The organism is Thalassobacillus sp. CUG 92003 (genome assembly GCF_013618635.1).
In the GTDB taxonomy this organism is placed as follows: Bacteria; Bacillota; Bacilli; order Bacillales; family Halobacillaceae; genus CUG-92003.
The window spans coordinates 1-216,359 of the sequence record NZ_JABLSJ010000007.1 but is presented as its reverse complement, the minus strand read 5'-3'; the positions used below and the strand labels follow the sequence as shown (position 1 = coordinate 216,359).

Annotated in this window: 220 protein-coding genes, 1 tRNA gene, 1 other RNA gene, 3 riboswitches and 1 other annotated feature; of the genes, 158 read left to right on the top strand and 64 right to left on the bottom strand. The window is 44.3% G+C overall.

Annotated elements, in window-relative coordinates:
* Positions 1–53: 53 nt before the first annotated feature.
* Positions 54–1,565, bottom strand: a complete 1,512-nt coding sequence (locus HOP45_RS12815) for a BCCT family transporter (RefSeq protein ID WP_181349699.1) — start codon at positions 1,563–1,565, stop codon at positions 54–56.
* A gap of 445 nt (positions 1,566–2,010) precedes the next feature.
* Between HOP45_RS12815 and HOP45_RS12810 the strand changes: the two genes are divergently transcribed.
* The 9 genes from HOP45_RS12810 (at position 2,011) to HOP45_RS12770 (ending at position 9,312) form a co-directional block, all read left to right on the top strand.
* Entirely contained in the window at positions 2,011–2,313 is a 303-nt protein-coding gene (locus tag HOP45_RS12810) for a four-helix bundle copper-binding protein (protein ID WP_181349683.1), read from the top strand.
* 56 nt (positions 2,314–2,369) lie between these two features.
* Entirely contained in the window at positions 2,370–3,071 is a 702-nt protein-coding gene (locus HOP45_RS12805; RefSeq protein WP_370458020.1) for a Na-translocating system protein MpsC family protein, read from the top strand.
* 98 nt (positions 3,072–3,169) lie between these two features.
* Positions 3,170–3,421 carry a hypothetical protein gene (locus tag HOP45_RS12800; protein ID WP_181349681.1) on the top strand — a complete coding sequence of 84 codons (252 nt, stop codon included), beginning with the start codon at positions 3,170–3,172 and terminating at the stop codon, positions 3,419–3,421.
* 115 nt (positions 3,422–3,536) lie between these two features.
* Entirely contained in the window at positions 3,537–4,385 is an 849-nt protein-coding gene (locus tag HOP45_RS12795) for an ABC transporter ATP-binding protein (RefSeq protein ID WP_181349680.1), read from the top strand.
* A complete protein-coding gene (locus HOP45_RS12790; protein WP_181349679.1) occupies positions 4,333–5,262 on the top strand; it encodes an iron-hydroxamate ABC transporter substrate-binding protein in 930 nt (309 codons plus the stop codon). Before HOP45_RS12795 ends, HOP45_RS12790 begins: the two co-directional genes overlap by 53 nt.
* A gap of 535 nt (positions 5,263–5,797) precedes the next feature.
* A complete protein-coding gene (locus HOP45_RS12785) occupies positions 5,798–6,802 on the top strand; it encodes a FecCD family ABC transporter permease (protein ID WP_181349678.1) in 1,005 nt (334 codons plus the stop codon).
* Positions 6,799–7,809, top strand: a complete 1,011-nt coding sequence (locus tag HOP45_RS12780; protein ID WP_181349677.1) for a FecCD family ABC transporter permease — start codon at positions 6,799–6,801, stop codon at positions 7,807–7,809. Before HOP45_RS12785 ends, HOP45_RS12780 begins: the two co-directional genes overlap by 4 nt.
* A 92-nt stretch (positions 7,810–7,901) precedes the next feature.
* Positions 7,902–8,462, top strand: coding sequence for a beta-class carbonic anhydrase (locus HOP45_RS12775; RefSeq protein ID WP_181349676.1), 561 nt, complete (start codon positions 7,902–7,904; stop codon positions 8,460–8,462).
* Between the two features lie 277 nt (positions 8,463–8,739).
* Positions 8,740–9,312: a class I SAM-dependent methyltransferase gene (locus HOP45_RS12770; protein WP_181349675.1), complete on the top strand. Its 573-nt coding sequence runs from the start codon at positions 8,740–8,742 to the stop codon at positions 9,310–9,312.
* A gap of 80 nt (positions 9,313–9,392) precedes the next feature.
* On the opposite strand, the gene HOP45_RS12765 is transcribed toward HOP45_RS12770, so the two are convergent.
* Positions 9,393–9,827, bottom strand: coding sequence for a cell wall hydrolase (locus HOP45_RS12765; RefSeq protein WP_181349674.1), 435 nt, complete (start codon positions 9,825–9,827; stop codon positions 9,393–9,395).
* 458 nt (positions 9,828–10,285) lie between these two features.
* On the opposite strand from HOP45_RS12765, the gene HOP45_RS12760 reads away from it, so the two are divergent.
* The 3 genes from HOP45_RS12760 to HOP45_RS20890 all read left to right on the top strand — a co-directional run bounded on the left by HOP45_RS12760 (position 10,286) and on the right by HOP45_RS20890 (position 14,768).
* Entirely contained in the window at positions 10,286–11,503 is a 1,218-nt protein-coding gene (locus HOP45_RS12760; RefSeq protein WP_181349673.1) for an MFS transporter, read from the top strand.
* 355 nt (positions 11,504–11,858) lie between these two features.
* Entirely contained in the window at positions 11,859–12,458 is a 600-nt protein-coding gene (locus HOP45_RS12755) for a hypothetical protein (RefSeq protein WP_181349672.1), read from the top strand.
* 252 nt (positions 12,459–12,710) lie between these two features.
* Positions 12,711–14,768, top strand: coding sequence for a LuxR C-terminal-related transcriptional regulator (locus HOP45_RS20890; protein ID WP_304650478.1), 2,058 nt, complete (start codon positions 12,711–12,713; stop codon positions 14,766–14,768).
* Between the two features lie 32 nt (positions 14,769–14,800).
* Here HOP45_RS20890 and HOP45_RS12745 read toward each other — a convergent pair whose 3' ends face one another.
* Positions 14,801–15,151, bottom strand: coding sequence for a DUF4870 domain-containing protein (locus HOP45_RS12745; protein ID WP_181349671.1), 351 nt, complete (start codon positions 15,149–15,151; stop codon positions 14,801–14,803).
* Positions 15,152–15,366: 215 nt separating this feature from the next.
* Between HOP45_RS12745 and HOP45_RS12740 the strand changes: the two genes are divergently transcribed.
* The gene (locus tag HOP45_RS12740; RefSeq protein ID WP_181349670.1) at positions 15,367–16,179 is read left to right on the top strand and encodes a hypothetical protein; all 813 of its coding nucleotides are present in this window, start codon (positions 15,367–15,369) and stop codon (positions 16,177–16,179) included.
* A 109-nt stretch (positions 16,180–16,288) separates the two neighbouring features.
* Here the strand turns inward: HOP45_RS12740 and HOP45_RS12735 are convergent, their stop codons facing one another.
* The 4 genes from HOP45_RS12735 to HOP45_RS12720 all read right to left on the bottom strand — a co-directional run bounded on the left by HOP45_RS12735 (position 16,289) and on the right by HOP45_RS12720 (position 19,814).
* The gene (locus tag HOP45_RS12735) at positions 16,289–16,648 is read right to left on the bottom strand and encodes a hypothetical protein (RefSeq protein WP_181349669.1); all 360 of its coding nucleotides are present in this window, start codon (positions 16,646–16,648) and stop codon (positions 16,289–16,291) included.
* A 159-nt stretch (positions 16,649–16,807) separates the two neighbouring features.
* On the bottom strand, positions 16,808–17,182 hold the full coding sequence (locus HOP45_RS12730; protein ID WP_181349668.1) for a VOC family protein: 375 nt from the start codon (positions 17,180–17,182) through the stop codon (positions 16,808–16,810).
* A gap of 103 nt (positions 17,183–17,285) precedes the next feature.
* Entirely contained in the window at positions 17,286–18,245 is a 960-nt protein-coding gene (locus HOP45_RS12725) for an RNA polymerase sigma factor (protein ID WP_181349667.1), read from the bottom strand.
* A gap of 147 nt (positions 18,246–18,392) precedes the next feature.
* A complete protein-coding gene (locus HOP45_RS12720) occupies positions 18,393–19,814 on the bottom strand; it encodes a hypothetical protein (RefSeq protein WP_181349666.1) in 1,422 nt (473 codons plus the stop codon).
* 160 nt (positions 19,815–19,974) lie between these two features.
* Here HOP45_RS12720 and HOP45_RS12715 point away from each other — a divergent pair, with 160 nt between their 5' ends.
* From HOP45_RS12715 to HOP45_RS12705, 3 genes are read left to right on the top strand one after another with little or no spacing between them, the layout of a single operon-like run.
* A complete protein-coding gene (locus HOP45_RS12715; protein ID WP_181349665.1) occupies positions 19,975–20,181 on the top strand; it encodes a hypothetical protein in 207 nt (68 codons plus the stop codon).
* A 5-nt stretch (positions 20,182–20,186) separates the two neighbouring features.
* Positions 20,187–20,423: a helix-hairpin-helix domain-containing protein gene (locus tag HOP45_RS12710; RefSeq protein ID WP_181349664.1), complete on the top strand. Its 237-nt coding sequence runs from the start codon at positions 20,187–20,189 to the stop codon at positions 20,421–20,423.
* Positions 20,424–20,458: 35 nt separating this feature from the next.
* Positions 20,459–21,085, top strand: coding sequence for a fumarylacetoacetate hydrolase family protein (locus HOP45_RS12705; protein WP_181349663.1), 627 nt, complete (start codon positions 20,459–20,461; stop codon positions 21,083–21,085).
* 112 nt (positions 21,086–21,197) lie between these two features.
* On the opposite strand, the gene ppc is transcribed toward HOP45_RS12705, so the two are convergent.
* Positions 21,198–23,957, bottom strand: coding sequence for a phosphoenolpyruvate carboxylase (gene ppc / locus HOP45_RS12700; RefSeq protein WP_181349662.1), 2,760 nt, complete (start codon positions 23,955–23,957; stop codon positions 21,198–21,200).
* Positions 23,958–24,409: 452 nt separating this feature from the next.
* Here ppc and HOP45_RS12695 point away from each other — a divergent pair, with 452 nt between their 5' ends.
* The 19 genes from HOP45_RS12695 (at position 24,410) to HOP45_RS12605 (ending at position 42,200) form a co-directional block, all read left to right on the top strand.
* Positions 24,410–25,534 carry an NAD(P)/FAD-dependent oxidoreductase gene (locus tag HOP45_RS12695; RefSeq protein WP_181349661.1) on the top strand — a complete coding sequence of 375 codons (1,125 nt, stop codon included), beginning with the start codon at positions 24,410–24,412 and terminating at the stop codon, positions 25,532–25,534.
* A gap of 137 nt (positions 25,535–25,671) precedes the next feature.
* Entirely contained in the window at positions 25,672–26,076 is a 405-nt protein-coding gene (locus tag HOP45_RS12690) for a MerR family transcriptional regulator (RefSeq protein ID WP_181349660.1), read from the top strand.
* Positions 26,063–27,580, top strand: a complete 1,518-nt coding sequence (locus HOP45_RS12685) for a class I adenylate-forming enzyme family protein (protein WP_181349659.1) — start codon at positions 26,063–26,065, stop codon at positions 27,578–27,580. The genes HOP45_RS12690 and HOP45_RS12685 overlap by 14 nt, the downstream gene beginning before the upstream one ends.
* 15 nt (positions 27,581–27,595) lie before the next feature.
* Positions 27,596–29,260: an acyl-CoA dehydrogenase family protein gene (locus tag HOP45_RS12680; protein ID WP_181349658.1), complete on the top strand. Its 1,665-nt coding sequence runs from the start codon at positions 27,596–27,598 to the stop codon at positions 29,258–29,260.
* Positions 29,261–29,516: 256 nt separating this feature from the next.
* Positions 29,517–30,701, top strand: a complete 1,185-nt coding sequence (locus HOP45_RS12675) for an ATP phosphoribosyltransferase regulatory subunit (RefSeq protein ID WP_181349657.1) — start codon at positions 29,517–29,519, stop codon at positions 30,699–30,701.
* Positions 30,694–31,335, top strand: a complete 642-nt coding sequence (gene hisG, locus HOP45_RS12670; RefSeq protein ID WP_181349656.1) for an ATP phosphoribosyltransferase — start codon at positions 30,694–30,696, stop codon at positions 31,333–31,335. Before HOP45_RS12675 ends, hisG begins: the two co-directional genes overlap by 8 nt.
* The gene (hisD, locus tag HOP45_RS12665) at positions 31,332–32,606 is read left to right on the top strand and encodes a histidinol dehydrogenase (RefSeq protein WP_181349655.1); all 1,275 of its coding nucleotides are present in this window, start codon (positions 31,332–31,334) and stop codon (positions 32,604–32,606) included. Before hisG ends, hisD begins: the two co-directional genes overlap by 4 nt.
* Positions 32,603–33,196, top strand: a complete 594-nt coding sequence (hisB, locus tag HOP45_RS12660; RefSeq protein ID WP_181349654.1) for an imidazoleglycerol-phosphate dehydratase HisB — start codon at positions 32,603–32,605, stop codon at positions 33,194–33,196. The genes hisD and hisB overlap by 4 nt, the downstream gene beginning before the upstream one ends.
* Positions 33,197–33,826 carry an imidazole glycerol phosphate synthase subunit HisH gene (gene hisH / locus HOP45_RS12655; RefSeq protein WP_181349653.1) on the top strand — a complete coding sequence of 210 codons (630 nt, stop codon included), beginning with the start codon at positions 33,197–33,199 and terminating at the stop codon, positions 33,824–33,826.
* Between the two features lie 12 nt (positions 33,827–33,838).
* Positions 33,839–34,567, top strand: a complete 729-nt coding sequence (gene hisA / locus HOP45_RS12650) for a 1-(5-phosphoribosyl)-5-[(5-phosphoribosylamino)methylideneamino]imidazole-4-carboxamide isomerase (RefSeq protein WP_181349652.1) — start codon at positions 33,839–33,841, stop codon at positions 34,565–34,567.
* Between the two features lies 1 nt (position 34,568).
* On the top strand, positions 34,569–35,327 hold the full coding sequence (gene hisF, locus HOP45_RS12645) for an imidazole glycerol phosphate synthase subunit HisF (RefSeq protein WP_181349651.1): 759 nt from the start codon (positions 34,569–34,571) through the stop codon (positions 35,325–35,327).
* Positions 35,324–35,938 (top strand): bifunctional phosphoribosyl-AMP cyclohydrolase/phosphoribosyl-ATP diphosphatase HisIE, encoded by a 615-nt coding sequence (hisIE, locus tag HOP45_RS12640; protein ID WP_181349650.1) that lies wholly within the window; start codon positions 35,324–35,326, stop codon positions 35,936–35,938. The genes hisF and hisIE overlap by 4 nt, the downstream gene beginning before the upstream one ends.
* Before the next feature lie 91 nt (positions 35,939–36,029).
* Complete coding sequence (locus HOP45_RS12635) at positions 36,030–37,052, top strand: tetratricopeptide repeat protein (protein ID WP_181349649.1); 1,023 nt, start codon at positions 36,030–36,032, stop codon at positions 37,050–37,052.
* A gap of 102 nt (positions 37,053–37,154) precedes the next feature.
* Positions 37,155–38,108 (top strand): thioredoxin-disulfide reductase, encoded by a 954-nt coding sequence (gene trxB / locus HOP45_RS12630; RefSeq protein WP_181349648.1) that lies wholly within the window; start codon positions 37,155–37,157, stop codon positions 38,106–38,108.
* A 393-nt stretch (positions 38,109–38,501) separates the two neighbouring features.
* Positions 38,502–38,981, top strand: coding sequence for an NUDIX hydrolase (locus HOP45_RS12625; RefSeq protein WP_181349647.1), 480 nt, complete (start codon positions 38,502–38,504; stop codon positions 38,979–38,981).
* Between the two features lie 2 nt (positions 38,982–38,983).
* Positions 38,984–39,868 (top strand): RNase adapter RapZ, encoded by an 885-nt coding sequence (gene rapZ, locus HOP45_RS12620; protein WP_181349646.1) that lies wholly within the window; start codon positions 38,984–38,986, stop codon positions 39,866–39,868.
* 3 nt (positions 39,869–39,871) lie between these two features.
* A complete protein-coding gene (locus HOP45_RS12615) occupies positions 39,872–40,825 on the top strand; it encodes a gluconeogenesis factor YvcK family protein (RefSeq protein ID WP_181349645.1) in 954 nt (317 codons plus the stop codon).
* Positions 40,826–40,858: 33 nt separating this feature from the next.
* Entirely contained in the window at positions 40,859–41,809 is a 951-nt protein-coding gene (gene whiA, locus HOP45_RS12610; protein WP_181349644.1) for a DNA-binding protein WhiA, read from the top strand.
* 136 nt (positions 41,810–41,945) lie between these two features.
* A complete protein-coding gene (locus tag HOP45_RS12605) occupies positions 41,946–42,200 on the top strand; it encodes an HPr family phosphocarrier protein (protein WP_181349643.1) in 255 nt (84 codons plus the stop codon).
* 181 nt (positions 42,201–42,381) lie between these two features.
* Here HOP45_RS12605 and HOP45_RS12600 read toward each other — a convergent pair whose 3' ends face one another.
* Positions 42,382–42,606: a hypothetical protein gene (locus tag HOP45_RS12600; protein WP_181349642.1), complete on the bottom strand. Its 225-nt coding sequence runs from the start codon at positions 42,604–42,606 to the stop codon at positions 42,382–42,384.
* Positions 42,607–42,773: 167 nt separating this feature from the next.
* Positions 42,774–42,847: transfer RNA gene (locus HOP45_RS12595), tRNA-Arg, on the bottom strand.
* A 208-nt stretch (positions 42,848–43,055) separates the two neighbouring features.
* Here HOP45_RS12595 and clpP point away from each other — a divergent pair.
* The 9 genes from clpP to HOP45_RS12550 all read left to right on the top strand — a co-directional run bounded on the left by clpP (position 43,056) and on the right by HOP45_RS12550 (position 52,079).
* Entirely contained in the window at positions 43,056–43,688 is a 633-nt protein-coding gene (gene clpP, locus HOP45_RS12590) for an ATP-dependent Clp endopeptidase proteolytic subunit ClpP (protein WP_181349697.1), read from the top strand.
* A 251-nt stretch (positions 43,689–43,939) separates the two neighbouring features.
* Positions 43,940–44,176, top strand: a complete 237-nt coding sequence (locus HOP45_RS12585; protein WP_181349641.1) for a glutaredoxin family protein — start codon at positions 43,940–43,942, stop codon at positions 44,174–44,176.
* 141 nt (positions 44,177–44,317) lie between these two features.
* Entirely contained in the window at positions 44,318–45,346 is a 1,029-nt protein-coding gene (locus HOP45_RS12580; RefSeq protein WP_181349640.1) for a sugar-binding transcriptional regulator, read from the top strand.
* Between the two features lie 37 nt (positions 45,347–45,383).
* A complete protein-coding gene (gap, locus tag HOP45_RS12575) occupies positions 45,384–46,391 on the top strand; it encodes a type I glyceraldehyde-3-phosphate dehydrogenase (RefSeq protein ID WP_181349639.1) in 1,008 nt (335 codons plus the stop codon).
* Between the two features lie 182 nt (positions 46,392–46,573).
* Complete coding sequence (locus HOP45_RS12570; RefSeq protein ID WP_181349638.1) at positions 46,574–47,755, top strand: phosphoglycerate kinase; 1,182 nt, start codon at positions 46,574–46,576, stop codon at positions 47,753–47,755.
* A gap of 19 nt (positions 47,756–47,774) precedes the next feature.
* Positions 47,775–48,536, top strand: coding sequence for a triose-phosphate isomerase (gene tpiA / locus HOP45_RS12565; RefSeq protein ID WP_181349637.1), 762 nt, complete (start codon positions 47,775–47,777; stop codon positions 48,534–48,536).
* Positions 48,529–50,064 (top strand): 2,3-bisphosphoglycerate-independent phosphoglycerate mutase, encoded by a 1,536-nt coding sequence (gene gpmI, locus HOP45_RS12560; RefSeq protein ID WP_181349636.1) that lies wholly within the window; start codon positions 48,529–48,531, stop codon positions 50,062–50,064. The genes tpiA and gpmI overlap by 8 nt, the downstream gene beginning before the upstream one ends.
* A gap of 29 nt (positions 50,065–50,093) precedes the next feature.
* Positions 50,094–51,380, top strand: a complete 1,287-nt coding sequence (gene eno, locus HOP45_RS12555) for a phosphopyruvate hydratase (protein WP_181349635.1) — start codon at positions 50,094–50,096, stop codon at positions 51,378–51,380.
* A 123-nt stretch (positions 51,381–51,503) separates the two neighbouring features.
* On the top strand, positions 51,504–52,079 hold the full coding sequence (locus HOP45_RS12550) for a nitroreductase family protein (protein WP_181349634.1): 576 nt from the start codon (positions 51,504–51,506) through the stop codon (positions 52,077–52,079).
* Positions 52,080–52,119: 40 nt separating this feature from the next.
* Here the strand turns inward: HOP45_RS12550 and ytzI are convergent, their stop codons facing one another.
* From ytzI to HOP45_RS12520, 6 genes are all read right to left on the bottom strand, one after another.
* A complete protein-coding gene (gene ytzI, locus HOP45_RS12545) occupies positions 52,120–52,293 on the bottom strand; it encodes a YtzI protein (protein ID WP_181349633.1) in 174 nt (57 codons plus the stop codon).
* A gap of 84 nt (positions 52,294–52,377) precedes the next feature.
* Entirely contained in the window at positions 52,378–54,099 is a 1,722-nt protein-coding gene (ptsP, locus tag HOP45_RS12540; RefSeq protein WP_181349632.1) for a phosphoenolpyruvate--protein phosphotransferase, read from the bottom strand.
* Positions 54,100–54,104: 5 nt separating this feature from the next.
* Complete coding sequence (locus HOP45_RS12535) at positions 54,105–54,371, bottom strand: phosphocarrier protein HPr (protein WP_181349631.1); 267 nt, start codon at positions 54,369–54,371, stop codon at positions 54,105–54,107.
* Between the two features lie 53 nt (positions 54,372–54,424).
* Entirely contained in the window at positions 54,425–56,320 is a 1,896-nt protein-coding gene (locus HOP45_RS12530) for a PTS fructose transporter subunit IIABC (protein ID WP_181349630.1), read from the bottom strand.
* 14 nt (positions 56,321–56,334) lie between these two features.
* Entirely contained in the window at positions 56,335–57,249 is a 915-nt protein-coding gene (gene pfkB, locus HOP45_RS12525) for a 1-phosphofructokinase (protein ID WP_181349629.1), read from the bottom strand.
* A complete protein-coding gene (locus tag HOP45_RS12520; protein WP_181349628.1) occupies positions 57,246–57,992 on the bottom strand; it encodes a DeoR/GlpR family DNA-binding transcription regulator in 747 nt (248 codons plus the stop codon). The genes pfkB and HOP45_RS12520 overlap by 4 nt, the downstream gene beginning before the upstream one ends.
* Positions 57,993–59,045: 1,053 nt before the next feature.
* Between HOP45_RS12520 and HOP45_RS12515 the strand changes: the two genes are divergently transcribed.
* From HOP45_RS12515 to rnr, 4 genes are all read left to right on the top strand, one after another.
* Complete coding sequence (locus HOP45_RS12515) at positions 59,046–59,231, top strand: hypothetical protein (protein WP_181349627.1); 186 nt, start codon at positions 59,046–59,048, stop codon at positions 59,229–59,231.
* Between the two features lie 445 nt (positions 59,232–59,676).
* Positions 59,677–59,910 (top strand): preprotein translocase subunit SecG, encoded by a 234-nt coding sequence (secG, locus tag HOP45_RS12510; RefSeq protein ID WP_181349626.1) that lies wholly within the window; start codon positions 59,677–59,679, stop codon positions 59,908–59,910.
* 154 nt (positions 59,911–60,064) lie between these two features.
* Positions 60,065–60,808, top strand: coding sequence for an alpha/beta hydrolase (locus HOP45_RS12505; protein WP_181349625.1), 744 nt, complete (start codon positions 60,065–60,067; stop codon positions 60,806–60,808).
* 41 nt (positions 60,809–60,849) lie between these two features.
* Positions 60,850–63,141, top strand: a complete 2,292-nt coding sequence (gene rnr, locus HOP45_RS12500; RefSeq protein ID WP_181349624.1) for a ribonuclease R — start codon at positions 60,850–60,852, stop codon at positions 63,139–63,141.
* Between the two features lie 290 nt (positions 63,142–63,431).
* Here rnr and HOP45_RS12495 read toward each other — a convergent pair whose 3' ends face one another.
* Positions 63,432–64,298 (bottom strand): GNAT family N-acetyltransferase, encoded by an 867-nt coding sequence (locus HOP45_RS12495; protein ID WP_181349623.1) that lies wholly within the window; start codon positions 64,296–64,298, stop codon positions 63,432–63,434.
* Between the two features lie 179 nt (positions 64,299–64,477).
* Here HOP45_RS12495 and smpB point away from each other — a divergent pair, with 179 nt between their 5' ends.
* Both smpB and ssrA read left to right on the top strand, forming a co-directional pair.
* Positions 64,478–64,945 (top strand): SsrA-binding protein SmpB, encoded by a 468-nt coding sequence (smpB, locus tag HOP45_RS12490; protein ID WP_181349622.1) that lies wholly within the window; start codon positions 64,478–64,480, stop codon positions 64,943–64,945.
* Between the two features lie 94 nt (positions 64,946–65,039).
* Positions 65,040–65,402: a transfer-messenger RNA gene (gene ssrA, locus HOP45_RS12485) on the top strand.
* A gap of 251 nt (positions 65,403–65,653) precedes the next feature.
* On the opposite strand, the gene HOP45_RS12480 is transcribed toward ssrA, so the two are convergent.
* Complete coding sequence (locus tag HOP45_RS12480) at positions 65,654–66,085, bottom strand: Rrf2 family transcriptional regulator (RefSeq protein WP_181349696.1); 432 nt, start codon at positions 66,083–66,085, stop codon at positions 65,654–65,656.
* A gap of 137 nt (positions 66,086–66,222) precedes the next feature.
* On the opposite strand from HOP45_RS12480, the gene hmpA reads away from it, so the two are divergent.
* A complete protein-coding gene (gene hmpA, locus HOP45_RS12475) occupies positions 66,223–67,428 on the top strand; it encodes an NO-inducible flavohemoprotein (protein ID WP_181349621.1) in 1,206 nt (401 codons plus the stop codon).
* A gap of 116 nt (positions 67,429–67,544) precedes the next feature.
* Here the strand turns inward: hmpA and HOP45_RS12470 are convergent, their stop codons facing one another.
* Positions 67,545–68,447, bottom strand: a complete 903-nt coding sequence (locus HOP45_RS12470) for a M23 family metallopeptidase (protein ID WP_181349695.1) — start codon at positions 68,445–68,447, stop codon at positions 67,545–67,547.
* 133 nt (positions 68,448–68,580) lie between these two features.
* Here HOP45_RS12470 and ilvE point away from each other — a divergent pair, with 133 nt between their 5' ends.
* Positions 68,581–69,486, top strand: a complete 906-nt coding sequence (gene ilvE, locus HOP45_RS12465; RefSeq protein ID WP_181349620.1) for a branched-chain-amino-acid transaminase — start codon at positions 68,581–68,583, stop codon at positions 69,484–69,486.
* Positions 69,487–69,581: 95 nt separating this feature from the next.
* On the opposite strand, the gene rlmN is transcribed toward ilvE, so the two are convergent.
* On the bottom strand, positions 69,582–70,667 hold the full coding sequence (gene rlmN, locus HOP45_RS12460; protein ID WP_181349619.1) for a dual-specificity RNA methyltransferase RlmN: 1,086 nt from the start codon (positions 70,665–70,667) through the stop codon (positions 69,582–69,584).
* Positions 70,668–70,857: 190 nt separating this feature from the next.
* Between rlmN and HOP45_RS12455 the strand changes: the two genes are divergently transcribed.
* From HOP45_RS12455 to HOP45_RS12415, 9 genes are all read left to right on the top strand, one after another.
* Positions 70,858–71,643: a class I SAM-dependent methyltransferase gene (locus tag HOP45_RS12455; protein ID WP_181349618.1), complete on the top strand. Its 786-nt coding sequence runs from the start codon at positions 70,858–70,860 to the stop codon at positions 71,641–71,643.
* Between the two features lie 89 nt (positions 71,644–71,732).
* Positions 71,733–72,206, top strand: a complete 474-nt coding sequence (locus HOP45_RS12450; protein WP_181349617.1) for a hypothetical protein — start codon at positions 71,733–71,735, stop codon at positions 72,204–72,206.
* Positions 72,207–72,335: 129 nt separating this feature from the next.
* The gene (locus HOP45_RS12445) at positions 72,336–72,632 is read left to right on the top strand and encodes a PadR family transcriptional regulator (RefSeq protein WP_219914609.1); all 297 of its coding nucleotides are present in this window, start codon (positions 72,336–72,338) and stop codon (positions 72,630–72,632) included.
* Entirely contained in the window at positions 72,625–73,770 is a 1,146-nt protein-coding gene (locus HOP45_RS21025; protein WP_181349616.1) for a DUF2812 domain-containing protein, read from the top strand. The genes HOP45_RS12445 and HOP45_RS21025 overlap by 8 nt, the downstream gene beginning before the upstream one ends.
* Before the next feature lie 27 nt (positions 73,771–73,797).
* A complete protein-coding gene (locus HOP45_RS12435) occupies positions 73,798–74,373 on the top strand; it encodes a GNAT family N-acetyltransferase (RefSeq protein WP_181349615.1) in 576 nt (191 codons plus the stop codon).
* Complete coding sequence (locus HOP45_RS12430; protein WP_181349614.1) at positions 74,370–74,741, top strand: VOC family protein; 372 nt, start codon at positions 74,370–74,372, stop codon at positions 74,739–74,741. Before HOP45_RS12435 ends, HOP45_RS12430 begins: the two co-directional genes overlap by 4 nt.
* A 747-nt stretch (positions 74,742–75,488) precedes the next feature.
* Positions 75,489–76,013 (top strand): GNAT family N-acetyltransferase, encoded by a 525-nt coding sequence (locus HOP45_RS12425; protein ID WP_181349613.1) that lies wholly within the window; start codon positions 75,489–75,491, stop codon positions 76,011–76,013.
* 86 nt (positions 76,014–76,099) lie between these two features.
* On the top strand, positions 76,100–76,765 hold the full coding sequence (locus HOP45_RS12420; RefSeq protein ID WP_181349612.1) for a reverse transcriptase-like protein: 666 nt from the start codon (positions 76,100–76,102) through the stop codon (positions 76,763–76,765).
* Between the two features lie 129 nt (positions 76,766–76,894).
* A complete protein-coding gene (locus tag HOP45_RS12415) occupies positions 76,895–78,109 on the top strand; it encodes an EAL domain-containing protein (RefSeq protein ID WP_181349611.1) in 1,215 nt (404 codons plus the stop codon).
* 11 nt (positions 78,110–78,120) lie between these two features.
* Here the strand turns inward: HOP45_RS12415 and HOP45_RS12410 are convergent, their stop codons facing one another.
* Both HOP45_RS12410 and HOP45_RS12405 read right to left on the bottom strand, forming a co-directional pair.
* The gene (locus tag HOP45_RS12410; protein WP_181349610.1) at positions 78,121–78,684 is read right to left on the bottom strand and encodes a C40 family peptidase; all 564 of its coding nucleotides are present in this window, start codon (positions 78,682–78,684) and stop codon (positions 78,121–78,123) included.
* A 45-nt stretch (positions 78,685–78,729) separates the two neighbouring features.
* On the bottom strand, positions 78,730–79,884 hold the full coding sequence (locus HOP45_RS12405; protein ID WP_181349609.1) for a GNAT family N-acetyltransferase: 1,155 nt from the start codon (positions 79,882–79,884) through the stop codon (positions 78,730–78,732).
* 97 nt (positions 79,885–79,981) lie between these two features.
* Between HOP45_RS12405 and HOP45_RS12400 the strand changes: the two genes are divergently transcribed.
* Complete coding sequence (locus HOP45_RS12400) at positions 79,982–80,959, top strand: HD domain-containing protein (protein WP_181349608.1); 978 nt, start codon at positions 79,982–79,984, stop codon at positions 80,957–80,959.
* Positions 80,960–81,381: 422 nt separating this feature from the next.
* Here the strand turns inward: HOP45_RS12400 and murB are convergent, their stop codons facing one another.
* A complete protein-coding gene (gene murB, locus HOP45_RS12395) occupies positions 81,382–82,299 on the bottom strand; it encodes a UDP-N-acetylmuramate dehydrogenase (protein ID WP_181349607.1) in 918 nt (305 codons plus the stop codon).
* A 428-nt stretch (positions 82,300–82,727) separates the two neighbouring features.
* Positions 82,728–83,534 carry a helix-turn-helix domain-containing protein gene (locus tag HOP45_RS12390; protein WP_219914600.1) on the bottom strand — a complete coding sequence of 269 codons (807 nt, stop codon included), beginning with the start codon at positions 83,532–83,534 and terminating at the stop codon, positions 82,728–82,730.
* 231 nt (positions 83,535–83,765) lie between these two features.
* Between HOP45_RS12390 and HOP45_RS12385 the strand changes: the two genes are divergently transcribed.
* The 12 genes from HOP45_RS12385 to HOP45_RS12330 all read left to right on the top strand — a co-directional run bounded on the left by HOP45_RS12385 (position 83,766) and on the right by HOP45_RS12330 (position 99,284).
* The gene (locus HOP45_RS12385; protein WP_181349605.1) at positions 83,766–84,338 is read left to right on the top strand and encodes a histidine phosphatase family protein; all 573 of its coding nucleotides are present in this window, start codon (positions 83,766–83,768) and stop codon (positions 84,336–84,338) included.
* A 230-nt stretch (positions 84,339–84,568) separates the two neighbouring features.
* Positions 84,569–85,654, top strand: coding sequence for a glycosyltransferase (locus HOP45_RS12380; protein WP_181349604.1), 1,086 nt, complete (start codon positions 84,569–84,571; stop codon positions 85,652–85,654).
* 15 nt (positions 85,655–85,669) lie between these two features.
* Positions 85,670–86,143 carry a PssD/Cps14F family polysaccharide biosynthesis glycosyltransferase gene (gene pssD / locus HOP45_RS12375; protein WP_181349603.1) on the top strand — a complete coding sequence of 158 codons (474 nt, stop codon included), beginning with the start codon at positions 85,670–85,672 and terminating at the stop codon, positions 86,141–86,143.
* Between the two features lie 128 nt (positions 86,144–86,271).
* On the top strand, positions 86,272–87,156 hold the full coding sequence (galU, locus tag HOP45_RS12370; protein ID WP_181349602.1) for a UTP--glucose-1-phosphate uridylyltransferase GalU: 885 nt from the start codon (positions 86,272–86,274) through the stop codon (positions 87,154–87,156).
* A gap of 12 nt (positions 87,157–87,168) precedes the next feature.
* Positions 87,169–88,482 (top strand): UDP-glucose dehydrogenase family protein, encoded by a 1,314-nt coding sequence (locus HOP45_RS12365; RefSeq protein ID WP_181349601.1) that lies wholly within the window; start codon positions 87,169–87,171, stop codon positions 88,480–88,482.
* 186 nt (positions 88,483–88,668) lie between these two features.
* Complete coding sequence (gene ilvD / locus HOP45_RS12360) at positions 88,669–90,363, top strand: dihydroxy-acid dehydratase (RefSeq protein ID WP_370458017.1); 1,695 nt, start codon at positions 88,669–88,671, stop codon at positions 90,361–90,363.
* Positions 90,364–90,770: 407 nt separating this feature from the next.
* On the top strand, positions 90,771–91,760 hold the full coding sequence (locus HOP45_RS12355) for a nuclease-related domain-containing protein (protein ID WP_181349599.1): 990 nt from the start codon (positions 90,771–90,773) through the stop codon (positions 91,758–91,760).
* Positions 91,761–92,232: 472 nt separating this feature from the next.
* The gene (locus tag HOP45_RS12350) at positions 92,233–93,783 is read left to right on the top strand and encodes a pyridoxal phosphate-dependent decarboxylase family protein (RefSeq protein WP_181349598.1); all 1,551 of its coding nucleotides are present in this window, start codon (positions 92,233–92,235) and stop codon (positions 93,781–93,783) included.
* Complete coding sequence (locus tag HOP45_RS12345; protein ID WP_181349597.1) at positions 93,771–95,570, top strand: IucA/IucC family protein; 1,800 nt, start codon at positions 93,771–93,773, stop codon at positions 95,568–95,570. Before HOP45_RS12350 ends, HOP45_RS12345 begins: the two co-directional genes overlap by 13 nt.
* A gap of 25 nt (positions 95,571–95,595) precedes the next feature.
* Positions 95,596–96,141 (top strand): GNAT family N-acetyltransferase, encoded by a 546-nt coding sequence (locus tag HOP45_RS12340; RefSeq protein WP_181349693.1) that lies wholly within the window; start codon positions 95,596–95,598, stop codon positions 96,139–96,141.
* On the top strand, positions 96,122–97,462 hold the full coding sequence (locus HOP45_RS12335) for a lysine N(6)-hydroxylase/L-ornithine N(5)-oxygenase family protein (protein WP_181349596.1): 1,341 nt from the start codon (positions 96,122–96,124) through the stop codon (positions 97,460–97,462). Before HOP45_RS12340 ends, HOP45_RS12335 begins: the two co-directional genes overlap by 20 nt.
* A gap of 13 nt (positions 97,463–97,475) precedes the next feature.
* Positions 97,476–99,284 carry an IucA/IucC family protein gene (locus tag HOP45_RS12330; protein ID WP_181349595.1) on the top strand — a complete coding sequence of 603 codons (1,809 nt, stop codon included), beginning with the start codon at positions 97,476–97,478 and terminating at the stop codon, positions 99,282–99,284.
* 288 nt (positions 99,285–99,572) lie between these two features.
* On the opposite strand, the gene crcB (HOP45_RS12325) is transcribed toward HOP45_RS12330, so the two are convergent.
* Positions 99,573–99,932: a fluoride efflux transporter CrcB gene (crcB, locus tag HOP45_RS12325; protein WP_181349594.1), complete on the bottom strand. Its 360-nt coding sequence runs from the start codon at positions 99,930–99,932 to the stop codon at positions 99,573–99,575.
* Positions 99,933–99,936: 4 nt separating this feature from the next.
* Positions 99,937–100,335 carry a fluoride efflux transporter CrcB gene (gene crcB / locus HOP45_RS12320; protein WP_181349593.1) on the bottom strand — a complete coding sequence of 133 codons (399 nt, stop codon included), beginning with the start codon at positions 100,333–100,335 and terminating at the stop codon, positions 99,937–99,939.
* Between the two features lie 344 nt (positions 100,336–100,679).
* Between crcB (HOP45_RS12320) and HOP45_RS20735 the strand changes: the two genes are divergently transcribed.
* The 9 genes from HOP45_RS20735 (at position 100,680) to HOP45_RS12280 (ending at position 110,396) form a co-directional block, all read left to right on the top strand.
* On the top strand, positions 100,680–100,805 hold the full coding sequence (locus tag HOP45_RS20735; RefSeq protein ID WP_255437633.1) for a primosomal protein N': 126 nt from the start codon (positions 100,680–100,682) through the stop codon (positions 100,803–100,805).
* A 73-nt stretch (positions 100,806–100,878) separates the two neighbouring features.
* Positions 100,879–102,471, top strand: coding sequence for a malate synthase A (gene aceB, locus HOP45_RS12315; protein WP_370458016.1), 1,593 nt, complete (start codon positions 100,879–100,881; stop codon positions 102,469–102,471).
* Positions 102,472–102,483: 12 nt separating this feature from the next.
* A complete protein-coding gene (aceA, locus tag HOP45_RS12310) occupies positions 102,484–103,773 on the top strand; it encodes an isocitrate lyase (protein WP_181349592.1) in 1,290 nt (429 codons plus the stop codon).
* Positions 103,774–103,891: 118 nt separating this feature from the next.
* A complete protein-coding gene (gene hpaB / locus HOP45_RS12305; protein WP_370458015.1) occupies positions 103,892–105,325 on the top strand; it encodes a 4-hydroxyphenylacetate 3-monooxygenase, oxygenase component in 1,434 nt (477 codons plus the stop codon).
* A 247-nt stretch (positions 105,326–105,572) separates the two neighbouring features.
* Positions 105,573–105,758 carry a hypothetical protein gene (locus tag HOP45_RS12300; protein WP_181349590.1) on the top strand — a complete coding sequence of 62 codons (186 nt, stop codon included), beginning with the start codon at positions 105,573–105,575 and terminating at the stop codon, positions 105,756–105,758.
* Positions 105,759–105,788: 30 nt separating this feature from the next.
* Positions 105,789–106,091, top strand: a complete 303-nt coding sequence (locus HOP45_RS12295; RefSeq protein ID WP_181349589.1) for a DUF4212 domain-containing protein — start codon at positions 105,789–105,791, stop codon at positions 106,089–106,091.
* Positions 106,092–106,112: 21 nt separating this feature from the next.
* Positions 106,113–107,777 (top strand): sodium:solute symporter family protein, encoded by a 1,665-nt coding sequence (locus HOP45_RS12290; RefSeq protein ID WP_181349588.1) that lies wholly within the window; start codon positions 106,113–106,115, stop codon positions 107,775–107,777.
* Entirely contained in the window at positions 107,758–109,701 is a 1,944-nt protein-coding gene (locus HOP45_RS12285) for a DUF294 nucleotidyltransferase-like domain-containing protein (protein ID WP_181349587.1), read from the top strand. The genes HOP45_RS12290 and HOP45_RS12285 overlap by 20 nt, the downstream gene beginning before the upstream one ends.
* Before the next feature lie 32 nt (positions 109,702–109,733).
* A complete protein-coding gene (locus HOP45_RS12280) occupies positions 109,734–110,396 on the top strand; it encodes a 3'-5' exonuclease (RefSeq protein ID WP_181349586.1) in 663 nt (220 codons plus the stop codon).
* 37 nt (positions 110,397–110,433) lie between these two features.
* Here the strand turns inward: HOP45_RS12280 and HOP45_RS12275 are convergent, their stop codons facing one another.
* Positions 110,434–110,844 (bottom strand): hypothetical protein, encoded by a 411-nt coding sequence (locus HOP45_RS12275; RefSeq protein ID WP_181349585.1) that lies wholly within the window; start codon positions 110,842–110,844, stop codon positions 110,434–110,436.
* Positions 110,845–111,092: 248 nt separating this feature from the next.
* Positions 111,093–111,230 (bottom strand): hypothetical protein, encoded by a 138-nt coding sequence (locus tag HOP45_RS12270; RefSeq protein WP_181349584.1) that lies wholly within the window; start codon positions 111,228–111,230, stop codon positions 111,093–111,095.
* A 164-nt stretch (positions 111,231–111,394) separates the two neighbouring features.
* On the opposite strand from HOP45_RS12270, the gene HOP45_RS12265 reads away from it, so the two are divergent.
* From HOP45_RS12265 to HOP45_RS12255, 3 genes are all read left to right on the top strand, one after another.
* Positions 111,395–112,606, top strand: coding sequence for an MFS transporter (locus HOP45_RS12265; protein WP_181349583.1), 1,212 nt, complete (start codon positions 111,395–111,397; stop codon positions 112,604–112,606).
* Positions 112,607–112,651: 45 nt separating this feature from the next.
* Positions 112,652–112,888, top strand: a complete 237-nt coding sequence (locus tag HOP45_RS12260; RefSeq protein WP_255437632.1) for a YozQ family protein — start codon at positions 112,652–112,654, stop codon at positions 112,886–112,888.
* A 137-nt stretch (positions 112,889–113,025) separates the two neighbouring features.
* Positions 113,026–113,856, top strand: coding sequence for a YitT family protein (locus HOP45_RS12255; protein ID WP_181349581.1), 831 nt, complete (start codon positions 113,026–113,028; stop codon positions 113,854–113,856).
* 2 nt (positions 113,857–113,858) lie between these two features.
* On the opposite strand, the gene HOP45_RS12250 is transcribed toward HOP45_RS12255, so the two are convergent.
* Positions 113,859–114,431 (bottom strand): DUF421 domain-containing protein, encoded by a 573-nt coding sequence (locus HOP45_RS12250; RefSeq protein ID WP_181349580.1) that lies wholly within the window; start codon positions 114,429–114,431, stop codon positions 113,859–113,861.
* 164 nt (positions 114,432–114,595) lie between these two features.
* On the opposite strand from HOP45_RS12250, the gene HOP45_RS12245 reads away from it, so the two are divergent.
* A complete protein-coding gene (locus HOP45_RS12245) occupies positions 114,596–115,900 on the top strand; it encodes a D-alanyl-D-alanine carboxypeptidase family protein (RefSeq protein ID WP_181349579.1) in 1,305 nt (434 codons plus the stop codon).
* 267 nt (positions 115,901–116,167) lie between these two features.
* Here HOP45_RS12245 and HOP45_RS12240 read toward each other — a convergent pair whose 3' ends face one another.
* A complete protein-coding gene (locus HOP45_RS12240) occupies positions 116,168–116,599 on the bottom strand; it encodes a BrxA/BrxB family bacilliredoxin (protein WP_181349578.1) in 432 nt (143 codons plus the stop codon).
* Between the two features lie 20 nt (positions 116,600–116,619).
* A complete protein-coding gene (locus HOP45_RS12235; protein WP_181349577.1) occupies positions 116,620–117,774 on the bottom strand; it encodes a conserved virulence factor C family protein in 1,155 nt (384 codons plus the stop codon).
* A 241-nt stretch (positions 117,775–118,015) separates the two neighbouring features.
* Here HOP45_RS12235 and HOP45_RS12230 point away from each other — a divergent pair, with 241 nt between their 5' ends.
* Both HOP45_RS12230 and HOP45_RS12225 read left to right on the top strand, forming a co-directional pair.
* The gene (locus HOP45_RS12230) at positions 118,016–118,255 is read left to right on the top strand and encodes a hypothetical protein (RefSeq protein ID WP_181349576.1); all 240 of its coding nucleotides are present in this window, start codon (positions 118,016–118,018) and stop codon (positions 118,253–118,255) included.
* A 416-nt stretch (positions 118,256–118,671) separates the two neighbouring features.
* Entirely contained in the window at positions 118,672–119,676 is a 1,005-nt protein-coding gene (locus HOP45_RS12225; RefSeq protein ID WP_181349575.1) for a S8 family peptidase, read from the top strand.
* Positions 119,677–120,541: 865 nt separating this feature from the next.
* On the opposite strand, the gene HOP45_RS12220 is transcribed toward HOP45_RS12225, so the two are convergent.
* Positions 120,542–121,312 carry a class I SAM-dependent methyltransferase gene (locus HOP45_RS12220; protein WP_255437631.1) on the bottom strand — a complete coding sequence of 257 codons (771 nt, stop codon included), beginning with the start codon at positions 121,310–121,312 and terminating at the stop codon, positions 120,542–120,544.
* A gap of 345 nt (positions 121,313–121,657) precedes the next feature.
* On the opposite strand from HOP45_RS12220, the gene HOP45_RS12215 reads away from it, so the two are divergent.
* The gene (locus HOP45_RS12215) at positions 121,658–121,837 is read left to right on the top strand and encodes a YfhD family protein (protein WP_181349574.1); all 180 of its coding nucleotides are present in this window, start codon (positions 121,658–121,660) and stop codon (positions 121,835–121,837) included.
* A gap of 166 nt (positions 121,838–122,003) precedes the next feature.
* On the opposite strand, the gene HOP45_RS12210 is transcribed toward HOP45_RS12215, so the two are convergent.
* On the bottom strand, positions 122,004–123,464 hold the full coding sequence (locus HOP45_RS12210) for a UDP-N-acetylmuramoyl-L-alanyl-D-glutamate--2,6-diaminopimelate ligase (protein ID WP_181349573.1): 1,461 nt from the start codon (positions 123,462–123,464) through the stop codon (positions 122,004–122,006).
* Positions 123,465–123,914: 450 nt separating this feature from the next.
* On the opposite strand from HOP45_RS12210, the gene HOP45_RS12205 reads away from it, so the two are divergent.
* The 5 genes from HOP45_RS12205 to copZ all read left to right on the top strand — a co-directional run bounded on the left by HOP45_RS12205 (position 123,915) and on the right by copZ (position 129,427).
* A complete protein-coding gene (locus tag HOP45_RS12205) occupies positions 123,915–124,844 on the top strand; it encodes a glycine betaine ABC transporter substrate-binding protein (RefSeq protein WP_181349572.1) in 930 nt (309 codons plus the stop codon).
* Positions 124,845–125,068: 224 nt separating this feature from the next.
* A complete protein-coding gene (locus HOP45_RS12200) occupies positions 125,069–125,872 on the top strand; it encodes a VLRF1 family aeRF1-type release factor (protein ID WP_181349571.1) in 804 nt (267 codons plus the stop codon).
* Positions 125,873–126,436: 564 nt separating this feature from the next.
* A complete protein-coding gene (locus HOP45_RS12195) occupies positions 126,437–126,766 on the top strand; it encodes a metal-sensing transcriptional repressor (RefSeq protein ID WP_181349570.1) in 330 nt (109 codons plus the stop codon).
* A 12-nt stretch (positions 126,767–126,778) separates the two neighbouring features.
* The gene (locus HOP45_RS12190) at positions 126,779–129,160 is read left to right on the top strand and encodes a heavy metal translocating P-type ATPase (RefSeq protein WP_181349569.1); all 2,382 of its coding nucleotides are present in this window, start codon (positions 126,779–126,781) and stop codon (positions 129,158–129,160) included.
* Positions 129,161–129,220: 60 nt separating this feature from the next.
* Positions 129,221–129,427: a copper chaperone CopZ gene (gene copZ, locus HOP45_RS12185; protein ID WP_181349568.1), complete on the top strand. Its 207-nt coding sequence runs from the start codon at positions 129,221–129,223 to the stop codon at positions 129,425–129,427.
* Positions 129,428–129,738: 311 nt separating this feature from the next.
* On the opposite strand, the gene HOP45_RS12180 is transcribed toward copZ, so the two are convergent.
* Both HOP45_RS12180 and HOP45_RS12175 read right to left on the bottom strand, forming a co-directional pair.
* Positions 129,739–130,077: a spore coat protein gene (locus HOP45_RS12180; protein ID WP_181349567.1), complete on the bottom strand. Its 339-nt coding sequence runs from the start codon at positions 130,075–130,077 to the stop codon at positions 129,739–129,741.
* Positions 130,078–130,089: 12 nt separating this feature from the next.
* A complete protein-coding gene (locus HOP45_RS12175) occupies positions 130,090–130,347 on the bottom strand; it encodes a hypothetical protein (RefSeq protein ID WP_181349566.1) in 258 nt (85 codons plus the stop codon).
* A gap of 203 nt (positions 130,348–130,550) precedes the next feature.
* Here HOP45_RS12175 and HOP45_RS12170 point away from each other — a divergent pair, with 203 nt between their 5' ends.
* The 8 genes from HOP45_RS12170 to HOP45_RS12135 all read left to right on the top strand — a co-directional run bounded on the left by HOP45_RS12170 (position 130,551) and on the right by HOP45_RS12135 (position 138,899).
* Positions 130,551–131,468, top strand: coding sequence for a proline dehydrogenase family protein (locus HOP45_RS12170; RefSeq protein WP_181349565.1), 918 nt, complete (start codon positions 130,551–130,553; stop codon positions 131,466–131,468).
* A 228-nt stretch (positions 131,469–131,696) separates the two neighbouring features.
* Positions 131,697–134,096 carry a 3-hydroxyacyl-CoA dehydrogenase/enoyl-CoA hydratase family protein gene (locus HOP45_RS12165; RefSeq protein WP_181349564.1) on the top strand — a complete coding sequence of 800 codons (2,400 nt, stop codon included), beginning with the start codon at positions 131,697–131,699 and terminating at the stop codon, positions 134,094–134,096.
* 28 nt (positions 134,097–134,124) lie between these two features.
* Positions 134,125–135,300 (top strand): acetyl-CoA C-acetyltransferase, encoded by a 1,176-nt coding sequence (locus HOP45_RS12160; protein WP_181349563.1) that lies wholly within the window; start codon positions 134,125–134,127, stop codon positions 135,298–135,300.
* Between the two features lie 18 nt (positions 135,301–135,318).
* Entirely contained in the window at positions 135,319–137,103 is a 1,785-nt protein-coding gene (locus HOP45_RS12155) for an acyl-CoA dehydrogenase family protein (RefSeq protein ID WP_181349562.1), read from the top strand.
* A gap of 151 nt (positions 137,104–137,254) precedes the next feature.
* Complete coding sequence (locus tag HOP45_RS12150; protein WP_181349561.1) at positions 137,255–137,611, top strand: arsenate reductase family protein; 357 nt, start codon at positions 137,255–137,257, stop codon at positions 137,609–137,611.
* An 86-nt stretch (positions 137,612–137,697) separates the two neighbouring features.
* The gene (gene gcvH, locus HOP45_RS12145; protein ID WP_181349560.1) at positions 137,698–138,081 is read left to right on the top strand and encodes a glycine cleavage system protein GcvH; all 384 of its coding nucleotides are present in this window, start codon (positions 137,698–137,700) and stop codon (positions 138,079–138,081) included.
* Between the two features lie 123 nt (positions 138,082–138,204).
* Positions 138,205–138,555: a toprim domain-containing protein gene (locus HOP45_RS12140; protein ID WP_181349559.1), complete on the top strand. Its 351-nt coding sequence runs from the start codon at positions 138,205–138,207 to the stop codon at positions 138,553–138,555.
* An 11-nt stretch (positions 138,556–138,566) separates the two neighbouring features.
* Positions 138,567–138,899 (top strand): thioredoxin family protein, encoded by a 333-nt coding sequence (locus tag HOP45_RS12135; protein ID WP_181349558.1) that lies wholly within the window; start codon positions 138,567–138,569, stop codon positions 138,897–138,899.
* Positions 138,900–138,922: 23 nt separating this feature from the next.
* Here HOP45_RS12135 and HOP45_RS12130 read toward each other — a convergent pair whose 3' ends face one another.
* Entirely contained in the window at positions 138,923–139,342 is a 420-nt protein-coding gene (locus tag HOP45_RS12130; RefSeq protein ID WP_181349557.1) for a TlpA family protein disulfide reductase, read from the bottom strand.
* Between the two features lie 241 nt (positions 139,343–139,583).
* Positions 139,584–139,692: riboswitch (SAM riboswitch) on the top strand.
* Between the two features lie 80 nt (positions 139,693–139,772).
* On the opposite strand from HOP45_RS12130, the gene HOP45_RS12125 reads away from it, so the two are divergent.
* From HOP45_RS12125 to sufB, 10 genes are all read left to right on the top strand, one after another.
* Positions 139,773–140,798, top strand: a complete 1,026-nt coding sequence (locus tag HOP45_RS12125) for a methionine ABC transporter ATP-binding protein (protein ID WP_181349556.1) — start codon at positions 139,773–139,775, stop codon at positions 140,796–140,798.
* Entirely contained in the window at positions 140,791–141,459 is a 669-nt protein-coding gene (locus HOP45_RS12120) for a methionine ABC transporter permease (RefSeq protein WP_181349555.1), read from the top strand. The genes HOP45_RS12125 and HOP45_RS12120 overlap by 8 nt, the downstream gene beginning before the upstream one ends.
* Positions 141,460–141,482: 23 nt before the next feature.
* Positions 141,483–142,337 (top strand): MetQ/NlpA family ABC transporter substrate-binding protein, encoded by an 855-nt coding sequence (locus HOP45_RS12115; RefSeq protein WP_181349554.1) that lies wholly within the window; start codon positions 141,483–141,485, stop codon positions 142,335–142,337.
* Between the two features lie 84 nt (positions 142,338–142,421).
* Positions 142,422–142,787 (top strand): carboxymuconolactone decarboxylase family protein, encoded by a 366-nt coding sequence (locus HOP45_RS12110; protein WP_181349553.1) that lies wholly within the window; start codon positions 142,422–142,424, stop codon positions 142,785–142,787.
* A 204-nt stretch (positions 142,788–142,991) separates the two neighbouring features.
* The gene (locus tag HOP45_RS12105) at positions 142,992–143,162 is read left to right on the top strand and encodes a YuzK family famiily protein (protein ID WP_181349700.1); all 171 of its coding nucleotides are present in this window, start codon (positions 142,992–142,994) and stop codon (positions 143,160–143,162) included.
* Between the two features lie 223 nt (positions 143,163–143,385).
* On the top strand, positions 143,386–144,171 hold the full coding sequence (gene sufC / locus HOP45_RS12100; protein ID WP_181349552.1) for a Fe-S cluster assembly ATPase SufC: 786 nt from the start codon (positions 143,386–143,388) through the stop codon (positions 144,169–144,171).
* 18 nt (positions 144,172–144,189) lie between these two features.
* Positions 144,190–145,497 carry a Fe-S cluster assembly protein SufD gene (gene sufD, locus HOP45_RS12095; RefSeq protein WP_181349551.1) on the top strand — a complete coding sequence of 436 codons (1,308 nt, stop codon included), beginning with the start codon at positions 144,190–144,192 and terminating at the stop codon, positions 145,495–145,497.
* The gene (locus HOP45_RS12090; protein WP_181349550.1) at positions 145,497–146,717 is read left to right on the top strand and encodes a cysteine desulfurase; all 1,221 of its coding nucleotides are present in this window, start codon (positions 145,497–145,499) and stop codon (positions 146,715–146,717) included. The genes sufD and HOP45_RS12090 overlap by 1 nt, the downstream gene beginning before the upstream one ends.
* Positions 146,707–147,150: a Fe-S cluster assembly sulfur transfer protein SufU gene (gene sufU / locus HOP45_RS12085; protein WP_181349549.1), complete on the top strand. Its 444-nt coding sequence runs from the start codon at positions 146,707–146,709 to the stop codon at positions 147,148–147,150. The genes HOP45_RS12090 and sufU overlap by 11 nt, the downstream gene beginning before the upstream one ends.
* Before the next feature lie 31 nt (positions 147,151–147,181).
* Entirely contained in the window at positions 147,182–148,582 is a 1,401-nt protein-coding gene (gene sufB / locus HOP45_RS12080) for a Fe-S cluster assembly protein SufB (RefSeq protein WP_181349548.1), read from the top strand.
* Positions 148,583–148,689: 107 nt separating this feature from the next.
* Here sufB and HOP45_RS12075 read toward each other — a convergent pair whose 3' ends face one another.
* The 3 genes from HOP45_RS12075 to HOP45_RS12065 are packed head-to-tail and all read right to left on the bottom strand — an operon-like array spanning position 148,690 to position 150,842.
* Positions 148,690–149,292: a response regulator transcription factor gene (locus HOP45_RS12075; RefSeq protein ID WP_181349547.1), complete on the bottom strand. Its 603-nt coding sequence runs from the start codon at positions 149,290–149,292 to the stop codon at positions 148,690–148,692.
* 17 nt (positions 149,293–149,309) lie between these two features.
* Positions 149,310–150,401, bottom strand: a complete 1,092-nt coding sequence (locus HOP45_RS12070; protein WP_181349546.1) for a sensor histidine kinase — start codon at positions 150,399–150,401, stop codon at positions 149,310–149,312.
* A gap of 36 nt (positions 150,402–150,437) precedes the next feature.
* Positions 150,438–150,842, bottom strand: a complete 405-nt coding sequence (locus tag HOP45_RS12065; RefSeq protein ID WP_181349545.1) for a hypothetical protein — start codon at positions 150,840–150,842, stop codon at positions 150,438–150,440.
* Positions 150,843–151,053: 211 nt separating this feature from the next.
* Between HOP45_RS12065 and HOP45_RS12060 the strand changes: the two genes are divergently transcribed.
* The 8 genes from HOP45_RS12060 (at position 151,054) to HOP45_RS12025 (ending at position 159,998) form a co-directional block, all read left to right on the top strand.
* Positions 151,054–151,866 carry a sulfite exporter TauE/SafE family protein gene (locus HOP45_RS12060; protein ID WP_181349544.1) on the top strand — a complete coding sequence of 271 codons (813 nt, stop codon included), beginning with the start codon at positions 151,054–151,056 and terminating at the stop codon, positions 151,864–151,866.
* A gap of 13 nt (positions 151,867–151,879) precedes the next feature.
* Positions 151,880–153,280, top strand: a complete 1,401-nt coding sequence (locus tag HOP45_RS12055) for a bifunctional metallophosphatase/5'-nucleotidase (RefSeq protein WP_181349543.1) — start codon at positions 151,880–151,882, stop codon at positions 153,278–153,280.
* A 447-nt stretch (positions 153,281–153,727) separates the two neighbouring features.
* A complete protein-coding gene (locus tag HOP45_RS12050; RefSeq protein ID WP_181349542.1) occupies positions 153,728–153,952 on the top strand; it encodes a hypothetical protein in 225 nt (74 codons plus the stop codon).
* Between the two features lie 277 nt (positions 153,953–154,229).
* Positions 154,230–155,327: an HD-GYP domain-containing protein gene (locus HOP45_RS12045; RefSeq protein WP_181349541.1), complete on the top strand. Its 1,098-nt coding sequence runs from the start codon at positions 154,230–154,232 to the stop codon at positions 155,325–155,327.
* Between the two features lie 44 nt (positions 155,328–155,371).
* A complete protein-coding gene (gene yunB / locus HOP45_RS12040) occupies positions 155,372–156,139 on the top strand; it encodes a sporulation protein YunB (RefSeq protein ID WP_181349540.1) in 768 nt (255 codons plus the stop codon).
* 54 nt (positions 156,140–156,193) lie between these two features.
* A riboswitch (Lysine riboswitch) is annotated at positions 156,194–156,374 on the top strand.
* Positions 156,375–156,533: 159 nt separating this feature from the next.
* Positions 156,534–158,093, top strand: coding sequence for a Na+/H+ antiporter NhaC family protein (locus tag HOP45_RS12035; RefSeq protein WP_181349539.1), 1,560 nt, complete (start codon positions 156,534–156,536; stop codon positions 158,091–158,093).
* 253 nt (positions 158,094–158,346) lie between these two features.
* Positions 158,347–159,885: a sodium-dependent transporter gene (locus tag HOP45_RS12030; protein WP_181349538.1), complete on the top strand. Its 1,539-nt coding sequence runs from the start codon at positions 158,347–158,349 to the stop codon at positions 159,883–159,885.
* 2 nt (positions 159,886–159,887) lie between these two features.
* Positions 159,888–159,998, top strand: coding sequence for a MetS family NSS transporter small subunit (locus HOP45_RS12025; RefSeq protein WP_181349537.1), 111 nt, complete (start codon positions 159,888–159,890; stop codon positions 159,996–159,998).
* A gap of 40 nt (positions 159,999–160,038) precedes the next feature.
* Here HOP45_RS12025 and HOP45_RS12020 read toward each other — a convergent pair whose 3' ends face one another.
* The gene (locus tag HOP45_RS12020) at positions 160,039–161,001 is read right to left on the bottom strand and encodes a M23 family metallopeptidase (protein ID WP_181349536.1); all 963 of its coding nucleotides are present in this window, start codon (positions 160,999–161,001) and stop codon (positions 160,039–160,041) included.
* A 22-nt stretch (positions 161,002–161,023) separates the two neighbouring features.
* A complete protein-coding gene (locus tag HOP45_RS12015) occupies positions 161,024–161,629 on the bottom strand; it encodes a YhcN/YlaJ family sporulation lipoprotein (protein ID WP_181349535.1) in 606 nt (201 codons plus the stop codon).
* Positions 161,630–161,767: 138 nt separating this feature from the next.
* Between HOP45_RS12015 and HOP45_RS12010 the strand changes: the two genes are divergently transcribed.
* Positions 161,768–162,043: a YutD family protein gene (locus HOP45_RS12010; RefSeq protein ID WP_181349534.1), complete on the top strand. Its 276-nt coding sequence runs from the start codon at positions 161,768–161,770 to the stop codon at positions 162,041–162,043.
* A gap of 69 nt (positions 162,044–162,112) precedes the next feature.
* On the opposite strand, the gene HOP45_RS12005 is transcribed toward HOP45_RS12010, so the two are convergent.
* Positions 162,113–162,382 (bottom strand): DUF3055 domain-containing protein, encoded by a 270-nt coding sequence (locus HOP45_RS12005; RefSeq protein ID WP_181349533.1) that lies wholly within the window; start codon positions 162,380–162,382, stop codon positions 162,113–162,115.
* 275 nt (positions 162,383–162,657) lie between these two features.
* Between HOP45_RS12005 and HOP45_RS12000 the strand changes: the two genes are divergently transcribed.
* The gene (locus HOP45_RS12000; protein ID WP_181349532.1) at positions 162,658–163,101 is read left to right on the top strand and encodes a DUF86 domain-containing protein; all 444 of its coding nucleotides are present in this window, start codon (positions 162,658–162,660) and stop codon (positions 163,099–163,101) included.
* 73 nt (positions 163,102–163,174) lie between these two features.
* On the top strand, positions 163,175–163,957 hold the full coding sequence (locus HOP45_RS11995; protein ID WP_181349531.1) for a TIGR01457 family HAD-type hydrolase: 783 nt from the start codon (positions 163,175–163,177) through the stop codon (positions 163,955–163,957).
* Positions 163,958–164,198: 241 nt separating this feature from the next.
* Here HOP45_RS11995 and HOP45_RS11990 read toward each other — a convergent pair whose 3' ends face one another.
* Together HOP45_RS11990 and HOP45_RS11985 are read right to left on the bottom strand one after the other, a co-directional pair.
* A complete protein-coding gene (locus HOP45_RS11990) occupies positions 164,199–165,764 on the bottom strand; it encodes a hypothetical protein (protein ID WP_181349530.1) in 1,566 nt (521 codons plus the stop codon).
* Positions 165,765–165,905: 141 nt separating this feature from the next.
* On the bottom strand, positions 165,906–166,415 hold the full coding sequence (locus HOP45_RS11985) for a phosphatidylglycerophosphatase A family protein (RefSeq protein ID WP_181349529.1): 510 nt from the start codon (positions 166,413–166,415) through the stop codon (positions 165,906–165,908).
* 198 nt (positions 166,416–166,613) lie between these two features.
* On the opposite strand from HOP45_RS11985, the gene HOP45_RS11980 reads away from it, so the two are divergent.
* Complete coding sequence (locus HOP45_RS11980; protein WP_181349528.1) at positions 166,614–167,579, top strand: 2-hydroxyacid dehydrogenase; 966 nt, start codon at positions 166,614–166,616, stop codon at positions 167,577–167,579.
* A 272-nt stretch (positions 167,580–167,851) separates the two neighbouring features.
* Here the strand turns inward: HOP45_RS11980 and HOP45_RS11975 are convergent, their stop codons facing one another.
* Positions 167,852–168,073 (bottom strand): NifU family protein, encoded by a 222-nt coding sequence (locus HOP45_RS11975; protein WP_181349527.1) that lies wholly within the window; start codon positions 168,071–168,073, stop codon positions 167,852–167,854.
* A 178-nt stretch (positions 168,074–168,251) separates the two neighbouring features.
* Here HOP45_RS11975 and HOP45_RS11970 point away from each other — a divergent pair, with 178 nt between their 5' ends.
* From HOP45_RS11970 to HOP45_RS11960, 3 genes are all read left to right on the top strand, one after another.
* The gene (locus tag HOP45_RS11970) at positions 168,252–168,578 is read left to right on the top strand and encodes a YuzD family protein (protein WP_181349690.1); all 327 of its coding nucleotides are present in this window, start codon (positions 168,252–168,254) and stop codon (positions 168,576–168,578) included.
* Positions 168,579–168,683: 105 nt separating this feature from the next.
* Positions 168,684–168,929 (top strand): YuzB family protein, encoded by a 246-nt coding sequence (locus HOP45_RS11965; protein ID WP_181349526.1) that lies wholly within the window; start codon positions 168,684–168,686, stop codon positions 168,927–168,929.
* A gap of 112 nt (positions 168,930–169,041) precedes the next feature.
* Entirely contained in the window at positions 169,042–169,404 is a 363-nt protein-coding gene (locus tag HOP45_RS11960; RefSeq protein ID WP_181349525.1) for a HesB/IscA family protein, read from the top strand.
* A 211-nt stretch (positions 169,405–169,615) separates the two neighbouring features.
* Here the strand turns inward: HOP45_RS11960 and HOP45_RS11955 are convergent, their stop codons facing one another.
* Positions 169,616–170,605: an NAD(P)/FAD-dependent oxidoreductase gene (locus tag HOP45_RS11955; protein ID WP_219914597.1), complete on the bottom strand. Its 990-nt coding sequence runs from the start codon at positions 170,603–170,605 to the stop codon at positions 169,616–169,618.
* 307 nt (positions 170,606–170,912) lie between these two features.
* Here HOP45_RS11955 and HOP45_RS11950 point away from each other — a divergent pair, with 307 nt between their 5' ends.
* The 3 genes from HOP45_RS11950 to HOP45_RS11940 all read left to right on the top strand — a co-directional run bounded on the left by HOP45_RS11950 (position 170,913) and on the right by HOP45_RS11940 (position 173,336).
* A complete protein-coding gene (locus HOP45_RS11950) occupies positions 170,913–172,133 on the top strand; it encodes an NAD(P)/FAD-dependent oxidoreductase (RefSeq protein WP_181349524.1) in 1,221 nt (406 codons plus the stop codon).
* A 109-nt stretch (positions 172,134–172,242) separates the two neighbouring features.
* Positions 172,243–172,554: a YuiB family protein gene (locus tag HOP45_RS11945; RefSeq protein WP_370458021.1), complete on the top strand. Its 312-nt coding sequence runs from the start codon at positions 172,243–172,245 to the stop codon at positions 172,552–172,554.
* Positions 172,555–172,649: 95 nt separating this feature from the next.
* Positions 172,650–173,336 carry a 3D domain-containing protein gene (locus HOP45_RS11940; protein WP_255437625.1) on the top strand — a complete coding sequence of 229 codons (687 nt, stop codon included), beginning with the start codon at positions 172,650–172,652 and terminating at the stop codon, positions 173,334–173,336.
* A 74-nt stretch (positions 173,337–173,410) separates the two neighbouring features.
* On the opposite strand, the gene HOP45_RS11935 is transcribed toward HOP45_RS11940, so the two are convergent.
* Positions 173,411–173,887, bottom strand: a complete 477-nt coding sequence (locus HOP45_RS11935; protein WP_181349523.1) for a divergent PAP2 family protein — start codon at positions 173,885–173,887, stop codon at positions 173,411–173,413.
* A 244-nt stretch (positions 173,888–174,131) separates the two neighbouring features.
* On the opposite strand from HOP45_RS11935, the gene HOP45_RS11930 reads away from it, so the two are divergent.
* Positions 174,132–174,317 (top strand): hypothetical protein, encoded by a 186-nt coding sequence (locus HOP45_RS11930; protein WP_181349522.1) that lies wholly within the window; start codon positions 174,132–174,134, stop codon positions 174,315–174,317.
* 46 nt (positions 174,318–174,363) lie between these two features.
* On the opposite strand, the gene deoD is transcribed toward HOP45_RS11930, so the two are convergent.
* Positions 174,364–175,074 (bottom strand): purine-nucleoside phosphorylase, encoded by a 711-nt coding sequence (deoD, locus tag HOP45_RS11925; protein ID WP_181349521.1) that lies wholly within the window; start codon positions 175,072–175,074, stop codon positions 174,364–174,366.
* Positions 175,075–175,268: 194 nt separating this feature from the next.
* On the opposite strand from deoD, the gene HOP45_RS11920 reads away from it, so the two are divergent.
* Positions 175,269–175,757, top strand: a complete 489-nt coding sequence (locus HOP45_RS11920) for a cation:proton antiporter regulatory subunit (RefSeq protein WP_181349520.1) — start codon at positions 175,269–175,271, stop codon at positions 175,755–175,757.
* 6 nt (positions 175,758–175,763) lie between these two features.
* Positions 175,764–176,939: a cation:proton antiporter gene (locus HOP45_RS11915; RefSeq protein WP_181349519.1), complete on the top strand. Its 1,176-nt coding sequence runs from the start codon at positions 175,764–175,766 to the stop codon at positions 176,937–176,939.
* Between the two features lie 69 nt (positions 176,940–177,008).
* On the opposite strand, the gene kapB is transcribed toward HOP45_RS11915, so the two are convergent.
* Positions 177,009–177,389 carry a kinase-associated lipoprotein KapB gene (gene kapB / locus HOP45_RS11910; protein ID WP_181349518.1) on the bottom strand — a complete coding sequence of 127 codons (381 nt, stop codon included), beginning with the start codon at positions 177,387–177,389 and terminating at the stop codon, positions 177,009–177,011.
* Between the two features lie 129 nt (positions 177,390–177,518).
* On the opposite strand from kapB, the gene HOP45_RS11905 reads away from it, so the two are divergent.
* A complete protein-coding gene (locus HOP45_RS11905; RefSeq protein WP_181349517.1) occupies positions 177,519–177,707 on the top strand; it encodes a hypothetical protein in 189 nt (62 codons plus the stop codon).
* Between the two features lie 184 nt (positions 177,708–177,891).
* Positions 177,892–178,473 carry a superoxide dismutase family protein gene (locus HOP45_RS11900; RefSeq protein ID WP_181349516.1) on the top strand — a complete coding sequence of 194 codons (582 nt, stop codon included), beginning with the start codon at positions 177,892–177,894 and terminating at the stop codon, positions 178,471–178,473.
* Between the two features lie 223 nt (positions 178,474–178,696).
* Here the strand turns inward: HOP45_RS11900 and HOP45_RS11895 are convergent, their stop codons facing one another.
* Positions 178,697–179,881, bottom strand: a complete 1,185-nt coding sequence (locus HOP45_RS11895; protein WP_181349515.1) for a MalY/PatB family protein — start codon at positions 179,879–179,881, stop codon at positions 178,697–178,699.
* Positions 179,882–180,216: 335 nt separating this feature from the next.
* On the opposite strand from HOP45_RS11895, the gene yugI reads away from it, so the two are divergent.
* Complete coding sequence (gene yugI, locus HOP45_RS11890; RefSeq protein WP_181349514.1) at positions 180,217–180,597, top strand: S1 domain-containing post-transcriptional regulator GSP13; 381 nt, start codon at positions 180,217–180,219, stop codon at positions 180,595–180,597.
* A 56-nt stretch (positions 180,598–180,653) separates the two neighbouring features.
* Here the strand turns inward: yugI and HOP45_RS11885 are convergent, their stop codons facing one another.
* Positions 180,654–180,890 carry a DUF378 domain-containing protein gene (locus HOP45_RS11885; protein WP_181349513.1) on the bottom strand — a complete coding sequence of 79 codons (237 nt, stop codon included), beginning with the start codon at positions 180,888–180,890 and terminating at the stop codon, positions 180,654–180,656.
* A gap of 238 nt (positions 180,891–181,128) precedes the next feature.
* Here HOP45_RS11885 and HOP45_RS11880 point away from each other — a divergent pair, with 238 nt between their 5' ends.
* Both HOP45_RS11880 and HOP45_RS11875 read left to right on the top strand, forming a co-directional pair.
* The gene (locus HOP45_RS11880; protein ID WP_181349512.1) at positions 181,129–182,478 is read left to right on the top strand and encodes a glucose-6-phosphate isomerase; all 1,350 of its coding nucleotides are present in this window, start codon (positions 181,129–181,131) and stop codon (positions 182,476–182,478) included.
* A gap of 114 nt (positions 182,479–182,592) precedes the next feature.
* Positions 182,593–183,012: a YugN-like family protein gene (locus HOP45_RS11875; RefSeq protein WP_181349511.1), complete on the top strand. Its 420-nt coding sequence runs from the start codon at positions 182,593–182,595 to the stop codon at positions 183,010–183,012.
* Here HOP45_RS11875 and HOP45_RS11870 read toward each other — a convergent pair.
* Both HOP45_RS11870 and HOP45_RS11865 read right to left on the bottom strand, forming a co-directional pair.
* Entirely contained in the window at positions 182,995–183,990 is a 996-nt protein-coding gene (locus HOP45_RS11870; RefSeq protein ID WP_181349510.1) for a potassium channel family protein, read from the bottom strand. The two genes, HOP45_RS11875 and HOP45_RS11870, sit on opposite strands and share 18 nt — an antisense overlap.
* 185 nt (positions 183,991–184,175) lie before the next feature.
* Complete coding sequence (locus HOP45_RS11865) at positions 184,176–184,733, bottom strand: thioredoxin family protein (protein ID WP_181349509.1); 558 nt, start codon at positions 184,731–184,733, stop codon at positions 184,176–184,178.
* A 172-nt stretch (positions 184,734–184,905) separates the two neighbouring features.
* Between HOP45_RS11865 and HOP45_RS11860 the strand changes: the two genes are divergently transcribed.
* Positions 184,906–185,961 (top strand): M20/M25/M40 family metallo-hydrolase, encoded by a 1,056-nt coding sequence (locus tag HOP45_RS11860; RefSeq protein WP_181349508.1) that lies wholly within the window; start codon positions 184,906–184,908, stop codon positions 185,959–185,961.
* A gap of 515 nt (positions 185,962–186,476) precedes the next feature.
* On the opposite strand, the gene HOP45_RS11855 is transcribed toward HOP45_RS11860, so the two are convergent.
* The 3 genes from HOP45_RS11855 to HOP45_RS11845 form a co-directional block, all read right to left on the bottom strand.
* Positions 186,477–186,836: a TraR/DksA C4-type zinc finger protein gene (locus HOP45_RS11855; protein WP_181349507.1), complete on the bottom strand. Its 360-nt coding sequence runs from the start codon at positions 186,834–186,836 to the stop codon at positions 186,477–186,479.
* Between the two features lie 21 nt (positions 186,837–186,857).
* A complete protein-coding gene (locus HOP45_RS11850; RefSeq protein ID WP_370458014.1) occupies positions 186,858–187,244 on the bottom strand; it encodes a hotdog fold thioesterase in 387 nt (128 codons plus the stop codon).
* A 713-nt stretch (positions 187,245–187,957) separates the two neighbouring features.
* Complete coding sequence (locus tag HOP45_RS11845; RefSeq protein ID WP_181349506.1) at positions 187,958–188,902, bottom strand: 1,4-dihydroxy-2-naphthoate polyprenyltransferase; 945 nt, start codon at positions 188,900–188,902, stop codon at positions 187,958–187,960.
* 267 nt (positions 188,903–189,169) lie between these two features.
* On the opposite strand from HOP45_RS11845, the gene HOP45_RS11840 reads away from it, so the two are divergent.
* The 7 genes from HOP45_RS11840 (at position 189,170) to HOP45_RS11810 (ending at position 197,497) form a co-directional block, all read left to right on the top strand.
* Complete coding sequence (locus HOP45_RS11840; protein ID WP_181349505.1) at positions 189,170–190,558, top strand: isochorismate synthase; 1,389 nt, start codon at positions 189,170–189,172, stop codon at positions 190,556–190,558.
* Entirely contained in the window at positions 190,558–192,306 is a 1,749-nt protein-coding gene (gene menD, locus HOP45_RS11835; RefSeq protein WP_181349504.1) for a 2-succinyl-5-enolpyruvyl-6-hydroxy-3-cyclohexene-1-carboxylic-acid synthase, read from the top strand. The genes HOP45_RS11840 and menD overlap by 1 nt, the downstream gene beginning before the upstream one ends.
* Entirely contained in the window at positions 192,307–193,101 is a 795-nt protein-coding gene (gene menH, locus HOP45_RS11830) for a 2-succinyl-6-hydroxy-2,4-cyclohexadiene-1-carboxylate synthase (protein ID WP_181349503.1), read from the top strand.
* Between the two features lie 38 nt (positions 193,102–193,139).
* Positions 193,140–193,958, top strand: coding sequence for a 1,4-dihydroxy-2-naphthoyl-CoA synthase (menB, locus tag HOP45_RS11825; RefSeq protein ID WP_181349502.1), 819 nt, complete (start codon positions 193,140–193,142; stop codon positions 193,956–193,958).
* A 95-nt stretch (positions 193,959–194,053) separates the two neighbouring features.
* Positions 194,054–195,532: an o-succinylbenzoate--CoA ligase gene (locus tag HOP45_RS11820; protein WP_181349501.1), complete on the top strand. Its 1,479-nt coding sequence runs from the start codon at positions 194,054–194,056 to the stop codon at positions 195,530–195,532.
* The gene (gene menC / locus HOP45_RS11815) at positions 195,533–196,639 is read left to right on the top strand and encodes an o-succinylbenzoate synthase (protein WP_181349500.1); all 1,107 of its coding nucleotides are present in this window, start codon (positions 195,533–195,535) and stop codon (positions 196,637–196,639) included. It abuts the gene before it with no gap.
* Between the two features lie 102 nt (positions 196,640–196,741).
* On the top strand, positions 196,742–197,497 hold the full coding sequence (locus HOP45_RS11810; protein ID WP_181349499.1) for a hypothetical protein: 756 nt from the start codon (positions 196,742–196,744) through the stop codon (positions 197,495–197,497).
* Positions 197,498–197,656: 159 nt separating this feature from the next.
* On the opposite strand, the gene HOP45_RS11805 is transcribed toward HOP45_RS11810, so the two are convergent.
* Positions 197,657–197,959, bottom strand: coding sequence for a hypothetical protein (locus HOP45_RS11805; protein ID WP_181349498.1), 303 nt, complete (start codon positions 197,957–197,959; stop codon positions 197,657–197,659).
* A 154-nt stretch (positions 197,960–198,113) separates the two neighbouring features.
* On the opposite strand from HOP45_RS11805, the gene HOP45_RS11800 reads away from it, so the two are divergent.
* Entirely contained in the window at positions 198,114–198,434 is a 321-nt protein-coding gene (locus HOP45_RS11800; protein ID WP_181349497.1) for a hydrolase, read from the top strand.
* Positions 198,435–198,477: 43 nt separating this feature from the next.
* Here HOP45_RS11800 and HOP45_RS11795 read toward each other — a convergent pair whose 3' ends face one another.
* Complete coding sequence (locus HOP45_RS11795) at positions 198,478–199,308, bottom strand: DUF6612 family protein (protein WP_181349496.1); 831 nt, start codon at positions 199,306–199,308, stop codon at positions 198,478–198,480.
* A gap of 305 nt (positions 199,309–199,613) precedes the next feature.
* Here HOP45_RS11795 and ytkD point away from each other — a divergent pair, with 305 nt between their 5' ends.
* The gene (gene ytkD / locus HOP45_RS11790; RefSeq protein ID WP_181349495.1) at positions 199,614–200,102 is read left to right on the top strand and encodes an RNA deprotection pyrophosphohydrolase; all 489 of its coding nucleotides are present in this window, start codon (positions 199,614–199,616) and stop codon (positions 200,100–200,102) included.
* A 68-nt stretch (positions 200,103–200,170) separates the two neighbouring features.
* Here ytkD and pckA read toward each other — a convergent pair whose 3' ends face one another.
* Complete coding sequence (pckA, locus tag HOP45_RS11785) at positions 200,171–201,760, bottom strand: phosphoenolpyruvate carboxykinase (ATP) (protein WP_181349494.1); 1,590 nt, start codon at positions 201,758–201,760, stop codon at positions 200,171–200,173.
* Positions 201,761–201,996: 236 nt separating this feature from the next.
* Positions 201,997–202,106, top strand: a riboswitch (SAM riboswitch).
* A 237-nt stretch (positions 202,107–202,343) separates the two neighbouring features.
* Here pckA and metK point away from each other — a divergent pair.
* Together metK and asnB are read left to right on the top strand one after the other, a co-directional pair.
* Positions 202,344–203,537 (top strand): methionine adenosyltransferase, encoded by a 1,194-nt coding sequence (gene metK / locus HOP45_RS11780; RefSeq protein WP_181349493.1) that lies wholly within the window; start codon positions 202,344–202,346, stop codon positions 203,535–203,537.
* Between the two features lie 364 nt (positions 203,538–203,901).
* The gene (gene asnB, locus HOP45_RS11775) at positions 203,902–205,809 is read left to right on the top strand and encodes an asparagine synthase (glutamine-hydrolyzing) (protein ID WP_181349492.1); all 1,908 of its coding nucleotides are present in this window, start codon (positions 203,902–203,904) and stop codon (positions 205,807–205,809) included.
* Here the strand turns inward: asnB and HOP45_RS11770 are convergent.
* Positions 205,802–206,686 (bottom strand): C39 family peptidase, encoded by an 885-nt coding sequence (locus HOP45_RS11770; protein WP_255437623.1) that lies wholly within the window; start codon positions 206,684–206,686, stop codon positions 205,802–205,804. The genes asnB and HOP45_RS11770 overlap by 8 nt on opposite strands.
* A 43-nt stretch (positions 206,687–206,729) precedes the next feature.
* Positions 206,730–207,245, bottom strand: coding sequence for a gamma carbonic anhydrase (locus HOP45_RS11765; protein WP_181349491.1), 516 nt, complete (start codon positions 207,243–207,245; stop codon positions 206,730–206,732).
* A 68-nt stretch (positions 207,246–207,313) separates the two neighbouring features.
* Between HOP45_RS11765 and HOP45_RS11760 the strand changes: the two genes are divergently transcribed.
* Together HOP45_RS11760 and HOP45_RS11755 are read left to right on the top strand one after the other, a co-directional pair.
* Entirely contained in the window at positions 207,314–208,144 is an 831-nt protein-coding gene (locus HOP45_RS11760; RefSeq protein ID WP_181349490.1) for an alpha/beta hydrolase, read from the top strand.
* On the top strand, positions 208,122–209,198 hold the full coding sequence (locus tag HOP45_RS11755) for a tetraprenyl-beta-curcumene synthase family protein (protein WP_304650473.1): 1,077 nt from the start codon (positions 208,122–208,124) through the stop codon (positions 209,196–209,198). The genes HOP45_RS11760 and HOP45_RS11755 overlap by 23 nt, the downstream gene beginning before the upstream one ends.
* A 1-nt stretch (position 209,199) precedes the next feature.
* On the opposite strand, the gene mnmM is transcribed toward HOP45_RS11755, so the two are convergent.
* Positions 209,200–209,784 carry a tRNA 5-(aminomethyl)-2-thiouridylate-methyltransferase MnmM gene (gene mnmM, locus HOP45_RS11750; protein WP_181349489.1) on the bottom strand — a complete coding sequence of 195 codons (585 nt, stop codon included), beginning with the start codon at positions 209,782–209,784 and terminating at the stop codon, positions 209,200–209,202.
* Entirely contained in the window at positions 209,781–210,740 is a 960-nt protein-coding gene (gene mnmL, locus HOP45_RS11745) for a tRNA modification radical SAM protein MnmL/YtqA (protein ID WP_181349488.1), read from the bottom strand. The genes mnmM and mnmL overlap by 4 nt, the downstream gene beginning before the upstream one ends.
* Positions 210,741–210,862: 122 nt before the next feature.
* Here mnmL and HOP45_RS11740 point away from each other — a divergent pair, with 122 nt between their 5' ends.
* Positions 210,863–211,144 carry a DUF2524 family protein gene (locus tag HOP45_RS11740; RefSeq protein ID WP_181349487.1) on the top strand — a complete coding sequence of 94 codons (282 nt, stop codon included), beginning with the start codon at positions 210,863–210,865 and terminating at the stop codon, positions 211,142–211,144.
* A 123-nt stretch (positions 211,145–211,267) separates the two neighbouring features.
* Positions 211,268–212,134 (top strand): WD40 repeat domain-containing protein, encoded by an 867-nt coding sequence (locus tag HOP45_RS11735; RefSeq protein WP_181349486.1) that lies wholly within the window; start codon positions 211,268–211,270, stop codon positions 212,132–212,134.
* 15 nt (positions 212,135–212,149) lie between these two features.
* Here the strand turns inward: HOP45_RS11735 and HOP45_RS20730 are convergent, their stop codons facing one another.
* Positions 212,150–212,278, bottom strand: coding sequence for a hypothetical protein (locus HOP45_RS20730; protein ID WP_255437622.1), 129 nt, complete (start codon positions 212,276–212,278; stop codon positions 212,150–212,152).
* A gap of 196 nt (positions 212,279–212,474) precedes the next feature.
* Positions 212,475–212,690, top strand: a binding site (T-box leader).
* Between the two features lie 45 nt (positions 212,691–212,735).
* Here HOP45_RS20730 and leuS point away from each other — a divergent pair.
* From leuS to HOP45_RS11720, 3 genes are all read left to right on the top strand, one after another.
* Positions 212,736–215,150: a leucine--tRNA ligase gene (leuS, locus tag HOP45_RS11730; protein ID WP_181349485.1), complete on the top strand. Its 2,415-nt coding sequence runs from the start codon at positions 212,736–212,738 to the stop codon at positions 215,148–215,150.
* 132 nt (positions 215,151–215,282) lie between these two features.
* Positions 215,283–215,594 (top strand): rhodanese-like domain-containing protein, encoded by a 312-nt coding sequence (locus tag HOP45_RS11725; RefSeq protein WP_181349484.1) that lies wholly within the window; start codon positions 215,283–215,285, stop codon positions 215,592–215,594.
* Between the two features lie 18 nt (positions 215,595–215,612).
* On the top strand, positions 215,613–215,948 hold the full coding sequence (locus HOP45_RS11720; protein ID WP_181349483.1) for a rhodanese-like domain-containing protein: 336 nt from the start codon (positions 215,613–215,615) through the stop codon (positions 215,946–215,948).
* Positions 215,949–216,359: the final 411 nt, after the last annotated feature.

The following is a 216,359-nucleotide window of genomic DNA, read 5'->3' as shown; positions in this document are numbered from 1 at the left end:
GTACGTACGGTGGTGTGAGAGGGATGGAGGTTAGCCACCTCCCCCTATCTCTATTATTTTTGTTCATGAAGCAGTTGTTTGGACACCTTTGGAGCAAGCCACAGCATGGGCAGCAACAGAATCGAAACCGGCACAGCCGTAATGACGATAAAGTTTTGCAAGGCATCGATGCCACCGTTTCCAATGTAAAGCAGGATCGCTGCGATGGACCCCATGAGGACGGCCCAGAAAATGCGTAAAGAAACCCTAGGATTGCCTTCACCTGAGACCGCCATGGCAATCGTATAAGCCATAGAGTCGCCGGTTGTAATGACGAACACGATCGTCAGCAACAAGAACAACGGTGAAATGATCCCCGCTAGCGGGAGCTGTTCAGTGATCGCGATCATCGCTGCAGGCATCCCGCCGCTTGTGAGTTCTTCCGAAACCGAACCTGCTGATTGCAGTTCATAAAAGATGCCGGAACCACCGACGACGGTGAACCAGAACGTTGTGACAAGAGGGGCAATGACGGCAATGGCCAGTATCATCTGGCGAATCGTTCGACCACGGGAAATGCGACTGACGAGAATCGCCATCATCGGCCCGTAACCAATGAACCAGCCCCAAAAGAAAACGGTCCAGCTGCCCAGCCAGGACGTATCTTGACGGAAAGAGCTCATTTCAACAAAGTGATCGACATAAAAACCAAATGACGAAATGAACGAATCAATGATAAAGCCGCCCGGACCAAATAAGAGGACAAATAGAATTAAGCCTAAAGCTAGCGATACGTTAAAGTTACTTAAGCGCTGGATGCCTTTGTGCAGCCCTGTGACAGCTGAAATCGTGGTCACTACCACGAGTCCCACGATAATAGCCAGTTGCGTTGGAAATTGATCCGGAATGCCAAATAGCGCAGACAATCCATAGCTTGCTTGTAAGCCCAGGAAGCCTATCGGTCCAATCGTCCCGGCTGCGACTGCGATAATGGCGAACGCATCGATCATCGTGCCGAACCAGCTTGTTTTTAATTTCTCACCGAAAATCGGGTATAGGAGCGTGCGTGGTTTCATGGGCATCCCTTTATGATAGTGACCATACATCATGACCACGGCGCTCAATGTCCCTAAGATAGCCCAGGCAAGAAAGCCCCAGTGCATGTAACTTTGCGCTAACGCGGGCATAATGGCGCCTTCTGTTTTGGCATCAATACCCTCATGCATCGGAGGGACGGTCATGAAATGATACATCGGTTCAGCAGCAGCCCAAAACACACCGCCTCCAGCAAGCAAGGTGGCCATAATAATGGACAACCATTTAAATGTACTTATTTCCGGTCGTTCAAGCAAACCTAAACGGACTTGACCGTATTTCGAAAAAGCAATATATAAAGCCACTAAAAAGTGTAATAACATGAGAACCTGCCAAAAGGCACCGAAGAATTTAGACGACCAGGCGAAGCCGCCGTTAACGAAGGTTTTGACACTCTCGATATTGATAAATGCTGCAATCACAAATGCAACTAATAACCCGCCGCTGATGAGCAGGACTGACCAATCTATTTTAGAGGTACGTTGGTTGATATGAGACAATGTTAAACTAGATTCTCCTTTGAATTTTCATTCCTTTTTTAAACACATTTTCACACTTTCTCATATCTAAAATGGGCGTGTAAAGAAGAAAATGTTGTGAGGTGCTGGTAAAAAATACCCATCCTCTTTTAAGTTGTTGAGAACGAGTCAGAAACGAGCAAACTCATGAATGACACATTCACTGAAAGCCATGTATTCATTTATAGATATAATCCCGCTGGAGTTTTGACTTTTATTACGATGGAAAATGCGTTATAATCAGTAACGGAAGGAAGGCATAAAACTTTCTTCACATAATATTTAACTAGATTTGACTATGTATCACAACATAACCATTGGTGGAAATGACCCGGATCAATGAAGCCGGACATAAGCCAAAAAAGGACAAGGGGCCTTTTTTGGCTTTTTTAATGGAAAAAATAGGAGGATACTTGCAATGAACGATGACGACACTCTACCACACACAACACACCCATCTCCGAATGTATTGAAAGGCGTCCACCTCGTTAAAAAAAGTGCTGAAGCGTATAACCACGCTAAAGATATTGTCAACACAGGATCTCCGATTGCAGAGGACATTCTGCAGTCCTGCCTTGACATTTGTCAAAATTGCGTGGAGGAGTTTAAAAGAGCAAATGACGACGAGCTGGAGGACTTGATGAATGTTTGTATGATCAATCTCCTTTTTTGTGAAAAGTTAAAGGAGTTATTCAGCTTGGACGGGGAAGAGTCGGGATAAACAGTTTGAATTCCCGTCATTAGAGGAAACCTATTGGTAATGAAGATGACCGGGAGGTGGACGTATTGGAAAAAAATTCGATTCAAGCTGAAATAGCAAGTTATACCGGAAAATTGTTTCGCGATAACTTCGGTAAGGGACCGTCGTCGGTATACGTCTCTATTGAACATCCTTTTATTACGATTTATCTGCGAAATTTTTTGGCCCCGATGGAGCGTGTGCTCGTCGGACAAAAAAACTATATGAAAGTGGAAGAGATGCGGGATCTTCTCATGCAGGAGCTGCTCCCTGATATTAAAGCTACGCTTCGGGTCACAGCCAACCTGATCGTCGATGATTTGTATTACGATTGGTCGCTCCCGAATCGTTCGGGTCTGATCATGGGAATCATTAAATCGGAAGAAGAAAAAGAAGAGCCTGCTCCTTTCGCAGATTACCTTCACAAGCAGGACGTTCACGACGAGATAATCAAAGTAAGTGAGGAAGCTGAGAAACAACCTGAGCGCACAGATTCTCTCTATTTGAATGCGCGAACACTTGTCGTTAAACGGGAAGGCATATTGGTTAAAATTGAACAGGAATTGATACGCTCTGGATTCAGCCAACAGCTTCATTTAAGTAAAAGGCAGCTGGAAAAACGGCTGCTGGATCCGAAAGTGTTCGAGACCATATTAGGCGTGCCTGTTCAAGATATTTTTGTCGATTGGGACTTTAATTTAGACACGAGTTATATCGTTTTTATACTCAAACCTGAATAAGTGTAAGGCGGGAATGAGCTGGACAATAGAGCCGGACATAAGCCGAAGAGGACATGGTGCCTTTTCGGCTTTTTTTAATTCATTAAGGAGGTAGTAGGATGCACTATAAACTATTGGCACGCGATAAACATGAGACACAAATCGAGTTTTTCAAACGCGGAGAAGAACTTACATTTGGATCATACGAAGCTGCAGAACATTTTGCGGAAGCCATCAAACAGGAGTACGACTGGACTTCCGACTATACCTTTTCTATTGTAGCGACGGAGATTAAAGCCCATTCTGTCGTCACGGAATCACTGAACGGGAGAGAGCAATTAGAGGACAAATCACCATTTCGAATTAACTGATTCATGCAAAAAAGCAGTTGACAAAATAAAAAAATGAGGATATAGTTACACATGTAATCGCAACTGATAATCATTATCAATATCATTCACATTTCAATAAATAGGGGGTATCATGATGAATCGCCTATCAACTGAACAGCTGCATATCAGCTACGGTGACCATTTAGTCGTTAAGGATTTGTCCCTGCAAATTCCAGATAAACAAATCACGACGATCATCGGGCCGAATGGTTGTGGCAAATCAACGTTACTGAAGGCAATGACACGCATCATTTCCCATCAATCAGGGTCTGTCTCCCTTGATGGAAAAAGTATATCGAAAGAAGATACGAAAGTGCTGGCCCAAAAGATGGCGTTATTGCCGCAAAACCCGGACAGTGCAGCGGGGTTGACGGTAGCTGAACTTGTTTCTTACGGACGCTTTCCTTATCAAAAAGGCTTCGGCCGGTTGAGCCAGCGGGATTATGATATGATCAACTGGGCGCTTGAGGTGACCGGGATAACGGAATTCAAGTATTCAACGGTTGATGCCCTTTCCGGCGGACAGCGGCAACGCGTCTGGATCGCCATGTCACTTGCCCAGGAAACCGAAATGATTTTTCTTGATGAGCCGACCACCTATTTAGATATGGCCCATCAATTAGAAGTACTCGAGCTGTTACAGAGGCTGAATGAGGAAGAAGGACGCACGATTGTCATGGTTCTTCATGACCTTAATCAGGCTGCCCGATTTGCTGATAACATCATTGCCATGAAAGACGGGGAAATTGTAAAAGCCGGCAGTTGTGAGGCTGTGATGCAGCGTGACGTATTAAAAGAAGTATTTCAAATAGATGCTGATATTGGGCGCGACCCTCGCACCCAAAAACCAATGTGTCTAACCTATAACTTATTAAAAGGAGAAAATCGTAATGAACAACAAAATAATACCCTTCTTACTCTTGTCGGTAGTTCTGCTCATTAGTGCTTGCGGAAAGGATACTGGAGGGGGAGAAGAAAGTGCCTCCGCAGAAAACAATGAATCCGAAACGTTCACCTATGAGTCAGAAAACGGGCCGGTCGAAGTTCCAGCTGATCCGGAAAGAGTCGTCGTCCTATCCTCTTTCGCTGGGAATGTCATGTCGTTGGATGTTAATCTCGTCGGGGTTGATTCTTGGGCCAAAATGAATCCGCGCTGGGACGAAGAATTAAAGGATGTTGAAGAAGTATCCGCTGAAAGCCTGGAAAAAATTATTGAACTCGATCCCGATTTAATTATTGGACTGGCCAGTACGAAAAACATTGATAAGTTGAAAGAAATTGCACCAACAGTGACCTATACATACGGGGAACTGGATTATTTAACCCAGCACGAAGAGATAGGGAAGCTGTTAAATAAAGAAGAAGAAGCGAAACAATGGGTCGAAGATTTCAAAACTAGAACGAACGAAGCAGGCGAAAAGATCAAAGCTGAAATTGGAGAAGACGCCACTGTCTCCGTTATCGAAAAGTTTGATAAACAGTTTTATGTGTATGGAAATAACTGGGGTCGCGGAACGGAAATCCTCTACCAGGCCATGGACTTGAAGATGCCGGAAAAAGTAAAAGAAACGGCATTAGAGCCGGGCTACTATACCATTTCCGCTGAAGTCCTGCCTGAATATGCTGGTGATCATGTAGTGCTCAGTACCAGTCAGGATGGGGATAATTCGTTCCAGGAAACGGACACCTATCAGAACATTCCTGCCGTGAAAAACGATCAAGTTTATGAAGTCAATCTCCATGAATTCTATTTCAACGATCCGCTTACGTTGGAGTATCAACTGAAATTCTTTAAAGACGCATTTCTCGGTAATGAATAACGGGTAGAGGTAGGCAAGTGTATTCAGTGAAGAGCTAATTTGAAAAGGGATTCTGCTTTCAGAATTCCTTTTCTTATGAGTCAAGCTTTGATTATCACCATCAATTTTGGAAAATACATATGCTGCTAAGCAAGACAGTTCCGTACACAGGTGAGACGCCTTATGATTTCACAGACCTTCTTGTGTGACAAGAACTCCTCATTCGTGAGAATTAATTTACAGCAACATTAAGGTGTATTCTACTTCAGCATAGGTTCGTTCAATTCTATATCAAATGGGGGGCTTTGAAACGACGAGACTCCCGCGGGAAAAGGAGCTCGGCTAGACCCCACAGGGAGCGGCGCGACCGAGGAGGCTTGCCGGTTCCCCGCAGGAAAGCGAGTTGTTTCAAAAGCCCCCCTCTCCTTAATACGGTAACGAACCGAAGCAGCATCTCAAAAAAATCACGTTTTACTCCCCTAAATTCGAATTTATAATGAAATAGTTAATCTCTCAAAAAGTGTGAAACAAAGCCTAAAGAAAAGAAGCGATAAGCATGGGAAAACTAAACCGTTTAACATTCTTATATAAATTTACGATTGGTCTGCTCATTCTCATCGTGTCGTTTGTCATAGCGATGGTGCTTGGTGCAGCTGATATAGGCATCGATGATCTTTGGGCCGTGGTTACCTCAGGGGCACAATCAAAAGGGACCACGATCATCCGCGAAATCCGGTTGCCACGTGAGGTGGCGGCTATGTTAGTTGGAGCAGCATTCTCAGTGTCTGGTGCCATCATGCAAGGGATCACGCGCAACCCTTTAGCGGATCCTGGTTTGCTCGGATTGACGGCTGGTGCCAATATGGCGTTGGCGTTGATTTTTGCGCTCATGCCTGGGGTGAATTACTTCGGTACTATGATTGCTTGTTTTATCGGAGCTGCCATTGGCGCTGCTATGGTATTTGGTATCGGTTCAATGAAACGCGGAGGGTTTTCTCCTTTTCGAATCGTATTGGCTGGGGCCGCTGTATCAGCTTTTTTATATGCGATCGCTGAAGGTATCAGCTTATATTTTCAAATATCCAAGGAAGTGTCGATGTGGACAGCTGGGGGATTAATCGGGGCCAATTGGGGTCAGATTCAAGCTATCACGCCGTTCATTTTGATCGGGCTTGTTGTGTCACTGTTTCTTTCGCGCCAATTGACCATTCTCAGTTTGAATGAGGAAGTAGCTGTCGGTTTAGGACAGAAAATAACACGAATCAAAACCTTATTGTTCATTATTATGGTTGTCTTAGCTGGGGCTTCTGTTGCCTTAGTAGGGGACTTAGCTTTCATTGGCTTGATGATTCCCCATATTGTGCGGGCGTTCGTCGGTACTGATTATCGTTATATCCTGCCGATGTCCGCTGTGTTTGGAGCATCCTTCATGTTATTGGCCGATACATTAGGACGCACCATCAACGCCCCTTATGAAACGCCGGTAGCCGCAATTGTTTCCATATTGGGCTTACCTTTCTTCCTTTTGATTGTGCGGAAAGGAGGGAAAGAGCTGACATGATCCATCCTGCCTTAATAAAAAAGCAACGTATTTTGCTGCTGGTTTTCGTTAGTTTGATTTTCCTGACTGTGGTCATTAGTTTAGGCTTGGGTTACTCGTCGTTATCGTATAATCGTTTGCTGCCCACGCTATTCAATCAAGGAACGTTTGAAGAATCATTTGTCCTGTTTTCCATCCGGCTACCCCGGATTGCGATCACGCTTTTAGCGGGGATGGCCTTAGCGGTTTCAGGGAGTATTTTACAAGGGATAACGCGAAACGATCTCGCGGACCCTGGTATCATTGGAATTAACACTGGTGCTGGGGTGGCGATTGCATGTTTCTTTTTATTCTTCCCTACTGAAGCTGGGGCCTTCATTTACGTATTGCCGGTAGTCGCCTTTCTAGGTGCACTGCTTACAGCATGTTTCATTTATTTGTTTTCCTATCAGAAGACAACCGGCTTGCAACCGATCCGGTTAATTCTTGTCGGAGTAGGTTTTTCTATGGCCTTGTCAGGTGTCATGGTCGTGCTTATTTCCTCTGCCGAACGTCAAAAGGTGGATTTCATTGCCAATTGGTTAGCAGGAAGCATTTGGGGGACCGACTGGCCGTTTGTTTTGGCGATTTTGCCGTGGCTCCTTCTGCTCATTCCTTTTACCTTGTATAAGGCAAGCCGTTTGAATCTCCTCGGTTTGAGCGATGCTGTTTCGATCGGCGTCGGTGTCGCCATTGAGAAAGAGCGTCTCACCCTGCTTCTGGCCGCTGTGGCGCTGGCAGCTTCTGCGGTTTCGGTCACAGGCGGTATTGCTTTTATCGGTTTGATGGCGCCGCACTTAGCTAAGGCCTTGATTGGTCCGAGACACCAATTATTTCTTCCCCTTGCTATCCTGATCGGCGGGTGGCTCTTATTGGTGGCAGATACGATCGGCCGCAATCTCGTCGAACCTGATGGCATACCAGCGGGCGTGATGGCAGCCTTGATTGGAGCTCCCTATTTCATTTATTTACTGCTAAGGAAGATTTAGTGTTAAACTACATGGATTTTCCCATGACGTGTGCTTAAATTTATAGTATCTTAGTAAGTAGATTGCAAGCTTACTAAGGAGGAGGAAGTGCCGTGTCATTAATTAATGAAATATTGGCATACAATCAAACATTTGTAGCCAATAAAGACTACCAAAAATATGAAACATCGAAATTTCCCGATAAGAAGCTCGTCATATTAACGTGCATGGATACCCGCCTGCTTGAGATGCTCCCGCGGGCCATGAATTTGGAAAATGGCGATGCCAAAATCATTAAGAATGCTGGCGCTGTTATCTCGCATCCGTTCGGAGGCACGATGCGCAGTATCCTCGTTGCTTTGTACGAACTCCAAGCTGATGAAGTAGCTGTCGTTGGTCATTACGGGTGCGGCATGGCAGGTTTGAAACCCGAACCGATCATTGAAAAGGCGCTGGAACGCGGAATGGATCCCTCGAGTCTGGAGACATTGAAATACGCCGGGGTCGATGTGGAGAAATGGCTGCAAGGTTTTGAGGACGTCGAAGAAAATGTTCAAAACAGCGTCGATATCATTCGGCGTCATCCCTTCTTGCCGGGGGGGACGCCAGTCCATGGTTTGGCTATATCGCCAGAGACAGGAGAGCTTACCGTGGTAGACTCACCGGATTCCTAATGAAGTGTCACATAGTAAAAGAAGCGGAGAAGCCTGTCATGTACGGGCTTCTTTTTTTGGGTTTGGGCGTACATTTTAGGGAAGTGAATAAATCAGGGAATCCCCTCATTACAGATCACTCCAGGTCAGTGTGAAATAGTAAAAATAGGTACGTTACGCATGGCGAAGAAGTGTATGAGGCTTTATAATTCAATTGGATGCAGAATCAATTAAACAATATTAAAACTTATGAATAACATAATCCATAAAAAGATTAGTCAAATGTGGGGGTAGGACTGTGCAGTACCGAGAATCTGATATGCCTGAGGTGGAATTATGGGAGCGTTTTTTTGACCCTGTCTCGATCCTTCATACATTAGAGTTGGATCATAATACGAAGAATTATGTGGATGTCGGATGTGGGTTTGGGACATTTTTAATTCCTGCAGCAAAAATCATTTCTGGCGTGGCTATAGGTATCGATATTAATCAGGAGTATTTGGATATATGCAGAAAACGAGTGGAGCAGGAAAAGCTTCCAAACATCGAACTAATCAAAGAGGATTTATCTGATGGGAAAACGAGTCATACAATAACCCAAATGGATATAGATGTAGATTACATCAGCTTGTTTAATATGCTGCATTGTGAAAATCCCGTTGATCTTTTGAAATGGACGGAACGATTATTAGCAGCAAAAGGTAAGGTGGGTGTTATTCACTGGAAACCACAGGAAACCCCAAGAGGCCCTGCTATGGCGATTCGTCCTTCTCCGAGTAAGATTAGAACGTGGGGAGAACAAGCAGGATTGAAATGCGTAAAACAAGTAGACGTCTCTTCTTATCACTACGGTGTATTGTTTGAAAAATAAAAGAAGCACGTACTTTTCCTTTAGGGGGAAGAGACGTGCTTCTTTGTTAAATCGAAAGCCATGAAACAATTGGCCTGTGCTTAATAAACACTGGCACATGTACCTGCTTGCGGTTCATAATAGCAATGGTTTTTATATTGACCCGTAAATGGCTGACCGTACCAGGTTGAAGGACATTGTCCACCTGGATTGAAATACCAGAGCGCATATTTCGCTGGGTGCTGTCTCCAATAATCCAAGTTCTTTTTGGCTAGTCGTTTTTCAACAGATCGTGCTCTGTTATAAAATAAATTCCCTTTTTGAACAGCTTCAAACGAATAATTTCCGCCTTGCACTTGGTAAATGACTTGGGGAATGGTTCGGAGATCTCTAAAGTCTAAACAATTCGCATAAGCACGATTTACAATGACATTTCCAACATATAACATCCCTTGTTTTCCTTCGCCTTCTGCTTCCGCTCTCATCATCCTGGCCATTAAGGCAACGTCTGAATCTTTGTATTTTACTCGTGGCATAGGTCACCCCAAAAATAGTGTATGACATAAAACTGCTTTGATGTCAGTTTATATAAATTTACTGCGTAAAAAATTGCGGCCTCGTCATACGGGATTTACTTTGCAAAAGAGGTGTGGTAGTATTTAAGAAATTTTACATGCGGTGATGAGAAGAGTAGATAACAAGCATGCTTTGACAGAGAGCTCCATACGCTAAAAAGGAGTAAGCACGCTATTATTGAACCAAATCTTTGAGCAGCACACCGGAATCCAGCGAGGAGGGTGGTGTGACAGAAGCTCCTGTTATAGAGCTAGGGTATACGTAGACACGTGTTGTTGGCCGTACCCGATGAGATTAATATGGTGACATATTAATAAAACTGGGGTGGCACCGTGACGCGATAAACTCACCCCCAAGATCATGTCTTGGGGGTGAGTTTTTTTATGGAATCAGAGCTGAATCGATGGGAGGGGAAGACATGGCTAAACGACGTTCTGCGCTGATTTTATTATCAAGCATCGGGATTTCACAAATTGGGGATTGGATCTATTTAATCGCTCTTAACCTCATGGTGCTCAATATGACAGGGTCTCCACTGGCAGTAGCAGCCCTGTATGTGCTTAAACCTTTGGCCGTATTATGTACCAACATGTGGGCAGGGAGCCTGGTCGATCGCATGAATAAACGGCGTGTCATGATGGTTCTAGATTTATGTCGTGGCATTGTCATTGTCAGTTTACCATTTGCCCCTTCACTGTGGCTGATTTACGTGATTGTTTTTGTTACCAACATGGGCAGTTCCATGTTTGAACCTGCGGCTACGACGTATTTGACAAAAATGCTCCCTCCTGGAAAAAGGCAGCGCTTCAATGCCTTACGCAGTTTAATAGAATCGGGCGGCTTTTTATTAGGTCCTGCGATTGCCGGGCTGTTGTTGATGTTGGGCTCACCCGCTTTTGCTATTTATGTGAATGCATGCTCTTTTCTTGTGTCGGGCGCCATTACGTGGTTGTTACCAGATATCGAGAAATATGGCCTTTCGCTCAAGGCGGAAGAGAAGCTGACATGGTGCATGCTAAAGCAAGATTGGCGAGTAGTCATCGCCTTTAGTCGCCAGCACCTTTATGTGATGACCATTTACTATCTCTTTAGCGGCATCATCGTGCTGACGGCTGCGATTGATTCCCTTGAAGCGGCTTTTGCTAAAGAGGTGCTCACATTAACTGATCGTGATTATGGGTTTCTGGTCAGTATTGCTGGCGCTGGGATAATGGCAGGCGCGATCACGCTCAGTTTGTTTGCTAATAAAGTGAATAATTCCTTATTGATGGGGGCGGGGGCACTATGTGTAGCGGGTGGTTACGTGATTTATGCCTTTTCAGAGTCCTTCATCATGGCGGCTCTTGGATTCTTTGGCCTGTCCTTTTCATTGGCCTTTGCGAATACTGGGTTTTATACGTTTTATCAAAACAATATACCTGTAGAAATTATGGGCCGTGTCGGCAGTTTGTATGCCATGGTGGAAGCATGCTTGATCATCGTTTTGACGATTATGTTTGGCATAGCTGCACAACTCATGCCGATTCAGCTGGTGGTCATAGGCGGATCCGCCATCATGCTCCTAACAGCCACCACATTGCTTATCGCCCTCCAGCAACCCACTAAAGCAGCATGCAAACCCAGCGCAAGCACATAGCGTACCTGGTACCAAAGCCGATGTTTCGAAAGAGCCGGGTGTTCCATGTACGTACATGGAACACCCGGCTCTTTTCAGAATACCGTTTTGGTACCAGGTACAAAAAAGGTCTAACGACACAGAATATCAGTCCAGCCGCTCATATATCGGTCCAACTCACGAAATATCAGTCCAGCCACTCATATATCGATCCAACACACAAAATATCGGTCCAGCGTTCATATATCAGCCTGAGCTAGAACCCACCACCTTGTATTCAGACAAAAGTATGAGGCTGGGTTCCTCTGTATGAGGGTCCCCCTCCTATTCGACTTGAGATATTCTAGATGTATATTGATTTGAAAGGAGAAGGATTATGCTGTTTCATTATCATTATTGGACACCTTACGTAGAAGAGACGGAGAAATTCTACCATGACATTGGTTTTACCGTATCACAGCGAATTGGAAAACTAGACGGGGAGTATCAAGCGTTCAATCCTCCTTTGCAGTGGGAGAATTTTAGAGAGAGCGCGATCACTTTTCGGATTATTGAGATGAAGAAAGGCGCGGTGAATGTCACATTTGGACTGGGGAAGCGTCCCATGTTTGACCATATCGGATTTTTAACGACTGAGGAAGATCATGATCGGATTTGCGGTAATGCTGAAGCATTAAAGTGGAAAGTGAACCGTGGCGAACGTCGGACATTTATTGCCACGCCGTACCAATTCCGGATTGAGCTTCAGACGCATGGAGATGTCATCGAGTCGAGAAGAGGAGAAGAAGCGAGTATCCAGCATATGGCTATTGCTGCGTTGCGTGATGGTTTGGAAGCAGATTTACAGTTTTTATTTGGACAACAGGCGCTGGGGATTACGTCAGTTCGAAATCAAGGTGTGAGGATTCAATCCATTAGAGGCGTCGTTACGGCGAAGAAGGTGGACCCCAACGGTGTTGTTTTACTAGACGAATGATCGTGAAGACGAGTTAGCAGTGCTCATCAGTCGGCTTGAGTAAAGACAAATATTACGAGGTAAGTGAGCATAGAGTATGAGAGGCGGACCATCCAATGTTTCCATACAGGGGATTTTGACCCTGTTTAGTCAATTCATGAAGCGAATTATGGCGTGATTATGCATTTATGTTTTGCGTGTTTGCAGGATTTTGAAGAGAGGTGTAGAACGTATATAGATATACACATCGAACCTGATAATAGGGGGGTTGTCATGCGGTCATCTAAACTTGATCGTAATGTTCAAAAGGGCGTATGGGGTTCCACGCTGAGGGATTTAGAACACGATAGGTTTGTCGGCCGTACAAAAGAGATTGAATACTTTAGATCATTTCTGGCTCAGCAGGATGAGTTGCGCATTCTGCATATATATGGCACTGGGGGGTTAGGGAAGACTTTTTTATTACACGCTTTTCAACGCATAGCTGAGCAACAAGCTACTGTTATTTTTCTGATGTTAGACAGTGACGATTTCGTTCATTCTCCTGATATTTTAGCTGATCAGATTTCGTTTTTGTTAGCGTCAAAACGAGATGTGCATGTTTCAGTACCGCCTTCACACTCAAGGTTGGAGCATTGCATTCTATTGTTGAAAGAAGCTGTAAAAACACATCGGATAGTTTTGGCTGTCGATTCTTACGAAAAAATGGGTGATATGGAGCGTTGGTTCCGTGAGTTCTTTTTACGCCAATTGCCTACGGGGCTTTCCATCATTTTGGCAGGGCGCGATCCGTTGAAAGGAGATTGGATTGAGAACCCGGCGTGGCGCTCTGTGGTTACGCAGATGAAGTTATCTGAGTTTGACTATGACCAAACGAGTATGTTTTTGCGCAAGTCAGGCATCGACCAAATTGAGGACATTCATCACTATTGGCTGTTTACAAAGGGCCACCCGCTAACCTTATCAATGATTGCGCTGTCAGGGGATATACCGTTGGAAACGTCTAGTTATCCCGATGAAAAAACTGAAATTCTTTCGCGCCTCACGACGAGATGGTTAAGCGAGGTTCCAGAAGAGAATATTCAAAAGCTTCTTGAAGCTGCTGCTGTTCTGCGCCATTTCGACCAAATGTCCCTCTCACACATTATAAATGACGATGTTACAAGCTCTGAATTTAGTCATCTCACGTCTCTCTCCTTCATTTATAAAACGAATCACGGCTGGGCGGTCCATGACCTGATACGCTCCGCTATTATTATGAACCTGAAAGAACGTCTCCCTGATCATTATCAATTACTTCGGAAGCGAAGTGCCTTTTATTTCTTAAATCGTCTCAACGTCAATCATATCGATTCCTGGAATGTATCTGAGTTCTTCTATCATATTGGGGAAGAATTAATTCAATCCGCTTTTTTTCAGGGGGCAGCCCAATCAGATAAATACATTGAGGACGTAGGCGCCCATAACTTTGCAGAAGTAGAAACCTATTTTCGAAAACGGCAAGATCAATATACTGAAAGTTCAGCGCGTTACTACAACCGACATGCTGATAAAACCTATACCTATTTTGTATCGGCCGAGCATAACCAAAAAGAAAATGAGCTGATTGACGCCGAATATGTCAAAAAATTTGGATACAGGTCCTGCAAGCTAGTGAAAGATAGTCGCGGCGTTACGATAGGCTTGTCTATTAGTGTGCCCATCAATACCGATACGCTCCCTTTGTTAAAAACAAAACCTGTCTCCCGGGCTTATTTCAGAAGTTTATCCGCTCGTGAGGAAAAAGAATACCGTGTATCGAAAGAGACGGAAGCCGGCTGGTTTATCCGTATGCTTGATTGCCTGGATCCTGAAGATGCCGATACACGGTCTTATTTATTATACAATCTGTTCCCCTTCCTGTTATCAAGCGGCAGAATCATCATCTCCACTCCCATCTCGTTTTTCCAAGATCTTATCAAAGCATTTGGTTTTGAAAAAATACCTGACGCTACGCACTATGACTATGGTGTGGAAAACCCCTCTCCCACGTATCTACTTGATGTAAGAGGGGCAAGATTAATCCATTACTTAAAACAGCTGGCTCAATCCATGTTTTCTGATCACGAGGGCCGAGTCGAACTTGCTGAACGTCTGAACCTGACAAAACGCGAACAGGAGATATTCGTCCTTGTCCTTAGAGAATACACGAACAAAGAAATCGCCACAGAGTTGTTTGTAACAGAAATAACCGTAAAAAAACATGTGAGTAAAATTTTGCAGAAATTCGGTGTCAGTAACCGTACGCAATTGATCAAACGGACGATGGAAATGCTTCCTCCTCATGAATAGAACAGGTATCTCCTCAATACCTGTTCGTTGATTCACTCTTGTTCAGGCGTTTTTATGAGGGTATATTTTCCAATGACCGGTAAAGGTTTCATTTCCCCTTTAGCAGCACTGATGATCCCGATAATGGCAAGTATGAACACCAGTAAATTACCAAATGGCAAAATGAACAGCCAACCTATAATTGGAATAATGGTGCCCACAACGTTCACGCCTACGGCTGTAAGCAATAGCAGTAAGCCTTGGTTGGCATGATACATGGCAAACTTTGATTCTTTAGCCGCAAGCAATGGTATGAAAAAAATGATATAAGCTAGGATTCCCATGCCTTTGTTATCTTCTGCGTCCTGGTTTATAGCGGTTTGCTTCACTTCTTCTGTTTCCATGTGCTTCACTCCTTATGATTAGTAAAGTGGGTAGTCAATTAACTGTACGACAGGAATTGAATAATTGGTATTATACGCTGGTATACATTTAACGGCATGAAAGGTTTAATGAAGACTATACTTGAGTATAATAGCTTATCAACACGACGAACGTTATGCTAATGAGGATTACAAGCTGTACGTTATTTGAACAGAGCCTATATGGAGGTGACGTAATGAATCGAACATGGCGCTGCTTGGGTGTTTGCGGATTGCTGGTGATGTTAGTTATGGCAGGGTGTGGTAATTCGGAAACGAACACTTCTGAAGAAACCGCTACACAGGAAGAGCAACAGGCAAGTGAGTCAGACTCTTCCAAAGAGGACACTTCTGATACCAAGGATGAAGCAGAGGAAGTCGTCGAGTCTGTTCAGGATAGTGAAGATGAAGCATCGCAAATGGACTTAAGTAATCTCCAAAAAATTGATGGCCTTTCTGACATTCTCGATAAATTTTCCATGATGTCTTATTCCTATGGTTCATCTGAAGGAGAGGAAACGAAACTGACGTTAAATGTTATGGGAAAAGAGTCGATCGCGGGCGAAGCGACAACCCATCTCAAAGTTGATTTTACTGAACAGGGGGCCGCAACCGAAGCGGTTGAGTTCTGGGTCAATGAAAAGGGAGAAGCGTTAAAAATCCTGACGGGCGGAAACGAGCTGACTGGGGAAGCGTTAGAAATGGTTGGCAGCTCATATATCATGCTTTTGCTAATGCCTTTCAACATGGCCAATAATATTGAAATGACCGATATTTTGAAGAACAATGAACAATACGCAGATTACCAGGTTTCTCTGAAGGACAAAGAAACGCGGCAAGTCGGCGAGGTTTCCATGGAAACCTACATTTATAACGTGACCGGTGGCGAAGAAGAAATTGTTTGGGAAGTCGGCGATCTTGGTGATTTTAAAATCATGGCGGGCTGGACCATGAAGGTTGACGGTCAATCCTCATATTTTAAAATCGGGGATTTGAAACTTCAAAATTAATTCAAATAAACAGAATCGAGGTCATAAAACAGCCCCGGAATCGACAATGTGCTCGATTCCGGGGCTGTTTGCAGTGAGGTGGTCTTGTTTTGAAAGGGGTGGAGGGTCATTACACGACTTCAACTTCGAGAAACAACTTAGCCAGGTGGATGTTTCCTTCATCTGAAACTAAATCCAGTTCAAATGCATAGTCGCCTGGCTTGGTAAAGGTGATGAATAAGAGAGCACAGTTATTCAACATAGGCTCTTCAAATACAAACACGCCATACGCGTTGAACGTTACGGGGATAAATTGCCCGTCGGTAAAGAGAACAAGGTCAAAATGTTCGCGCTGGGAGGGGTTTTTCAACGTAACGATGACGCGTGCGCTTTGTTCGGGAGCATCGGTTGAATAGACACACACATTCAACGGGTGTTGTTCATTTACTGTGAGGAGTCGTGGAACATTGCTGGAAAGGCATTCAGCCAAATCAATCAGTCCCTTCTCTTATTAATAGATTGCGACGTCGCTTTATATCATATGTTAATAGGGAAGGGAAGCTTGGATGATTAAACTGATTAAAGTGAGGATTTTTGTGGTGAGGTCATAGAAAAACCCCAGCGCTGTGTTCAGCGTTGGGGGATGAATTCAGCCGTTACAAACCATCACGATGTTCCCGTCCGGGTCCTTAATGTTGAAGAAAGCTAGATCGGCGAATTCCTGGATGTCTGTTGTAATCGCATAACCTCGTTTTTGGACAAGGGAGTATGCCTCCCGGATGTCATGCGTGTGAAAGTTGAATAAGGGGTGCTTTGATGGCTCTACCGCTTGCTTTTGGCCTGGCGGTCCTGCCTCTAGCAAGAGTCCCGTATGATGATTGATGGCCATATTGTAGATGGGCTCCTGTATGGCGTGATGATCGTACGACTGACCGAGCAGGTCGCAGTACCATTTTACAGATTGTGTCAGATCGCTTACCGGGACGAATACGGTGTTCAATTGGTTTTGAATCGGGCTGTTCATTGTCTTCCACGCTCCTCGTTTAAGAATATTGGTTCATGACGCTGAACCTACATCCTATATAACGCGTTACATAAGCAAAATCTTACAGCCTTTTATAGATTTTTCAAAAAATGTGGTAAAAATATTCAGCATTTAATTGGACGTCGAGTTCTTCAGCTGTTTTGTTCATCAAATCCCAGGAAAAGCAGAAAAATTTCCAGTAGGTAACGTGGTCATCTGTCACTTCCATATAGTGCACATTATTTAAATAGAGCTGCTGGTCTTGTTTTCGTTCCATTTCTACGATAACGGGTAGTCCCCAAAGTTCGATATAATCCACGACGATGTCGAGCTGGGCGTCAACCACTTCTTTCCAATCGTTTAAGGAATTCTTCTTCGTTTCATTTAATCCGATTTCGTAACCGGAATGAACAATATCCGTAACGAGGTTTTCATCCAGCACTGACGCTATCCTTTCGGGATCTTTGGTTCTGAAGCCTTGTAGTATGGTTTTGACTACGGGCGAAGGTGTTAAGTTCGGTTTGGGTTGCTTTTTCTCTCCCCCATCAAGTTCCACTTGACTTTGTTTCATTATGTGTCTCGCACGATGCAGGTTAGTATGTACGGCTTGTTCGCTTGAGCCTATAATAGTGGCGATTTCCTTCCCCCTGTACAAGAACACATCCCCTAAAATCAAGGTTACAAATTGCGTTGGGGTCAATTGCTCCACTAGTATTTCCACATGTTCCATGACGTGAAAATTATGGCTCATGGATTCGTCCTGAAGGGTGACATTTTCGATAGGCGTTACGGCTGCTTTCTTTTTTCTAGTTTGATCAATCCATAAGTTTGAAGCTATTTTGAATAAATACGCTTTGGTATGGACAGGTTGAAAGACTTTCGCCAGCATGGACAGCGACTTTAGCAGGGTATCCTGCACTAAGTCTTCAGCGTCCCACGGCGAGCCCGTTAAGTGATAACAGTAACGCCATAATTCGGATCGGTAAGGTTCGATCTTCTTTTTGAAATCACGTTCAAGCTCCCGTAAATCATGGCTTAATTCGTTTAAATTTTGTTCTGTCATATTCCATCGCTCCATATATGTGTGATTTACCCTATTTTAAGCATTCTATATTGGGTAAGGATTTCCTCTCGTGCATATGAAGATATAAAAAACAGAGCTTCCCATGAAAGGGAAACACTGTTTTATAAACGGTGACACTAATAAAGCCTAAAATATAAACAAGGCGGCCGTCGTCGAGACAATCAATCCGAGTATAACGACGATAAAGTTTTTCCTGACGAGTTCCATGACCGGCACGCCGCAGAAGCCAGCGATGGCAATCATAGAGGACCAGGCGATAATGGTCCCGCCACCTGTCCATATGGATCCCATTTGTCCAATTGCGGCCAATGTGGACGCGTCGATGTGAGCATTTGTTAAAGATGCCGACAGCGCGCCGGTGAGGGGTAAGCCGGAAAAGCCAGAGCCATCGAGTCCTGTGATAATGCCAATCAGGAGGATGCTGAAAGCGGCCAGAAATGCGCTTTGAGGTAGGAACTCCTGTGTTGTTTCGACTAAGTCGAACAACAGTGAAGGGGCGGCCTCGGCAGGAACGGAAAGAATGTCACCTGCAAAATCGGGGCTCCCTAAAAAGAAGAAACCAGCTATCGGGATAACAGGTCCCATGGCTTTAAAAGCGAAAACAAACCCTTCGGTAATGTGATCGCTGATGTAGTCAAGTGAGCGATATTTACCAAATGCCACGGTCGATAAAAGAAGAAGGACGACAGCTACGCCTCCAATGAAAGCAGCTCCATTACCGCCTTCAAAGCCTCCCATCCGCCCTGATCCCAGTTTTGTCGACACCATATAAATCATGACGGCGAGCATGGACAGTGGGACAAGGATCGCGAAGAGTTTGCTCCATAGCGCTAAACGATGGTCCGAAGATGGATGACCTTCCGTTAAGCCTTGCATAGCTAATACTTCCTGCTCGTTCTGCAGGTCATGCTTAGAACGGAAGGAGTGTTTATTGAGAAAATAAGCGAGGCCGATTGCCACGGCGCCCGTAATAAGCGATAACACGAGGGCTTGATCCATCACGAGCTCAGTGTCCACGCCCGCTGATTTGGCTGAGAGTCCCGGTGCAACTTGGATAATATAATCCGACGACAAAGCCATTCCTTGCCCGGCAAGCGCGACAGCAACTGCAGCCATCAGGGCTGGGAGACCAGAGCGAATAGCAGCTGGCACGAGAAGAGCGCAAATCAGTGGCACCGCAGGAGTCGGCCAGAAGAATAAGGAAACGACATAGGTTACGCCGACAAGTATAAAGTAAGAAACATGGCTATTGACCATAATTTTTTCTATAGGTTGGATCATCCGTTTATCGGCCCCGAGGTCTTTCAATGAATGAAGCAAAGCCACCATGAAGGTAATGATGAGGAAGATATTGAAAAGCTCTTTAGCTGCGACTAAGTTCGCGTTGAAAATACTCATAAATCCACTTATGAGGCTGCCATTGTAAACCCACGCGACGAGAAATGTGCCGAGCAGAGTTGGCAGAACGACACCTTTACGAAATACCATTGTCAAAATGATCAGCAGAGTGAAAATCCCGTATAAACTATGGGAAAGGGTTAACTCCATACCCAACGCCTCCTTGATTCGCCGAGTTTATCCGGTGAATCTATAGGTAGAATATGCGGTCAGGTGCCTATAGGTGAGCAGGTTAAAATTAAAGGAAGGATTCATGGTTAGAGAGTAGAACTTAGTGAAGAGGCTATTATTTTGGGGAAGGAGGGGGATCATGGTGAGCACGCCGAAACTGCCGTTACATAAAGAGGAAAGCATAACGTTGAAAAGTTTGAAGGTGAGCGCGCGTCAATTGGATGCTTATAGAGTGGATGAGGTTGCAAGTATGCTTAATATATCGATCGATCGTGCCAAAAAATTGAAAGGCATGGTGGCATTTCAAAAAATCACGGTGTCGGCCCAAGCTTTTCGCGTCAATTAACCGATTTGGGATTTTCATCTTTAGCTGAGCTTGCCTCACATGATGGAGCAGACTTGTTAAATCGCTTAGAAAAACATTATAACGTTCAAGTGGATCCTTGCGTGGAAGACACGCTGCGCTGGATTGTCGATTATGCCAGGACAGGGGAGCTCGATAAAACGTGGTATGATTTTACTGCGGAACGAAAAGCATATCGGCTCGCGGAGGGCTACCCTGCAGATCGACCGCAGTATAAAGGATGATTCAAAGAAAGCTGTCAATAAAAGGAGGTTGAAACGTGAAACCCGTTCAGAATATATATTGTGTGGGGCGAAATTACGTGAAACATGCCAAGGAATTGAATAATGAGATCCCTTCCTCCCCGTTGATGTTTTCCAAACCGACCCATGCCTTGGCTGAAGCAAATGGAGGGGAGATTGTTCTTCCAGGGGATCGCGGTTCGGTCCATTATGAGGCAGAGTTTGTAATACGGTTACGTCAGCCTTACGAAGAAGGGATGAGCGTTGAAGATGTAGTCGATAGCATGGCTCTCGGAATTGATTTTACGTTGCGAGACGTTCAGGATCAGCTTAGGAAAAAGGGGCAGCCGTGGTTATTATCAAAGGGGTTTCCGAATTCGGCTGTTATCACACCCTTTCTTCCTTTCGATGGGGAAGCAGCCTGTCAAAATCAAGACTTCAGTCTGTTGCGGAATGAAGAACGCGTGCAGATCGGCAACATCCGCGATATGATATTTGATTTGCATACTTTAATCGCCTACACCGCCACTCATCTCGGTGCAGGCGAAGGGGACATCATATTTACCGGAACCCCGGAAGGAGTAGGCCCCGTCGCCCACGGCGACCACTACACCCTCCTCTGTGGCACAAACCCTCTGGGCAACTGCACCATCAAGCTTCAATAATTAGATGTTAAAACCGCGTACCTGGTACAAAATCGCAAAAACAGAAAGAGCCGGGTGTTCCATTATGGAACACCCGGCTCTTTTCAAATATCCACTTTTGTACCAGGTACGCTTAGCCGGTGTTGCGGAGGCCGGCTGCGATGCCGCTGATGGTGAGGAGGACTTCGGTCGTTAGTTCTTCGTTTGTGCTATCGGTGTTGCGTAGTTCTTTGATGAGATCGACTTGCAGGAAATTCAGCGGATCGACGTAGGGGTTCCGCCGTTTTACGGATTCCTGAATCGTCGGTTGCTGATCGAGCAGCTCGCTATCCCCTGTGATGCTGAGAAGGACGTTTTTGGTCCGGTTATACTCCTCCACGATATCGTTGAAAATGCGTTCGCCGATATCCTGGTCGTTCACGAGCGAGATGTACTCGCTGGCGGTCTGGATATCTGCTTTGGTTAAGGCCATCTGCAGGTTGTGGATGGTGGAACGGAAAAATGGCCAATTCTCATACATTTGCTGCAGCAGGTGCAAATTCTCATTACTTTGTGAAGCGAAATCTTTCAAACCTGTTCCAGCTGCATACCAGGCAGGAAGGAGCTGGCGGTTTTGCGTCCAGGCGAACACCCATGGAATCGCTCGCAAGTTTTCGAATTTATTGCTGTCTTTTCGTTTTGTCGGGCGCGATCCGATATTTAACTCGCTCAATTCTTTCAAAGGCGTGGCTTCATTAAAGTAAGTCAAAAATTCCGGATCGCCGAATACGAGTGATTGATACTTATTCAATGAATGATCGGATATGGTTTCCATCGCCTGTTCCCATTCGTCCTCACGATGGTGGGCTTGTTCAGATTCCTCCGATATTTGGGCTGCCCCTTTCACTAAGGTAGAAGCCGCTTGTTCTAAACTTCTATACGCGATATTGGTCAAGAGGTAACGGGAAGAGAGAACTTCTCCCTGTTCCGTAATTTTCACCCCATCCCCGAGTGTCTCGGCAGGCTGGGAAAGGATACTGCGGTTCAGTGGACCGCCTCCGCGACCTAATGAGCCGCCACGGCCATGGAAAAATTTCAAACCGATGTTATAATCTTTGGCCATATCATGGATTTCCTGTTGTGCCTTATAAAGGCGCCAGTTCGCGGTCAGTGTACCACCGTCTTTACTGCCATCAGAATAGCCCAGCATGATTTCCTGATGATTGTTCCGTTGGGCCAGATGTTTATTATAAACGTCTTTTTCAAACAGTGTTTTTAAAATGTCAGGACCGGCCACTAAGTCATCCACTGTCTCAAGCAATGGTGCGACATTCAGGCTGCTTTCCACATGTCCATCTGCGTGCAGTCTGTAAATGCCTACTTCTTTGGCCAGGAGGAGCACTTCTAATAAATCGCTGGCGGATTCGGTCATGCTGATGAGATAAACTTCAATGGAGCGTTCACCGAATTCCCTGTGGGCGTCCCTGATCATTTGGAAAACCTTTAACATCTCTTGTGTTTCTTCAGAGTAATCTTCATTAAGCAACGTCACCGGGCGCGGATCTTTTAATACAGTTTCCAAGACGGATTGTTTCTCTTGTTCAGAAAGCTCGCCATAGTTTTCGGTGACGTTCACTTTGCGTAAAATTTCGGTAATGGCTGCTTCATGTTCACCGCTATGATTCCGTATATCCAACGTAGCCAAGTGAAACCCAAACAGCTGAACTTGGCGGATCAATTTGTGAAGCATTTTAAGCTCACGTTCCGTAGGTTGATGTTTTTTAACGCTGCGCTGAACTAAATATAAATCATCCAGGAGTTCTTCGGCTGACTGATAGGCGATGTCTGAATGGCCTACCTGACGCAGTCGTTCCAGGATGATCCCGAATTTTCGCCGATAGATTTCCTGTTCGACGCGCCATCTTTTATCCGCTGCAATCATCGGTTCTTCCCGTTCGACCGAATCTATCAACTCTTCGCTGACCGTCACGCGCGTGGTGGAATGACTGAACCGTTTCATTAGTTCCACTAACACATCGTCATATTTGTTGATGATCAGTTCACGCTGCCTTACCAGCGTTTCCCATGTGATATCGGGGGTGACGTTTGGGTTTCCATCGCGGTCTCCGCCAATCCATGAACCGAAGTGAAGGAAATTGGGTACTTCCCAATCTGCATCCGGGTATTGTTCCTCAAGGCAGTCCTCCAACTCTTGATGAATATCAGGCAGCACATCAAAAAGCGTTTCATCAAAATAATACAAACCATTTCGAACTTCGTCCATGACCGTAGGCTTACGATGGCGCAGTTCATCAGTCTGCCACAATACGGTCACTTCATTAAACAGACTTTCCTGTAGTTTTTCGCGCTCCTTTTTCGTTAACAGCGGGCTGTCCAATTGTTCTAAAATGGTAGCGATACGTTTTTGAATCTCTAACACAGATCGTTTTGTAGCCTCTGTTGGGTGAGCGGTGATAATCAACTCCAGGGATAATTTATCTAATACATCCTGAATCACATCGTCCGAGATGTGGTTTTCCTTGAGGGAGGCGACGGCACTTTCTAAGGAAAAAGGCTGAGGTCCATGATCATCGCGTAGCTGGTATTCGCGTCGGCGCCTTATTCGGTGGTTTTGTTCAGCAATATTAACCAGATGAAAGTATATGGAGAAGGCACGGATGACTTGCTGGCGCATAGGGGGCTCCAGGCTCCTGATTTCTTCTTTCAACTGATCGTACGTATTCTGATCGAAATGTGACCGGAGCGTTTTTGTCAGCTCGCGGATTTTTTCAACTTTATCAAACAATTCTCTGCCGCCATGGTGGATAAGGATTTCACCAAGCATGTGACCGAGTGTATTCACGTCACGGCGCAAAGGTGTCGTGTTATCTTCTGTCTGTAGCTGTGTTGTCATGATTTCACCTTCCTGTTAGATACGTATTATGGTAATTTTCTTAATCTTTCTAGACATACTATCATAGATTTCCGAAATTTTTTATGATTAATATAAAATAGAGATTAATAGAAGTTTATCTATATCGAAAACGCATAGTAAAATGAAGCTGCTTTTGTATCGTTTCTTTGAAACAGGACCGAAGCGTCTTCACTATGTTATGAGTCGTTACCTTGAGTTTCAGCGAAGGTCAGTAAACTCAAGTTGTGTTAACATTTACCCATAATAAAAAGCCGAAAGGGGCCTTGTCATTATGCACTTCGCCTTGTTTCTTTTAGTCGGTACCTTCGGAGCAATTGCTATTATCGTATTATCACTGGTTGCTGGGTTAAGATATTTTAAAGATTGAGTGGGGCTAACATTTGTGGGTTAATTTCTATTAAAAAACAGTAAGGAAAAAGGTGTGGGAATTTATGGAAAACTATATTGTCGTAGGGGCCGGCGTATTAGGGGCGTCGACAGCCTATCATCTCGCTAAATCAGGAGCTGACGTGACGGTTGTCGACCGAGAAGACCAGGGTCAAGCGACGCGTGCAGCCGCAGGGATTATCTGCCCCTGGCTATCCCAAAGGCGGAACAAAGCGTGGTACCGCATCGTTAAAGGCGGTGCCCGTTATTATCCTGCTTTAGTCAGCGAGCTGGAAGCAGATGGTGAAATGGATACAGGGTATGCTCGTGTCGGGGCGTTGAGCCTTCATACGGACGAGGAAAAGCTAATCAAGATGGAAGAGCGTGCTCATAAGCGACGAGAAGACGCGCCGGAAATTGGAGAGATCACACGTTTAACGCCCGAGGAAACAAAACGGCTCGTCCCCGTTTTAGCTGAGGAGTATGGAGCTGTTCATGTGAGCGGAGGGGCCCGGGTCAATGGTGAGGCGTTATTAGCATCCCTGATTCATGCGGCAAAGAAGCACGGAGCAAGATTTGTAGAAGGGGATGCTGCCTTGCAATGGGATCATCAGCGCGTAACCGGTGTGATGGTCGGGGAAGCATCATTAAAAGCTGATCATGTTATCGTGACAGCCGGCGCCTGGGGAAAAGAATTGCTGCAGCCTCTGGGCATGAATTTTTTGGTGACGACGCAAAAAGCGCAAATAGTGCATGTCGATATGCCGCACGCAGAAACGACTCCATGGCCTGTGGTGATGCCACCAAATGATCAGTATCTTCTATCTTATGGGAATGGGCGCGTGATCATGGGGGCAACGCATGAAAATCATGTCGGACTCGATTATCGGGTGACGGCAGGAGGTTTGCATGAAATTTTCGATAAAGCCTTAACTGTGGCGCCGGGTTTAGCGAACAGCACGATGCGCGCAACCAAAGTAGGGTTTCGGCCCTTCACACCAGGTTTTCTCCCTGTCTTCGGGTCCGTTCCTGATTACCACGGTTTATGGGTGGCAAACGGTTTGGGCGCCTCCGGTTTAACGATGGGACCTTATCTAGGCGCGGAGCTCGCTAAACTTGTCCGCGGGCTCGAAACAGAACTCGATCCTGCTGATTATGATGTGAACAAAGCTATTGAACGTGAATCATAACCAGGCATTTTCCAGGTGAGATTGGGAGATGCCTGGTTTATTTTTCTAGTTTTTGGTGGAGGTTTCATCTTGCTCTTTACGTTAACGTAAATGCTACAATAGAATTGTTAGAAAATTGAAACAAACAGGTGGTTCACATGACAGAGTACCATACAATTTCCGAATTGGCGCATCATTTTGACGTGAGTACGAGAACGATACGGTATTACGAGGAACTGGGGATGTTAGCGCCTGAGCGCCGAAAAAATGGCCAGCGTTTGTTTACGAAGCGTGAAAAAACGAGGCTCAAAATGATTTTCAGAGGAAAGAAGTATGGTTTTCAGCTAGAAGAGATCAAAGAGATGATCCAATTGTTTGATCAGGACCCCTCAGGTGTGAAGCAGCTTGAAAAAACGATCGATTACGGCAAACTCAAGATCGAGGAGGTGGAGACGCGGATTGAAGAGCTGCTTATGTTGAAGCAGGAAATGACGGAGTGGGTAAACAAGTTTGAAACAGAACTATCCAATCGAAAAGGGGAGTCCAATCGTGAATATTTCTGAACTGTTAGCCATGCAAGCGCGCAAGTTTCCTGAAAAAGATGGCATTATCACGTCTGAAGAACGGATGTCGTACCGGGAATGGGATGATCGTGTTAACCGTTTTGCTCATCAATTACTCGCACAAGGTATTACCGCCGGTGACAAAGTCATGGTTCATTTGCCCAACACCCCGGAATTCCTCATCAGTTATTTTGCTATTCAGCGGATCGAAGCGGTGGCAGTGCCAATCAATGCGAAATTGGTCACCCGTGAAATTGAGTACATCTTAAGCCACAGCGATGCTAAAGCTTTCATCACCCATGACCTGTTGTTTGCTCAAGTCACTGCCTTACCTGACAATCGCGATCTCGTGTTCATTAAGACGGGAGAAGCTTCTGGTCCCTGGTTATCCTTTGATGCCTTACTCGAACGAGGTGATCCGAGTGATATTCAGTCGACTCTGTCAGATGATGATGAAGCCGCACACTTATATACATCAGGCACGACGGGTAACCCTAAAGGCGTCGTGTTTACGAATCGGAACATTTTGACAGTGGCAACGATGATGGCCATTGAAATGAAAATGGATCCCTCTAGCCGCATCCTGCATCTGATGCCGTTGAGCCACTCTGCCCCGCTTCATCTGTTTTTAGTAGCCGGCACGTATGTAGGGGCGGCGCATATTACTGCTCCAACCTTCACGCCTGATCTACTTCTCGGTCTCGTCTCCAAGGAGAAAGCGACACACTTCTTCGGTGCCCCTGTTGCGTATTTATTGACAGCGAAACAGCCTGAAATAGATCGCTATGATCTCTCGTCTATGACGCATTGGGTTTATGGGGGAGCCCCGTTATCGTGTCCTGAAGTCGAATTTGTCCAGAAACAGTTCAATACCGAGCACTTGCATTGCGTATATGGTCTGACAGAAGCGGGTCCGAATGGGTCTTTACTGGCGCCAGAAGACCATAGCCATAAAGCGGGGAGTATCGGGAAGCGCGGTGCATTGAATTGCGAAATTAAGATTGTCGATGACCACGGCCAAGATGTCCCTCGTGGCGAAGTCGGTGAAATTGTCCTGCGCGGTGAGGGAAATATGAAAGGATACTACAAAGATGCTGAAAAAACAGCGGAAGCGTTGCAAAACGGCTGGCTGTATACAGGGGATATGGCTAAACAGGATGAGGACGGATTCTTCTGGGTCGTCGATCGTAAAAAGGATATGATCATTTCCGGAGGTGTCAATATTTATCCGAAGGAAATTGAAAACGCTTTATTGGCTCATCCGCGTGTGGCGGACGCAGCAGTAGTGGGGGTTCCCCACCCTGACTGGGGCGAGACGGTTAAAGCGTTTATCGTAACGGATGGCGCGTTTGACGATATGGAAAGCACCTGTCCGGAATTTTTACAAGGGAAAATTGCCGATTACAAAATTCCACGGCTTTACGAATCGCTAGCTGAGCTTCCCCGGAATGCTACGGGTAAGTTATTGAAGAATCAATTGCGTGAACAGATGAACCAATCTTAACAGGAGGTGCCAGGCATGAATTTTTATGAGGAAGATCCGAATTTGCAAGGCCTGTTAAAAGCTTATTTAGATGACGATTTTTATCGCTGGGCGGATGAGCAGCTTGAGGAGTTCGGTGAAATGTGTGCTCATTCGATTGACGAACGAGCGGTTCATACCGATCGGGAAGGTCAGCCGCGTCTCATCAAGTATAATAAATTTGGCGAAGACATTTCCGAAGTCTGGTTGAATGAAGGGTACAAGCGGACTGTAAAAGAGACGTATGATAAGGGCATTGTCGGGTATGTGCATAAACCGATTCCGGAGCTGGGACGAAAAGGGAACTATATCTATTCGTTTGCTCAAGGGTATTTATTATCGCACGCTGAACCCGGGTTTTATTGTCCGGTGACGCTGACGATGGCCACAGCTTATCTCATCGATCATTATGCCTCGGATGAGTTGAAATCGGCTTATCTTCCGCATGTTCTAGCAACAGGCGACGTGGAGTTAAATGAAGGGGCCACTTTTTTAACAGAGCGGCAAGGCGGTTCAGATGTTGGCGTCAATGAAGTGCAAGCCATTCCAGATAGCGATGGTTACCGGATTTACGGTGAAAAATATTTTGCTAGCAACGCCGGCGCCTGTGGTGTTGCCATGGTATTGGCACGAATGGAAGGGGCGACGTCCGGCAGCAAAGGGTTGAGTTTATTTCTCGTGCCGTGGCGGCAAGATGATGGGTCATTAAATGGGATAAAGATTCGCAGGTTGAAAGATAAGCTTGGCGTTCGGGCTGTTCCGTCAGCTGAAGTTGAGTTTGAAGGTGCTAAGGCGTATTTGGTAGGCGAAGCCGAACAAGGTTTTTATTACATGATGGAAGCTCTGAATCTATCACGGGTCTGTAATGCAGTGGCGTCAATCGGCATTATGAGACGAGCCTATTTGGAAGCGCGCGAATATGCTTGCGAACGGACGGCATTCGATCATAGGTTGATCGAGTACCCGATGGTGCAGGACACACTCACGACACTGGCCGCCAAGCAGGAAGTGGAAACGAGTGCCATCTTCAACATGATTTCAAGGTTCGATCGGATTGCTGAAGCTCCGCGAGAAGCAAGCCAGGAGGAACAGATTCTGAATCGATTGTTGATTGCCATTATGAAAAAAGAATCAGCGGAACAAGCCATCCACTTCTCTCATGATGCGCTTGAACTGCACGGAGGCAATGGCTTTATCGAAGATTTTGTTACACCAAGGCTGCTGCGGGACGCCCAAGTACTTACCGTCTGGGAAGGCACTGCAAATATACTGGGTCTCGAGGTGCTCCGTCTCGTTAAAAGATACGATGCCCACCATCTCTTTCAACGCGAAGTGAGAGACAAACTCAGACAGGGGGCGTTTGATAAAGGCGCCCAGCTGGTGGAGGACGAATTAGTGAAGCTGGAAGTCTTTGTCGAGGAAGTACTCCAGCAGACAGAAGATAGGCAAACGTATCACAGCAAACACATCGCTAAACGCATGGCCGACATTTTTGAAGGCGTGACCGCATTAACAGACGCGAATAAAGGCGATGCCCGTAAGCAGAAAATCGCAGAAGTCTTTCTCGAGAAAACCTTTCAAGAAGAGTCTGGCAGCGGCTATCCTTTGACTATGCAATATAGTGAGGATATATTGAACGTTGAAGTGAACGCAAAAGTATAAAACATGCGACTCCCTCCCATGATGAGAGGGAGTCTTTTTTATGATAAACTGGGATGAAAGTTGCGGTCGACTGTAATGAAACGTTGTATAGAGAGAGTAAAGTAGCTCAAGCTTCCTTCAACTATACCCAGGATGTAGCAGCTACTCACACGAGTATGACGGGACAAAGGTAAAATTTCATTGACGCCCCAACTTTCGTTTGTTAGCATATTAGCATACTAAAGCGCGTTAATGACATACGGAGAGGATGACAACAGTGCCCAAACGATTAATGTTTGAAAAACCATTAGGGATGCGGGACACGCTCCCTTTTTTTTATAATCAAAAAAAGCAGGCTCGCGATCAGATGACGCAGGTGATCAAATCGTATGGCTATGCCTTCATGGACACGCCATTACTGGAATACCACGAAACAGTGGGGAAAGCGAGCGCCACCCTGGAACAGCAGTTGTTTAAGCTGCTTGATCAGCAAGGGCATACGCTTGTGCTTCGCCCTGATTTAACGGCTCCGATTGCCCGCGTGGCAGCTTCGCAATTAAAGCGGGCAGAACATCCGGTACGCCTTGCTTACGATGGCCCGGTCTTTCGAGCTCAACAACAGGAAGGCGGCAAGCCAGCGCAATTTGAGCAAGTAGGGACTGAATTGATCGGCGACCATTCTTCCTACGGGGACGCTGAAGTGATTGCGCTCTTAATTTCATCGCTGAAAGAAGCAGGGCTTGAGGAATTCGAAATTACAGTTGGGCACGTCGGTTACGTGCAGGCGTTTTTCACGGATCTGTTGGGTGAGCAGGATGAGCTTATTGAGACGCTGATGCATTACTTGTACCGGAAAAACTACGTCGGTTATCGGGAGAAAGTTGCTGCCTTGGCTGTGGACGATGCAACTAAGACGGCACTTTTGGAGCTTTTGCAATTGCGCGGAAATGAAGAAATTTTTGAGCAAGGCAGACAGCTAGCTCGTAACCAGGCATGTATTCAAGCGGTCAACGAATTGAAACAACTCCAACGGCTTCTGAAACAGTATCAGGTCGAAGAATACGTGAGCTTTGACTTGAATCTGATCAGTCATATGAACTATTACACAGGTATTTTATTTGAAGGGAATGCGCCTAACCTCGGAGCATTGCTCTGCAATGGCGGCCGCTATGATAAATTGTTACCTTCCTTTCAATTGAATGCTTCGGCTACAGGTTTTGCGGTCTATTTGGAACGGTTAGTGGAAGCCTTGGATCAACCGGTCCAGACTGAGGACAGGGTATGTGTATTGTTCGATGATGAACATTTTGGAAAGGCAGTAGAAACGGCGCAAGCCTTACGTCAAGATGGTAAGTCTGTGGTGTTGCAGCATATTGATCAGGTTGCCGATCTGGACCAGTACAAACAAGAATTGACGGAGATTTACGATATGACTGCTGCTGGAGGTGGAAGTGATGTCTAAACCATTGACCATTGCGATGCCAAAAGGGCGAATATTCGAGGAAGCTGCCGTGTTAATGGAAAAAGCCGGCTACGATTTAACGGGGGGGATGGATGAGACACGGAAGTTGATCATTCATTTTCCTGACCAGAACTTGAACATTATGATGGCCAAGCCGATGGATGTCGTCACCTATGTAGAGTATGGAGCGGCGGACATAGGGATTGCCGGGAAAGACGTATTACTGGAGCAAGATCGAGACGTACATGAAGTGTTGGATTTGAAGATCAGCCCGTGCTATATATCTGTTGCCGGTTTACCGGATCAACCGCTCAGCCGAATCGCTCCTAAAATTGCGACGAAGTACCCTAACGTGGCTTCACACTATTTTCGCGAACAAGGGGAACAGATTGAAGTCATCCCGTTGAATGGCTCGATCGAACTGGCACCCTTGATCGGTCTTGCAGATCGAATTGTTGATATTGTATCAACCGGCCGGACACTCCATGAAAATGGCCTGGTAGAGTATGAGAAAATCACTGATGTTACCTCTCGTTTAATTGTGAACCCTGTAAGCTACCGTCTGAAAAGCAAGGAAATCGACATCATGGTTCAAAATCTAGGTCGTATTATCGAGGAGGAAGAAGTTTCATGAAAATGATTCGGAAATCGGACCTTCCAGAGTTGAAACGTTCATTAGATAGCGGAACAGAAGAGCAGCGCAAGGCTGTTCAAAACATTTTGGCCGATGTAAAAGAGCGTGGGGATATGGCGATTCACGCTTATACGCAAAAATTTGATCACGTCCATCTCTCCCAGCTGCAAGTAACAGAAAGTGAAATTGCTGCTTCGTATAAGCAGATGGATGACGAGACAATCGAAGCGTTGCGAGAAGCTGCCGGAAATATTCGGCGTTTTCATGAAAAGCAAACACGGTCATCCTGGTTCGACACGCAGGATGACGGCACGATGCTTGGCCAAAAGATCACACCGCTGGATGCTGTAGGCGTATACGTGCCTGGGGGTACAGCCGCCTATCCCTCCTCTGTTCTTATGAACGTCATTCCAGCTCAAGTCGCCGGGGTGAAACGGATCGTCATGGTTACGCCTCCTGATGAACACGGTGATGTGCCTGCAGGTGTGTTGGCAGCAGCAGATCTAGTAGGTGTGCACGAAATCTACAAAATCGGCGGTGCCCAGGCAGTGGCTGCATTAGCTTACGGAAGTGAAACCATTTTACCAGTCGATAAAATCACGGGTCCGGGCAACCTCTTCGTTGCTTTAGCGAAACGGGAAGTGTTTGGAGAGGTCGATATTGATATGATTGCCGGTCCCAGTGAAATCGTGGTCTTAGCTGATGAAACGGGGGTCGCATCTGAGATTGCAGCTGATTTATTGTCACAAGCAGAACATGATGAACGATCCTCCAGTGTGCTCGTCACAACAAGCGATACACTTGCTGTCCAAGTTGCCGACGAAGTAGCGCACCAGCTTGATTCGTTACCACGTGAAGCCATAGCGCGCGTCAGCATTGAGGATTACGGAAGAATTATTCTCTGTGCTGACTGGGGTGAAGCTGTGGCAGCTGTTAATGAAATTGCTCCCGAGCACTTAGAAGTGATTGCAGAATCCCCCTTTCAAACAATCGGGATGATCAGACACGCAGGGGCGATTTTTCTAGGGCCTTTCAGCAGTGAACCCGTAGGTGATTATTTTGCCGGCCCTAACCATGTATTACCCACGAGCGGCACGGCACGATTTTCGAGTCCTTTAAATGTTGATGATTTTGTGAAAAAGTCGAGCATCATCTCCTACAGTGAAGAGGCGTTTCGAAACAATGCTGATGCCATTTCCCGGATTGCCCGATTAGAGGGGCTGGAAGGCCACGCGCGTGCAATCGAGAAACGTAAGGAGCGATGGTTATGAACGAAGCGAGAACAGCGGAAATAAATCGTAAAACAGGGGAAACCGACATTGAACTTGCCTTGAATATAGATGGGAGCGGCGAGCATGATTTAGATGTGCAAGTCCCTTTTATGGCTCACATGCTGGAATTGTTTACGAAGCACGGATTGTTCGATTTGCATGTCAAAGGTTACGGGGATGTTGAGGTAGATGCGCATCATCTGACCGAAGACCTGGCCATTTGTCTCGGACAAGCCTTCCGAAAAGCTGTGGGGGGCAAGAGCGGTATGAAACGTTACGGCTATATGATTCTCCCCATGGACGAGGCCTTGGTCACAGTAGCGGTCGATTTTAGTGACAGGCCGCACCTTGAATGGAAAGCTGAAATGCCGGCTGACCGGGTCGGCCAGTTTGATACAGAAAATGCGCATGAATTTTTTTGGAAGTTCGCCTTAGAAGCGCGTATGAATGTGCATGTCATCCTTCATCATGGACATAACAACCACCATATCATTGAGGCGATGTTCAAGGCGCTTGCCCGTGCTCTAGATGAAGCGACGAAGTTGGACGAACGCATCCAGGGCGTGCCAAGTACGAAAGGACGTTTGTAAATGATCGGCATCATCGATTATGGTATGGGGAATTTATTCAGTGTGTCAAAAGCCTTGGAACGATTAGATGTGCCCTATACATTCGGCGATCGGCCCGAACGATTGGAGGGGTGCGACGGTCTTATTCTCCCTGGCGTCGGGGCGTTTCCGGATGCGATGAAAGCATTGGCTGAGCATGGCTTTATTCAGTTTATTCAAGCTCAAGTGAACAAGGGCACTCCTGTTTATGGAATTTGTTTGGGCATGCAGTTATTGTTTGAAAGCAGTGAAGAGAATGGTCATACAGGCGGTTTAGGTTTGCTTCCTGGCACCATTATACGGTTCTCAGGGAAGACAGGCCAGCAGACAAGCTATAAAGTCCCGCATATGGGGTGGAATCGTCTCCAGCTTCACCAGCCAGATCAACCGTTACTCGAGAAGATTCAGGAGGACCACGTGTATTTTGTTCACTCTTATTATGTCGAAACAGATGACCCTGATATTTTGTTTGCCACGGCTGATTATCATGTGAACGTGCCGGCCATCGTAGGACGGGGCAATCTGTACGCCAGCCAGTTTCATCCGGAAAAGAGCGGGGCGGCCGGCATGCAACTGCTTGAAAATTTTTGTAAACGAATTGTGGGAGAATAAGGAGCGATAGTGATGAGTTTTACGATATTCCCGGCCATTGACATGCGTCAAGGCAAGTGTGTCCGCTTAGAGCAAGGCGATTTTGACAAGGAAACAGTCTATGGAGAAGACCCTTTTGAGGTTGCAAAATCATTCGCTGCGGAAGGTGCGACCTGGATTCATATGGTGGATTTAGATGGGGCCAAGGAAGGGTCACGTAAGAATGCAGAGTATGTTGTGCGCGTAGCGCAGGAATTGGATAGCAAGGTGCAAATCGGCGGTGGCATTCGTTCAGAAGCGGATGTCCGTTTTTACTTAGATCGTGGCGTAGACCGTGTCATCATAGGTTCGCTTGCAGTCAGAAATCCGACATTGACGAGACATCTTCTCTCCGTTTTCGGTGACCAAATTGTGATTGGCATCGATGCGCGGAACGGGTTTGTTGCTACAGAAGGCTGGTTGGAAAACTCTGACACCACAGCTGTAGAATTAGGAAAACAGCTGACCGAGGCCGGGGCTAAAACGTTTATCTATACCGACATTGCAAAAGATGGTATGTTGAGCGGGCCGAACACGAGAGAAATTGTACGCATGGCAGAGGAAACAGGAGCCGAAATTATTGCCTCAGGCGGCATAAAAGGGATTGAAGATCTGCGTGAGCTAAAGACACATCAACGAACAAATATTGTCGGATCGATAGTGGGCAAAGCTTTGTACACGAAACAGTTTACGCTTTCAGAAGCTTTGCAGGAGGAGGAATGATATGCTGACGAAACGCATCATCCCCTGTCTGGACGTCCAGGAAGGCCGTGTTGTAAAAGGGATTCAATTTGTAAATATCCGGGACGCAGGCGATCCGGTAGAACTTGCTAAACTGTATGATGCTCAAGGAGCTGACGAGCTCGTATTTCTTGATATCTCTGCCACCCATGAAGGACGAAAGACGATGATCGAAGTCGTGCGCGAAGTAGCGGCTACGCTGGCCATTCCGTTTACAGTAGGCGGAGGAATCGGGTCCTTGGAAGATATCAGAGCTATTTTGCGGGCTGGGGCGGATAAAGTGTCATTAAATTCCGCTGCCGTCAAACGCCCTCAGCTGATTCAAGAAGGAGCTGATTATTTTGGCAGTCAATGCATGGTGTTAGCGATCGATGCAAGGTACGATCATGAAATTGGAACGTGGCGTGTTTATACACGAGGCGGGAGAACGCCCACTGAATGGAAGGTGCTTGATTGGGTGCGTTTTGCTGTGGACCACGGTGCCGGTGAAATTCTGCTTACTTCTATGGATCAGGACGGGGAAAAGACAGGGTTTGATTTGCCACTATTAGAAGCTGTCCAGGAGGTGGCATCCGTGCCGGTTATCGCATCAGGCGGAGCCGGATCTGCCGAAGATTTTTATCAGGTGTTCCATCAAGTGGATGCTGACGCTGCTCTGGCTGCCTCTATCTTTCATTATAAAGAAACGTCCATTTATAATGTGAAGGATTATCTTAGAGAAAAAGGTGTGATTGTACGGTGAATATTGAACAGATCAAGTTTGATGAGAAGGGTCTTGTACCGGCCATTATCCAGGATGCACGAAGCAAACGCGTCCTGACGCTGGCATATATGAATAAAGAAGCGTTACAACAGACGATTAAAACAGGAGAAACGGTACTGTATAGCCGCTCGCGTCAAGAGCTATGGCACAAAGGTGAGACGTCTGGCCATACGCAGGAAGTTGCGCATATAGAGTTTGACTGTGATCAGGACGCAGTGCTTCTTCACGTCATTCCGAATGGCCCCGCCTGTCATACTGGCAGCTACAGTTGTTTTTCCAGTGATAAGAACACCGACGTACCTGAGGACAGCCATGCCATTCTCGAGCAATTGCAAAACCTTCTGATTGAACGGAAAACCACGCTGCCGGAAGGCTCCTACACCGCTAAACTATTTCAGGAGGGCGTCGACAGGATTGCTAAAAAAATCGGAGAAGAAGCCGGCGAGGTTATTATTGCAGCGAAAAACGATGATGCTGAAGAATTGTCAATGGAATCAGCCGATTTGTTATTCCACTTACTCATGCTCCTCACAGATCGAGGCGTTACGTTTGAACAAGTCCTTGATGTCTTACAACAGCGCCACCAGTAAAAGGTCGTGAAAAGCTAAAAAGCACCTATAAGCTTCTCCTGATGTGTGCTATAATGAATAATTAGCGATTTGTAATAGGGGGAGCGTTATGATGACATCGGAGCATGTACCATCACAAACAGATAAAGATAATGTGATACCATTTGTGCCCGATGGTGAATTTTATTTCACTTATGGGGTGCAATCATTCCAAAAACGGAAATTTGAAGCCTCCATCAAATGGTTGAAAAAAGCAATAGAAGTCGCACCTGACGAACCGTTATACCCGTGCCAGCTTTCAGTTGTATACACTGAAGTTGGCTCTTATCATGCAGCCAACCAATTGCTGACAGGTGTCATTTCCGAATTTGGCAAACAATACGTCGATTGTTATTATCTTATGGCTAACAATTATGCTCATTTAGGTCTTCTGGATGATGCAAAAAAATATGCTGAAACCTACTTGGAAGTAGAAGAGAATGGGGAATTCAAAGAAGCTGCGGATCAACTGTTAGAAATGCTCGATTCGATTGAAGAGGAAGAACCCGAGGATGATGAATGGAAATTCGAAGAGGAAGATGAACTGCTCGTTTATCAGGAAACGGTTTTTTATCACATCGAGCATAAAGAATGGGAGAAAGCCGTTATTGTTTTAGAAGAGATGATGCAGCTTTATCCTGAATTTACGGTTGCGAAGCATAATTATGCTTATGCACTGTTTCAACTCGGTCAACGGAATGAAGCGATTGAATTGGAAGAACAATGGTTACAGCAAAATCACGAAGATATCCATTCCCATATCAATTTGGCTTTATTTTATTCAGTAATCGACTCTCCGGATCGTGCTCGCGTCCATATTCAAAATTTATTGAACGTGTATCCGATTCTGAATCAACAGCGGTTTGCGATTGCCGAAGTATTGACAAAGACCGGCTATTACAGCGAAGCAGTTGCGCGATTCCGCAAGCTGAAAAATACCCATCTGCAACGCAGACGAGGGTATTTTAAATGGTACAGCATCGCTGTTTATCATACAGGAAATCCGTCGAAAGCGTTGGGTCTCTGGGAAGAAGGCTGCCGCCGACACCCTGAGCTCAGTGAAGAAGGCGGCCCTTGGAATAAAGGCGAAGAATGATCGGGAATCGATAAGCATTTCGATGGACGTTATTCATTTATTTTAATAGGATATATCTAGAATGCTTATGGCGATTCCGTGAGAGAAAGGGTTGTGATTCGGATGAGTGAAGAACAGATTTACGATGTTATCATTGCTGGGGCCGGGCCGGCTGGCATGACGGCGGCTGTGTATACGTCCCGCGCTAACCTTGATACGTTGATGTTGGAACGCGGCATTCCGGGTGGCCAGATGGCTAACACGGAAGATGTCGAGAACTATCCCGGGTTTGAGAGCATACTCGGTCCCGATATTTCCAATAAAATGTTTGAGCATGCTAAGAAATTCGGCGCTCAATACGCTTATGGCGATATAAAAGAAGTTATTGATGGGAAAGAATATAAAACCGTCATTGCAGGAAATAAAGAATATAAAGCACGGACTGTCATTATTGGGACAGGTGCTGAATATAAAGAATTAGGTGTGCCTGGCGAACGGGAACTAGGCGGCCGCGGTGTATCTTATTGTGCCGTCTGCGATGGTGCCTTCTTCCGTGATAAAGAAATCGTTGTCGTGGGTGGCGGTGATTCGGCTGTAGAAGAAGGTATCTATTTGACACGGTTTGCCAGTAAAGTGACGGTCGTTCACCGGAGAGATGAATTACGTGCTCAAAAAATCATTCAGGATCGTGCCTTTGATAATGATAAAATTGATTTCATTTGGGACACGGTCGTCGAATCGATCAATGATCAAGATGGGAAAGTAGGCAGTGTTAATCTGCATAATAAGAAAACGGGCGAAAAATATGAATTCGATACGAACGGTGTCTTTATTTATATCGGATTGATTCCATTAAGCACCCCGTTTACGAACCTCGGTATTACGAACGACCAGGGTTATATCGAAACGGATGAAAATATGGAGACGCAGGTACCCGGCATATTTGCAGCAGGTGATATCCGCGAGAAAGAACTGCGCCAAATTGTGACAGCGACAGGAGATGGCAGCATAGCAGCTCAATCTGCACAAGCTTATATTGAGAACTTACTTGAAGAACTCAAAGCTTTGCAGCATTAAAAAGTAATTTCAACTTAACTCTCCTGTAACACGCATGAAACATTTATAGGTTATAATGGGATTAATTAATTGACCCCCTTTTAATAGATAGACCTATTGAGGCACAGGTGTAGACACCTGTGCCATTTTTTTGTTCGCATGGTTATAGCGTCACCCCGTTGCGGTTTTGCTTAAGCTTGTCGGGGATAACCAGGCGCTTGCGCTTTTTTTGAATCCAGCTCCAGCGCCTACCCCCTCGAGGTCTTAAGCCCGTCCTCTCTGTGGCAAAAAACGCCACGCCGAGGCCGTTCTTAAGCTTGTCGGGGGTGAACAAGGCGCTTGCGCTTTTTTTGATAAACTATTCATAGTATAATGGTAAAAGATGTCCTCGTAAGAGATAGAGGTGACGAAGAAATGCAACGTGTAGCGAATTGTATCTTGGTTCATAAGGATCATGTTTTAATGTTGAAGAAGCCTAGAAGAGGCTGGTATGTAGCTCCTGGAGGTAAGATGGAGACAGGGGAATCGATCAAAGAATCTGTAGAGCGAGAGTTTTTTGAAGAAACCGGTTTGCAGGTTTCTGACCCTGAGCTTCGCGGTTCCTTCACATTCATTATGCGTGACGGCAATAAGATCGTACAGGAGTGGATGATGTTCACTTTCTTCAGCAATGGCTATACAGGTGAATTGTTAGAGGAAAGTGAAGAGGGAGAACTTGAATGGGTTCCCGTTGAACAAGTGTTGACTAAACCGATGGCAGAAGGTGATCGCCATATTTTTCGCCATATCTTAACTGCAGAAGAACAAATTCACGGAACGTTTGTGTATACGATCGATTTTGAATTATTAGAGGTTGATCTGGACCCGGCGCGTCCAACCCAGGGGGAGCGATAACCATGAATGATAAGGAAAAACAAACCGAACTGGTCATCATAACGGGTATGTCAGGAGCTGGTAAAACAGTCGCTGTGCAGAGTTTTGAGGACCTCGGCTTTTTTTGTGTCGATAACTTGCCTCCGGCTTTGTTGCCAAAGTTTTTGGAATTAATGAAGGATTCGGCAAACAATATTCAAAATGTCGCGCTCGTGATGGACTTACGTGGTCGGGAGTTTTTCGAATCGCTATTTGATGCCCTGGACCAATTGGGCGGAGAAGATTGGATACAAGAACATATTCTTTTTTTAGATGCTAAAGATCAATCGTTAGTGTCACGGTATAAAGAAACCCGTCGCTCCCACCCTTTAGCCAAAGAAGGGCTTCCGCTCGATGGCATCCGACAGGAGCGGAATATGCTTGATGAGTTGCGCGGTCGTGCGCAAACGATCATCGATACGACAGATTTGAAACCTAAAGAGCTGCGGGAAACTATTTTAGATAAATATTCGCAGCGTCAGCAGCAAGTGTTTTCATTGCAGATGGTGTCATTCGGTTTTAAATATGGCCTTCCGATCGATGCCGACTTAGTATTTGATGTCCGGTTCTTGCCAAACCCTCACTATGTTGAGTATATGCAGCCACTGACCGGATTGCATTCTGAAGTCTCTTCCTATGTTTTGAAATGGTCAGACACCCAGAAGTTTTTGGATAAATTGACCGACCTGCTTCAGTTTATGCTTCCGCAGTATAAGCGCGAGGGTAAGAGTCAGCTTGTTGTAGCGATTGGCTGTACGGGCGGTCAGCATCGTTCGGTTACGCTGGCGGAACATTTGGCCGACTATTTCACAACTGATTATATGTGCCATGTCACCCATCGAGATATCGATAAAAGAAAGGGTATGTAGGGCATGGATCATCATACATTACCTCGAGTTGTTGTCATAGGCGGTGGTACCGGAATGCCCGTTCTGCTCCGTGGATTGAAATATCTTCCCATAGATCTATCGGCCATTGTCACAGTCGCGGATGATGGTGGGAGTTCAGGTAAATTGCGTGACGAAATGGAAATACCAGCTCCAGGGGATATTCGGAACGTCATCGCGGCCTTATCGGAAGCGGAACCGATGCTCCTTGATTTATTTCAGCACCGTTTTAAAGAAGGGAATGGATTATCCGGTCATTCGATGGGTAATCTATTATTGGCTGCGCTTGCCTCAATGCGAGGGGATTTTCATCATGGCATCAAAGAAATATCGCGAGTCTTAAATGTCAAAGGGGAAATCTTGCCGATCGCTAATCATTCGATGAATTTGCATGCCGTCATGGAGGATGGGTCGATTGTGACGGGGGAATCTAATATTCCGAAGGCCAATAAACGGATTAAACGTGTGTATTTGAGTCCGAATCCTGTTCAACCGTTACCTGAAGCTATTCAAGCTATTAACCAGGCCGATTTAGTGGTCGTAGCGCCAGGCAGTCTGTATACGAGTATACTCCCCAACATCATCATTCCCGAAATAGGAGAAGCTCTGAGGCATACCCGAGCCAAGGTGACCTATGTCTGTAATGTGATGACCCAGGCAGGAGAAACCGCAGGCTATACCGCTGGAGATCATGTGCAGGCCTTGCATGAACATATCGGAAAAGGCACGATTCATTCCGTCATTGTGCATAACCTTCCCATCGATCAAACGATGCGTAGAATTTATGCAGAAGAAAATTCTGAACCTGTCCTTTATGATATCGAGCGGGTTCAGAAAATGGGAATTGAAATAATTGAAGGGGATATTATTGACCCTACTAAAACGATGCTCCGTCATGACACAGATAAAATAGCTAAACTGCTCTATTCACTCATATAGGGAGCAATTGGGCAAACAGGGAGGTGAGCATCTATGTCGTTTGCATCAGAGATAAAAAAAGAACTGACCAATGTTGAAACGGACGATGAGTGTGCAGAAGCTGAACTATCAGCTTTAATCCGCATGAATGGGACGCTTTCTCTGTCTAACAAACAGTATGTATTAGATGTTCAGACAGAAAACGCTGCGATCGCAAGACGCATTTACACATTGATCAAAAAACTATATCCTTACCCTGTAGAACTTCTGGTGAGGAAAAAAATGCGTCTGAAAAAGAACAATGTTTATATTGTCCGTATTAAATCGAATGCCGAGAAAGTTCTTAAGGATTTGGATATCCTAGACGAGCCGTTTCGAATCAATCGAAATATTTCACATAAACACCAAAAAAATGTCGGGTGTAAGCGGGCTTATCTTAGAGGAGCATTTCTTGCAGGGGGTTCGGTGAATAACCCCGAAACATCCTCCTACCATCTTGAAATCTATTCGTCGGATCCTGATCATAATAATGCATTGTGCCAGTTGATGAACGAATTCGGCCTGCATGCCCGTACGCTTGAACGTAAAAAAGGGTATATCACTTATATGAAGGAAGCGGATAAAATCACGGAATTGATCAGTAATATCGGGGCACATCAAGCGCTATTCAAGTTTGAAGATGTGCGAATTGTCCGGGATATGCGCAATTCTGTGAACCGTCTCGTGAACTGTGAGACGGCAAATCTCAACAAAACCATTGGAGCTGCCTTCAGACAAGTTGAGAACATTAAATTTATTAACAACACGGTCGGTCTTGGTGCCTTACCGAATCGATTGCAAGAAATAGCGTCTTTACGGCTGCAACATCAGGATGTGTCGTTAAAGGAACTAGGTGAACTCGTTTCCGGTGCTGATATCAGCAAGTCGGGCGTTAATCATCGCTTGCGAAAGATTGATGAGTTTGCGGAAAAAGTGAGACGCGGTGAAGTCGAAGAAAGCAGATAAAAATAATGCAAGACAGTTATTGTTCGTGCTATAATGAGGTCATTCCTAACGCTTTCGAACTGGAAGCGTTTTTATTTAAACGGTATGATAGCGCTTCCGTATCCGGACGATCTTTGTTGAGAGGAGAGTAATGATAATGCTTGAACGAACAGTTAAAATCGAACTTGAAACAGGCCTTCAAGCAAGACCGGCTGCTCAATTCGTCCAGAAAGCTAACCGATATGCGTGTGATATTTTCATTGAGAAAGACACGAAACGCGTGAATGCCAAAAGTATTATGGGACTGATGAGTCTGGCTGTTGGGTTTAATGAAGAGATTCTTCTTATTGCCGATGGTACTGATGAAGAAGTGGCACTTAGTGAATTAATTAAATTCGTCGATCATTCTTAAAGTAATCATGTGAATGGTTGATCAAACATAAAGTCAAGTACGTGTGACACATATCAAATCAACCAGGTATAGTAGTTCAGTTTAGGCGAATACGTCCCCTTAATTGAACTGCTATTCTTTATATTGGGGTCGGACCGATGTTTCGAGTTCGAGCCTATCTGTTAATCAAAAAAAGAACGCGCTACGAAGCACGTCCTTCACGGTCATATAGACCAAGCTCTATTTTCTTTTGTTTGGTTTTTAAAAACGAGGACAATTCAATCCCAGCATGATTTGCCGGGGTCCTTTTTAATGATTCTAAGTTGAAAGACAATTCTTGTTGCGTCTTCATGTCAAATACATGGATGCGGCGATCTTCTGAGACGCGTTCCGTCGACAAGATTTTGTAACGTAAAATAGTATTCATATGGTAATTGTCTCCTTTTGTGTACGAGTGCCAGCGACTAACAAGCTCCGTACATCTTTACCATAACATACGATTTACCTTAATGAAATTACATTAATATAACAAATTCGTGTAATTTCTATAAAAAAAGCAGCCTTTCTGTAATAAGAAAGACTGCTTTATACTAGCGCGCCCGAGAGGATTCGAACCTCCGACTCGCAGAACCGGAATCTACTGCTCTATCCAGCTGAGCTACGGGCGCAAAATGAAGTGCATTACATATTATATACACTCATCCCAGAAAACGCAAGCCTCTGGAATGGATTTATTGCTGTAAAATATGAACGACTGAATAATAAAACTGTCACGTTTAGCTGACCAATTTATGGGAAACATGATTAAAGGAACAACCTGTATGGGAGCAATGTTTTTTGTTTGACCTTAATTGACCATAGTTGTATGATGAACATATCACATCATTAAATAGAAGCAATGATGAAAAGGAGGAACTTACATTGAATTTAGTACCTACAGTTATTGAACAAACGAATCGCGGGGAACGTGCCTATGATATTTATTCCCGTTTATTAAAAGACCGGATTATCATGCTAGGAGCTCCGATAGACGACAACATCTCTAATTCGGTCGTAGCCCAGCTATTATTCCTGGCTGCAGACGATCCTGAGAAAGATATTTCATTGTATATCAACTCTCCAGGCGGCTCAATTACAGCTGGTATGGCGATTTATGACACCATGCAATTCATCAAGCCGAATGTGTCTACCATCTGCACGGGTCTAGCTGCTTCAATGGGAGCTTTCCTACTTGCAGCCGGAGAAAAAGGAAAACGTTATGCTCTGCCAAACAGTGAAGTCATGATTCACCAACCACTAGGCGGCACGCAAGGTCAAGCGACAGATATTGAAATTCATGCCAAGCGCATTTTAAAAATGCGTGAGAAGTTGAACCATATTCTTTCTGAACGTACAGGTCAGCCGCTTGAAGTGATTCAAAAAGACACGGATCGCGACAACTTCATGTCTGCTACAGAAGCAGTTGAATACGGTATGATCGACAAAGTGATGGAAAAAACAGCTGAATAATAACCAAGCAAGAGGCGCCTTATTTTAATAATGAGGCGTCTCATTTCTTTGTCTATTGCAGATATGGTGCTGTCGAATTTACCAGAGGAAAACAAGGCGGGTTATTCTGCCTTGAACAGTTTCATTCACTTTATAGACGTATCCATATCAGTTACAATCAAGTTGTCTCATAATCAAGACAATAAAGCGGATATTTTTATATGAGGAATATATTTGCCGAGATGGACGGGTTAGAAAAGGAGGGTGTCAGAATGGAAGAGGTCATGTTGTATACTAAACAGCATTGCCCGTTGTGCGACGAAGTGAAAGAAATGCTGGAAACGGTTCAAATGGATGCCCCTTTTCTATTGAAAGAAAAGGATATTTACGAAGATGAGGCATTATTGGAAAAATATCAGCTTGAAATTCCTGTCGTCATGATTGGAAACGAAGCATGGAATTATCAGCAGTTCGACCTCTTTACGATAAGAGAACGGTTACAAAATTAATTGCACTGTTTTGCGCTTGCGAAAGTAAATGTGGATTGGTAGTATTAAAACTGCAGGTAATATTTTTTGCTTCAAGTGGGACAAAATATGCCAAGTCGGGACGAATTTAACCCGGACGTGCATTGCTAAAGGAGTTTGACCATGAGAGCTTTAATAGACCTACAAAAGAAAATATTCCCTGATGTTCTGGAAGTGATGCAGCGCCGCTATCAATTGTTGCACTACATTCAGTTGATGCAGCCAATCGGCAGGCGTACGTTGGCTGATAATGTGGAACTTGCTGAACGAACCGTCAGAAGTGAAATTGATTTTTTGAACAAGCAAGGTGCTGTTGAAATTACATCACGAGGCATGAATTTAACCCATGAAGGACAGTCTATTCTTGAACAACTCTCTGAGTTTATTAAAGAGGTAGCGGACATCAAGGTTTTAGAAAGCCGATTAAAGGATAAATTAAAGCTAGACTACGTTGTTGTTGTACCTGGCGACAGTGATCAAACGTCATGGGTTAAACAAGAAATGGGCAAAGCATGTGTGCGCTATTTGCATGATGTATTGAAGCGTGATGATACAGTTGCGATCACCGGCGGTACGACGATGGCTGCTGTAGCCGATATGATGACCCCGCCGCCATTTCCAGAAGAAATGTTGTTTGTCCCTGCTCGCGGAGGTCTCGGTGAACGAATGGAAAACCAAGCTAACACGATCTGCGCTGAAATGGCTAAAAAAGCCCGTGGCGATTATCGGCTCTTGTATGTGCCAGACCCCTTAAGTGAGGAATCTTACCAGACTATTATAGAAGAACCTTCAGTCAAAGAAGTCCTGGATCTCATCCGTCATTCTGAAATTGTCGTTCACGGCATTGGCGATGCATTAACGATGGCTGAACGAAGAAAAACCAGTCGATCACAGCTGAATCAAATTCAACAGGGTGAAGCCAAGGGCGAGGCATTTGGCTACTATTTCGACCGTCATGGCGAACTGGTTCATAAGGTGAGAACCGTGGGTCTGCAGTTGGAGGATTTAAAGGATGCCTCTCACGTCATTGCTGTCGCCGGCGGCCGGTCAAAAGCACAAGCGATAGCTTCCTATTTTAAACCGGGTCAAAGCAACGTGTTAATTACAGATGAAGGTGCTGCAAAAGAGTTTGTAAGGGATACGTCCCTTTAAATAAATAGTTTTTATGATTTTAAGGAGGAGTTAGAGTATGACAGTAAAAGTAGGAATAAACGGTTTTGGACGAATTGGACGTAATGTGTACCGTGCCGCATTGAAAAATGACGATGTAGAAGTCGTAGCGGTGAATGACCTTACTGATGCCAATATGCTGGCTCATTTACTTCAATATGATACCGTGCACGGTAAGCTGGACGAGGAAGTCACTGTAAGTGGCGATAATCTTGTTGTCGGCGGTAAAGAGATTAAAGTTCTTTCTGAAAAAGATCCTGCTCAGCTTGGCTGGGATCAATACGGTGTAGAAGTTGTAATTGAGTCCACCGGCCGTTTCACTCAGCGTGATGATGCTAAGAAGCACTTGGATGCAGGCGCGAAGAAGGTCATTATCTCTGCACCAGCTAAACAGGAAGATTTAACCGTGGTTATGGGTGTCAACGAAGAGAAGTATGACCCTTCCAGCCACCACGTCATCTCCAATGCTTCCTGCACCACCAATTGCCTGGCGCCAGCTGCTAAAGTCCTTCATGATCAATTTGGCCTGAAGCGCGGTATGATGACGACTGTACACTCCTATACGAACGATCAGCAAATCCTTGATTTGCCTCATAAAGACTATCGTCGCGCCCGTGCTGCCGGAGAAAATATCATTCCGACTACAACAGGTGCTGCGCAGGCTGTGGCCAAAGTTCTTCCTGAGCTTGACGGTAAGTTGAATGGCATGGCAATGCGTGTTCCAACATCCAACGTGTCACTTGTTGACTTCGTAGCTGAATTGGATCAGAATGTGTCTGCTGAAGACGTCAATGCAGCCCTTAAAAATGCGGCAGAAGGCGAGTTGAAAGGCATTCTTGGATATAGCGAAGAACCGCTTGTATCCAAAGACTATAACGGCAACACCCTTTCTTCTGTTGTCGACGCGATTTCCACGCTCGTCCTAGAAGATAATATGGTGAAAGTCGTTGCGTGGTATGACAATGAATTCGGTTATTCCAGCCGTTGTGTCGACCTAGCAGCATTCTTGAAAGAAAAAGGTTTGTAAGTGAAATAAATCCAACCAGATAGTGGAAGCCTGTGAAAAGGAGGGGGTCGTATGTCCTCCTCCTTTACCCTTGTCTTAGGGAAATTCTACGTTTCAGCGTTTTGGAGCGTATCAATCAGGAAACGTACATAGTAGGCAAGGAATTTGCACGCGGTATCAATACCAAAGGAGGTCGTTTTCCGATGAACAAGCAAACGATTCGAGATGTAGATGTAAAAGGGAAAAACGTATTTTGCCGTGTTGATTTCAACGTTCCGATGAAAGGGAAGGAAGTCAGTGATGATACACGGATTAAAGCGGCTCTGCCTACCATTCGCCATTTAATCTCCAATGGAGCAAAAGTGGTGCTTGCAAGTCACCTGGGACGTCCTAAAGGTGAAGTCTTTGATGAACTCAGATTGGATGCAGTGGCGGAACGTCTAAGCAATCTGTTGGGTCAAACGGTAACGAAGACGGACGAAGTTGTCGGGTCAGAAGTTAACCGGGCTATTACAAACTTGGAAGAAGGCGGCGTGCTGTTAATTGAAAACGTCCGCTTCCATCCTGGTGAAGAAACGAATGATCCTGAACTGGCCCAACAATTTGCCCGAATGGCTGATTTATATGTGAATGATGCGTTTGGTGCAGCTCACCGGGCCCATGCTTCGACAGAAGGCATTGCGCAGCATGTACCTGCTGTCGCCGGCTTTTTAATGGAGAAAGAACTCAATGTTCTCGGCCAGGTTTTGGAAAACCCCGAGCGTCCTTTCACTGCTATTATTGGCGGTGCCAAAGTGAAAGACAAAATCGGGGTCATCGACAACTTGATTGATAAAGTCGATAACTTGATTATTGGCGGCGGTTTGGCTTATACCTTTGTCAAAGCGCAAGGTTATGAAATCGGAAAGTCCTTGCTTGAAGAGGATAAAATCGACATGGCGCGAACGTACATGAAGAAAGCGGAAGAAAAAGGCGTCAACTTCATCATGCCTAAAGATGTGATTGTAGCGGATGATTTCTCTGAGAGCGCCAATACGAAAGCTGTCAGCATCGATGAGATTCCTGCAGATTGGGAAGCTTTGGATATCGGCCCTGATACCCGGCAAACGTATACAGACATCATCAATGATTCAAAGCTGGTCATTTGGAATGGCCCTATGGGCGTATTTGAATATAACCTGTTCGCTGCTGGAACGAAAGAGGTAGCTGATGCCATGGCTCATACGAAGGGTTATACGGTTATTGGAGGCGGCGATTCTGCTTCCGCTGTTGAAAAATTCGGTTATGCCGATGATATGGACCATATCTCAACGGGCGGAGGAGCCTCACTTGAATTTATGGAAGGAAAAGAACTGCCAGGCGTTGCAGTATTAAAAGATAAATAAATAGGAGAGGTGACAATCGATGCGTAAACAAGTGATTGCAGGAAATTGGAAAATGAACAAAACCCATACAGAAGCTGAAGAGTTCGTACAGGCTGCTAAGAATGAAGTGCCTGGAGAAGACGCTGTAGAATCCGTAGTGTGTGCACCATTTCCCTTTTTACAGAAACTTGTAGAAGAAACGAAAGGGACGCCTCTTAAAATCGGTGCTCAGAACATGCACTTTGAAGAAAGCGGTGCGTTCACAGGCGAAGTAAGTCCCCTCATGCTGAAAGACCTGGGTGTGACTCACGTTATCCTTGGTCATTCTGAGCGTCGTGAGTTATTTGGCGAAACGGATGATGTTGTCAATAAAAAAGTCCATGCAGCATTTAATCATAAATTGACACCTATCGTCTGTTTTGGAGAATCGTTAAAGCAGCGCGAAAACAACAGTACAATGCAAGTTGTCGAGGCACAAGTGAAAAAAGCATTGGAAGGTCTTTCTGAAGCGAAAGTGAAGCAGACGATTCTCGCTTATGAACCGATCTGGGCGATTGGAACAGGGCGCACAGCTACAGCTGAACAAGCTAATGAAGTGTGCACCCACATCCGTCAGGTCATCAAAGATACATTTTCTGCTGAGGCAAGCGAAGCGATCCGCATTCAGTACGGGGGGAGTGTAAAACCTGCTAACGCGGATGAAATGTTGTCACGTACCGATATAGACGGTGCCCTAGTAGGAGGCGCGAGTCTAGAAGCAAGCTCTTTCTTGAAGCTTGTGGAGGCAGGTAAACATGAGTAATAAGCTTGCTGCTTTAATCATCCTCGATGGTTATGCGATCCGCGAGGAAGAGAAAGGTAACGCTGTGAAACAGGCGAACACCCCCAATTTCGACCGACTGTGGCAGCAGTACCCGCATTCCCAGTTGACAGCGTGCGGTGAAGCTGTCGGGCTTCCGGAAGGTCAAATGGGGAATTCGGAGGTCGGCCACCTTAATATCGGGGCCGGCCGGGTCGTGTATCAAAATTTGACACGGATCCATTTAGCTATCCGTGAAGAAAATTTCTACCAAAACGATGCTCTCCGAAATGCAGTGGAACATGCCAAAGTTAAGAACAAAGCACTGCATATTTTTGGCTTGCTTTCGAACGGCGGCATCCATAGCCATATCAACCATTTATACGCCTTGCTTAAGCTCGCTGCTAATGAAGGACTGCAGAAGGTTTACGTGCACGGTTTCCTCGATGGCCGTGATGTCGGGCCGCAAACAGCTAAAACCTTTATTCAACAGGCCGAGGACGAAATGGAGAAGATAGGCGTCGGGCAATTCGCAACCATTTCCGGACGTTATTACTCGATGGATCGTGATAACCGCTGGGATCGTGTGAAGAAAGCCTATGACGCCATCGCCTATGGAAAAGGGCCGAGCTATGCGAGTCCGCTTGAAGCCGTTGATGCGTCGTATGAAGAAGAAATTTATGACGAATTTGTGGAGCCGGTGGTCATTACGGATGATAACGGCGCCCCCGTTGCACCGGTTGAGGATGAAGACGCTATTGTCTTTTTCAATTTCCGTCCCGATCGTGCTATTCAAATCTCCCAAACGTTTGCAAATGATGACTTCGATCAATTTGATCGTGGGGAGGATGCTCCAAAACATATTCATTTTGTCGGCATGACCCAGTACAGTGAGTTAGTGAATAGCAATATTGCCTTCGCTCCCAATCATTTGAAAAATACGATCGGCGAGGTGCTGGCAGACCAAGACATGAAACAACTGCGTATTGCTGAAACAGAAAAATACCCGCACGTTACATTCTTTATGAGCGGCGGACGGGAAGAGAAATTCCCGGGAGAAGAACGCATCCTCATCGATTCACCTAAAGTGGCGACGTATGATCTGCAGCCGGAAATGAGTGCTTATGAGGTGACAGAAGCGCTGCTGAGCGAGTTGGATCAAGATAAGCATAACGCCATTATTCTAAACTTCGCCAATCCCGATATGGTGGGTCATTCCGGTATGCTTGAACCTACAATCAAAGCGATTGAAGCGGTGGATGAATGCCTTGGCAAAATTGTCGATAAAATCACCGAAAAAGGCGGGCATTCCATTGTAACCGCCGATCACGGCAACTCGGATGAAGTGATCACGCCAGACGGTTATCCTATGACTGCGCACACGACGAATCCTGTCCCTGTCATTGTGACGAAAGACGGGGTGAAACTGAGAGATGGGGGAGTCCTAGGCGATTTATCCCCGACCTTACTCGAGTTGTTACATGTTGAGCAGCCTGAGGAAATGACCGGCCAGTCTCTAATTAAAAAATAATTCATGAAAAACAAAGGAGAGAGAATCGTATGCCATATATTACAGACGTTTATGCTCGCGAAGTGTTAGACTCCCGCGGAAACCCGACTGTGGAAGTAGAGGTTTATACCGAATCAGGAGCGTTTGGCTCCGCCCTTGTACCAAGCGGTGCGTCTACTGGTGAATATGAAGCAGTAGAGTTGCGTGACGGGGACAAAAACCGTTACCTCGGCAAAGGGGTACTCCAGGCGGTAGAGAATGTCAACGAAAAGATTGCGCCTGAATTAATTGATATTGACGTCACCCAGCAAGTGATCATCGATGACCTGATGCTGAAACTGGATGGTACGGATAACAAAGGAAAACTAGGAGCGAATGCCATTCTAGGCGTTTCTATGGCTGTAGCCCATGCGGCGGCTGATTTCGTAGGCCTTCCGCTATATAAATATTTAGGTGGTTTCAGTGCCACAACCCTACCTTCTCCGATGATGAATATTTTGAATGGCGGCGAGCACGCCGATAACAATGTCGATATCCAAGAATTCATGATCATGCCGGTCGGTGCTCCAGATTTCCGTGAAGGCTTACGGATGGGAGCTGAAATTTTCCATGCTTTGAAAAAAGTATTGAAATCGAAAGGCTACAACACGGGTGTCGGCGATGAAGGCGGCTTTGCGCCGAACCTGCAATCGAATGAAGAAGCCTTATCAACGATCATCGAAGCGATTGAGGAAGCCGGCTACAAACCGACGGAAGAAGTCCTGTTGGCGATGGACGTGGCTGCCTCTGAAATTTATGAAGATGGCAAGTACAACTTGAAAGGTGAAGGCGTCACGCGCACTTCCGAAGAGATGGTTGATTGGTATGAAGACCTCGTCAACAAATATCCGATTGTTTCGATTGAAGACGGACTGGATGAAAATGATTGGGAAGGCCATAAACAGCTGACAGACCGCATTGGCGACCGCGTTCAGTTAGTAGGAGACGATTTATTTGTCACGAATACTGAAAAGCTGGGCCGCGGAATTGAAGAAGGAATTGGCAACTCCATCTTAGTCAAGGTTAACCAAATCGGATCCTTGACGGAAACATTCAAAGCGATCGAAATGGCAAAACGCGCCGGTTATACGGCTGTCATCTCTCACCGCTCAGGTGAAACAGAAGATTCGACTATTGCAGACATCGCAGTGGCGACTAATGCAGGCCAAATCAAAACGGGCGCACCTTCGCGTACCGACCGTGTAGCGAAATATAATCAGCTGCTTCGAATTGAAGATCAGTTGCTTGGCACAGCGGAGTACGCTGGCGTGAAAGCCTTCTATAACTTATCCAAATAGCTAACCATGATAAAGCCTCTCTGTATATTCAGAGAGGCTTTTCTTATGATATGATGTAGGGCATAAACGTGGCTAACTGACCGACTACATACGTATTAATTTCGAAAGGGAGAAGGTGAGAGCGTGGATGTTCAAGAGGCCATTGTGAACCGTCGTTCCATTCATGATTTTGCAAAAAAACACGTGGAGCGTCCAATGTTGCAGCATATCTTTGCTACGGCCGCATGGGCGCCCACCCATCGTATGAAAGAACCGTGGGCTATTCAGATTGTCCAGGGAGAAGCAAAACGTCACTATGCCGATCAAGTGGCGGATAGCTACGTGAGAGAAGGTCTGGCAGATGGATACGCGGAAGATAAAAAAGACCGGATGATGGAAGGCATTAAACAATTTCTCATCGACATCCCGCATCACGCCATTGTGTATATGGAGAAGGACACGGATCAGCGTAAATATGAAGAAGATTATGCAGCGGTGTGTGCATATATACAAAACGTACAGCTTGTATCCTGGGATGCAGGCGTGGGCGTGTTATGGACATCGAATCCCTATATCTATGACCCTGAATTTGTAGAAGCCCGTGGACTTGACCCCGACATGCATAAGATTGTTGCCGTCTTACAGATGGGGTATCCCAATCGAATACCGAATGCCAGAGCCCGTACGCCCATCATAAAAAAATTGCGATTTATGGATTAACGTGCAAAAAAACTGATGCCCCCTCCATTAAAAGAGGCCATCAGTTTTTTTTGTCTTCATGTTCCCATACATCGGGCGCATCCGCTTCCTCGTCTTCGGGGTGCGGATCGACCGTGTGCTTATAATCATAACCTTTTGAAACAGCAAAGCCGAATATGGCTGCTATGAACAGGACGATCGCTATGCAGACAATCATAATGATGGTATACATCATAATAAACACTTCTTTCTCATGACAGTAAAAAGGAAGGGTAGTCGATTACCCTTCCCAACCTATTTTGCCATAGGTTCTGCAAAATTATAAGGCTTGATCCGTTTTTTCTTTCACGAAATCCACGACCTGGTCAGATGTACCCATAGATAAGATGGTGTCTTTGTATGAAGCCATTTCTTCCTGAGACAATGCTTTGATCTGAGTCCTGGCGGGCAGAATAGAGGTAGCACTCATGCTGAACTCGTCCAGTCCCAATCCCAGCAAAATAGGAATAGCGATGGAATCGCCAGCCATTTCTCCGCACATGCCTGTCCATTTTCCTTCCGCATGGGAGGCTTCGATGACCGTGTTGATCAGATTCAGAATAGCCGGGTGGTAAGGTTGATACAAATAAGACACTTGTTCATTCATGCGATCGGCAGCCATGGTATATTGAATCAAATCGTTCGTTCCAATACTGAAGAAGTCAACTTCTTTTGCAAACTGTTTGGCGAGTACAGCGGATGCTGGAATTTCCACCATCATGCCAACTTCAATTGAATCCGATACGTTTTGTCCTTCGTTTCGTAATGCTGTTTTTTCTTCTTCAAGAATGGCTTTCGCTTCTCTGAATTCTTCAAGTGTGGCAATCATCGGGAACATGATTTTCAAGTTGCCATAGACGCTGGCGCGCAGCAGAGCACGCAGTTGAGTCCGGAAAATATCATCACGTTCTAGACAAATACGAATAGCGCGAAATCCTAAGAATGGATTTAATTCGTTAGGAAGATCAAGGTAATCCAATTCCTTGTCCCCGCCAATGTCGAGCGTGCGCACGACCACAGCACGATCGTTCATTTGCTCAAGGACGCTTTTGTAGGCATCGAATTGTTCTTGTTCAGTTGGCAGCTGTTTTTTGCCCATATATAGGAATTCTGTACGGTAAAGGCCAACGCCTTCGCCTCCGTTATTCAATACACCTTCGATGTCTTCGGGTGTCCCGATGTTAGCAGCGAGCTCAACATGACGCCCTTCTGAGGTAACAGTGGGTTCATCTTTCAATTTCGCCCATTCTTGTTTTTTCCGTTCGAACTCGTTTTGTTTTTCCTGATAAGTCCCTATTTGCTCCTCAGTCGGATTGAGCAGGACATCCCCATTAATCCCATCTACAATGATAAACGCGTCTTTTTCCGCTTTGGATGTAATATCTTTGGTTCCTACCACAGCTGGAATTTCCAATGAACGCGCCATGATCGCGGAATGAGAGGTTCGTCCCCCGATATCGGTGGTGAACCCTTTAACGAAATCTTTATTCAATTGCGCTGTATCAGAAGGCGTCAAATCCTCAGCGACAATGATGACTTCTTCATCAATCAATGCGGGATCCGGGAAGGTCACATTCAATAGATGAGCAAGGACCCGTTTGGTGACGTCATGTATATCGGCAGCACGCTCACGCATGTATTCATTATCCATATTCTTAAACATATCAATGAACATGTTCGCAGTCTCATCTAGGGCTGCTTCAGCATTCACATTTTCGGATTTAATTTTATCTTCGATTGGTTGAATCAGCTCGGGGTCATTCAAAACGAGCAGGTGAGCCGAGAAAATCTCAGCATGTTCGTCACCGAGCGACTCTTTTGTGTGCGCCTTGATTTTTTCTAGTTCAGATTTGGAAATATCAAGCGCCGCATGAAGGCGTTTAACTTCTTCCTCGGGTTGATCAATGTCTGTTGTGGTGTAAGAAAGGTCTGGCGCCTCCAGGTGGTAGACCTTGGCCATCGCAATACCGCTGGAGGCTGCAATCCCTTGTAATTGTGTCATGCTGTCTATTCCCCCAGACCTTCATTTTTCATGGTGTCCGCCAGTTTGCTGATCGCTTCCTGTTCGTCTTTGCCTTCAGCTGTAATCTTCACTTCAACACCTGAAGGGATGCCCAGGCTCATGATACCCATGATGGATTTCAAATTGACGGCTTTCTCTTTGTAATGAAGGTTGATGTCGGATTCAAACTGCCCGGCATTTTGCACAAGGACTGTAGCAGGACGGGCGTGGACCCCATCTGCAGACGTAACGGTAAATGTCTTCTCTTCCATTGTAAATTCCTCCTCAAAAGTGGTCGCTTTATAATGACTCTAACTCTCTCATTTTAAGCCTTTTGCACCTCTTTTTTCAAGAATCCTACAATGACTGCACTAATGATACTCCCGATTAGGATGGCAAAGAGATATAGGACAGCTTTCATGAAGCCACCTTCAACTAGTCCGATTACAAATATACCGCCATGGGGGGCACGCAGACCGATTTCAAATAACATGGTCAGGGCACCTGTGATGGCGGAACCTGCTACCATCGACGGAATGACACGGGCCGGGTCGGCTGCCGCAAATGGGATAGCACCTTCGGTAATGAAGAAACCGCCGAGGAAGTAAGCCGTTTTTCCTGTCTCGCGTTCTTGCTTACTGAATTTATTTTTAAAGAACGTGGTCGCAAGCCCCATCGCGATTGGCGGTACCATACCACCAGCCATGGCGGCTGCGATAAATTCATAATTTCCTGCTTCGAGTGTCGCAAGACCGAACGTATAAGCAGCTTTGTTGATAGGTCCCCCCATATCAACCGCCATCATACCGCCTACAATCAAGCCTACCAGAGCGAGGTTGGCATCTCCCATGCCTTCAAGCCAGCTGAGCAGCCCAGTATAAAGTTGGGTCAATGGCGGATTGATCAACAGCATGATCATCCCTGTAATGAAAATCGTAATGACTGGATAGAACAGGACAGTTTTTAAACCGTCCATGACGTCTGGTAACCCTGCTAATACTTTTTTAACGGCAAGCGTCAAATAACCAGCTAAGAAACCAGCGATTAAACCACCTAAGAACCCGGAACCATTTCCTGCACCTTCAACGCCAGACGTAATGGCAATCAGGCCGCCTATCATACCTGGTGCGAACCCGGGACGGTCAGCGATACTGGATGCTATGAAGCCGGCTAAGACGGGTACAAGTAGGAAGAAAGCATTGTCGCCGCCGATGATGCTGAGCATTTCAGCAAATCTGTTGTATTGATCACTTTCCGGATTAGCAGCATTGATTCCAAAGAAGAAGGAAAGGGCAATTAAAATACCACCACCGACAACGAACGGAAGCATGTTGGAGACACCATTCATCAGGTGCTTGTAAATGCCGCTTCTTCCGCCACTGTCTTCAGAGCTTTCCGATTTTTCGCCGCTCCCTTGATAAATGGGTGCATCTTCTTTCAACGCTTTGTTCAATAATTCTTTCGGCTCGTGAATGCCTTTTGCCACGGGGGCTTCGATAACGGGTTTACCTTTAAATCGGTCCATTTCGACGTTGGTATCAGCTGCGACAATAATAGCATCTGCTTTTTCAATATCTTCGGCCGTCAGCCGGTTTTTGACGCCGCTTGAACCGTTCGTTTCTACTTTAATATTCAGGTCCATCTCTTGAGCTGCTGCTTTTAACTTATCAGCGGCCATGTACGTATGGGCAATGCCGGTAGGGCAAGCCGTCACAGCAAGGATGTGTTTGCCGGAAGCGGATTCTTCCTCGCTGTCATAATCTTCTTCGGCTTCTTTGGCATTGATGGCTTCAATGACTTCCTCTTCCGTTTTGGCAGCCTCAAGCTGGGAACGGAACGCGTTGTCCATTAAGAAGGTGGATAGACGGGATAGCGTTTCTAAATGCGTTTGGTTCGCCCCGTCTGAAGCTGCAATCATAAAGAATAAGTTGGTCGGCTGGCCATCCAGCGACTCATAATCCAAACCTTCCTGTGAGCGACCGAAAACAATGGAAGGTTCTTTTACAGCCGCCGTTTTGGCGTGAGGAATCGCAATGCCTTCACCAATCCCGGTCGTGCTCTGCTGTTCCCGCTCGTTAATCGCCTGTTTGAATTCATCGCGATCATTCAGTTTTCCTGCCTGGTCAAGCTTGCCGATCAATTCATCGATGGCTTCAGGTTTAGAAGAAGCCGTCATGTTCAACACAATCGTGTCGCGCGTTAATAAATCTGTAATCTTCATCTTTAGACCCTCCTTTAAGAAATAGGTGAAACATATATATCAGTTACAATGGACTCCACATCTTGTCTCGTGCATAAATCATCGCTGAAAGCGGTGGCACTGCCTGCAGCAATCCCGTACTTGAACGCTTGTTCCAAACCTTGGTTCTTCGTATAAGCCGAAAGGAAGCCAGATACGACCGAATCACCTGCCCCGACGGAATTTATGAGTTTTCCTTCGGGCGTGTTGGCGTACCATTGGTGTTCCGCATTAACGAAAACAGCCCCTTCTGCTCCCATTGAGACGATGATATTTTGTGGTCCGTCTGCCAGCAGTTGTTTGGCGTAATAAGCAGCCTTTTCTTTATTCGTAATGGAGGTATCAAAAAGCTCGCCAAGCTCATGATGATTCGGCTTTAATAGCAACACGGGCTGTTTGGCCATTTGATGCAAAGCCGGGCCGGACGTATCTGCGACAAGGGCAACATCGCGCTCATAGCATAAGCGAGCGATCTGCTCATAAAAATCGCCAGGCAATGATGAGGGGAGACTGCCCGCTAACACTAACGTATCCTCTGCCGTGAGTCGGGCAATTTCATTCAGTAAGGCGTGCTGCTGTTCGGCTGTAATAGCCGGTCCAGGGCCATTAATTTCCGATTCACTCCCAGCCTTCAGCTTGACGTTGATCCTGGTCGTTTGGCCCGTTTCAATGAAGTTGTGGGAAATTGCTTCATCGCCTAAATGACGTTTTATGAAGTCGCCTGTGAAACCGCCGATAAATCCGAGGGCAGTCGTTTCCGTATCCAGACGTCGCAACACCCGCGAGACATTGATCCCTTTGCCGCCGGGGTAATAAAAGGTCTGAGCTGCGCGGTTGAGCCCGCCTTCCTCGAAACGCTCAATGTGCATAACGTAATCGATTGAAGGATTAAGCGTACAGGTATAGATCATGGTCTCACTGCCTTTACTTGAGTTTTGGTTCGATAATGCTCGATGTGATCGTGGTGATTGGTGATAATGGTAGCTTCTGCTAGATCAGCTACTTTTACAAAGGTAATTTCATTAAATTTAGACGCGTCGCCTAGCACATAACGGTCCAGGGATAAGGCCAATGCTGTCCGTTTTACAGCCGCTTCTTCAGGGTCGGGTGTAGTATAACCGTCTTCATCATGGATCCCGTTAATACCGAGAAAGCATTTATCAAACCGATATTGCTCCAAATTTGTGATAGCACCTGACCCAATGACTGCTCGCGTCTTTTGTTTTACAAAGCCTCCCACCACATACGTGGGCACGTGATGTTCCGTTAAAGCTTCTAAATGGCTGAGTCCATTGGTTACGACAATTAAATTTTTATCACGTAAGTGCGGGATCATTTCGAATGTCGTGGTACCTGCATCAAGAAAAATACAGTCTCCGTCACGTACCAATTTAGCCGCTTCAGCAGCTATGCGCGATTTATCCTGGTAGTGCACGGTGGCTTTTTCTGACATGCTGGGTTCTTCACTAGCTGATTGCCGCAAGGACGCTCCGCCATGAATACGTCGTAATTGACCGGCTTGCTCAAGTTGATCAAGATCGCGACGAACGGTGGAATCTGACGCTTGGGTTTCTTCGACGAGTTCCTTCAATTTTACGGTGGTTTTGTTATGAAGAAGCTCTAGAATCAACTGGTGACGTTCAGGAGTTAACACGAAATCCCCCCCTCTCTTAATTCCTAATTTCATCATAAAGGAAGCCCTTTCATAAATCAATCAAAAACAACCAAATTCATTCAAAAAGTATCAAAATAACATTCAAAATCACTCATAGTTAATCAAACAGTAATATAGTTCTGTTTCCAAGAAGGGGGACAAAAAAGGGCCATCTCTGTATTAAGGACTGTGCTATTAAGTGAATGGTATATGCCAAATCCTATAATTAAAAAAGAGTACTTTATAACCCAATCTGCCACACATACGAGCAGATACGGGAGATATTTAAGCCAGAACCTGACGTTAGGATTTCGACTTAGCTCATTACAGGCTAACCTGGGGTGATTACGATCCATTATCAGCTAAATTCAAGCCCAACCAGAGAGGATATAAGCGAGAGGCAGCCAGGCAGTCTGTTTACATGCCGTATTCCCAGACATTCGTACCGAATCGGGGGACCACCAAGCCATATTAAAGCGTGACCGCGCAATGAGCTAAATTTACATGCCAAATTCACACCTTAATGATCCCCAACAAATTTACGAGCTGAAAATAGGAGCTTATAATCCGATCTGCCACACATACAAGCCAATCCGGGAACATATCAAGCCACGACCTTCCATGTGGATTTCGACCTGGCTTATTACAATCTAAGCTGGGCTGAATACGAGCCAGCATCACCTGAATACAAGCCCGATCAGAGAAGATATAAGCCAGTGGCAGCCAGGCAGTCTGCTTACATGCCATTTTCCCAGATATTCTTGCCGAATCAGAGGATCACCGAGCCATTTACCAGCATGATCGCGCAATGAGCTGAATTTACATGCCAATTCCCCACATTTATGATCCCCAACCTATTTATAAGCTAAAAAGAGGACGTTAGAATCCGATCTATCGCAGAAACGATCACAGCCGAAAGTGTATCAAGCCAGGACCTGTCAACTCGCTGTGAACTGCGAACATGGATACCTATTGAGTTATACCCAACATTTTGAAATACTTATAATGATTCAAGAAGAAAATGCGGATCGTTTCGTTAGGGGAGGCGTACATATGTTTTTATTATCAGCTGTAGGCAGTTGGAATTTTGGAGATATCATAGCTCAACTGTTTTTCTTCCTAATTTTAATTGCTGTCGTTGTAGGCATTGTTACGTATGTTATGACTGCTAAACAAAGAAATAGACAATTAGATAGAATGGAACAAAAATTAGAGAAGCTTATTAAGAGAGAAGAATAGGTTCGGTAAGGTTAAATTCTGCACAAGAATTTATACCATTTTTTCCTTGCACATTTTTCTGCATGGAGGGAAGCAATTGTTTATAAAGCTCTTTTTTATGTTGGCAGCTTTATCTATTCCCGTATCTATCCTATTTAATCAGGAAGCTGCGGGAATATTAGTAGCTTTGTTGTTTATGTTCATTGGGGCATTTTTTAGTAAACCGAGGCTGAATAAACGGCGAAGTGCCAGGCGTAAATCGCGAAGCATTTTATCTATGGTGTTTAGAATTTTAGGGAGAGAGACTGAGTGGTTTCAACGCACTCCCGTAGAAAGCGCGCCGTGCTCAACCGCCCAAACCCATATAGAGCAAAAAAATTAAACAGTTACCAAATGTTGCTGTATGCGTGTTTTTGTGCTACATTTACAATATGTATTTGTGCGTTTTAGGAGGTGTGGGCACACTATGGAAAGTATTGCTATTGCGTTATTAGCTATTGATACTATTGTTTTAATTGTTCTTGTATTACTTCAATCTGGAAAAAGTGCCGGCTTATCTGGAGCTATCTCTGGAGGGGCTGAGCAGTTATTTGGAAAGCAAAAAGCACGAGGCGTGGACGCCGTGCTGCATAAGGCCACAATTGTGACCGGCGTTTTGTTTTTCGTCTTTGCTTTTTTGGCTGCTTACGTATTGAATTAAACCAGATCAAATAAAAATTGAGTATCAAAGCCGCGCTGTTAGCTAGCGCGGCTTTCGTATTCCCGGTTATGAGGGAGGGACTCGGAAAACGTCAGGAAAAACAAGAATGAATCCAGCTAAATAGGGAAATAAATGGGATAAGGAGCGAAAAAAGATGAAAATTAAACTGCCTGAACCGTTTACGTTTGAAGAGGGCGAGCGTGCGGTATTATTATTACATGGATTTACAGGGCATTCAGCTGATGTCAGAATGCTGGGACGTTTTTTGCAAAAGCACGGATACACAAGTCATGCTCCCATCTACCGCGGCCATGGACAGCCTCCAGAGGAACTGACTAAGGCTGGTCCAGAGCAGTGGTGGGAGGACGTTCAACATGCTTTAAACCATTTGCGTGAATTAGGATACACAAAGATTGCAGTCGCTGGTCTCTCACTCGGCGGCGTGTTAGGGTTGAAACTCGCTTACAATGAACCAGTCAAAGGCATCATCCCGATGTGTACCCCGATGTTCTTTGACAACGAGCAGGAATTGTCGCAAGGTTACCGATTTAAAGCGAAAGAATTTAAACAATTAGAAGGTAAAGACAAAGAAACGATTGATCAGGAAATAGAAACCTTACTCGATCAATCGAAAGATATGTTCCACCAGCTTGGCGGTTTAATTAATGAGGTACATGATCACGTCGATCATATTTATGCCCCCGCTTTTGTCGTCCAAGCTGAACAAGATGAAATGATTAATAAAGAAAGCGCCCAATATATTTATGACCATATCGAATCAGACACAAAAGATATCAAATGGTATAAACAATCCGGTCACGTTATCACGCTCGATCAAGAGCGCGAACAGCTGCACGAGGATATCCTTGCATTTCTTGAGTCGCTGGACTGGAGCTGACGCTGCCGGGTAGAGGGCGGAAATCGAAGGAGGAAGAAAACATGACAGACCAATTAAAAGAAAAGATTTTAGCTTATTTTAAAGACGCAGCTTCCAAGCCCCTCTCGGTTCAAGAATTGGAAGAAACGTTAGATTTTGAACAGGATGAAGACTTCACCGCGCTCGTTAAGGCGCTTAATGAGTTAGAAGGAGAGGGCGAACTCGTCAGAACGCGTAAGAACAGATTCGGTTTACCCGAGAAGATGAATTTAATTCGAGGGCGCATTCAAATGCACGCCAAAGGATTCGCCTTCTTAATTCCGGATGATGAAGACCAGGATGATGTTTATATTCACCATTCTGATCTAGCTTCAGCGATGAACAATGATAAAGTCTTCGTTCGGGTGGAGAGACGTGATGAGAAAGGCCAACGGGCGGAAGGTGTCGTTATACGCATCATTGAACGCGCCACGACGAAGGTCGTAGGAACTTACCAGGCCAATCAAAATTTTGGCTTCGTTATTGCAGATGATAAGCGGATCCCAAACGATATTTTCATCCCGAAAGAGCATTCAAACGGTGCTGTAGATGGCCATAAAGTGATTGTCGAAATCACCAAGTTTCCAGAGGAACGTATGAGTGCTGAAGGCATGATTGTGAATATCCTTGGTCATAAAAATGACCCTGGCATTGAAATTATTTCGATTATTCACAAACATGGCATTAAATCGGAATTTCCAGAGGAAGCCCTTGAGCAGGCGAAAAACACACCTGATCAAATTGCCGAAAGTGAAATCGAGAATCGCCGCGATTTGCGGGATGAAACGATTGTTACGATCGATGGAGCAGATGCCAAGGATTTGGATGATGCGGTTACCGTCAAACAACTGGGTAACGGCAATTATAAACTCGGTGTTCATATTGCGGACGTGACGTATTATGTTGATGAGAACTCACCAATTGACGAAGAAGCGAGTGAGCGCGCGACAAGTGTCTACCTTGTCGATCGCGTCATCCCGATGATTCCTCATCGCTTATCAAATGGTATCTGTTCCCTGAACCCACAGGTTGATCGACTGACGCTCTCGTGCGAAATGGAGATCGATTCCAGCGGGGACGTCGTCAATCACGAGATTTTCCAAAGTGTCATTAAAACCAATGAGCGAATGACCTATAAGGATGTAAACGCCATTTTGGAAGACGAAGACGAGGAATTGATCAAGCAATATGAAGATCTGGTTCCGATGTTCCGAGATATGGCTGCTCTTGCCAAGCGTCTTCGTCAGAAACGCTTTGGCCGCGGCGCCATCGACTTTGATTTCAAAGAGGCCAAAGTAATCGTTGACGATGACGGCCGAGCGATTGACGTCAAATTGCTGGAACGCTCAGTCGGTGAACGCCTAATTGAAGAATTCATGCTGGCGGCTAACGAAACTGTTGCGGAACATTTCCATTGGATGGAGGTCCCGTTTATTCACCGTGTTCACCAGGATCCTGATCCGGACAAACTTGAGCACTTCTTTGAATTTGTAGCCAACCTTGGGGTCAACGTCAAAGGAACAGCAAACGACATCCGACCGCAAGCCTTGCAAAAAGTTCTCGATGAAGTCAAAGGGACCCAAGAAGATACCATCATATCCAAATTGATGCTTCGGTCTATGCAGCAAGCCAAGTATGACCCGCAAAGTCTCGGTCACTTCGGCCTGGCGACAGACTTTTACACGCATTTCACGTCGCCCATCCGACGTTATCCTGACTTGATTGTGCACCGGTTAATCCGGACCTATCTGGTTAATGGTAAGCTCGATCAACAAACACAGCGAAGATGGCAGGAACAACTTCCAGAGATTGCCCGCCATTCATCAGAAATGGAACGGGCAGCCGTCGATGCTGAGCGCGAAACGGATGATCTGAAGAAAGCGGAGTATATGCAGGATAAAGTCGGAGAAGTATTCGATGGTGTCATCAGCTCCGTGACAAGCTTCGGCTTGTTTGTTGAGCTTCCGAACACAGTCGAAGGTCTCGTGCACGTCTCTTACTTGACCGATGATTATTATCACTTCGATGAAAAGCAATTTGCCATGATAGGTGAACGGACCGGTAATATGTTCCGTATCGGCGATGAAATCACCATCCGTGTCATGAATGTCAACTTGGATGAACGTGTCGTCGATTTCGAAATCGTGGGAATGAAACCGCGTAAAGAACGGAAAGCGCCGTCTAAGCCAAAACCGATTCCTTCCAAAAGCAAGGACGGGAAAAAAGGTAAAAACAAAGATAACAAACCTTTTTATAATAATAAAGGCGCCGCCAAGCGTAAAAGCGGCGGAGGCAAGAAAAAGAAGAAAAAGTAGCAAAGCTGGGACTTAAATAACTCAGTGGTATTAATAAAACGGACATTAAAAACGTTTTAAAGCTTTTAGATGAATATTAGCGTTCCTTCGGGAACAGCGCGAGCCGAAGATCCCGCAGGAAAGCGTTTTTGCTTTCTGAGGACTGAGGCCGTGCCCGTGGAAAGCGGAATGTTTTGACGCAGCGGTCGTTGAACGCCTTCCTTAAGCACAAAAAATGCCGAACCTTTCAGCGAAATGTTCGGCATTTTTGTGTATTATTCAGTTTTTTCCCAAGCTCGTTTGGTATGGTACTAAGCTTGTTTCAACATTCCGTAAAGCACCCAGGGATCTTTGACTTCATATGGCGTGAGGTCCTGGATGTTTTGATAGCCTTCAGGTGAAAAATCGATCCAGCAGCCTACGTTGTCAGGGTTATGCTGCCAGTGATCGCGAAGCGTTTCAAAGAAGCCAGGCTGTTCGTAATGGTCATTCCAAAAATATTTGACGTGTGCGTACTGGTATTTTTTCTGATCGTTTTGAATCACGACAAAACGCTGCTGATCAGGAGATTGATAGAAACTGCACGTCTGTAAATACGCATCTGTAAATAAGGCATCGTCAAACGGAAAAGGATAATAGCATTCATACGGGAAAACACCGAGCGCGTTCTGATGCAACGACCGAAGAAGGGCTCGTTTCTTGGTCAGCTCTTGAACAGGTTCCCATACTGCTCCTGGAGTGGCGTTTAATTTGTCAGGTTCTGTTAAAATTAAATAGTGCAGCTGCGGGCCTTGCTGCACACCGATCTTTTCCAGGACGCGCCGGGCCGAGCTATTGTGAACGTGTGTATTTGCCCCAATCCACGCTACCTCAGGGCGTTGTTTCAGATCTTCTATGATAGGAGAAAGTAATTCTGTCGCCATTCCCTGTCCGAGGTAACGATGATCACTTCTTAAGCGGCCAAGCATGGCGAACCGCCCCTCGGCAAATAAGCTATAGCCACCTACAGAGAGCATGTGCCCGTTTCGAAATAATCCGAATAACTCATGCACATCTGATGTGACTAGTCGGTCGAAGATCCGCACGACATAATCATCCTCAATGCCCGTCTGCATGGCATGCAGAGCATCATAATCTTGAAGCGTAAGCCGCCTGATATTCATCACCTGTTGTTCCATATCGCGTACTCCTTTAACTGTCTATTTCTAAGCTCATAATCTCACAGCGGTTATGAAAATGTCCATTAAGATGATTGTGAGACGCTGCTTTCAAGTTTGCAGTCTGAGCGTGATCACAATTGGAAATGGCGGGGTTTTTTGATACAATTATGGCTACGCAGGTAGAGGAGGAACCATCTATGCCAAAAGAGTACGACAAACCATTAGCGCAAAATAAAAAAGCACGCCACGATTTTATCGTAGAAGAGACCTTTGAAGCGGGAATCGTTCTGCAAGGGACTGAAATCAAGTCGATCCGAGCACGACGACTCAACTTAAAAGATAGTTTTGCCCGTATTTACAAAGGCGAAGTATACCTGCATAACATGCATATCTCACCTTATGAACAAGGGAACCGTTTTAATCATGATCCTACGCGAGCAAGGAAACTCTTGTTGCATCGCAAAGAAATCGACAAATTGATTGGTGAAACGCAGCAGCAGGGCTATTCTTTAATCCCATTGAAAGTTTATATCAAAAACGGGATGGCGAAAGTATTGCTGGGACTTGGCAAAGGGAAGAAGAAATATGATAAACGTGAAGCCCAAAAGCGCAAGCAAATGAAACGCGATGCGGATCGTGCTGTCAAAGAGAGCTTGCAGCAGTAACGGTCGTTTGCAAAATGCGCAAAATATGCTATAATGTATATGTCGTTAGATGACAATAAAATAAGGTAGCTTGATGCTATCCTTTCATCCTGACGGGGACGTTACGGATTCGACGGGGATAGATCGAGCTCGGGTTGCAAGTCGAGGCGACGACTCGATAAACGTCATTTGCCTAAATATAACTGGCGAATCTAACGATAACCTAGCTGTAGCAGCGTAAGCTGGCTATAGCGATCCTTCCTGCCATCGTCCGTGTGGCAGATGCAAGGGTCTCAAACTAAAGCGGACTACGCGTTTTTCCACCGCCTGAGGAAAAACGAAGAGACTAATCAGGCTAGCTCCTGGTAAGCCTGTCGTTAGGCTGAACAGGACGCGAATGACAATATAGCGACTACGCTTGTAGAAGCCCGAGTGACGATATCTCCGGACGTGGGTTCAACTCCCACCGTCTCCACCATACATATATGGTGGTTTTTTTATGTTTAATTAAAGTAAAGAAACAGTACAAAACTGAATAAAACAAAAAATGCCGAACTTTCGCTGGATTGTTCGGCGTTTTTTATTTTAGGGGGGTCATGACCGCTCCGTCAAAACACGTCGCCTCCCACGGGCACGGCCACACTTCTTTTAGATAAGCAAATCACCTTGTCTACTTTACCAATGTTCGCTTTTTATAGAGATCCAATAGCTTGGCTCCTCAAGCCTACGTCATTTTAATAAAGCGTATAACTGATCCTTATTCAAAACTAAATCTTGTAACGTGTACTTATCGAGGACAGAAAGAAATGAGTTCATCGCTTCGCTCAACACACCTTGTAAGCGACAAGCTCCAGATATGACACATGCATTCCCTTCCCTATTGAAGCATTCCACGATATGAAAGTTATCTTCCATATCACGCACTACACGCCCAATATTAATGTCTGCTGTGGAGGTTCCGAGTCTCATGCCGCCATTTCTCCCCCGAACGGTTTCAATATAGCCTAATCTGCTTAAGTGACGAACAATTTTTATCAGATGATTATTTGGAATCCCGTATATAGTAGCAATCTCTTGTGATCGGACCAACTGTTCTTTCTGTCTCGTGGCTAAAAACATAAGAATTCTCAATGAGTAATCGGTATAGTTAGTTAAGTGAATTTTCTATCCCTCCAAGGTTGCTTTGTGAACATTTTCGTAAACATGCATTTAAAATGTTGTTTTTATATATCGTCTATCATACTCTTAATTTTAAGAGCTCTGATCAGAGAGCCACGATAATTAAAGGGGAAATCTTTATGTTAGATGATAAAACGATTCAAACAGTAAATACAACAGCACCTGTTCTGCAGGAAAACAGCCATGATATTGGTGTGCGTTTCTATGAACTATTATTCTCTAAAGCTCCTTCATTGTACAATATTTTTAATCAAACCAATCAGAAGAGAGGCAATCAACAAGATGCATTAGCTCATTCTGTGTGCATGGCCGGGGAGCACATAGATAATTTGGATGCGATAAAAGGAATGGTAGAAAGGGTAACTGAAAAACATCGAGCACTCGGCGTTCAAGCGGAGCAATATCCTTTGGTGGGGGAAACGTTGTTAGAAGCAGTCCAAGACGTGCTTAGACATAAGGTGAACGAAGAGGTTATTGGAGCATGGGCAAAAGCATATCAGGCAATTGCCGACATATTTATATCTATCGAAAGTAATTTGTATGAGCAGGTTCAGCAACAAGAAGGGGGATGGACTGGTTTGCGTTCCTTTTATATTACAAAAAAGGTGAGAGAAAGCGATGTGATTACCTCTTTTTATCTGAAACCTCAAGATGGCGGGCCACTTCCTACGTATCAAGCGGGTCAATATATAACCTTGCAAGTAGACATAGAAGGAGATACGTACGCTCATATGCGACACTATAGTCTTTCTGATGCACCTGGAAAGGATACTTATCGAATCAGTGTAAAGCGAGAAGACCAAACGGAAGAACTTCCTGCTGGTAAAGTGTCTAATTATTTACACCGTACTTCTGAAGGAGACATATTGCAAGCAGCCGCGCCAGCTGGAGATTTCACTATTTCCACTGAGTTGATGCCATTGGTTTTTATTAGTGGCGGAGTTGGCATCACTCCGATGATGAGCATGGTTAAAACGATACTGGATCAACAGCCTGAAAGGGAAGTAACCTTTATCCATGCGGCACAAAATGGAAATGTACATGCTCTAAAGGAAGATTTACAAGCGTTAGCACACCACAATGTTACCTGTTATACCTGCTATGCAACTCCAACAGACGAAGATTATCAAGCAGAGACTTTTGATAAAGAAGGGTATGTAGATTTAGCATGGCTTCAATCTATTTTGAGCGATAAAAACAAAGATTTCTATTTTTGCGGTCCCGTGCCGTTCATGAAATCAGTCAATGATGCTTTAAGGGAGTGGGGCGTCCCGGCCGAGCAGCGTCAATTTGAAGCGTTCACCCCCTTAAGTACGATAGAATAATACCATTTTAAGATGGTTTCATGCTGAGACCGAATGGAAGGAGCGCAGGAAAGCCACCTTAGCGCTCCTTTTACCTCTTTATTTTTATCGGAATCGTGTAAGGGGACGTAACGTCGTCATTCCCGAAAAACTAAGCTATTTCGTTTAAGGAAACGTCCATATGTGATCGGGATCCCTTCTCCATCTCTCACAGCATGAATATGGAGATGCGGCTCTGTTGTGTTCCCCGTATTTCCTACTTTCCCAATAACATCTTCTTCCGTCACCTCATCCCCTTCTTCTACCGTCACGGTACCAGGTCGGATATGAGCGATGTAGACGTCAGCGTTTTGGCAAGATATAGCGACGTGATTACCCGCGGGATCTTCCGGGTCAGTCTCTGATTGCAGCGGCGGGATGTCTTCATATTGATCCACTGCTTCAGTAATGCTTCCAGCACAAGGGCTGTAAATGGGTGTGTTATAGATATTATAGTTTTCGAGCTCTGATGGCGTCAGTCCTCGGGCTCTAAGTCCCCATTTATTTAACTGGAGAATGTCATACGCATAGCGCTGTTCAGGGTGGGTGTGATGATAATTGATCGAAGAGTGGGAACCGCCATGGCCTACAGCATACACGCCTGACTGTAAAGGGAACGCAAGATCAATCGCCTGGTCTTCGTTTTCAAGCCAATACCCGGATAGTCCGAGGACCATCATTACACCAAAGTAAATTGCCAAAACAATACTGAGCCAGGCAGAAAATGTATTGCTTTTATCTTGTTTTGGTCCTTTCTTAGGGAGTGGTTTGATTTTCTTGAAAGAAATGAAGGAAACAATGATAAAAAGCAAGAGCCATACATATCTAAGATAATACATGAATATATGCCAGGGCCCGAGCACAAAAATGAAACCGATAAACATAGCAGCTAATATCCATTCAATGAACCACAGCCTTTGGCTGGCATAGCTTCCTTTATAAAGTTTAATGAAGAAAAATAGCGGCAGCACGGTATAGATGACCGCCTGGATCCATAGCATGATCTGCACGAGCATCCCCTCCTATATGTATGCTAAGCATAGTATAGATTCAGTTCTTTGATTTGTCACCTTATGGAAGAAATTAATGAGGGCTATAACATCAAGCCAAGTAAAGAAAAAGGGGGGAGACGCGATGGTTTACATGTTTGACATTGATCGCTATGTCGACGATCAGATAACAAGTGTGAGTGTGAAAAATAAGGGTTTAAATTACGGCTTAGGTTATTTGGATGGCATAAGAGGGTTTTGGAACGACAATCTCAAACAGCTTTTTGTTTTTCGCTTAGACGATCATTTACGGAGGTTTTACAAATCAGGGCACAGTTTACAGATGCCGTCTCCTTATTCCGTTGACGAATTGACCCAAATTACAAGAGAGCTTCTCATCTTAAATGAAGTGTATCGCGATGTATATATACGCCCGATCTGTTTCAAAGGTTCAAATACCTTACGACCTGATTTAATTGAACCTTTTAATCATTTAGCTATATTTAACGTTTTTACGGAATATGAACCTAAGCCTGTCTTACGAACGTGCATTTCATCGTGGACGCGGGTGGGGAGCAACATGATTCCTCCTCAAGTAAAACCGACAGCTGGTTATCTAAATTCAGCATTGGCCATAAGTGAAGCCGAACAAAATGGGTTTGATGAAGCCATTTTTTTAACAGATGAAGGCAACGTCAGTGAAGGGGCGACTGAAAATATCTTTATCGTTCAGGGGAGAAAGGTCTACACCCCTCCTGTTTCTGATGACATTCTCCCGGGGATCACAAGAGACACCGTGATGCAGATTATTACGGCAGAACTGGGGTTACCTGTTATCGTGCAGAGTTTTACCAGGATTGAGTTATACGAAGCAGACGAAGTGTTTTTTACCGGGACGGCTGTTGGCATTAAGCCAGTCGTTGAAGTCGATCGCCGGGTGATCGCAAACGGGGAGCCTGGTCCAGTTACGCTAGAAGTCCTCCACATTTATAATCGGATGATCCGAGGTGAATTACCAGGCTATCGGCATTATTGTTTCCCGGTCTATTAGTCACAAAATGCCAGGAGTCTTTTATAACCCATGTCCGCAGTCCTTGAAACACAAATAGTGCCGAACAATTTCACTGAAATCGTTCGGCGTTTCTTTTAGTTCGCTTGGAGTTTTTTCTTTTTGCGGGCTTTTTCTATTTCTATTTGTTTACTTCTTAATTGACCGCAAGCTGCGTCAATATCGGTGCCGTGTTCTGTTCTTACGCCGCACTTGATTCCTCGGTCCATCAGGGTTTGATAGAAGGTGAGGATCGCTTCTTTGTCACTGCGTTCATAAGGGTTGTCTGCAACCGGATTGTAAGGGATTAAGTTAACGTAAGATAAATGGCGTTTATCTTTTAGTAAATCAGCGAGCTGTTCGGCTTCTTGTTTATGATCGTTAACGTCCTTCAGCAGGATATACTCGAAGGTAATCCGCCGGTTCGTTTTCTCTAAATAGTAGTCAACGGCTGGCATGAGTGTTTCTAATGGATAAGCCCGATTGATTTTCATAACTTGTGAACGGAGCTCATTGTTCGGTGCATGAATCGATAACGCTAAGTTAATCTGGATGCCTTCATCTGCAAAATCGTACATTTTTGGTGTGATGCCGCTCGTGGAGACGGTAATGTGTCGAGCACCGATCGATAAGCCTTTTTGGTCGTTGACAACCTTCAAAAAGTCGATCAGATTGTCATAGTTATCGAAGGGTTCACCAATTCCCATGACCACAATATGGCTGACGCGTTCATCTTTTTGTTGTTGATCAAGATGATGCTGAACTTGCATGATCTGTTCGACAATCTCGCCGCTAGACAAGTCGCGATTCTTTGATAACACGCCGCTTGCACAGAATGAGCAGCCGATGTTACACCCGACTTGGGTCGTGACGCATACTGACAGACCGTAATTAAAACGCATGAGAACCGTTTCAATCACATTGCCATCATGCAGCTTAAATAGGAATTTGATCGTCCCGTCTGAGGACTCTTGTTTAATATCTTCTGTTAACGTTTCAATCGTAAAGTGTTCATCGAGCAACTCGATACACGATTGGTTCAGATTTTTCATGTGGGAAAAATCAGTGACGCGCTTTTGGTAAAGCCAGTTCCACACTTGCTTAGAACGAAATTTTTTCTCGCCATGCGCCGTCAACCAATCCGTCAGTTGATCGAACGTTAATCCATAAATGGATTGTTTCATAAGGTCCGCTCCTCTTTAAAAAAATTCACTATTTCCATTCTAATGCATACGAGGGGGAGACACAACCAGCGAGTTATTATCACAATAGTGCCTCAATTACAATAGCTTATCACCTCGTATTGCTAATTTCTATTATCCTGGCCGCCTCATTTCGCTTACACTAAAAGAGCAGATAAAAGGAGGGATGAACATGTCGATTGATTTTCATGATGAGAGTATGAAACAGAGTTACATAAGACGAGTAGATGATAGTTGGAAAGAGACGATTCGTGAGGTCTTGGAGAATGCCTCTGTTCAAATGGCCGCTGATATTGGGTGCGGAGGCGGTATATATGCGCAAGCACTGGTTGACCTGGGGGTCTCACATGTCACATGTGTTGATTTTTCGGAAGCCATGCTCACAGGTGCCAGAGCACAAGCTGATGGTTATGAAGGGCATTTAAGCTTTCACAAAGGCCATGCTTATCAAACGGGGCTGCCTGAATATCGTTACGATTTGGTGTTAATCAGGGCTGTAATACACCATCTTGATGATTTACAAGCTTGTCTGCATGAAGCACGTCGGATTCTTAAGCAGGAGGGCACGCTGATCATTCAGGACAGGACGCCTGATGACTGTTTTCAAACAGGCAGTCGGACTCATATAAGAGGTTACCTCTTTTCGCTCTTTCCTGAATTGAAGACATTGGAACGAACGAGGCGCTATTCCAGTGCGCACGTCAGCAAGCATTTGCAACAGGCTCATTTTGACCTCATTCAGGAACAGACGCTCTGGGAAACGAGACGATGCTATGAGTCGAAAGAAGCGCTATTCCACGATATAAAATCGCGTAAAGGACGCTCCATTTTACACGAACTTCATGACGCTGACATAGACGCACTCATGTCATATATCGATGGTCAATTCAGTTCTGAAGAGCAAATTGAAGAAAAAGATCGTTGGACGCTGTGGACAGCCAACCCCCAAGACATCTGACGTTTTTTCGTGTTTCTCAATTAGCATCCAACCATTGAGAAGGGAAGATTCATAAACTAGTAATACTTCAAAAGCAAGGAGGTGAGAGAATGGGGAGAAATAAAGGAACCCATGTCATATCAACTCAAGAAGAACGACCGATCGAGTTACCGTTAGATGGAACGAGCGTAGAGTTACTGCGCTTGAGTGTACCGGAGCAATTGCACGGCCACTCATTAAAGCTTGATGGGTTTTTCCAATCGAATTTTTTTGTGATTGAATGCGATGATCTGGAGGTTGAACAAACTGCGCTTCCTTATAAATACGAGATCGCTTTTCAAGTCATGACCGAAGCAGATGAAGGGTTATTCGTGGTACCGGCCACACCTATCCTGCGTGATAGTGTAATCGGGGTACAGCAGCCTGTAGAATTTTCGGTAGAGCACAACACCAGTCCGAATTTCACAGTCACGCTGCCTTGTGTGGATAGCGATATTGTCGTAATGGCGTGGGTTTCAGAAGTCCAGGGAGGTGTAGCAGGCGCGTTTGTTAATGCCCGATCTATTAATGGGACCGTCTTCTAACTGGGAGCGAAGCAGAAAAAATATTGCTATTTATGTCACGCTGCGATATAGTCGTAGTGTGATATATCATTTGGAGCAGGGCAGGTGGACCTTATTAAACGTGAGAAACGGTTAAAGCATTACATACCTATGACAGAAACAGCTTTTTATATATTGCTCTCTCTTACTGAACCACGCCATGGATACGGCATCATCAAGCATGTTGAAACGGTTACGAATGGCAGGCTTCGATTAGGATCAGGCACTGTTTACGGGACACTGACTAAAATGCAGCGAGATGGGATCATCACTGTACTCTCGGATGAAAAACGGAAAACGGTTTACGAAATAACGCCAACGGGCCGCTCCTTAATCAATGATGAGATCGAACGAATCAAGGAGCTCCATGCCAACGCTATGACATACGAGGGGGATTTCCGTGAGTAAGAAAGTATTCAAACCATTTTGGAGTTATGATATTGAAGCTACGGAACAGTGGCTGACCACGATGGCAAATCAAGGCTGGCGTTTTTCATATTTTCATACGCACACCCGTCTCTTTTTCTTTGAACCAGCCGAACCGGAAGCTGTTACATACAATGTGGCGTATCATAAAAAGAACACACCCAACCTGTCTGAATCCTTAAGAGAAGATGGATGGGAAAGCGTTATGACGAGCGGGAAATGGGAGGTGTTACAGAACGCCACGCCCTCCGAGGATATCCATACTTATCCGCTCCATATTGGGGTGCTCAGCCGAAACAGAATGCTACTGTTTGTCATTGGCGGCTTGTTGACTTACATGATGCTGTCACTTTTATTTTTTGCCACCATTACATCCTGGACACTGCTGAATGATGGAACAGTTTCGATAGAAGGAAGTCCGATGTGGATTGTAACGGTCACAGTCGGCATCATCATGTGGACGTGGGTCCCTTTCTTGGCTATTAAACTGTACAAATCGAACAAACGACTTTCCGAAGGTCCTCTGCAATCGAGTCGTCGTTACCCTCAAAGAGCCAGTGACTCCACTCAAGAAAGCTTTGTGAAATGGAAGTTCGGGTGGCAATACGCTCCCGACAAACTGGAGAAGTGGTTGGAAACAATGGAGAAAAAGGGGTACCAACTTTCCAAGGTTAGTATGATGGGCACTAGATTCTTATTTGTTAACGGAACCCCGATGAACGTCTGTTATACGGTCGATTATCAACGTGGCCAAAGCCATGGCTATTTTGACTTACATCATGAAGCAGGCTGGCAGCTTATGTTTGCGAATAATTCCTCGCTATCAAAATGGTCGATCTGGGCGAAACCGTATGAAGATACCCGTCCTGAATTTTACAGCGACCGCAACCATAAATTAAGGCACGCAAGAAGAGTAGCTATGACGCATGGCGTTACTTTTGGGCTTTTGGCTTTGATGTATGTTGCGATGATCGGCTTGAATGTAACTACACTTTACAGAGACGGCATGAGTAGATTGGATTGGATGCTTTTTTTCATTTACGGATTTGTCATCATTGAATTTGCCATCATCGTGAGTAAATCCGTCCGGTATTATCTGAGAGTGAAGCACACGGCCTGATTAGACTGAAAATGCGGAGGTGTCAGGATGGATCAAATCAATAAGATCGCACCATCAGAGCATTTATTCTTGCGCGAATTAGAGCAAAAAGACTGGGAGGATGTGCATGCTTATGCCTCTCAGGAAAAAGTGTGCCACTATCAACCCTGGGGTCCGAATTCAGTGGCTGAAACGCAATCCTTTGTTAATCAAGTGCTGAAGGATGCTGCTGAAATACCACGTTCCCGATATGTATTTGCCGTCGAAAACCAGGGGAATAACCATGTGATTGGGGCGGGGGAGGTTAATATACGGGACAGAACCAATCGGGTCGGTGAGATCGCTTATATCATTAACCCTGCTTATTGGGGAAGAGGTTATGCGACGGATGTGGCTGTGAGGCTGGTTGAATTTAGTTTAGCTGAGTTAGAGCTGCACCGGATCTACGCTACGTGTGATCCCAGGAATAGCAGGTCAGCTAGGGTGTTAGAAAAAGTCGGTATGATCAGAGAAGGTAGAATCCGGGAAGATGTGTTATTAAGGGAAGGGTGGCGCGATTCGTTACTCTATAGCTTGTTAGATTATGAATGGGAAAACGCCAAAGAGGGGGAGATGTTAAGATGACTTTCACGATTAAAGCGATTGATCACGTCCAGTTAGCTGCACCAGAAAGATCCGAAGAAACCGCACGCGATTTTTTCGTCTCGATCTTGGGATTTGAAGAAGTAGAAAAACCAGCAGAATTGAAAAAAAGAGGCGGGCTATGGTTAGCATTTGGCAATTACCAGTTACATATCGGGATCGAAGAACCTTTCACGCCTGCTAAAAAGGCTCATCCTGCTTTAGAGGTGGAGAACCTTGATGCATTAAAGCAGCACTTAAAACGTGAAAAGGTCGCCTATGTAGACGATGACAATTTGCCAGGAGCCAACCGGATTTACGTATATGACCCCTTTGGTAATCGCATCGAATTGTTAGAATGGTTGACCTGATATGTCTGTGATATCGCCTGTGACGTTACATAAGCGCGATTAGACTCAGTTTCGAGACTTTTATGTTTGCGGATGGTGGCTGGGAAAACGGATCGCTTTCCGTGGGCATGGGGTGAGCTTCCTCAGGCTACGCCTTCCGGGATCTCACCGCTCATGTTATTCCCACAGGCGTCTCACCGTTTTCCAAGCCACCATGCAATAGGAATGTGCTCGAAACTATTTTTCGTAGCAGGAAGCTTGCACTGAAAAAGCTTTCATGCTCGTGATTATATGGGCTATCGGTTCCCTGTAAGCAGATTCGTAACCAAGTGATTTCGAGAAGCCTATATGGTAAGGGCCGTTGGGGAAGGATGAGACTCCCCTCTGAAAGCGGAGGCGTCTTGGTCAGCGGCGTATGGACTGGACTGAGCTGTAGGAGATAAAGGAAACACGAAGAACGACGTGATTCGATGTTGACTTATCGTACAGAAGCGAGGGAAGTCTCACTAGCCGCTAGACGCCGGAGCTGGATAGGTCAAATAAGGCACCCCTTTGATCTAGAGGGCAAACCCCTATAATTTAGAAGGAGCAAGGCAAGACCCCGCAAGGCTTGCCAGTTCCCCCGCAGGAAAGCGAATCCTTCCCCAACGGCCCTTCACTCCCACAAACACCTCGAAATCGAGAGCGAAAGGCTCAGTTTCGATATAAATATAAACTTCAAATATTAACAACAAACTTTAACACAGCCTAAGAAAAAGGAGTGTCCTCATGGAATTATCAACAGACCGACTGTATATGCGGCCTTATACCAATCACGATGAGGATTTTCTCATGATGATGCTTTCAGATCCAGACATGATGCGGTTTATTGGTAATGGTCAGCCAAAAGACAGCTCGGGTGTTAAGGCTTTTTTAGATTGGATTTTTCAAACATACGAAACGGATTCGACACGTGACTTACACGTTGTCGTTAGAAAACGGGATCATGTTCGAGTGGGTCATGCCGGCTTGATCCCCCAACACATCAATGGAGAAAACGAAGTCGAAATCGGCTACTGGGTCGCATCTCCATTTTGGGGAGAAGGCTATGCCACGGAAGCAGCCCTGGCGTTAACTAAGCATGGGCTGGAAACACAAAGGGAGCCTCGTCTGATCGCTATCATTCAACCCGGGAACAAAGCGTCCATTGGTGTAGCCGCAAAAACGGGCATGACCTTTGAACAAGAGCTCGTGCATCAGGGGAACACCGTGCATCTCTATGCGATCACAACCGACACCTGGGACTCGGAATAGCAATCGAGCAGAATGCAAAGATTAGCCATGACCCCTCAATTAAAGAAAAGCGAGGGTAACGCGGACCCTTATTAAGGAGTGATCATGTGAACGTCAGAATTGAAATGATCTATAAGACGCCTAAAGGCACGGATGCAACATTCAATTCCGAGGAAATGGGGGCAGGTCGAGCCATTTTGATCGCTGAAGATTTAGAGAAAATCGGCCGTGCCAAACACATGACATTTGTGGACAGCTCAGATCAGACGTGGACCATGAAAGAACTGAAAGCGTATATGAAAGGTATCGAAACCGAGCCCCATAACATTACGGTCTATTTTGATGGCGGGTTTGATCTCAAGACGAAGCGCTCTGGGTTAGGTTGTGCCATCTATTATGAGCAGAACGGCAAGTCAATGCGCATACGTAAAAATGCCTTAGTGTCAGAGCTCGATACAAATAATGAAGCGGAATATGCTGCCCTTCACCTGGGATTAAAGGAATTGGAATTGTTGGGCGTGCATCATTTGCAGGTCAAGCTTGCGGGTGATTCTCAGGTGGTCATCAACCAGTTGAATGGGGAGTGGCCTTGTTATGAAACGGCATTATCAACCTGGGCGGATCGCGTAGAAAACAAGCTGCAGCAATTAGGCCTCCAGCCTGATTATGAGCTCGTCTCCAGAAAGAAGAATCGGGAGGCCGATCATCTAGCTTCGCAGGCTTTAAATGAAATAGAGATTACAAGTACAACAGAAGTGAAAACAGAGCCATAACGAGGATGTTTCACTCGCCATGGGTTGACCTTTATTGATGCTTGTCCGTATTGCTCATGATAAAATGAGGAAAGCGACCCTAACATGAACGGGGGTCGCTTCAAGACCTCGAAGATGGAGGGGAAGCGCATGGATCCATTAGACGTTGTGAGTGATTTACATAAAATCAAACCCGTCTATCAACCAATTGTGAGTGCCATCAGGCATTCGGTGGCAGGGTATGAAACGTTTGGCCGCATTCAGAATGGTGAGGAATGGCTGAGTCTCGGCGATTTTTTTCATAACCGGGATGTGCCGGAAGAATTCAAGGTTGAAGTCGATCAACATCTGCTCCATATCGTGATGACGGAGATGCTTGAGACCAATACGGAAGGTTATGTGTTTATCAACCGAAATGCGAAGCAATTGATGGTGAATAATGGCGAAGACCTATTAGAATCGCTGCTTATGTTCGAGCAAAAAGGATTTGCCATGAATCGGATTGTCATCGAAGTGACAGAACATGACTTCGACGAAGAGTTTGAAGAGCTCATACATTTACTTCTCTACTATAAAACGTTCGGCATCCAGATTGCTGTTGATGATGTCGGGGCTAAAAGCTCGAACATCGATCGCATCCGTCAGCTGGAGCCTCACATTTTAAAAGTTGATACGGGGATCATCCGTCACAATGACTCTGATGGTTTTCACGATATCATCTACTCGTTATCCTTGTTAGCTCATCGAATAGGTGCAGCGTTGTTATTCGAGAATATTGAAGACAATTTTCAACTGCAGTTTGCCTGGAAACACGGGGGTCATTTTTATCAAGGCTTTTATCTTGCCCGCCCGGTCTTTGAGCTTAAAGACGCGCACCACATCTCTGTGAATGTCAGCGAAAAAATTACGGATTATATTTTACGTGAAAAAGCATTAGTGGAAGATCGGCGTAACCATGTTCTGCATTGGGAACAGAAAGTGAAATCACTGCTCCCTCAATGGGGAGGGGTCAAAAAGGTTGATGCCTTTATCGATACGCTCACCGCTCAATTTAACACGGAAAGCTTCCGTATGTTTGTGTGTAACAGTTACGGGGAGCAAGTTTCAGCTAACTTTAGAAAACGGGAAGGAAACTGGGAAACCGAACCAGATAAAAAAGGATCGAATTGGGCGTTTCGTCCTTATTTCTTAGAGAATACGATGGAAATGAGAACATCGAGCAGAGGTATCTTATCAGAGAATTATTCAGATATTGAAACGCGGGAAATGATTCGGACATTCAGCTTCCCTTTATCTGAGCAATACTTTTTATTTGTGGATATCTGTTATTCCTTTATCTATGAAAATGAATCCCTTCTCATCTAAGACTTAGACACCTATAAACGCCTTCCTTTCCGATGCAAAAAACGGCCATCCTTAAGAAAAACAGGGTGGATGGCTCTCGCTTGTCCCATTAAACGGCCGAGGTTCACGTGAGCTCCGTAATAATAGCATTGCCATACAATTTTTGTGCAATATTGAGCATTGGGCATATGTTTCAGCGGTGTGAAAACACGGTATTCAGTATGCGGGTACGTGGTATAGAGGTCTTCTAAGTAATCGGCTGCCCGTTTGCCCATCTCTATATTTTTTGGCGCGTAGATGGTAATCGCCCTGAACTTACGGAAAAAGTCCGCAATCGTATCATGCACCAGGCCAGCGGGAATGGAATGGACGATGTTTCGATGATGGTCGACCATTCCTACGTGCCCGACATATTTGGAATCACGCTTTCCTATAGGAGAAAAAAGTAAGTCCCCAGGCTGAATCGCAATGGCTGTTCCCGGGTAGCACTCCTCATCATTTCCAGAGCTAGGTGCCTGCGCTTTTTTAGGTCTTACTAACAATATCAGTCCGCTTAATAAGATGCCTAAGCTAGATATAGCAGTTCGTTTGCCCATGGTATTCATTCCTTAGTCATAGATTAATGTGCGTTTGTGTGGAGGCTAAAAGAAATCAAGAAAGTTTGGTTGATCGTGCGGGATGAGATGCTCTAGCCGAGAAACGTCTTGCTCGTTAATGTCAAGCAGATTCAAAGCCGTAAGCTCCTTCGGTCTCATATAGCCCAACAATAATGTGCTTAAGCTGTTAATGGTCAACGTTACGTCGATTACGTCCTGTTTCTCTTGATTGTTATGGCGAGGGGGGTCCATTTGGAAGGTGCCGTTGTTCCATGGTGCATATTCGTCTCGAAGATGAAAACGGAGACGTTCATTCGCATGCTTCCATTGAAACGGAAACATATCCAGGAAGCTTTTCGCATCCACGATCCTTACCATTCCATACAAGTGGTAGGTCACAGGTTGCTCAGGATCCTCGAGTGTATATAATAAGGGGTCCTCAGCGTGGAGTGAAATGTCGACTTCGGTGACCATGGAATCATGTTGGCAAATAAAATTCCATAAACCCTCCCTCGCCTCATGATTAAGCGGCACAAATTCGGGAATGACCATCCTTTCCTCGCCAATGCTATAGATTATATAACCCAGCGGCTGGTGATCGTCCCCGTAATAGACTGCGCCGATGGAGCGATCCAACACATTGTTCCTCCACCATGCAGTGGGGCGGTCAAACATCCCGATCATCTGCTGGGAATAGTCCCGATAAATTTCTTCTACATGGTCATTAAAGGCATCTTTTGTAAATCGTTTGATGTAACCTGGCGTCCGTGCTTTTGGTTGTAAGTCGGTCTGGTTGAGGGACATCTTCTTATAATGTGAAAACAACTCCCACCCGTACTTCCGGTAGAAGGGGATAGAGAAGGGGTGCAGCACAGAGATCCACTGACCGTTATCTTTCATTTCCTTCAATGCGTGGATGAGAAGCGCTTTGACAAACCCCATGCGCCGATGCTCTGGGTAAGTGGCAATACTTGCAACCCCGCCCATCATCACGTTTTGCTGGTACATCCAAATGGAAAAAGGACGTATATGTAATTTGGCTGCAAGTTGGTTTTCAGCAAAAATGCCATATAATGATTCGGTTTCATAGCGTTTCATTTTTTCGGTTATAGTTTCTTCAGTCAAAGGGCTTTGAAAGGCATAGGCTGATAAATGGACGGCGTCTCGATAGTGATTGGGTCCAATCGGTACAATCTTCATGGGCGACTCCTTCTTTCTTCTCACACAATTATAGATTTATTGTGCCGGACTTCGTTGCGAGAGTCAAAAAAACGTGGATGGAAAGGAAGGCGTACATATGAAACTGACAGATACGATTTACGGTGAATATGTGATTGAAGGGGTATTAGAAGAGCTTATCATGAGTGCCCCGGTTCAGCGGTTGAAGGGCGTTTATCAGGGCGGCGCCAGTTTTTTAGTTAATGAGAAGTGGTGTGTTACACGGTACGAACACTCCATCGGGGTTATGCTATTGATCAGACGACTCGGTGGATCAATCGAGGAACAAATTGCAGGCTTGCTGCATGATGTGTCGCATACGGCGTTCTCCCACGTCGTTGATTTTGCTCTGGATCGGAAGGATGAAGATTATCATGACTCCATTTTTCAGCAAATCGTAATGGCTTCTGAGATTCCACGGATATTAGCAAGGCACGGGTACCAGGAACATGACGTGTTGTGGGATGAATCGAAGTGGACGCTGCTTGAGCAGCCGGCACCAGAACTATGTGCCGATCGTGTCGATTATACCTTGCGTGATATGTACCATTACGACTATATTGCATTGGATGAAGCTGTGAAATTTTTGGGCAATCTTGTTGTCATCGATGGTCGCATGTATCCGAAGCATTTGGCAGCGGCTGAATGGTTTGTTGAAACGTATTACAAAGAAGTCATCAGTTTCTTTATGGATCCATTAAATATATACGGCTATGATAGTTTAGCCCATACAATTAAGCTGGCGCTTGATCGATCAGTGATCAGTTTAGCCGATTTACAAGGGGAAGATAAAGCATTATGGCATAAGCTAAGCTCCGCAGAAGATCCCGAGATCCATAAGCAACTGCGAAAACTTCATCGCAATGTCCGGGTAAGAGAAGATCGGAACGACTATGATATTCACCGTAAGAGTAAAGCACGTCTAATCGACCCTTCCGTGCCGCAAGGAGATAAGGTAATCAAAGCTTCTTCCTTATCCCCTCGAGTCAAAAGCATGGGGGAAGAGGCTTTTAAGAAAGCACAAGAAGGGGTCTATATTAAAATAGAGTCAACTTAATGGCCGGATTGGAAGAGGTGTTGGTGGTATAGAGGCTGGTGAGACAAGTGGAATTGTTGTAAGTATTAAGGAGATGATGGAATTTAAGCACTTTTTAACAATTGGGAACGCTGACTGACCGCTTTTAAAATGAACATTTTATCCTGAGGCGTTAACATCGACCAACTGCATGCTTTAATTTTCATGCGGTTTCTCTCCCTTTCGCTATAGTTTTTTTGCTTATGCGTAACCTATACCGCGTAATTAAACAAGATAAACAACACAAATACCAACAAATTGTGCGGTTTGAGACGGGAACGGTGTAGATAAGCCAAGAACTGATGTCGGGGAGACACGAACGAGTGAGAAACGGGGGACATCCTGAGGATAAATAAACAGAAAAAAATGTGCCTGCTCGTGATCGTCAGGCACATTTTTTCGTTTTATTCCGGATCTTCTCCAATGATTCTTACTTCTCGTTCCAAATCGACGCCGAATTTTTCTTTGACGGTCTTTTGGACATGTTCAATCAATGAAATATAATCTGTCGTTGAGGCATTATCTTTATTGACGATGAAGCCCGCATGTTTGGTGGACACTTCTGCACCGCCGAAATTTGTTCCTTGCAGCTTACTATCTTGAATCAATTTGCCGGCAAAATATCCCGGCGGACGCTTGAACACGCTGCCGCAGGAAGGGTATTCCAGCGGTTGTTTCGATTCTCTTTTAAAGGTTAAATCATCCATAACCGCCTTGATGTCGTCATATTTAGCCGGCTTAAGATTAAACGTTGCTTCCAGGACAATATCCCCGTTATCCGGGATGTTGCTGGTGCGGTAATCCAATTCAAGTTCCGAGGCCAGGCGCTTTTTTAAGTTCCCTTCGCGATCTACGACATAAGCGTAATCGAGCACATCTTTGATTTCTCCACCGTAAGCCCCTGCGTTCATGTAAAGCGCTCCGCCCACAGTACCGGGAATGCCGCAAGCAAATTCCAAACCTGACAAACTTTGCTCCAGCGCATAACGGGAGGCGTCAATAATTCTCGCCCCGCTCTGGGCGACGAGAGTGTTTTCTTCAGTGGAGATATCGTCCAAATGTTTCAAGTTGATGATTATACCTCGGATACCGCCGTCTTTGATAATGAGGTTAGAGCCATTCCCAAGCAGCGTGAAGGGTATGTTTGCCTCATTAGAAAGTTTAACGACATTCTGCACTTCCTCGTATGTCGTTGGCGTAATAAAAAAATCGGCTTTGCCACCGAGCCTGGTATATAAATGATTTTTAAGCGTCTCGTTCACTTTGATATTGCCAAATTTAACTAATTTAACTAATTGCTCGTATATATCATCATGTTTCATGTCATCATCATTCCCATTTCAAAGAATATTTTACGACTCAAGGAGCCATTTTGCCCCTTTTCATTTTCCGTTATTCTCATATATTAGCATATGTAGGTTATATAATTGAAGTTAACGGACTATTACAAGCATGTTCTTTCCCTGTAAGGGGCTTGGAGTTGGTTGGGGAATCAACTCGCTTTCCCGGTACCGTCGAGTCTGATCGGTTGCTTGACTGAAATAGTGTAAGAGTAGAAGATTGCCTCTTCAAGATAGAGACGTAGATCCGTGAAGGGGGAGTGCTTGCTGAGAATTGACGGGAATGATTGAAAATAGTGGTAGCGCGATGGCACGCGTAAAAAAAGCACTTTGGCAAACGGCATGACAGTTCGAAATGCCCAATAGCCAAAGTGCTGGGAGATAGGAAGTGTCTTGTGGTTTGCTGGCGCTTATGCTTCCCAGTCTTTATAGGTTTTTCCTTCTTCCACGTACGATTTGAAATATTTTTGCAGCAGGTCCTCCCAACCTTCTGTATAAGAACGGTGCCAATCCGGATCAAGCAGACCAGCAGCATGATGCGAGAGGGATACGACTGTTTCGTCTCCTTTTTCGTTAAGCGTGAACGTATAGCTGCTCGTTACCGCTCCATTCATGCCAAGAATGCCATCCATACGGATTTCAAACGGAGCGTGGATGAACGTGACGGTTCCCCAAAGCGCCCCATAGTTATTGGATTTTCGTTCAATAAATTGTCCGCCTAGTTTGGGTTCGAATAGCAATTCTGACCCCTCGCCGCATACTCTGAATGACCACCATGCATCAATTTCTTCCGTCAAAGCGGTGAAAACCTGTGAAATGGGTGCTTTCACTTTAACTTCCTGCTCAATTTGAAATGAATCATGTTTGAAACCTTCGTTTGCCATTGAAATCGTTCCCCTTTCATAATGTGATTGGATTGTTGATATAGAACGTGCCAAATCAGACTGATATTGAGTCATCCAACGATCATACATGTGGTGTAAAGGGAGAGCATTCAAGTGATTTTCACGTATTCTCCCTTTTCGTCTAGCGGAAACCAGATCAGCTTCTTCGAGATAGGCTAAGTGTTTCATCACAGCATACCGACTGACATCTTGAAACTGGTCACTCAAGTAGCCGGTTGTTTTAGGTCCGTCCTTCAATAGGTCAAGTATGCTTCTGCGGATAGGGTGGGTAAGGGCTTTGAACGTAACGGTCAATCCCTCCTCACGCGGCAATGACGTCACCTACTTTCTGATTGTTACCTTAGAGTAACATATCCGTAAGTCTATTGTATCTTTTCCATTTTCAAAATACTATACACACTTACAAATTAAGGAAAAGTGTTCACGGTTGTTTGATGTGCTACAATTGGAGCGATCATATTCTTAATAAGATGCACGAATCGCGAGGAATTTGCTTGCATTGAAGGACTTTTGCAGTTGGTAGGCTTTAAGGAGGAAAATGAAATGACAAGACTGGGATTAATTCGGCACGGCAGCACAGCCTGGAACAAGGAGGGACGAGCACAAGGCACATCAGACATACCTTTGAATGAAGAAGGGCGGCGCCAGGCAGAAAAATTGGCGAAGCGGCTTAGCCATGAGGAGTGGGACGTGATATACAGCAGTGACTTGCAACGAGCTCAAGAAACAGCTGAATGGATTGCTTACCATAGCAAGGGACTGACACTTAAGCTGGATCGTCGGTTGCGTGAAGTCGATGGAGGCAAAATTGAAGGCACAACCGAAGAAGAAAGAATAAAGGCATGGGGGGAAACATGGCGAGATGAAGAGCTCGGAGTAGAAAAACGAGCGAGCGTCATTGCAAGAGGGCTCTCCATTATTGAAGAGATACATAAGCACCATGGCAACCAGAACATTTTGATTGTCAGTCACGGTTCTTTTTTGCGGAAATTGTTAAGTGAATTGGCTCCGGATCAACCCTCTGAATTGTCTTTAGACAACACGTCTCTCTCGAAAGTGTGCTTCAGAGACGAGAAGTGGTGCATAGATTTGTATAACTGCATCGAACATTTGTAGAAGTGACGCTCTTGGTTTTTTAAAAGGGGTTCTTTGTACAAAAGGAAAACGGCGCAGTTTTATCGTACTGGTTTTAAAGAGTGGCGGGAATGGGAAGTAGAATATGAGATTCCCGGTAGCGAAGTCCCACATAAAGCTTAAGGGGCACACGAACCATATTGGGATGACCCTTATCAGAGTTATTCCACTCAGCCTTTAGCGTCAAGAAATCTAATAGTGATGGTGGTAAAATGAACAAGAAAATGCTTGTTGTATCAAACATGTATCCAGGGAAGCGCCATACGACCTTTGGAATTTTCGTAAAAAATCAAGTGGAAAAATTGCGCGAGCGCCAGTTTGATGTCGATGTCGCCGCTATACATGACCCGAGGATGAGTAAGGTTCATGTGGTGAAGAAGTACCTGCTTTGGTTGTTGAAAACTGTGCGCATCCTGATCATGAAAGGGAAATCCTATGATGTCATACACGCGCATTACGTCTTTCCGAGCGGCTTCCTCGCTTTGTGGTTCAAATCGTTGTTCGGGACCAAGCTCGTGGTGACAGCGCATGGCGGGGACATTGATAAAATGCCGAACAAAGGTCCTTTTTTCTTTAAGCAGACGAAAAAGATCCTTCATAAGGCGGATGAAATCATTGCGGTAGGCGAAGGCTTGAAGCGTGATATGATTCAACGATTTCAAGTGGATGAAGCTAAAGTCTCCGTGATGAGTATGGGGGTCGATAGAGAGGTGTTTCAAGCTAAGGAGAAACAGGCAGCTCAGGAAGACCTTAATCTTGCCCATGACCGTTTCCGCTTTTTATTTGTGGGAAATTATATCAAAGAAAAGGGCCTTATGGAGTTATTAGCGGCTTTCAAACAAGTGAAACAGCACCATCCTGAATCTGAGCTTCATTTTATCGGCTCGCCTAAACAACCCGAATTTTTACAAGAGATGAAACAGTATGTTCAGGATCATGAGGTGCACGATGTAAAGATTCACGGACCGATGAATCAACGGCAAGTAGCCGAATGGATGGCAGCGGTTGACGTATTTGTCCTACCATCCTATATCGAAGGGTTCGGATTGGTCGCTGTTGAAGCCATGTCTTGCGGGACGCCGGTCATCGGCAGTGATGTTGGCGGGTTATCATACTTGTTGAGTGAAGGCACTGGCCGCTTGGTTACGCCTCGGGATACCGAATCGTTAAGAGCCGCTATGGCAGAGATGATAAAGGATCCAGCCATGAGAAGTGCCTATAGACAAAAAGGTGAAAAGCTGGCACAGAAGAACGATATGGAACACCTCATTACCCGTTTAACCGAGATTTACCAATGAACGGAGCGAATTCGGATGAAAACAGATAAAAAGTTATTATTGATTTCCTCCATCGGGGGGCATCTGACTCAACTCTTGCAACTCAAACCACTATTTGAAATGTATGACTACCATCTCGTAACTGAAAAATCCGAAATCACGAAACAACTAAAAGACCAGCACCCTGCTTCGTTGCTCGTCTATGGCGCGCGTAATTATCCCATTCGCTATGTATTTAAGTTCTCGTATAATATCATCAAGTCGTTGGTGATATTTTTGCGTGAACGTCCGGATGTGGTGATTACGACTGGTGTACACACAGCGGTACCGATGTGCTATATCGCAAAGTTATTCCGGAAGAAGGTCATTTTCATCGAAAGTTTTGCCAAATCCTCCAGTCCGACATTGGCGGGTAAAATTGTTTATCCGATTGCCGATTTGTTTATCGTCCAATGGGAAACGATGAAGCAAGTCTATCCTAAAGCCGTATACGGGGGGAGTATCTACTGAATGAGGGAAAGCCAATTACTGCAAAATCGATTGTTGATTTTCCAAGTGCGAATTGATGTATTGCTCTCAAATTATGATAAACTGTAACAGGATACGATTACATAGAATCTAGATGAAGGAGTGGAAGTATGAAGGTACGTAAAGCTATTATCCCCGCTGCCGGCCTGGGAACGCGATTTTTGCCGGCCACGAAAGCTCAACCTAAAGAAATGTTGCCGATCGTGGATAAACCGACCATCCAATACATTGTAGAAGAAGCGGTAGCCTCCGGGATTGAAGATATCATTATTGTGTCAGGACGAGGCAAACGTGCCATAGAGGACCACTTTGATAAATCCTATGAATTAGAAGAAAAACTGGCCGAAAAAGAAAAACATGAGATGCTAAAAGAAGTGCAGGCTATTTCAGATCTTGCCAACATACACTATATCCGCCAAAAAGAACCAAAAGGGCTGGGGCATGCCATTCTTTGTGCCAGTCGATTTATAGGTAATGAACCATTTGCCATTCTGCTCGGTGATGATATTGTGCAATCCGATGACCCTTGCTTAGGTCAGTTGATCAAGGCTTATGATGAAAAAGATGCCTCCATTATTGGTGTGCAAGAAGTGCCTGAGGAATTAGTGTCAAGTTATGGGGTCATCAGCCCGGTCGACGGAGCCCAAGTAGACTCTGATATGATTCAAGTGTCTGATCTCGTTGAAAAGCCGAGTAAGGAAGAAGCACCTTCAAATTTTGCGATTATGGGCCGTTACGTCATGACGCCGGAAGTATTTGAGATATTGGAAACTCTTCCGCCTGGAAAAGGAAATGAGATCCAGCTAACCGATGCGATCAAAATTTTGAATACAAAACAACCGGTGTGGGCTTACAAATTCAAAGGGGCCCGTTATGACATAGGAAACAAGCTCGGGTTTATTGATGCAACGATCGACTTTGCATTGAACCGTTCGGATTTAAAAGAGGATATTGAAGCCCTGCTTGAACGCAAACTTAAAAAAATTAACAATTAAGTTGGTGAAACCATGAAAATATCTGTAATTGGCACAGGCTATGTCGGTTTGGTGACCGGTGTGTGTCTGACCGATGTCGGTCATCAGGTTACCTGTATCGATATTGATGAAAAAAAAATCGAATCGATGAAAAAAGGCCATTCGCCCATTTATGAACCTGGACTCGATGAATTAATGAAAAAAAACATTAAGGCTGGCCGTTTATATTTTACTTCTGATTATGCTTCAGGTGTGAAAGATGCAGAGGTTGTGGTGATCGCAGTCGGCACGCCGCAGTCAAAAGATGGTTCTGCAGACTTGCAATATTTAGAAAAGGCTTGCCGCAGTATTGCGCAATCGTTGCAAAACGATACGGTGGTCGTGACGAAAAGTACCGTGCCGGTGGGGACGAATGAGTATGTCGCCAAAGTCATCCGGGAAAACGTTGTAAACGACGTCCAGGTGACGGTAGCATCGAACCCTGAATTCCTGCGTGAAGGCTCGGCTATTTATGACACCTTCAATGGCGATCGGATCATTATCGGGGCAGAAGATGATGAGACGCTTGCTACTGTAGCTCGTATCTATCAAGGTTTTGATATGACGATTGTCAAAACAGACTTACGTAGCGCTGAAATGATCAAATATGCTTCCAATGCCTTTCTGGCAACGAAAATCAGCTTTATCAATGAATTGAGTAACGTCTGTGAACAACTTGGGGCAAACATTGAGAACGTGGCGGAAGGCATGGGCATGGATCAACGGATTGGCAACAAGTTCTTGAATGCCGGTGTAGGTTATGGTGGCTCTTGTTTCCCTAAAGATACCCAGGCCCTACTTTCCATTGGAAGAAATGTCGGCGTCAACATGCCGATCATTCAAAGTGTCATTGAGACGAATGATAAACAGCAGCGGATCATCGTCGATAAGATCAAACATCGTTTTACTGATTTGACGACGAAAAAGATAGCTGTGTTGGGACTGGCTTTCAAACCGAACACCGATGATATGCGTGATGCGCCGTCCATCAAAGTAGTTCGGGAATTAGTGGATGCAGGCGCGGAAGTGCACGCTTATGATCCGATAGCCAGTGAGAATGCCAAAGTCTATTTGCCTGGCGCAACCATCTATCATGATTCAATCGAAGAGGCACTAGCTGATAAAGATTTTGTCGTGATCATGACGGATTGGCCGGAATTCAAAGACTATTCGATCGAAAATTACAGCCGTTTACTAAAACAGCCGGTTATCTTTGATGGGAGGAATTGCTATTCCCTGGCTGACGCGAATCAAGCAGACTTGGAATACCATTCCATTGGCCGCCCGACCGTCAACCAAAAAGAATAAGCGAAAAAAGCAGTCGTTCCGGCTGCTTTTTTCTAAATGCGTATGCTTTAACGAAAGGACGCTTTAATCTAGTAAAATATTGTTATTTTCTGAATATTGATTGCGAAGCGTCTTGCAAATTAGTATCATCATTGTAAGTAGTCAAAATGAATCAATTCAACAACCTCCTTGGGAAGGATGAGTCAATTGGCAGATAAACAGGATCTACGCATTCGCAGTAAAGTTATAAGTGACGATCCAAACCGTGTCCCGAATCGATCGATGCTTCGGGCTGTGGGATTTGAAGATGAAGATTTTAAAAAGCCGATGATTGGAGTGGCAAGTACATGGAGTGAAGTGACACCATGTAATGTCCACATTGATCAGCTAGCTCGAGACGCTAAAGGAGGAGCAGCTGATAACGGCGGAGCTCCCATGATTTTTAATACAATTACAGTTTCTGATGGTATTGCGATGGGGCACGAAGGCATGCACTATTCGCTTCCGAGTCGTGAAGTGATTGCCGATTCGATTGAAACAGTCACGAATGCCGAACGGTTAGATGGCGTGGTGGCTATTGGCGGCTGCGATAAAACGACCCCGGCTTGTGTGATGGCCATCGGACGCATGAATATTCCTTCCGTCTATGTTTACGGCGGAACTATTCAACCAGGTAAATTGAATGGAAAGGATATCGATATCGTTTCGTCATTTGAAGCAGTCGGTCAATATCAACAAGGGATCATCAATGATGAAGAACTCCATCAAGTAGAATGCAATGCCTGCCCCGGAGCTGGAGCCTGCGGCGGTATGTATACGGCAAACACCATGGCAGCAGCAGTTGAAGCGTTGGGCTTGAGTATCCCCGGCTCCTCTTCAACGCCGGCAGTCAATGATTATAAACAATCAGAATGCCGCCAGGCCGGAGAAATGGTTATCAATTTGCTCGAACAAGGCATTTATCCCCGCGACATCATGACGAAAAAGGCATTCGAAAATGCCATTACCGTTGTGATGGCCCTCGGCGGGTCAACTAATGCTTTGCTGCACTTGACGGCTATGGCTCACTCCGCAGACGTAGAGTTGAGCTTGGATGATTTTGAAGTGGTGCGTCAGCGTGTTCCTCACATTGCCGATTTGAAGCCGAGTGGAAAATATGTCATGCAGGATTTATTTGAAATCGGCGGTGTGCCAGGCGTCATGAAATTACTCCATGAGCATGACCTTCTTCATGGAGACTGCCTCACTGTTACAGGTAAGACGATAGCAGAAAACTTGGGCGATGCGCCTTCGTTGAAAGAGGGACAAGATATCATCCGCTCCTTGGACGATCCCATCAAACCAAACGGACCCTTAGTCGTCCTGCGTGGGAACCTTGCCCCTGAGGGAGCGGTCGCTAAAATGTCCGGGCAGACCATCAGCCGATTTGAAGGGCCAGCGCGTGTTTACGATAGTGAAGCCGATGCTACGAGAGCGATCATGGATAACGAAATTCAAGAAGGAGACGTTCTTGTCGTCCGTCATGTAGGGCCAAAAGGTGGTCCCGGTATGCCGGAAATGCTCTCCATCACCGCCATGATCGTCGGCCGTGGCTTAGGCGGGAAAGTCGCCCTATTGACTGACGGGCGTTTCTCCGGCGGCTCACACGGATTTGTCATCGGACATGTGGCCCCTGAAGCCCATGTAGGTGGTCCAATCGGGTTATTAAAAGAAGGCGATACGATTACAATTGACAGCGAAACCCAGCAAATCAATTTTGCAGTCAGTGATGAAGAATTTGAACGGCGAACCCGTGAATGGGTCCAGCCTGAACTCAAGCATAAGACAGGGGTGCTTGCGAAATATGCCCATCTCGTCTCCTCATCAGCCAAAGGTGCTGTAACGGATAAAAACTTAGAATAAGTGAACGGGAGCCAGCTGTTTATGAGCTGGCTCTTTTTTGTTGCTTGGGAACTATAAAATTTGGACATTGTGGATAACACATACCTCATAAGCCACGTCCGGCTCCAGCGCCCAGCTCCTCGCGACATAAGCAACCCACCCTGCGGAAGGAAAGACCACCTTCCTCCTGGTGTTTTGCTTATGCGTGTTGGAGCTCCCGGGGCGCTTGCGCCTTTGTTCTGAGAAGGAAGGGGGTGCGCATTCGTAGAATATTTAAGGTGAAAGAAAGGAGTTGACTGCAAATCGAGCAAAGTTGCTTGGAAACGAGTTGAGGTTGACCCGTAATGGCGGAAAGTTGCCTGCAAATGTAGAAAAGTCGCTTGGAATCGTCCAACAGTTGATTTTAAATTAGAAAGGAATGTGACGCCTTGATTGTTAAGCCACGACAAAAACCGCTTAAACTCATGAAATTGGAAGCTCTGCAACGCCGGATATCGATTGACCATCCTCAGCAGCCCCTCATTCAGGAAAGCATTGCTAAAACGCGTGCAGGTTATGCCGGGGAGACCGCTCTCGATTATCCGTTAAGTTTTCTCGAGCACGAAAAGGTCTACATTTTCCATGACCTTCGCCTGTTTGATCGCCAGCACTACGTCCAGATTGATAGTCTCCTCGTAACGCCAGCATTTCTCCTCATTCTTGAAGTGAAAAACATATCCGGCGAACTGTATTTTGATCAGGTTTTTCATCAACTCATTCGATCCAAAGATGGAAAAGAAGAAGCGTTTCCGGATCCCATCATTCAAATCCGCAGACAAGAGATGCAATTGAAAAAGTGGTTGCGTATCAACAATTGGGATTTAGATATCCCTGTGCTCTCGCTTGTTGTCATCAGTCATCCTTCCACCATCATCCGCAGTTCCTCAGACCATCTTCGTGAGCACGTCGTCCACCGCGATTACCTCCCGATTAAAATTTCCGAGTTCCACAATCAGTACGCCTTCCCTAAAATAAGTGATCCTCAACTCGAACAGCTCATTTCAACCCTGAAAGCACAGCACTTACCGCTTGATCGCAGTATATTAGAAACTTATCACATCGACGAACGTCACTTGATAAAAGGCGTGTTGTGCCCGCATTGTCTGCCACAATCTTGCCATCGCCTATATGGGAAATGGGCGTGCCCCCAGTGTGGCCAGATTTCAAAAAATGGCCATGTGGCAGCGCTGTTGGATTACAGGCTATTAATTGGAGCAACAATTTCGAATAAGGAAGCACGTGAATTTTTGCTCATTTCCAGTCCTTCTTTATCTTCTCGGCTGCTAAGAGGGTTGAACACCTCACATTCAGGCGGAAAGAAGGACAGAACGTACCATCTACATTTCCCTGAGACCGAGTTGCCTGCAAATCTCGAATAGTTGCCAAGAAATCGAAAATGTTGCAAAGAAGATGCCGCATCTCGTCTACAAATCAACTAAAGGCGTATAGAAACAGACTAGACTCGTCAACACGGCATCGCTCACGCCCGGCTACTATCGTTGTTGCCTGCAAATCCAGCTGAGTCGTAAACAAATCCAGAAAGTTGCTTATAAATATTAAAAAGTTGCTTATAAAATCTGAAACTCAAAAATACGCACGAAAAGAGAGCTGCCGTCTTGGACAGCTCTCTTATTCTATCTGAGTTTCCTAATAATTGGCGGTTCCCTCTAGTTTATGACCTACAAATCAGGACATTCAAGCGCACGAAGGATAGTTCTCAAGATTCATTGACTATGATAATCATTCTCAATTAAACTGTATCATGTAACGCGTAATGAAAATGAGAATCATTTTCACCTAAATGCAAAAGGCGTGCTAAGATAATTTTCAATTGAAAAGAGGGAGATGCCGATGGCAGTCGGATACGATATAAAGGAAAATTTAGCAGGAGATCAGGAGAATTATTTTGAGGATTTTTTTCTTCATCGTCACCCGTCAGGTGTTGCAGCGTATGAACACATGGCAACCGCTGTCGTTCATAAGCTGGCAAAAGTGTTTTCAGAACAAAGCGCACCTTATGAAGGTCAAAAAACTGAGGCACTCCAGGCTCAAATCAAGCAGCTCGCGATATTTTCGTATGAAGGAGAGTCGCTTGAAAAGGTGCTAGATGCCATTGAAGGGTCTGTTCTAACTCAGAACGTGAACATATCGCACGAAAGGGCTGCAGCTCATTTGCATTGTCCGCCTTTATTGCCGGCGCTTGCTGGTGAAATGATACTCAGTGCGTTTAATCAATCGATGGATTCATGGGACCAGAGCCCGGCTGCTACTTTTTTAGAGATGGAGATGATCAATTGGTTAACCGCTAAGTTCGGTTTTTCCAACCAAGGCGATGGTTCATTTACGAGCGGCGGCACGCAATCCAATTATATGGGGCTGCTGCTTGCCCGGGACGCATTCTGTCACACATATTGGGGACGGGATGTTCAGAAAGAAGGCCTGCCAGAGGGGGCCAGCCGCATGCGCATTCTCTGTTCCGAAGAATCGCATTTCACTGTGAAGCAGGCAGCTGCCCAACTCGGACTTGGGGAGGACGCGGTTGTTTCCATCCCGACTGATGAACATCACCGGTTATCACTGGAGGGGTTGAACGTAACCATCAAGGAGTTGGCAGATAAACAGCTCCTTCCGTTTGCTTTGGTTGGTACGTGCGGGACGACGGATTTCGGCAGTATTGATCCACTCCCGGAACTGGCAGAGACGGCCAAAACGAATGGCTTATGGTTTCATGTGGACGCAGCTTATGGTGGGGCATTGATGTTAAGTCATCACTGGTCGCATAAATTGGCTGGAATCGAACAAGCTGATTCCCTTGCGGTCGACTTTCATAAAATGTTTTTCCAACCGATCAGCTGCGGAGCATTTTTAGTGAAAGATCGTGCTTCTTTCCGTTATATACAACATCATGCCGCCTATTTGAATCCAGAAGATGACGAAGAAGATGGGGCGGTGCATCTCGTTAATAAATCCATACAGACATCCCGGCGGTTTGACGCTCTGAAGCTGTTTCTTTCGCTGCGGACAATAGGGACGAAGCGATTCGGTCACATGATCGATCATACCTTGCAGCTGGCTGGATATGCCGCCGAGTACGCGGATCGATTCCGTTCATTAACGGTGCTCACGCGTGAACCAGCGTTAAGCACAGTTATTCTTCGCTATACACAACCGATGCTTAATGCTTCTGAACACAATCAGATCAATCGATCGATTCAAAAGCGATTGTTTCATGGTGGCGAAGCGGTCATAGCTAAGACAACGGTAGACGGTGCTAACTTTTTGAAGCTGACGTTGCTGAATCCTGCTGCGAGCCGGCGTGATATAGAAGAAATTTTACACATGATTACACGATACGGAGACGAAGCGTATCAGAAATGGAGGGAACACCCATGTCAAACGTAAAGCAGACAGCTGAACGAGCGACGATGCAGAATTTCCTTAATTGTTATCTTAGAGAATCGGAAAATTATACAGATGCAAATCAGGCGCAAGGGATTGAAACGATTTTTTCCCAGCTTACAGATTGCTTAGAAAAAGTCATAGAATGCCCTTTATCTCATCAGAATGTGTATTTGATTGTTCCGGTAAAATATTGGTCTCAAACCGGTCGGCATCTGTTTAATTTCCCGCTCTATGTAAAGAAGGGAGATGAAGCGCCCCAGCCTATTGATTATATTACGCTGACATCATTGCTTGTAAATGAGCTTCAGCTGGAACAAGGGCGTGAGGGAGCTGAGGATGAGTTGGTGCTTCGGGTGATCTTAAGCTGCCAAAATATCAAAAAATACCTTGAAGCTCACCAAACTAGTTCCGAACATGATGAGAATTTATCCTATATCGAAGCAGAACAATCTCTTCTGTTTGGCCATCTGCTTCATCCAACGCCGAAAAGTAAGCAGGGCATGACAGGCGCCGATGATGACCGCTACGGACCGGAAATGAAAGGGGCGTTTCAACTGCATTACTTTCATGTTAAAAAGTCCGAACTGCAGCAAAAATCTATGCTCCCTGTTTCGATCAAACACATCATCATGCAGGAATTGAGGGCAGACCCTTCGCTTGAGGAATCGTTTTTGGCTGATTTGGAGATACAGGAGGAGTGGGAACTGGTTCCGACCCATCCCCTGCAGGCTAAACATTTGATTGAACAACACGAGGTAAAGGCTAAACAGGATGAAAGAACGCTGGTCTACTTGGGTCCGATCGGTCCATTATATACGGCGACATCCTCGTTCCGTACGGTGTATCGCCAAGGTTCGGATTATATGTTCAAGTTTTCCGTGCCAGTCAAAATCACCAATTCGTTACGTTATAATCAGCCGCATGAATTGGAGCGGGGTGTTGAAGTAGCTCGATTGTTAGACACACGATTAGGCCGTGAACTGGCTTATCATTATCCACACTTTCAGGTGATCAAAGACCCGGCTTATATGAATGTGCCGTTTGATCGAGAGGATGTGAAGCTTGATGTCGTCGTGCGTGAAAATCCATTTAAAGGAAATTCGACTCAAACGTATATGGTTGCGGGGTTATGCCAAGATGGTCCTGACGGCCGTCACAGCAGTCTCCACAAGGTAATTTCAGACCTTGCGCACAAAAAAGGACAAACCCATGAACACGTCAGCCTGGATTGGTTCAAAGCCTATTTGGATATCACATTGGATCCGCTGCTTTGGTTATTTGAAACGTACGGCATCGCCCTGGAAGCACATCAGCAAAATTCGGTGATCAAGCTGAAAGATGGCTTCCCGCATACGTTTTATTATCGTGACAATCAGGGGTATTACTTCAGCGAAACACACGCAGATAAACTTCGGGAGCTGTTGCCGGATTTGAACCGCCACAGCGATACGATATGTTCTGCCGCTATTGCCGAAGAGCGCTTTCGTTACTATTTCATCTTTAATCATATATTCGGATTGATTAATAGTTTTGGCGTTAACGGGCTGATTTCTGAACAGCGGTTATTGGATGTATTCAGAGAAAAGCTTCGGCAGCACCATAGTCGCTCGAAAGGGGTTGCGGATCTGTTAGCGAGTCTATTAAACGATGAGAAACTGCCCTGTAAAGCGAATCTATTAACACGTTTTTATGATATGGACGAATTAGTAGGGTCTTTGGAAGATCAATCTGTCTATACGCTCGTTTCTAATCCTATCGCAGAAAAAGCAGGGATAACCAATGGCTAACCGTTTTACGTGTTTTGACGATTCAATCAACCAAACGATATCGTTCCGCCCGTTTGAGGTGAACCGTGATATCGGGTTGCTTCATAGATGGATGCATCACGACCATGTCATTCCATTCTGGCAGTTGAATCTGCCGTTCGATCGGTTCCAAAACCATGTCGAACGTGCTTTGGCGGATCGTCATCAATCGTTGTATATCGGTGAGCTGGATGGTGTGCCGATGAGCTATTGGGAGTCTTACTGGGCAAAACAGGATGTGGTAGGGTCTACGTTTAACCCTGAACCATCTGATCAAGGCGTGCATCTATTGATTGGTGATCAGCGCTACTTAGGGAAAGGGCTCGCCCTCCCATTACTGCGTGCGATGGTCGCGTTTCAGTTCACGCATCCTGATACCAATCGTGTTATAGCGGAACCGGATATTCGTAATGAAAAGATGATTCATGTGTTTGAAAAATGTGGGTTCACGCCTGTTAAATCAATTGAGCTGCCGGATAAAACCGGGTTATTGATGTGGTGTGAACGCGAACAGTTTGAAGCGAGGTGTTCTTATGTCAGCGCAACATTGTGACGTTCTCTATGATGTGGCCGGTGTAGGCCTTGGGCCGTTCAATTTAGGTGCAGCAGCCTTAATGGAGAATGTTCCCGATATTAAAGCAGTCTTTATTGAAGAAAAAACGGAATTTGACTGGCATCCCGGCATGTTACTTGATGGGACGACGCTGCAAGTGCCCTTTTTAGCAGATCTAGTGAGCATGGCAGATGTCACGAATCGGTTCAGTTTCCTGAACTATTTGCAGGAGCACGGACGCATGTATCACTTTTATTTTCTGGAAAAGTTCCACATTCCAAGACAGGAGTACAACCATTATTGCCGTTGGGCTGCCTCACATATCACGTCCTGTCAATTCGGCATGCGTGTGCAGGAAGTGAGACGAATAAAATTGAGCGATTGTGATCCAGTATATGAAATTACGGTACGAAACGAAAACATAAATAAGCGGTTTTACGCTCGGCATTTACTCATGGGAGTGGGAACAACGCCAGCCGTGCCAGGTCATCTCCAGCATGCATTGGGGGATACGGTCTTCCATACGTCCGAGTATCTTTACAAAAAAGAAAGCTGTGAAAACGCAGACTCCATTGCTGTAATTGGATCAGGCCAGAGTTCGGCTGAAGTGTTTCTGGAATTAGCGCACGAGCAAGTCAAGAAGGGGTTTTCGCTCCACTGGTTTACAAGGTCTATGGGCTTTTTCCCGATGGAGTATTCCAAACTCGGCCTTGAGCATTTTTCACCTGATTATACGGCGTTTTTTTACCAGCTTCCCCAATTCAAGAAAGATAGATTGTTAGAACAGCAGCATTTGCTATATAAAGGCATCAGCGCAGATACGATTGCTGCTATTTATGATCTGTTGTATGAACGCTCTATCGGCAATACAAAACCTGATATCCATTTGCAGGCGATGACAGAAGTTGAAAACATCACGAAGCGAATGAATCAATGGGAGCTTCAAGCGCATCACCACATCAAGGGGGACTCATTTAAATTAGACGCCGATGTCATTATCCTCGGCACAGGCTATGCGCAAACGATGCCGCACTGGTTATCTCCTGTCGATCATCTTATAGAGCGGGATGAGAGGGGGCGGTTTCAAATAACGGAAGATTATCGTCTGGTCATGCGTGAGCGTTTATCCAACGAGATTTTCGTCCAAAATGCCGAACTTCACACCCACGGGGTCGGCGCACCGGATTTAGGGCTCGGAGCTCATCGGAATGCCGTCATCATTAACCAATTGGTAGGGAGAGAGGCTTATCCGGTCCAATCAGATGCTGTTTTTCAAACGTTTGGCATAGAACAGCCGACCATGAGCAGTACACATATTTAAGTGGAGGGATATTATGGCAACAAGTGAGAACCAGTTGACTCACGTATTAACAGAGGCAACCTGGCACAACGTCAATCAGCGATTACTGGAAAAAATGATAGCGGAATACATGTATGAAGATATGATAGAGCCGCACATTATGGCGGAAGCTGATAGGATAATGGAGTGTAAGCTTGATGTTTCAGCCGCTAAATCCTATTATTTTACCGTTAAAAAACGATGGTTTGATAGTTATGAGGTAATCAAGGATTCTGTTGACATCGTCGACGAAAGCGGACGAAGCAAAGCAAAGAGTGCGCTTACGTTTTTATTGGACATCAAGCCTTTGATCGGGATGTCGGCAGAAACAGCCAGCCATTTGATTAAAGAGCTTCAACATACGATGATAGCCGATGCCCATTTAGAGAGGGAGAACGTGAAGCCTGCGGATGCGTTAATTCATGAAGACTATGCCAAACTGGAAACCCATATGACCGGGCATCCGTGGATTACGTATAACAAAGGTAGGATCGGCTTTGATTATGATGACTATCTAGCCTACGCGCCTGAAAGGCAAAATGACGTCAAGCTGATCTGGGTGGCCGTTCATCATTCAATCGCCTCCTTTCAGGCTGTGGCTAATCTGGATTATGATGAGCTGCTCGTTCATGAAACGGATGAAGAGGAGCGGGATCAGTTTAAGGAAACGCTGATTCGTTACGATCAGAACCCGGCAGCGTATTACATCATGCCTGTGCATGAATGGCAATGGAACAATGTCATTATTCAGCAATTTCCAGAAGAGATTGCTAACAAAGACATTATCCTTATCGGAGACGGGAAGGATACCTATTTGCCCCAACAATCGATTCGAACGTTTGTCAATACATCGAATCCTTATAAACATCACGTCAAGGTTCCCATGAGTATTTTAAATACCCTGGTTTATCGCGGCTTGCCTGCCGAAAGAACCGTGATTGCCCCTCGTATTACAGACTTTATCAAGGGTATTGCTGAAGCTGACGCCTTCTTAAAACAGGAATGTCAGCTCATCTTGCCCGGTGAAATTGCCAGTATCAACGTTGATCAACGCTATTTTAACCAGCTCGAGCACGCGCCGTATCACTACCTGGAACTCCTTGGCTGTATATGGCGGGAAAGCATCTATGCCTACTTGGAAGAAGGGGAACAAGCTGTGACGTTGGCAGCTCTGTTATATCGCGATCACGAAGGTAAGCCGTTTATCCAAAGCATGATTGAACAATCAGATGTGTCGGCAGAGGAATGGCTGCGCAGCTTTTTCCAAATTGTCATGGACCCGCTGCTGCATTACTTGTACCAATACGGGACTGTTTTCTCTCCTCACGGCCAAAACACCATCATCGTGCTGGAGCAGCATAAACCGAAGCGGTTAGCGGTTAAAGATTTCGTAGATGATGTCAATATCAGTGATCAGCCCTTTCCAGAATTGGACAACTTGGCTGAAGATATTAAAGCCGTCTTAAGGAGTGAAGCGCCAGAGGGGTTGACCCAATTCATTTTCACAGGTTTGTTCATCTGCCACCTGCGTTATCTTGCTGCCATTCTGGACAATCAGTACATGGTCGATGAACTGACCTTCTGGGAGCTACTGGCTGATGCGATCAAACGTTACCAAACACGATTTCCCCACTTAGCGGAACGCTTCCAAGTGTTTGATTTCTTCAAACCGACGTTTACGAAACTCTGTTTAAATCGCAATCGCATGGTAGACTACGGCTATGAATCCGGAGACGACCGTCCTCATGCTTCCGAATATGGCAGCGTGAATAACGTGTTAGCCCTATTCAAAGAAACTGAGTAAGGCTTTTAAACTGAATAAAACACAAAAGTTCCGAACAATCTCCACGAAATTGTTCGGAACTTTTGTGTTTCAAGGAAGGTGTTCATAACCGCTCGGTCTAAACACGCCATTTTCGACACGGCCCCAGCTTCCTGAAAGAAAGCAAAAACCGCATTCCTGCGGGGTCTTCGGCTCGCGCTGTTCCCGTTAGCGTCAACGTGTTTTGACTACGATCATGAGCAGCGTTGATTTCATATGCATTTCCAATGTTCGGTTTTCAATCTTTCTGATTACTGATGTCCTAACTTCTTATCCACCTGCCAGTAAGAGCCCGGCAAAAGCGAGTAGAATCCCGCCTGTATAACTGACCCCCATATAGAGTAACGAGGTTTTCCTTTCCGAAGCGGTCAGCAAATGGATATTTTCCAGTTTGAAGGTAGAGAACGTGGTAAAAGCGCCAAGAAATCCTGTTGCTGCAAGGAGCGTCGTCTGTTCATCTAACCTTGCTCCCATGACCCATCCAAGCAAAAAAGAGCCGAGCAGATTAACGGTCATCGTAGCGAATGGGAATGAAAAAGGTATTCTTTCCTTTATCCATTTGCTTATGAAGAAACGGGATACGGCTCCACAAAATCCCCCGACGGCCACAAGCACACTATTTAAGAACATGGTTTTATGACCCCTTTCTTATAGAGTTTTGAAGCATTCCTCTTCCTACCCGGTAGCCTAGGTAGGCTAGTAATAATCCCCCCCATAAACTGCCTAGAACATAGCTGATCGCTATTAACCATTCAGAAGACTTTATTAAAGCAACCGTTTCAAAACTGAATGTGGAGAATGTGGTAAACGAACCGATCAGGCCTGTACCGATTCCAAGTGATACAGGACTTGGGAGCCAGTTCATTTTTGCTAAGTATGTCGTTACCCACCCTAAAAGAAAGCATCCGATTAAATTAGCCAGGAAGGTGTCAAAGGGAAAAGTGGACCCCCATCCATATCCGGTATATACACTTATGTAGTACCGTAATAAACTGCCTATCACCCCGCCAATCCCTACAGCTATGTAAATCATCTGTCTAACCTCCCGAAACTGAAGCACCCACCAATTGGCTGTGATGTGAGCAAGGATGCCTGAGTGAAATTGTGCATGTTTATAAGAATCACATCTATCGGTAATCTACCACAATCATCTCGGAAAACAAAATCCTGACTACTCACATTAAAGTGCTAAACACAGCCTTCGTTTATTCGGTAACAACCCCTCAGAGCAGTAATGTGAAATATGGGTTTGAGCGGAATATTTAGAATTATTGAAAAAATTATAAAAAAATGGTTGCATTTCCAATTTAAAAACACTAAACTGTTTCATAACAGATAACAAATATTTTTCCCTGTTATATAAAAGGAGGTGGTCCCATGGCCCAAGAACATAAGCGACAGGCTCGGCCTCATACGTGCCCGGAATGTGGCACACCTGTGCAGGAGCATCGTGTTACAACTATTTTGGAATGCGAACATTGTTTAGCTCGCCGAGAAGAATAATTTTTTTTAGTTATTCTGTTATATAATACATAGTGTGTTATATAATCTGACTTATAACAAAGAGGTGAATACAGTGCAGTTAAAACATGGAGAGTTGAACATTAGCGGATATATGCCTGACGCGTTTCATGAGATTTTAACTGATGGGGCTATGGATTTGTTATTTAAAATGCACCATCGTTTCGAAGACAGACGGCAGGCACTTCTTGCAGAACGTAACGTTATCCAGACAGAGCTTGCACAGGGGAAGGCACCTGATTTTCTTAAGGAAACACAGGTTGTGAGAGAAAGTGATTGGACTATCGCTCCCCTCCCGGCTGATTTGCAGGATCGGCGGGTGGAAATAACGGGTCCAGTTGATCGGAAAATGGTAATCAATGCCCTTAACTCTGGGGCGAATGTGTTCATGGCTGACTTTGAAGACGCCAATTCACCAACGTGGGAAAATTCTATCCAGGGTCAGATCAATTTGCGAGATGCCATTCGACGAGACATTGAACTAACGAATCTAAATGGAAAGACCTATCAATTGCAAGACGATCCCGCAGTTTTGAAAGTTCGTCCACGAGGGTGGCACTTAGATGATAAACATATCACGATCGATAATGTACCGGTCTCGGCTGGTTTTGTCGATTTCGCCCTTTATTTTTTTCACAATGTCCATGAGCTGCTTAATCAAGGTACAGGGCCATACTTTTATCTGCCTAAGCTTGAGAACCATCAAGAGGCCAGGTTGTGGAACGATATCTTCCTGTTTGCTCAGGATGAACTGGGGATTCCTAGAGGCACTATCAAAGCGACGGTGCTGATTGAAACAATTTTGGCAGCATTCGAAATGGATGAAATACTTTATGAACTGCAAGAGCATTCCGCTGGTTTAAATTGCGGTCGGTGGGATTACATTTTTAGTTACATTAAAAAATTCCGGCACGATCCGTCGTTTATCTTGCCAGATCGGTCGCTGGTTACGATGGAAGTCCCCTTTATGCGGGCGTATTCTCTATTGGCTATTCAAACGTGTCACAAACGTAACGCACCAGCGATTGGAGGTATGGCAGCCCAAATACCGGTGAAGGGGGACCCTGAAGCCAATGAATCTGCCTATCAAAAAGTGCAAGCAGATAAAGAACGCGAAGTAAGAGATGGCCACGATGGAACATGGGTCGCTCACCCTGGGATGGTTGAGACAGCGAAGCAAGTATTCGATAAATGGATGCCTTATCCTAACCAAATTGATAACAAACGGGAGGACGTTCACGTTACGGCGGACCAATTACTTGAAGTTCCTGCAGGGGACATTACGGAAGAAGGTCTGCGAACCAATATTAACGTGGGCATCCGGTATCTTGCCTTCTGGCTGCAAGGGAGGGGGGCAGCACCAATTAATAACCTGATGGAAGACGCCGCCACGGCCGAAATTTCTCGGGCTCAAATATGGCAATGGATTCGGCACCCGCGGGGGGTCTTGAATGATGGGCGTAACATCACCTTTGATTTGTTTGAACTGATTAAAGAATTAGAATTAAAACAAATATTAAGCGACGTTGGACCTGACATGTATGAACAAGGGCGATTTGATGAAGCTTCCCAGCTATTTGAGGATCTTGTCCATAACGATGATTTTGTTGAATTTCTAACCCTACCAGCGTATCAACGCTTAACCTAAGGAGGAACAAGTATGCGAGAAAGTCGAGTAGCAGCCTTACGTGAGTCATGGGAACAAGACAGATGGAAAGGTGTAACACGTCCCTATAATGCCGAAGATGTGATTCGGCTCAGGGGATCCTTGGATATCGAGCATACCCTGGCAAAAACAGGGGCAGAGAAATTATGGACATTGTTAAATGAAGAAGATTATGTGCACGCTTTAGGAGCATTGACAGGAAATCAGGCTATGCAACAGGTAAAAGCAGGTTTAAAAGCAATTTATCTAAGCGGCTGGCAGGTTGCGGCTGATGCCAATTTATCAGGTCACATGTATCCAGATCAAAGTTTATATCCGGCCAATAGCGTTCCGCAAGTTGTGAAACGGATCAACCAGGCCCTTCAAAGAGCTGATCAGATCCATTTCATGGAAGGGGACGAAGAGATCGACTGGTTTGCTCCGATTGTGGCTGATGCAGAAGCAGGATTTGGCGGTCAGTTGAACGTCTTTGAATTAATGAAAAGTATGATTGAAGCAGGGGCATCAGGCGTCCATTTTGAAGATCAACTCGCTTCTGAGAAAAAATGTGGGCATCTAGGTGGAAAAGTGCTTTTGCCAACACAAACTGCAGTGCGTCACTTGATCTCCGCCCGGTTTGCTGCAGATACGATGGGGACGCCAACCGTCATCATCGCCCGTACGGATGCGAATGCAGCAGACTTGATTACAAGCGACATTGATTCCGTCGATGCGCAATTTATGACAGGAGAACGTACGGACGAAGGATTCTTTAAAACGCATGCCGGCATTGATCAAGCCATCGCCCGAGGATTGGCTTATGCCCCGTATGCCGACCTTATTTGGTGCGAAACCTCTGAACCAGATTTAGAAGAAGCAGAAAAATTTGCTCAAGCTATCCATGCCGAGTATCCAGGCAAATTGTTGGCTTATAATTGCTCTCCTTCATTTAACTGGGAAAAGAAGCTGAATCAGGAGACGATCGCGACGTTCCAGGAACAATTAGGGAAGATGGGGTACAAATTTCAGTTTGTAACATTAGCTGGTTTCCATGCACTCAATCACGGCATGTTTGAATTAGCCCGTCAGTATAAAGATTATGGGATGAAAGCTTATACGGCGTTACAACAGGCTGAATTCTCGAGTGAACAACATGGTTATACCGCAACGCGCCATCAGCGCGAAGTAGGCACAGGTTATTTTGATGAGGTGGCCCAAGTCATATCGGGCGGAAGCTCCTCGACCACTGCTTTGAAAGGTTCAACTGAAACTGATCAATTTTCCGGAAAAGCCGTCACACGATAAATCAGAAGAAGCAGTCCTATTGGCTGCTTCTTCCAGTTTTCTGCTTCAGTCACTCTTCAGCGTCTTGGAAATATGATATTTCATAGGCAATTTACGACGCGTTTAAGGAGTGGTCGACGTGGTGAGGACGGGGCGTTCTTACATTAACAGTATAAATAAGTTGCAGACTCAGATTTGGTACGATGGGAAGAAAGTGACGGGTAACATTTCCGAGCATCCTGCTTTTAAAGGGGTCATGCAAAGTCAAGCTGCGCTATATGACTTGCAGGCGAAACATGAGCAAGATATGACGTTCGATTCCGACCTGACCGGTAATAAAGTGGGGCTTTCATACTTAATACCAAAGACAAAAGAAGATTTGGCACAAAGACGAAACATGATTCAAAGGTGGGCTAAAGCATCAGGCGGCGTCATGGGAAGAAGTCCCGATTATATGAATACCGTTCTGGCTGCTTTTGCTTCCTCTGTTGATTTGTTGAAAGGGGGAAAAAATTGCTATCCTGACCGTCTGTTGAAATTTTATGAGTATGCTAGTAAGCAGGATTTATCGTTTACTCACACATTCATAAACCCGCAGGTCAATCGTTCCTTTTTATCGGTTTTGAATGGGGAGGATACGACGAAAGCAAAAGTGGTCGATCGAACAGCAGAAGGACTGGTCATTAACGGGGCAAAATTATTAGCAACGCAAGGCGGCATCACGGATGAAATCATCGTGTTTTCCACACCGGGTGTCGAAGGGGAAGACTATGCCTATTCGTTTGCCATTCCAAGTGATGCGAAAGGCTTGAGCTTCATGTGCCGGGAATCCTTCGCCTATCGGGAGTCCAGTTTTGATCATCCGCTAAGTTCACGGTTTGAGGAAATGGATACGGTTGTCATTTTTGATCAGGTGCAGGTCCCTTGGGAAAGGGTGTTCTTTTATGACAATATCATGATGGCTACCGACTTTTACGTAAAAAGTAATTTTGTTCCGTTAACGTTGCATCAAATCGTATCTCGTCAGGTCGTTAAATTGGAGTTCTTATTAGGTATTGTTCTTTCAATCATAGATGCTATAAGTATTCAAGAATATCAGCACGTGCAAAGTAAGGTGTCAGAAGTTATCAAGGGGCTTGAAACGATCCGTGCGTTGCTTTTACACGCTGAACATGCTGCTGAGCAAAATAAAGCGGGCGTCATGGTGCCGGATCGTCAAAAGTTATACGTTGCGTTGAATTTTTTCCAAGAGCAATACCCACGCTACGCTGAAATCATTACGATACTGGGGGCAAGTGGAATGGTCTCCATCCCGGCAGAGTCTGATTTCAGCGCTTCGATGGGAGATAAGCTCGATCATTATTTACAATCCTCAACAAAACAAGGGAAAGATCGCGTTAGATTGTTCCGGCTGGCCTGGGATTTAAGCATGAGTGCATTTGGATCCAGGCAGACTTTGTATGAACGCTTCTTTTTCGGAGACCCGGTAAGAATTTCCCGAACGATATTCAATACATTCCCAAAAGATCGATATATCGAAGAAGTCAATCAATTTTTGCATAAAAAAAGCTGATCTGATTTAAAAAAGTTGTGCGTAACAAACCTGCCATGCGCGCATCAAATAATGTAAGATCGCTTAACATTCTGTTTTAGCTTGACAGAGTGCGTCAGGTTTTATAATAATTACAATATAGATAATATTCTGTCATTTAAAGTAGAAAGTCATTCGACACCTTGTTCGGATGCTCTCTATTTTTTATGAAGGACAAGTAATGCGTTAGTTTGATAACGCTTTCAATTGAGAAAGGAGGAAGGAGATTTTGTGGTGGGTACTGCTGTTTGCACTTATTACCATCGCCTCAGTTTTTATCGCATTAAATAAACGAAGACCTGTTTTTCTAGCGGTACCGTTTGTCTCGATATTCGCATTTATCCTGGTGAAAATCATAATGGTGCCTTTACCGTTTTGGGAGACGGTGCGATTCATATTTAATTTACGCGGATGACAACATGCTGCCTGAAAGGGGGTGAACGAGATGAAGAAGATTGATAAGAGCACTGCTGATGCCTATTTTCGAGCACGTACCACGATGATATTCATTTATCTAGCGATCGGTTTTCTCGTATCGTATGTCGTGGTCTTTTTTGCAGAACCCTTATCAAATATTACGGTCAATAACATTCCGCTCCATTATTACATGGGGTCACAGGGAGCTGTGCTGACGTTCATCATCTTACTATTTGTTAATGCAGTCGTAAGTGACCGTATTGATAAGAAATTTGGAATTGATGACAAGAAAAACGAGTCAATCAGTCGAGGCAACTCTGTTGAGCATTAATCAGATTGAGGAGGAAAGTGGATGGATGTTCAGTTTCTCGTATCGTTTACTTTAATTATTGCAACCTTTGCCTTATACATAGGAATTGCTATTTTTAACAGAGCCAAGGCAACATCCGATTTCTATGTAGCCGGTCGGGGCGTTCCTCCCGTTTTCAACGGGATGGCGATTGGTGCCGACTGGATGAGCGCAGCATCATTTATTGGTATGGCTGGCACCGTTATGGTGCTCGGCTATGATGGGCTGGCTTACGTCATGGGGTGGACAGGCGGATATTTACTTCTGACCTTCTTGCTTGCGCCTCAATTAAGGAAATATGGGCGTTATACAGTACCCGAATTTATCGGGGATCGTTACCAGAGTAACATAGCCAGGCTCCTGGCTGCTGTTGCGACCATCATCATCAGTTTTACGTATTCGATCGGACAATTATCCGGTTCAGGTGTGGTTATCGGTCGTTTGCTGGAAGTACATACAGCAGTCGGTACGTTAATCGGTGTTGTGTTGATCGCCTTTTACTCTGCTATGGGTGGTATGAAAGGGATTACGTGGACTCAGGTGGCTCAATATCTTGTGTTAATCATCGCCTACTTGATTCCGGTCATCTTCATGGCCCTACAGCTTACCGGTAATCCGTTGCCATGGGTATCTTACGGCGAAATCATTGGAAAATTACAAGTACTGGATCAGGACTTGGGTATTTCAGAATATGTCGTGCCGTTTACTGAAAATACGAAATGGCAGTTTTTAGCGTTAATGTTCACGCTAATGGCAGGAACAGCGGGTCTTCCGCATGTGATTGTCCGTTTTTACACAGTCTCAACCATGAAAGCTGCAAGATGGAGTGGTGCCTGGGCATTATTATTTATCGGTTTACTTTATTTGTCCGCCCCAGCTTACGCGGCTTTCTCACGTTTCATTTTGATGACACAAGTAGCCGGCTCTGCGATTGATAGTCTTCCTGCCTGGACAACCTCCTGGGTTGATACCGGGCGTCTGTCTGTTGCCGATCAGAACGGCGATGGCATTTTGCAGTGGTCTGAAATCGTTATCAGTAACGATATCGTTGTTATGGCCACGCCTGAAATAGCTAATTTAGGTATTTTTGTTATTGGACTGATGGCAGCAGGTGCGATGGCGGCTGCTTTATCAACAGCTGGCGGTCTTATGATCGCTATATCAGCTGCGCTGTCCCACGATATCTATTATCGCAGTATTAATCCGAATGCCAGTGAAAAACAACGGTTGTTGGTCGGACGGTGGTCAATCGTATTGGCTACTGTGATAGCAGGACTTGTAGCCTTGAATCCACCAGGTGCGATCACTCAAATTGTCGCATGGGCGTTTGCTTTAGCGTCAGGAACATTCTTCCCGGCATTGTTGCTAGGGGTATGGTGGCGTCGTTCTAACGGGCCCGGTGTCATCGCCGGATTGATTGTAGGTCTATCCGTTACATTAGGGTACATTTTCTTAGCTAAATATGGCGGATTTACAATTCTCGGTATAATTGACACTGGAGCAGGCGTCTTTGGTGCAGCGGCAGCGATTATAACCAATATCGTTGTATCCTTGAATACGGCAGCTCCTACTCAGCAAGTACAGGATGAAGTTGTCGACCTTCGTTATCCAGAACAAATGTCGTATCGAGATGGAGAGGTATGGTTAGATGACTCCCAAGACTCATGAGACGCCCCCGAACGATTATGATATTCGCGGTAATGTCCGCAGTCACACTTTATTTTCGGAATTGAATGAGCAGGTGTTCAACCAGTTGTATAAGGATTGTGAAGAGCGCATGTATCGCGAAGGTGTCATGATCGCCCATGCTAAAAAACGTCGCGAAGGCATTTTTATCATAACCGAAGGCATGGCAGAAGTGTGTGCAGCTTCTGAAGGGGAAACGTCTGAAGTGTTGGAAGTCGTTCAACCAGGCGAGTTGCTCGGTTTAGGCAGTCTAAGCAACTTTTTAGATAATCGAGCTGAAGATGATTACGCTTATATGGTTGAAATAAAGGCAGTAGAACGAGTGGTAGGGCTATTTGTGCCCTACCACGTTTTATCTCAATTGTGGTCGGAAGCGTATATCCGCGAATATTTTCTTCATCAAACGGTTATGCGTTTAAAAGATGTTTATGTGTCGTTAGCGGAACAAGTGAAGCTTGCCCATGAGTGGGGGGAAAGCGAACCGTTCATTAAGCGGGTCCAGGATATGATGACTCAGCCAGCCCTCACCATAGCAAATACGCAAACCATTAAGCAGGCTGCCCAAAAAATGATCGAGCATCAGTCAAGTTCCATTTTAATTATGGAGGATGAGAAGCTGATCGGGATTGTCACAGAAAAAGATTTGGTCAGCCGAGTCGTCATGAAAAACCATCCTACAGAGCAGCCGGTCGCAGAGATCATGACGCGTGATCCGCATACCATTAATCGAGTTGATTATTATTATAAAGCGATGTCTGAATCGCTGCTCCATGGGATTAAACATCTTCCGGTTACCAATGACCGTGAACAGGTGGTCGGCATCATAACCCTATCGGATTTAGTGCGGAACAAAAATCAGCCGATGTTTTCTGCAATTGAAAAGATCGATCGTCTTCAGATCGATGACTTGTCTAGTATCAAAACGGAAATCTATAATGTGTTAGCCGTTTTACTGAACGATCAGGTTCCGGCGCTTCATATTCTCGATGTATTAACAGAACTTTATGACCGTTTGTCTGTCCGGGCAGTAGAGCTGGCTGTCGCGTCGCTCAAGGAAGCCGGGGAAGGAGATCCACCTGTATCATTTGCCTGGTATCAAATGGGAAGTGCAGGCAGAGGTGAACAATTTCTTTTGACCGATCAAGATCATTTTTTAGTTTATGACCACGTTTCACAGGCACAATCTGAACGCGCGCAGGACTATTTTGCAAAATTAGGAAAAAGAATCATGGAGAACCTTGAACAAGCTGGTTTCACACGCTGCCCTGGTTTCATGATGGCGAGTGAAGAAAAATGGCGCGGCTCCTTGTCCACTTGGCAAGAAAGGCTGCGGCGCTGGGCGGTCAGGTCCACACCGGACACGCTCTTGCTGGCTGAAAACTTTTTCTCGTTTCGTAAACTTTACGGGGCTGAACCGCTACATGAAGCATTTAAATCAATGGTCATCAATGAAATGAATCGTTCGCGCATCTTTATGTACCGTTTAGCCCAAAATGAAAACGAGACGTTAATACCTCGTTTAGACCAGCCCATTCGTTCATTGCTTAATCTGGAGCGAAAGCAAATTGATCTGAAAAAAGAAGTCCTGTTTCCCTTTCATCATGCTTTACAGTTACTATCGTTGACACATCAAATCGTGGAAGGCACAACGGTAGAAAAAATTGATCATCTGAATGATAAAAACATTCTATCCGACTGGACAGCAGAGGATTTGAAACATGCTCTTTCCGGAGTGATGGCCATTTACATTCGCCATAAATGGGAACGTCTCAATCAAGGCGACCTATCCTCAGAGTCAGTGGTAATGTTTACGCATTTATCGGGAAGAGAAAAAGATACGCTTATTAGGGCGCTGAAAGAAATGCGGGAAATGCAAAGTCGGATGCTTAGAGAATTTTCATTATGAGTGCGGATAATGGGTGAGCAGGAGGGAACAGGATGTTTGGGCGATCCAAACCATTTCATTTTTCGATGAACACGGATATTTCGTTGTCGACACGGTTGGAAGATATGAACTTCTATGTGTTCGATACTGAAGCAACCGGATTTTCAGTCAAAAGAGAGGATCGACTCATTGAATTGGCAGCTGTGCAGGTGCAGAAGCTTCACGTGATGGAAGAGCCTATTTTTCAGTCTTATGTTGACCCTGAAAGGGGTATCCCTGAGGAAATTGTTAAGCTGACGTCCATTAGTAATGATAAGGTTGTGCAAGCTCCTAAGGCTTATGAGGTCATTGAGCAGTTTGCTGAATTAGTTGCCAAAGATCGCACCAATTGTTTAGTAGGGCACAACGTGGGCTTCGATCTGCAAGTATTGAAATCTGAATTGCAACGAGCGGATTACAAGCTGCGTACGCCAACTTCTGTGGACACGTTAAGCCTTGTGAAATTTTTGCGGCCATCTGAAGAAGTGAAAGATTTGGACGTGTACGCGAAGATGTTTAATTGTGCACGATATGAGCGGCATACAGCATTAGGAGACGCATTAACGACAGCCTCACTTTTTTGCGGGCTGATTGAAAATATACGTGAGCGAGGATATACGACGTGGGGCGATCTCTTGCACATCATATCAAAAGAGCGTAATTCTATCTTTTTTTAATGATTACAGACGTGCGGGAGAGGAGAGCCCTCCCCCGTTATACAACCTTTCTGAATGAAGGTTTGTCTGTATCTTCAAAGCGGTGTTTGAGTTCCGTGACCTCCTGCAGTTTTTCGATATACAGATTGAAGTCGTCATGGTTTTGTAAATCCAGTGATTCGTTGATCTTATATTCGTAATAATTCTTTTTTAGATCCAAGTCTGCCAGGGTACACACATACCCTTGAGCATAAAATGTGTCGATTTCATGGGTTGCCATATAAAGGCTGCAATCATTATTTATATCCATCAACAAAAACCAACCAGAACCGTGTATATATTTCTTTTGTTCTGTAATGGTGAGCGTGTCCCCTTTGTTCAGCTGCAAAAAAGAAGACGCTGCTTGATAAGGGGAGGTACCATACACTTGATGGACGAAAGGTGTCACGACAACCAAAGCATGATGCATGATGATGCTCCTTTCTGCAAGATGGACAAATGTTTTACTAAATGAAAAGCATTATCAATACCAATAGTATAAGGAATAAGGATTCTTTTCGTCAACTGTTCCTGTTCATCGGAAATTGACTAACAATACGACCAAAATACGAAATAAAACACAAAAAATCCGAACATTTTGCTGAAATCGTTCGGATTTTTTGTGTTTTAGGATGGTGTTCAATGACCTCTGGATGCTGATTGCTGGAAAAACGTGTATTAACGTTTCGTGTTGGTTTTCTTCGCTTTTTGTTCAAGTTGGGAATCTGGCTGCTGATCGGCAGCATCTTCGGTCAGTCCCTGGGGGTTAACAGAAGGTTTTGGTTTTTGTTTATGCTGATTTCCTTTATGACTCATCAAAATGACCTCCTTTTGATTAGTTTGACTGCATTCTCGTAGAATATGTGAACAACTCGGCTCTGACGCCATAATGTGGAGACGTGGACCCTGTATAAATAAGTTGCGAAATGGGGAAATTAACGTGGCGTACACATACTGTTAATCGGAAAGGCTGTCATGAGATGGAAGATAAACGACTGGATCTAATTGCTTTAGCATCTATTCCCATTATGATGACGTTAGGGAATTCAATGCTTATACCTGTATTACCGCTTATTGAAAAAGAGATCGGCATTACCGCGTTCCAATCAAGTCTGATCTTATCGATCTACTCATTTATCGCAATCCTGTTGATTCCTGTTTCGGGTTACTTATCGGATATATTCGGTCGAAAAAAAATCATTTTACCCGGATTGATCATTGTGGCGGCAGGGGGAGCTTTAGCCGCATTTGCTGCTTGGAAAATAGAGGAACCTTATGTATTAATATTAGTCGGTCGTTTTTTGCAGGGCATAGGAGCTTCGGGTGCTTTTCCTGTAGTGCTTCCCACAGTGGGTGACATGTTTAAGGAGGAAGAACAGGTAAGTGAAGGGTTAGGAGTCGTCGAAACGGCTAACACATTCGGTAAAGTCATCAGCCCGATTGCGGGAGGCTTATTGGCGTTAGTCGTTTGGTTTATGCCGTTTATCGCAGTGCCGATTCTTTCTTTAGTATCCATCATCCTTGTTTTCTTTTTTGTAAAGGTGCCGAAGAATGAGAACCAACAATCCAAACAAGACTTCAAGTCATTTCTCCATTGTATCAAGGACATTTTTCATCAAAATGGCCGGTGGCTGTTCGCCATTTTTATTATCGGATGTTTCTTAATGTTCATTTTGTTTGGCTTCTTATTCCATTTTTCATCTATGCTTGAAGACCGTTTTCACATGAAAGGTTATATGAAAGGGTTGCTATTGGCCGTGCCGTTATTGTTCCTCTGTATTGCATCGTATATTGGCGGCAAAAAAATCGGGTCCAAAAAGCCATTAATGAAACGTCTGATTTTATTCGGCTCAGGCGGGGCCTCCATCGCCTTTGTATGGGTTAAAGATGATATGGCGCTTATGATGTTTCTACTCCTCGTAACCATTGCAAGTATTGGCATCGGCCTTGCTCTTCCTTGTTTGGATGCATTGATTACAGAAGGAATAGAAAAAGAAGAACGGGGATCGATTACATCGTTATATAGCAGCATGAGGTTCGTCGGTGTCGCAGCTGGCCCTCCCATCATCGCGCTCGTAATGAAAAATAATTCCGAAATGATTTATCTTATATTAGCAGGCGTAAGTGCTGCTATAGTGGTACTTGCCTTATTCTTAATCAACACAGCAAAGATGAAGAAGTCCACCTCATAAGTTGTTTCTAAGGTATGCATACTAGGATATAAAGGAGGCATGACATTGAACAAAGATAATAAAGGAAACAAAGCGTATTTAAAGGATGCGGACCGAACGTACCAGGTCGAGGATTATGATCGTGAAGAACAGGTCTCAAAAGGATTATCCACTTCTCATGAGCAAGTTTCGGATACCTACATGGAAGGTTTTACGGATGGTAAAATCGACAAAGTGGATGAAGAGGGCGATCTGAAGACGCATAATGGAGAAAAAATCTCGAAAACCCCATATAAATCGTAACACTAAACGTGAACGTCGCCATGCGATGTTCACGTTTTATTTTTGCTTTCATAACCGTTTTGTTAGGGGATGTTGCGCGAGTGATTCACGAATCGATAGAATAAAGACAAAATGGAACACTTATCGGAGGGGTGTTGATGAAAAGCCGTGTTTTGAACAAAATTTTGCTCATTGTCGCTGGAGCCTTCTTGTTTTCTTTAGGGATCAATTATTTTGCTATCCCTAATCAACTGTCTGAAGGTGGTGTAATCGGGATAACCGTGGTGTTGCATTACTTATTCGGGTGGTCAACGGGTTTAGTGAATTTGCTCTTGAATGCCATATTGATTGCTCTAGGATATCGGTTACTTACGAAAGGGGTGATGGGCTATACGATTTTTGGTGTTGTGGTCTCGTCTTTTTTTCTGTGGTTTACAGAAGGTTGGGGCGCACCGTTTTCTTCTGATTCGCTTTTAGCTCCACTTTATGCCGGCCTGTTTGTTGGGGCCGGCATCGGATTAATTTTCAGGGCAGGAGCTACGTCCGGTGGCACGCAGATCATCGCGCGTATTTTAAACCAATATTTCGGGTGGAGTATGGCTCAAGGCATTCTAGTGGCTGACGTCATTGTGATTTTTGCGTCGAGTTTCGTCATCGGGATTGAAAAGGCATTACTAACCCTCGTTGCTATCTATGTGGGGGCGAGAGTCATTGATTTCATCGTAGACGGTATGCAAGTTAGAAAAGCCGTGACCATTATTTCAGATCAGGCTGATGATGTGTTGGAGTTAATTAATTCGCATTTCACAAGAGGCGTAACCGTCTTTCCTGCTGAAGGAGGTTATTTGAAGCAGCAACGAAAAGTGCTGTATGCCGTCGTTGATAAGCAGGAAATGGTGAAATTGAATCGATTGATTCAGCGTGTCGATGAAGATGCTTTCATCGCCATTCATGACGTTCGCAGTGCCTTCGGTGGTGGATTTAAGTGAATTCACTTCAACGTCTTTTGCGATGAGGAAGGCTCAGTCGGATTGATGACTTCCTTGAATAAGGGGGAGGGGCTGTCCTCCACGTCTTGAGGGGTTTGTGCTAATAATTGTTTGAATTGTCGGACAGTCAAAGGTTTGGCATCCTCTTTAAGCTCATAGCCAATCTGTCCGTTAGGTTCGATTGTCGCTACTTTCACGTCAGCAATATCTGAAATGCCCTGCTGTCTTAGCCTCATTTCCAGTTGATCCACTGAAAACCGCATCTTTTTAAGCTCGGGTATATTCAATATACCATTCTCGATTACAACTTTAGACTTTCCAGTGATAAATTTTTCTGCAAAATTCCACTTGACCTGTACGTATTCCATTATAATGAGTGCGGCTATGAATACAGAGGCTGCCACCATTGTACGGAACAAACTCGATTCAATGATCGGTTGAATAATAATCGAGCCGATTGAAATCATGACAACGGTTTGGGCAAGTGTCATTTGTGAGATTGATTTTCTTCCGGCAATACGTAAAAGAAGTATGCCAGTCAGCACCATTAGAGTTGATTCCCAAATTAAATCCATGTTATACCCCGCTTTCAATTCTAGATAGGAAATCTCATATGTTAATATTTGATTGTGAAGTGTAACTAACCTGAGTAATTTTTACTAATTCCGGGCTAATGTGAGCCTTTTTCTCATGTCTATCGTCAAATTAGTGTGGAAAGATGAAAAAGGGGGAGATATCAATGATGCGTAAATGGTTAACGTCATCATTTTTAGTCGTGTTATCAACTGTGTTGATCTCGTGTCAGGGAAACGCAGATGAGAGTGCTTCTGCTGACAACACTGATGATAATGAAGAAGAGAAAATAGAAAAAGCTGAAGACGAAGAGAACAAGGAAGAATCGTCTTCAGATAATCAAAGCGACACATCCTCTGAAGAGGAGGACGAAAATAAGGAAGAAAAATCACTTCCGGATGGTACTTTACAACAAGGGGATCAAAAGAAGGCGGTTGAAACAGTAGAGCAGGCGCTCAAAAAACTTGGGTATGACCACCTTACTGTCGATCAATCTTATGAAAAAGAGACGGCTACGGCCATTCGTGATTTTCAAGCACAACAACGTGACTTAGTTAATGATGGCATCTATGGACCTGACACAAAGCGGTATATGCAGATGGCTTTGAACAATAACCTTACATTTGAACCAGGATCAGGAAAACTGAAGGAACCAGAAGAAAACGAGCAGCAGGAGAATCAAAATGACGATTCTGATGAGCGCAACGATTCCAATGAGCAATCTGACGAGAGAACGCAACATAATTCGAATAATGAGTCGGATCAGAATAAATCCGATGATAAATCCAAACAATCTAATTCGGGTAATAATAACGATCAAGATGGATCGAGCGATGATTCTAACCAAAATGACTCAAACAGCGGCTCGGATCAGAACAATTCCACGCCAGTCGTTTCTAATCCGTCAAAGTTACTCGTTCTAGTTAATAAGAACTCCAAACTGCCGGGGGATTATGTTCCACAACCATTGGTTACACCTGATGTCCGTTTTCCATTTGAAGAGGACCTTCCTAAGAAATTGATGCGTCCAGTAGCAGCAAACGCATTAGAAAAACTTTTTGCCGCAGGTGATCAGGCCGGGCTAAACTTGTATGCTCTCTCAGGCTACCGTTCTTATGATCGGCAAGAGGCAATCTTCGCTTCTAACGTTGAACGGTACGGCAGTGAAGAAAAAGCAAATGAAGTCAGCGCTCATGCTGGCGAAAGTGAACACCAGACGGGTTTGACGATGGATGTGACTTCTCCGAAAGTTGATTTTGGGTTAACCGTAGAGTTTGGCCAAACGAAGGAAGGACAATGGTTGAAACAACATGCTTCCGACTACGGCTTCATTATTCGCTATCCAAAAGGCAAAAAGAATATAACAGGGTATCAATATGAACCGTGGCACTTGCGCTATGTCGGTAAAGAAGCAGCTCAAGCTATAGACTCTCAAGGCATCACCTTGGAAAAATATTTAGGGGCAATTTGATATAAAAAGAGACTTAATCATAAGTAAATGAGAGGTTTTAAAAAACGAACATTGAAAATGGATATAAGGTCAACGATGCTCATGAGCGTAGTCAAAACACGTAGACGCATGCGTGAACAGCGCGAGCCGAAGATTCTGCAGGAAAGCGGCGTGTTTTGACGGAGCGGTCATGGAACACTTCCCTAAAACACAAAAATCCGAACGATTTTAGCAAAACGTTCGGATTTTTTGTGTTTTATTTAGTTTTGTCTCAGCCACTATTTATAGTTATGAACAATGGCTTTGATAAGCATCTGTTAAATTACTGACGATTTCTTCAACTTCAAAATCCTCAATGTCTTCCCTCGGAATAAAATGAAGGACTTCTCCGTTTTTCATAACGGCCATGGAAGGAGAGGAAGGTTCGATCCCTTTAAAATGCTCTCTCATCCTTGCTGTGGCTTCGCGGTCCTGACCTGCGAACACAGTGACTAAATGGTCGGGTCGGCTATCATGCTGAAGCGATTGTTTAGCTGCAGGGCGTGCAAGTCCTGCGGCACATCCACAAACTGAATTAACTACCACCAAAGCTGTTCCTTCAGTCGAATTTATGAACTCATCCACTTCTTCGGGTGTTGTCAGTTCACTAAAACCAGCTTCTGTCAATTCATTACGCATGGGTTGGGAAATTTCTTTCATGTATTGCTCATAGGCGTTCATACTATTACCTCCTGCTAAAATTAGTTATCGTGCTGAGCGGCCTGGGTCATTTGATGCCAAACCGAGCCTTTTGCTTCTTCACCGCCTTCAATTCGTTCAATAGCCATATTGATTTGCAACCGTACCTCAAATTCGGGTTCATCCATGGCTTTACGCAGAGCTGGTAAGGCAGATTCATCACCAACCTCATATAAAAACATGGCAGCACGCCAGCGAACAATTTTATTTGAGTCTGTTAAAGAGGTGATGATTTCGTGCATGGCTTCTTTGTACCCGAGATCAGAGAGACAGTCTCCGGCAGTACGTCGCACTGTAACCGATTTATCACGCAAAGCCTTGTAAAGATAAGGAAGAACTTGTTTATCCTCAATCATCCCAAGGTAAGCTGTAGCAAGTCTGCGCACTGACGCTTTTTCGTCATCTAAAGCCTTGTCAAGCACAGCTAGATCATTTAACGTCGGATCCATTCGATCGAGCGCCGCGTAACGCGCCTTCCAATCAGATTGCTGAAAATCGGCCAAAGTTATGTTGTTATGTTGAGAATGATCTTGCTTTTGACCGGGTTCGTGTTCTGATAAAGCCTCTCGAAGCAGATCTTCCAAGCGCTGGGTTGAATAACTGGCTGATAGTTCTTCTGCGATGTCGTGCCCGACAGATTCTACAGAGCCGAATCGAGGATTCTGTTCTACCCATTTTCTCTCGAACATCAGATTAGCATCTGGTGCCTCAGCAGCCTTCATAGCTGTATCAGTAAACGCTTGAGGAAGACCGACACGATGTTCGGCGTCACCTTCTTCGAGTTTTATTTGCATGGGAATTCCGCGGAACATTTGAATATATACGTTGACTTCTCCATAAGGCTCTTCTGAGAGGTCAGAAGCCTCTTCTTTGCTCGCCAATTCTTGGGAGTTCTCCACTGACCCAAGTGTTTGACGCACTACCGGTAGAATGGCCTCCCAGGAAACGCGCGCATTTCTTTCTAAAGCAATAAAGTCTGTCACGTGATAGATCCCTTTCACTCCTTCAATGTTCATTAAGTCTTTGACATACTGTGGAGCAGTCTCCACGTCATCGTTTTGCTTATAATTACGACTCTCCCCTGCGGGCAATTCCATACTAACGTTAATTTTCATTGAATTCGGACTGGGTGTTGGTTCAATCGAAACAATTTTCATGATCGTCCCCCTTTTGAATAAGCTTCTGCTCGATGGTCAACTTCTTAGGGACATCAACTCTCCCCTTGTTCATCAGCAATAGCCCATAACGCATGCTTTATGTTGATTTTAACAAAACATAAAGCAGGTTACCATTTTGATACTTGGCTTAGGTAATTTAATTGGGAGAAAAATGGTTTAATGTTTTATTAATATAACGTATGGGAATGGTTTTGTATAACCTGAAGAGGAGGAAGATAACATGACACGTCATCGTTTAAACACTTTAAAACCAGAAGAGAACTATACTGCTCAGGAACTAGATAGCTTTGTGTCTACAACTGATGTAGTATTATTATCCAATAACGGTTCGCAGTTATTTACCGAACCAGACCGCCAATACAAGGTCACGCATGAATTTGAAGGTTTCTTTGAGCATTACGAAGAAGATGGGGAAAAATATTATCGCGAAAAGAAAGCTTACCTTGTAGAAAAAGTGTAAAAGAATTTAAGTGAATCAATCATAAAACTTCCGGACTGTTTAGAGGAAATGGTTCGGAAGTTTTTTGTGTTTTAAGGAAGGTGTTCGCTCCGTCAAAACTCGGTGCATTTCCAGTGTACGGCCTTAGAATTAGACGCTATAAAAGAATCTATATATTTCATAACCTAAATCTTATTTCCACTACATACAATAGTAAGCTGAGTATAAAGGCGGGGCCAAAGTAAGGATGATTTAGATCACGCCCCCATTGTTGCATGTGGCAATCGATTTTTGCACGTATGGTAGGTCGATATGAACATGAAGAGACAACTTTTCTATGAGTTAAACGATGCGTTATTCAGATAATTGCAAAATAAAGTTTAACGTAAAGCTAAACAGGTTATCTTATCCTATCAGTTTATATTAGGAGGTAAAGTATGGATGAAGTCAATTTAATCCCTTACCGAACGGAAGAAGTTTATGATACGTCATCAGACATACCAGAAGGAATTGAAATGATTGAAGCACCGGCATTATGGGAGCGAACTGATAAAGGAAAGGGTAATGTCATAGCTATTCTTGATACAGGTTGTCAGACAGACCATCCGGATTTAAAGGACCGTATTATCGGCGGCAGGAATTTTACGGCTGATTATAATGGTGATGAAGATGACTTTCGTGATAATAATGGTCATGGCACCCATGTAGCGGGGACCATAGCTGCGGTTGAAAATGGCAGCGGAGTCGTAGGGGCAGCACCGAATGCACAATTGCTTATCTTGAAAGTGCTTTCAGGAAAAGGTGGCGGTCAATATCAAGGGATCATTGATGCTATTGACTACGCCGTGAATTGGAGAGGCCCCGATAACGAGAAAGTAAGGGTCATTTCGATGTCCCTGGGCGGTCCTAATGACATTCCGGAACTACATGATGTCATTAAGCATGCGGTGGAAAATGACATCTCTGTAGTTTGTGCAGCTGGAAATGAAGGAGACGGTCGGGCGGAAACACCCGAACATGCCTATCCTGGTGCATATAATGAAGTGATTCAAGTGGGAGCTGTCGATTACGACCGAAAATTAGCCGATTTCACAAATACAAATGATGAGATCGACCTGGTTGCACCAGGAGTAGATATCTTATCCACTTATACCGATGGGAAATATGCCAGACTCTCCGGTACTTCCATGTCAACTCCACACGTATCAGGCGGGCTTGCGCTGATCATTAATTTGGCTGAAGGTCAATTTGGGCGACGGATGTCCGAGGCTGAGATTTTTTCTCAACTCGTCAAACGAACAATCCCAGTTGGGTATACCAAGAAAGCAGAAGGAAATGGCCTGTTAAATCTGGCGCTAGTCGATAAAATAGAAGATTTATTGAGTGCGCATAACAAAACCTGGTCTTCCCAGAAACTGGCCAGAAAAGAGACGTCTAGATAAATTATTAATAATAAGGCTCTGTTAAGTTTAGTGTTGATATTACTAACAAAAAAAGAACTTCCAATTTTATAGAAGTTCTTCATTTTTAATATATTGGGCTAATTCAACTAAAGCCCACTATTGTGAAGACTCTGTTTCGAGCCTTTTGTGTATGCGGATGCTGGCTGGGAAAACGGATCGCTTTCCGTGGGCATGGGGTGAGCTTCCTCAGGCTACGCCTTGCGGGATCTCACCGCTCATGTTATTCCCACAGGCGTCTCACCGTTTTCCCATCCACCATACAATCATAAGGGGCTCGAAACGACCTTCCGTAACAGGAAGCTTTGACTGAAAAAGCTTTCCTACGCGTGATTATATGTGCTATCGGTTCCCTATAGGCAGATTCGCAATTAAGTGATGTCGAGAAGCCTATATGGCCCTGCACTCCCACAAACATCTGTGGAAAGCGGCGTGTTTTGTCGGAACGGTCATTGAACACCTCCCTAAAACACAATAATTCCGAACGATTTCAGCGAAACGTTCGGAATTATTGTGTTTTATTTCGTTTTGTCCCAACCTCGTTATGTTTATCGTAGGCTCCGGCCCTTTTACGATCAATTCGAGAAACCCTCCCAACCAAATAGGTGGGGAAATGAATATACTATAAAACGCTTGTGTAATGAAATGAGGTGAAAGCGTGGAATCTAAGCAACCTAGAAAAAGGAGCGGCTGCGGCTGCAGAGGCAGGACAAGAAGAAGTGGACAAAGTGAAAAAAATGACCAGAAATCGAACCGGTCATGACATGGAAAATCTGGGGAGGCGTAAATTCAACGCCATTCATGAAGCGTTGAATTTACGTGGAATTAAAGTGATGTGTCGCTCAGCTTATATTTTTTTACATAGTACCATCCATTCGTCGATCGCAAACGATAAAAGATTACCCTCCTCCTCCATGATCTTAAAATCTTGTTTTAATTGAGGATCAGCGCCTAGCATGTAATTTTCAACTTCTTTTAATTGGTTTTTGTCATCAAGGGTTCTCGTAACCCAGTCACGAAACGTCAGTGTTTTTTTTCTGCTGTTGCTCTTTAAAAGTTGTAAACGAGAAGCGTGCACGTATTGTTTCCACTCGTTTATGGGTAAAGCACGAACATGGCTGGGGTCACGCTTTGCTTCGAATGTATTCATGAATGTATCTCCATTTGGATTCTCGGGAGCCACGTTGTCTATCATTATGAATGCGCCACCGGTTTTCAGGACACGACTCGCTTCTTTAATGAATGTCTCAGGATTTGGGAAATGATGCGGGGCAATGCGGCAGGTCACAATATCGAATGTGCCCTCTAAAAAAGGTAATTCTTCTGCATCCGCCACAACATAATAAACATTCGTCAAATCATTCAAGTGAACAGCTGTATTGTTCAGCATTTGTTTTGTGAGATCAGTCGCGAATAGCGTCTTAATACGAGGAGCAAGGTGTTTGACTACATGGCCGCCTCCTGTGGCGATGTCCAAACCTATATCCTCAGGAGAAGGGTCAAGCCACTCGGTAATCAGTTCAAGATCTATTCCATTAGCGTGCGTTTCACTTGTAACATAGGCGTCTGGATTTTTTGAAAATGTGGAGCGTACCAGGTCTTTGCGATAATCGTCCAATTTAGAACACCCTTTCTTACTAAAGTCATGTCTCATGTACATAATAAGTTAATTTTCGTCGTGAAGATAATACGCATTGTGAATACAATGTGATTCAAAAAAGTGATCACACGAATTTGCATAATCATAATAAATAATTTTTATTGAATATTACTATGGTTAAAAAATTGCTAGCATCTATGAGTCAGATAAACATTATATTGCTTCTAGTGTACTATTATAATGCATGTATAGTGTATAAACTTTACTGCTATTCTGAATATGGAATAAGTTCACGTGTGTGCACATATGTGAAGGGCAGACGATACATAATAATCTCAACTCACTCGAAAGAAGGTGAATTGAATGGGAAGAGATGATCGTCGAAAAGCCAATGGAAAAAATGACCGAAAACTTGCCCAAACTCCTGAACGTGATAAGAAAGTTGAAGGCGTTGACGTGGAATACGCTCAAGAATTTGCTGATCAAGATGATGTTGAAGCGCAGGAACGTGCAAAACAAGCTGATGAAAGAGCGAAAAAGTAACAAGAGGCTGGAACAAAACTAAAAGTAATAAAAAAATGCCGAGCTGATGGGTAGCGACCAATCAGTTCGGCGTTTTTGTATATCAATTTTATGCTGAGTCAACCACGTCGCTATTGCGCTTGATCTAAAATACGTTTCCAATGATCGCTTTTTAAACCATTTGAACTTAGCTTTGATTTTGCAAAGGTGACTGTGGCGTAGAATCGATCAAGGCTTTAACCCACTCAATATCTGAATCCGCAGGGTACATATAGTGTTGCTGGTAGTTTTCATGCCCTTTCCCTGTTATGAGAAGCCAATCACCTTCCTTTAGTAAGTTCCAGGCGTAATAAATAGCTTCAGTCCGATCAAAAATAATTGTCCCATTCTGTTGCCCATGCAGGGACTGTATGACATTCAATTGTTCGTGCATGTCCTCTGGACTAACATTATTAAAGTCATCACTCGTAAGGATATAGTGATCTGCATAAAGAGCGCTCGTTTGCAGCATTCCTTTACGCTTACTTAAATCCCTGTTACCTCGAAAGCCGAACACGTGATAAATCGAGTTCGCTCCGGCTTGTTTAGCAGTGCTCAACAGGTGATAAAACGCATCTTCTGTATGCGCATAATCGACAACTACTTTAGCGTTTTCTGGATGATTAAACTGCTCAAAGCGCCCAGGAACGTGCACATGATTTGAAAGCGTGTCCTCTATAACATGTGTAGGGAGGCCAGCTAAATATGAAGCAGCAGCCGCCATAGAGGCATTTAGAAAATTGTGTGTGCCCGGGACAGTGACATTGAACGAAATGACCCCGTTTTTATGGTGAAGTGAAGATTGATCGGGGTCTCCGTAAAAGTCGGCTGATGGGTGCGTGCCAATGGAGTGAAAACGGGAATCACTCCACTGCTCCAACAATTTCTCTCCCCAGTCCTGATCAGCGAAAATAATGCCATAACCATCCGGTTTCAATTGACGAAACAGGCTGGATTTAACTTGAAAGTATTCCTCCATGTCGGCGTGATAATCAAGATGGTCATGGTACAAGTTAGTGAAAATCAGGTAGTCGAACGTCAAACCGTGTGTGCGAAACTGGTGGATTCCATGTGAAGAAATTTCCATGATCACTACATCGTCTTGGCAATTTGCCAAATAACGATGTAATGTAATCGCATCTGGTGTTGAATTTAATGATGGATATTGCTCGCCATTAACTTTATAAAAAAGCGTCCCGAATTGAGCACATGAATGCCCGGAACTCTGAAAAATGTCATGGATCATAATTGAGGTTGTGGTTTTACCATTGGTCCCCGTGATGCCAACCATAATCGGGTAAGTTCGATCTTTCATATAGAAGGCTTGGGCTAATTTAGCAATCGTTTCTCTTGGGTTTTGAATTTGCAGATAGGGAACGGAAATCGATTCATCGAGCTCCCGTTCCGATAAAATTAATGCAGCGCCTCTTTCTATAGCAGAAGAGATAAAAGCATGTCCATCAGATTCAGTTCCATTAAACGCAATAAATAAATCACCAGCGTTAATTTCGCGAGAGTCATGATGAATGTTCTGGATCTCTATATCATGTAAATGTTTTGGTATATCGTGCGTCTTAAAAATGCTTTGTAACAGTTCAAGGGCTTTCACGAAGCATGCTCCTATCATCTAGTTGTTAATATCTGCTCCCCATTATAATTTAAAGGTATGTTTAGTGTAACTGATAATGTGTGAATTACACCTGAATTTCATCAGATTGTTAATAAAATAAAATATTATTGTCATACATGTTCCTTAATAATGGTAAAAAATTTAGCAAATGCGCTAAGTATGCTTTCTCATTTCAAAGGAAGTATAGAGAGGAAAAATATTCACATAATAAATTTACGTCTATAGTCTTTAAGCCTGGATGACAGAAAAGTTACAGTTTTATATCACAAATACGTATTAAATTTTTCACTGTATTGATTTTTTATACAGTACAAATTGTTTAAATTTGTCGATGGTTGTGGTAGGATTAGTACATGTGATCGGCTGCGTCGGCAAATTGCACATGTTGCAAATGTCATCTTTATGAAATATTTAGGAGGTATTAATTGGATGAAGAAATTACGTAAACTCATTCCAGTCATGCTATTGGGATTAATATTAGTGTTGGCTGCCTGCGGCGGTTCGGATGATTCAGAGTCATCAGAAGACAATGCAGGAGGCGACGGATCAGATAACGGTGAAAATACCGAAGAAAAAGGCACAGTCCGTATCGGTATGAATAACTGGGCTGAAAATGTGGCCGTTTCGAACATGTGGAAAATTATTCTCGAAGAAAAGGGTTATACCGTGGAGCTGGAACAAGTCGAAAAAGGCTTCTTGTATGAAGCGCTTGCTGCCGGAGATCTAGACATAGGAATGGAAATTTGGCTGCCAAATACAGATAAAGCATTTTATGACCAGTATGAAGAAGAGATTGACTGGCGCGAAACCTGGTACGAAGGTACTCAACTCGGTCTAGTGGTGCCAAGCTACATGGAGAATATGAACACAATTGAAGATTTGAACAAAAATCAAGATACGTTCAATGACAATCAAATTGTAGGAATTGACGCTGGAGCTAGTCTTATGTCACTGACTGAAGATGCAATCAGTGAATATGATCTGGATTATGAGCTTGCGGCTTCTTCAGGTCCTACAATGACAACAGAACTTAAAAATGCTATTTCTGAAGAAGCACCGATTGTGGTTACCCTATGGAAGCCGCACTGGGCATTCGCAGAAATGGATCTTAAGTTCCTAGAAGATACTAAAGGTGTATATGGAGAATCTGAGGATATTTCCTATGCAGCCCGTCAAGGCCTTGAAGATGATATGCCGACAATTACCAAATGGTTTGATAATTTTATGTTGGACGACCAACAGCTGGGCAGCTTGATGGCAGCATTAAACGAAGCTGAAACATCTGCAGAAGGTGCTCAAAATTGGATTGATGAGAATCAAGACCTGATTGATGAATGGACAAGTGAATCCTCAGAATAATTAACACTTCAACATGGCCTGTCCCTGATAAAGAGGGACAGGCTTATTTGTATTTGGCCGGTATGGGCAGGGATTTTTTTGTTTTTAATAAAGTCGTTTAATGATCCATTGTATGCTTTATATAAGTTTCACGTTTTTTTGCGGATTGAAGTTTAAGGAAGGGTGATAGCGGAAACATATTTAAGCAGATAGCATTTTTTTAAGTAAAGGAGTAGATGTAGCTTATGGATTTGAGTAAAGAAATTAAAAAACTCGAGAACATTCACCTCGAGAAACCACAGAAGGTATTTACGATGTATTTAAATACAGATCCATCAGATCCTGAACAACAAGCAGGAGAATGGAAGATTCATCTAAAAAATGGCCTGAACAATTTTGAGCAGTATTTACAGGATAATGATTCAGATGAGAAACGAAATTGGTGGGCCGCAAAAGAGAACGTGGAAAAATTCATTCATGAGAATGAGCAAAATTTCGCAAAGAGCGTCGTGGTATTCGCTTCAGGAGATGAGTCGGTATGGTTTGCGGAGCGTTTTCAGATGCCGGTTACGACTGAATTCTACTGGGAAGAAACGCCTGTTCTTGATCAGTTGAAGACCATGCACGAAAAGTTCCCGAAAACCGGCATTATTTTAACTCAAAAGAATGAAATCAAAGTGATTAACGCTGAGCTCGGAAACCTAAAAGGGACTCGGTTGTATGAGCTTGACTTGAATACAGAAGATTGGAAGCAGCATACCGGGCCACACAAAGCTCAACCTGCAATGGGCTCCGGAGGAAAAAGCTCGAAATCCGATGAATATCAAGAACGTTTCGAGGCTAATCGCTATCGTTGGTACAAAAGTATTGCCCCGAAATTGGATAAATTGGCAAAAGATAATGAATGGGAAAATATCTATATTGTCGGTGACAAAGAAGAAGCTGAAGATTTGGAAGATAACATGAACAAAGAAATTACAGACAAAGTAAATAAAAATCTACTTGATCACGAAGAGATGAGTGTCATTAATGAAGTGGTCAATTATTAATTCGTGTACCCGAAAAGAACACTCTCTATAGAGTGAGGTTTCTCAGGCTGTCGAGAAAGTCTCGACAGCCTGATTTTTTTGATTTCTTTTATTTTTCACCGTGGTCTTAATGCGAAAAATAGGCCAATATATAAATTTCCCCTTTATCCCCTGAAAAGTACGTCCCTTATATTCTGAAGAAAATGGGCTCTCGCCAAAACACAAAAAAATTGTCCTCCCTCTAAGGTGAAGGAGAGTCTTATTCTGACTTAAAGAAACTCCAAGGAGCGAGACCCCTTCTACTCCTGCGGAAGAACGGGTGAGCCGAGATCGCCGAGTGTGGGTTTCACGAGGAAGCTCGGGCGCTCGTCCGCGGAAAGTGAAGGGGCCTCGCTCCTGGCAGCAAGAAATAAGTTTGCGTAAAAATAGGGTTTCTCCACAAACTGAGCGCCCTCTCGTTCGAGAGAGCGCTGTTTTTTGTTATTCCATTTAGCTTCATCGCCTAGCTTTTTAAGAGCAAATAAGTTGACTAAAATACATGTAGGGGGTATTTTGAAATTAAACGAGAGGAAAGGGTGGAGCGTAATGAACAATGAACACGAACAAACAGATTTGCCAGAAAATAGCGGCAAACAGCCTGTTACGCCTCGAACACCAGCAGAAAAGCATCAAGTCGTCAATCGGCTAAAACGCATCGAAGGTCAAGTGCGTGGTATACAAAATATGGTCGAGGATGACCGCTATTGCGTCGATATATTAGTGCAATTGTCGGCCATTGATTCGGCATTGAAAAATGTAGGTTATTCGCTGATGGAACGTCACACCAAACATTGCGTGAGTGATGCGATCCGCTCCGGCGAAGGAGAAGAGGCGATTGATGAGTTGATGAAAGTGCTTAAGCAATTTTCAAAATAGAGGGGGGCTACGATGGCACAAAAAGAATTGGATCTGGCTATTACAGGCATGACCTGTGCAGCTTGCTCTTCACGAATAGAGAAAGTCCTCAATAAAACAGAAGGGGTGGAGGCGCATGTTAACCTTCCGATGGAAAAAGCTCAGATCCATTATGATCCGGGGGCCATTTCCCCTTCCATTCTTATCGAGACCATTGAAAGACTCGGATATGGTGTCGAGCCAGAACCATTAGAAGTTGATGTTCATGGCATGACGTGTGCAGCGTGCTCCAGTCGTATAGAAAAAGTGCTCAATAAAATGGAGGGGATTGACGAAGCTGCTATTAACCTTACCAATGAGACAGGTAAGATTACGTATTTCAAAGGGGTCACCTCCCAACAAGCGATCATTGACCGTATCCAAAAGCTGGGTTATGACGCGTCCCCTCGGGCAGATCAAGCCTCCAAATCTGAACAAAAAGAACAGGAGTTAACCCATAAGCGTTGGCAGCTTGGGATATCAGGGTTATTGTCCTTTCCGTTACTATTGACCATGTTTGCCCATTTGTTTGGCTTACCTATCCCGCAACTGCTTATGAACCCATGGTTCCAGATGGCTTTAGCCACACCCGTTCAATTTATTATTGGGTGGACTTTTTATCAAGGCGCTTATCACAACCTGAAAAATGGAAGCGCCAATATGGATGTCTTAATAGCTCTAGGCACAAGTGCGGCTTATTTTTATAGTGTAACGGAGATATTCAGGGGGATGGCTCAGCCTGACAGTACTATCCACTTATACTTTGAAACGAGTGCGATTTTAATCACTTTGGTATTAGTCGGGAAATACTTTGAGGCCGTAGCTAAAGGGCGGACCACGATGGCCATATCCAAGTTGATGAACCTCCAGGCCAAAGAGGCTCGTGTGATGCGTGAGGAACAAGAATCCATGGTTCCAGTTGAACAAGTCGTGCAGGGCGATATTGTCAAAGTGAAGCCGGGAGAGAAAATCCCTGTAGATGGAATTGTCATAAATGGTGAGACGACAGTGGATGAGTCGATGATTACCGGTGAATCCATGCCCGTGTCAAAAATGGCTGACGCCCACGTAACGGGGGCCACAATTAATGAGAATGGAACGATTGAACTTCGCGTCACTCATGTAGGGCAAGAGACGGTTTTGGCTAGTATTGTCAAAGTCGTCGAAGAAGCGCAGAGTTCCAAAGCCCCGATCCAAAGGATGGCTGATGTCATTTCCAATTATTTTGTCCCCATCGTATTAGGGATTGCGGTAGTGACGTTTGCCGTATGGATGCTTTGGGTTAGCCCTGCTCAAATATCAGCGGCATTAGAAGCTGCCATAGCTGTTTTAGTTATTGCCTGTCCGTGTGCTTTAGGATTGGCAACTCCTACATCGATAATGGTTGGAAGTGGAAAAGGAGCCGAACAAGGAATCTTGTTTAAGGGCGGCGAACATTTGGAAAACACTTACCGTATTGATACTGTCGTTTTTGACAAAACGGGCACACTCACAAATGGCAAACCAGAAGTGACAGACTTTGCAGGGGATGCTTCAGCTTTGCATTTCATGGCTAGTGCTGAAAACCATTCAGAGCATCCTCTAGCTTCTGCCATTGTTTATTACGGGGAAAAGCAAGGTGTGGAGGTAGTAAAGCCTGAGTATTTTAAAGCCATTCCGGGTAGCGGAATAGAAGCGAGAATAGAAGAAAAAAATATATTGATTGGCACTAGGAAGTTAATGGAGAGCCATGACGTGGAATATGAGGAATACGAAGAGAGATTAAAGCATTGGGAAAATGAAGGAAAAACAGTGATGCTTGCCGCGATCGATCAGCAACTTCAAGCTGTTGCTGCTGTTGCTGACACGATCAAACCATCTGCAATCTCGGCTTTAAAGCAGTTGAAAAAGCAAAATTTAGAACTCGTGATGTTGACGGGCGATCAGGAAAGAACGGCTCGTGCTATTGCAGACCAAGTCGGAATTGATACGGTCATCGCACAAGTCATTCCGACTGAAAAAGCCGATCACATTCAAGCATTGCAACAAGCTGGGAAACGCGTTGCAATGGTTGGTGATGGTCTCAACGACGCTCCTGCTTTAACCGTTGCAAATGTCGGAATAGCAATAGGCACAGGGACCGATGTTGCCATAGAAGCAGCCGATGTCACGATAATGGGCGACGAACTTAATCTGATCCCTAAGGCTATTGAGCTTAGTGGAGCTACGATGAAAAATATCCGGCAAAATTTGTTCTGGGCTTTAGCCTATAATACAGCCGGGATTCCCGTGGCTGCTGCAGGACTCCTTGCGCCCTGGGTTGCAGGAGCTGCGATGGCGTTCAGTTCGGTAAGTGTTGTTTCTAACTCTCTTCGCTTAAAACGCATCAAACTATGATAGTTGAATCCACAACAAGCAATTTTAATGCTTGAATAAATTACGAGGAAGGTGTGTTCTATGCAACTTACTTTAGAAGTTAACGGTATGACATGTGGTCATTGTGAAGAAGCGGTCAAAGGAGCGCTTGAGAATTTAGAAGGTATTCATGGCGTGGAAGTCCATCTCGACGCTGGAAAAGTTAACGTCACCTATGATGAAGCGTTCGTATCCAAAGGTACAATGAAGCAGGCTATAGAAGATCAGGGCTACGAAGCTGTAGGATAAAAGCAGTATCATCCGCTGAACACAGCACAACCATTAAACCAAAACGTGTTTGGATGTTAATATCCCCGCGTTTTGGTTTTTTCTTTTCTATTGGTAAACAAACGTACCGGGCCGATGAGTGATCATGAGCATAGCCAAAACACAGACACGCATGCTGGAACAGCGCAAGCCGAAAAGCTTGCACGCCCTGAAACACAAAGGTTCCGAACAATTTCAGTGAAATCGTTCGGAACCTTTGTGTTTTATTTCAGTTTTGTGCCAGCCTCTTCCCCTTGTGCATAAGTACTTTTATGATGCAGCGATCATAGGACTTATTGCACACCGTAAGGTAATTGGTTTTTATATCCCGAAAACTGCTGGTAGGCCTGTTGAATTTTAGATTGTTGAGCTTGTTCAAGGCTGTACCAGCCATTTTTAAACATCAGATTGTAAAGGTTTCGTTGACAATCCTGTGTTTCTTTGAAAATCGTGACAAGGTCCTGGTAGAGCTGGGCGTTACTTGCTTCATTTAATGCGACGTTATAAGCGGAGGTCATATACTTCTCTGTCGTGAGTTGATCATTAATAAAATCACGTTCATTCATCTCCGGTGTTTTAGGGACGCTTGTTTCGGGATTTTGGATTTTTTGAGATTGCTGTTCTTGTGGCATTCGAATACCTCCTTAGTTGACAGGTGTTTGTTGTGTGTTCAAATGTTCCAGTATTTTGTTGTAGTGTCTTTGGTGCATCTCGCCTGCTTGTTCCAGGGCGGCCTGCAGTTCTTGAGTTTGGCACTGTTGAGCAAAGAAGTGTGCTTTTTTACACGCATTCAAGTTCCACGACAACATATCTGTCAAGTAGAGCTGATCCTTGGTACTGACGATATGAGGCGGTTGTTTCATCGGCTGTGTTTCTTGAATGCCAGAATCATTTTGCGCCATTTCGTATTCCCTCCTTATTAAAGTCAACTATAGTATCTCCGGCTCCTCTTCTTTTATGAAGTTACTTCCAGATTTTGCACGGATATGGAAAAATACTCATACGGTCAAAAACATGATAAAATACACATATATGCATAGTTTCGCTAAAGTTTTCGAAACATTCAAATAGTAAATAGTTATCGCGTTAAGAGGGGGAGATAGAGTTGGAACAGTTAATGCGGAACTTTTTTCTGTTTCTATCCAAAAATAGGTTTTTTACTAAACTGGCTAAAAAATACGGACTACGGTTTGGAGCAGGTCGTTTTGTAGCAGGAGAAACAATCCCGGATGCCGTCACTTCGATTCGTAAACTCAATGAAAAAGGGATGTCTGTCACCATAGACCATCTCGGTGAGTTTATCGATAGTGAATCGGAAGCAGAGGCCGCAGCTGACGATTGTATAGCTGCGATCCAAGCAATCGCTGAAAATCAGCTTGATTCTCAACTGTCATTAAAATTGACTTCGATGGGTCTTGATATTTCGGAACCCCTGGTTATTGCTAACATGCAGCGCATCCTGCAGGAAGGTAAAAAAAATAATGTATTCATCACGATCGACATGGAGGACTACGACAGATGCGCTAAGACGTTGGAGATATTCAAGCAGTTACGGAAAGAATACGATAATGTTGGGACAGTTCTACAAGCGTATTTGTACCGCACAGTAGAGGACATTGAAGGACTGGATGAATACGATCCCAACTTGCGTCTTGTCAAAGGCGCCTATAAAGAATCGCCGAAAGTGGCCTTTCCCGAGAAAAAGGATACGGACGAGAACTTTAAAAAAATCATTAAAATCCATCTTTTAAACGGGCATTATACAGCGATTGCCACCCATGATGACGCCATCATCAATTACACAAAAGAGCTGGTGAGGGAATATAATATTCCAACTGATCAATTCGAATTTCAAATGCTCTATGGCATCCGTGTGGAGCGACAGGAAGAGCTTGTAAGAGAAGGATACGAAATGCGGATTTATGTACCTTATGGAAACGATTGGTACGGCTATTTCATGAGGCGGTTGGCTGAACGGCCAGCAAACGTCATGTTTGTGTTAAAAGGAGTGTTTGGAAAATAAGATGGGCTTTTCACTAAGGTTTGGCGCAAGGACGTCAAACCTTTCATAAACTTATACGTTCTTTGATGACGCGAATACGCTTTCAATTATTTGCAAATTACCCCATAAAAGGTTTGCGAAATATCTGAAATTATTTTATAGTTAGAGTAGAAGTCGATAGGCAACTATCATCTTTTTTTAGGGAGTTAAATGAATGAGTATTCATTCAAAATGATAGGGGGAACTGGAATGAATCGTAAAATCAAGCGCGCAGCCGTCCTGGGATCTGGAGTTATGGGAGCGGGAATCGCTGCACACTTGGCGAATGTAGGGATCCCGACAATCATGTTGGATATCGTCCCGCGTGAATTAACAAAAGATGAAGAAAAGAAAGGCTTGACCATTGAGGATAAGGTGGTTAGAAACCGGGTAGCCACTCAGAGTAAACAGGCCTTACTAAAACAAAATCCATCACCACTTACCAGTAAGAAAAACCTTGAGCTTATTCAGGTTGGTAACATGGAAGATGATATGAACCAATTAAATGACGTCGATTGGATTATCGAGGTTGTTGTCGAGAACCTGGAGATCAAGAAGAAAGTATTCGCTAATATTGATCAGCATCGCAAAGCGGGAACAATTGTGAGTTCGAATACCTCAGGCATCTCTGTTGAGGAAATGGTTCAAGATGTGTCAGAAGACTTGCGCCAACACTTTCTTGGCACCCACTTTTTTAACCCGCCTCGCTATATGAAATTATTAGAAGTGATTCCGACAAAGGATACATCTCCTGAAGTTCTCTCCTTTATGAAAGCGTTTGGGGAAGATGTACTCGGTAAAGGGGTTGTGGAAGCTAAAGACACTCCTAACTTTATCGCCAATCGTATCGGTACTTATGGGTTGTTAGTTACAGTGCAAAAAATGCTGGAAGGCGGCTACAGCATCGGCGAGGTGGATTCTGTTACAGGTCCAATGATCGGCCGGCCGAAAAGTGCTACCTTCCGCACCCTTGACGTCGTAGGATTGGACACATTCATTCATGTGGCCAAAAACGTCTATGACAAGGTAGAAGGGAAAGAAAAAACAGCTTTTGAGATTCCTTCATTCATGGAGAAGATGCAGGAAAAAGGCTGGCTTGGGGCTAAAAGCGGTCAAGGATTTTTCTTGAAACAGAAAGGTGAAAAAGGCAGCGAAATCCTAGAATTGAATCCTGACACCTTTGAGTATGAAGAACGGAAAAAGCTGAAGACGAAAGCGACTGAAATGGTAAAACAAGAAAAAGGACCGAAACGGAAATTGCAGGCGCTCGTTTCTGCTGAAGGTGATCGAGCCGGTGATTTCGTGTGGTCCGTTGTTAAACCTGTTCTGCAATATGCAGCTCATCTGACGGGTGAAATCGCTGATGATATACCATCAATCGATGAAGCCATGCGCTGGGGATTCGGCTGGGAACTGGGTCCGTATGAAATGTGGGATGCCATTGGTGTGAAAACCTCGGTCGATCGTATGAAGCAGGAAGGTGACGAGATTCCTGAATGGGTTGAACAGATGCTGGCTAAAGGGTTTACGTCGTTCTACACGCAAGAAAATGGAAACGTTTACTATTACCATGAGGGTGAATACCGCCAGCAGCATTTCAATCCTAATTTATTTAACCTTAAACGCATGAAAGAAACAAAAGAGGTTTTAAATAAAAATGCAGGCGCAAGTTTAATTGACTTAGGTGATGGCGTTGCCGGTTTGGAGTTCCATTCCCAAAGCAATGCCATCGGTTTGGATATAATCAAGATGATCAACTATGCAGTCGATGAGGTCGACGAGCATTTTGAAGGTCTCGTCATCGGCAATCAAGGTAAAAACTTCTGTGTCGGGGCCAACCTTGGCATGATGCTTATGGAAGCTCAAGATTTCAACTTCTTTGAAATAGAAATGGTCGTCAAACAATTTCAGGATGCCATGATGCGCATTAAATATGCTGATAAACCGATCGTTGCGGCTCCATTCGGAATGTCACTCGGTGGAGGTGCCGAAGTATGTTTGCCTGCTGCTGCTATTCAAGCGTCACAGGAGACCTACATGGGGCTAGTAGAGCCAGGAGTAGGACTGATACCTGGGGGAGGCGGAAACAAGGAACTTTACTTGAAGCATCTTCGCAACATCCCGCAAGGAGTAGATTTCGACTTACAAAAAATCACGAATGAAGTTTTTGAAAAGATCGCCATGGCGAAAGTCTCCACTTCAGGGGAAGAAGCGCGTGAAAATGGATTTCTGGATCAGCTGGATGCCATTAGCGTTAATGGGGACCATCTCTTACATGATGCCAAACAAAAAGTGCTGGGACTTTCACGAGCTGGATATCAAGCTCCGAAACGTACGCACGTGCCTGTTGTAGGTGAGCAAGGCTATGCCACGATGCTACTCGGTGCCAAGGCCTTGGGACAGGGCGGATATGCTACGGAGCATGATCTTAAAATTGCTGAGAAGCTCGCGTTTGTTTTGGCGGGAGGACGCTTGAAAGAAGGGTCCTTAGTGGATGAACAATACCTGTTGGATTTGGAACGTGAAGCATTCTTAAGTTTGATAGGCGAGCCTAAGACCCAACAGCGGATGCAACATATGCTCACGAAAGGAAAACCACTGCGCAATTAATCATATTTCAATTAGAGGGGGATGGAACGTGAAGGAAGCAGTTATCGTCTCAGGAGCAAGAACTCCTGTAGGAAAGGCTAAAAAAGGATCACTTGCCCACACGCGACCTGATGATCTTGCCGCTTTGACCATTAAAGAAACGTTGAAACGAGCGAACAATTACAGCGGTAACATTGATGACGTCATCATTGGATGCGCCATGCCGGAAGCAGAGCAAGGGATGAATATGGCGCGTAATATTGCCGGACTTGCCGGATTAGACCATACCATACCTGGAGTGACGGTTAACCGCTATTGCTCTTCTGGACTGCAAAGTATTGCTTATGCTGCGGAAAAAATCATGATTGGTCATAGTGAAGCTGCGATTGCAGGCGGAGCAGAATCGATGAGCATGGTACCGGTCGGCGGTCATGTCATCAAACCGAACGTGAAGCTGGTAGAACATGCACCGGAGTATTATATGTCCATGGGGCATACAGCTGAAGAAGTGGCCAACCGTTTTAACATAGCTCGAGAAGATCAGGATGCATTCGCTGCCCGGAGCCATGAGCGAGCAGCCAAAGCTCAGGAAGAAGGGAAATTCCAGGATGAAATCGTACCTGTGGATGTCGTAGACAGAGAACTCGGGTCTGATAACAAAGTCAAGGAAAAGTCATTTTCCTTCTCGAAAGACGAAGGGGTCAGGCCGGGCACAACGAAAGACGTGCTGGGGAACCTTAAACCTGCTTTCTCAGTGAATGGTTCAGTAACAGCAGGGAACTCCTCTCAAATGAGTGACGGCGCTGCCTCTGTCTTGGTAATGGAACATGAAAAAGCACTAGCAGATGGTTTGAAGCCATTAGCCAAGTTCCGCTCGTTTGCTGTGGCGGGTGTCGAGCCTGAAATTATGGGTGTCGGGCCAATCGAAGCGGTGCCGAAAGCCTTAAGGTTAGCCGGACTCGAAACGTCAGATATCGGGTTATTTGAACTGAATGAGGCCTTTGCGTCGCAGTCTCTCCGTGTCATCCGTGAACTAGGACTGGATGAAGAAAAAGTTAACGTCAATGGAGGAGCGATCGCTTTGGGGCACCCGCTTGGCTGTACGGGTACTAAGCTGACGCTCAGTTTGATTCATGAAATGAAACGACGTAACGAGCAGTTTGGTGTCGTGACGATGTGTATTGGCGGTGGAATGGGAGCTGCCGGGGTTTTTGAATTATTATAATAAGAGGAGGAACGCATGATGGGTGATACAAAAGAGAAGGTATTCAAAGGCGGCGGATTTTTAATCGAAGATGTGGAAGCAGAAGATATTATCACGCCTGAGGATTTCACAGAAGAACACAAGATGATTGCCAAAACCACAGAGGATTTTGTGTTGGGCGAAGTGGTACCCAAGATTGATAATTTGGAGAACCATGAGTTTGAGCATTCGGTCAAATTGTTAAAACAAGCAGGTGAACTGGGCTTACTGGGGGCGGATGTGCCGGAAGAATACGGCGGCCTTGCGTTGGATAAGATCAGTTCATCCTTGATCACAGAAAAATTCTCACGCGCTGGTGGTTTTTCGGTGACACATGGTGCCCATGTAGGAATCGGCTCGTTACCGATTGTCTTTTTCGGGAATGATCAACAAAAGGAGAAATACCTGCCTGTGCTTGCAACCGGTGAGAAACTGGCAGCCTATGCGTTGACGGAGCCTGGATCTGGGTCAGACGCACTTGGAGCTAAGACCACAGCCAAATTGAATGAAGCAGGAACACACTATATTTTGAATGGTGAGAAGCAGTGGATCACCAACTCTGCTTTTGCCGATGTATTTGTTGTTTATGCGAAAATCGATGGCGACAAATTCACTGCCTTTATCATTGAACGCGACTATCCCGGCGTGTCAACGGGACCAGAAGAGAAGAAAATGGGGATAAAAAGTTCCTCGACACGTACGTTGATTTTAGAAGACGCTGAAGTGCCCGTGGAAAATGTGCTGGGAGAAATAGGCAGAGGGCATGTCATCGCATTCAATATTTTGAATGTAGGCCGTTACAAGCTGGCGATAGGCGGAGTGGGGAGCTCAAAACGCGCCCTGGAGCTTTCTATAAAATATGCTAACGAGCGTAAGCAGTTTAAGACGTCTATTTCGAGCTTTCCACTTATTCAAGAAAAGTTAGCGTCAGTGGCTGCTAACACGTATGCAAACGAAAGCGCTGTTTACCGGACAGTCGGCTTATTTGAACAGAGTATGGGAGATTTATCAAATGAGGATTTGAAAGATGGGCAGGCAGTGGCCGATATCATTGCCGAATACGCTATTGAGTGTTCATTAAACAAAGTATTCGGTACCGAATTATTGGATTTTGCTGCAGATGAAGCTGTGCAAATCCACGGGGGATATGGCTTTATGCAGGAATACGAAGTCGAGCGGATCTACCGGGATTCCCGAATTAACCGCATCTTCGAAGGAACGAATGAAATAAACAGAATGATCGTACCTGGTACACTAATGAAAAAAGCAATGAAAGGCGAATTGCCATTGCTTCAAAAAGCTGAAGCGCTGCAAGAAGAGATTATGACGATGATGCCTGAAGAACCGGGGCTGGCTACGTTAGAGCAGGAAACGTATCTCTTGAAAAACGCAAAGAAAATCGCACTTCTTGGAGCTGGTTTATCGGCTCAGAAGTACGGTGAAAAACTTGAAAATGAGCAAGAGATATTAGTGAATATCGCCGATATGGTAGGCGAAATTTACAACATGGAATCAGCAGTACTACGGACGAAGAAAGCGATTAATAAAGACGGTGAAGCAGCTCACCAACAGAAATTACTGTACACACAAGTTTACGTGCAAGAAGCTTTCAATCGAATTGAATCACATGCGAAAGAAACGTTAATTGCAGCTGAATCAGGCGATTCTTTACGTATGATGCTCGGTGCACTTCGTAAATTGACACGTCATACGCCGACCAATGTGATTGCGAAGAAGCGAGAAATTGCAGCATCGTTGATTAAAGAACAGAAGTATATCGTTTAAACCAGCTTATATTCTTGAGAAAAAGGCTTTAGTGAGCTTGCTCACTAAAGCCTTTTTTCGTTGATTTATTGAAAAAACGTACGAATATGAAATAATTATGGAGAATGTGGTAGAATAATGATGATTACACGTTAAAGGAGGGTCAATTGAGATGGCGGTCACGTTTTATTGGTACCCCAAATGCGGCACGTGCCAAAAAGCAAAAAAATGGCTAGACGAAAATGAAGTGGCGTACACGAGTGTACATATCGTTGATTCCCCGCCGAGTCCTCACGAGCTCCGTGAGATCATCCATCAGAGCGAACTTCCGACCAGAAAATTTTTCAATACGAGCGGGAAAAAATATCGGGAGCTTGGGATGAAGGATAAACTTAAGGATGCGACAGAAGAGGACATGATTGAGTGGCTGGCATCTGATGGGATGTTAATTAAAAGACCTATTCTTACCGATCAAAAACATGTTACGGTAGGGTTTAACGAACAGGATTTTATAGAGAAGTGGCAATGAGCAGATAATTGGAAATAAAGGCGTATAGCTTTTATGTTAAAATGTGTTGTTTATACTTATATTAATTTTAATTTGGAGGGGTAATGATGAGCTTACCTAAAGATTTACGTTATTCTGAAGAACATGAATGGGTAAAAGTTGAAGGAGATAAGGTGCGCATTGGTATCACGGATTTCGCACAATCTGAATTGGGGGATATTGTATTTGTTGAATTGCCAGAAGAAGGCGATGCAATTGAAGCAGACGAGCCGTTTGGTAGTGTAGAATCTGTTAAAACGGTTTCCGAATTGTACGCCCCCATTAATGGTAAAGTTGTAGAAATTAATGAAGAATTAGAAGATAGCCCGGAATTTGTTAACGAATCACCATATGATAAAGCATGGATGGTTGTAGTGGAACCGAAAGATTCATCGGAAATCGATGAGCTGATGTCTGCTGAAGAATATGAAAAAATGATTAACGAAGACTAAGCATAATAACGAGATAATTGATGATTCAACGATCAATCTTAGCGTCATCAAGCTGCAGACCATGCTTTAACTGAAGGGCATGGTCTGTTTTATATAGACTGTGCCAAATAGCAGGTGATATGAATGGATGAAGAAGAACGGATCGTGATCGTAGAGGGCATTACAGATAAGAAACAATTAAAAAAAATACTGGCTGAAGATATCGATATCGTATGTACGCATGGGACACTTGGGGTTGAAAGGATGGAAGAAATCATTTTGGATCATAACTTGGACCATCGTCCGGTTTATATTCTCGTGGATGAAGACCATTCTGGATATAAACTGCGTAAACAGCTTTCCCATGAACTCCCCCATGCTGAACATATTTACATCGATAAGACGTTCAGGGAAGTGGCAGCGACGCCTGAGCCCGAATTGGCGAGAGCCTTGCTCAGCCGTCATTTTACAGTGAAACCTATTTATCTTATATAAGGATGTTTACCATGATTGAAATAGAAACGTCGTCATTTGAGAATGACTTGAGGGAACAAGGTGTGGCATTGACTTTTGTCTATACGACCATGTGTGGCACGTGTCAGGTGGCGAGGAAAATGCTTCATAGTATTGAGGCGTTGTATGACTCTAGTCTCTTCCAACAGTTGAATGCTGCATTTTATGCTGAAGCGATGGACGCCTATAAAATTGAAAGTGTCCCTTGTTTGCTCATTACCCGTCAGGGTCACGTTGTCGAGAAAGTGTATGCATTTCATTCCGTCCCGTTTCTGTATGAAAAATTAACACCTTACATTAACCAAAAAGCAGAAAATCTCAGATAATATAACCCCTGGGGGAAGTGGCGTTAATCAACCACTTCTCCCAGGGTTTCTACTATGGTGAGAAAATCAGTCTGATCTCCGAATTGCGCATAGATGAGACCAGCTTGATTGATGATGACAGTACTCGGAACGCCATCGCATTTATAGCGATCATAGACACGACGTCCGTCGTCCTGGAGTGTAGGTTGGTTTAAATATTTATGAGCAAATTGGATGCCTGCCTCAGGGTCTCGTTCACGGCCAGGAACGTTTATGGTCACCATATGGACATTGTCATGATTTATGGTGTTGTATAGCTGTTCTTTCTTGGGTAAATCACGAGCAGAATCCGGACACCAGGAGGTCCAAAACGTCAGCATAATGACGTGGCCAATGTGATCGTTCAGATGGAATGTTTCATCTGAGTTCAAGTACGATAAATCGAAGGAAGGAGCTTGCTCCATCGTGTTGACCCCTTTCTTAAAATGGCGTTTTTAACTTCCATTATGCTAACATAGGATAATCGTATACGTCATAAACTATGCTGTTTTCAGAGAACGATCAAATAAGGGTACGCTTCTTGAAATCAATTTTAATAACGCCTTATGAAAAAAGTGTATAATTATTGACACAACATGATGAGGGTGCTAGAATCCATCACGTAATACTTAAACAAGTTAAAGTGATAATAAATCAAAATATTTTCTCTTATCGAGAGTGGCAGAGGGACTGGCCCGATGAAGCCCGGCAACCGTCAAGCATTGCTTGAGAAGGTGCCAAATCCTGCAGAGCGTTCAGCTTTGGCAGATGAGAGAACAGAAGTTGAGACGAATTTTTTCGCCTTTCTGTTCCCTTGAGCAGAAAGGCTTTTTTGTGTCTGAAGGAGGAGTCAGCATGATTTCAATCAATAACTTGTCTAAAGTGTTCCAAACAAAAGATCAGCAGGTCCAGGCTGTTGATCAACTTGACTTATCCATTACTAAAGGGGAAATCTTTGGTGTCATCGGGTATAGCGGAGCGGGGAAGAGTACATTTATCCGCTTGTTGAACCGCTTGGAAGATCCGAGCGATGGCCGTGTAACCATTGATGACCAGGAGATAACTTCGCTCCATAAACGGGAACTTCGCATGGCCCGTCAAGAAATGGGCATGATCTTTCAACATTTCAATTTGTTATGGTCAAGAACAGTCAAGGAGAATATTGCTTTTCCGCTGGAAATAGCAGGTGTGCCAAAAGAAGAGCGAGAAAGCCGAGTCGCGGAACTGATGGAGCTGGTCGGGCTTGGTGAACGGCAAAATGCCTATCCTTCCCAATTAAGTGGAGGGCAAAAACAGCGCGTGGGTATTGCGAGAGCACTAGCGAACAACCCGAAAGTTTTATTGTGTGATGAAGCTACGTCAGCCCTTGACCCTGATACGACCGATTCTATATTAAATTTGCTTGTTGACATCAATCAGAAACTCGGTCTGACGATTGTCTTGATTACGCACGAAATGCATGTCATACGAAAAATCTGTCACCGCGTAGCCGTTATGGAAGAGGGAGCTGTGGTTGAGCAAGGTGACGTGCTTGATGTATTTCTTCATCCTCAACAGCCGGTCACACGAAAATTTGTCGACCAAGTAATGGGCGATCCTGAGCAAGAGCACTCGTTAGGGTTGATCCATCAAAAATATCAATCCGGTCGTATCGTGCGCCTTCATTTTGTAGGAGAGAGCACTAACCAGGCTCTCATTAGTGAACTATCACGTGAATTCAAGTTGGATATTAATATCCTTCACGGGAAAATCACCCAAACCCAGAAAGGGGCGTACGGGACATTATTCGTTCACCTTGAGGGGGAAGAGGATGAAATTGGACGAGCGATCGCATTCGTAGAAAAGACGTCTGTTGAAGTGGAGGTGAATCCTGATGCTTAAGCAGTTATTTCCAAATGTTGAATTGGAAGATATGATTACGGCTACGAATGAAACGTTATATATGACAGTCATCTCAGTAGCGGGCACGTTCATTCTAGGTATTTTGCTTGGATTGCTCTTGTATCTGACGGCGCCTGGAGGGCTCTGGCAAAATAAAATAACAAATTTACTGACAGCTTCTCTCGTCAACGTATTCAGAGCCATCCCATTTATTATTTTGATTCTGCTATTATTTCCTTTCACTGATTTTCTTATGGGAACAATCAGAGGCCCAAAAGCTGCTTTGCCAGCGTTAATTATTGGGGGAGCTCCCTTTTATGCCAGGTTAGTGGAAATTGCTTTGAAAGAGGTTGATAAAGGCGTCATAGAAGCGGCTAAGGCGATGGGGGCCTCATACAAAACAATCATTTTCAAAGTATTGCTGCCAGAATCAATGCCTGCCCTCGTTTCTGGTATTACCGTGACCGCTATTGCCCTCATTGGCTATACAGCAATTGCTGGAGTCATTGGAGCAGGCGGATTGGGAGATTTTGCTTACTTTTACGGATTCCAACGGAGCGACATTGATGTTGTGCTGGTTTGCACGATTTTAATCGTCTTAATTGTATTTATATTTCAATTTATTGGCGACTTTGTATCACGACAATTAGATAAACGATAAATAAATTAAAGGGGTAATGAACGATGAGAAAATTAACGATCAGTTTACTAACAGGCGTATTGCTTATAGTTTTGGCAGCTTGCGGCTCTTCCAACGAGGAAGGTTCAAATAGCGGCAATGGAAACGGGGAGGAAGGAACAGACGAAATTACAGTAGGTGCAACAAGCACACCACACGCTGAAGTGCTTGAAGAAGCGAAACCATTACTTGAAGAAGAAGGCATCACATTGAATATTGAAGAATATCAAGATTATGTTTTACCCAACCAACATTTGGACGCAGGAGAGATTGATGCGAACTATTTCCAGCACATTCCTTATCTTGAACAGCAAAAAGAAGAAAATGGCTACGATTTCGTCAATCTAGGCGGCATTCACATTGAGCCTATGGGGATCTATAGCAGCAGTATTTCCAGCCTGGATGAGATTGAGGACGGCACAACCGTACTCATGAGTCGCTCTGTTGCAGATCATGGTCGCATCCTTTCATTACTCGAACGTGAAGGTTTGATAAAATTAGATAAAGATGTAAACAAAGTGGATGCTACAACTGACGATGTTGTAGAAAACCCAAAAAATCTTAAATTTGATGCCCAGTACGAAGCGGCATTTTTACCCGAAATGTATGAGCGCGAGGAAAACACCCTTGTTGCCATCAATACGAATTACGCAATTGAAGCTGATTTGAACCCGAGTGAGGATGCTTTAATCCTAGAAGGATCGGAATCTCCTTATGTAAACGTCATTGCAGCCAACGCTTCAGATGAAGATTCTGAAGCATTGCAAACGTTGGTTGATGTGCTTCGTACTGAAGAAATCCAAAGCTTTATTAAAGAGGAGTATGACGGCGCCGTCGTACCTGTGAATGGAAACGACTAATCGTTGATCACCTCTTTGACATAATAACGTGGTCTCTGCCAATACTAAGCAGGGACACGTTATTTTAGTTTGGAGGATGAAAATATGACGGAACACAATATGAATCAGACTGAAACGTATTTGCAGGAGTATAAACATGGAATCGGGGTATTTTCAGAGAAAGTTCCCCATATTGCACACCAATTCAATGCGTTTTCAGAAGCTTGTTTTAAAGAAGGGACACTCTCAAAGAAAGAAAAGCATCTTATCGCTCTGGGAATCAGCATAGCAGCTCAAGATGAATACTGCATGATCTACCATACAAAAGGATGTGTGGATCACGGTGCAAATGAGGAAGAAATCATGGAAGCTTGTGGCGTTTCGGCGGCCTTCGGTGGAGGGGCGGCCCTAAGCCAGGCGGTCACCCTCGTTCAAAATGCATGGAATGATCTCACTTCTTCAACACATTGAAGTCACAAAAGAAATTGGAAGCAACGGGGAGAAATCATTATGTATTATCTTTACGGTTAAGGTGAAAAGGTAGCAACGGGGAATTTTAATTGTCATTGGTCCTATACCGATATACAGCAAGATTGGCTGGAAAAAATAGCTATGGTAAGATTAATTGTGTAAAAAATCTGAAAGGATTGATTTATTATTAACGACGATCTGAACTTGAATTATACTGCTGAGATGGAAAAAGCCATGCATAAAACACATGGGCTTGGATATGAAGAGTACAGCAGAAAATTGGATCAGCGTTTGGAAGTGGAAAGAAAGCGAAATGAAGAACATCAACAAAGTAAAAAATTAGTAGCTGAAGTTGAAAAACAACTTCATAGATAAAGAAAAAGAGCAGGTGGTTTAAATCACCTGCTCTTTTCTTGTATGCTATACATAAGGAAATTTTTTCGCGAGAGGATTGAATGGAACATCTCAATGGAATACAGTCGGGAACATAGTAAAAAGTTGATATCAGGTTTTAAATGATATAAGATTGTAATGAGAATAGATTGAGAATTTAAGGTATTCTTTATCAACTTAATTCAGATAGATGGAGGTATAAATTATGGCAGGATCGACTTTAGAAATCAAAGATCTTCATGTAGAAATTGAAGGAGAAAAAATTCTGAATGGCGTTAATTTAACGTTAACAGGTGGTGAGTTCCATGCAGTCATGGGACCGAACGGGACAGGGAAATCAACCCTTGCTTCGGCTATCATGGGCCATCCCAAATATGAAGTAACGCAAGGTGACATTTTCCTTGATGGTGAAAACGTTCTGGAAATGGAAGTCGACGAACGTGCCCAGGCTGGATTATTCCTGGCTATGCAGTACCCAAGTGAAATCAGTGGAGTGACTAATTCCGATTTCCTTCGTTCTTCTATTAATGCCCGTCGCGAAGAAGGGGACGAGATTTCCCTCATGAAGTTCATTAAAGAAATGGATAGCAAGATGGACACGTTGGACATTGACAAAAACATGGCTCAGCGTTATTTGAATGAAGGTTTCTCAGGCGGTGAGAAGAAACGTAATGAGATTCTTCAATTGATGATGATACAGCCAGCTATTGCCATCCTTGACGAAATCGACTCTGGGTTGGATATTGACGCTTTGAAAGTCGTAGCTAAAGGGATCAATGACATGCGCGATGACAACTTCGGCTGCTTGATCATCACACACTATCAGCGTCTGCTTAACTACGTAACGCCAGATAACGTACACGTGATGATGCAAGGACGCATCGTTAAATCCGGCGGACCAGAACTGGCTCAGCGCCTTGAAGAGGAAGGTTACGACTGGATAAAAGACGAATTAGGCATTGAAGACGAAACGGTTAGCCAGAACGCGTAATTGGATAGGAGGGATAGCATGGCTGTAGATATTTCACAAGCATACGACAAAGACTATGTGCGTCAATTTTCAGAAGGCTTAAATGAACCAGAATGGATGAAAACCCTTCGCCTGGATGCATTGGAGAAAGCAGAGAACCTGCCGATGCCAAAGCCTGATAAAACGAATATAACGAAATGGAATTTCTCGAATTTCAAGCACAATGTAGATGCGGAATCAATCCCTTCATTGGATACGCTCCCGCCTGAAATTCAAGACTTCCTTGAAGAAGATCACACACCAGCCAATCTGTTGATTCAACGTAACCAGATTGCTGCGTATAGTACGATGAGCGAAGAGCTAAAAAATAAAGGTGTTATTTTCACTGATATATTTACGGCCTTGCGTGAGCATGGTGATCTGGTCGCGCAATATTATATGAAGGATGCCGTTCATGTGGATGAACATCGCTTGTCAGCGTTGCATGCAGCGTTAATGAACAGTGGTGTTTTCGTATATGTTCCTAAAAATGTCGAAATCGAAGAGCCTCTGCAGGCTATCTTCTGGCAGGAAGACCCTGAAGCTGCATTTTTCAACCACATCCTCGTAGTAGCTGAAGAAAACAGTTCAGTTACGTATGTAGAAAACTATATTTCTCATAATAAAGAGGAGCAGTCGACAGCCAACATTGTCACTGAAGTGTTCGCAAAAGCAAATGCTAAGGTTTCCTTCGGTGCTGTCGACAACTTCGCGGCAGGTACGACTGTTTATGTTAACCGTCGCGGCGTTGCAGATCGGGATGCAAGAATAGAGTGGGCGTTAGGTCAAATGAATGAAGGCAATACAGCATCTGAGAATGTAACGCACCTTATGGGCGAGAATTCGTTTGCCAACGCGAAAACAGTAACCGTAGGAAGAGGTAGCCAAATTTCCAACTTTACGGCTAATATAACTCACTATGGCAAAGAGTCGGAAGGTTATATCCTTCAACATGGTGTGATGAAAGATAAAGCATCTGCGATTTTTAACGGCATTGGGAAAATTGCACACGGCGCCACAAAATCGAATGCGGAACAAGAATCACGTGTCTTGATGTTGAGTAAAGATGCGCGTGGTGACGCTAATCCAATTCTCTTGATTGATGAAGATGATGTGACAGCAGGACACGCTGCCTCAGTCGGTCGAGTAGACCCTGTTCAACTGTATTATCTGATGAGCCGCGGCATTTCCAAAGTCGAAGCGCAGCGTTTGATCATCCACGGTTTCTTAGCACCAGTAGTCAATCAACTGCCGATCCAAGCAGTTAAGAACCAGCTGACTCAGGTTATTGAAAGGAAAGTTTATTAATGGACATCCAGGCAATTCGGGATCAATTTCCGATTCTGCAACAGGAAATGAATGGACACCCGTTGGTTTACTTGGATTCCTCGGCTACTTCTCAAAAACCGGTACAGGTGATTGAAAAGCTTGATGAATACTACCGGAACTATAATTCCAATGTGCACCGCGGTGTACACACGCTTGGAACGCATGCGACCGACGAATATGAAGGTGCACGAGAAAAAGTCCGCCGTTTCATAAACGCCCGAAGCATGGAGGAAGTTATATTCACCCGTGGGACGACGACTGCCATCAATACCATCGCTTATAGCTATGGCCGTGAACAGTTGAGTGAAGGCGACGAAATCGTCATCACCCCGATGGAGCATCACAGCAATTTGATACCATGGCAGCAGACAGCTAAAGCGACAGGCGCTACGTTGAAATATCTTCCTCTTCAAGAAGATGGAACAATCTCGTTGCAGGATGTCGAAGCGACATTGACTGAGCGTACGAAAATCGTAGCGATTGTCCACGTGTCGAATGTGCTTGGAACCGTGAATCCTATCAAAGATATAACGGAAATTGCCCACCGCTACGGAGCTGTTACAGTGGTGGACGGTGCCCAAAGCGCTCCGCATATCAAAATAGATGTCCAGGATTTGGACTGTGATTTCTACGCATTCTCGGGTCACAAAATGTGTGGTCCGACAGGGATCGGGGTTATGTATGGAAAAAGGGATTTATTGAAAAACATGGAACCCGTGGAATTTGGCGGGGAAATGATTGATTTTGTAAATCTCTATGATGCGACATGGAAAGACCTCCCCTGGAAATTTGAAGGTGGAACGCCGATTATCGCCGGTGCAATCGGCCTCGGAGCTGCTATCGATTTCCTCAATGAAATTGGATTTGACGAGATAGAATCTCATGAGCATAAATTGGCTGCATACGCCCAGCAGCGCATGCAAACAATCGACGGATTAACGATTTATGGCCCCGATGACCGCGCAGCGCTTGTTACATTCAATATGAGTGATGTACATCCTCATGATGTAGCTACTGTATTAGATGCGGAAGGGGTTGCAGTGCGTGCAGGTCATCATTGTGCTCAACCGCTTATGAAATGGCTTGAGGTGTCGGCTACAGCTAGAGCAAGTTTTTATCTTTATAACAACGAGAACGATATTGATCGGCTTGTCGACGGATTACAAAAAACAAAGGAGTATTTTGGAGATGTCTTTTAACAACTTAGATACCCTTTATCGGCAAGTCATCATGGACCATTATAAAAATCCGCGAAATCGCGGCACCGTTGATGGAGATCACCTTGCCATCGATATGAATAACCCTACTTGTGGTGATCGTATCCAGTTGCAGCTTCAAGTGGAAGATAACCACGTCAAAGAAGCTAAATTCGATGGAGAAGGGTGTTCTATCAGCATGTCATCAGCTTCCATGATGACTCAAGCCATTAAAGGTAAAAGTGTGGATGAAGCATTGAAAATGTCCCGCATTTTTTCAGAAATGATGCAAGGAAGCGATATTGAAGAAGAAGATATCGATTTTGGGGATATAGAAGCCTTGCAAGGCGTTTCAAAGTTTCCTGCACGGATAAAATGTGCTACATTGGCATGGAAGGCTATGGAAAAAGGTGTTGACGAAGAAGAACAGGCGTAGTAGCTTGTAATACCAAAAGGAGGTATTTGAAATGGCTAAGAAAGCACCAGAAGTCGAAGAAGATTATAAGTATGGGTTCCATGAACGCGACGTATCAATCTTCCGCACTCAAAAAGGCCTCACAAAAGAAGTCGTCGAACAAATTTCTAATTATAAAGAAGAACCGCAATGGATGTTGGATTTCCGGCTGAAAGCGTTAGAGCAATTCTATAAGAAACCGATGCCGCAATGGGGCGGCGACCTGGATGAACTGAACTTTGATGATATCACGTATTACGTGAAACCATCAGAACAATCAGAGCGTTCCTGGGATGAAGTGCCTGAAGAGATCAAGAACACATTCGATCGTCTTGGCATCCCTGAAGCTGAGCAAAAATATCTAGCAGGTGTTTCGGCTCAGTATGAATCAGAAGTGGTTTATCACAACATGCAGGAAGACCTTGAAAATATGGGCATTATTTTCAAAGACACTGACACTGCACTTAAAGAGGATGAGGAGTTGTTCAAGGAATACTTGGGCAAAGTTATTCCTCCGTCAGACAATAAATTCTCTGCATTGAATTCGGCCGTTTGGTCGGGTGGTTCTTTCATTTATGTTCCTAAAGGCGTTAAAACGGATACGCCGCTTCAGGCTTATTTCCGTATTAACTCTGAGAACATGGGACAGTTTGAGCGCACCTTGATTATCGTAGACGAAGGCGCTTCTGTTCACTATGTAGAAGGTTGTACAGCACCCGTGTACTCCACTAATTCACTCCACAGTGCAGTTGTTGAAATCTATGTTAAGAAAGATGCTTATTGCCGCTATACCACCATTCAGAACTGGGCCAATAACGTTTATAACTTGGTGACAAAACGTGCCATTGCTGATGAGAACGCAACCATGGAATGGGTTGACGGCAACCTCGGTTCCAAGCTGACCATGAAGTATCCTTCTGTCATCTTGAGAGGAGAAGGTGCGCGAGGCATGACCTTGTCCATTGCGCTCGCCGGCAAGGGTCAGCACCAAGACGCTGGGGCGAAAATGCACCATCTTGCGCCAAATACGTCTTCAACAATTGTGTCAAAATCTATCTCAAAACACGGCGGTAAAGTTACCTACCGAGGAATTGTGCAATTTGGCCGTAAAGCTGAGGGTGCACGCTCCAACGTTGAGTGCGATACGTTGATTATGGATAATGAGTCCACCTCAGATACGATCCCATACAACGAAATCATGAACGAGAACATTTCGCTTGAGCACGAAGCAAAAGTTTCCAAAGTTTCTGAAGAGCAATTGTTCTACTTGATGAGTCGCGGTATTTCTGAAGAAGAAGCAACAGAAATGATTGTAATGGGCTTCATTGAGCCGTTTACAAAAGAACTTCCGATGGAATACGCTGTCGAAATGAACCGTTTGATCAAATTCGAAATGGAAGGCTCAATCGGTTAATATTAGAGCTTGATATAAAAGTAAGCACAACAGGGCCGCGCCAATGGCGCGGCCCTGTTGTGTATGAATATCATGCCTAATACATACGGGTGAATCATCCGAACGTGTTACGAGAGCCACCCCTTTGACTCAGCGATGCTAACAGCTTCTATCCTGTTTTTAGCTTCTAATTTTTGCATTACCTCAGAAATATAATTTCGAATGGTCCCCTCAGATAAAAAGAGGGAGTGAGTCATGTCTTTTACGGATTTCCCAGCTTGCAGAGATTGTAAAATTTCTATTTCTCTATTCGTAAGAGGGTTGTGTTCTTTTAAAGAAACGAAAGTCAATTGTGGACTAAAAATACGTTCGCCACGCTGGATTCTTCGTAAGGACTCCGCTAACTCTGTTACAGGTGTCTCTTTTAATAAATACCCGTGGACCCCGGCCTTGACAGCTTTTTGAAGGTATCCGCTTCTTGCAAACGTGGTAACCATCACTACGCGGCAAGGGAGGGGATTGTCATGTAATGTTTCAGCCACCTCCAGCCCGCTTAATAAAGGCATTTCGATATCTAAAATAGCGATATCCGGCTGTAATTGCAGGATCATGTCCAGCGCTGCTTGCCCGTTTTCTGCTTCGCCGATGACATCAATATCTTCTTCCATCCCCAGCAAGCGGCTGATTGCCCCGCGAAGCATCCCTTGGTCTTCCGCTATCACAATTTTCATTTCAATCGCTCCATTCTTTACATTTTCGGAACCGTAATGGATACGTTTGTTCCTTCACTACCGGATTGGAGATGGAGTGTTCCTCCAATCAAAAGCAGTCGTTCGTTCATTCCGTGCAGACCGCTGCCGAAGTTATGATGGCCGTGGGTTGAAAAACCTTCTCCATCGTCTTCAACACTAATCGTGTAAGATGATTCATTTTCATCGAGTGTCACGGTACAGTTTGTTGCTCTGCTATGCTTAAGCACGTTCGTGATACACTCACGAAGACACATTCCAAGAATATTCCTAGTTATCGGCGTGATCATCTTAATATTCCACCGTTTTCTTTGGTGAAAGGTGATGTTTGCCCATTCAAAGGTTTCGACTGCATGTTGGAGCTCATCTTCTAGATCGACAGCCTGCATGTCGTTGATTAATTCCCTGATTTGCAGTAATACAGATCTGGAAGTAGATTGAATCACTTTGGCTTCTTCGATGGCTTCATCAGGATTAAGACGAATAAGACGCTCCATCAATTCACTTTTTAATGTGATCAGTGAGAGGGTATGACCAATTGAATCATGAAGATCTCTGGAAATGCGTTCGCGTTCTTCGTTTTTTATCAGTCGTTTGATTTCTTCATTAGCCATTTTGAGTTCCTCATTCATAATACTGGTCCGACGATACATTCTTACGATAAATGGGAGCCCCATTATAATAGCGACGACAGGAAGCCAGTAGAAATGCCACTCCTCTCCCTGACGTACATGGTAAGTCACCAGAGAAAGGAGGATAGACATAACCATCAGCCCCACAAAGCGGCGTATAAAACGTTCAGGCAAAAACAGGCCGATTGTCAAAGCAGGATAAAACGCCAGAGCCAGACTCCATGGTGAATAGAGAGAGCCGATCAAGGCGACGACTACGAGTTGCAGTAAGATCCATGTTTTTCGGTGGGCGGATTGCGAGATACTCTTCCAATAGCATATGACCAGAGCTGCGAACAACAAAACATAGATGGCCCACTTCTGATCGTATGGACCAAAGAACAAGTAGACGGAGGGAAGCATCATCATAAAAAGCAATGTAGATGTTCTGTTTTTCGTTAAAGAATGCAGGGATTGCATGGGCAGCACTTCCGTTTCATTGTATATCTATTAAAACTAATTTGCTTTTGCTGTCGGATTGTCCTGCAATGTGCTGGTCCTATTTTTCGTCCATTTTGGAATCAACCAAATTGATATCAAAGCGACAACAATATGAATAGGATGGCCCACAATCCCGAACTGTTCCTGCGGCGGGTTTGCAATGGTGTTAAGAGTAAGAAGTATGGTAACTCCAGTGACTAGCATCACATAATACAGAGTCGCCCTGTACGTTTTTTGCTCCATCATATGGAAAATGAGCACTCCAGCCAAATTCGCGATAATACTCGAAACCAAGATGGAAACAATCGATAATTCCTCGAACCAAAGCCCCGTCGACCACCCCGCCATATACTCCACCATCAATGCTCCGCCCCCCGCAAGAATCCCAACCAAAATACCTTTAAATAAATTAATTTTCATCCATTTCACCTCGTTTTTTATGGTGTTTTAAGCTTACTTTAGTCAGAATTCTCTTTTTAGTCATAAATATCAGCTTTATCACATGATAAATATCATATTTAATCTGGTTATGAGGAGCAGCGTTTTGTCCCGTAGCACTTTGAAATTTAATGTTTTCTTCCACCTAATCGTGATAAACTAATGGTATCGTTACATAGAATGAAGGGATTATATGGATTTATTATTATCGTTATTTATAGGGTTAGTTACCGCTTTGATTGGAAGTATTGCCGGTTTGGGAGGCGGTGTCATTCTCGTTCCAAGTCTGCTTTTTTTGGGAGAGATTATGCCGTCATTTGATTGGGTCACACCTCAAAAAATCGTCGGTATTTCTTTAGTCGTGATGATCTTTACAGGCTTGTCCTCCACTATAACGTATATCAGACACAAGCGGGTGGATATCCGGGTCGGGCTTCTCATGTTAATTGGGAGTATTCCAGGAGGCATTATTGGCTCGTATATTAATCAATACTTTAAAAGCGATGCCTTTTCACTCTTTTTTGGAATTGTGATGATTTTGGTCTCTTTGATGTTTTTTATTCGGAAAAAAGATAAGAGTGCGGTATTTAAAACAGGTGAAAATAGATCGATGGATATCAATGGTCAAGAGTATGCTTATTCTTTTCCAATAGCAATGGGTATTGTGTTGGCTTTCGCTGTTGGCATCCTTTCTGGGCTGCTCGGCATCGGAGGCGGATCGCTCATTGTACCTGCCATGATTTTATTGCTTGGTTTTCCACCGCATATTGCCACAGCTACGTCGATGTTCATGATCTTTTTTGCAAGTGTCTCAAGTTCTGCCACTCATATCGTGTTGGGCCATGTTGACTGGAATTATGCATTGGTTTTCATTCCGGGTGCTTACGTCGGAGGCATGTTGGGAGCACGTTTGAATCGCAAACTGAAAAGCCAGTCGGTTGAATGGTTCTTAAGAGTGTTGTTAATATTGATTGGCATTCGTTTAGTTTGGCAAGGTTTGGGATAAGGAGAGAGCGATTATGAAAGAAAAAATATATTTATATTATACAAGCGATCTTCATAGTCATTTCGAAAATTGGCCGCAAATCATCGGTTATTTTAAAGACAAGGTCAAGAAGCATAGTGAAGCCGATGATAATTACTGGCTGCTGGACAACGGCGACCATGTGGATCGTTTTCACCCTATTACAGAAGGGCTGATGGGGAAAAGTAATGTGAATATGCTGAATCGCGCAGGTTATCATTTTGCTAACTTAGGCAATAACGAAGGAATCACGCTTGCCCATGAGGATTTGTATTCGCTTTACGATACTGCAAGGTTCGATATCATTTGTGCTAACTTGAAACGTCATCAAGGGGAGCAGCCCAAGTGGCTACATTCCCACAAAATTGTCTCGACAAAACAGGGTGCTAAAATCGGTATTATAGGGCTGACTGCACCGTTTGAAACGTTTTATCGGATGTTAGGGTGGGAGATTGAAGACCCTTACGCGGTGCTGCATCGTGAATTAAACCAAATTGCTGCAGAGGTCGATATCGTCATTCTCTTATCACATTTAGGCATTAACGATGACGAAGAGATGGCGCGACGATTCCCGGAACTTGATTTGATTATAGGGGGCCATACGCATCATTTGTTCAAGCAAGGGGAGGTCTTCCACGACACCCTGGTAACTGCCGTGGGAAAGCATGGCACGCATTTAGGTGAGGTCATTCTGGAATGGGATCATACTAATCGTGAACTGACACGAAGTGAAGCGTATGCTGTCTCGACCGAATATTTGGACAAAGATGAGGATACCAATCAGTTTATCGAAGATTTATCGAAAGAAGCATCTTCTTATTTAAGACGGGAGATCGCTTATTTACCTGAACCTGAAAAAATAGCCTGGTTCAGTGATACGGACCTTATGATTGGTTTAGTGCGACAGTTACAAAAATGGACCGACGCAGATGTCGGTATGTTGAACGCCGGTGTTTTGCTTGATAACTTGCCAAAAGGGAAAGTGACATATGAGGATGTTCATCGAATTTGCCCCCACCCGATGAATCCGTGTAAGGTGGAACTTTCCGGGGACGAGTTGCTAGAAGTGATTCGAGCAGGTCACTCCCGAAAACTGACAGAAATAAGGTTAAAAGGACTCGGATTTCGCGGCGAAGTCATCGGGAAAATGGTATTTACCGGAGTCAATATTGACACCTTCACCGATTCGGAGGGGGAGCAGCACGTGAAGCATGTAACGTATCAAGGGCGTCCTCTATCATCAGATGAAACGTATTCCCTTGCTACAGCTGATACGTTTACGTTTGGGCGGTTGCTGCCAGAGATTGCATACGCACAGACGAAGCATTATTACATGCCGGAACTGCTTCGTGACCTATTGATGGAAACGTTAAAAGATATGGGGACAGGTTCTTGAATCAATCACATCGTGTTAATGAGAACAAAAGTAGTTTTAGCATTTAATATAATCAGCACAGCAAAACGATTGGATTAAACGAACCAATCCTTTTGCTTTTGGCTCTGTAAAAGTTTAGTGTTGATATTACTATCAAAAAAAAGAACTTCCAATTTTACGGGAGTTCTTCATTTTTTATATATTGGGCTAATTCGACTAAAGCCCCCTATTGTGGAAGACTCCGTTTCGAGATGTTTGTTTGGGTTTAGGGCCGTTGGGGAAGGATTCGCTTTCCTACGGGGGAACTGGCGAGCCTCCTTAGGCAAGCCTTGCGGGGTCTCGCCTAGCTTCCTTCTCCCGCGGGAGTCTCACCCTTCCCCAACGGCCCTTGCCTTATATGTTTCTCGAAATCACTTCCGCAATAAGTAGCTTTTTATACGCAAGGAACGCGCAGGAATATAAACATCCATGGCATCCACTCTGAGTATGAAAGCTTGCTATAAAGCGCTTTACGTTTATAAAACAGAAATCGTGGAAGACAATCTTTCTGGGGTAGGGGTTCGTTTCTCTTATATATCGAATGGGGTGGTTGGGAAGCTGCTGCGAGACTCCCGTGGGAATGGATTGGCTGGCAAGACCCCACAGGACGAAGTCCGAAGAGGCTTGCCGCCATCCCCACAGGAAAGCGAGTAGCTTCCCAACCCCCCTGACGCTTAATACGGCAACGAACACCAGTTATCTCGAAATTGAGTCTTACAGAATTCTGCTCTTTAGCGAAAGACTCCGTTTCGAGATAAATATCCACTTCAAATATCAACAACAAACTTTAACAGACCTCTCTCTGAGTCTCACCTTTAAGTTTGTTTGTGCTTTTTTACGCTTAAGTATGTTTCCTATAAAAAATTTTTGCTGTATAATGTTCTTTAAATAAAACAACAATTTATCCAGTTATTCGACAAAGGAGCATGTTATGAGGTTAATTGCGACCAAACACCTTCAGCCAGCCACCGAACTCGGCCGATCGATCTATAATGATAATGGTCAGGTATTGATACGACAGGGTGTTAAACTGACACAACGGATGATTGATCGATTAATAGATTACGGCATTACATATGTTTATATTAGAGATGGATTGACCGAGGATTTGACCAGTCAGTATCCAATCTCAGAAGAATTGCGCATGACAGCCGTCCATACGATTAAGGAGTCATTCAGTAAAGTCGCAGATGAAGACAATCTGGACCACGGGTATTTAGTTAAAGCGTCAGGTAAGAAAATTAAAGGTGTTGTCCAGACGTTGTTAACGGAAATGAAAGGTCAGAAGGAAGTGATCTCTCTCCTGTCAGATGTGATCACTTATGATGATTACATATTTACACATTCACTTAACGTCTCAATGTACGCACTGGCTCTGGGCTCTGAAATGAATTTACCGAATCGGAAGCTGGAAGAGATCGGAATCGGAGCGATTCTTCATGATATTGGAAAAACATCTGTGCCTCGCCATATTTTATTGAAACCGGATAAACTTGAAGAACATGAATTTGAACAGATAAAGAAACACACTGAGGCTGGTTTTGAAGCTCTAAGGAAAAGTGAATCGATTCCTCTCGTGGCAGCTCATTGTGCTTATCAGCATCATGAGCGATTGAACGGCTCAGGCTATCCCAGGGGCATCACAGGAGAGGACATCCACTTATATGGCAAGATCCTTGCCATAGCTGACGTGTTTGATGCAGTGACGAGTAACCGAGCATATCGGTCAGCTATGCTGCCACATGAAGGACTTGAAATTTTGTATGCGGGAGCAGATGAATTATTTGATAAAAAGATGGTTGAGGCCTTCAGACGGTGTATCGCAATTTATCCTAACGGGTTGACCGTCGAGTTGTCTGACGGAAGAAAAGGTATTGTTACGGAGCAGAACCAGGGTTTGTGCGATCGTCCGTTCGTGCGTATTTTTCTTGAAGCGAATGGTCAATCTCCCGAAAGGTACTATGAAGCGGATTTGGCGAAAGAATTGAATGTTGTCGTCACAAAATGTGATACAACTTATGCGAGTTAAGGCGTAAATCTCTAAGGATGGACATACAATTTCCTTAGGGGGTCATGCCATTGAAGCGTAAAGTAAAGCCACCCTCAGCAGGGAAAGTTTTTGTAGTTACCTTTATTTTATTTGCCTTTTTTACTCTCATGAGTTTATGGCTGATTAATCGTGGGATTACCCCGACGTTAGTTGAAATTGCAGAAACTAAAACACAGCAATTTGCACGTTATGCGATTAATGAAGCCGTCAGCAAGCGAATTGCTGAAGATTTGCAGTTCACGGATCTCGTGACGATGGAAAAAGATGAGGAAGGTCACATTACTTACATGGGTTGGAATTCCGTAGTTGTCAATCGCGTTTTACGCAATACGACTTACCGCGTGCAGAATTATTTGAAACGAATGGAATTAGGGGAATTTCCGGGCCCGGAAACACCGTTAGATGAACCGATTGAGGAGGAGCTATTAGAGCGGGAAGATATCAGTCCAGTAACGCTGATCGAAATCCCCATAGGTCAGGCGACGAATAACACTATTTTAGCTAACCTGGGACCGAAAGTGCCTGTTCAACTTCAGGTAATCGGCGATGTGCAATCGAATGTGGAAAGCACCATAACCGAGTATGGGATTAACGGAGCTTTATTTGAATTGATGATTCACATTGAAGTGAATGTTCGAATTGTCATCCCTTTTTCGACCAATACGACGATGGTGACAGCGGACATTCCGATCGATCAAAGTACGATTATGGGCGAAGTCCCGAATTTCTACAATGGGTTAAGTGATAGTGAATCACCATCATTTTCCTTGCCGATGGACCCCTTGCAATAGTGAGCAGAGGCTGATAGAATATGGACGAATTGAATATATATGCCCTTATCATATCGATGAGGTAGAGGTGCAGATGACATGAGTAATCAATCTGAGGATGACAACGATGACTGATTGAAGAAAGGGTTGTTTGCCGAAGTATAAAGGAGCTGTCAGGCTTTTTATGCTGGTGCATACTGAATAAGAATTGCACTGTCATGTATGTTTTAGGAATGCATGGGGCGCTACTGATCGAAATGGAGGATAATCAAAACTTGCTCACTTCAATAGGCAATGGATGGATTATTTTCTATTCATTGCTTTTTTATATGTCTTCAAGTTCAAATTTCCCTCTAGAACCAACTTCGCGTCCATGTCATCCCGTTACAAACTAAACTAGTGGAGGGGAACAAGCATGGAAGGAACTATTTATTCCTTAATTCCGGCTATATTAATGCTGCTTCTTGTGATCGTCACGAGAAGAGTCATTTTGTCATTGGGAGCAGGCATTTTAGTCGGAGCCCTGATGTTGAGCGATTTTCATGTGCTTAACGCCCTGATGGATATTTGGAACATATTCGCAGGTATTTTTGTCAGTGATGGTGCTTTGAACACAGGCAATATTTATTTACTCGTCTTCTTATTACTTTTAGGTATGACAACAGCCTTTATGACAGCATCAGGAGGCAGTTATGCGTTCGGGCGCTGGGCCATCCAAAAAATCAAAACGCGCCAAGGTGCTCAAGGCGTACCGGCCATTTTGGGCGTCATCATCTTTATCGATGATTACTTTAATGCATTAGCCGTTGGTCAGGTCGCACGTCCTTTGACGGATCGGTATAAGATTTCACGTGCCAAACTAGCCTATTTTATTGATTCTACCTCAGCGCCGGTTACCGTCATTTCACCGATTTCCAGTTGGGGAGCTTATATTATAGGTACAATCGGTACGATTTTAGCGGCAAATGAAATCACGGATTACCAAGCACTGGAAGCATTTGTGAAAATGATTCCCGCTAACTTTTACGTGTTTGCAGCTCTATTGCTCGTCTTTATGACAGCCTACTTGAAAGTTGATATCGGTCCGATGCGTCGCCATGAGAAGCGGGCCATTGAAACAGGAGAATTGCATGCGCCGGGACGCGCCGATGCACCTGGAGATTTGGATGATGAATTTGAGACGCATCATAATGGAAAAATACGCCATCTTCTATGGCCGATTCTCGGATTAGTGTTAGGAACAGTCGGAGCCATGATATGGACAGGTGCTTCGGCTGCTGAAGGCTCTCTTGATGCATTGGCTATTTTTGCTAACACAAACGTGAACTTATCCCTGTTTATCGGTGGATTGCTGGCGGTTCTGCTGGCTGGCGTTATGTATGCGTCCCAACCCCAGCCTAAATCCAGGTTCTTCAAGGTCATCGTTGAAGGTATAAAAGCGATGCTTCCTGCCCTTTATATATTAATTTTTGCACGGGTAATCGGTACGGTGATCGGAAACTTGAAAACGGGGGAGTATTTAGCACAGGTTATACAAGACGCAGCGATTGCGACTGCGTGGCTTCCGCTTTTGATCTTTATCGTGTCGGGAGGTATGGCGCTGGCTACCGGTACCTCATGGGGAACATTTGGTATCATGCTTCCTATTGCCGGGGAAATAGCGGCCGTTACGGATATTGGTCTGGTCTTACCAGCGTTGGCTGCTGTTTTAGCAGGGTCGGTCTTTGGTGATCACTGTTCGCCAATTTCTGACACCACGGTTCTTTCTTCCACTGGGGCCGGAGCGAATCATATTGATCACGTCTTAACGCAGCTTCCGTACGCTTTTATAGCCGCTGGAGCTGCTTCCCTGGGTTATGTCGTGTTAGGTTTTACAGGCCATCTAATTTTTGCTCTCCTGGCTACGTTGGCGGTCGTTGCTATCACAGGCATTGTCTTGCATGTTTTCACTAAAAATCTTAAATATGATGGGTAAGGCTATCAATCGTTTTAAAATTCTTCTGAAAGGGCAAGCTCTTGTACAGAGCTTGTCTTTTTATATATAAAAGATTCTTATGCTATTGCCTGAAAATACTGAGATTTCTAATATTACTTTGACATAGGTCATCGGTATGGTTATAATTTAAGCATAAATAATCAGAAATGCATAAATTTTTGAAACATTCCCTTCAGACAAGCAACATAACATATTTATGAAGGGATTAATTTTATAAGGGGGTTTATGGAAAATGGAGAAGAACCGTGCACAATGGGGGACTCGCGTTGGCTTTTTGCTGGCTGCAATGGGTTCAGCAATCGGCTTAGGTAATATTTGGCGTTTCCCTGCTACAGCTTATGAAAGTGGGGGAGGAGCATTTATTGTTCCTTATTTATTTGCCCTGCTTACAGCGGGTATTCCATTGCTCATTATGGAGTACACACTCGGTCACAAGTATCGAGGCTCAGCACCGAAAACATACGGAAGAGTAGGAAAGGGTTTTGAATGGATTGGTTGGTGGCAAGTAGCCATTTCCTTTGTCATTTCCACGTACTATGCGGTTATCATCGCCTGGGCTATTATGTATGCGTTTTATTCCTTTAACCTGGCGTGGGGAGACAACCCGACCAATTTCTTTGTTGGCGACTTTTTGAATTTAGTTGATCCCGGACAATTCGGCGGATTGATTCCAGTCGTCTTGCTCCCGCTCCTCGTGGTTTGGCTAGTTACATTAGGCTTCATTTCCAGAGGGGTCAAGAAAGGTATTGAGGTTGCGAATAAGATTTTCATCCCAACCCTTGTGGTTTTGTTCTTAATTATTGTTATACGAGCTGTCACGCTAGAAGGAGCTGCTGATGGTTTAGCTGCATTCTTCACTCCTGAATGGGGAAGCATCATGGATGGTCAAGTATGGGTCGCAGCGTATGGACAAATCTTCTTCAGTCTTTCCATTGCGTTTGCTATTATGATCACATATTCTTCATATTTGCCGAAAAAATCCGATATTGCCAACAACGCCTTCATCACAGGGTTTGCGAATTCATCTTTTGAAATTCTTGCAGGTATTGGCGTATTCTCAGCTTTGGGATTCATGGCTTTCCAATTTGATACGACAGTCGTGCAATTGGCAGAAGAAAAAGGAGTAGGCGGAATTGGTCTCGCCTTTATGGTTTTCCCGGAAATCATTAGTCAAATACCGGGTATTCCAGGTTTCTTCGGATTCCTGTTCTTTGCATCGTTGGTGTTAGCCGGACTCTCCTCATTGATTTCCATAACGGAAACCTATGTGGCCGGTGTTTCTGAGAAATTCAATATCTCCCGCGGCAAGTCCGTTATCTTTGGTGGAGGACTGGCTGCCGTTATCTCGCTTGCTTACGCGACGCAAGGCGGCTTAAGTCTTCTTGATACCGTGGACCATTTCATTAACAGCTACGGGGTTGCGCTTTCCGGCTTGGTAGAAGTTGTTGCCATCGCCTGGTTTGCTAAAGGTCTAAAAGGGTTGCAAGACCACTCGAACACGTTCTCTGATATTCGTTTAGGTGGCTGGTGGCGTATTTGTTTAGGCGTTATTACACCAGTTGTACTCGGATTTATGATGATCCAGAATATCACGACCGAGTTGTCAGCAGCTTATGAGGGCTATCCAGTTGCCTTCTTGATCGGCTTTGGCGCCGTTGTGGCTGTCGGGGCAATCGTGGTCGGCTTCTTATTCTCCTTGAAAAAATGGCCGAATAAAGATGACTTGGATGTTCCTGCTACAGCAATCGAAGAAGATAAGGAGGCGGAATAGTCATGAGTTGGGTTATCATGTTTATTTTCACCATAATAGTTGTCTGGGGCGGGCTTGCCTTAAGTATTACAAATGCAGTTAAAAAAGCTAAAGAAGCAAAACAAGCTGAATAAATTAAAACGCCGTACTCGGTTATCGAGTGCGGCGTTCGTTTTAGTTGGCCATTTTTTCCCATTTCTTTAAATAAGGGTACGGGTCGAATGACCATTCATTTGTACCGTTATCCTGATACATGCCGTAATGAAGATGGGGAGGGAATTTTCCGGATGTTCCAGGTGGTCCGTATCCAGATGAGCCTACATACCCTACAACATCACCTGGTTTCACGACATCTCCGACTTTGATTCCATCTTCGAATCCGTTGAGGTGAGCAAAGTAGTGATAAATATTATAGGTGTCACGGATACCGATCCGCCATCCTCCATACTCATTCCAGCCCTTCATTTCAATTACGCCGTAAGTGGGCGATTTAACAGATACGCCATAATCCGCAAAAATATCTGTCCCTTCATGAATGCGTCTTCCTCCATAGCCTCTGCGGTCACCCCATGTGTTGTGGTATGTGTAATTCACATCGGTGGAGAGAGGAAAGGCCCGATCGGTCAGCTCAACGGATTGGAATGTTTGGAATACTTTTGCTGTATTCATAATGGTTTGAACAGTTAAATCTCGATGGTAATAGCGCCAAAGGGCTATTTTAATGTCTTCTTCAGAGACACCGAAAGATTCGATATAGGTCGCTAGGGTCCATAGCAAGTCTTCATCATCTGTTATGTCGGCATGTCCATCTCCGTTACCATCATCTCCATATCCCCCAAATAACGAGTTGACGTGGGGATAACTAGTGGGTCCAGTGAGGATATTTCCTGTTCCGTACCAAAACTGTTCAGATGGAGTGAAGGAAATAAAGCGGTCCTCTGGAATCTCATCCTCATGTACCTGCCGTTCATATTGATCGATTGCAGCCAAATAATACCACGGGATAAGCGTGACGGCTGAGATCTTCTTATAAAGGGCCATTCGGTTTTCAATGACGTCTGATTCCTGTGCATCGACTGGGGATGGAATTTGGATAAGGAATAGAAGCGTCGTTAACATCAGCAATTTAATTTTCATGAGATTCACCTATCATGTTGAATTAGTCTCTATCCATTTGAGTTGCCTCATTTTTGGGCTTTTCTTTACCTTGAGGTGCTTCCTGGAATTTCTTAATAATACTGTCGACACTATTCTTGTACTGGGCGTCATAGACGGTGGAGTTGCTCAAACTTTGAATGTCTGCAAAGGCGTGTGATTGGTCAGAAATATAGACGTTATAAAAACTGGGGACCATTGAATAAGCCGTTTTACGAACCATGTCTGCAGCCACTATCCGATCTTTTTCTTCAGGCTTGGTATAAGCGACTAAAATTTCTGAGTCGGTCACTAACGTGCCTACATCTTCAAATCCATCATAACGAAGAATCATACGGGTAATCATATCAGCAATTTGCTCTCGGTTTACTTTGACTGAATTGAGCTTTTCTTGATCAAGATCCAATTGATCTTTTTTGTAACGCACGTATCCCATCCGACCGTTAGAACTGTCGCCGGTATCTTTATAGCCGTCCATTTCATTACTGTAAAGCGTTTCACTGGGTGATTCTGCTGTGTTATTATGTTTTAATGAATCTTCACCATTACCGCAACCGCTTATAATCAGAATCAACGCGGTAACAATGCCAAACAGAAACGGTGCTTTCATTTTTTATAGCCTCCTGATCATTCATTGGTGTTAATGTTAGGTTGGGCTAAAAGATAAGAAAGATACAAAAAATATTTCATGTTTTTCGTCTCGGTAAAAAAGTGTGGTAAACTGGAAGTAACGCAAGAGGTGATATATATGGTCGAATTGTATGGTAAACATTATGAACTGCTCGAGGACCATAAGGAAGGGTTTGAGACGGAATCCCTTGAAGCAAGGTTCAGTGATATTCTCAGCAAGTATGACTTTATAGTCGGCGATTGGGGTTATGGGCAATTGCGGCTTAAAGGATTTTACGATGATCAAAACCCGAAAGCGAGTTTTGATACCAAATTCAGTACCTTAGAGGATTATTTATACGAGTACTGCAATTTTGGCTGTCCTTATTTTGTTTTGAAAAAGGTTGAAAGTTGATCGTTAAGAAAAAGCGTCTAATGGGGTTAATCCATTAGACGCTTTTTGCAGTGTAGGGAGAAGGCAAACTTAAAAGAGCTCCAGAAGAAACTCCCGTAACTCCTCTGCTTCCATTTCACTGACGTTGAAAGCATGTTCCAAATATCCCTCTTCTTGAATATCATCATGCCCCATGATAGCGAAATGGTTTCCTTGTAGGTCGAGTACCAAAGTCTTTCCGTAATAACGATCGGAAGCTATAAGAGCGAGGTCATAGCGGTGAGCATCACCCATAAAACTGACAAACCTTGTTTCTGTCGCTTCTTTTTCATCGTACAAGAAAAATCGTTCGTCACTCATTCTTTTTTCCTCCTAAGACGCAGTTATCAGAATCAAATGTATGGTGTATGGCTGATGTTGCCGCATCACCAGCCTTCTCGGCAGAGCCTCTGCCCCGAGTCAAAGAGTTCCGATTCAGGGAACGAGCATTGAATCCAAAGTGAGTCAATTCGTTAAAGTCAATTTTATCATAGCAGAAGATAGCTCGTTCCGTAAATCTACCTTCTTTTCCCTGTATCATTTAAATATGATATCATATGGCAAAGAATAGTGTGAGAATGAAGGGGGCTTTAGATATGTATTTTGTCGATCGCAACAAAATCGAAACCATTTTGTCCTATATGGAGCATCTCGTTCAACAACAAAACGTTGAGGATACAGAGTCTCTTGTCAGCCAATTATATTTAGAACGGGTAACGCATGTGACCATTGAAACAATTATAGATGTCGGTAATTTACTTATTGATGGGTTTATTATGCGTGATCCTGGTAGTTATCAGGATATTATTGATATTTTAGTGGATGAACAGGTATTACCTTCAAACGAGCAGGAAGCCTATACTTCTTTTATTCGCTTACGAAAATCGCTCGTTCAGGATTACTTGCATATCAATCACAAGCAGATTCTTGAGTTGTGGCGTCATCATCAGGAGATGCTCACAGCATTTCCCGCCCATGTACGCCAGTACTTGGATCATGAACTAGGGCCCATCTCTGCTTTCGGTAAGAAACCAGATTAACAGGCATAACTGCTATGGTCGCGCTGATAGAGCGCGATTTTTTACGCCGCAATACGAAAAGGGGACATTTACCATGAACCGTTATAAAGCGATGCTGATTGATTTAGACGGCACCATGTATCGAGGAACAGAAGCTGTTGAAGGAGCCAAGGAATTTATTGAATATTTACGTGCTTCTCATATACCGTTTTTATTTGTTACTAATAATTCATCCAAAACCCCTGCCCAGGTAGCTGGAAAGTTGCGGGATTTGAACATATCCGCTCATGATTCTGAAATCTTTACCTCCAGCATGGCAACAGCTAAACACATTCGAGATGAACATCCTGGCGCTCGGGTATATGCGATTGGAGAAACCGGGTTATATGAGGCGCTTTCGAATGAAGGTCTTACCCTTACGGAAGACGCTCCTGACATCGTGGTAACAGGCATCGATCGCCAGATGACATACGATAAGTTTGCTAAGGCATGTGTCATGATACGGAAGGGGGCGATGTTTCTGTCTACAAATGGAGATACGTCCATCCCTACAGATCAAGGGATGCTTCCTGGCAACGGTGCATTTAATGCCGTGATTTCAGTGAGTACGGGCGTAACGCCTCAAATTATCGGAAAGCCAGAAAGCATGATCATTGACCAGGCTCTAGACGTATTGAACTGCCCGAAGGATGATGTATTGTTAGTTGGCGATAATTACCATACTGATATTTTAGCAGGTATCAATGCGGGGATTGATACCTTGATGGTCTTAACCGGCGTTACTCAATTCAACCATTTGAGTGATGGGCGGGTGCAGCCGACATACGTCATGAATAACCTGTCAGAATGGGTGAATACTTTCCCGCCTAAAGGTTAGGCTTTATGAGACTAATAAGGGTAGTTGCCGTATCACGGGAGCGTGACTTTAGAAACTAATCGCTATCTTGTTAGGAAACCTGCACGCCTCTTTCTCCCGCTTGAGAAAGAGGCGTGCAGGTTTTATGCATATCATTCGAAGTGGAAAAGCCCCAGTGCCATCTTGATGTGATGTTTAAATTGGACAAATGCGAGGAAAGCTTCACATAGCTCATGTTGCACGCGTTCATCCTAAAGGAACTTTAAAGTAGATAAGGTCCGATAAAGATGGATAAAAAGCTGACATGCAGACCGATAAAGTAACAAAGCTGAATCGATATCGACCAATCATTTTGGCGATTAGTAAAATAAAGCACTCCATATAAGATGCAGGCAAACCCTAAAATAAACACAAACGGGCTGCCAAAAAAGTTCATATAATCAGGAAGCCGTAACAATACGACATGTTTGAACAATTCTTCGCGCAAAAACAGGGCGAAGGTTAAATAAATCGCAATACCGCCATGCAATATCCACATTCTATCCTGATCAATCGCTTTACTTTTCGCGAACATCATCACAGCCAGAAACAACAATGGCCAAATATACCAAACAAGGGTTACGAAAATGGTTAGAAAGCTATAAGAAAGCATTCCAATTGTTTTACCTGCGATTGCCAATACCTTATCCCAAGTGAGTCCCTGAGCTTCAGTGATCACCTCGGGGTGACTAGAAGACATTAAGACTTTGTTAGTTGAACCGTCAGCATCCGTCCAAACGATACTGTTATCGGAAGCTCGGTTTGGGTATTTGGAAGCATCCGGTGTATTACTCAGCCGTTTAATATGCCTTAGACCATCAGCATCCATGACAGCTTCATAGATATTGAATTGACCACCATCCTTGAACATGGTTTTTGTTTGACCAAATCCCCTGAATAATAATTTCATGTGACTATTTTCAAGGGTCATTTCAAGATGGGAAGCTTCGGTTATCATTTTATCCCCGGATGGGTCCTTGAACGAAATCTGTTTAAGAGAAGGCTTACTCTCAAGGGATTGAATGGCATAGTAGTTATTTGTTTCCGGCGATCCCGACATGCTTTGTTTTTGCGTCGTCCGTACAAAGAGTCCATACGTATCGTCATTAATGTCAAAACTGAGTTCGTTGATGACATCTGTCTGAGGCAAATCAATCCGCGCCTGTTTAAGAGAAGATACTTGGTCATTTTCCAGTTTGTGAAGGCTCATGTCAAAGCTTGATTGCCCGGATACGTAACTTAAAATATACACATTTCCGGCATGTTCGGTTACGTTTAACGTACTTTGAGGGTGGGGGAGGTCCATCACCTTCCGTGTTTCGTTTGTATCTGGATGCAATTGATAGAGCGCTTCATTCTTCGTAAAGAGTAAGTTGTTATGTGTCGGCAGGAACTGATCAATGTCTGTAAGTTTTTCCTGCGTTTTCCCATCATAAATCGAATAATAATCGGAATAAAGAAGATGATCTTTTGTTTGGAAGATGCGGGTGAATTTATTAAATGGAATATCGTATGTATCTTCAGCCTGCTTTTCCCATTTTTGATTATATACGTTTTGTTTGAGGCCTTGTTCGCTGAAATATGAGAGAGAGATTAAGTCATCCTGCGTTTCGATTATGTAAGGCTCCGAATTTACCGTGGTTTTGCCTAATTCAACCTCGTGGCTCCAATTCTCACTAGGAGCTTCTGTGACCTCTTGGTAGTTCTCGAAGATCAACGAGCAAAGCCCCACTAACATAATAATGCCCGGAATCATCCAGACGGCTTTTCTTTGAAAAAAATGCTTCATCACAATTTCACTTCTCTCCTTAATTAAATTCCGAATATATTATAATATAATTTTGAAAAATTAGGAAGTTTTATGGTAAAAAAACTGCCTGCCCCTCATACCATTAAGATGGAGGAGCAAGGCAGAGGCAGCAGAGATCAATTACTCGTCTTCATCTTCTCCGGCTGCACTGTGAGCTAAACGGCTTGAAGCTGCCGCTGCAATAGCCCCGACAATATCATCAAGGAATGTATGACACTCCCCAAGGGATTTATCATTCAATTTTTTAAGGATGCCAGGTTTTTGCTTGTCAATGTAACCATAATTCGTAAAGCCTATGGAACCATAGACATTGACGATTGATAAGGCAATGATTTCATCAACACCATATAGTCCTTCATCAGCAGAAATAGTCGATTGAAGCGGTTCTTCCAGCTGATTAAGCTCGGCGAATTTATCGAGTTGGATGCCTGTCAGAATCGCGTTTTGTACTTCTCTCTTTGTAAGCACTTTATCAACATTGGTCTTACAGTCTTCTAACGTAAGGTCATCATGATATTTAGATTGAAGATAGTATACCAATTCTGCCATGTCATCAATGGTAACACCTCGATCTGTTAACCATTTTCGGGCTGTTTCTTCGAGTGGTGTTACGTTGTGATTATTTTCCATAATTCTTTTATTGTCCCCCTTTAAAATGATGCTTCCGATTTGCATGTTTCCACTGATTTCTGTGTGGCAAACACATTCCTTCCATCTTACCCTTCATTATACCAAATCATATTCTTCAATGAATCACCGATATAGTCTATGGTGTTGCCAAGATTATGATAAAATGAAGGTAAATCCATGGGATAGGAGGCTGCCTACTTGAATAAACCGTATATTTATATTACCAGAAAGTTGCCGGAATCTGTCGTTCAACCGTTTAAATCTGAATACGACATCCATATGTGGCCATACAGTGACCAGCCCGTAGATCGTGAGACATTATTGCATGAGGCAGCAAAAGCAGATGCTCTCTTAACGATGCTGACTGACCGCGTGGATGAAGCGTTGCTCAATGCTGCTTCCGAATTGACTATTGTCGCAAACCTTGCAGTCGGTTACGACAATGTGGATGTCGCAAGTGCTAAAGCACGTGGTATACATATAACAAACACGCCTGATGTGTTGACCGATACGACAGCGGATTTGACATTCGCTCTGCTCATGGCGACTGCTCGGAAATTAACGCAGGCTGAGCAATTCATTAAAGACGGAGAGTGGGATAATTGGTCGCCTTTATTGATGGCAGGCACGGACGTTCACCATAAAACATTGGGAATTGTCGGGATGGGACGCATAGGGGAGGCTGTTGCTCAACGCGCTCAAGGTTTTGATATGGAGGTCATCTACCATAACCGTTCCCGCAAAAGTGAAACAGAAGAAAAGCTCGGTGTAACATACTCTTCGTTTGAGTCACTATTGCAGCAGTCGGATTTCGTGGTATGTTTAGCCCCTCTGACATCTGAAACCACCCATTTATTCAATGAGGCCGCATTTCAACAGATGAAACAGGAGGCGATTTTCATAAATACTTCCAGAGGGAAGATTGTCGATGGAGAAGCACTTTATCAAGCTCTCGTCTCAGGAGAAATCAAGGCAGCTGGATTGGATGTGTTTGAGGAGGAACCGATCAATTCAGATCATCCCTTACTCAACCTTGATCAAACGGTATGCTTGCCTCATATCGGCTCTGCCAGTACAGAAACGCGCATAGCGATGATGGAACTGTGCTTAGACAATATAACGCGTGTGCTACAAGGGGAGGATCCCATAACCCCTGTGACGTAATTGGGCAATTTTTTTGAGCGAACGGGTGGGTGAATACCACTCGCTTTCCGCGGACGAACGCCCGAGCCTCCTCGTGAAACCCACACTGCAGGGGATCGGATCGCCTGTTTTCCGCAGGTAGTCTCGCGATATTCACCCACCCGTAACCGAAAAACTATGCTTTCCAATCTCATCCTGCCTAGGTGTAACAAGGAAAAAAAAGACTGTCGAGACTTTCTCGACAGTCTGAATCCGTACACGTACGTGTACGATTGATTTTTGATCAGATTAGATTAAAATACTTGTTCAACTTCGTAAATACCAGGCACTTCTTGTGAAAGTGCACGTTCAATTCCAGCTTTTAATGTGATTGTAGAACTTGGGCAGTTACCGCAAGCTCCCATTAGGCGTAGTCGGACTATACCGTCTTCCACATCCACTAATTCAACATCGCCTCCATCACGAAGTAAAAACGGGCGGAGTTTATTAAGTACTTCTTGAACTTGATCATGCATGCTCAATCTTCCCCTTTCGAAATTAATGTATCTAACATCAATCATTAAATCTATTTTACTTGAATAAGTTCTTGTTTGAACGCATCCGCTAGTGACATAAGTGCAGTGAGAACTATTTTCATTTTATCTTTTTTTCGCTCTTTTGTAAAATGTTAACTAAGAACAGTTTTTTGTGGAGGTGGTTAAGTTGACGATTACATTGACTGTGTACGGGGCGGATAAAATTTGTCCGAGTTGCATCAATTCACCTGGATCCAAAGAAACGTATGAGTGGCTTCAAGCTGCTATTTCTCGAAAATTTGGCGATGGTGGAATAAAGTATGAATACGTGGATATATTTGATCCCCCGAAAGTGCACCACCATCAGGCGTTTGTTGAACGTATATTTAATGAAGACCTTTTTTATCCAGTGGTGCTGGTGGAAGAAGATATTGTCGGCGAAGGCAATCCGCGTCTGAAATCAATTTACAAAGCACTGGAACAAAGAGGCCTTGCCCCTGCTTAATAATATATAGGCTCATCTCATCCCCTGCATTGTTCGCGCCCCCATGTATATGGTATCATTAACGTTTAGCGGGGTATTCATCCAGGTAAAAGAGGTGGATACGAAATGGAGTCAATTGTTGAGTTTTGTGTAAATAATATAATGAACGGTGCCGATGAGGCCATGAAAGAGTTGGATAAAGACCCAGATTTAGATGTTGTAGAGTATGGGTGCTTAAGTAACTGTGGGCTATGCTCGCAAAGTCTATATGCACTGGTTAACGGTGAACGCGTCATTGCTGAAACGCCCAAAGAACTTGTCGATAATATATACCAGCACCTGGAAGAGAACCCCTCGTTTAACGGAATTTAAGGTGTAGAGACGTTTTTAATTGAGGCGTGCCGGTTCAGCCGAATCAATTGTTTGGTTATACAACGAATCATGCGTATACTGAAATCAACGATAACGAAAGGGGAGAGACTGGATGATCATCAACATTACGGAAACGGCCAGTCACCAAATTAAAGAGATGATGAAAGAAGAGGAATCGGAAAGTGTCCGTCTTCGCTTTGGTGTGAAAGGTGGAGGCTGCAGCGGTCTTTCTTATGCAATGGGATTTGAAGAGGACATCAATGAAGAACTTGATGTGACAGAAGAATCAAACGGGATCCCTGTTGTTCTCCATCGTCAGGATGTCCCCATTGTCGAAGGGACAACGATCGATTTTAAACAAAATATGATGGGAGGAGGCTTCACCATCGATAATCCAAATGCGATTGTTTCCTGTGGGTGCGGCTCTTCCTTCAAAACGGCAACGAACGCCGGTACGCCATCAGAGGATTGTTAAAGAATGAACCCAGCTTCGCATAAAATAGCGAGCTGGGTTTTTTGAGGTTTGGGGCTTTTAACAAGTGTCTTTCTTGAATACACAAAATGCCGAACTGATTCCAGCGAATCGTTCGGCATTTTGTGTTTCATTCAATTTGGTCACAGCAGCTTGTCATGATGCAGTAACCGTGTACGCAACGAAAGGAATGCTCCCTATAGCAAAGATTGTCTTACGAAAACATGCTCGTTGAATGCTTGGGCTGGACGCGAGCATCAGGATCAATATACGCTTTGGCATTATTGACGGCTGTTGGACCTTCGCCAAATCCGGTGGCAATCAACTTGACTTTACCGGGATAGGTGCAGATATCACCTGCAGCATAGATGCCCTCAATATTCGTCTCCATTTTCGAATTGACGACAATGCTGTTTTTATCAATCTCAAGCTCCCATTCTTTTATGGGACCAAGAGACGAGATGAACCCATAATTGACAATCAAGTCATCGACATCTACATCTTCACGCACATCACTTTTTTCTTGTTTTAACTTCACCTTCGTAATATGGTCTTCACCCATCAATTCCTCTGGTGTGTAAGGGGTACGAATATTTACTTTGGAATTATGCAATTGCTCGACGCTATGCTCGTGGGCACGGAATTTATCACGTCTGTGCACAAGTGTTACCTGATTCGCAATGGGTTCGAGCATAAGTGCCCAGTCTACTGCCGAATCCCCACCACCGCAAATCATCACGTTTCTATTTGCAAATTTGTTCATATCACTGACATGGTAGTGTAAATTACTATTTTCAAATTTCTCACAGTCACCGACTTTTAATTTTCTTGGTTGAAAAGCTCCGTTACCTGCTGTAATGATGATGGTTTTCGTATAATGAACGTCTTTGTTTGTCGTCAATTTAAAGCTGTCGTCATCGAGGCGTTCCACTTTTTCCACGGCTTCGCCTAAGGCAACGGCAGGATCGAAAGCCATTGCTTGTTCAGTTAGGTCGTCCACCAATTCCTGCGCTCTAACGCGAGGAAAACCTGCAACATCAAATATATATTTCTCAGGATAAAGTGCCGTCAATTGACCACCTAAATGGGGGAGGCTTTCAATTATTTTGACACTTGCCTGTCGCATACCGCCGTAAAATGCTGTAAATAATCCAGTCGGTCCTCCGCCGATAATCGTGATATCATAAACTTTGTTTTCACTCATGATTCTCCCTCTTTTCCTTACTAGAATCAGATGGTTTTTATTTTATCACACATTTCTTTATGTTGTAGAATGAAGGCGTTTCTCACGGTATTATTCTAAAATTACAAAATTTCCGACATATAGATTATGGGTTGAAAATTAAACGGAGAAAGTCTAAGATAAAATAAGAAAATATTTTACGATTTTGTGACAAGAAAACCAAATAACCGACATTCTTTTTTTATGCGGCATTGTGTGAAACGAGTCACAAAGAATAAGGGCTCGTTCAGTATTTATGTAAGACAATACTTTAATGGAAGTGATAATCATGAAGAATCCTAATATTGTTATTCTAGGGGCCGGTTACGGTGGCATCATGACTGCCGTCAACCTGCAAAAAAAATTAGGCGTCAATGATGCAAACATAACGCTTGTGAACAAGCACAGTTACCATTATCAAACGACCTGGCTTCATGAAAATGCTGCTGGAACTCTTCATCATGATCGGACAAGAATCCCGATCAAAGATGTCATCGACACAAGTAAAATCAACTTTGTTCAGGATACCGTCATCTCCATAGATCCGGACGCGAAAAAAGTGAAACTTGAAGATAGTGAACTTGAGTATGATTATCTCGTGATCGGTTTAGGTTTCGAAGCTGAGACGTTTGGTATCGAAGGTTTGAAAGAGAATGCCTTCACGATTCAAAACATCAACAGCGCACGGTTAATCCGCCAGCACATTGAGTATAACTTTGCCAAGTACAATAACGAACGTGACAAGAAACAAGAAAGATTGAACTTGGTAGTTGGAGGTGCAGGTTTTACAGGCATCGAATTTGTCGGTGAACTCGCCAACCGTGTACCCGAACTTTGCAAAGAGTATGATATTCCACGCGAAAATGTAAGAATCATCAACGTTGAAGCGGCACCAACTGCGTTGCCGGGATTTGATCCCGAACTTGTGGAATATGCCATGAACTCGCTGGAAGCCAGAGGGGTTGAATTCAAAATTGGGGCCATGATCAAAGAGGTGACCCCGGATTCGCTCGTGTTTGAAAAAGATGAACAACGCGAAGAAATCGAGACGAATACCGTCGTTTGGGCTGCAGGTATTCGAGGAAACCCCATTGTAGAAAATGCCGGGTTTGAAACCAACCGTGCCCGAGTCAAAGTAAGAGAAGATTTGCGGGTGAATGAGTATGATGACGTATTTGTAGTGGGTGACTGTGCGTTGATCATTAACGAAGAGACAGACCGCCCATTCCCGCCAACAGCTCAAATTGCTATTCAAATGGCTGAGCATACAGCCGAGAATCTCAAGAAGCTTGTGAATGGCGACGATCATTTAGAGGGATTCACGCCTCACATTCAAGGGACCGTCGCATCACTTGGAAATAAAGATGCGATTGGTGTCGTGTTTGATGATAAAAAATTATTTGGCTGGTCTGCAACGGCCATGAAGAAGCTCATCGACAACCGTTACCTTATGAAACTCGGTGGCGTAAGCATGTTGCTTAAGAAGGGGAAACTTAATCCGTTTGGTTAAGAGATGATAGCAAAGGCGCGTTACTGCCTTTGCTTTTTTCATGGATGCATAATAAAATGGACGTTGGTTACATAAGTTGGCGTTAGTCAGAGGGGGAAGATCCTTGGATATTGTTCAAGTTGTTGTCTCTATGCTATTGTTTTTTGTTTTGTTTTTTGGCATATCATTCATCATAAATATGCTGCTTAGAGCAACGTGGGTGATGGCATTCGTCTATCCTATCATTGTATTGTTGATTATTGATGATTTTGCTTTTAGCCGTTATTTCAGTGAACCATCCTGGGCGTTTACGACTGTAGGGGATAAGCTGGTGAACTTAGCTCCTGTCGATATCATTATTTTGCTTGCAGGTTTTGCCGGAACCATCGTCTCTGGCATAGTCATCCGTATTCTCAGAAAGCACGGTTATCAAATGTTTTGAGCATTGGACACAGTTCTTTTAGCTAAGAATTGTGTCTTTTTTTCGTATAATTGAGGTAATTTGTGGACATGATGACATCCAGAGAGGTGTTTATCATGAAAAAGTGGTTAAGTCGAATTACTTTAACATTATTGTTCACGTCTGCTTTGTATGCTACTTATTACAACATTACGAATATTTCTTTTGCAGACTTGAAGTCTTGGTTAAAACAAGAACATGTGACCATTTCGCTTACAAGTGGGGATTTATCAGAACGACCAATCGCTCTTGAGGACAAGTCATTAAAACAAAGACTGCCGAGACAGCACTATATTTCAAGTTCAGAAGTCAAGCAACCGGAAACGTTAGAAGAGACCCTTGATTTATCCCAATATCCAAGTAAGGAAGTCGTTGCCACCGGTTATACCGCCGGATACGAATCCACCGGGAAAACGCCTGAACATCCTCAATACGGCATTACGTTCTCAGGCGTCAAAGTCACGAGAGATTTGTATTCAACCATTGCTGCCGATCCCGAGGTTTACCCGATTGGAAGTGTGCTGTTCATTCCTGGTTACGGTTATGGGGTAGTCGCAGATACGGGTTCAGCCATCCAGGGTCATAAAATAGATTTGTATTATGATACCGTAGAAGATGTATATCAACACTGGGGGAAGAAAACCGTTTCTGTTTATTTAATTGAAGAGGGAGATGGCTCGCTCGAGGAAGAACAATTAGTTCAATTGAATAATAACGAAGCATTACAAGTATTTCGAGATCAAATCAACGGTAATGATGAATAGTGGAATAAGTAAAGAGTCTGAACTTTGCCGTACCTGAGTGGGACGGAGGTTCAGACTCTTTTTCGCATGAGGTATTAATAAACAATGTTGTAAAGCACTAATGTCAGGATGATGCCAGTTGCTCCCCCAAAAAATACTTCAATAGGCTGGTGTCCGAGCAATTCCCTTAGCTCTTCCTGTTTTTGAAACTCTTCTTTTTTACTCCACTCTCTTGCTTCATCAACAAACCTTTGAAAATCGTTCAACAGCGTATTCAAAACAATCGCTTGTTCCCCAGTCTGTCTTCTGACACCAGTGGAATCGAACATGACGATAATCGTAAACACGCAGGCAAGAGCGAATATTGATGTATCGAACCCCTCTTGAATCCCCACGCCTGTAGCCAGGGCCGTAACGGCAGCAGAGTGGCTGCTTGGCATACCGCCGGTACTGAAAGCCAGGCCGGGATTAAAATGGCGCGTTGCGATGAATTGGATGGGGATTTTTACCACCTGGGCGAATATAATCGCCGCTAAAGAAGCCCATAAGGGAAAATTTAATAATAAGTCCATGGAAGTGTGAACATCCTTTCAACTGGTATCTTTTCTTATAGGGAGAAGAAGGTTTCGCATTGATTTTATCCTATTATATCATAGGAACTGTTACGTTCCGGCCTAACAAAACCTCTCTCTAATGGTCTTTTCCCGAATGATACATCAATGAAAACGGGAGCACAAAAAAACCGCTAGCTGCCTGCGCATTTTTACCTTGAATTGGATATGATAGTGAAAAGAGGCGCAGAAAGAGGGGGTTAGTTTGCGTGAACTGCCAAAGGTTGAATTAACGTCAGAATATGCTGGCTCTCTTGTGGTCATCGCTGCTGATGGCTACACAATCAGAGGAAAGCTTGAAGCCGTTTTCGAGGGCCATATCCTGTTGAATGTAGAAGGCATGCTCATGCAAATCAGGAAAGCTGGGATCGTTGGTGTGGGTTTGATGTAATCAAAAACTGGCCACCTATTATATAGATCGCCAGTCTTTCTCTTGCTTATTCCTGAACCGCTGCTTCCAATGCGACGTCAATCATATCGTTAAAGGTCGTCTGTCTTTCTTCAGAGCTCGTTTCTTCGCCTGTCAGGATGTGGTCGCTCACAGTTAAGACAGACAGAGCCCGACAATTATGCTTGGCAGCTAATGTATAGAGAGCCGTGGTCTCCATTTCAACAGCAAGTACGTTGTAGCTCGCTAGTAGGTTGAAGAGATCCATCGCATTGTCACGATAAAAACTATCGCTGGTGAAGACGTTGCCCACACGGAGTTTCAATCCCTTATTTTCTCCTGCATCATGGGCTTTTTTCAATAAGTCAAAGTCTGCAGTGGGTGCAAAATCAATCCCACCGAATACCATGCGATTCATCTGGGAATCAGTGGTGGCTGTTGAAGCCAGGATGACATCCCGTACTTGGACATCTTTTTGCAGCGCTCCGCAGGACCCGACACGGATCAATGTTTTAACATCATAGCTTTCCATCAATTCATTGATGTATATGGAAATGGAAGGTACGCCCATTCCTGTTCCCTGGACGGAAATACGTTCGCCTTTATATGTTCCTGTATAACCATACATGCCGCGGACTTCATTGTAGCATGTCACATCTTCAAGGAAATTCTCTGCGATATACTTAGCTCGCAATGGATCACCGGGAAGCAGAATTTTGTCAGAAATATCACCTTGATTGGCGCCTATATGTACACTCAATTAAATAACCTCCTATAAGTACCGTACGTGTAATAAAATTTACCATAGAAATGATCTTAATACAAAGAGGAGGTACACATACCCATGAAATGCGCGATTGTCTCATTGCAAAATCGGTTAGTCTGGAATAATGTAGAAGTACCAGAAAATTTAGTCATGCGTAATTGTATGAAATGGAAAGGAGACCGGACGTAATGAATATATCTGTATCGCAACTTCCCGGAATTGGACAAAAAATATCGTTGAAAACATCAGAAGACAGCATGCTTGTACTTATTGTGCATCATACGGGTAAGCGCGAGTTGTATTTTTTTGATGATGCTGACAGTGAAGAGGCGGATTTTGCCATGGACCTCACGTCTGACGAAACGAGAGAGCTTGGCGCCCAATTACTTGGAGCCACTTACCAGCCTGTTGATGCAAATAAATTGAAAATGTTTAAAAATCAAATTGTGGTAGATTGGGTGGACTTGAAACAGGCATCGGCGATTGCTAATAAAACCATTGAAGAAGCGGAAATCCGGAATCGCACAGGCGCAACCATCATCGGGATCGTTCAAGAGAACGAATCGATAGCCATTCCCGAAGCTGACACAATGCTGACTCCAGGGGATATTTTGATGTCGATAGGTAAGCAGGATCAAATCGATAGCCTTTCTGACTTATGCAAAGGAGAGGATTGATCATGCATGCATGATTTCCCGTCATTATTAGGCGCAGGCTTAATCTTATTATTTATATTTTATTTAGGTTATTTAAGTCTGAAAATAAAGTTCCCCTCCGTTATCCTTTATATTTTACTCGGGATCGTCATGGCAGACGTGCTCAGTGGAAATGAATTACTGCATTTTGCCAGTGAAATCGGCATTGTCCTGTTATTTTTCTTATTAGGTTTAGAGTTTAACGTAAAACGTCTTGGAGGGGTTGCCAGGAAAATATGGCCCTCAGGCATGCTGGATGTGAGTTTGAATCTTGTTGTCGCCACGCTGATTGCGCTTGCCTTCGGACTGGATGGTTTCAGTGCCTTCCTGATAGGTGGCGTCGCGTATGCGACAAGCTCGTCAATCACAGCTAAGCTATTGGATGATCGAGGACGCATGGCCAACACAGAAACAGAATTTATTCTTGGCTTGCTCATCTTCGAAGACCTCGTTGCGCCTCTTGTAGTAGCCATTTTGATTGGTTTAAGCACGGGAGACAACTTGACGGCCTTCTCTCTCACCATCCTTATCGGGAAAATCGCAGGCATGACGTTAGGTGCTATTGTATTAAGTAAATCATTATTCAAACGGTTTGAAACGTTCCTATTGCGGATTGATGATGAGGATTTTAAAATCGCGTTATTGGTCGGGATTGCCCTAAGCTACGGGGGATTGGCATTGTTATTAGGATTGTCTGAGGTGCTGGGGGCGTTTCTGGCTGGTATGATGTTAGCTGAAATAGGGAAAATCGAACGCGTCGAACAAACAGTACTTCCGATTCGCGATTTGGCACTCCCGACTTTCTTTATTTATTTTGGGACGACCGTCGAACTTGGTGATGGCGTGCCGATGGTTGGTTTGCTTGTCAGCCTGTTGGTTTGGTCTTTGTTTGCTAAAATTCTTGTTGGTGTCGTAGGCGGCCGGTTATACGGATTGTCGAAACGTGTGTCGTTACGAGCAGGGTTGTCCATCTGTTCTCGGGGAGAATTTTCTGTGGTCATGGCCAGTGTCGCCGTGGGTACGGTGAAAGCATTCAGCGGGATTTACATTGTCATCGCAGCCTTTCTTGGCATGCTATTATTTGAACAAGCCCCCCGCATCACCAACAAAATCTACGGCAAACCCGTAAAGAAAAAACAAAACCTCAAAGTCCCAGGAAACTAGCTTGCGTACCGCTTCTGTTTGCGTACCTGGTACAAAATGAGGTTTTTGAAAAGAGCCGGGTGTTTCATTTTAGCTGAAGTATTGGGTTTCGAGGGACTCCAGTTGGCTTAGGGCGTGGCGATTGAAGTCGGTGTCCCTTCGATTGAGTTTTTGCTTCAGTTTGTCTACAGCTTCTTTAAGCGAGGTCTCATACTCGGGGACAGGTTCTTCATACGCGTGTACGGCTTGCTTATCAACGTTCATTTTTTCCTGATAGCTCAACGCTTTGCGTTGGTGGAAAAATACGTTATCCGTTTCTCCGGGGTTATGCAGATCTCCTTGCATGGGGTGTTTAGCCACCGCTTGAACTTGAACGAGGTACATATTTCCTTTATCTTTTATCAATTCCCCGATATATTCCCCTGATTTGTAATGAGCTTTTACAATATCTCCAGGCTTGAATTCAGTCATGTACAGGCCTCCTAAGTATTCTTTAATAAATATTTTAACAAACGTGTCTAGTTTGCCAAACTATAGGTTCAGGATATCCAATTGATGCTTTATTTGCTATAATGGACGATGGGAAGGAAGTGATGCGACATGATGGAATTTCTGTATTTCCCACAGGATAAATCAGAGTATATTCCAGCAGTGATCACGTTAATTATATTTGCCGCTGGAGCTGCTGCTGCGATGTACTTTTTTATTAAGGCTTCACGTAAAGAGGAACAAAAAACGGATGAACATTATGCTGAAAATCATTATTCCAGCACGGACTACCATAAATGAAATCCTGCTTACCTGTGAAGGGAGCAGGATTTTTTATGCAGGGAGAAGAAGCGCCACTTTAGTTGGTAACGTACGACCAGGGCATTAACTTCGATATTTACCTATCCTTTTTCGGATGGCGCGTAATAATTAACGATTCTTATGGTGAAACTAATTTCATTACAAGGCTAAAGGAAGTCGTGATATGAGATTATTGAAATATAAAGTCGTTATAGTATGCATCATTGTGTTATCAGGGTGCCAATCGCCAAGTCGTTCCCCTCTGGATGTCGGCATGTATAACCCGGACGGCGATATGATTGGTACAGCCACGTTTAAAGAAGCATCAGGGGGTGTTGAAATAGCATTGAGTGCAGAAGGTATGGATACGGGATTTCATGCCGTTCATATTCATGAGTATCCGAAATGCGAAGGTCCGGATTTCAAGAGTGCCGGGAACCATTTGAACCCCACTGGAAAAGAGCATGGCCTATTAATTACTGACGGGCCACATTTGGGTGATTTGCCCAATGTAGAAGCGGGCTATGACGGACTCATCAATGCTGAACTGTTATTAACTGAGGCGACATTGAAGGATGGCCAAAAGTCACTCCTCAAAGATGAGGGTACATCTATTATCATAAATCAGGATGCCGATGATGGCATGTCCCAGCCTGCTGGTGATTCCGGTGATCGGATAGCTTGTGGAGTCATTCAATTGCAGCAAGAAAAAGATAAGGCGACTGATCCTACGGAACCTGAAAAGAAAGAAGAAGAACAATCTTAGACTTATTTGTATTTAGAAGGGATAGGGACACTAAGTTCAAAAATGAGCCAGGGACATATACGAGCGGAGATCCTGGAGGAAGCGTAATGTCTTCCTTTAGCGGTCATGCTATGGTCCCCCAAAAACACAAAAATGCCGAACCTTCAGCTCGGCATTTTTGTGTTTTATTCAGTATTGTGCCAGCCTCATCACGAGGGCTGTTTACCAATTAGGGAAAGCTTTTTTATTGTGAAGAATAGGTGGTATTGATGGCTGTGATAATGCGATCGAGTCCTTCTTCCAAGGTGGCAAAAGGAGCTGCGATATTCAAACGCATAAATCCTTCTCCTTCATCTCCAAAGGACGTGCCGTCATTCAACCCGACTTTTGCATCTTCCCGCATAAAGCGTCTCAGCTCGTTTTGCGAAAGGTTCAGACTGCGGCAATCAAGCCAAAGTAAGTACGTTCCTTCGGGCTCCACGACTCGTATATGGGAAGTTTCTTGATGCAAACGCTTGATAACGTAAGACTTATGCTCGTCCAACGTTTCAATTAACTTTTCCAACCATTCTTCTCCGTCCTGATAAGCGGCTTCTAAGGCTGTGATGCCTAACGTATTCAACATGTATAAACCTTGTTGGTTGAATTGATCTTTAATTGTTTTGCGTGTCTCTTCATTGGCAATCACAAGATAAGAAGCCTGGAGACCGGCAAGATTAAATGTTTTAGTCGGAGATAAAGTCGTAATGGTTGCTTGATTCAGGTCTTCAGACAATTTCGCGATGGGGACATGGGCATGACCTGGGAAGATAAGATCGGCATGAATCTCATCTGACACAATCTGTACGTTGTGTCTCAGGCAAATGTCACCCATCTGTTTGAGTTCATGTTCTTTCCATACTCTTCCGACTGGATTATGCGGATTGCACAAAATGAACATTTTAACGTTGTTCTGCTTTATTTTCGCTTCAAAATCCTCAAAATCAATAGCATAGTGTCCGTTTTCAAAGCTTAATGGGTTACTGACCAGATGACGGTCGTGCGCTTTGATCACACTGTAAAACGGAGGATATACCGGCGTTTGAATCATGATGGAATCCTCAGGTTCAGTTAAAGATTGAATAATCATGTGAATGCTTGGAATGACACCAGGACTATAACTCAGCCAGTCTTTTTCGATGTTCCAACCATGACGCTTGGCCAGCCAGTGTTGGATGACATCACCGATTTTTTCATCCGTCATAGTGTAGCCGAAGATTCCGTGATCGACGCGCTCGGATAGTGCGTTCAATACCGGTTCAGGCGCTTTGAAGTCCATATCTGCTACCCACATAGGCAGGACTTCTTTATCTTTAAAAAGTTGCTCGGTCATATCCCATTTCACGGACCGGGTGCCGGTTCGATCAGTTACTTCACGAAAGTTACGCATCCATTTTCCCTCCTGCTTTTGAATCATGCTACATTCTATATTACTGAAGTTGGTTTCAAAAGAAAAACAAACTGTTCAACAATAAAAAAAAGCAAAGCGGAAAACCGCCTTGCTCACACAGGGGGAATACGAGAAAGTCTTACGTTATTATGTATATCCGCTTGGTGGTGAAGTTAAACCAAAAATTTCAGAAAAAAATAAATAATCCGACTTTTTTATTTCGGTCAAATTAAGAAACTCGAATAATAAGATTTTTGATAAGCGTATCATTTTATGATAAAATTAATAATTGCGTGAAAAGAAGCGAATATAATTTATATCAGGAGTTGTATAGCATGTCAGAGAAGTTTCAAGAAGGTCAAGTGTTAGATGGTAAAGTAACTGGAATTCAGCCGTACGGGGCATTCGTAGCCTTAGATGATAAGGTACAGGGATTAGTTCACATTTCAGAGGTGACTCATGGCTTCGTAAAGGATATCAATGAGCATTTATCTGAAGGTGATGAGGTAACGGTCAAAATCTTGAATATTGATGAAAATAAGAACAAGTACTCCCTCTCCATACGCGCTACACAGGAAGAACCGAAGAAGCAGCAACGTCGTCCTCAAAAGCAAGCACCGCAACAAGAAGATTCTACAGCTGGCTTTAATTCACTAAAAGATAAGCTTGAAGATTGGCTTAAACAATCCGACGACCGCGACAAGTATCGTAAATAGTGCCTGTAAAATAGTTTGAGGCAAGGCTTTATGTTAAAAGCCTTGCCTCAATTTTGTTACTTGGTTGGTTCTTCGACTCTCTGGTCAGCCATTTCTTCTTCGGACATGAACAGTGAGATCGCGACTAAACCACTGATACCTACCAGTGTATAAATGACACGTGCAAACGCGCCACTTTGTTCTCCGCCGCCAAATAGTCCAGCGACTAGGTCATATTGGAACAACCCAATTAATCCCCAGTTAATAGCTCCAATAATAACTAAGATCAATGCGATTTTTTGAATCGTATTCATTTTGCATGCCTCCTATTAACGTTTGATTCATTGATAGCATGAGCTAGCTTAAAAAATTTTATACATGGATATTTTTTGTCGCGTCGAGCATTCGAAGTGACTTAATTTATGGTTTGGAGAGTAAAATCATGTTGATCTCAGATTTCACGGTTCAGAGGGAATGATTGCTTGAATTGTTTTCAGCGTTCCGATATGGTGAAAATGATTGATATTATATAAAAAAATGGAGGGAACCATTTTGACACATGTTAGCTTTGATTATCAGAAAGCATTGAACTTTATGGATGAACACGAATTGGAATATATGGACGAAATGGTTCAGCTTGCACACCGGAGCCTGCACGAAAAAAAGGGAGCAGGAGCTGAATTTTTAGGCTGGGTGGACCTGCCCACAAACTATGACCAAGAGGAATTTGAACGGATCAAACGTGCCGCTGAAAAAATCAAATCAGACTCGGATGTTCTGCTTGTGATCGGCATAGGCGGATCGTACTTAGGTGCACGGGCAGCGGTTGATATGCTCAACCATAGCTTCCACAACGAATTAACATCAGACAAGCGGGAAGGCCCGCAAGTGTTTTTTGTGGGAAACAGCTTGAGCGCCCCCTATTTGAATGAATTATTTGATGTGCTTGAAAACAAAGACGTTTCCGTCAACGTCATCTCCAAAAGCGGTACGACAACAGAGCCGGCGATTGCGTTCCGTCTCCTGAAAAACTTCATGGAAGAAAAATATGGACGTGAAGAAGCCAACGAACGTATTTATGCTACCACTGATCAACAAAAGGGAGCTCTCAAAACGTTAGCCACTGAAGAGGGATACGAATCGTTCGTCGTGCCGAATGATGTAGGTGGACGTTATTCAGTTTTGACGGCAGTCGGGTTGTTGCCTATAGCTGCGAGCGGAATTGACATTGATGCGATGATGAACGGCGCTCATGCTGCACAAACCGACTTGGCTACGCCGCATTTAAGTGAAAACCCAGCCTATCAATATGCTGCTGTCCGTAATGTGCTTTACAATAAAGGGAAATCAATCGAAATGATCATCAATTATGAACCTTCATTACAATACTTTGGTGAATGGTGGAAGCAATTGTTCGGGGAGAGTGAAGGAAAGGATGAAAAAGGTATTTTTCCTGCTTCAGCGAATTTTTCCACGGATCTTCATTCCTTAGGACAATATGTACAAGATGGACGAAAACAATTATTTGAAACGGTTCTCAAAGTAAAAGAGCCAAGTTCAGATATAACGATTGAAGCGAATGAACAGGACATGGATGGACTCAATTACCTTGCTGGTAAAACTGTTGATGAAGTCAATCACAAGGCATTTGAAGGCACATTGCTTGCCCATACCGATGGAGACGTTCCGAATTTGATCATCAACATGCCGAAACGAGATGCCTATACATTTGGGTATTTGGTCTATTTCTTTGAAAAAGCCTGCGCAATCAGCGGCTATTTATTAGGCGTCAATCCATTTGATCAGCCTGGCGTGGAGGCTTATAAGAAGAACATGTTTGCGTTATTAGGTAAACCAGGTTTTGAAGCTGAAAAAGCTGAACTCGAAAATCGATTATCATAATATGTGGTGGCGGTGTTCTCCTCGTGACGAGGTGAACCCGCCGTTTTTTTGCCGCAGGGATTTCATAATTTTATCTCTTCCTGCAAAAGCTAACGAGAAAAAGGAGGAAAAATTATGATTCCATTAGAATCGCAATTAACAGGTGAGACTTTCTCATTTAATGAAATAGAGCAACAGCTTGCTCCATTAGGGTTCATCTTAGCAAGCAACTGGGATTATGACCACGGCTATTTGGACTATCAGCTCGCTGATCATGTAGGATATCAAACGCTTCGCCTCCCTTTCTCCGTTCGCGAAGGGTTCTTAGATGACCGTGAAGGACCTTCCCTTGTTGAAATGGGGGAGCCGTTTCTTTTATCCCATAAATACCAACCTGGATTAGACGATAATGTGAAAAGCGGCAATCTTAAAGCGGCTTTTAATCAATTCTCAGAACCTGTAGACAAAGATGCTTCCTTTCCGGAAGAATATATCCCCATCGGTCAGGACGCTTTGCAAAAAGCGGAACAGGTTTTGTTAGCGAAGCGGGGATAAAAAAATCAACGTGTCGTTGCTTTGAAAAAATTGTTGGGGGGTCAGATCCATATGAAGCTTCCCATCCCGTTTATAGCCGATGAGTTGGCGATTTTCTTCCAAATATAAATGCAGTCCGTCTGTAACGGGTTTTCCCTTAAGTTCTTTCGGCAGCTGTTCTTCAAGAAATTTACGTTCTGTCAGGATGTCCAGGAGCAACTGAAAAGGTTGAGCCGGTTCACTACGATATAATTCATGATAGAAAAGACTGCTCATGAAATCATTTGAACGCAGTACGGTTTTAGCCCCAGCGCGCAATGCGTTGATGCGCTGATTTTCGGTCAAGATTTCTGCTATAATCGTCAAATTTGCGTTGTATCCGATTAGAGCGACGATACTGTGAATAATAAATTGATCCGATTGCTTTTCTTTCCGTGAGGGGTCTGCGGTCACCATCGCACTGCGAGCAAGTTTGACATTTGCTTTATCCATCACTTTATCTTCTGTGATATCCCCTTTTATGAAATGGACATGCGAGTGCCGGTAATCAAGTTTGTCCATGGTATGATCGACCAACACAATTTGGTCAGATGGAAAGTGTTCACGAATAATTTGGATAAGCTGTCGCGTTCGTTCATTCCAGCCTACCAGAATAATATGGTCTTTGCCCTTGAACTCTACCTTACCTTTGGAAAGGTCTTGCTCGTGCGTTAAAGTGCTTGCTGAAATCGTCGCCATGTAAAAGGTGACCAAACCTCCTCCAGCTAAAATTAGCATAATGGCGACAATTTTTCCCGTGGTGCTCAAAGGAACGTAATCCCCATATCCTACAGTGGCACCCGTGACGAAGGCCCACCATATCCCGTCGAATAGGGTTGGGAAATTGACTGGTTCCAGTATATGGATGATGATTCCGAATGTGATCATGAAAAGGATGACAGTAAGCAAAAGCCTGAGAAATATAGGAAGATGAAAATAATAACGTAGGAATAGCTGCATCTGTTTAATGGACTCCTTTTTTTACCAGTATGTCCAAAGGGTGCGCCTTTAAAAAGTCTCCAGCAAAAATCCTTGATACAGCCAGATAAGGTGTGCCTAACGAGGGAAGGTAGAATGTGTATAACAAAAACGCTTTGATCGTGATCAAAGCGTTTTTGTACTAGAACTTGTTGTCCTTCTTCCTGTTACTTAGGTTGAAGTGTCTGTTTTAGATCGTCGTAAACGTTATACCAGAAATCCTGATTATCACGGAAAGCCTTTGTGATGAATTGCAGCATCTCGTTTCGTTTTTCTTTAAAATTATCATCGTCATCCGAAGGGAGCTTCGACATAGCGTCATCGATGAAAGCCTGGGGTTCAGGCGCACGAGGTCCCCAGTTGGTAATTTCATTTCCATCGACATCAAGAAAAATGAACTTAGGAATGGATCGGGATGTCCCGTTCGTTAAATACTGATCCATCAAATCTTCATTTTCATCTCTAAGCAGCATATGAACATTCATATGGCCGGTTTCAGCAAGTCTCAGCAGAATCGGAATATTGAGCATAGCATCCCCGCACCAATCTTCTGTTAACACGATTACGCGCAAATTCCGTTGTTGCAGTCGCTCAAAAAATGGTTGATCCTCTGAGGGGAGTTGGAAATGCTCGTATATATAGACTAAATCCTGTTGGTGGGTCTCCATCGAATCAATGTATTCTTGTGGAGTCAATCCTTTAATAAAATAGTCTTCAAGCTTCATACTTAAACCTCCTAAATGTCACATACTAGAGGTGATTCCCGAAACAGCGATGGATTAAGCATATTGTCATAAAAATTTTGCACTGAATTGTATCATCCAGGGAAATATGAGTTGGGTTTGAAAAAGTCTCCACTTTTTTTGGTATGATAGGCATATAAGGGAGGTCATACATATGGAAACGAATCGTCTGGAATTCTTAATGGAATTACTGCAAACCCCGTCCCCCTCCAGCATGGAGATGGGTATTCAAAAGCGATGGATCAAGGAAGTAGAGCCGTTCGCGGATGACATGAGAACGGATAATGCTGGGAATGCTATTGCTGTATTGAACCCGAAGGCTGATTTTAAAATCTTGTTGGCTGGCCACTGTGATGAAATTGCACTCGTCATCAATCGTATTGATGAACAGGGATATCTACACTTTGACAAAATGGGAGGCATCAATCCGAAAGCAGCTGTCGGAATGAAAGTTGATGTGATGGGTTATGCCAAAACCGTGACAGGCGTGATCGGAGTTAATGCTCAGCACCATGGAGGGTTGAAAGATGACTTTGGTCTGGAAGATTTGTTTATTGATTGCGGAGCAAAGTCGCAAGCTGAAATGGAAAGCTTAGTACAAATAGGAGATTTGGCTGTTTATAAAAGAGAGCCAGAAGTGCTTATGGATCGTTATATCTCGGGGCGCGGACTCGATAATCGTACCGGTCAGTTTATTGTAGGTGAAGTACTACGGAAATTGTCCAAACACAAATTGAATGTAGGTGTGTACGCTGCAAGTACCGTAAATGAAGAAACAAATATGGGTGGCGCCTATTTTGCAGCGGCCGGGATTGAACCGGACATGGCGCTTGCGTGCGACGTGACATTTGCTACGGATTATCCAGGCGTTAATAAAAATAAGCACGGGGATATCAGACTTGAAAAAGGACCGGTGCTTGCTAAAGGTGCACCGATCAACCTGAAAATCAATCAAATGCTTGAAAAGACGGCCAAGACACTGGACATGAACGTGCAGTATGAATTGACCTCCCGGATGACCGGAACGGATGCCGATCGCATGCGTTTGACGGGAAAAGGCGTGCCGATCAGTCTTGTTTCGCTCGGGCTCAGGTACATGCATTCCCCAGTTGAAACAGCGAGTATTCAAGATATCGACGAGGAGATTGAATTGCTCGTCAGCATGATTGCCAATATGACAGGTGAAGAAAGCTTGAATCCATTAGATTAAACGTTAGATAAGATAGACGTATAATCCTGTTACGCATACTCAAAAAAATAAGCCGTCCGATTCGTGTTGAAATTGGACGGCTTATTTTAATTTTGGCGCTGTTAAATGTTGCTGTTGACTGAAAATAGCGTTACACAATATATGCCCATCTAACAGGAAGACTTGGTTACTATGAGCGTTTGGGGCTTCGGGGAAAGAATCGATTTCCACGTACTACTATGGTTTCTCCAGAAGCGCTTGAGCTATTGTGAATCTTTTCCTCTTATAGAAGGTCCGTTCACTAAAATAAAGATAGGTTGGCTGGGTAACGACGAGACTCCCGCGGGAAAAGGAGCTCGGCGAGACCCCACAGAGAGCGTAGCGAACGAGGAGGCTCGGCGGTTCCCCGCAGGAAAGCGAGTTGTTACCCAGCCAACCTAAGACTTTCTACCATAACGGACTAAACGTTCTAGTCTTCCCTATAAGGGGCTATCAACACTGAAATTCAACAGAGCCAGTCTTCATTAAAACCAGGCTTAACTTTCATCTACGCGAAAGCGAGCGGTAGGCGCAACTTCAAGACGTTCTTTCGGAATTGGTTTACCGGATTTTTCACTTAACCCAAATGTTCCTTTTTCAATTCGGTCAAGTGCATCCTCGATTTCCATCATGCGTTCGCGTGCCTGCTCAAAGAATGTCAGTTCTTTTTCTTGTTCAAACTGTTCAGTTCCTAAATTCCCTTTATGATCCGTAACGCTGGAAAGTTCACCAGTTTCATCGTTAGGATCATGGGTGTTGGCTTTCTTTTCGCGATATTGATCAAGTTCTTCTTGTGTTTCGTGCTTCATCTCTAGCAATTGATCTTTGAATTGTTGAATATCTTGATTAGTCAGCATATCTTAAAGCCCCTTTCTTTATCATTTCGTCTTAGGAACGACTCCGATGGTACACCTTGAAACAGAAATCAACTGCTCGTTCTCATCGGTGATGTTAATTTCCCATACCATCGTGTTACGACCGATGTGTATAGGTCTAGCTTCTCCTTTGACAGTACCTTCCCGTTTACTTCGTATATGGTTAGCATTTATTTCAATTCCAAACACTTGTTGCTTGTCCGGGTCAATATTCAAATAAGCACCGAAGCTGGCGGCGGTTTCAGCCAATGCGACGCTAGCTCCGCCGTGAAGGAATCCCATCGGTTGGTGTGTACGCTCATCGACAGGCATGGTTATGATCACACAATCTTTTTGATAAGTCTCTAATTCCATCCCTAGCGCGCTCATTAACGTATTGTTCAAATCCATCTCATTCATTCCTCTCACAATTTTATTTCCCTGCTCATTATAACTGAAACATAAAGGAGGATGAAAAAAATGGCGTTGTGCCATTCTCAGCTTGTGGAGAAATCCCTGTTTTTCCGCAAGCTTTTTTCTTGCCGCCAGGAGCGATGGCCCCTTCCCTTTCCGCGGACGAGCGCCCGAGCTCCCTTGCGAAACCACACTCGGCGATCTCGGCTCACGCGTTCTTCCGCAGGAGTGAAGGGGCTTCGCTTCTTGGAGGTTCTTTAAGTCAGAAAAAGACTCTCTTTCGCCTAGCTCACCCCTGCAAGAGGGAGGACAATCTTTTTCATGTTTGGCGGGCTTCAGAATAGTAGGAACCTTATTTTTCGGGGGTAAGGGAGTGATCTATATATTGGACTATTATTCGCAGTAAATGGTTCTCGGGCACAAGTTTTCTCTGAAACAAAAAATCAAATGACCACGTTGAAAAATGAAAAACTCAGGCTGCCGAGTCTTTCTCGACAGCCTGAGAATGGTGTTGTGTTATTCTTTTTGATTGCTTAGGAAACTATAAAATTCGGGACCTGTGAATCACACATACTTCATAAGCCACGTCCGGCTCCAGCGCCCAGCTCCTCGCGACATAAGCAACCCATCCGGCGGAAGGAAAGACCACCTTCCTCCTGGTGGTTTGCTAAAGCATGTCGGAGCTCCCGGGGCGCTTTGGGCCTTTGTTCTCAACTTATCGGGAAATTGAGTTCTAGTAATAAGGAAAGACCTAGAAGCAGTCCGTAAAATGTATTCGTTTGGGCTGTGGCTTTCATAGCAGGCATCATTTCAAGTGGGGAAGATTTATGCTTGAACCCCTGTACGGCTTCCCGAGCTTTGAAGCCACTGATTAACGTAATGAATGACCAGAGAGGCAGCATCCCTACGAAAATGAAGATGACGGTGGCAACATACGCAACACTAAACATACTCTTTAGAAATGTGACGGCACCCTTATGTCCAAAAAGGATGGCGAGGGTCTTTCGTCCATTCGTTTTATCCCCTTCACGATCGCGTATGTTATTAGCCAGTAATATCGCTCCAACGAACAAGGCGACAGGTAGTGAGATAAGGATGATGTCTGTAGTGATCTCCAGGGTTTGAATGTAGTAACTGATGGCGATGATGATCGTCCCCATAAATAATCCCGCGGCAAATTCTCCGAAAGGCGTATAAGCGAGTGGGTATGGGCCTCCGGTGTACAGATAACCGCATAGCATTGAAACCGTACCAATGAGAGCAATCCACCAGCTTGATGAAGCACAAATATATATACCAAGTAGAATAGCGATGACAAAAAAAGTTAACGCAAGCACAAGGACAGTCCGTGGTCTCACTCCATCCCGTACAATCGCTCCTCCAATACCGACAGAGGTTTCATTGTCCAGTCCACGTATATAGTCGTAATATTCGTTAAACATGTTTGTGCCGACCTGAATTAATATGGATGCAGCGAGCATGGCTGAAAATAACCAAAAATTGATTGAGCCGTCCAGGGCGGCAACCATAGTGCCTACAAAGACGGGTACAAACGCAGCCGTAATCGTATGTGGTCTCAACAAGCGCCACCATACTTGAAACCCACTGCGTTCATTTAATGATGCTTTTAGGTTTTGGTCGTGTGCCGAGTTCATGGTGACCCTCCTCAAAAAATCTGATTCTGACGTTATGATTATATCATGTTAATTCTATGGAAACACACCAAGCGTGTCAACGACTGTAAAAATATGTCGCACTATAGTAATGATTTCTTGAGTCCTTAGCCAAAAGAGAATAAAATAGATAGTGGAATGCAATGCTCTGCCAAGGTGGAGCTTGAATCAACTTGATGTAAGTTTTCACCAACGCTTCATTCGGAATTTTATTTATATAGCATTGCGTACGCAGGGGGAGGGAAAGTCATGCTTCGTACGAAAACGTCACGTCTAGAGGAATTACTGGACGAGGCTTTAAATAATGCAACAGCAACCAACCAACCCAAGCTCATCAGCTTTGTTGAAAAGATCAATACGTTTAACCCTTATGCTGTAATAGATCATGCAGCCGATATCGGGGATCGGGTATTTTGGCATAGTGCTGATGAGGACTTTGTTTTAGTAGGAGCCGGTTCTGCCCGTAAGATAATGGCGACTCAAAACAATCGATATACGGACATCGAAACACAATGGAACCAATTGAAAGAGGAAGCTATCATCTATGATCCTTACCAGGAGAAAGGGACAGGTATTGTGGCGATGGGCGGCTTCAGCTTTTATAAAGATAACCAGCCTTCTGATTTATGGGATGCGTTTCATGCCAGTCAAATGAACATTCCTGCTTATCTGTTTACAAAAAAAGGGGATGACTATTACTTCACGACAAGTGTCCTCGTTTTTCCTGAAGATGATACTGCCGAACTGATGAACGAACTGAAGCGGCAAAAGACCCAGTTGTTGGGGAAAGGAAATGCAGAATGGGCACCGCCGGAACGGACGCATCTTCATGAGGTGGACCCTGAAGGCTGGAAGGAATCGGTTAAACAGGCTGCGGATGATATTAACCGAAGTACTTTGGAGAAAGTCGTCCTTGCACGGGAAGTCCGTGTTCATTTTAAGGCACCTGTCCAGTTGGCCTCCGTTTTAAAAGATCTTGCGCATACGCAAAATAACAGTTATATATTTGCCATAGAGAGTCAGGAAGACTATTTTGTCGGGGCGACACCGGAACGTCTTGTAAAAGTGGAGCAGCAACGACTCGTCTCAACTTGTCTCGCTAGTACAGCTCCTCGTGGAGAGACTGAGGAAGAAGACGGGCGTATCGGTCGTGAATTGCTTCAGGACCCGAAAAACCGAAATGAACATGAATATGTCGTTCAAATGATAAGAGGAGCGGTAGAGGCTTGCTGTGAGAATATTACAATTCCGGAAGAGCCTGTCCTTTATCCGCTTGAGAATCTTCAACATCTCTATACCCCGGTTACAGCTACTTTGCAGCCCGGCCATACGTTGTTGGATGTTGTCGAACGATTACATCCGACGCCTGCAGTCGGTGGATTGCCCCGCAACAAAGCACTGGATTATATTCAGCAGCATGAAGTGATGGAGCGAGGCTGGTATGCAGGTCCTATCGGATGGTTTGACAGCGATCATAATGGTGAATTCGCTGTGGCGATTCGATCCGCACTCGTTCAGAAAGATGAAGCTTCGTTATTTGCGGGCTGCGGGGTGTTAGGAGAATCTGAACCGGAAGCAGAATACGAGGAAACAGCAATTAAATTAACGCCTATGTTGACGGTGCTTGGAGGGGTATGATGGACCACACAGAGTCAATGACACGATATGTCGGCGCATTTGTTGATCAACTGTATCAATCTGGTGTGACTGATGTGGTTATCAGCCCGGGGTCACGCTCCACACCACTTGCCATGACATGTGCAGAACATTCTGGTCTGAAGGAGTGGGTTATTCTCGATGAACGCTCAGCCGGTTTTTTTGCATTAGGCATAGCGAAAGAGCAGCGGGCGCCTGTCGTGCTCATCTGTACGTCGGGAACCGCGGCGGCCAATTATTATCCCGCTATTGTGGAAGCCGCTTATAGCAGACACCCTCTTATCGTATTAACGGCAGACCGACCTCATGAACTGCGCGATGTCGGGGCACCTCAAGCCATCGAACAGATTGATATGTATCATAGCTTTACGAAATGGTTCCATGAGATGGCACTGCCGGAAGGAACGGAACGCATGCTGCATTATGCTAAAAACATTGCAGCGCGTGCTGTGCGTACGAGCGCTTCCGGTAACGCAGGTCCTGTGCAGCTGAATTTTCCTTTTCGAGAGCCGCTTGTTCCTGATTTTTCACTGCCCGACTGGCAGGGGAGTACGTACACGATTCCGCCTGTACAGATGACAGGAAAACGTCAATTAGTTGAGGAACACTTAGGGCAAATCAAGAATCGGTTGCTCCAAGCTGAACGGGGTGTCATCGTGTGTGGGCCGCAGATGGACGTTGCATTACGCGAGGCCGTCATTCAGCTCTCTGACGCATTAGGGGTGCCGGTTCTTGCTGACCCGTTATCACAATTGCGTACAGGCAGCCACGATAAAGAGAATGTCATCGATCAATACGATGCGATTTTGAAATCCTCTCATGCCAAACAGCAATTATCCCCTGAATTTATCATTCGTTTTGGGGCGATGCCTGTATCTAAATCATATTTGCAATGGCTGGAACTTATTGAAGAAGCGGAGCACTTTGTTGTTGAACCTGAAGAGGGCGTGAGAGAGCCTGCCGGTGTGCCAACCCAATTCATTTATGCCGATCCTGTGCGCTTTTGCTATGAGCTCGCCAATTCGGTGCAACGCAGGACCATTGACTCGGATTGGTTGAACCTATGGCAGGAGATGAATCTGGCGGCGAAAGAATGTATGCTGCGTCATCCTGAAGATGAAGCGTTGAACGAAGCCCAGGCAGTTGCTGATTTATCAGAATTGTTACCTGATCAATCAATCTTGTTCGTAGGTAACAGTATGCCGATAAGGGAAGTCGACAGTTTTTTTGTGACTACCCCTAAAGATATAGAGTTATTAGCTAATCGAGGGGGAAATGGAATAGATGGAGTCGTTTCGACAGCACTTGGAGCTTCAGTTTCCGGCAAACATGTTACATTGTTGATTGGCGATGTATCATTATTTCATGACTTGAATGGTTTGCTGACAGCCAAGCATGAATACCTTTCATTAACGGTCGTGTTGATCAATAATGATGGGGGCGGCATCTTTTCCTATTTGCCTCAAGCTCGCCATCCTGATCATTATGAGAAGCTGTTTGGAACTCCGTTAGGTCTCGATTTTAAACCTATAATCGAGGGATACGGAGCGAGCTATAGATGGGCTCGAACTAAAGACCAGTATACCGAATATTTGCGTAACTCTTATCAGAATAAAGGCGTTAATGTGATCGAAATCCGCACCCAGCGCGACGAGCATGTTCCCCATCATAAAGCGAAATGGGAAGACGTGAAACATGCTATATCGGAGCTTCTGGAGCGTGATGTGTAAATGTATGTCACGGTTAACCAGACGCATTACTGGGTGGAAGTTGCGGGCACCGGCCAACCCTTGGTTTTACTACATGGTTTCACAGGCAGTCACCGCACGTGGGAGGGGTTAAGCTGGCCCGGCATTAAAACCATTATGGTCGACCTCCCCGGACACGGCTGCACGAAGGTGGAGAGGGAGTCGCCGTTGACGATGGAGGAGTGCTGTCAAGAACTTATGCAGCTATTTCAGCATCTGCACCTTGACTCGTTTTATTTATTAGGCTACTCGCTGGGTGGTCGTACTGCGTTATCCTACGCGCTGCTCTATCCTGAAAAAGTTAAAGGTATAGTATTAGAAAGTGCTTCACCTGGGCTCAATACGCTTCAAGAGCGCGAGGAACGTCAGCAGAAAGATGAGCGTATCGCCGCCATGCTAGAAAGTGAAGGCATTGGAAAGTTCGTTGATTTCTGGGAAAACCTCCCCTTGTTCGATACCCAAAAAGCAATGCCTCGGGCGAAACAAGCGAAAATTCGCCAGGAAAGGCTATGGCAAGATGCTGAAGGTTTAGCTTTTTCCTTAAGAGGAATGGGGACAGGAAGACAGCCTTCCTGGTGGGAGAGCTTGAATGAACTATCTCACCCTTTCCTCTTGATAGCAGGTGAACAGGATCAAAAGTTTCTAGGGATCGGACAAGCCATGGAAGAACGATTTCGCCATGCATATTTAGAGGTCGTTCCAAGCGCAGGTCATGCGGTACATGTTGAGAAACCAGATATTTTTGCTAAAATTGTAAGTGACTTCGTGATACAATAACAATGTAGTGAAAGTGTTATAAAGGAGTGGTGTTATTTATGACAATCGAATGGATAAACGAACGCGAGTACGAAGATATTTTATACCAAACGTACGATGGCATCGCGAAAGTGACCATCAACCGACCCGAAGTTCGAAATTCGTTTCGTCCTAAAACAGTCAATGAGTTGATTGATGCGTTCACCTATGCGCGTGATGATTCAAAGATCGGCGTAATTGTCCTGGCTGGCGCTGGCGATGATGCTTTTTGTGCCGGTGGAGACCAAAGTGTCCGCGGTCATGGAGGTTATGTAGGCGATGATGAGGTACCGCGCTTGAACGTCCTCGATCTGCAACGTCTGATCCGTGTGATTCCTAAGCCTGTCGTTGCCGAAGTTTCCGGTTATGCGATCGGCGGCGGTCATGTTTTACATATTGTTTGTGACTTGACCATTGCAGCAGATAATGCAATATTCGGCCAGACTGGTCCGAAGGTTGGCAGTTTTGATGCTGGCTACGGAGCAGGACTGCTTGCTCGGATCGTCGGGCATAAAAAAGCACGGGAAATCTGGTATTTGTGCCGTAAATATAGTGCGAAAGAGGCCGAAGATATGGGACTTGTCAACACGGTCGTGCCGCTTGAGCAATTAGAGGCGGAAACCGTTCAATGGTGTCAGGAAATGTTGGAGAAATCACCGACAGCTCTAAGATTCCTCAAAGCTTCCTTCAATGCTGATACAGATGGACTTGCCGGTCTTCAGCAAATGGGTGGCGATGCTACGTTGTTGTACTATACGACAGAAGAAGCGAAGGAAGGGCGCGATGCTTTCAAAGAAAAACGAAAGCCCGACTTTGACCAGTTCCCTCGCTTCCCTTAATAAACTGGATAGGGACGTTACCGAAGCATCAGATCCGTGCCATAAAGGCGTGGCCTGATGCTTCATTCATGTTTAACAAAGCCAGGAGGAAAAATATGACACACGTGATTCCACATTGGTTAGATAAACAAGCAGAGCTAGCTCCAAATGAACAAGCGCTTGAACGGCCTGATGGTTCTTCGTTAACGTTCAACGAACTGCGGGATAACAGCAGACAATGGGCTAAATGGTTGAAGGCACAAGGGATTGAGCGTTATGACCACGTTGCCGTCCTATCTGGCAATGACGAACGAATGGTTTATCTGATTCATGCCTTATCCTATATTGGAGCCGTTGCCGTGTTATTGAACGCACGACTCTCGCAATCTGAACTGGCGTTTCAGATCGATGATGCCGATGTAAAATTGCTCGTCTGTCAAGAAGACTTGTTGCAAACAGGCACAGGTGCTGCTACTTCTCAATCTGTGCTTGTTTTGGGGATGGACAGCTTTCGAACCCTGCCAGATCGAGACGAATCTTTTTTAGAGGAAATTGAACTTGATCAGCTTGCTACCATCATGTACACCTCAGGTACAACAGGAAAGCCTAAAGGCGTTATGCATACGTATGGCAACCATTGGTTCAGTGCTGTCGCTTCAGCATTGAATTTAGGGTTGCACCAGGAGGATAAATGGTTATTGGCGCTGCCTATTTTTCACGTGGGTGGTTTCTCTGTATTGATTAAGAGTCTAATCTACGGCATGCCTGTATATTTATTGAACCAATTTGATGAGCACGTGGTGAATAGGGCGATTTATCAACATGGTGTGAGCATCGTGTCGGTTGTTACGCCTATGCTAAATCGGTTGATGGATAACATGGAAGAGCGTGAGTACCCCCATACATTTCGTTGTATGCTGCTCGGGGGCGGACCCGCTCCTTATACACTACTCGAACAAGCCAAACAAAAGAAGATTCCGGTCTTTCAAACTTATGGTATGACCGAGACTTCGTCACAGATTGTGACGCTCAGCCCGAAGGATGCGCTAGAGAAGTTAGGGTCTGCCGGGAAAGCGTTAAGCACAGCCCAGCTGCAAATTGGCAAAGGTGCTGAGCCGTACGAAATAGATGTAATCAGACTCAAGGGCCCGATGGTCACAAAAGGGTACTACAAACGACCGGAGGCAACGGAAGAGTTATTTCAAAATGGTTACTTATCTAGCGGGGATGTCGGCTACCTGGATGAGGAAGGGTTCCTGTACGTTGTGGACCGTCGCAAGGATCTGATTATATCAGGAGGAGAAAACATCTACCCAGCTGAAATTGAAAATGTTCTTCTTGGGGTAGAAGGTATCATCGATGCCGGCGTAACCGGAATGGAAGATTCTAAGTGGGGTGCGGTTCCAGTTGCATTTGTCGTGACACATAAAAAGCAGATGCTGACTGCAGAGGAAGTCAAACGTATGTGCCAAACACAACTCGCACGTTATAAAGTACCCGCTCACATTTATTTTGTAGAGGAGCTGCCACGGAATGCTGCTAGGAAATTACTGAGGCGCAAACTGCTCGAGATCATTCCAAAAGGAGAGACGTGAATGGATATTAGCTCACTAAACCTTTTTCATGTAACGTTGCCCCTTGCTCGACCATTCGAGACCCATCAAGGCACTCTTACCCATCGCGAGGTAATCATTGTGAAAGCCATTGATTATGATGGAGTCGCTGGGTTCGGAGAAGTGCACCCTTTCACCACACCGTTTTATACAGCTGAAACCATACAGACAGCCTGGCATATCTTAACAGATGTTTTTCTGCCGGTTGTGGATTTCGAGAAGATCAGCCATCCATCTGATGTGTGCGAAGCCTTAAGCGGCTACCACGGTCATCAGATGGCTAAAGCAGGGTTAGAAGGTGCATTATGGGATCTGTTCGCTAAGCAAAAGGAGGAATCACTTAGTTCTGTGCTTGGTGGTACACGCGAAGTGGTACAAGCAGGGGTGGCATTAAGTTTATCAGACGACATTCAAACGCTTGCACCCAAACTGAAAGAACAAGGGTATCAAAAATTTAAGGTAAAGGTGACTAAAGGGAAGGAGCATGAGCAACTCCAATCTATACGGGAGGTTGATCCTTCGTTACCGGTCATGATCGATGCCAATGGGATGTACAGCCACATTGATTTTGACACAGTAGTCTCACTGGATAACTTAAATCTCATGATGATCGAGCAGCCGTTCCCAGCTGGAGACTTTATAGATCATCGGCAATTGCAAACCGAGATGAAGACGCCCATATGTTTAGATGAATCAATTATGGGTGTACATGATGCGTATCAGGCCATCATGTTGGAAGCCTGCCGGATCATAAATATTAAGATAGGGCGCGTTGGTGGTCTGACACAAGCCAAGCAAATTCATGACTTATGTGATCAGCATGCGGTGCCGGTTTGGAGTGGAGGAATGGTCGAAACAGGAATATCAAAAGCGCATCATATCGCTTTAGCATCATTGAATAATTTCACTATTCCGGCCGATCTTACGTCATCTTCCCATTTTTTTGACAAGGATTTAGTAGAGCCGCCCATAACAGTCGAGTCAGGCCAGGTTAGCGTGCCTGACGGTCCGGGCATCGGTTTTGAAGTTGATGAAGATTATGTGCATGCATGTACAGTAAGATCCCATATATATAAAGTTGAAGCATAATGCCTTGCTCCATTTCTGTGTTTTGACACCACCATTTTTCCCCCATACACTTGACCATGGGCGTAATGATAAGAATGTTGAGCTTCTACGAGAGGTGACAATATGAACCAATTGACAGAACAAGAAGAAAAATTTCTTGATGACAACTTTAGATACTATACACGGGATTATGATCACAAGCGTTCGATGGAGGTTGTAGATGGTGGGGAGCTGCAAAACGTGGAAGACTTAAAGCCATTACTCGACCGGATTCATGAGTTCATGGAATCTGAATTTTATTTAACGACGGCATCCTTGTTGGCAAAACGTTATGGATACTATATGGTGACCGGACCTATGGCCTTAATGTCGGGCTTCAATAAGTTTCCTGATACCACCCCTGAGAACCTCACATTCATCAGGATAGATGAAGATAAAAAATGGTTTCCCAAGCTGCAATTAAAGGATAAACAGGTGAGCGTACCAGGTACGGATCGTCACCAGTGGGTGAAAACCAATATGGAACAGCTCATGAAATGTAATGTATTACCATTTTTTCAATCGTTGAATCAGGTGACACGTATTTCCATGAATGTACTTTGGGAAAACTTCGTCATTTATCTCTTTTGGTTTTATGAACAGGAAGCGGATAAATGGTTTGAGCCGGACCAGCTTGCATTAATAAAAGATGATTTTCACTTTATTTTAAATGAACTTCCTGCGGAGGTTTTTGGTACGGAGAGCCATCCTTTTTATTATTTTCAGTTTCAGCCGACGCTTCGCAATGGAAAAAGGGAGCGGAAGTGTTGCTGCTTAACTTACCGATTGAATGAAGAAAGCGGCTATTGTAAAGTTTGCCCGCATCTGAATCAGGGATAGTGATGCGGGGAGTAACTGAGCGTCCGGCCGAAGCCCTTATGGGCGGTTTTGTGGAAAGTATGGGCGATTATAGCTCAAACTTGGGCGATTCGCCACGGTGTTTGGGCGCTAGCAGCCATCATGATCGGTTCCGCCTGGCAGCCCCTCGGACGCTTTGCTCTAACTGTTATCTCTGTTGGGAGCGTCTGTATAAGGAGGTTCGCTTTCTCGATCCTTATCGTCATGGGTCGGGTGGGCGCCGGGGTGCTGTCTGGGCAAGTCCTGATGCAAATTACGATTTTCATAAGTGAAACTGCTATAGAACTGTTGGCCTTCTTTCCAATCGGTATCTTTATTTTCCACGGGAACATCCTTGCCTTTTGCAGCACCAAATGGCCCTTCAGGAAATTCTTCAGAGGCTAAAAAATTCTGCTGTGTTTCAGCGTTCGAGAAATCAGTATAACGCTGTTTTTTCTTTGCCATGGTATATCAACTCCAAACTTTTTTTTAGTATGAGCCAAAATCGCTCTGCTCATTACGATTTTTCTTACCGTCTATGAGGATCAGCAGGATAAATTCTCTCCATTGGATTCATACTAGATAAGACATTGTTGATATATCATCAGGAGGGGTCATTATGGAGAAGAAAAAATATTTCGTCAATATAGGCACGAGGGAAATCTCTGTGAATCATGATGCGAATAATGACGACTTTATCATCTATGCCAATGATGAAGAGATTGTGTTGTTAAGGGAAGTATTTGATGAAGTATATAACGCGGATATGCGGAGCTTTTTTCGGTCCCATACTCCATTTAAACCTTATCATCAAGATGCAGATAATGATGAATTTGATGAAGGAATGAACACGGTATTTCAGAAATTGTATGAATATGGAGATGACATGACGCGCGAGAATATTCGCAGCATGGACGTATTAGAGGATTTGGAGGATTGAAAAAAGGGTGACCGCTCAGGCCACCCTTTTTTCAATTATCACCTTATTGCTGGAGGTTAGGCATCTCCGTTGCATTTTCACTGACTTCTTGAGGTATTTCAATGTCGCCGATTTCATTAAATTTGCTATAATCACCGTTGACTTTTTGACTGATGGTGGATGTTTCTCCATTCTCATCTACTGTAAATTCCATTGCCATATCAAATGACTCTGGGTAATGTGTATCTTTAGCAATCTTAAACGTGTAGCTAAGTTGTTCCACAGTTACAGCGTCCATCATTTGATCGTCCCATTGGTCTTCTGGCAGCGCTTGTTTCATTGTTTCCTCAATTAGTTGTTTAACATTATCCCCTTTTGAGCTGAAAGACAGCGTATAATGGTCGTCGTCTTCTTCCATCGTAAAGTCATCGACATAATCTTTAAGTAGATCTAGTTGCTCAGCAGGTGTTTGCTGGACGTTGGTCATCTGATTGATTTGTTTCATCATTTCTTTAGGAGCCTTCATCCAGCCGTTTGTTCCAGGCTGGGAGATATACATCTCATCCTCTTTATAGTACATTTCGACTTCTTGCCCCATCATGGTCATTGTTTGATGGAGAGCCAATGGGTCTGTGATCATCTCTGCCTGGATTTCGCTTTCCATGTTCATGCCATTCATACCGGGCAAATTTTCCTTCCCATCGGCACCGGTGATCCCGGTTAAATCCATTTGTTGTTCCATCGTCATATCTACTGCTAAACTGTCAAGCTCTTTGCTGGCTTCATTGGCCTGTGAATAGATGTCTTGAAGTTTGGCCTGTTCACTGGCTGAGCAAGCCGTCAATACGAACACCGCCATAAGCACGCAGGCTATCCCCCACACTCTACGTTTCATAAAACTCCCCTCCCCAAAAATAGTGTAAACTGACTGTTTATACGGTTCTGTAGTGAGCGAAGTTTCACATTTTGTCAACTTTTTTCAAGTTTAGCAAAATTAATGGAAAGGTATAATACGTGTAGATGCACCTCTGTTTCAAAAGGATTCTACGTAAAATCGAGCTTTGTATTCCACGACCTCTATGGTACCATCAAAAAGACGTGCGATTTTAGGAGCGCCATTCTATCTGGAATACCTGAAGTTTATGGGGGTTTCATATCAAAGTCGTTATTAGAGCTTAGTGCAGAAGGCAGTTGAAGACAATGAAAACATTCTACGATTATTATCATAACCAAGTGAAGTTATCATTTGATTCCCATCCTTTTTCTGAGTACCCGAAACACGTTTGGGTCATTTGCCGCTTCGGAAAACAATGGTTGTTAACGAAGCATAAAGATCGTGGCCTCGAATTCCCAGGAGGTAAAGTGGAGGATGGGGAAACACCTGATGAGGCAGCTGTACGTGAAGTGATGGAGGAGACGGGGGGAGAAGTTTCTGAATTGACTTACATAGGCCAATACTTTGTAGAAGGTCGGGGAGGCACGATTATTAAGAACATCTATTTCGCTCGTGCTTCTACTCTGTATGCCCGTCAACATTACTTTGAAACGAACGGTCCAATGTTGTTGGATGCCTTACCTTCAAATATTAAAAAAGACAGGCGATATAGCTTTATGATGAAGGATGGAGTATTGCCGTTCAGTTTGAGGCAAATCGATGTAATGAATTTAAATGGAACATCACAATCATAATAAAAAAGGGGTACCGCAGATGCGGTACCCCTTATCTATATATGAGGAGATGAGGAAACAAGATTCATTTACCCTTTGTAGCAGGGACCTGCTTGGGCGATATTTTCACCTGCGTGGCGAAATTGCTTAAAGTTCTCATGAAACTTCATCGCCAGTTGAGAAGCACTCTGATCGTAAGCTACACGATCCTCCCAAGTCTGTCTTGGAATTAAAACCTCGTCAGGCACGCCTGGGCACTGGAGAGGAATGTGCAGCCCGAAGAAAGGATCTTGATGTGTTTCCACATGATCAAAGGCTCCTTCGAGTGCCGCTTGAACCATCGCTCTTGTATATGAGAGCTTCATGCGTTTTCCTTCACCATACGGACCACCTGTCCAACCTGTATTGACAAGATAAACCTGACTGTCATACTGATCAATTTTCTCGCCTAGCATTTCTGCATAGGTTGCTGGTGGAAGCGGGAGGAAAGGCGCTCCGAAACAGGCTGAAAACGTTGCTTGTGGAGACGTTACCCCTCGTTCGGTTCCAGCCAATTTACTTGTGTAGCCGCTGAGAAAATGATACATAGCCTGTTCTTTGGTCAGCTTACTGATGGGAGGCAAGACACCCGTGGCATCAGCAGTTAGGAAAATGATCGTATTGGGGTGGCCCGCTATGCTAGGCTGAATAATATGATCGATATTTTGAATAGGATAAGCAGCTCTCGTATTTTCTGTTAAGGACGTGTCGTCAAAATCTGGTTCGCGTGTGCCTTCTGTAAGGTTGACGTTCTCTAATACGGAACCGAAACGGATGGCGTTGTAAATTTGCGGCTCCTTCTCTTGTGACAAATTGATGCATTTGGCGTAGCATCCGCCTTCAATATTAAACACGCCATGGTCGGACCAAGCATGTTCATCATCACCGATTAACCGGCGGTGCTCATCAGCTGACAAGGTTGTTTTACCTGTCCCTGAAAGGCCGAAAAACAAAGCTACATCATGTTTCGAACCCACATTTGCGGAACAGTGCATGGGAAGCACATTTTTAGTTGGAAGCAAGAAATTCATGACGGAAAAAATGGACTTTTTTATTTCGCCAGCGTATTCGGTTCCCCCAATCAGGACGGTTCGATGTTTAAATGATATCATCACAAACGCTTCGGAATGCGTGCCATCTTTTGAGGGGTCCGCTTTGAAGGTTGGAGCCGATACAACGTTGAATTCAGGTTCATGCTCTTTAAGTTCATCCGTATCAGGGCGAATGAAGAGTTGGCGGGCAAATAAATTGTGCCAGGCAAATTCAGTTACGACCTGGATGGGCAAACGATGGTCATGGTCGGCACCAGCAAATCCATTAAAGACAAATAACTGTTGGTTTTGCCCCATATGATGAAGGACTTTGTGATAAAGATTGATGAATGTCTCTTCATCGATGGCCTGGTTGGTGGGTCCCCAATTCACAACGGAATCTGATTCTTGATCACGTACAATGAATTTATCTTGTGGCGAGCGCCCGGTATAGGTCCCGGTAGTTGCCCTGACAGCACCACTGGACGTTAAATCAGCTTCGTTTCGTTGTAATATGTTTTCGACCAGTTGGGGAACGGAAAGGTCGTGATAAACATTATCTTGCCTTAACATTGTTTTTAATTGCGACATTTGATTGATTGTGCTCATTTCTAACCCGCCTTTGCGAAATTTTTACCGTCAGGCACGGATATATGTGACAAATTATGATTATTAGTATAACACATTAATGTTATTAGTCCATACTATTTTAGGGTTGATTATTAATTTTCATTGTGGTCCATTTCTTGATATTAAATAATGTGCTCCTTATTGAGGGTGAAGTCAAACTGACTTGAATTGACATTAAGCTTCAATTTGGTTACGATAAATTTCGAACGGAAACTCTCTTATCCGGAGTTGGTGGAGGGACAGCCCCTGAGAAGCCCGGCAACCATCACGTGGAAGTGAAAAGGTGCTCAACTGCAGCAAGGCCATAGGTCTTGGACGATAAGAGCGAAAGGAACCATTCCCTTTCCTCACAATAGGAAAGGTTTTTTCTTTTTTAGAGCCTATAAGGGAAATGATTGCGTTTCCCCTGTCTCATTTACATTATATGCATATGATGTATGAGATATAGAAAAAAACTTACTTAGCTGACACAATATATAAGGATTGGTTCGTTTCTTATTCATCACTGGAGGAGTAGTTCCGTCTAAATTTTTGGATTTATGTGAAGGAGGAGTTTTAGAGAATGCCTGCAAGTCGCCGGTTGTTCACTTCAGAATCTGTAACAGAAGGGCATCCGGATAAGATCTGTGATCAAATATCCGATGCCATTTTAGACGAAATTTTAACAAACGATCCCAATGCCCGGGTTGCTTGTGAAACAACGGTTACGACAGGGCTTGTGTTAGTGTCAGGTGAAATTAGCACGTCTACCTACGTGGATATACCTACGATCGTACGTCAAACCATTAAGGACATTGGTTATACCAGAGCGAAATACGGCTTTGATGCAGACACGTGTGCTGTCCTGACTGCAATTGATGAGCAGTCTCCCGACATAGCTGGAGGGGTGGACCAAGCGCTTGAAACCAGAGAAGGCCAAATGACGGAAAAAGAATTGGAGTCCATCGGAGCGGGTGATCAAGGTCTGATGTTTGGTTACGCTAATAATGAAACGAGTGAATTGATGCCATTGCCCATTTCACTTGCCCACAAACTTGCCAGACGTTTATCTGCTGTCAGGAGAGACAATACGCTTGAGTATCTACGTCCGGATGGTAAAACACAGGTTACAGTCGAATACGATGAACACAATCGTCCGCTAAGAGTAGATACGATTGTCATATCGACGCAGCATGCAGAGGAAGTATCGCTCAGCCAAATTCAAGAGGATTTGAAAAAATATGTGATTACGCCGGTCGTGCCTGCGGAGTTAATCGATGACACGACGAAGTACTTTATCAACCCTACTGGCCGCTTTGTGATCGGCGGACCTCAAGGTGATGCAGGGTTAACCGGTCGGAAAATTATCGTGGATACTTACGGTGGTTATGCGCGTCATGGAGGAGGAGCTTTTAGCGGAAAGGATGCTACAAAGGTAGACCGGTCTGCCGCTTATGCCGCTCGATATGTCGCAAAAAATATTGTAGCTGCCGAATTAGCTGACAGCTGTGAAGTCCAGCTTGCCTACGCGATTGGGGTTGCGCAACCTGTTTCCATTTCCATCGATACCTTTGGTTCAGGAGTGGTCAGTGAGGAAGAATTGGTCGCGGCTGTACGCGAATTATTTGATCTTCGCCCAGCAGGCATTATTAAGATGCTGGATTTAAGACGACCGATTTACCGGGATACAGCTGTTTTTGGTCATTTTGGTCGTACAGACAAAGCATTTCCGTGGGAACAAACGGATAAAGCAGTGGAGTTGAAGAAACGATTCTAATTGCAGGTGGGCGTTTTTGTGCCAGGCGTTGTTATTTAACGCCTGGTTTTTTCATTGCTTAGGAAACTATAAAATTTTGGCCATGTGGATAACACATACTTAATTAGCCACGCCCAGATCCTCGGGACATAAGCAACCCACCCTGCGGAAGGAAAGGCCACCTTCCTCCTGGTGTTTTGCTTATGCGTGTCGGAGCTTCCGGGGGGCTTGCGCCTTTGTTCTGGGACTAGGGAACCTATCACGTGATATCTTATCGAACCTTGTTTATATTTGTGATATACTTTTTTAGACGAAGTCGCTGTTGAAAGTTTAACAGAACCTAGACAAAGACACTATAATGAATGGCAGAAAGAGAGGCACGTTTATGTGTGGTTTTATTGGGGTGCTCCGAAACCAGCCGGGTCAGCCTTCTGAAGAAGAACAATCAACTTTTCAACAACAATGCAATGTATTAAGACACCGTGGTCCGGATGATGAAGGATATTTTCATGATGAATATGTATCATTCGGCTTTCGACGGTTAAGTATAATCGATATTGACAGCGGGCAGCAGCCTTTGAGTTATGAAGATGAACGATATTGGATGGTTTTCAACGGTGAAATTTATAATTATGTGGAACTCCGTGAACAGCTATTGAAAGCAGGAGCGGAATTTGAAACGGAGTCTGATACGGAAGTCATTGCAGCGCTATTTCATTTTGAGCGTGAGCAGGCTTTTAAAGAACTTCGTGGCATGTTTTCCATCCTGATATGGGACAAAGAATTGCAGACTATGTATGGCGCACGTGACCCATTCGGCATCAAGCCTTTATTCTATACAGAAAAACAAGAAGGGACTTACTTTGCTTCTGAAAAGAAGAGTATCACGCTGGCTCATGAGAATGAAATCGTCAACACAGAAGCTTTGCAACATTACTTAAGCTTTCAATTTGTGCCGGAACCCTTAACATTGACAGATGACATATATAAAGCTGAGCCTGGCCATTATTTTGTTAAAAAAGCAGGGGAACCTATACAATTTTTCCGTTATTTTCATGCAACCTTTCAGCCGAAACTGATGGACAGACAAGCTTGGGTCAAGCAAATTCAAGATGTTATGTATGATTCAGTCAATAAACATATGCGCAGTGATGTTCCGGTGGGCTCCTTTTTATCAGGGGGGATTGACTCATCTATCATTGTCGCCATGGCCAGGGAATTCAATCCCAATATCAAGACCTTTTCTGTAGGGTTTGAACGGGAAGGGTATTCTGAAGTGGATGTGGCTAAAGAAACAGCTCGTCAATTAAATGTCGACAATATTTCCTACACCATTACAGCAGAAGAATATATGAAGAAATTGCCTAAAATCATGTATCACATGGATGACCCGCTGGCAGACCCTGCGTGTGTTCCATTGTATTTCGTGGCACGGGAAGCGCGTAAGCATGTGACAGTCGTCCTCTCTGGTGAAGGTAGTGATGAGTTGTTCGGTGGTTATAATATTTACAGAGAGCCCGAATCTCTTAAAATGTTTGACCACATCCCGCAAAAGTTTCATAAAGGGCTGGCTAAAGTAGCCGAAGTTCTGCCGGAAGGAGTCCGCGGGAAAAGTTTTCTAGAACGCGGCACAACACCGTTACGAGAGCGCTACATCGGTAATGCCAAAATGTTTGAAGAAGATGAAAAACGTCAGATTCTCCAGGATTTTCATGAGTCTTCACATTATCAAAGCTTAACAGAGGGCCTTTATGAAAATGCTGAAGGATATGATGCAGTCAACCAAATGCAATATATCGATATCCATACGTGGATGCGTGGAGATATTTTACTGAAGGCGGATAAGATGACAATGGCTCACTCTTTGGAATTAAGAGTGCCCTTTCTAGATAAAGAGGTATTCAATGTTGCACGTGAAATTCCAAAAGACATGAAAATCGCGGATGGCACGACAAAGCGTATCCTTCGCCAGGCCTCACGAGGAGTCGTACCTGATCATGTACTCGATCGGAAGAAACTTGGTTTTCCTGTTCCGATCCGACACTGGTTAAAGAACGAAATGAATGAATGGGCAAAGCATCTTATCAGAGAAAGTGAAACAGGTTACTTGATCAAAAAAGATTATATCTTAAACTTGCTTGATGATCATTGTAAAGGTAAAGCAGATTATAGCAGGAAGATATGGACGGTCCTTATGTTCATGTTGTGGCATCAAATTTTCATCGAGCGGAAATATTCCATACAAAACTTGATAGCTGAAGACCAAACAAAAAGCAAGCTCACCATCACTTAATGGTGATGGCTTGCTTGCCCATCTGCACCCAGGCTTCTTTAAAGGAACTGTGGGGTGCTTTTTTGTGTTTGTTTAACGGATCATTGAAATAGATGAACTCTTCGTCATACCCCGTGACAAGGACGGCATGCTCTTTATGCGTTACGGTGATCTCCCCTTGAGGAGTTTGCCACTCAGTAAATTGGCTGTCGGGCAGGTGTTCATATTGTGTATTCGTAATGACCCAAACAGGCTGCCCTTCATTCAGGTTTTTTAAAATGTAGGCGAAATCTTTTCCTGTTAAATCTGTCGTTCGATCGCCTGCATATTGCCGGACCAAATCCGCAACCGGCTTGTGATAAACGCCAAATCCCTCATTAGCCAGGTTGTACATATCCCCAACGAAACCTTCGTTAGGGTGGCCGTAATGGATTGTACCATTGATGATCTCCTGTTGTTCTTTGTTTTTCTTTATCTCATCTGCCAGAGTCATTTTATCAGCCGATATATTATGATAATTCAGCAGCATAGCCAAACTAGTGACTTCGCACCCGCGCGGTAACTCTGGATATTGTGATAATAAAGGTGCGTCGATTTTCACAGCCGACTTTAATTCAAACTGTTCGATCATAGGCTCGCTGTCTTGCTGAAGCGCATATGTAATAGGGATGGAACGTTGATCACGTTGTGAGAAAGATTGCTCCATCCACTTGTTCAATGACTCCCGGACTTCCTCCTGGTCTTGATGTAAGAGCATGACACCTAAGGCGAGGGAACATGCGGTAAACAAGTAGCTGTATTTGCGTGCAATTCGTCTCAGGGATGTTTCTAACCGAAATGAGAATAAAAACAGCATTATAGCCAGTGCAGCACTAGCTATGCCAAGTTCTAAGAACATACCACCCCTCCTTATAGTTACGTAGCTCCAATAAAATCAGGGGCTAAGTTGACAGGTTGTCCCTATAATATCGACCTTTTTCGATGTAAGTTTGACGGATTCGTTTCATTTCTTTCAAGTCGTGGTCATTTAATTCACGTACTACTTTAGCAGGGCGTCCAAAAGCTAGTGTGTGAGGCGGGATTTCTTTCCCAGGAGGCACGAGACTCCCCGCACCAATAAAGGCGCCTGAACCGATGACTGCTCCATCCAGGATCATGGTGCCCATCCCGATAAGGGAGTCATCTTCAATGTGAGCTGAGTGAAGCGTAACTTGGTGACCGACTGTAACACCTTCGCCTATAATTAAGGGCAGATTCGGGCTTTGATGAAGTAGACTAAGGTCCTGAATGTTGCTCCATTTGCCGATTTTCACTGGCGCCACGTCTCCTCGAATGACTGTTTTGAACCAGATGCTGACATCTTTTGCAATGGTGACATCCCCCGTTATAACAGTATCCTCAGCGATAAACGCCGATTCATGGATGTGTGGATGTTTACCTTTATATTCGCAAATCATCATTTTCCCCCTTATAATACTAATATAATTAGTATAGCAAATTTCAACAAGAAATCAGGGGGGACACAATGAAAAAATTGTTTGCAGACGAACCGCTTGCGACGCTTGTTATCGTTCATGGCGCGTTTGAACATAGCGGGCGCTACGATCGATTGGCCGCAAAGTTTCAGTCAGAAGGCTTTCATGTCATTTATGGTGATCTCCCGGGACAGGGTTCGACATATGAAAATCGCGGCCATATCAACTTTTTTGAAGAATACATTGAAGAGACAGCAGCTTGGCTGCAAGAGGCTTCAAGTTTGGGATTGCCTTTGTTCGTCATCGGTCACAGCATGGGCGGCATTGTTGTCATTAGAACGATGCAGAAACTCCGGCCTGAGGTGAACGGTGTTATATTATCTTCACCGGCGTTGGGCATAAAAGACGCACCGTCCAAATGGTTAACAGGTTTGACAAAGGCGTTGAATGTGCTATTTCCTAAATTTAAAGTGAAAACGCCGACATTTGCTGAAAAAGTGACCCGAAACCCGCGCGTTATTGCCCAAGACAAACAAGACCCTTATATATTGAAAAAAGTGTCGGTGCGCTGGTATTCAGAATTCGCCAGCGGAATAGAAAAAGCTTTCCGAGATTATCAGGCCTTTCCTGATGTGCCGCTGCTGGTTATGCAGGCTGGTCAGGACTTGATGGTTGAGAAGGAAAAAACAGAAGAATGGTTTGACATGGTGGATCTTCATGATAAAACGTATCAAGATTGGCCAGACTTATACCACGAAGTCTTTAATGAACCAGAATGGGAAGAGGTTGTGAACGATACGCTTTCCTTTATAAAGCAGAGATTGAATCATCATTTTGTTGAGTCAGGAGGGGATACAATTGAACACCCCAGTCCCACGTAATGCTTTCTCATTAATGGCTGCTGTGTATGGCCGCATTTTTCCAGAAGTGCATAAGGAGCTTGAGGGTTGGATAACCCAAGCGCAAGCCATTCCTGATCAGGAGTTGCGGACACAAGCCTTGTCGAGTATTGAGACAAAGACCTTTCATTGTGAAGGGGGCGGCATTTATGCTCTTCTGGCCGGGGAGAACTGGAGAACAGCTATTCGTTTCATTGTTGCGTACCAAACCATCAGTGACTACCTTGACAATCTTTGCGACCGAAGCACTTCCATGGATCCGCAGGATTTCAGGATGCTGCATGAAGCGATGACGGATGCTCTGACCCCGGGTAATCAATTAAAAAATTACTATCAGTTCCGTTCCGAGCAGAACGATGGAGGTTATTTAGAACAGCTTGTCACGACGTGTCAGGACGCCCTGGATTCGGTCCCTGATTATGAAGTGGCGGGAGGTTTCGCCAGAAAACTGGGTGGTTTATACAATGATTTGCAAGTACATAAACATGTATTTGAAGAAGAGCGGATTCCACGGTTACAAAATTGGTTTGCTTCGCATCAGGCGGAATGGCCAGAACTGAAATGGTATGAATTTTCCGCATGTACAGGGTCCACTCTCGGCATATTTTGCCTGGTTAGTTACACCCTCTCCGGAGAGATGTCCAGTGATCTGGCTGAAAAAATTGCTAGAAGCTATTTTCCTTTTATGCAAGGCCTCCACATCATGCTTGATTACTACATCGATCAAATGGAAGATGAGGCAGAAGGGGATCTTAACTTTTGCTCTTACTATGACCATGAAGAAGAAATGAAGCAGCGGTTTATCTATTTTGTCGAACAAGCACGGTCTCATGTCCAACTCCTGCCGAACCCCAAGTTTCATGAGATGATACGCGAAGGGCTAGTTGGCATGTATTTAGCAGATCGCAAAGTTGCTCATCTAGAAAACGCTCAACATTTTGCTAAAGCTTTATTAAGAGCAAGCGGCCGCAAAGCAAAATTTTTCTATTTTAACACCAAAATGTACCATAAAATGAAGCCTGAACGATCATTGTAGATCATTCAGGCTTCGCTTTTTTTTCGATGGCAAGAAGAAAGGGAGGCGTGTTGACTTGATTGATGAACCCATACTGTAGAACGTTGTAATAAGTTTGATCCAACTGTCCGGCAAATTCTAATAGAGCGTTCTTTTCAGCTTGGCCGCCTTCGTGCCCATGGTAAACGACAATAGCGAGGATCCCGCTCACTTTCAGGTGAGCCAGTAGTTCATGAACGGCTTTAAGTGTGTGCTCCGCTTCCGTAATAATGGATTTATCACTGCCTGGCAAATACCCTAAGTTGAATATCCCGGCTTGTATCTGGAATGTGTGTGCTTCTTCCAAGTAGTGTGGAAAGTTAGCATGACTGTCCTGGATTAATGTGACAGCCTGTTCCAGGTGATGCCGGTGTAATCTGTCAGCAGTTGACTGAATAGCAGCTTCTTGAATGTCAAAGCCGTAAACATGGCCTGCTGACCCGACAAGTTCGCTTAATAATAACGTGTCGTGACCATTGCCGCAGGTCCCGTCAATGGCGATGTCACCCGGAGCTAAGTTTTGTTTCATTAATTCGTGAGCGTAATCAAGCGCACGGTGCAACTTCATGTCAGTTGAGGGGCTTTCTTTTGATAATGTTTGCCTTGCCAGCTTTCACGTCGTTCGAGTTCTGCATCAATGTCATTCAGCACTTGCCATTTATTCATGCTCCACATGGGGCCGACCAATAATTCAGGGGGCCCGTCTCCGGTAATTCTATGGATGATCATGCTAGGAGGTAATATTTCAAGTTGATCAACCACAATGTTAATGTAGTCTTCTTTAGAAAGGAAGTTTAAATGACCCCGCTCGTATTGTTTGACCATAGGCGTGCCTTTTAACAAATGAAGCAAGTGGATTTTTATGCCCTGCACATCCAGGTCAGCGACAGCTTGTGCGGTTTCCATCATCATTTCATAATCCTCACCAGGGAGACCGTTGATCAGATGAGAGCAGACACGGATGTTATGCTTGCGCAGTTTGTTTACGCCTTCCTGGTAACATTCAAAGTCATGGGCACGATTGATAAGCTCAGCCGTCTCTTCGTGAACGGTTTGCAGGCCAAGCTCAACCCAAAGGTAGACACGTTCATTTAATTCTGCCAAGTACTCGACAACATCATCAGGCAGGCAATCGGGTCGGGTAGCGATGGATAACCCGACGACGCCCTCTTGTTTCAACACTTTTTCATATTTTTCACGCAGTTCTGATACAGGCGCGTGAGTATTCGTAAAGGCTTGAAAGTAAGCCATATATTTACCGTCTTTCCACTTGTGATGCATTTGATCTTTGACTTTATGAAATTGGACTTCGAGGTCTTCTGCTCGATCACCGGCAAAATCACCACTGCCGGCCGCGGAACAGAATGTACATCCGCCATGAGCGACGGTGCCATCGCGATTGGGGCAATCGAAACCGCCATCAAGAGCGACTTTGAATACTTTATGTCCAAACGTGTTTTTAAGATGGTAATTCCATGAGTGGTAGCGTTTCTTGTCAAAAGAATATGGAAATGGATTATTCATATAGGGACTCCTTCACGTATCAATTAGATTAACCAACATTGTAGCACGAACAGTGGACCATTCCCAAACTTCCGTGTATGAAATGCGGGGCTGCGGCTGAAAATACATACGAGGTGATGATGATGACAACACGCGATTCGATTGACGGGTTGATTCATGAAGCAACCAATCGACTGGACCAAGCCAATCAAGCCATGAATCAAGCCGACCGAAATGGGTACAGCATCAACGACGAATATGTGGCGACCCAACAAGCATTGGAACAAACCGAAGTAGAGATACAAAAAATGATGAACAGTGCCAATCACCAACAAAAAGAACAGTTGCATCGGCTCCATTTACAAGTCTCCCAATGTTTGAACGATATGATACTCGATGCAATCGATGTAGATGAACATTCCTAAAGAGTTGAATTTTAATGCGGCCGCGAACCGGTCGCATTTTACATATTATCCGAAAGGAAGCAGGAGTTTATCATTTTGTCACGAACATGGTGATACGAATAAAGGTGAAGAGGAGGAATTATGATGAACGTCACGGAAATGCAAGGTCATTCATCTCACGTGAACAAAGTGCGCTTTTCGAAGGACAGCAACTATATCGCTTCTGCGGGCTTCAGTGGTGAACTCTATTTATGGGATGTGGAAACACGAGAGAAGGTGCAGGTTTATGAGGGGCATACTCAAACGGTAAATGGGGTTGAGTTCCTCAATGATGAGACACTCGTCGCGGCTTCTGGGGATGGCACGATCACGGCTCATTCTATTTCAACCAGTGCGCCTGAGTTGGAGTGGCAGGACCCAAAATCCGGCGTGAATCATTTGGCTGTGTCTCATAAAAAGGAACACATCATAACGAGCACGAAAACCAATCTGTTCATCGTTCGTGAATGGCCAGACGGGCATATCATCACCAAGAAGAAAAGTGATCATAAGCAGAGTGGTGTCATGGATACAGCGCAAACCCACTTGCACATGATGATAGGTGGGCTCGGTAAGCAATTAAGACGTTTCGATATCCAGTCTGGGGAAGAAATTGAACGAATGAAAGCGCATGAAACCGCAACAATGGGCTTTCGTTTCTTTGATGATGATCGTCATGGCATCTCGGTAGGCTATGACGGGGCCATTATGATTTGGGACATGACCGCCCACCAATTGCTTGAGTCCCACCAGGTGGGAGACACAGGTTTTTATGGCATAGCTGTATCCCCTCAAGGCGACCGTGCAGCTGTTTGCTTGCCACACGCTTTGAAAATCATCCGATTAAAAGACTTAGCCACAGAAGCAGTCGACGTTTCACCCAAAGGAAATTATGATGTTACGTTTTCACCGGATGGACAACGCATTGCCATGGCTTCAGCAGACAAACGGATAAGGCTGTTTGAATCATAATCTGTTGAGCACACTTTAACGACTGGAGCTGCTGCGGCCCTTCCGTTTGTTTTGTACGGTGTTATAGGCCTTACGAGCGTAATGCTTCGTCTTCTCCGGGTTACGCTGTGCATAACTGACAGCTTTTCTGAGTAATTGTTTCATATACTTCCCTCCTAATTGAAATTCTTATCTGTCAATTCCTTATTCAGGAGGGCTTCAAACATGATAGAGGACGCTTGACAAAGCGATTTGGTTTAATTAAGATACGATTATAAGTATATCGTCTCCCAAGCAGTTTTGACTGCTGGCAAGAAGATGTCACAGTGTGGTTGGTGACATCTTTCATAAAAGTAAATAAAACAGGACTTGGAAAAGGAGTAGTAGTAAAGCTTTAAGTTGCTAGAGAGACAGTGGTGGTGCGAACTGTCCTTAAACTTTATGAACTCGCCTTGGATGTCGCAGGAATGAACGAGGAGTAATTCTTGCCGGTTAGATTCCGTTATCACTACATATAAGAGAACGATTCAGTTGTTAAATTGGGTGGTACCGCGGGAAGAAAACTCTCGTCCCATTTGTGGGATGGGAGTTTTTTGTTTACAGATTGACGGAGGTGGAATAAATGGCATTTGACCATAAAGCTATTGAAGCAAAATGGAGAACGTATTGGCTTGAAAATAAAATATTTAAAACAGATGAGCATTCTGAAAAAGAAAAATTCTATGCACTTGATATGTTTCCTTATCCATCAGGTGCTGGATTGCATGTGGGGCATCCGGAAGGCTACACAGCGACGGACATTTTGTCGCGAATGAAACGCATGCAAGGTTATGAGGTGCTTCACCCCATGGGGTGGGATGCGTTTGGTCTGCCTGCTGAACAATACGCCTTAGATACCGGAAATGACCCTGAGGAGTTTACGAAAGCAAATATCACGACGTTTAAGCGTCAAATCAAGGAGCTAGGGTTCTCCTATGATTGGGATAGGGAAATCAATACGACAGATCCCCATTATTATAAGTGGACGCAGTGGATTTTCTTGAAACTTTATGAAAAAGGCCTGGCTTATATTGATGAAGTGCCAGTCAATTGGTGCCCTGCCTTAGGCACTGTGCTTGCAAATGAAGAAGTCATTGACGGCAAAAGTGAGCGTGGGGATCACCCGGTGGAACAACGTCCTATGAAGCAATGGATGCTGAAAATCACTGCCTACGCTGATCGGCTGTTAGATGACTTAGATGAATTGGATTGGCCAGAAAGCATCAAAGAAATGCAACGAAACTGGATAGGAAAATCTGAAGGTGCAGAAGTTGTGTTTGAAGTCGAAGAGACCGGTGATACCTTTGATGTTTTCACAACGCGTCCTGACACGCTATATGGAGCTACTTATGCTGTATTGGCGCCTGAGCATCCATTGGTGGATAACGTTGTCTCTGAAGAAAAACGCTCAGAAGTGGAGCACTATTTAAAAGAGGCGAAGAAGAAGAGCGAACTTGAAAGGACAGATCTTGCCAAGGACAAAACAGGTGTATTTACTGGCGCTTACGCTGTTAATCCGATTAATGGAGAAAAACTCCCAATTTGGATTGCTGATTATGTCCTGACAAGCTATGGAAGCGGGGCGATCATGGCGGTTCCAGCTCATGATGAACGTGACTATGAATTCGCTCAAAAATATGATCTGCCAATCGTGCCCGTTGTGGAAGGCGGTAATGTCGAGAAGGAAGCTTACACGGGTAACGGTAAGCACATAAACTCTGGTATCCTGAACGGTCTGGAGGAAGAAGAGGCGATCGAAAAAGCGATTGAATGGTTAGAGACCCATGAAAAAGGTGAACGCAAAACGACGTATCGCCTTCGTGATTGGCTATTCAGCCGCCAACGCTATTGGGGAGAACCTATCCCGGTTATCCATTGGGAAAACGGGTCCATTACTGCTGTACCTGAAGACGAATTACCGGTCGAACTGCCCAAAACAACAGAAATCAAATCGGCCGGCACAGGCGAATCTCCGTTGGCTAATATGGAAGAATGGGTGCAAGTGACAGATCCTGAGACAGGAATGAAGGGGCGCCGCGAAACGAATACAATGCCCCAGTGGGCAGGAAGCTGCTGGTACTATTTGCGTTACGTCGATCCCGATAATTCCCGTGAGATTGCCGATTTTGAAAAGCTGAAAAAATGGCTTCCGGTCGATGTTTATATCGGAGGCGCCGAGCACGCTGTTCTGCATTTGCTATACGCTCGTTTTTGGCACAAGGTTTTATATGATGAAGGAATTGTTCCGACGAAAGAGCCTTTCCAAAAACTATTTAACCAAGGCATGATACTTGGTGAGAATAACGAGAAAATGAGCAAATCCAAAGGGAACGTTGTGAACCCTGATGAGATTGTTTCCACGCATGGTGCGGACACATTAAGGCTTTATGAAATGTTCATGGGTCCACTAGAAGCTTCAGTTGCCTGGTCTACCAACGGACTTGAAGGCGCGCGAAGGTTCTTGGATCGTGTATGGCGTTTGTTTATTGACGGAGAGCAACTGAGGGATAGCGTTGTTAATGAAACATCCAACAGTGAACTCGATAAAACCTACCATGAGACCGTCAAAAAAGTGACTGAGAACTTTGAATCACTGCGATTCAATACCGCTATCTCACAGATGATGGTATTTATCAATGAATGTTACAAAGCAGCTGAGATTCCGCGCAATTATGCAGAGGGCTTCACGAAAATGCTTTCACCAGTCGCGCCGCATCTTGCAGAGGAATTGTGGCAGAAGCTGGGCAATGAAGAAACAATCAGCTACCAGTCTTGGCCTACACATGATGCTTCCAAACTTATAGAAGATGAAATTGAAATTGTGATTCAAATCAAGGGGAAAGTTCGTGCGAAAATGAAGATATCCCCGGACGCCTCAGAAGAAGATCTTGAAAAAATGGCATTAGAGAACGAGACCATTCAAGAATGGTTGGAAGGAAAAACCGTGAGAAAAGTCATCGCCATTCCAGGTAAGCTCGTAAATATTGTTGCCCAATAAAAGATGAGGCCGGATTCTCTGCTAGAGTGTCCGGCCTTTTCGTTGGCCCAAAAGGAAGAAGCCGATTTCTTGACTTTGCGCACTATTTTAATAAAATAAGGCAGTGCAGAACTTAAATGAGGAGGTTAAATGATGAGTCATATTAATGAAATTACGCCTGAAAAACTTGAGGAAATGTTAGATAACAATCAAGACATTCATGTTATAGATGTACGGGAAAATGAGGAAGTCGCTCAAGGTATGATTCCGACTGCTACTCATATCCCACTTGGTCATGTTCCGGAAGCGGCTCCAGATCTGGATAAAGACAAGGAATATGTTATGGTCTGCCGGTCTGGGAAAAGGAGTATGAACGCTGCGACCTATTTAAAAGAGAATGGTTTTAACAATGTCAACAATCTCGCAGGCGGGATGCTTGACTGGAGCGGAGAAAAGGAATTTTAGTAAAGGAGTTCGCCGCTGATGGAAGTATTAGCCGTTGTTATCTCACTTATAATCACAATTACTCTGATTAAGTTTGTTTTCTCTTTTCATCACTTGGAAAAAATCGATCCTCATGCGGTTAAGAGCGATCGCTTTTGCTTGATTGATATCAGGGATTATATTTCGGCGAATAACTCTCCTTTTCCTGGAGCCGATAACATCCCCCTTAGTTATCTTTCTCGAGAATTAAATAAAACAGTGGACTGCCCGAAAGAGATTTTGCTCATATCGGATGATTTGCGGGGAGCACGCTTGGCTGCCAAAATGATTAGGAAGAAGAGAAATAAACATGTTTTTTATACGAAAGCTGGTTAAGCCGCCTTTTCGCAAGGGAAAGGCGGCTTTTCTGTTGAAAAATCGAGTTACACATTGCTTTTGATTGCTATAAAAGTGTGGCTTTAGGGATTTGAACAGGTGAAGCGGTAGCTTTTATAATAGAGGATATACGCCTTTCAACACGGGGTTTAATAGAGTTTGTATAAATAATCTAGTATCTTTGGTTTTAACCGTTGACATCAGGGGTATAGACCTGTAATATATTCAGTGCTGTTTCTTGAAGACAGCTTCTAATACGCATCATTCGCTAATAGATTAAGAGGTTAATAGTTATTGACATTTTATAGCGTTTTATGCTAGAATATCTTTACTGTCGTCATTAGGCAGATATCTAATCGATCTTTGAAAACTGAACAAACCAACCAGTACGTCAATTCAGTTTCTTCTATA

Excerpts from the sequence above, each read along its gene's own strand:
- HOP45_RS12810 (WP_181349683.1), top strand. The coding sequence starts at position 2,011 with ATGAACGATGACGACACTCTACCACACACAACACACCCATCTCCGAAT.
- HOP45_RS12800 (WP_181349681.1), top strand. The coding sequence starts at position 3,170 with ATGCACTATAAACTATTGGCACGCGATAAACATGAGACACAAATCGAG.
- HOP45_RS12795 (WP_181349680.1), top strand. The coding sequence starts at position 3,537 with ATGAATCGCCTATCAACTGAACAGCTGCATATCAGCTACGGTGACCAT.
- HOP45_RS12790 (WP_181349679.1), top strand. The coding sequence starts at position 4,333 with ATGAACAACAAAATAATACCCTTCTTACTCTTGTCGGTAGTTCTGCTC.
- HOP45_RS12785 (WP_181349678.1), top strand. The coding sequence starts at position 5,798 with ATGGGAAAACTAAACCGTTTAACATTCTTATATAAATTTACGATTGGT.
- HOP45_RS12780 (WP_181349677.1), top strand. The coding sequence starts at position 6,799 with ATGATCCATCCTGCCTTAATAAAAAAGCAACGTATTTTGCTGCTGGTT.
- HOP45_RS12765 (WP_181349674.1), bottom strand. The coding sequence starts at position 9,827 with ATGCCACGAGTAAAATACAAAGATTCAGACGTTGCCTTAATGGCCAGG.
- HOP45_RS12760 (WP_181349673.1), top strand. The coding sequence starts at position 10,286 with ATGGCTAAACGACGTTCTGCGCTGATTTTATTATCAAGCATCGGGATT.
- HOP45_RS12755 (WP_181349672.1), top strand. The coding sequence starts at position 11,859 with ATGCTGTTTCATTATCATTATTGGACACCTTACGTAGAAGAGACGGAG.
- HOP45_RS20890 (WP_304650478.1), top strand. The coding sequence starts at position 12,711 with ATGCGGTCATCTAAACTTGATCGTAATGTTCAAAAGGGCGTATGGGGT.
- HOP45_RS12745 (WP_181349671.1), bottom strand. The coding sequence starts at position 15,151 with ATGGAAACAGAAGAAGTGAAGCAAACCGCTATAAACCAGGACGCAGAA.
- HOP45_RS12740 (WP_181349670.1), top strand. The coding sequence starts at position 15,367 with ATGAATCGAACATGGCGCTGCTTGGGTGTTTGCGGATTGCTGGTGATG.
- HOP45_RS12730 (WP_181349668.1), bottom strand. The coding sequence starts at position 17,182 with ATGAACAGCCCGATTCAAAACCAATTGAACACCGTATTCGTCCCGGTA.
- HOP45_RS12725 (WP_181349667.1), bottom strand. The coding sequence starts at position 18,245 with ATGACAGAACAAAATTTAAACGAATTAAGCCATGATTTACGGGAGCTT.
- HOP45_RS12720 (WP_181349666.1), bottom strand. The coding sequence starts at position 19,814 with ATGGAGTTAACCCTTTCCCATAGTTTATACGGGATTTTCACTCTGCTG.
- HOP45_RS12715 (WP_181349665.1), top strand. The coding sequence starts at position 19,975 with ATGGTGAGCACGCCGAAACTGCCGTTACATAAAGAGGAAAGCATAACG.
- ppc (WP_181349662.1), bottom strand. The coding sequence starts at position 23,957 with ATGACAACACAGCTACAGACAGAAGATAACACGACACCTTTGCGCCGT.
- HOP45_RS12695 (WP_181349661.1), top strand. The coding sequence starts at position 24,410 with ATGGAAAACTATATTGTCGTAGGGGCCGGCGTATTAGGGGCGTCGACA.
- HOP45_RS12690 (WP_181349660.1), top strand. The coding sequence starts at position 25,672 with ATGACAGAGTACCATACAATTTCCGAATTGGCGCATCATTTTGACGTG.
- HOP45_RS12680 (WP_181349658.1), top strand. The coding sequence starts at position 27,596 with ATGAATTTTTATGAGGAAGATCCGAATTTGCAAGGCCTGTTAAAAGCT.
- hisG (WP_181349656.1), top strand. The coding sequence starts at position 30,694 with ATGTCTAAACCATTGACCATTGCGATGCCAAAAGGGCGAATATTCGAG.
- hisD (WP_181349655.1), top strand. The coding sequence starts at position 31,332 with ATGAAAATGATTCGGAAATCGGACCTTCCAGAGTTGAAACGTTCATTA.
- hisB (WP_181349654.1), top strand. The coding sequence starts at position 32,603 with ATGAACGAAGCGAGAACAGCGGAAATAAATCGTAAAACAGGGGAAACC.
- hisH (WP_181349653.1), top strand. The coding sequence starts at position 33,197 with ATGATCGGCATCATCGATTATGGTATGGGGAATTTATTCAGTGTGTCA.
- hisA (WP_181349652.1), top strand. The coding sequence starts at position 33,839 with ATGAGTTTTACGATATTCCCGGCCATTGACATGCGTCAAGGCAAGTGT.
- hisF (WP_181349651.1), top strand. The coding sequence starts at position 34,569 with ATGCTGACGAAACGCATCATCCCCTGTCTGGACGTCCAGGAAGGCCGT.
- HOP45_RS12635 (WP_181349649.1), top strand. The coding sequence starts at position 36,030 with ATGACATCGGAGCATGTACCATCACAAACAGATAAAGATAATGTGATA.
- trxB (WP_181349648.1), top strand. The coding sequence starts at position 37,155 with ATGAGTGAAGAACAGATTTACGATGTTATCATTGCTGGGGCCGGGCCG.
- HOP45_RS12625 (WP_181349647.1), top strand. The coding sequence starts at position 38,502 with ATGCAACGTGTAGCGAATTGTATCTTGGTTCATAAGGATCATGTTTTA.
- rapZ (WP_181349646.1), top strand. The coding sequence starts at position 38,984 with ATGAATGATAAGGAAAAACAAACCGAACTGGTCATCATAACGGGTATG.
- HOP45_RS12615 (WP_181349645.1), top strand. The coding sequence starts at position 39,872 with ATGGATCATCATACATTACCTCGAGTTGTTGTCATAGGCGGTGGTACC.
- whiA (WP_181349644.1), top strand. The coding sequence starts at position 40,859 with ATGTCGTTTGCATCAGAGATAAAAAAAGAACTGACCAATGTTGAAACG.
- HOP45_RS12605 (WP_181349643.1), top strand. The coding sequence starts at position 41,946 with ATGCTTGAACGAACAGTTAAAATCGAACTTGAAACAGGCCTTCAAGCA.
- HOP45_RS12600 (WP_181349642.1), bottom strand. The coding sequence starts at position 42,606 with ATGAATACTATTTTACGTTACAAAATCTTGTCGACGGAACGCGTCTCA.
- HOP45_RS12585 (WP_181349641.1), top strand. The coding sequence starts at position 43,940 with ATGGAAGAGGTCATGTTGTATACTAAACAGCATTGCCCGTTGTGCGAC.
- HOP45_RS12580 (WP_181349640.1), top strand. The coding sequence starts at position 44,318 with ATGAGAGCTTTAATAGACCTACAAAAGAAAATATTCCCTGATGTTCTG.
- gap (WP_181349639.1), top strand. The coding sequence starts at position 45,384 with ATGACAGTAAAAGTAGGAATAAACGGTTTTGGACGAATTGGACGTAAT.
- HOP45_RS12570 (WP_181349638.1), top strand. The coding sequence starts at position 46,574 with ATGAACAAGCAAACGATTCGAGATGTAGATGTAAAAGGGAAAAACGTA.
- tpiA (WP_181349637.1), top strand. The coding sequence starts at position 47,775 with ATGCGTAAACAAGTGATTGCAGGAAATTGGAAAATGAACAAAACCCAT.
- gpmI (WP_181349636.1), top strand. The coding sequence starts at position 48,529 with ATGAGTAATAAGCTTGCTGCTTTAATCATCCTCGATGGTTATGCGATC.
- eno (WP_181349635.1), top strand. The coding sequence starts at position 50,094 with ATGCCATATATTACAGACGTTTATGCTCGCGAAGTGTTAGACTCCCGC.
- ytzI (WP_181349633.1), bottom strand. The coding sequence starts at position 52,293 with ATGATGTATACCATCATTATGATTGTCTGCATAGCGATCGTCCTGTTC.
- ptsP (WP_181349632.1), bottom strand. The coding sequence starts at position 54,099 with ATGACACAATTACAAGGGATTGCAGCCTCCAGCGGTATTGCGATGGCC.
- HOP45_RS12535 (WP_181349631.1), bottom strand. The coding sequence starts at position 54,371 with ATGGAAGAGAAGACATTTACCGTTACGTCTGCAGATGGGGTCCACGCC.
- HOP45_RS12530 (WP_181349630.1), bottom strand. The coding sequence starts at position 56,320 with ATGAAGATTACAGATTTATTAACGCGCGACACGATTGTGTTGAACATG.
- pfkB (WP_181349629.1), bottom strand. The coding sequence starts at position 57,249 with ATGATCTATACCTGTACGCTTAATCCTTCAATCGATTACGTTATGCAC.
- HOP45_RS12515 (WP_181349627.1), top strand. The coding sequence starts at position 59,046 with ATGTTTTTATTATCAGCTGTAGGCAGTTGGAATTTTGGAGATATCATA.
- secG (WP_181349626.1), top strand. The coding sequence starts at position 59,677 with ATGGAAAGTATTGCTATTGCGTTATTAGCTATTGATACTATTGTTTTA.
- HOP45_RS12505 (WP_181349625.1), top strand. The coding sequence starts at position 60,065 with ATGAAAATTAAACTGCCTGAACCGTTTACGTTTGAAGAGGGCGAGCGT.
- rnr (WP_181349624.1), top strand. The coding sequence starts at position 60,850 with ATGACAGACCAATTAAAAGAAAAGATTTTAGCTTATTTTAAAGACGCA.
- HOP45_RS12495 (WP_181349623.1), bottom strand. The coding sequence starts at position 64,298 with ATGGAACAACAGGTGATGAATATCAGGCGGCTTACGCTTCAAGATTAT.
- smpB (WP_181349622.1), top strand. The coding sequence starts at position 64,478 with ATGCCAAAAGAGTACGACAAACCATTAGCGCAAAATAAAAAAGCACGC.
- hmpA (WP_181349621.1), top strand. The coding sequence starts at position 66,223 with ATGTTAGATGATAAAACGATTCAAACAGTAAATACAACAGCACCTGTT.
- HOP45_RS12470 (WP_181349695.1), bottom strand. The coding sequence starts at position 68,447 with ATGCTATGGATCCAGGCGGTCATCTATACCGTGCTGCCGCTATTTTTC.
- ilvE (WP_181349620.1), top strand. The coding sequence starts at position 68,581 with ATGGTTTACATGTTTGACATTGATCGCTATGTCGACGATCAGATAACA.
- rlmN (WP_181349619.1), bottom strand. The coding sequence starts at position 70,667 with ATGAAACAATCCATTTATGGATTAACGTTCGATCAACTGACGGATTGG.
- HOP45_RS12455 (WP_181349618.1), top strand. The coding sequence starts at position 70,858 with ATGTCGATTGATTTTCATGATGAGAGTATGAAACAGAGTTACATAAGA.
- HOP45_RS12450 (WP_181349617.1), top strand. The coding sequence starts at position 71,733 with ATGGGGAGAAATAAAGGAACCCATGTCATATCAACTCAAGAAGAACGA.
- HOP45_RS12445 (WP_219914609.1), top strand. The coding sequence starts at position 72,336 with ATGACAGAAACAGCTTTTTATATATTGCTCTCTCTTACTGAACCACGC.
- HOP45_RS12435 (WP_181349615.1), top strand. The coding sequence starts at position 73,798 with ATGGATCAAATCAATAAGATCGCACCATCAGAGCATTTATTCTTGCGC.
- HOP45_RS12430 (WP_181349614.1), top strand. The coding sequence starts at position 74,370 with ATGACTTTCACGATTAAAGCGATTGATCACGTCCAGTTAGCTGCACCA.
- HOP45_RS12425 (WP_181349613.1), top strand. The coding sequence starts at position 75,489 with ATGGAATTATCAACAGACCGACTGTATATGCGGCCTTATACCAATCAC.
- HOP45_RS12415 (WP_181349611.1), top strand. The coding sequence starts at position 76,895 with ATGGATCCATTAGACGTTGTGAGTGATTTACATAAAATCAAACCCGTC.
- HOP45_RS12410 (WP_181349610.1), bottom strand. The coding sequence starts at position 78,684 with ATGGGCAAACGAACTGCTATATCTAGCTTAGGCATCTTATTAAGCGGA.
- HOP45_RS12405 (WP_181349609.1), bottom strand. The coding sequence starts at position 79,884 with ATGAAGATTGTACCGATTGGACCCAATCACTATCGAGACGCCGTCCAT.
- HOP45_RS12400 (WP_181349608.1), top strand. The coding sequence starts at position 79,982 with ATGAAACTGACAGATACGATTTACGGTGAATATGTGATTGAAGGGGTA.
- murB (WP_181349607.1), bottom strand. The coding sequence starts at position 82,299 with ATGAAACATGATGATATATACGAGCAATTAGTTAAATTAGTTAAATTT.
- HOP45_RS12385 (WP_181349605.1), top strand. The coding sequence starts at position 83,766 with ATGACAAGACTGGGATTAATTCGGCACGGCAGCACAGCCTGGAACAAG.
- HOP45_RS12380 (WP_181349604.1), top strand. The coding sequence starts at position 84,569 with ATGAACAAGAAAATGCTTGTTGTATCAAACATGTATCCAGGGAAGCGC.
- pssD (WP_181349603.1), top strand. The coding sequence starts at position 85,670 with ATGAAAACAGATAAAAAGTTATTATTGATTTCCTCCATCGGGGGGCAT.
- galU (WP_181349602.1), top strand. The coding sequence starts at position 86,272 with ATGAAGGTACGTAAAGCTATTATCCCCGCTGCCGGCCTGGGAACGCGA.
- HOP45_RS12365 (WP_181349601.1), top strand. The coding sequence starts at position 87,169 with ATGAAAATATCTGTAATTGGCACAGGCTATGTCGGTTTGGTGACCGGT.
- HOP45_RS12350 (WP_181349598.1), top strand. The coding sequence starts at position 92,233 with ATGGCAGTCGGATACGATATAAAGGAAAATTTAGCAGGAGATCAGGAG.
- HOP45_RS12345 (WP_181349597.1), top strand. The coding sequence starts at position 93,771 with ATGTCAAACGTAAAGCAGACAGCTGAACGAGCGACGATGCAGAATTTC.
- HOP45_RS12335 (WP_181349596.1), top strand. The coding sequence starts at position 96,122 with ATGTCAGCGCAACATTGTGACGTTCTCTATGATGTGGCCGGTGTAGGC.
- HOP45_RS12330 (WP_181349595.1), top strand. The coding sequence starts at position 97,476 with ATGGCAACAAGTGAGAACCAGTTGACTCACGTATTAACAGAGGCAACC.
- crcB (WP_181349594.1), bottom strand. The coding sequence starts at position 99,932 with ATGTTCTTAAATAGTGTGCTTGTGGCCGTCGGGGGATTTTGTGGAGCC.
- crcB (WP_181349593.1), bottom strand. The coding sequence starts at position 100,335 with ATGATTTACATAGCTGTAGGGATTGGCGGGGTGATAGGCAGTTTATTA.
- HOP45_RS20735 (WP_255437633.1), top strand. The coding sequence starts at position 100,680 with ATGGCCCAAGAACATAAGCGACAGGCTCGGCCTCATACGTGCCCGGAA.
- aceA (WP_181349592.1), top strand. The coding sequence starts at position 102,484 with ATGCGAGAAAGTCGAGTAGCAGCCTTACGTGAGTCATGGGAACAAGAC.
- HOP45_RS12295 (WP_181349589.1), top strand. The coding sequence starts at position 105,789 with ATGAAGAAGATTGATAAGAGCACTGCTGATGCCTATTTTCGAGCACGT.
- HOP45_RS12290 (WP_181349588.1), top strand. The coding sequence starts at position 106,113 with ATGGATGTTCAGTTTCTCGTATCGTTTACTTTAATTATTGCAACCTTT.
- HOP45_RS12285 (WP_181349587.1), top strand. The coding sequence starts at position 107,758 with ATGACTCCCAAGACTCATGAGACGCCCCCGAACGATTATGATATTCGC.
- HOP45_RS12280 (WP_181349586.1), top strand. The coding sequence starts at position 109,734 with ATGTTTGGGCGATCCAAACCATTTCATTTTTCGATGAACACGGATATT.
- HOP45_RS12275 (WP_181349585.1), bottom strand. The coding sequence starts at position 110,844 with ATGCATCATGCTTTGGTTGTCGTGACACCTTTCGTCCATCAAGTGTAT.
- HOP45_RS12270 (WP_181349584.1), bottom strand. The coding sequence starts at position 111,230 with ATGAGTCATAAAGGAAATCAGCATAAACAAAAACCAAAACCTTCTGTT.
- HOP45_RS12265 (WP_181349583.1), top strand. The coding sequence starts at position 111,395 with ATGGAAGATAAACGACTGGATCTAATTGCTTTAGCATCTATTCCCATT.
- HOP45_RS12255 (WP_181349581.1), top strand. The coding sequence starts at position 113,026 with ATGAAAAGCCGTGTTTTGAACAAAATTTTGCTCATTGTCGCTGGAGCC.
- HOP45_RS12250 (WP_181349580.1), bottom strand. The coding sequence starts at position 114,431 with ATGGATTTAATTTGGGAATCAACTCTAATGGTGCTGACTGGCATACTT.
- HOP45_RS12245 (WP_181349579.1), top strand. The coding sequence starts at position 114,596 with ATGATGCGTAAATGGTTAACGTCATCATTTTTAGTCGTGTTATCAACT.
- HOP45_RS12240 (WP_181349578.1), bottom strand. The coding sequence starts at position 116,599 with ATGAACGCCTATGAGCAATACATGAAAGAAATTTCCCAACCCATGCGT.
- HOP45_RS12235 (WP_181349577.1), bottom strand. The coding sequence starts at position 117,774 with ATGAAAATTGTTTCGATTGAACCAACACCCAGTCCGAATTCAATGAAA.
- HOP45_RS12230 (WP_181349576.1), top strand. The coding sequence starts at position 118,016 with ATGACACGTCATCGTTTAAACACTTTAAAACCAGAAGAGAACTATACT.
- HOP45_RS12225 (WP_181349575.1), top strand. The coding sequence starts at position 118,672 with ATGGATGAAGTCAATTTAATCCCTTACCGAACGGAAGAAGTTTATGAT.
- HOP45_RS12215 (WP_181349574.1), top strand. The coding sequence starts at position 121,658 with ATGGGAAGAGATGATCGTCGAAAAGCCAATGGAAAAAATGACCGAAAA.
- HOP45_RS12205 (WP_181349572.1), top strand. The coding sequence starts at position 123,915 with ATGAAGAAATTACGTAAACTCATTCCAGTCATGCTATTGGGATTAATA.
- HOP45_RS12200 (WP_181349571.1), top strand. The coding sequence starts at position 125,069 with ATGGATTTGAGTAAAGAAATTAAAAAACTCGAGAACATTCACCTCGAG.
- HOP45_RS12195 (WP_181349570.1), top strand. The coding sequence starts at position 126,437 with ATGAACAATGAACACGAACAAACAGATTTGCCAGAAAATAGCGGCAAA.
- HOP45_RS12190 (WP_181349569.1), top strand. The coding sequence starts at position 126,779 with ATGGCACAAAAAGAATTGGATCTGGCTATTACAGGCATGACCTGTGCA.
- copZ (WP_181349568.1), top strand. The coding sequence starts at position 129,221 with ATGCAACTTACTTTAGAAGTTAACGGTATGACATGTGGTCATTGTGAA.
- HOP45_RS12180 (WP_181349567.1), bottom strand. The coding sequence starts at position 130,077 with ATGCCACAAGAACAGCAATCTCAAAAAATCCAAAATCCCGAAACAAGC.
- HOP45_RS12175 (WP_181349566.1), bottom strand. The coding sequence starts at position 130,347 with ATGGCGCAAAATGATTCTGGCATTCAAGAAACACAGCCGATGAAACAA.
- HOP45_RS12165 (WP_181349564.1), top strand. The coding sequence starts at position 131,697 with ATGAATCGTAAAATCAAGCGCGCAGCCGTCCTGGGATCTGGAGTTATG.
- HOP45_RS12155 (WP_181349562.1), top strand. The coding sequence starts at position 135,319 with ATGGGTGATACAAAAGAGAAGGTATTCAAAGGCGGCGGATTTTTAATC.
- HOP45_RS12150 (WP_181349561.1), top strand. The coding sequence starts at position 137,255 with ATGGCGGTCACGTTTTATTGGTACCCCAAATGCGGCACGTGCCAAAAA.
- gcvH (WP_181349560.1), top strand. The coding sequence starts at position 137,698 with ATGAGCTTACCTAAAGATTTACGTTATTCTGAAGAACATGAATGGGTA.
- HOP45_RS12140 (WP_181349559.1), top strand. The coding sequence starts at position 138,205 with ATGGATGAAGAAGAACGGATCGTGATCGTAGAGGGCATTACAGATAAG.
- HOP45_RS12135 (WP_181349558.1), top strand. The coding sequence starts at position 138,567 with ATGATTGAAATAGAAACGTCGTCATTTGAGAATGACTTGAGGGAACAA.
- HOP45_RS12130 (WP_181349557.1), bottom strand. The coding sequence starts at position 139,342 with ATGGAGCAAGCTCCTTCCTTCGATTTATCGTACTTGAACTCAGATGAA.
- HOP45_RS12125 (WP_181349556.1), top strand. The coding sequence starts at position 139,773 with ATGATTTCAATCAATAACTTGTCTAAAGTGTTCCAAACAAAAGATCAG.
- HOP45_RS12120 (WP_181349555.1), top strand. The coding sequence starts at position 140,791 with ATGCTTAAGCAGTTATTTCCAAATGTTGAATTGGAAGATATGATTACG.
- HOP45_RS12115 (WP_181349554.1), top strand. The coding sequence starts at position 141,483 with ATGAGAAAATTAACGATCAGTTTACTAACAGGCGTATTGCTTATAGTT.
- HOP45_RS12110 (WP_181349553.1), top strand. The coding sequence starts at position 142,422 with ATGACGGAACACAATATGAATCAGACTGAAACGTATTTGCAGGAGTAT.
- sufC (WP_181349552.1), top strand. The coding sequence starts at position 143,386 with ATGGCAGGATCGACTTTAGAAATCAAAGATCTTCATGTAGAAATTGAA.
- sufD (WP_181349551.1), top strand. The coding sequence starts at position 144,190 with ATGGCTGTAGATATTTCACAAGCATACGACAAAGACTATGTGCGTCAA.
- HOP45_RS12090 (WP_181349550.1), top strand. The coding sequence starts at position 145,497 with ATGGACATCCAGGCAATTCGGGATCAATTTCCGATTCTGCAACAGGAA.
- sufU (WP_181349549.1), top strand. The coding sequence starts at position 146,707 with ATGTCTTTTAACAACTTAGATACCCTTTATCGGCAAGTCATCATGGAC.
- sufB (WP_181349548.1), top strand. The coding sequence starts at position 147,182 with ATGGCTAAGAAAGCACCAGAAGTCGAAGAAGATTATAAGTATGGGTTC.
- HOP45_RS12075 (WP_181349547.1), bottom strand. The coding sequence starts at position 149,292 with ATGAAAATTGTGATAGCGGAAGACCAAGGGATGCTTCGCGGGGCAATC.
- HOP45_RS12070 (WP_181349546.1), bottom strand. The coding sequence starts at position 150,401 with ATGCAATCCCTGCATTCTTTAACGAAAAACAGAACATCTACATTGCTT.
- HOP45_RS12065 (WP_181349545.1), bottom strand. The coding sequence starts at position 150,842 with ATGAAAATTAATTTATTTAAAGGTATTTTGGTTGGGATTCTTGCGGGG.
- HOP45_RS12060 (WP_181349544.1), top strand. The coding sequence starts at position 151,054 with ATGGATTTATTATTATCGTTATTTATAGGGTTAGTTACCGCTTTGATT.
- HOP45_RS12055 (WP_181349543.1), top strand. The coding sequence starts at position 151,880 with ATGAAAGAAAAAATATATTTATATTATACAAGCGATCTTCATAGTCAT.
- HOP45_RS12050 (WP_181349542.1), top strand. The coding sequence starts at position 153,728 with ATGGCATCCACTCTGAGTATGAAAGCTTGCTATAAAGCGCTTTACGTT.
- HOP45_RS12045 (WP_181349541.1), top strand. The coding sequence starts at position 154,230 with ATGAGGTTAATTGCGACCAAACACCTTCAGCCAGCCACCGAACTCGGC.
- yunB (WP_181349540.1), top strand. The coding sequence starts at position 155,372 with ATGCCATTGAAGCGTAAAGTAAAGCCACCCTCAGCAGGGAAAGTTTTT.
- HOP45_RS12035 (WP_181349539.1), top strand. The coding sequence starts at position 156,534 with ATGGAAGGAACTATTTATTCCTTAATTCCGGCTATATTAATGCTGCTT.
- HOP45_RS12030 (WP_181349538.1), top strand. The coding sequence starts at position 158,347 with ATGGAGAAGAACCGTGCACAATGGGGGACTCGCGTTGGCTTTTTGCTG.
- HOP45_RS12025 (WP_181349537.1), top strand. The coding sequence starts at position 159,888 with ATGAGTTGGGTTATCATGTTTATTTTCACCATAATAGTTGTCTGGGGC.
- HOP45_RS12020 (WP_181349536.1), bottom strand. The coding sequence starts at position 161,001 with ATGAAAATTAAATTGCTGATGTTAACGACGCTTCTATTCCTTATCCAA.
- HOP45_RS12015 (WP_181349535.1), bottom strand. The coding sequence starts at position 161,629 with ATGAAAGCACCGTTTCTGTTTGGCATTGTTACCGCGTTGATTCTGATT.
- HOP45_RS12010 (WP_181349534.1), top strand. The coding sequence starts at position 161,768 with ATGGTCGAATTGTATGGTAAACATTATGAACTGCTCGAGGACCATAAG.
- HOP45_RS12005 (WP_181349533.1), bottom strand. The coding sequence starts at position 162,382 with ATGAGTGACGAACGATTTTTCTTGTACGATGAAAAAGAAGCGACAGAA.
- HOP45_RS12000 (WP_181349532.1), top strand. The coding sequence starts at position 162,658 with ATGTATTTTGTCGATCGCAACAAAATCGAAACCATTTTGTCCTATATG.
- HOP45_RS11995 (WP_181349531.1), top strand. The coding sequence starts at position 163,175 with ATGAACCGTTATAAAGCGATGCTGATTGATTTAGACGGCACCATGTAT.
- HOP45_RS11990 (WP_181349530.1), bottom strand. The coding sequence starts at position 165,764 with ATGAAGCATTTTTTTCAAAGAAAAGCCGTCTGGATGATTCCGGGCATT.
- HOP45_RS11985 (WP_181349529.1), bottom strand. The coding sequence starts at position 166,415 with ATGGAAAATAATCACAACGTAACACCACTCGAAGAAACAGCCCGAAAA.
- HOP45_RS11975 (WP_181349527.1), bottom strand. The coding sequence starts at position 168,073 with ATGCATGATCAAGTTCAAGAAGTACTTAATAAACTCCGCCCGTTTTTA.
- HOP45_RS11965 (WP_181349526.1), top strand. The coding sequence starts at position 168,684 with ATGGAGTCAATTGTTGAGTTTTGTGTAAATAATATAATGAACGGTGCC.
- HOP45_RS11960 (WP_181349525.1), top strand. The coding sequence starts at position 169,042 with ATGATCATCAACATTACGGAAACGGCCAGTCACCAAATTAAAGAGATG.
- HOP45_RS11955 (WP_219914597.1), bottom strand. The coding sequence starts at position 170,605 with ATGAGTGAAAACAAAGTTTATGATATCACGATTATCGGCGGAGGACCG.
- HOP45_RS11950 (WP_181349524.1), top strand. The coding sequence starts at position 170,913 with ATGAAGAATCCTAATATTGTTATTCTAGGGGCCGGTTACGGTGGCATC.
- HOP45_RS11940 (WP_255437625.1), top strand. The coding sequence starts at position 172,650 with ATGAAAAAGTGGTTAAGTCGAATTACTTTAACATTATTGTTCACGTCT.
- HOP45_RS11935 (WP_181349523.1), bottom strand. The coding sequence starts at position 173,887 with ATGGACTTATTATTAAATTTTCCCTTATGGGCTTCTTTAGCGGCGATT.
- HOP45_RS11920 (WP_181349520.1), top strand. The coding sequence starts at position 175,269 with ATGAATATATCTGTATCGCAACTTCCCGGAATTGGACAAAAAATATCG.
- HOP45_RS11915 (WP_181349519.1), top strand. The coding sequence starts at position 175,764 with ATGCATGATTTCCCGTCATTATTAGGCGCAGGCTTAATCTTATTATTT.
- kapB (WP_181349518.1), bottom strand. The coding sequence starts at position 177,389 with ATGACTGAATTCAAGCCTGGAGATATTGTAAAAGCTCATTACAAATCA.
- HOP45_RS11905 (WP_181349517.1), top strand. The coding sequence starts at position 177,519 with ATGATGGAATTTCTGTATTTCCCACAGGATAAATCAGAGTATATTCCA.
- HOP45_RS11900 (WP_181349516.1), top strand. The coding sequence starts at position 177,892 with ATGAGATTATTGAAATATAAAGTCGTTATAGTATGCATCATTGTGTTA.
- HOP45_RS11895 (WP_181349515.1), bottom strand. The coding sequence starts at position 179,881 with ATGCGTAACTTTCGTGAAGTAACTGATCGAACCGGCACCCGGTCCGTG.
- yugI (WP_181349514.1), top strand. The coding sequence starts at position 180,217 with ATGTCAGAGAAGTTTCAAGAAGGTCAAGTGTTAGATGGTAAAGTAACT.
- HOP45_RS11885 (WP_181349513.1), bottom strand. The coding sequence starts at position 180,890 with ATGAATACGATTCAAAAAATCGCATTGATCTTAGTTATTATTGGAGCT.
- HOP45_RS11875 (WP_181349511.1), top strand. The coding sequence starts at position 182,593 with ATGATTCCATTAGAATCGCAATTAACAGGTGAGACTTTCTCATTTAAT.
- HOP45_RS11870 (WP_181349510.1), bottom strand. The coding sequence starts at position 183,990 with ATGCAGCTATTCCTACGTTATTATTTTCATCTTCCTATATTTCTCAGG.
- HOP45_RS11865 (WP_181349509.1), bottom strand. The coding sequence starts at position 184,733 with ATGAAGCTTGAAGACTATTTTATTAAAGGATTGACTCCACAAGAATAC.
- HOP45_RS11860 (WP_181349508.1), top strand. The coding sequence starts at position 184,906 with ATGGAAACGAATCGTCTGGAATTCTTAATGGAATTACTGCAAACCCCG.
- HOP45_RS11855 (WP_181349507.1), bottom strand. The coding sequence starts at position 186,836 with ATGCTGACTAATCAAGATATTCAACAATTCAAAGATCAATTGCTAGAG.
- HOP45_RS11850 (WP_370458014.1), bottom strand. The coding sequence starts at position 187,244 with ATGGATTTGAACAATACGTTAATGAGCGCGCTAGGGATGGAATTAGAG.
- HOP45_RS11845 (WP_181349506.1), bottom strand. The coding sequence starts at position 188,902 with ATGAACTCGGCACACGACCAAAACCTAAAAGCATCATTAAATGAACGC.
- HOP45_RS11840 (WP_181349505.1), top strand. The coding sequence starts at position 189,170 with ATGCTTCGTACGAAAACGTCACGTCTAGAGGAATTACTGGACGAGGCT.
- menD (WP_181349504.1), top strand. The coding sequence starts at position 190,558 with ATGGACCACACAGAGTCAATGACACGATATGTCGGCGCATTTGTTGAT.
- menH (WP_181349503.1), top strand. The coding sequence starts at position 192,307 with ATGTATGTCACGGTTAACCAGACGCATTACTGGGTGGAAGTTGCGGGC.
- menB (WP_181349502.1), top strand. The coding sequence starts at position 193,140 with ATGACAATCGAATGGATAAACGAACGCGAGTACGAAGATATTTTATAC.
- HOP45_RS11820 (WP_181349501.1), top strand. The coding sequence starts at position 194,054 with ATGACACACGTGATTCCACATTGGTTAGATAAACAAGCAGAGCTAGCT.
- menC (WP_181349500.1), top strand. The coding sequence starts at position 195,533 with ATGGATATTAGCTCACTAAACCTTTTTCATGTAACGTTGCCCCTTGCT.
- HOP45_RS11810 (WP_181349499.1), top strand. The coding sequence starts at position 196,742 with ATGAACCAATTGACAGAACAAGAAGAAAAATTTCTTGATGACAACTTT.
- HOP45_RS11805 (WP_181349498.1), bottom strand. The coding sequence starts at position 197,959 with ATGGCAAAGAAAAAACAGCGTTATACTGATTTCTCGAACGCTGAAACA.
- HOP45_RS11800 (WP_181349497.1), top strand. The coding sequence starts at position 198,114 with ATGGAGAAGAAAAAATATTTCGTCAATATAGGCACGAGGGAAATCTCT.
- HOP45_RS11795 (WP_181349496.1), bottom strand. The coding sequence starts at position 199,308 with ATGAAACGTAGAGTGTGGGGGATAGCCTGCGTGCTTATGGCGGTGTTC.
- ytkD (WP_181349495.1), top strand. The coding sequence starts at position 199,614 with ATGAAAACATTCTACGATTATTATCATAACCAAGTGAAGTTATCATTT.
- pckA (WP_181349494.1), bottom strand. The coding sequence starts at position 201,760 with ATGAGCACAATCAATCAAATGTCGCAATTAAAAACAATGTTAAGGCAA.
- metK (WP_181349493.1), top strand. The coding sequence starts at position 202,344 with ATGCCTGCAAGTCGCCGGTTGTTCACTTCAGAATCTGTAACAGAAGGG.
- asnB (WP_181349492.1), top strand. The coding sequence starts at position 203,902 with ATGTGTGGTTTTATTGGGGTGCTCCGAAACCAGCCGGGTCAGCCTTCT.
- HOP45_RS11770 (WP_255437623.1), bottom strand. The coding sequence starts at position 206,686 with ATGTTCTTAGAACTTGGCATAGCTAGTGCTGCACTGGCTATAATGCTG.
- HOP45_RS11765 (WP_181349491.1), bottom strand. The coding sequence starts at position 207,245 with ATGATTTGCGAATATAAAGGTAAACATCCACACATCCATGAATCGGCG.
- HOP45_RS11760 (WP_181349490.1), top strand. The coding sequence starts at position 207,314 with ATGAAAAAATTGTTTGCAGACGAACCGCTTGCGACGCTTGTTATCGTT.
- mnmM (WP_181349489.1), bottom strand. The coding sequence starts at position 209,784 with ATGAAGTTGCACCGTGCGCTTGATTACGCTCACGAATTAATGAAACAA.
- mnmL (WP_181349488.1), bottom strand. The coding sequence starts at position 210,740 with ATGAATAATCCATTTCCATATTCTTTTGACAAGAAACGCTACCACTCA.
- HOP45_RS11740 (WP_181349487.1), top strand. The coding sequence starts at position 210,863 with ATGACAACACGCGATTCGATTGACGGGTTGATTCATGAAGCAACCAAT.
- HOP45_RS11735 (WP_181349486.1), top strand. The coding sequence starts at position 211,268 with ATGAACGTCACGGAAATGCAAGGTCATTCATCTCACGTGAACAAAGTG.
- HOP45_RS20730 (WP_255437622.1), bottom strand. The coding sequence starts at position 212,278 with ATGAAACAATTACTCAGAAAAGCTGTCAGTTATGCACAGCGTAACCCG.
- leuS (WP_181349485.1), top strand. The coding sequence starts at position 212,736 with ATGGCATTTGACCATAAAGCTATTGAAGCAAAATGGAGAACGTATTGG.
- HOP45_RS11725 (WP_181349484.1), top strand. The coding sequence starts at position 215,283 with ATGAGTCATATTAATGAAATTACGCCTGAAAAACTTGAGGAAATGTTA.
- HOP45_RS11720 (WP_181349483.1), top strand. The coding sequence starts at position 215,613 with ATGGAAGTATTAGCCGTTGTTATCTCACTTATAATCACAATTACTCTG.